Origin of the sequence: Yersinia mollaretii ATCC 43969 (genome assembly GCF_013282725.1) — a bacterium.
Taxonomy (GTDB): domain Bacteria; phylum Pseudomonadota; class Gammaproteobacteria; order Enterobacterales; family Enterobacteriaceae; genus Yersinia; species Yersinia mollaretii.
Window position 1 is genome coordinate 3171929 of sequence record NZ_CP054043.1, and the last position, 230686, is coordinate 3402614.

Consider the following 230686-nt stretch of genomic DNA (forward strand, 5'->3'; position numbering starts at 1 on the left):
TATCAGCGTGGCTTTACGCTCGGCCAGCAGGGTTTCATAATCCAGTTCTTCCACCACAAACGGCGGCGGTAACAGGCTCAGGTCAATGGTTGCCATAGGGTTAGCTCACAGGGATGGTTAAAGAGAGGGGGGCCGCGCTATCGGTGCGAGTGCCGGTGATATCAACCACCATTTTCCCGTCAAAAGTGGTTTCAAAGGTGATGCCAGTCAGTTTGACCCTCGGCTCCCAGCGCAAAATGGCACTGTAACTGGCGGCCATAATTTGCAGGCGCAGGGCCGGATTTTGTGGCTGGTCAATCAGCTCCGATAGCAGCGAACCATAAGCACGGCGCATCACCCGCGAACCCACAGGGGTGATAAGAATGTCAGCGATAGACTGGCTGATGTGGTCAGCGTCGGTAATGGTTTGCCCGGCGTTGCGGCTCATGCCGAGATAGGTGACAGTGGTCATTTAATCCCCTCCGTATAATCCCCGCCGCGCAAGACGCCGCCGTGGTCATGGTTATCAACTACCACGCCATTGGATGAGAACTTGCCGCCGGAATGGTCAATGTTGCCGCTCATCGTGCCGCCTTTCTTCACGTTCAACGTGCCGGTGGTCAGGTTGTTGGTGCATTCCACTTCGGGTGTATCCAGCAGGATTTTGACTAATGCGGCACAGGTGATAGTGGGGGCGGTGGCATTTATCGATTCACTGGCATTGATAACCGCCGTTTTGATGCCATCAGCCCGCAACTCGCCGCTCTCAGGCTCGTAGTGCAACGTGGCACCGTCAGGAAAGGCGATATACAGGCCATCCGCCGAGGCCGACGGCGGCGGGAAGTCATCAGAAAAAATGCCCGGCAGCACAAAGGCGGTATCCAGCTCGCCGCCGAGGGACAATATCAACACCTGCTCCCCCTCAGACGGTGCCCACCATGATCGCGATTGACCGGCGCGCAGCGTCAGCCAGTTTAACCAGCCGGTGGTATTGTCTCCCGTCGCCACACGGCACAGGGCATTGTCGAGATCGACCTCGGCCACCGTACCAATACGGATCAGGTTGCGCAGCAGGCGCAGAATTTCAGTGATTTGGGTTTGAGTGTTCATGTGATTGAGGATGCCGTATTTACTCGGCATACCTCAATTAAGTTGAGATGTACTACGTGTGACACAACGTAAAATAAATTTAATACAAAATATTTCTTTCTTCTTACTGTATTACTATTGAGAGGGGGGAGTGTCTGTTCGCTCCTCATCAATAATTCCCAACTCATTTTTTATAGGTTCTAAGGAGAAATTTTCAAATTCAATCAGTAATTTGTTCACATAATCTAAAATATCTAATTTTTTAATTAACTCAAAGGTTGATGATGACCATTTTTGACTTTCATATATTTCCCTTTCATCTGACCAGTTTATTTTTTTATAATGGCACTGAAAGCTGAATATTATAATTGCCGTTCTTGATATTATAGGTAATATATAAAGTATAGAACTATTTATATTTTCATATTCAGATTTCGCCTTTAGTGATAATGCAATGAATGGGATGTCGACAGTACTATCTATGCTTACTGGTAAATTTACAGTTTCTTCTATTATATCATAATCACTTTCGGCATTGCCCGCACCAATCGTCGCTGCAAAAAATAGTGAGCCAAGTCTTTTTGACTTTGGTACTTTGATCTTGCGAGTTGTTTTTTCATATAACGCCTTGACAAAAAAAGATCTTTCATTTTTACTTGCCCATGATGCGATAGAGTCAATGTTAGGTATTCTTTTATAATTATCGACCTCAGAGGCTTCCAGTGTATAAATATCTTTACCGTCATAGTCAAAAAATTTTTTATTAAATAAACATTGCTTTATTGAGTTCATAACTGCCATTGCTTCCTCTTGAGAAAGATATCGCTCTGCATCAATTTTAATTCTCTCTAATAAATTAAGGTTGGTGACTTTATTTGACTGTACACTAGCAATATCTTTAAGTTGATTGGCTAAGAGTATTTTATAATCGCTTTCCACCGTCAAAAATATTTCAGTGAAATTAGCTTGGCTAACAAATAGAGGTGTTTGACGCTGATTTTGAGTGAAGTCATCTGATATGAAATCGATAATATCTTTATATCTGACATCATCTACTTTTATATTTGTTATGGCTTCTATAAAGGATTTTGTAAATAAACTTAGATGTATATCTGCAAATGATGATTGGTGCGATTGCGAAGAAAGCATAAAGTAGCAGCGATTAAACCCTTTAGCTTTATCATCTAGATATTTATTAAAGCTATCTAGATTTTTTATGTATGATACTCCTGCTTGGCAGGAATCAACTACCTTTACAGTTAGTTCTGGTGATAAAGATTTAATCTGAAGATCTATTTCTGAGTTTTCAAGTGTTGTTTGCTTTAATTTTTTAATGTCACAATCTGTCATTGCATAGTGAAACTCATTACCATCATATAAACCATGCCCACTAAAGTAAAAGAAAAACTCATCAACGGCTATTCCTTCATGACGTCGAATGAATTCAGATATTTGATTTTTGACACTGGCGCTAGTCGTCTGCTTATTAATAAATAATATTTCATTGTATTTTTTACTGTAGCTTACAATTTCATTAACTATATTTGCATCATTTAAGCATGCGGGAAGATTTGTTTCGTTATTATATTCGCTAACGCCAATAATAATTGCCAGGTTCATATTTTTATCCTTCTGTTGTCTGTGGTTATTTAAGTTAGCTTTGTTTTAGCTTAAATTCAATTCATTTGAATAATTTAAATATCTATAACATTGAAGAGATGAATTCTAGCGTTTGATCATGAATATAGTTGAGATCTTGCTGACTGAAACCGAGCAACGGCCGCTCGTCATACTGCACATCTTTGCTGTGTACGTTCGGACGGTCACGCAGGCCAAAATGGTGCACTGTCGCCATCCGTTCCACGCGCCCGGCGAACTCGACCACAGCCCCATCAGGGCTACTGTTGGCTTTCATATAGCGGGCGGTGCGTAACTTGGCGAACATTTCCCTTTTAATACGGCCTTTTGGCTTACGCAATGGTTGAGATTTACGGGCGGCATACGGGGTGCCGTCGGGCGCTTGTTGGCATTTAATGCGTTGTTGCTGGCTGGCCCGCAGGTGTTTAGCAACTGTCACCGCCAGCGCTTTGCGCGCCTTTGGGGTCAGACTGGCAATCAGCCCGGCCAATGCATCATCAAAGGGTTTCAACTCATTCATTTGACCGTTTCACCGTTAAAGTAGATGGCTGTTGGCCGTGTTGGCGTACCCGGCCACGCCGGTTCCAGCGCATGGTTAACATGCAATGCACCGTCTACCTCTTTCACAATGGCCCGCTCAGTCAGTTGCAGGTCGATACGGATATCACTCAACACATCGCTCATCACATCAACCTTATGAATAAAACCGGTGTGGCGTTTTTCTTCTGTTGCCATGATGTCCGGTTGATGTTCCCGTAGCCATGCCAGTATCGGCACAAAGAGATAATCAACATCATCGGGGAAATCCTCAATAAACAGCGTCAGCGTATATTGATTTTCAAAAGACAGCGACGGGGCCAGCGTTGAGACAATTCGCCCGCCATCAACAAACATTTTCAGCCGCTCCGGGTTAGTCTGGAACAGTTGCAGACTGTCGGTTAAGGCTTGGCGTAACAGTTTGGGTTTTAACATGGTGTTGTTCCTGACACTGTTTAACAGCTTCCACTTGCAGCCCGCAGGCCACCAGTGCGGTTTCTAACTGGCGGATATCGGCACTTAAATCACCGTTAACCGCCGGTGTGCTGCCCGGCAGCGGGCAACTGCTCACCGTCGGACAGCCAACGTAAATAATCGTTGGGGTTGGCGAACGCGGGGCGCTGGTGCAGCCGGATAACGTCAGTAGGCAAAGCAGTAGCGAACCAATCACGCAAGACTTTATTTTCATTGAGTAACCTTTGAATTCTCTGTTCACGAGATAATGACAAGGTGCTGGCGTGGCTCAGTGATTGCCGTAATGCCCGCTCATTGTCTGCCTGTAGCCGGGCCTCATCTTGCAGGCGGGTGATCGCGCTGTCCCGGTTCTCAATCCCAGCGGATAAAGTGCCAATAATCCGGTTAGCACTGTCGATATCGTGGCTCAGGCTGTTGGCATACCACCCCAGTGCAACCAGTAACGCGACTATCACCATCATGGCTATGCGCATATCAGACCCCGCTCAGGCAGTGTGTTTGCTCGGTGGTGCGTCGACGCTCTAGCCCTTTGGTTTTCACGCCGTTGACGTATACCCAGCGCGGTAACTGATTGCAGGCGCTGCGCCAGTCACTCTTGTTGATATAAAAGGCCAGCGTCGAGCGACAGGCAGCCCCCGTACCGACGTTAAAGGCGAACGACACTACCGCGTCATATACCGGTTGCGGCATGGCAACCGGCATACACACCGCCATAGCCCGTTCGACCCGCTGCACGTCAGCGACCAGATTGACCGCCACCTGTCGCTCACTGATAACACTGCCCGGCTTAACGCCGGCCGTGTGACCGATGCCATTTGTCCAGACGTTGGCGCTACATTGGTAGGCGTTGAGCTGGCAGCCCTCATAATCGGCGATCAGTTTTAGCCCGGCGGGCGATGTGTTGAGCGTCTGGTAATTTGGCAAGGTGGCGGCCAGCGCCAGAATCGCCCCGACCAGACAGCGCTTAACGATTGAGTTCATCGAACACCTCCCGCCTGATAGCCAACTCTTTTAGCAAGAAATAGCTCTTGCGCCGGTAGTACCAGTTGATAAAACAGGTCGCCGCAGCGGCCACCGCCGCCACATAAAACGCGATATCTTGCGGACTCAGTGCGCCAATAAACGCCAGTACCAGCGCCAAGACATAGGCTACCGCAGAGCTAAATTTCTCCATTTTCAATCCCATAATTGAACGGTTTCACGTTGGGCCGCCGGGGCCATGTCGGGCAACTCCACCGGATAACCATGCGGCAGAATGGCCCCCAGTTCCGACAGCCCCGGATTCGCGTCATAGACTTGCTCAAGCACATCTTGCGTGCGGCCGTAATAGCGCCAGCACAATGCGTCGAGCGTGTCGCCTTGCAACGCGTTGACCTGCATCAGATAAGGCCAATAATGTTGTGAGGCTTACCGGCAATGTTGCGAATGCTAATCCGCGCATCACGCCACAACTCATCAACCGTACTTTCAATGGCTTCCGCGCGTTTATCACCGCGCGCGCTGGCGTCATAGCCGCGATAACGCTCGGCCAACAGTGCGGCCGTAATGGCACAGACCGCACGCTGGTACTCGGCCAACTGGATGCTCTCGCCGTCCAGTTGCTCGGCCTGTACCTCGGCCAGTGTTTTAAAGCCTGCCGCCATCTGGTCACGGCGGTACTCGTACAGTTCAGCGTTAACCTCGGCAATAGCGCCTTTGATGGTAAAGCGCAGGCGCTCGGCGGTGATGGTTCCCTCAAGGCGCAACAGCTCACGCAGTTTTATCGGGTCAACCGCAGGCCAGAAAAAGGTATTTTCAATCACCGGTTCGGCCGTTTTGTCTGGCCGTGGCGCGGGGATAACAACAGTGGTCATGGCAACCTCAATATCAGAATGGGTGGGCGGTGGACGACGGCGTTAACAAGGTAAACTCTGTTGCGGCCATCGTGCCGCCCGGCTCGGGGAGCGTTCGGGTTAGCGGCTGGCGGCGTTCTTTAACTTCACGGCCAGTCGCTCTATGTCTTTTTTGACGCCACAACCGGTATGCAGTTGGAGTGCGCGGTGAAGGTGGCTCAGGGCCAGTTCTCCCCGGTCACTGTCACGCAGCACATAACCGGTCATTTTGTGCAGTTTGGCCCGCACCTGGTCGGGCATGTCTTCCTCTTCCATCAGCTCAATGGTTTGCAGCAGGTGGTCAACGTCAACCGGCTTACCGGTGGCATAGGCTCGCCCGGCAGACTCGGCCACTTCCTCGGCAATCAGGTAAGCGGTAGAACGAGTAAAACGGTCTGTTGGCACTAACTGATAACGCAGAGCATAACGGGCGATATCCAGTGCGCCGGGGATATCCCCGGCATCCAGACGCCAAATCATGATGGTCATTAAAATGGCGTCCTGCGCGCCTTTCCCCTCACTCAATACACCCGATACCCACGGCAGATAGTCCGGCAATAACTGCCGCTTCAGCTCGGCTTTACGCTCGTTTGAACGCACCTGTTTCAGCTTGCGTTTATCTTCATTGAGCTTGAGCAACATCAGCTCGTAGCCGGTGGCATGGCGTAACGGGTTATCCCGTAGCTGTGAGGCGGCAATAGCCGACTGTTGGATAAAGTGGCGGCGCGCAGGACTGGTCATGGCTTATTTACCCTCGTCGGTAACGGTAGGTGCGGAGGCTGTTTTCACCGCTTCAACCAGTGCATCAGCAAGACGATCAAAGTTGGATTTGTCCGCTGCTTCGGTGTCTTCTTTTTTCGGCGGCGATAAAATCTCGATATTTTCCACCAGACAGCCGCAGGCGTAATCCTCCACCACATAATCCTGTTTAATGGATTCATAGTTTTCGATGCGGTCACGCTTGGCGTTCTCATCGATATGGCGGCGGTGTGAGTCTTCCAGCCAGTAAATAGACAGGTTATCGAGGCGGGTGATCATGAATGCGTTAGCCGGGAAGAATGGCACACGGATAGCAGAGGTGATATCTAACCGGCCTTTCAGGTATTTGCGCCAGTGCATCGGCGTGATATTAAAAGCGCGCGCCATTCTGGCAAGATCGCCGAATATGCGTACCTGTGTATCAGCCTGCAATAAAACAGCCCTGTCACCCTGATTAGCCTTAATGCATTCATCATAATGATGGTTGTACGCCACCATTAACTCATCGCCGATTTTGCGGGCAAAGCGGCGCAGCTCTTTATCATGCATACCCGCTAGGCTGGCATAGGTTGGGGCATCAGTGGAAAAGCTCATTGACGCACTGAGGCGCATAACATTTTTACTATTGACCACCTGAATACGCGGCCAGATACGCTGGTCAAAAACAAACACCAGCCATTTATTAGCGTCGTTTAACCCTTTATTGGCTAACAGGTATTGATAGCGAGAAATAAACTGGCTACGCAGGAAGTGGGGCAGATTATTGATATTGGCTAAAACAGCTTGCCCCTGAATCAGTTGTTCACGGGTAAGCGGTCTTGCAGGTGCAAGGGTTTGGCGCGGTTTACTGCCGGGGTAGGCGTAAGCAGGAACAGCAGCGCCACTGCCCGGATAGGGTAACGGCGCTGTTGGGGTAATACGGCCACGCATATTATTAATGCTGGTCATAAGACTGAGTGATTATGTGCTCAGCGATTTGATTAAGCAGTTCAGCAGCTTCTACGCCATTTAGTTCACGATTCAAAATTTGATTTGCGATTTCTTCCAAACGAGATGAGACAAGTGCCGCCTGATTTTTTCGTTCATCAATCCGAGCCTCATTTAGCAATAACTCCAGTGAGTTCATAGCTACAGGCGAACGTTCATATCTTATTAATTCCGCTTGTTGCTTTATATCCTTCATCGGTAATTCCTGTTTTTAGGCAATAAGAAACCCGGCGAGTAGAACGCCATATATTGCGGTGATAATTAATTAATAATATTCAGTGCGCAGTCATCATTACTGACAAATGACGGCAACGAACGAGTAAACTCAATTAAGTAATTCAACGTTTCAACAACAGATTCTCTTTCTGCTGGCGTTAATTCTGAAAACTGCATATTCACATGACGGCTTTTTAACCCAGCATGAAAACAGATTGTTTTACGCAAATGTGCCGGTGATTTATCAAAAGCCTCCTGAGCAACATTCTTTCTATTACGGAAATGCGTTTCTTTTAATTCAGCAATACGAGCAATACCCGTCATTCTTAATTTTTCAGCTTCCGTTAATTGCAGCATATAACCCCCAATCAACGTCCGAACAGACGACATAATATTGGCGTCTTCTTTGCAGAGGACAATTCTTGTAAAAGCGCCTTTTGATTACTTCCCGGTTTCCAGCGCTGGCCGCTCTTCAATTCCAGCACACCGTTACCGAAATGACGCAGGTTTACCGGACTTTGCTGTTTCAACAGTGGAGCAATAGAAATAATCATAAAGACACCTCAACTCAAACCAGCGACAGCACTCAAGCCGCTAATAACATCAACGGTTGAAGCAAGCGCGGGGGTTGATTGAATGCGCGCCTGCACTGTCAGGCCAATCAGTGACAGATGGCGAATCGCAGTATTGACGCTATCCAGCAGAGCAGATTTGCTGAATGCTGTTTTGTGATTACCTTGCACCGCAGCGGCAGCAATAGAACCCACGGCGGCTGTAGCATGTAGCGCATAAGTCGGGATATTACCGGGGCAGGCTTCATTGACTGGCACTGACGGCATGCAATTGATTTGTGACAGCAGGCCGTCTAATAACGTTGGGTCTTCGGTCAGGTCGGTGATGCACAGTAGTTCGTCAACGGTCAGGCGGTGTGGCTGGTCAGGATTCAATTTGTTACGCAACACTTGCGCTGAGATCCCTGCGTTTGCTGCCAACTCGACTAAATTGTGCTTTAAAGCAAACTGACGGCAGGCGTTGTCAAAGTGCGGATGTTTGGACACTGAAAAATCAAACATGGCTTACTTCCTCACATATGCCGACAATTAGTTGGCAAATTTGAATATTGAACATTACTGGTTTGCCGCTTCTTTAGTGAGAGCGATCATATTTACGAGAACCTTTTCCATTTTGCGAACTTTCTGGCGGATAGGTAAACGACCATCTTTCACCATGCCACGGCAGGTTTCATAAGGGATCCCGCTCAATTTTGAGAACTCAGGCAGGGATAAATAAGGAGAGGTTACTGTGATTGCAAGGTTTTGAATCATGGTGCATCCTGTAATGTGTGGTTAATGCGGGTTAATTTGTGTCTTTGTTCAATAATGAGGAATTTAATCCTCAAAGTTGTACGAGTCAATATTATTTTGGCGGGAATGTTGAATGGTTTTTAGTGGCGGACAAGCTGTTGTTGATAGGTTATTGAAAGCCTACGGTTTTTCAACGCAACGTGAGCTTGTAGGAAAAATAGGTGTTGGTCATGGAACAGTAAGCACGTGGATCAAACGTGGGTATTTTCCCGGCAAAGAAATTGTTCAGTGCGCACTTGAAACGGGTGCATCTTTGCAATGGTTAGCTACTGGGGAAGGAGAACCGTGGGAAGCCGATAAAGCTACTAATGAAAAAGAACACGCTAAATTAATTCAGCACAGAAAGTTGGTTGATGGATTGTTAACCGATGCCAGCCCCGTATTACTTGATCCTGAATTACTTCCAGTACAGATAGATGAACCTGAGTTGATTTCTTCACCTAATGCCAAGAGTTCATTTCTGGTTGAGCATCAATTCAAGAAAGTTACTGATGGCCTTTGGTTGATTGAAAAAGCGGGGGTTGCATCTATCAGTGATATTACCCGTTTACCGGGTGATGTATGGCGTATCAATGATGTCAATTGGCCGGTTAGTGAGGTCAGTATTTTGGCTAAAGTTGTTGGGGAAATTACAGGCTATTGATATGTAATTCTGAATAATTTTTTGTAGCTTCACGGAGTCTTTATGGATAAGAAACTCAGTGTTTTTAACTACTCACGCAATAGAGAAAAACTGTTAACCAACCTAATCAATATGATCGAAGGTATTACCTGCGATGGTGAAGTAGATACACGAGAACTGGTCTTTTTAGATACATGGTTATTAGAATCTGAAATTATTTGTGAAAATTATTGTGTCGATGCGATTCGAACAAAAATAGCTACCATTTTAGACGATGGTGTTATTGAAAAAGAAGAGTTAGCTCAGTTTAAAATTGACCTGATTGACATCCAACAGAACTTACTAGACACGCCAGATATCGATCTTTACTCATCTGAATCAGACCAGCATTTGCTTGAGGGATTATGCAAAGGCATGCTGGCAAATCACCAATTGATAGAAAGCGAAGTCCGCTATCTTGACTGGTGGCTTTCTCAGAATGGTATGTTGAAAAATAATTATCCCGGTAAAGAGTTGTATAAACTAGTCAAGGATATTTTAGCCGATGGCGTTATAACTCCAGATGAAAGAGAAGCTTTAAAACAAGCGCTGATTGATTTTACCGGTTGTGATATAGCTAACGGAGTTGTAGATGGAATGGCAACACGATTGCCTATTGAGCACGTGGATAATATTGATTTACAGGATGCTGTAGTCTGTCTTACAGGTAAGTTTCTATGTGGTAGCCGCAATAAATGCAAGACAGATATAGAAGCTGCCGGTGGCGTTGTTGTGGATACGATAACTCAAAAAATAGACTACCTGATTATTGGTACTTTAAGTTCCCGTGATTGGCGTTTCCAAAGCTTTGGCAGAAAAATAGAGTTAGCTATTAACTATCGTGATGAAAAGGGTGTCCCTTTAAAAATCATTAGTGAAGAACAATGGAAGAGTTTTGCTGTTTGATTGGCGAACATACATGGAGTTGTGATGAAGTTCTTAACTACAGCTATTATTGGTGTTTTGCTTCTGTCTTTACCAACGGTATCAATTGCTAGAAATCCCCCCTGCTCTGGTAAAAAGGGTGGGGTATCTCATTGTGAAAATGAGAGGTTTGTCTGTAATGATGGCTCTATTAGTAAATCAAAGAAAACCTGTACGCGTTAGTTTTTAATCAGATGTTTGTCGCGCTACATATCAAACATTGACTACTGTTTTTATATACAGTAAATAGGCCCAAGGGATTATTCTTGAGGACTTATTTATGGCAGTACGGAAGTTACCCAATGGGAAGTGGGTCTGTGATTTTTACTCAGATGGCCGTGATAGTAAGCGGGTTAGGAAAACCTTTGTTACTCGCGGTGAGGCGTTGCGCTTTGAACGTGAACAATTAGCGCAACGTGGTGATCTGGATATTGACTATCCTACGGAGTTAAATAAGAGAGGCAAGTATGTTTGAGTCGATTGTGCCATTGGACATATACAACAAGAACATCAACATACTGATAGGCTCAGGTGCTTCAGCAGACTTGTTCCCTACGCTGGCACTCGCTATTAAAGACGCACAAGGGAATAGGGAAACGATTGAGACACTTGCCACGAAGTTTGAAACCTTGCCTGAGAAGCGAACTGCGTTGTTCATGCACTATTACAACACGTGCATTTTTCCTGTACAGACCTTTAATCCAAGTTCCATCACTTCAGATAAAGGAAAAGAAAATCTCAAAAACTATGAGAATTTCTTGACAACTCTTTTAGGACTACTGGATAGAAGGAAAGACCTCAACCGTAAGATCAATATCTTCACCACTAACTATGATGGCTGTCTAGCCCATATGGCCGACAGCATTCTCATGAAAGGCTCGCATGATTTTGTGGTGAACGATGGCACCTCTGGATTTCACCGGAAACACTTGCATTCCAAGAACTTCAGTACGTTCCAATGTCAAACCGGAATATTTGAGCGCAGCAACTACGGTATCCCCCAGCTGAACATTATTCACCTTCATGGTTCGGTCTACTGGTCCAAAAGCGCTGAGAAGATTGAAGTCAATTACCGTAATGATTTCCATAACCTTTTGGCAAGAGAAACAATCGAAAAGCTAGACAGATACTCGGTGTTCCTTAGTACCAAAGACAACAAGACCGAAGACATACCCGCCTTGCCCTTCAGTAAAGAGCAGATGGAAACCTTCTGGGATGAGTACAACAAGCTCCCCATAGTGAACCCCACTAAGTGGAAATTTCACGAGACTGTTTTTGAAGAGCACTACTACCAGATGCTCAGGCTATTAAGCTATGAGCTTGAGAAACCAAATGCCATACTCATCACATTTGGCTTTTCATTTGCTGATGAGCACATTCTCAGGCTTGTCCAACGCTCCCTCTCCAACCCGCAACTTCAAACTTTCATTTGCTGTTACAGCGACGAGAGCGCGAACAGCATGCGTGAAGAATTCAAGCTATGGAAAAACGTCAAGGTCATTGGACCGCCGGAAGATTTGAAGATGGACTTCACCAACTTCAATAGGTATATCTTTTCTCTCAAGCCAGAGGACTATGAATCACCAGTCTTGGCTGAAGACGAGGATTTGATATGAGTATCGTTGTAGGTGAAGTCATAGCAGTTAGTGGGGTGCGCATCTCCCTTCGTATTTTTGAAGATTCCAACCATGAGACCATCTTTTACGAAGGCATTAAGTATCGGGGGGTTTCACTCAGGGAGCACATCACCATCCAACGAGGTTTCATAGACATTGTCTGCCTTGTTGAAGGCGAGTTTTTGGACGAAAAAAAGCTTGAGGCAGATGCCGTGAAGACCCATTACATCCGAAAAGTTGATGTCCGGCCCATAGGCTACATAGTGGATGACAAGTTTTTTGAAGGTGTGAAGTACATGCCGATGATTAGGGATAAGGCATCTCTAATCAGCGAACTCATGGTTGGGAAAATCTATGGGACAGAGGGCAAAACTGGTTTTTCCATTGGGTCCATGCTCAAAGAGAACGTCCCCATCAACTTGCCATGGACACGGTTATTTAATAGCCATCTAGGCATCTTCGGCAACACTGGAAGCGGTAAATCTAATACCCTAGCTAAGCTTTACACGACTTTATTCAACGAGAGGCTCTCTGCACTAAATGGCAATAGTCAGTTTGTTATCATTGATTTCAATGGCGAATACACTGAAGACCAGATCCTTCCAGCCAAGGACAAGCTGATAGTTGCGCTAAACTCTAAAAAAGCTGAGCATAAATTCAAGGTTGAAGCTGCTCATTTTTGGGATGTAGAAACTCTGAGTCTCCTGTTCCAAGCTACCACCAACACACAGCAACCGTTCTTGCGCCGAGTCCTGTCTGGCAAGGAAAAATTTAAGGATGTTCCGCTCAAAAGATATGTGGAAAAGGTTTTTGAGAAAGTGTTTAGTACAGGTGAGGCGAAATCAGATGCGTTGGACCTGAGCCGTGAAATTGCGCGGATGATTGACTGCTATTCGTTGCAAGATCATCTAAAGGGAATCATTTATTATAACAGAGATAAGTATTTCAGGCACAGCAACGGCACTTACTACAACTCAAATGGAAATGGCTTTGACCTTAACATCAAGCCCATCATTGATGAAGATGTTAATTTGGATGGAATTGACCAGTTCGATGAACTCATCTTGAGGTGCTACCTCCAACTTTGTTCAGATGTCGTGTTCGGCTATGCTCAATACGAGCATATTCAACCAGTGCTTGCTAGGGCCAAATCATCCACCTCGGCTCTTCGCAATGTCCTTGAAATCGTTAATGATCCACCACCACCACATCTCTTGCATGTTTTCTCTTTGAAGAAATGTAAGAATGAGATCAAGAAGATCTTGCCATTGCTCATTGCCAAGAATTTCTACACGAATCACAAGGATGCGGAGAATCTGAAGAGTCCGCCAAGCAGGACCCTTCACCTCATCATTGATGAGGCACATAACATTTTGTCAGAGCAGTCCACTCGTGAGCATGAAATTTGGAAAGACTACCGACTTGAACTCTTTGAGGAAATCATCAAGGAGGGGCGTAAGTATGGTGTCTACCTCACACTCTCCAGTCAGCGGCCAGCCGACATTTCACCTACCATTGTTTCCCAAATTCATAACTTCTTCATACATCGGTTGGTGAACGATCGCGACCTTATGCTGCTAGACAATACAATCAGCACCTTGGATTCTAGTTCTAAGGCTCTCATCCCTACGCTAGCCAAAGGCTGTTGTGTGGTTACAGGAACGGCATTTGACTTGCCAATGATCTTGAAAATTGACCCGCTGCTGAAGCAGCATCGGCCCAGCAGTGATGATGTAGACCTTGAAGTGCTTTGGGCTATGCCTCCCGTTTAGGACAGTGTTTTCTCCTATTCCTTCTTTCCCCTGATAGGGACTTCGATATTATTCTGTGAGCGTTGGGGTGTATTAAGTATGAGTTAGTATTACGTTGGATTTTTTCTGAGTATTAAACTTAGCTTGGATTACTGTGACTACCATCCCCACAACAACCCAAACTAACCCGCCATCGTGTTTGGTAACTTGTTGATTGTAGCTAAGTCTTTGATTTGCAGATTGTCCTAAGAGTTTTTAAAATCCCTCGGCTTATGGCTGTGCGGGTTCAAGTCCCGCCCCGGGCACCATGGAAAATATTCTAAGTAAAACAAAGTAGTATGAGTATGTCGTTAACCGCCGAGAGGCGGTTTTTTTGTTTTTGGTGATCAGCCAAAATTGAGAAGTGGCGCCAAAATGGCGGCATTGTGTCTACGGTACTTTTCACACCCTCAAAGCAGTAAGCACGATAATGTTGTTGTATCAATGCCATCATAGTTATTTACGATGCCGCGCAAATTTGGCGCGGTGTTTAACGGTAAAATTTATATTGGCCTTATTGACACAGATCCGACTATTTCCTCGAATCAGATTCAAGTTTTTTAGAGAATGAGGATGGTAGCTGAGTTCTGGTCGCTCAACCTCTAATTATCAATACGGGTGGATAACCTTCGTCACAGCAAAACAATTTAATGCGCGAATATTGGCCTGCGTTGCATTCATGGCATTCTGGTTGATGCGCGTTGTGGCCATACGAACGAAACAGATGCAACCACATCAGGTAAGGTTTAGATTCAAGGGCTGTGTTTGGTCTCAATGGCTGTAATTGGGGGGGAGATGTGAACCAGCCTCGAACATAGAAATGGCAGGTACAGATTGCAGAAACTGTAACATAGGCCTGCAGCTTGCAACTGCTGCCAACATTTCTGGAAAAGCTTGCGATTTCTCAGGTTGTGCAGGCATTCGCTGACGTTAATGTCAGCATCCAAAAAGAAAAAGAATCCAATCATTAGGATTAAGTTATTCTGCAGAAAAGTCGCATTCAAGGTAGCTCGGTTATGGACATAGCAGTGTAAGTAATATAAAAATCCGGGCTTAACTGCCCAGCTTATTTCAATCGTACAACCAGCGGCCTGCTTTGGCCGATTCGATAAGCATAGCAATGGTGAAATCCGGCACTTGAGGAATATCGCTTTTACTGAAAGGATTAAGTAAGTCACTCAATGGGGGTTCTGGCGGATAGTATGTTGTGATAGAAAAACTCCCGCGATCGACACTGAATCTAGTAAAAAAATCATCCATAAGTGCCTGTGCTTCATCATCTTCCAGATGCAGATCTGAATCCAGATCGGTTGCCGGTGTCAGCTCTTTTTTCTTAAAAAGGTAAATCCCATCATGGCTTCTTACCAGTTCGTAAATTCGCTGCTCAAGAGTGTCACTTACCATATTTTATCGTTCCCTCTGGCAATACGGTTGTAATCTCTCAGTGTACACCAAGTGATCTCTGAAACATTAGCAGCCAGAATTATCCATCCAACAACAGGTATGGCACGGCCAGTAAACGCGCTGATTTTTGCAACCATTTTTATTTTCAATGTTGATGGCGGATATCCACCTATTACGGAGGGTAGGCGCACCCCCGAAGGAAACTTAGCATTCCCAAATACTTTACGGGAGCCACGGGAAGCTAACGAAATCCCCTCAATGGCATCTCGTGGTTTTGTACGTGTAGGTAATACGTTGAGTCCAGCCACAATGGACACAATCGCCCCAAAATCCTGCACACCCAACTGATTAGCTGTATTTTCGCAGAAAACCATAAACAGCAACTGACTTGCCGTTAGGTTTGAACGACCCGCATAAAAATAGGTATTGTTGAGTTCTTCAACCGTATCCATAATTTTTATTTGTTATTGCCACATTAATTCCTGTTCAGAATATTATATTTGGATGATTACTCCAAACAATTAGAGTGAGCAAAACTCTGAAAATAGTAGGTGAAAGGAGTTGGGTTTAAATTCCCAGCCTATTCATATGAACCTTAGGAAGATGTCGTTAAAGTAAGGCGTCACTCATGGTTAAGGTGGCACTATTACGGATGAGTACCACTCTTATTATCGACAAGCGAGAGTATGTCACATACCCAGTGCTGTTCTTTTGTGTTCTACTTCAGGAGTCGGTTTTACACCCATAGATCGACGAAACTCGGCAAGAGACATACAGGCAGATATCTCCCCATCCTTATTGACGCAAGCAACCTGCGCATAGTCCATTACCCCTAGACCTCCTGAACCACCGGGGTTACCACCTTTTTTAAAAGTGATATATGATTCGACATAAAGTCTGAAAGCTCTCAGCTTCTTGCCATTCTGAATAACTTCATCGAGCAAAATCCCTTTTTTTTCGGAAAAATAGGTTTGCGCCCAGAGATCAAACTTTCCCGGACCAAGAAGACCACCGTATATCAGAACGTGGTGACCATCAAATGGGGACAATGCTTCTTTAGCTTGTTCATAATTTATAAATTTTACTTTTTCATCCGCCAAGTCATCTTTACTTCTCTTGAATTCAATTAATATCCACTTATTATCTTGTGTAAATATATTGTCACCGGCTCTCTCGTGTTTGCCATCTAATGGGGCTATAGCAGCAGTTTTACTTAAATATTTAACCACGAAATAATATTCAACGGTTTTTTCCCACCATATCATGGTATTCGACGTATTATCTTGCCCGGACATTACAGCTCCCATTGCAGCTATCTAGATGATAAATATCACTATACATCTATTTTATCTCTGTGCCAAAATTGATTTACGTACTTGCTGAAATTGATTGCCGATGTTGCGCTTCAGTATACCAACTGGCACTTTCAGTGCCACTGTATGCTCTTTTAAGTAAAGAGATACATTCATTAACTAGCATTCCATTGATTGTTAATAATAGCGTGCTCTGCGTTATAATTATGGGTTTTAATGCTGAAAGGGAGTTATTGCGATTGGCTTTATTGCTTTTAAGCAAACATATCCAATAAAAATGATTCATGTCGTTGTGTGCCTGATTGCTTTTTCCCCTCAGGCGATGATGATATTTTGGTCGTTCCCATCCAGCCAAGAAAGGAATTAAAATGAACAGAGAGAAAGACTCCTCCCGGCAAGAGCTACACTACGTGACTGCTGATTTAAATTACAACCTCGAATGTTTTGGTGATCATCTTGCTGTTGAGTACTCACTTCCAAGTGGTATTGATGGATTTGATGCCATCTATCTATATATGTGCCGGAAATATAGATGGACAATCCAACAGTGCAGGGCTATGGAGATGTCAGATATTCGGCTTGTGCTTGCAACAGAGATGAGAGATTGGACACTGCCAAAAGAGACTGTTGATGGCAATCCAGACCTTGATAGCTAAATGATTCGAATTCATGCAGGTTGTCCGTACCATCGATAGCGCTAAGATCAAAGAATTGTGCAGATCTTCATGATGAGGCCTTTCGAAGGCCTCCCGGCTGGCGCGCCTAGATAATGGTGAGTCCGAGTCTGGTTGTAGAACACTTTATCATCGAAGATATCCGCTCGACCAGAACCCCGAACATATCCAATTATTCAGTCTTCTCGCCCCAAGACTGCAGGCAATAAAAAGCCCTCAATAGTGAGGGCTAAATATTATCGGTTGGCTTTATCATCCGCCTCATCGATCAGGCCATTGGCTATTTTATTGGCATCAAGATAGCGCGCAGTGCCTAAGATTTCGTTGAGTGTCCCTCGGACACTAGCCAGAAATTGATCGTTATCGGACTCATTAGCGCATTCAACCATTAATGCGATAAGCAAAGCTTCATGGGCGATCAAGTGATCTTCACCAGGTAAGTTTGCATCGGGTTCACCTTGTTGAGCGCGAACAGATGTTTGATTAAGTGATGACATAAAACTCCTTATTTAATAATTGAATAACCACCTACCCACTATAGCGGGGTTTCTGTTTATTGCTATGACAGATGAATTAACTGTCATAGCAGGCATAACAGATAATGTGGCGGTTAGGCTTAATCCCTTAATTTATCGGTATTATTTCAGCAGTGTATCCTCTGAAGGCTTATCTCACTTGACTGGCCGATAGATTCGTACCGCAGCGGTTAGACGCAGAGTGCGATGGGCCAGCTCTTCCGCTGCGCCCGCATATTGTTCAACCATGGCTGCATTCTGATGTGTCATTTGATCCAACTGGCCAATTGATTGGCTAATTTGGCCCAGTGCTTGCGTCTGTTCATGTGTCGAGGTACTGATTTCACTGATTAAGGTCGAGACCTGACCCGCCTGTTTGACGATATTATCCATGGTAGCACCCGCATTTTGCACCAATGCACTGCCGTCGCGAACCCGCTCCACACTGGTTTCAATTAAGTGCTTAATCTCTTTAGCCGCCGTTGATGAGCGCTGTGCCAAATGCCGAACCTCACTGGCCACCACGGCAAATCCCCGGCCTTGCTCACCTGCCCGGGCGGCTTCAACTGCTGCATTAAGCGCCAGGATATTGGTCTGGAAGGCGATGCCTTCAATGACACTGATGATATCGACAATACGATGGCTGGAGTCATTAATCGTACCCATGGTCTCAATCACCTGATGCATTAACTCGCTGCCTTGCTCAGCCGCATGACTACTCATCGCCGCCAATGAGGTTGTTTCATTCGCGCTATTGGCACTGTTCTGTACCGTTGCCACTAATTGTTCAGTCGCGCTGACGATATGCTGCAAGTTGGCTGTTGCTTGTTCAGTACGGACTTTTAACTCCCGATTCCCTGCGGCAATTTCACTGCTGGCTGTATTAATGCCATCCACCTGACCACTCACATCATCAGTCAATGAGCGGAGATTTAGTCCCAATTGATTCACGCTACGCATCAAGTAGCCAATCTCATCAACACGGTTTAACTGTACATAGTCACCCGCTTGCCCGGAAGAGACATCCTGTGCTTGCTGTAAAATCGCCGCGATCGGGCGGGCAACTTGGCGCTCCAGCCAAAATGAGGTGATGATGCTACTGGCAAGGGTCACTGCACCCAGCGTCAACAGAGGTAAACCAGTTATGCCCATCACACCGGCAGCGGCGGTGGGCAGCAGGGAGGCACCCAGCAGTGCGCCGCGTAAACGCCAGCGTAATGGCAGCGTTTGAAACAGTGACATCCATGAGAGCCAACCGGTGCGCACAATCAATCCGCGGTACAGCCCGATACGCCGCTGTTTTGCCTTGCCGGAGTTGAAATCAGCATACAAGGTTTCGGCCAGCTTAATCTCTTCACGGGTCGGTGCGATGCGAACTGAAATATAACCCGTCAAGCGGCCATTATGGCGCAAGGGGGTGGCATTGGCGCGCACCCAATAATAGTCGCCATTCTGACGGCGGTTCTTCACCAGTGATGACCAGGAAAGTCCCGCATTGAGGGTCTGCCACATATCTGCAAAGGCGGCGGGTGGCATGTCTGGGTGGCGCACAATATTGTGCGGCTGGCCGAGTAAGTCTTGATACTCAAAGCCACTGGCACGAACAAATGCGGCATTAGCATAGGCGATATTGCCGTGCGTATCGGTGGTGGATTGCAAGGTGGTATCGCGATCAATGGGATACTCCTGCCGACTGACAGGTTTGTTCACTCTCATAATAACCTCAGTAAATTGGGGGGAGTTCCCGAATAACAGGTGAAGACAATAATTGCTTACGGTAATCGGCCTCGTTAGATAAAACTTTATACCTTTATTAATTAAATTATTAATGGCCTGAGTGAGTGCTTGTTATTAGTGCAATTGCACTTATTTGGGGCGATTTTATTTTTATAAAATGATTAGTTTAGCTAAATAAATGACCTATTTTTAACTATTGATTATTATTTTTAAATAATATTGCTTCGATTAAATTCCATTAAAAACATGTAGATGAGCAAGGTTTTGTTGTTGTTGTGGTTAATGCCTGATTGGTGAGGGATTTAAATGGGTGTTCGATTACGGTGCTATTTAGCGATAATTTAGAGGTTATAGGTGTAATTTTTAAGTAAAAGTTACGTGAAATGATGTTTTAAGACGGTTAGTTTACAATGTTTGTTAATTATGACTTTCATAATAACTATTTGTTACAGTTGATATCAATCTGCGCAATATTATCCAGAATTACCTTGCTATCCATCCTATGGGGAAGGCAGGTGCGTGAGCCTGATAACATTTTATTATATTTAATAGCTAAATAATCACATCCAGATATGGGTATCGTTTATTAATTCCTCTATTGTTGATCCTTCAGTTACTTACCTGCCCGTGCCGTTTGCCGTCCATTAACTCGTGGTTAAATCAGGGGCTGCATCAGGGTGTGCCAGTTTGGCATTGTCATCGATATCAAGGATAAAAAATGAAATTAGAAACATTATCTATTCATGCAGGCTATTCACCGGACCCCACCACTAAAGCTGTCGCCGTCCCTATTTATCAGACTTCTTCTTTCGCCTTTGATAATACCCAGCACGGTGCGGATTTATTCGATTTAAAAGTTGCGGGCAATATTTACTCGAGAATTATGAACCCGACCAATGATGTGCTAGAGCAGCGGGTGGCCGCGCTAGAAGGGGGGATCGCCGCACTGGCAGTGGCGTCGGGTATGGCGGCGATCACTTATGCCATCCAGACCATTGCTGAAGTGGGCGATAATATTGTGTCGGTGGCTAAATTATATGGCGGAACCTACAACCTGTTGGCGCACACCTTGCCACGTTATGGGATCGAAACCCGTTTTGCTGATCATGATGATATTGGCGCATTGGAGGCACTAATTGATGACCGGACAAAAGCGGTTTTTTGTGAATCAATTGGCAACCCAGCGGGCAATATTGTCGATTTGAAAAAATTGGCAGATGTCGCTCATCGTCATGGCGTGCCACTGATTGTGGATAATACCGTTGCGACACCTATCCTTTGTCGGCCATTTGAACATGGTGCCGACATTGTGGTGCATTCATTGACCAAATATATTGGCGGCCATGGTTCCAGCATTGGCGGTATTGTGGTGGATTCCGGTAAATTCCCTTGGGCGCATTATCCAGAGCGCTTTGCACAATTGAATACGCCAGACCCGTCCTATCACGGCGTCACCTATACCGAGCAATTTGGCTCGGCGGCCTACATTGGTCGCTGCCGAGTGGTGCCGCTGCGAAATACTGGCGCGGCATTGTCGCCGTTCAATGCATTTTTGATTTTACAGGGCCTTGAAACATTGGCTCTGCGTATGGAACGTCACACCGAAAATGCGCTGAAAGTCGCACATTATTTGCAAAACCATCCACAAGTTAGCTGGGTCAAATATGCGGGGCTACCTGACCACCCCGAGCATGAGCTAGCTCAGCGCTATTTCGGTGGCAAACCCGCGTCGATATTGTCATTCGGTATTCATGGGGGGCAGGAAGCGGGGGGGCGGTTTATTGACGCACTGAATTTAATCGTGCGACTGGTGAATATCGGTGATGCCAAATCACTGGCTTGCCATCCAGCCTCAACCACCCACCGACAGCTCAATGATGAGGAGTTGGTCAAAGCGGGGGTACCACGGGATATGGTGAGGTTATCGATCGGGATTGAGCATATTGATGACATTATCGATGATCTGACTCAGGCACTGGCTAAAGCGCAATAAACCATCAGATCAATAGTCGATAAAAAAGCCGGTAGCCCGAAGGTTACCGGCCATCGCATCACGAAGCGCCTTACAGTGCAGCCAGTGTTGCGGCAATCACTTTTGCGTAAGGGGTTGTCGGGCGGCCAATAAGTTTACTCAATGTATGACTGTCATCAAATAACCCACCTTTGGCAGCACCAGCATCAGAATCGGCCAAAAGGGTGGCGAAACCTTCGGGCAGCCCTGCACCAATCAGCGCTTGACGGAAATCCGCTTCAGATAAATCTTGGTACACCACGGCCTTACCTGACTGGCGGGCAATTTCAGCCGAGAATTCAGCCAGCGTATAGCTATCATCTCCCGCTAACTCATAAACTTTACCGGCCTGATTCTCTTGGGTCAGCACCACGGCGGCGGCTTCCGCATAATCTTGGCGTGCGGCTGAAGCGATACGACCCTCGCCGACTGATCCGATAAATACGCCGTGGGCCAGTGCAGGTGCAATGCTGGCGGCGTAGTTTTCGGTGTACCAGCCGTTGCGCAATAACACCACTGGCAGGCCGGACTCACGTAATAAGGCTTCAGTTGCGCGGTGTTCTTCACCCAATCCCAATGAGGATTTATCGGCATGTAGCAAGCTGGTGTAGGCCAAGAGTTTGACCCCCGCACGTTTAGCCGCCTCAATCACGGCGGTATGCTGGGCCACACGTTGACCTACTTCACTGGATGAGATTAACAGCAACTTATCGACACCCTGGAATGCGCTATCTAAGGTGGCGGGTTGGCTATAGTCTGCTTTACGGACTTGAATCCCTAAGGCTGCCAGATCGCTGGCTTTTTCAGGGCTGCGAACTGCGGCGATGATTTCACTGGCGGGCACTTTCTTAAGTAATGCGTTGATAACAAGACGGCCCAATTGGCCTGTGGCACCGGTGACTGCGATCATAATAAGGCTCCAGATTGATGTGATAGAAAAGGTGGCGACCTTTTTTGTCAGAAATAAAAAGCTAGCACTCGTCAAAAAATCGCCCTTGAGATCATCATATGCAATATACTAACTTTACGTAAGTACGTACCAAAAGGTTAGTATGAAAGTTATTGAGTCGCAAAAAATATTGAGGTCGGAAAAAATAGTGGAATCGCAAAAAATAGTGGAGTCGCAAAATTTGAACAGCACTATTTCATTTCCGGAACAAGTCCGGCGTGGTGAGTTGCTCAATGCAGATTGCCCTTCCAGAGAGGTACTCAAACGAGTGACTAGCCGCTGGGGGGTATTGGTATTGATTGCGTTAAGCAACGAAACCCTGCGGTTTAGTGCACTAAGACGCAAGATGGGGGGGGTCAGCGAGAAAATGCTGGCGCAAACGCTGCAACACCTTGAAGAAGATGGCTTTGTTGATCGCATCGCTTATCCGGTCGTCCCACCTCATGTGGAATATAAATTGACGCCGTTGGGAAGGGAGATTCAGGAGCAGGTGGAAGGGTTAACCGTTTGGCTTGAGGCCAACCTGTATCGCATCATGGAACAGAGGCAACGGCGGTCAGAATCATCACCAACCGCTGCCGATGCTCAGTAGCAACAGGGTGTGGCATCCATAGCATGGTCAATTTTTAATCGTTATTCTAAGTCGATTTTGTGATAGCTAAATTCTGCATATTGAAAGCAATAATACTTAGTTCATTTGTTGTGCGATTCAGCGTCTACTCTTAAATAAGCAGTTACGCCCATTTGACAGAGAGCGCAGAGGTGATAATGACTAAGTTATTCGCATGGTTTATCGCACTTCCCCTGTGGCAATCAGCGCGTGCGGAAGAGAGCGAAACCCCGTTAGCACAGGCCGACGGTGCACACTTACTTGAGACGATTAATGCCATTGGTGGCTTATATGGTATTGAGTTTATTCACCATTAACACTATTTTTCATCACGTCATGCCGCTAAGTAAAACACATCGGGAATGATTACAGTGGGCAACTTAAATCGCCTTCAGGGCAATTGAGAAACGATTTTAGTTGTGTGGTGCGTTCTTCGGTTTTCTGGGTCAGGCAAGCAGAGATAATCATGGGGTGTACCGAACCGCCCTCAGTGGCTGACGATTGAAAGGTACAATCTGCGTCACGGTATTTTATCCACGTCAGTTGAGCACTCTTCAATAATGGTCTTTGAGCTACGGATGTTTTGACGAGCACTTGCTTATAGATGCGATTGAGTTCGGTATCTGCGCTCTTATAGTCTGAATTTGCGCACTGGTTCATCTCCATTTGTGTCACGGCGTTATGACAGTCGAGAGCCAACACTTGGCTGATGGGTAATACCAACAAAGATATCAACATGATTTTTTTTAGCATGGTTATTCCCCAAAGTCATCGTCGCCAATAAATAATGATAGCCCCACTTACCCAGTGTGGGGCCAGAGATTATATTACATTGACTTCTTGTTAGTCGCCTCCTCCATCTCTTTTCTCATGTCGGACATAGCGGCCACCTTTTTGTCGGGTGATTTTTTACACATGTCCATGATTTTGGGTGTGTAGACCGTATCTATCTCCTGGAAATCGACAGCGTCCCCCTTTTTAAATTGGGTATCCTTATTAATAACCCAGAAAGCAACGGGGGTCATACTTTTGGGATTCAGATCCAGGAATTCCTTGCAGGTCATATCGGCAGGAGTGGTGGGGGATGATGCAGCAAATACGGTACTAATTGCTACGAACGAGAGTATTGCAATGATAATATTAAGCAATGATTTATACAACATGACTATTTCCTTATCTATCCATTATATTTCAGCTGGTATTATTACTGCATGAGTGAGAGGTGTTATTCTCGTTATTTAGCATGGAATATAAAGTTATATTTTTCCAGCGCAACAGCTAATTTATAGGGCGATTAACCATTGGGGTTATTATAAATCCGAAATGAAGCTAACTATCTGTTTGATTTTTATGCATGAGGTGAGAAATGCAGCTTTGCTATTCTGGATAAGATTAAATTATTAGATGTGAAAGGAAAGTTACAATTATAAACTGGTCTATTTATAATATATTTACTTATCATTAGCAATATAATAAAAAGCAGATGAATAAAAGAAGAGTATTCAATTTACCATTGCGCCTAATTGACATCGATTCACTGGAGTATGTTATAATTTATTGTATCGTCATTGATGTTCTCATGGGGTTAACGCTATTTTTATTTTTTTACATTTTTAAAAAATAGGTGATTTATATTTATGTCTTTGTTTTCTTCTTATCATAACCACCTGAATGCTTTAGCTAAGAGAGTCTTTGGCTGGCATCAAAAAGGCAGGCCAGTGAAAAGAGAGAGTGGAAATAATGAATTATCTAACCTTCAACTGGATGTTTTACTGAATGCTGAAAAACAGGTCGCCATCATTACGACCGACTTGGATAACTGCATCACGATATTTAATGTCGGAGCAGAGAGAATGTTTGGCTATTCGAGAGATGAGGTGTTGGGACGCCCTATTCGGGATATCTTGTACATTCCAGAAAATGGTGAGGCACAACCTGAGCTAGATTATTTATTGCTCAACCGACGCGATGCCAGTGAGTGGTGCTACCAGCGTAAAGAGGGCACACGATTTTGGGGGGCACTCAGTGTTCACGAAATAACATCTGATAGCGACACTACGGTTGGCTATATCAGCGTCATTGCAGATGTTTCAGAAAGAAAAACCCTGTTGATCGCATTAGAAGAGAGTCAGCAGATGATGGACCGGCTCACTAAAAATCTGCCTGCGATGATTTATGCTTACTATTTAAATAGTGACGGTGACTCCTATTTTAAATATTGCAGCGAGGGCGTGCGGAAAATATTTGACCTTTCACCGGACGATGTTTTGTATGTTCCCAGAGAGAAAAATCCGCTGTTTAGCCGCATTCACACTGACGATATGGCGATGTTAAAACAGGCAGTTGCCATTTCTCAGAAAAATCTATCTGTATGGAGCTGCAACTTCCGCGTGGTATTACCGGGAAAGGGAACGCATTGGCTCCACGGTGAGTCTTTCCCCACTCGTCAGGATGATGGCTCAGTGATTTGGTATGGCTCGTTTTTTGATATTACGGAGCTTAAGCAGTCTGAATCAATCCTCAAGGCGTTGTCACAAACTGATGTGTTGACTGGCGTCGCGAATCGTCGTCACTTTGATGACCTCTATCAGCGCATCTGGCAGAAGAATCGTATTGAGGGTGGAACACTGTCAGTATTGATGATTGATTTTGACAATTTCAAAAGTTTTAACGATCTCTATGGGCATGCGATGGGGGATGTCTGTCTGAAATCAATCGTTGAAACATTGTCAAAATCTATTCGAGGTGGCTCCGATATTTTGGCCCGCTATGGTGGTGAGGAATTTATTGTCTTGTTGGCACCGAGTACACCCACTGACGCGAAGACCATTGCGGAGCGCATGCGTCACTCTATTGAAGAGCTGGATATTCCTCATGGAATGTCACCGCATGGGCGAGTGACCATCAGTATTGGCGCAGCATCGATATCGGCCCCAGATGAGCACATTGCAGCAACGGACCTGTCGGGTGCAGCAGATAAAGCACTATATCGTGCGAAAACTTCGGGGAAAAACCGTGTTGAGACAGTCATACTGAACTGATGCCTGAGGAGTAATAAGGGGCTGCGAAATAGCATGGTGCTGTATTTCACTCGCCCCTTATGTTTTACTTTTTGCAAATTAGCCTAGGGTGACGGATTAATAGGGATCTTGAGCTTCACGCAGACGTTCCTGCTCTTCTGCGATAACCGCTTTAATTTCCTCTAGCACACCCTCAACATCTGCCGCTTCGGTACTCTCTGCAAACTCGCCAGTCAGTTGGGTCTCAGGATGCAACTTGCCATCTTCATAGAGTGCCCACATCTCTTTGGCATATTTACGGTCGAGCAGTTCAGGCGCGTATTGACCATAATAATGGGTCATATTCGCAACATCACGCTGTAGCATGGCTTTAGCGTGGTTGTTAGCTGCTGCATTGACCGCTTGTGGTAAATCGATAATGACTGGGCCATCTTTGTCGATTAAGACATTAAACTCTGATAAGTCACCATGGACCAAGCCGGCACAAAGCATTCGCACCACATATTGGATCATCACCGCATGGTCAATCAAAGCTTGCTCTTTGGTAAATGGAACGTCGCTGAGCCGAGGTGCCGCAAGGCCGTCCGCATCAGTGACCAGCTCCATCAGCAAAACACCATCAAGACAGGCATAGGGTTGTGGCACACGAACACCTGCGTTGGCTAACAGGTATAACGCATCCACCTCGGCAGTTTGCCACGTGTCTTCTTGCTGCTTGCGACCAAACTTAGAGCCTTTGGCCATGGCTCGGGCGTCACGGCTATTGCGAACCTTACGCCCCTCCTGATATTGGACGGCTTGTTTGAAACTGCGGTTTTCAGCTTCTTTGTAAACTTTAGCGCAGCGGATATCCGATCCACAACGGACAACATAGACATCAGCTTCTTTGCCACTCTTCAAACGACGGATGACTTCGTCAACCAAGCCGTCATCAACCAGCGGTTGGATTCGTTTTGGAATTTTCATGGCGTCCTTGTACCCTATTTAAGCCCGCGATGGAATGGCTTTGGCTGAATTTTCCTCCAGTTTACCATTCACGCCTATCTGCGGGTGGGTTTTTACACTGTATCAAGCTGCACTGAACTGGGCGCGATGCAATCTGGCATAGGCCCCTTTGCGGGCGAGCAGTTCGTGATGATCACCTTGCTCAACAATCCCTTCCTTATCGACGACAATGATACGGTCGGCATTTTGGATGGTGGCTAAGCGGTGAGCAATTACCAGCGTAGTTCGGCCCTGAGATAGCTCAGTAAGTGCGAGCTGGATAGCTTGCTCTGTGGCAGTATCTAGCGCCGATGTTGCTTCATCTAAAATCAAAATCGGCGGATTTTTCAAGAAGATGCGCGCAATAGATAGGCGCTGTTTCTGGCCGCCAGATAATTTCACACCGCGCTCACCGACAACCGTATCGAGGCCATCAGGCAGGCTTTCAATCAACTCATCGAGTCGAGCTTGTTTCGCGGCGGCCATGATTTCATCGTCACTGGCATCCAGCTTGCCATAGGCGATATTTTCACGGATAGACCCGCCGAATAAGAAAACATCCTGCTGTACGATACCAATATTATTACGCAGTGACTGCTGAGTCATATCACGAATATTGATACCATCGATAGTAATTGCACCCCCATCCAGTTCGTAGAAACGGGGCAGTAGGGAGCATAATGTGGTCTTCCCGGCCCCAGATGGCCCGACGAAAGCGACGGTTTCACCCGCTCGGATTTGCAGATTTAAGTGGGTGAAAATTTTATTCTGCGGTGAATAACCAAAACTGACATCTTGATAACAAATATCGCCACGCAGATGGCCTACCGGGCGTGCATTGGGCTGATCGACGATATCGGGCAGTGTATCGATTAGCTGTGTAAATCGTTTGAACCCCGCGATTCCCTTAGGGTAACTTTCCAGCACCGACGTTATCTTCGCTACAGGGCGGAAAAAGACCTCGACTAGCAGCAGAAAACCGACAAAACCGCCGTAACTTAACTGATCATGAACCACGTACCACGTGCCCGCCACCATCACAATCAACTGCACCAAACGGGTACTCAGATAGCTCATGGTCATGCTGGTGGTCATAATGCGGTAAGCCCGCAGTTTGGTGGTTCGATAGTTTTCGTTATCTTTGGCGAATAATTTCTTCTCGTGGGATTCGTTCGCAAAGGCTTTCACCACACGAATCCCCCCGATACTCTCTTCAATCCGCGCATTAAAATTACCCACTTGACCAAATAGCTTGCGCCAAGTTTCTGTCATTTGTGAACCGTAGCGGCTGACCAAATAGGTCATAAACGGCACGATAATGATGGTGAGCATGGCGAGTGGCAGATGCACGGATGCCATCAGGATAAATGCGCCAATAAAGGTCATGACGGCAATAAAAAGATCCTCAGGGCCGTGATGGGCAATTTCTCCTACCTCTTCAAGGTCTTTCGTGACATGCGTAATGATATGTCCGGTCTTCACATTGTCGTAATAGCTAAAAGAGAGCTTTTGCAGATGGCTGAATGCCTGACGGCGCATATCGGTTTCAATCCCGACCCCGAGGGCATGGCCCCAATAGTTAACAATTGCCATCAGTGCAGTATTCAGCAGATAAATCAGTAATAGGCCAGCCGCTGCCCAGACAATGAGCACCCAATCCTGATTAGGGAGTAACTTATCAATAAACAATTTTACAGCCATCGGGAAGCTCAGTTCCAACAGCCCGGCAAGAATTGCACAACCGAAATCCAGATAGAAAAGCCCTTTATAGGGGGTGTAGTAAGAAAAGAAACGGCGGAGCATGGATAATCCTTACACTTACAGAGAGAAATTAGTACGAATATAAAAATCAGTTTGCTCATTATAAATGCAAATGGTAATTAATAGCATCTATTTTACTGATTATTAGCGGTACTAATAATCTGATTTGCCAAGTCGTTTTTCAGGTGCATTGAAATCTATTCGGTACAGCAAAAGTAGGACTTGTCATTTTATTAGGTTACTCTATTTTTTATTGAATTATCTAATGTCAAAGGGAATGAATATGGCAGCCTCATCAAATAAAAAACTGTCACTGTGGTCATTAACTTCACTGGTTGTCGGTTCAATGATCGGCGCTGGGATTTTCTCTTTACCTGCCACATTTGGTCGTGCCACGGGGGGCTTCGGTGCCATTATCGCCTGGATTATTGCGGGTGGGGGGATGTTGACGCTGGCTTTTGTTTTTCAAACATTAGCGCAGCGAAAACCGGATTTAGATTCTGGTGTTTATATTTATGCGAAAACCGGATTTGGCGATTATGCGGGTTTTGCTTCCGCTATCGGTTTCTGGTCTGGGGCTTGTATCGGCAGTGTGTCCTATTTTGTTTTGATTAAATCTACATTGGGCGCTTTTTTCCCGTTATTTGGTGATGGCAATACACTTTCCGCAGTTTTAATTGCGTCATTAATCTTATGGAGTTTTCATTTTATGGTGTTACGTGGCATCAAAGAGGCCGCCGCGATTAATACCATTGCCACTTTTGCCAAGGTTATTCCAATATTTATTTTTGTCATCGTGCTGGCATTTGCATTTCATACTGACACCTTCGCATTAAACTTCTGGGGGACTCAGCCTCTGGGGGCCATTGGGGATCTCTCCCATCTTGATGATTATGGCTATACGGGTCATGCTGCATTAGAAATAGGTGCCGGCTCTGAGTCTCTATTTTCTCAAGTGCGTAGTACCATGTTGGTCACGGTATTTGTTTTTGTTGGTATCGAAGGGGCCAGTGTCTATTCCCGCTATGCTAAAGAGAGAAAGCATGTGGGTATTGCGACGGTATTAGGTTTTATTGGCGTGTTATGCCTGCTGGTTTTGGTCACCATGCTCTCTTATGGTGTACTGCTTCGTCCAGATCTCGCGGCCTTACGTCAACCTTCAATGGCAGGGGTGTTAGAGCATATTGTTGGTCGCTGGGGTGCTATATTTATCAGTATTGGCTTAATTATTTCAGTTATGGGTGCCTATCTCTCATGGACGCTCTTGGCGGCTGAAGCACTCTATTCTGCTGCTAAAAGTGACATCATGCCGAAGGTATTTGCCACTGAAAATAAGCGAGGTGTCCCCTCAGCTGCGGTTTGGATGTCGAATATTTTTATCCAATTATTCTTAATAGTTACGCTTTTTACTGAATATGCTTTCCAACTCGCGCTGGAGTTAACCAGCTCACTGGTTCTGATCCCCTATCTGTTGGTGGCAGCCTATGGGTTGAAATTAGCCTGGACGCGAGAAACTTACCCGCCAGGCTCAGTTGATCATAGGAAAGAGTTTGTTTTTGCATTGATTGCCACACTGTATGCCATATTGATGGTTTATGCAGGAGGCTTGAAATATATCTTATTATCATCAGTGATATACGGCCCCGGCACACTGTTGTTTATTATCGCTAAGCGTGAGCAGAATAAATCAATATTTACCTCGGTTGAGAAATGCCTTTTTGCAGTCGCTATTTTCGCGGCCATTGTGGCGCTATATAGCCTCGCAACCGGTTTAATTTCGGTGTAATAAGGTTTAGGAGGTAGAGCCAAAAGGGGGCAATAATACATAATAGATTTTAATGTGTTTGAATAATGCCCTTAATTTTACAATGGATGGGCTTGATCTATCACCCAGACTACGACAGGATCGCGTTGGAGTGGCCTGCTATTAAGTGGCGTTGGCGCGATTTTGAATAAAATGCGGCCAATAAAAAGCGCAAACTTTTAATGTAAGGTCACGGCTGATGAGTATTCGTCAGTAGGTATCACTTTGAAAAAACAACAAAATATCACCAATAAAGGTGATTACTCAGCAGGGATTGGTGATGCGCAATTTGCGCTCGTCGTTTTACTCACAACATCATGTTTGCTGATTGCAATAACGCTAATTGCGATCCTATGGTTAATCTGACTTACCATAGAAATTAGGGAGAGAGTATGGATAAGGGCCTGTTTGATGACAATAAAGTCATTGCACTGATTGGTTTGCTAATGGCTGCGCTCATTGTGGTTAGCACCATGTTTGTGATGACCTACATGACCGACCGGCAGCGTAACGAAGTACAACACATAGATGTGCAAAACTGCTACAAAAAGGATTGATATTCGCCGAATAGCGGTGGCATAAATTCAGGCGAATAGCGGGAGGTTAGGGCTGTTATGCCAGTTTCTGGTGAATGGCATGCAAAGGCAATGCGATATTAAGGTCAATACTCGTATTTTGCCTGAAATCATAGGGGGTTATGCCGTAACGTTTTCTGAACATGTAAGTAAAGTGTGATTGTGAGCCAAAGCCAAAGTCCAACGCAATATCAAAAATCGTGCTATCACTGCTTCTGAGTTGATAAACTGCACCCGCCAAGCGCCTTTCCCTGATGTATTTACCTAACGATATACCTGTCACTTCTTTAAAGATTTTCTGCATATGCCAAAGTGAGTAGCCTGAGTATACGGCTAACTCTTCGAGGTAGATGACTCGCCCCAGATGGGTTTCGACCCATTTACTGAGGGCGCAGACTAACGCGAGATGATTTTCTTGTGACATTATTTAGTCTGTTTTTTCAAGTTAGGAGTAGTGCAGTATACACAAGTTGAATCGAACAACACAAAACACCAAATTGACTGCGATGACACGACATGGGCCATAAAGAGTTTTCAGGGAGTATTTGCAAAAGAGTTTTCTGGTGCCATAGTAAGAAGGTAGTGTTATCAGGAAGGGGTGTCTCCCGAGGGTAGAAGGTTGAGTTTGGAAAAATAGAAATTAAAATGATGAGGTGATCGCATGTTGATAACAGTGATTATGACTCTGATCGCGGTTGTTGGTGTAACCGTTTTTCTAAAAATGCCAGTAATGGTCCTGCATAAAGGTAAAAGCGCAGGAGGTGATAAACTGTGAGATTGGGAATATTGTGAACGGCATATATGTAATGATTTTAACCCTAGAACCAGGTAATTGATGACAATCATTCCTGGTTTTTTTATATCAATTTTTTAGCACCAGGATAGCTAGTCACTTCCCAATAGCCTATTTTTGCACACTATTCAATCAACCCATCCACCTTCTTATTTAACCCGTAGAGCAATCAGTAGTCGCTCATTAATTAGCCTGCGGTAATGTTAAGCCGTTCCGCGTCAAAATAGGAGCATGACACCGGAGGATAAAGAAATATTTTCGTCAGCGTGATATTCTTCCACAATATTATTGTGAAGGAATTATTGATGTCTGACATGTTCACTAATGACCAAGAGTTGGTCTCTGATTTGGTTGCTTGCCAACTGGTGATTAAGCAAATTCTTGATGTGATTGATATTATCGCGCCAACAGAGGTGCGGGATAAGATGTCTCACCAGCTCAAAGCGATTGATTTCTCGACACATCCAGCAGGTGCTGACCCAGTGACTAAACGCGCCATTGAGAAAGCCATTGCATTGATTGATATGAAATTCACACAAAAATAACCCATTATTAATGATGAATGATTTACCCGCATATAGCCTGAAAACAAAGGTGACGGCGGGTAGTACCCATAGAGATCAGCAAAGAAATCGGCGGGTTGATTGCGAACCCGCAGGTTGATTATTCAAATACGTTGTTGCCTATCTTTTTCACTAATGGGCAGTTAGTCACGCCGATGATGCCATTTTCGCCGTTTATAAATTGAGCGGTTACGATATTTCTGGCTGTTAGGTACTGACACTGTAAGCCCAAGCCTGCCGCGTTCTTCTCACTGCCAATAAGGACGCCATAACCTGAAAACAGTAGGCCAAGATATATGATTGCTGCCACCAAGAATAATCTGAATAAGCTCATGTAGTCACTCCATGTAATTAGTTTTACTTATTGTATAGCCTATATGTGTAATAGTTTAGCTTATAATAATGTGTTAATTAATAGTAAAAATCCTAAAATATATTGATTTATAAGGCGAAACAGTAAAAACTCTAGTTAAACTAGTGTTATAGGATGATAACGACATTAGTAATTACATATTGGCTATAAATGGTTGATGTTTGATCCAGTATAATTTAAAAAAACGTTAAAGAAGGTGCCCGATTTGAACATAAAGAAACTTGTCGCAGCGGTAGGGATCATTGCCGTTTGTTGCTTGTTTTATCTATTAGCCCTTGATAGTTATTGCGACCAAGGGGGAACTTTCTCAACGGGTATCTGTACTATTACTTCGATTATTCCATGGTAAGTATCGCTCGTCACTCTTGCTTATAGTCGTGGTTAGTGACTATTGCTTCTCTTTGTCACTATGACCCTTATTCATCACTATTAATCGCTAATCCCTTTCTGGATTTACCTTTGTTGTGGGCAGTTTTTGTTGACCACGACAAGTGGTAAGATAGTTTCTTCGTCACGCATGTCATAGGGTAGTCAATGTTAGAGTCAAATATGGGCGGACTGAGTGTCGTCCCCATCGCGTTATCACTGTTTACTGTCATTTTCTTCTTGATAGTCTGGTTCTTTTTGAGCCGAGCCAGTGTACGGGCCAACGAACAAATCCGTTTACTACAAGAGATGGCCGAACAGCAAAAACAGCAAACAGAGTTGTTGAAAGCACTATTAGCAAACGCCACTGGTGTCAATGATGGGCAAAACGAGAGTGATATCGTCTCTCCTCTCGATTTTAAAGGTTTTATTCCTGAGAGATAACCGATTCTGGCATTGTCGAAAGGCCGTGCCAGAGTGATATTTAACCCAGTAGATACGCGTTTATACTGGGCAGAGAGATCTCTCTCTCTTTTCGTCCTCCCGCTTATTTTAATGTCTTCTTTATCAAGCAGAAATAATCCGCGTTAGCTGTCATAAATTTGTCTTATTTTCACCGTAATGTAACCAGAACTTTTTGAGATAACGGTGATTCTGATGATTAAATGGGTTGAAGAGAGTGACAGTGAAGTGAACAGAAGCATCGCGCTACTGACCGGCGAAGATCCAGATAAATGGTATCCCTACAGCGGTGTTAAAGGTAAGGATTACTGCAAGAACCCTTCTGATGCATGGCCTATCATCTATGCCAATAAAATTGGCCTCTACTCGCCAGAAATTAATGATGATAACCAGTGGAATGCCCGAATAACTAACCCTCAGGGAGAGTGGCAGGCTTACAGCCAAAGCCCGCTGCGCGCGGCAATGATCTGCTATTTGCTGAGTCAGCAAGCTTAATAATCTGTAGCGCTTTGTACCCGCATCAATAATTTTCAGCAAGAGTGAACATCCCGCACGCATCAAGTGGTGGGAATAACAGACGGTAAGAAGTTCTTTAACGACTTTCGTGGAGCTGATGATGAAACGCATTATTAAAGGGGATTCAAATCTATCACATCTGGTTATTGCTCATGCTGCAATTGACCACCATCAAAAATCCTACGGTGAGCGGCGTCAGGGCTGGCCTTCAACTTATCTTATCCGCTATAAGAATAACCGCGTTGCAGTTGAAGTAGTCACCCGGCGTCAATCTTATGTAGCCACATTAATGATTGGTGCCCGCAATCTGAGTAAGTTGTGTGGTATGTCAGCGTTGCAGTTGTGAAAGCAAGTCAGCTCTCGGACGGGTATCACTTTTTAAACATCGGCTTTCTATGACGCAAACGGGTGGCTGCCTATCCCATAGCTCGCTAACCACCTTTATCCTTGATGCAATCAGCTTTAAGTGTTAAAAAACCGCCGCAGATTCATTTATAAGGCGCTGTTTACCACGCCAGTGGGGAATAGGTGCGGCAGAGGATAGGATGGAACAGCAGTTGCAGGATTCAACACTAAAGCGCGGTTTAAAAAATCGACACATTCAACTGATTGCGCTGGGTGGCGCAATTGGTACTGGGCTGTTTCTGGGTATTGCTCAGACCATAAAAATGGCCGGGCCTTCGGTAATATTAGGCTATGCCATTGGCGGTTTTATTGCCTTTCTAATCATGCGCCAACTTGGCGAGATGGTGGTTGAGGAGCCGGTTGCGGGTTCATTTAGTCACTTTGCCTATAAATATTGGGGTGATTTCGCGGGATTCTTATCTGGCTGGAACTACTGGGCGATGTTTATTCTCGTCGGTATGGCGGAGTTGACCGCAGTTGGCATCTATATTCAATATTGGTGGCCGGAAATCCCGACATGGGTTTCTGCCGCCGTATTTTTTGTCCTGATCAATGCTATCAACTTAGTCAATGTTCGTCTGTATGGTGAAACTGAATTTTGGTTCGCTATCATCAAGGTTGTTGCCATTATCGGCATGATTGTGTTTGGGGCCTATCTCTTGGCTTCGGGAACCGGTGGCCCGGACGCCTCAGTGACTAACCTCTGGGCGCAGGGCGGTTTTATGCCCCATGGTATCAGCGGGTTAGTGATGGCGATGGCCGTGATTATGTTCTCTTTCGGTGGCTTGGAGATGGTGGGCATCACTGCCGCAGAAGCAGAAGATCCGCAACACAGCATTCCTAAAGCAACCAACCAAGTTGTCTACCGTATCCTTATTTTCTATATCGGCTCACTGGCTGTTCTGCTCTCTCTTTACCCTTGGGGTAAGGTTGTGGAGGGAGGGAGTCCCTTTGTGATGATTTTCCATGCGCTGGACAGCCAACTGGTCGCGACCATCCTAAATGTCGTGGTCTTGACGGCGGCTTTATCGGTATATAATAGTGGTGTCTACTGCAACAGCCGAATGCTGTTTGGTTTGGCCTCTCAGGGGAATGCCCCCAAGTTGCTGACCAAAGTGAATAAGCGAGGTGTCCCTATTTTATCAATCGCGCTCTCGGCGTTGGCGACCTCGGCGGGTGTGGTGATTAACTATGTTATGCCCGGCAAAGCCTTTGAGTTGCTGATGGCGCTGGTGGTATCAACACTGGTGATTAACTGGGTCATGATTTGTTTGGCCCACTTAAAGTTCCGTGCCGCTAAAGTGCAAGAGGGCATCGAGCCGCGTTTTAAGGCGTTATGGTATCCCTACGGTAATTACTTGTGTCTGGTGTTTTTATCACTGATTCTGGTCATTATGTACTTCACTGATGGCATTCGAATTTCGGTCTTGATGATGCCTGCATGGATCGCGCTGCTGTGGTGTGGCTTCATTCTGACTCGTCGTAAACATAAGCGTTGCCAGATAAAAACTAAAGACTCAAACATAGCTTAATTGGGCTATGTTGCCGCTAAAATAGCCGGGCATGAAGTGAATACTCAAGCCCGGCTGTATTATTTAATGAACTGATTCACCGGGTTGAGATTTCTGTATTAAATTAAGCCAATAATGTGCAGGGCTTTTAATATGTCATGCGATCGCCCCTTTCTGGTGCAATCAATGTTAATTGGGATAAATTCTTAATTGCACATCATAACCACTTTTATTCTAGGGTTTAATGGGTTAAGTCCTCTCTCTAATTAGAATTGCCAGCGCATCCAAGTAAACAACACATTCCCATTATTATAAGTGCCGGGAATATAGGTGGTTTGTAGAGAAAACTTATTATATTCAATAGAGAGAAGTGGCAGGGGTAAGGGTATAGGAATGTAAAGATATTCATGACGAGCGGTAATACTCGCAGTAAAGCCCGCCCCGAAACGCCAGCCATCCATCTTTCCTGGTATCCACATTTTTTGATAGCCGTAACCTACAATGGGTTCAACTTCATTATGCGAATCCATAAACACCATCGCATACACCGAATGCCAGTTGTTATCTTCATCATAGCGGTATTTACCATAGCCGATACCCCATGGACGTTCATTGTATGACGCTATCTTGTCAGCATCGTAAGTCCTGCGGTTATGCCACGTATTGAGCGGGATATACAGCTCTTGCTCGGGAGAGTCCCAAGCCAGCGTGATGTTATTTACCAGTCGCTGCCACAGGTTGTTATTATTCATCTGTGGTTTAACTTTCATATCTATAGCCGTCTGAGCTTGCGAGTTGATCTCTTCCGCCAGAACAGTTGAAACATGACCCCACCACAAACAACTCAGAAAGCAGGTGCTGATAATGTGCTTGTAATTCATAATTTAGATCTCTGATGCTGATATGGCGAAATAAGACATCTGTGCATCAGATTATCTATATGCCTACCAAAAGTAATGATTAGTAATAAATAGTTATAATTAAGCAGAGGGTAAAGCCTCAAGCTTAAACGGTTCTGTAACGAGAGGGTGAAATATAATTTTAGGCTGTGCGATAGGATAGTTAAAATCTAAATTAGAGACATCGGGAAATATCTTAATTTATTATTTTAAGCACGATTTGTCAGCAATGCCGACAAAAATTCAGCAGATTAAATTGACTAAAGCACTGCAATTTTTTAACTATTTATACAGTTGACATAAAGATGCCATGCACCTTTTAGGTGCGTTCTGGCTAATAATAATGAATTATTGCACCCAGATAGCTCAATAAAAAAATCTTTGAGTTATTAATTTACCAACATTATTTCTTCTATTTTTACGTCTGTTTCCCTATGGCAAACTCTATTGTTGCGTCTGGCTAGTCACTTCGTATTTTCACTTAATATCAAATCGGGAAATAAGATATTCATTTTCTCTAGCAGGCATCAGGAACTGCGGTATAACCTGAGGTTAAGTAAGGGGTTAGTCTTGCTGAATATGAGTAGGAAGGGTTGTGTAATCTGAGGGGATAGTCTCTGAGTCAAGGGCGTCATATATTCAATTATTATATATTTAATGCTAATAAATTTTATACCGGCACATTTTTTATCGTGTACAGAACATGGAAACCATGAGGTCTCTACGTAAGCAATATTATAAAAAGTGTTAGCTTAAATGTTAAAAACTAGCCAGAAAGCGGGATGGGACAGTATAAAAAAATAGAGCAGAAAATACGATGACCTTCAACAATTTTTAGCATATTTAAGCACTCTTTCTAAGCAATAGATTCAAATATGTGCGACAGGTTCACCCTTGATTAAAAATGGCTTGCCATCGAATACAGAGTATGTGATAACGCATATGGGTAAAACGAGGTACAGTTCTGTATATGTGTGGCATTTTCAGTAAAGAAGTTCTGAGTAAAGACGTTAGCGTTGAATACCGCTTCTCTGCCGATCCTTATCTTAGTGCCTCAAGCAGTAACGACTCTAGTTTGTCTATGTAAACGCCTACGGGCGAGTTAAACAATCCAAAGGAAATACTCAAGATGGCAAAGATCAAAGGTCAAGTTAAGTGGTTCAACGAGTCTAAAGGTTTCGGTTTCATCACTCCAGCTGACGGCAGCAAAGATGTGTTCGTACACTTCTCTGCAATCCAAGGTAATGGTTTCAAAACCTTGGCTGAAGGCCAGAACGTAGAGTTCGAAATCCAAGACGGTCAGAAAGGTCCGTCTGCAGTTAACGTTACTGCAATCTAATCAGCTCTTTTGCTGTTAAAAACCCGCCTTTGTGCGGGTTTTTTCGTTTCTGAGCACCCCATCTAATTCGTTGATTAGGGCAGAATGATTAAGCCAGAATACTGATTGCGGCCTTTAATACTTGGGTGGGTAGGGTCAATCGCCTGCTGTTGGCTGGTGCGGCGAAAACTGGTGTACTTAAAATGATGCTGACTCGTATCCTCTTCATCAGGCACTGTCGTGCATATTGTACAACCACCAACGCGATCAACTTGATGAATACCTGCGCCGCGTAATTGGTGTTCAGCGATAGCGGCTAAATTGAGGTGGCGGAAGCGGGGAGTAATAATATTTTTTGCCAGTGGTAATCGGTTAGCAAACTGTTCAACTAACTCTTCATTCACCTCATAACAGCAGGAGCGCGCTGCCGGACCAATAGCGGCAACCCAATCCGCCGGGTCGTCATCTCGGGCAATACGTTCAATCATCTTTAAAATAATGCCCTCTAATAACCCACGCCAACCTGCATGAACCACCGCAATGCCTTTCCCCTGTCGATGACTGAAAATAACCGGCAGGCAATCCGCCGTCAGTACCGTTAATAAAATACCGGCTTGAGTGGTATAGAGGCCATCAGCTTCGCCGCACTCTTGCTCTGGTGCTATCACATCCACAATCCTTGTTCCATGTACCTGTTTTTTATTGGGTTGTGATGCCCGATAAGGTTCAAGTGCGTGAGATAACAGCGCCGATTTATTGCCAAACCCGTGGCAGATAGCAGTGATTCGACTCAATTGTGGTGAAAAATCTGTCATGGGATTGACCTAATGAGGAGAAAGTACGCCGTTCAGTGTAAGCCGTTTTTGAATGGATTGACCAGCCGCCTTTTCTTTTAAATGCTGGTTAGTGAATTGTTGCAAAATAACATCTCTTGTATCACTGTTTTTGCGTCACCCGTGCGGTGGATAGGGTCTAATGGCAGCTCTATTCCACGCCAGTAGTCAGGATTGATCTCAATGATTTCTAAACCAAAAAATGACAGTAATAATTTTATTCGCTGGCGTTTCAGCTTATTGTGCTGCTCTATTTTAATGTCATTTTTTGGCCTGATTGCGCGCGTTGCTTGGCTACAGATTATTGAGCCTGATCCCTTGGTTAAAGAGGAGGACATGAGGTCAGTGCGTGTGGTCGAGACACCCAATACGCGCGGTATGATTACTGATCGTAATGAGCATCCCTTGGCGGTCAGTGTCCCGGTCGCCGCAGTTTGGGCTGATCCCCAAACCGTGCTGGAGAGAGGGGGCGTCGGTGTCTCCGAACGTTGGCAAGCATTGGCGCAGGCACTCAACATGCCACTGGATCAGGTGAGCAGCCGTATCACGCAAATCCCTCATGCCCGTTTTATCTATCTTGCCAGGCAAGTTGAACCCAATGTGGCCGAATACATTCAGCGCCTGAAGTTACCCGGCATTGCGACCAAAGTGGAATCAAGGCGCTTTTACCCCTCTGGCGATATCGCGGCTAACTTGGTTGGTTTTACTAATATTGATGATCAGGGGATTGAAGGTGTTGAGAAGAGTTTCAATTCGCTGTTAAGTGGCACTGCGGGCAGTCGAGTGGTGCGCAAAGATCGTTTTGGCCGAGTGATCGAGGACATCTCCTCGACGGACAGCCATCCGGGGCAGCGGGTTGAACTGAGTATTGATGAGCGCTTGCAAGCGGAAACCTCACATGCGCTGACCAATGCGGTAATGTTCAATAAAGCTGATTCCGGTTCTGCGGTGGTGATTGATGTCAATACCGGAGAGGTTTTGGCAATGGCGAACTATCCCACCTTTAATCCCAATAATCGCGCTGATACTCCGGAGGAGAATTTTCGCAATCGGGCTATAAGCGATATTTTTGAGCCGGGTTCAACGGTAAAACCAATGGTTGTCATGACGGCATTACAGCGCCATTTGGTCAAGCCGGACACAGTGCTAGATACTCACCCCTACATCCTCAGCGGACATCAAATAAAAGATGTCGGTTTTTACCCCGCACTCTCATTGACGGGCGTATTACAGAAATCGAGTGATGTGGGCGTATCCCGGCTGGCATTGGCGATGCCCGCCTCCGCGTTGATGGAAACCTACTCTTTATTTGGCTTAGGGAAGCCGACCCAGCTAGGGCTGACCGGTGAAAGTAGCGGGTTGATGCCGCATCGGCAGCGCTGGAGTGATCTGGATCGCGCGACGTTTTCCTTCGGTTATGGCTTGATGGTGACGCCGCTACAATTGGCCCGAGTTTACGCCACCATCGGCAGTTTTGGTATTTATCGGCCACTGTCGATTACCAAGGTTGATCCTCCCGTGCTGGGGCAGCGGGTATTTCCTGAAGGGGAGGTGCGCGAGGTTGAGCATATGATGGAGAGTGTGGCATTGCCCGGTGGTGGCGGGACAAAGGCGGCAGTGAGGGGATATCGGGTCGCCATCAAAACAGGGACCGCCAAGAAGATTGGGCCAAACGGTCAGTATATTGATAAATATGTGGCTTATACTGCGGGGGTCGCGCCTGCCAGTCAGCCCCGTTTTGCTTTAGTGGTGGTGATTAACAATCCGCAAGGGGGTAAATACTATGGTGGCGCAGTTTCTGCTCCCGTATTCAGCGATATTATGGGTCAAATATTACGCACCATGAATGTTGAACCTGATGCCATTCCCACCGGTGATACCCGGCACAGCTAATATTGCGGATTAACCCGCTAAACAGTGGCTTGCAACCCTAGAAGGGCTTCTTTAGACTAACGCCGCGTCTGCCTGTAATTCTGGCGGTTAATACTCTGTTATTTGGAATTCAACCATGTCTTATCAGTGCCCCCTTTGTCATCAAGCCTTGTTACAAAGTCAGCAACAGTGGCGTTGCAGCAATAACCATCAGTTTGATTGCGCCAAAGAGGGTTACGTCAACTTAATGCCGGTGCAGCATAAAGGCTCGAAACAGCCGGGCGATAGCCCTGAAATGATGCAGGCGCGGCGGGCTTTTCTCGATGCTGGCTATTATCAGCCGTTACAGCAGCGGGTTTGCGACATTCTGGATTCGGCATTACCGCAGGATGCTGGCATGTTACTGGATATCGGTTGTGGTGAGGGTTACTACACCGCAGCGGTTGCCGATAAGCTTAATCGACAGCGCCAACTGGCTGTTTTTGGGTTAGATGTGGCAAAAGTTGCTATTCGATATGGTGCTAAACGCTATCATCAAGTGAATTTCTGTGTGGCCTCCAGCCACCGACTGCCCTTTGCCAATCGCTCTCTTGATGCGGTATTACGAATTTATGCGCCTTGCAAAGCCACTGAGTTGGCGCGCACCGTGAAGCCCGGCGGTATTGTGGTCACGGTTGCGCCGGGTCCACGCCATCTCTATCAGTTAAAAGCACTGATTTATGCTGAAGTGCAGCTTCATGATGATACCGAAGAGTCGCTGGAAGGATTTGAGTTGGTCAGTCGCGAAACATTGGCCTATGAAATGACACTAAGTGGCAAGCAGGGCTTTAATCTATTGCAGATGACGCCTTTTGCTTGGCGTGCTTCCCTCGAAACTGGGCAAGAGCTGGCCGCCCGACGGACATTTATCTGCGAAACAGATTTCGTCATCGGACTGCATCGACGTAAAGCCGAAGATCCCGCCGCTGAAAGTTCAGCCATTGAGAATGACGACGAGTCATTCTGCTAGTGCCTGTCGGCCTGATCCTGTTCGGGCCGCAATACCTCTTTAACCTATCGCCATATCTGTTAGCTATTTAAATCCACAATATAGTGCAATGCTATTTCTCTCCCCTCGGGAAGATATTATTATTTAATAGATAACCGTGTTGGAATACCCTGGTGTAGCGTCAGAAATTAACTTAAGTCAAATTTACAGTCTTTTATTTTTATAATATTTGTATACTACAGTGAGTCTATTTTAGGTCTAGATTTCGCCAAGTTCTCCCACCGGACTCAGTCACCAATATTGAGGGGATGAACCTGATCTCTTCAGCAATTTTCAGTGCTAAATCAGCCACCTCTTGTTTGTTCAGTGTGCCACTGCCGTAATTGAATTCTCCTTCCGGTAATTTATATATTTTCTCCCTGCCGATGAGGCGGGTAAATCCCGCGTCAGTCATTTTCTTATTAAGCGTCTCATAATCGCCTTCTACTGCATTATGCAAAACGACACTGACCGTGAAATACGGCATATCTCTTTTTCCAATTGAATAGATGATATTGCTTATATATCACACTGTAGGAAGAGATATTTTGATCGGCATCTAATTGCTGACAGGCGGCGATAAATAACCTTGCATAAGCTATGTCTTTAATGGGATATCACCTGCTTGGGGGCAATCAATGCCCCCAAGAGAAGAGGGCGGTTAGAGGGCGAAGGATAACCGGTTGCGGCCCGCGTGTTTAGCTGCGTAACAGGCGATATCAGCTTGGCGCATAGCTTGCGCGGCGGTCTCAATTTGGCGGTTAAAAGGAACGGCACCTAAACTTGCAGTAAAGGCATAGGATTGACCGTGCCAATGGAACTGGATGGCGGCAATGTCAGCGACGACTTGCTCCAGAATCTCTGTTGCTGGGGCGTTCTTGCAATTAAACAGCACGATAGCAAACTCATCGCCGCCTAAGCGGGCCACAATATCGTTTTCACGCACCGCTTGTTGCATCGTTTGGGCCACCATCCGCAACACCATATCACCCGCTTCATGACCTGCGGTATCATTGACTTCCTTGAAGTAATCTAAATCGACATAACAGAGAATGTGCTGCTCATTCTCACCCAATTGGCTGATGGCATGGGTTAGCCGCTCCTCCAGTCGCCGCCGATTAATCAGGCCAGTCAACATGTCATGGTTCGCCTGATATTGCAGCTCGCGCTGTTCATGGCGTGCCCGTGTGACATCCTGAAACACCACAACAGCGCCAGTAAGTTGGTTGTCACGATCGCGAATCGGCGAAGCTGAACAGCGAATCTCCTGCCGTTCACCCTGACTTGATAGCAACTGACTGCCTTCCGGCAATAAAGTATGACGCCCTTCACTCAGGCACTGGTTGAAGGCCACCAGATGATTTTTATCCTGTAGCGGGGACCATAAAATAAACACCTCTTCAATCGGCAGGCCGCAGGATTCATTCTGGCTTCGGCCCGTCATCTCTTCGGCTTTAGGGTTCATTAATACAACGCGGCCTTCACAGTCGAGAGAGATAATTCCCTCCTGAATAGATGACAAGACCCGATGTAGCTGCTCGCGCTCTTCATAACGGGCCACTTCACTGGCCCGTAGGGCATCTTCGCGTTGTTTTCGCTCACTCATATCACGGATTATTTTGGCATAACCCAGCAGTTTGCCGTTATGGTCATGGACCACGGTAATGACGGTGACCGCCCAAAAACGGGTCATATCTTTGCGAACCAGCCAACCTTCGCGCTCGATTCGGCCCGCAGAGGCGGCGGTTTTCAGTAGTTTTTCCGGCAGCCCGGCGGCGATATCCTCAGGCAAAAAGAAACAGCCGAAATGCTGGGCGATGATCTCATTGCTGGCATAGCCGATATTGCGTTCTGCACCGTGGTTCCAAGTATTGACCCGGCCCCAAGGATCAAGCATTAAGATGGCGTAGTCCTCAACGGTATCGACCATCAGGCGAAAACGCTCTTCGCTGATGCGCAATGCCTCTTCCCGCTGGCGGCGTTCAGTCAGGTCGCGGACAATTTTGGTAAAGCCCAATAGCTTTCCGCTGTCATCATGCATCGGGTTGATCGCCACACTCGCCCAGTAGCGGATACCATTTTTGCGCACATGCCAACCTTCGGTCTGAAAATTACCTTCAGCGGTGGCTTTGGCGAGCGATTTTTCCGGCAGGCCCGCCGAGATATCCTCTTGAGTGAACAGCAGGGCAAAGTGTTCACCAATGATTTCATCAGGGGTATACCCCTCGTTGCGTTCTCCGCCTTTATTCCAGGTCAGAATACGTCCGTGGGTATCTATCATGTAGATAGCATAATCTTCCACTTCACTGATCAGGTGACGAAACAGCTCTTCACTTTTGCGCAGGGCATTTTCCCGCTGCCATTTATCGGTCAGATCGCGGGTAACATGCACAAAACCTTGCAGATTATTATCGGCGTCATGCAGTGCATTGAGGGTGAGATTGCCCCAAAAGCGTTTGCCATTTTTCCGCACGCGCCAGCCCTGAGTTTCATAATGACCAAACTGATTGGCGTGCTGTAGCCCTTTGGCGGGCAATTGCCCAGCCAAATCTTCTGGGGTGTAGAACAGTTCGAAAGATTGACCAATGATCTCTTCAGCGCCGTAGCCGGTATTGCGCTCTGCACCGCTGTTCCAAGTCAGGATATGCCCTTGAGCATCAATGATGTATATGGCGTAGTCATCAACGGCTTCAATTAATAGCCGGAAAATGTGATCGTCAAATGATGCCGGATGCAGAGCCATATCGGTATTTCCTTGAATTTTTATTCAGTACGCCATGGCTGAGCAGAACGATAGCCAGAAGCTTTAATCTGTTATTACGACAAAAGTGATGCGCTAGTTTATCGCTAACCCAAGAAAGTAGGTAATAAGATTTTTATTAAAATCAATCACCAATAAAGCAAAGTGGACGTCACAAATATCAGGTGAGTAATTGGATTGACCTATCAAGCCAGTGGTGGCGGGGTTGCAAGCGATTTTTTGCCCAAGCCGATATAGGCTAAGGAATAATAGTTCACCATGCTAATAATAGGGGTGAATTCGAACGGAAGATGGGGAGGAAATGACTTAAGTGGGGAGGCTAATTATTTTTTATCTCTATAAATTCAATTTTAGGAATAATTTTACTTTAATTTCTTTCTATATCAGTGGGCAATAACGTTACCGAGAGTGATCATGCTTTTCACACAGTTGCTCTAATTTTTTTACCACCCGAAAAATATTCCCCATGAAGCGCAGAAATGCTTGCATCGACTGATGTTATCAGGATAATTCTGAATCCTTATAATAAGCATTCTCATTGCTAACAAATTTGCGAACTTCAGGGGCATCAACACAATGAATCAATCAATCTCCATCCACGCGGATCAGAAACGGCTTGCGCCGCGTCTTCTGTGCGTCATGATCGGTGCTGCACTCGGCACCTTATCGGCATCGGCATGGGCCGCGACCACCACGGAAAATGCGGTTGAAAACGCCAAAAAAACCAGTGCCGTAGCAGATACTGCGAAGAGTGATGAGAGCAAAAAAACGGACACCATCACGGTCGTCGGGACGCAGGAAACATTCCGTGCTGGCGGTAATGATCTTATCCCAACCTATCTGGATGGTCAGGTGGCGAATGGTGGCCGTATTGGCTTCCTTGGGCAGCAAGATGCCCGTAATGTGCCTTTTAACGTGATTGGTTACACCTCCAAACTGGTAGAAGATCAGCAGGCGCGGACACTGGCTGATGTGGTCAGAAATGATGCTTCAGTACAGAATGTGCGTGGCTATGGTAATGCATCACAGAACTTTCGCATTCGTGGTTTTAACCTTGATGGCGATGACATTTCGTTCGGCGGTTTGTTCGGTGTGTTGCCACGTCAGGTGATTGATACCAGCATGGTTGAGCGGGTTGAAGTGTTTAAAGGCCCGAACGTGTTTGTGAATGGTATCTCGCCAAGCGGCAGTGGTGTGGGTGGGATGATCAATCTGGAACCTAAACGCGCCAGTGATACCCCACTGACTCGCGTTAGCTTGGATTATACCTCTTCCTCCCAAGTGGGGGGCGCGCTGGATGTGGGTCGCCGTTTTGGGGACAATGATCAGTTCGGTGTGCGAGTGAATGCGCTGCACCGTGAAGGTGAAACAGCTATTCATGACCAGAAAGAGCGCACAACCGCACTCTCTACCGGTTTAGATTACCGGGGTGAACGCGCTCGTACCTCTTTGGATGTCGGTTATCAAAAGCAGACGGTTCACGGTATGCGGACTGATGTTGCCATTGGTAGCGCAACAGTGATCCCAGAACCGCCAGCGGCGACTTTGAACTATGGTCAGCAGTGGGTCTATACCGACATGGCCACCACCTTTGGTATGCTGCGCAGCGAGTATGATGTCAGCCAGAACTGGACGGTGTATGGCACTCTCGGTGCTAGCCACAATGACGAAACTGGGCAATACGGTTCGCCGACGCTGACCAGTGCTAATAATGGTGATGCCACCATCAGCCGTCTGTATGTGCCTTATGTCTCTGACTCTATTGCGGGTTTAGGTGGTGTTCGTGGGCATTTCGATACTGGCCCGATTTTGCATAAAGTGAATATCGGTTATGCCGCTAACTACCGTAAAGCAAAATCCGCGTTCAACATGTCTGAGCCGGTAGGCACGAATATCTATAATCCGGGTGTGGTTCCTTTCCCTCCGACATCGAGCCTGCCGGGTTATGTCAGTGCAAATCAGGACCCAACGCTCAACAGCCAAGTTCGCGCCAGCAGCATTTCAGTGTCTGATACCTTATCGGCGATGGATGATAAAGTGCAGTTGATGCTGGGTCTGCGCCGTCAGGAAGTGGTTATTCGCAACTTCGACAATGGCGTAGCGGATAGCAAAAACGTGCAAGATGCCATGAAAGTGACACCTGTCTATGGCCTGTTGGTTAAGCCGTGGGAGAACGTTTCACTCTATGCTAACCATATTGAAGCATTGTCACCGGGCAGAGTGGCACCTTGGTATACCGCAAATGCGGGTAATGTTACTGGGATTATTCATGCCAAACAGAATGAGATGGGTGTGAAGTTTGATAACAAACGCTATGGCGGTACCTTGGCGCTGTTTGAAATCACCCGACCTGCCGGCGCGATTGATGCGGCAACGAATATGTACACCTTGAGTGGTGAACAGCGTAACCGTGGTGTTGAGCTGAACGTATTCGGTGAACCGGTGTTTGGTACTCGCCTGTTAGGGAGTGCTGTGTGGCTGGATCCAGTTCTGACCGAAGCACAAGACAGTAAAAATAATGGTAATTATGCTGTGGGTGTTGCCCGCTATCAGTTGGTGTTTGGTGGTGAGTACGATATTAAAGCGGTTGAAGGGTTAACCGCGACTGGAACCGTGACCCGCTCTGGTTCTCAATATGCTAACCAAGAAAATACCTTAAAACTGAAACCGTGGACTCGTCTGGATCTGGGGGTGCGCTACACCATGCCACTGAAAGAGACCAATCTGATCTGGCGTGCCAATGTTGAGAACGTCACCAACGAGCGCTATTGGGAATCGGTTGAAGACACCGGCACGTATATGTATCAAGGCAATCCACGTGAGCTGAAACTGTCTGTTTCAATGGACTTCTGATGCTAAGTTAGATATTCGACATCTGCTCAATAAAAAGGCTGAGACTCGATCAGGAACGGTGAGGACAGGCGGAAGAGTAAAGCGTCCGCGCCAGGGATGGCGCGGCTCGAGCCTCCAGGGACGCTTATTTTTACAAAGGGAATACGGCGTCTTTACGATCCGCCTGTTCTCTCCGCCGCTGGCCCTTTGTCAAAAACCTTAAACCCCGCCTCTCTTGAAGAGTGCGGGGTTTCTTTTTTTATGCTGACTTTATTTCACGGTGAGAATAAAAGAGCCACGCCTGATCAGGCAAGACGATAAATATGCTCATACAGAATATTAAAGCCGATACCAATCAGCACCATCCCACCCATAATTTCGGCCCGTTTACCCAACAGTGGGCCAATGTAGCGACCAATCAGCATACCGAGTGTTGCCATAATCATGGTGGCTAACCCAATCGCCATTGCGGTGTGAACAATGTTCACTTGCAAGAACGCCAGGCCGACGCCAATGGCCATGGCATCGAGACTGGTGGCAATGGCGGTCATGACCAAGACCCAGAAACTGTGGCTGCGCATTTTTTCGGTTTCTTCGACTTGCTTCTTCGCACCTTCAAAAATCATGCGGCAACCCAGAATAAACAGCAGGCTGAAAGCAATCCAGTGATCCCACTCCAGAATATATTGACTGGCGAACAGGCCGATACACCAACCAATCAGTGGGGTAATAGCTTCTATTACGCCAAATATCAGGCCGGTACGCAGGGCTTCTCTAAAACGGGGTTTGTGCAGGCTCGCACCTTTACCAATAGATGCAGCAAATGCATCCATAGACATAGCAAAAGCAAGAATAAGTGTTGCAGATAGATTCATAGAAATAAACTCGGCCGGGCGGCTCCATATACACGTAACCCACCCCCAACCTAACGACGGAGCTACGTGTCTATGGTCTCGCCAACCTTACCTGGCTGCTCGCACCACGTTTCAATAGATGAAACGAGTATGTTGATACGAGCGTTTCTGTTTATCGCACTATTAAAAATAGAACGAATAGAAACCGGCTACTCCCCATGAACGGCGCAACCTTAACATATAAATTCTCATATCGACAACCCTAAAAATAATATGGCAACCCATTGGAGTTGATAATGATTTTCATTATCGGATTTTTATTTATAAGTAGGGTATATAAGCATCAATAACGGTGTGGAAATAAGGCGAGGAGGGGGGGAGAGATTGCTGGGAAATTAATCTGTTAAGCAAAAGTAAAATAGATTCATTTCCCAGAGGATAAAGCTTTATGCTTGATTTTCAATGAAAAAGTTATAGATTTTTTCTAAATCATCCAATTGGCTGACTTGAATAAGTAACTTACGCTGCTCTAACTCTATGACTAAGATACCATCTTCAGATAAATTCATGCTTTTTATTCGGCTATATTCAATAAAAGCATTAGCGTAGAAGAACCCTGTATTTTTAAACAACAGTTTAGGCCAACGGATATAAGAGATATAAACCGCAATTAAGGCTAAACCCACTAATAAATAAGTGGTTAATGGTGCACCCTGCGCCATGACATTATTGTAAATGAGGATAGCAATCAGCCCGACAAAGATGGCGCAGTCGATTTTGCTTTTACGTTTCAGGTTAACTTGTAGCCGGGTTTTACCTTTCATCATATTCATGATGAATTCATCATAGATGGCATAAGCAAGCAGTAGGGCAATAAAGACAACGAGAATGATATCGGTAACCGACATGCAACAACTCCCAAAATAGAAAACCGGGAGTATGCTCCCGGTTTTAGTGCAATCTAATGGTTCAATTATGGTGCGAGGAAGCCGATCCAGTAGCCGAAGATACCGATGGCGAAGAAGCCCATAATAATCCACAGTGCGTTAACTTTGCGGCGTAACAGCCACATACACCCGAAGGTCAACAGCAGCGGGACTAAGCCTGGCATCAACTGATCCAAGATGGTTTGCACCGTCGTGACCGTGGTCTCGCCAACTTGGTTGGTTATCTTGGAGACCACCACCGGTATGTTGACGTGAGTCCACTTGTTCACCAAGGCCCCCATCACAAACAGGCCGAGGATAGACGCCCCTTCCGTCAGTTTTTGCAGCAGGCCGCCGTCCATATCGCTGACGATATTGACGCCTTTTTTATAGCCGTAGGCCACACCGTAATAACGGGTCAGCAGACGTACCAAGTTAAACAGCACAAAGAACAGCAGTGGGCCAAGTAAGCTACCGCTCATCGCGATACCGGCACCGAGAGCCGCTAACACCGGGCGAACAGTCCCCCAGAAGATTGGGTCACCGACACCGGCCAGCGGCCCCATCAGACCGACTTTGATCCCGTTAATGGCCGCATCGTCAATCTCAGCACCATTGGCTTTCTGCTCTTCCATCGCCAGCGTCACACCCAGAATGGGGGCAGCAACGAAGGGTTGGGTGTTGAAGAATTCCAAGTGGCGTTTGATTGCCTGTTTGCGCTCTTCCGAGTTCTCTGGGTACAGGCGACGGATCGCGGGCACCATAGAGAAGCAGAAGCCTAGCGCCTGCATACGTTCGAAGTTCCACGACCCTTGGAAGAGGTTAGAGCGGATAAACACACCGCGAATGTCGGCGGGCGTGAGTTTCTTTTCGCCAGTTGTTGTTTTATCAACACTGGTTTTATCAAGCACAGTTGTTGTATCAACCATTTCTCTCACCTATTCCTAGTCTAATTCGTTATCAAGATCGTTATTGGCCGGGCCAGACTGTACAACCTGAGACTTGTTGTATTTCGGGCTGAGCTGGATATAAAGCAGGGCCATAACCACACCAATAACACCCAGAGCCACCAGGTTGAAGTTGGTAAATGCAGCAGTAACGAAGCCTAAGTAGAAGAATGGCATCAGGTAGCCAGCACGCATCATGTTGATAACCATGGCGTAACCGACTACGACGATCATACCACCGGCGATGTTCAGACCACTGGTAACCACATCAGGAATCGAGCTGAGCAGCATCTGAACTTCAGATGTCCCAACAGACAGGGCAACGATCAGGGCAGGGATAGCGATACGCATCGCCTGCAAGAACAGGGCAGAAATGTGAATCCAAGTTATCGCGCGAAGGCTGCCACGTTCAGCTGCTCCATCGGCGGCGTGTTGGAAGGCCACAGTGATAGTACGAACGATAATGGTTAATACCTGACCGGCCGCTGCCAGCGGAATAGCCAGTGCGATACCCGCACCGATGTCTTGACCGCCTGCAATAACCAGAATGGTAGAGATGATCGATGCCAGAGCGGCATCAGGTGCCACTGCGGCCCCGATGTTCATCCAGCCGAGTGCGATCATTTCCAAAGTACCACCGATAATAATACCGGTTTTCATATCACCCAGCACCAGACCGACTAAGGTACAGGCGACGAGGGGACGGTGGAATTGGAACTCATCCAGGATGGAACCCATCCCGGCGATACAAGCAACTATGAATATCAGCACAATCTGAAGAGTTGTGATCTCCATTGTACTTCTCCTATGACCAAAAAAGCTGAGTAAAAATAACCGTGCTCCAAAACAGAACAGGGCATAACCTTGCTACGTCGTTTTTAGTAAAGCTATTTATTAAGTTTGCTAATCAAGTCCATCATTTTGAGCCGGCTATCCGAAGAGACTTTCCGAACTTCCAGTTCAATACCGCGCGCATTTAACTTATTAAATGCTTCAATATCTTTTTCATCGACGGAGACCGCATTATTCACCTGGGTTTTACCCTGACGGAATGCCATACCACCAATATTGACTGACTTAATATCCACGCCAGCCTCAACCATACGCACGACGTCAGTTGGGTTGGTAAATAACAGCATGACCCGATCTTTGGCATATTTCGGGTTGTTGTAGACGCGGATAGCTTTTTCGACATCAACGACGTGCGCGGTGACACCTGGAGGGGCAACTTGTTTGAGCAAGGTGCTACGCATTTTGTCAGCAGCGACTTCATCACTGACCACAATAATGCGGCTTACGTTAGTTTCTTTGGTCCAACGCGTGGCGACCTGACCATGGATTAAGCGATCATCAATACGCACCAGCCCGAATTTCATGTGATCATTCGGACCTAAAGCGACAGCGGGTGCCTTGGCTTTTGGTGCTGGAGCAGTTTGTTGCGTCTCGGGCTTATCACTCTTAACTTCAGGCGCTTTCAGTGCTTTAACGCCTTCACGACCTGTTTCCACCGCGACTTTTACCAATTCGGCAAATGACGGGTTATCATCACGGGCCATAAAGGTTTCAGCCAGCATCGGAATGTTAACCCCGGTGACGACCTCATAGTTCTCTTTATCGACGGCAATGCGACTGGCAGCGTTAAACGGGCTACCACCCCAAGTATCAACCAAGAATAAGACACCTTGGCTGGTCTCTAATCCGGTCAATTTACCGTTGTATTTTTCAATCAACGTTTCGGCATTCTCACCTGGGACGAAATCGATATAAGCGACGTTATCTTGCTCGCCCAATATCATTTCAGCTGTTTTCAGCAGTTGTTCTGCCGCAGCCCCATGTGTGCCAATGATAATAGCTATACTCACTCGCTACCCCCTCTGTTAACTCAGAATTGAGTTCTCGCACGTAACAGAAATACCCGTATTCACCAACATCACTTCGGTACACATTGAATCTATTATGATAGTCACAATATCTATTCACTGCTGGCGATTTATACGTTACAGCAATGAATCGATTCAGGTTGATACCACAATGAGGTTGGATGTGATTTATTTTAGTCAGTGAAAAAATAAATTATGTGACGGTGCTCATTTATTGGGACATGTTATGAATGATTTCGCTTACTTGGACGATTATTAGACACATACATGAGCAGTATTGATGTGTTTGATCTCTAAAACATTCATCACAGTAGGTGTGGTGTGTTTAATATTTATGCGATTTGTATGAATGTTGGCAGATGACACACATTGGATGAGGGAGGGCGCATCGTCGTGACAGAACATCGCGGACATAAAATGGGGGAATATAATGGGTTAGGTAATAAATCCCACTATGCTGATAAAAAAAATCCTGATAAAGTTAACGGCTCTTTTAATTGTCAGGAGTTAAGGGCCTCAGCTCTCCCTATGGACTGTCACCGAAGTTACTGTTTATTTAGCGTTAATACCCAGCCAGTGGGTCTAAATCTGGTTATCCCATCACGCACTTTTGCTGCGTATAATTTCACCCGATCCTTCTGCGTATCTATACTGACAACCGTACAGCGGCATTTTGCTGCGTCTGTTGCCGGGCGCGCATCATTTGAATCGTGTTCTTATTTTCGGAGTCTGACATGGAATTTCTAATGGACCCCTCAATTTGGGCAGGGTTACTGACGCTGGTGGTGCTGGAAATTGTTCTGGGTATCGATAACCTGGTATTTATTGCCATTTTGGCCGATAAACTTCCGCCTAAACAAAGGGATAAAGCCAGAATCATCGGCCTGTCTCTTGCGCTGATTATGCGACTTGGGCTGTTGTCGGTCATCTCCTGGATGGTCACGCTGACCACGCCGCTATTTAGTGTCGGCAGTTTTAACTTCTCAGGACGAGACCTGATTTTGCTGGTGGGGGGGCTATTCCTGCTATTTAAAGCCACCACCGAGCTACATGAACGGCTGGAGGGTAACCAGCATGATGACAGTGCGAATCGCGGTTATGCCAGCTTCTGGGCGGTGGTTGCACAGATTGTCGTGCTCGATGCGGTCTTCTCACTGGATGCCGTGATTACGGCTGTGGGGATGGTCAACGATCTGGCGATCATGATGACGGCGGTTGTGATTGCGATGGGCGTGATGCTACTGGCATCGAAAACACTGACCCAGTTTGTGAACGCACATCCAACGGTCGTGGTGCTGTGCCTGAGCTTCTTGTTGATGATTGGTCTGAGCCTGATTGCTGAAGGCTTCGGTTTCCACATTCCGAAAGGCTACCTGTACGCGGCAATTGGCTTCTCTATCCTAATTGAGCTGTTTAATCAGATTGCGCGCCGTAACTTCATCAAGCATGAGTCCCGTTTGCCAAGACGCCAGCGGACCGCTGAGGCGATCATCCGTTTGATGGGTGGGCGTCAACAGCAGGAGCCACAAAGTGGCGATCCACAGCAGGCAATGCCGACCGAGGCCTTTGCTGAAGAGGAGCGCTATATGATCAGCGGCGTATTGACGCTGGCCTCCCGTTCAATGCGCAGTGTGATGACACCGCGCACTGAGATCTCTTGGGTGGACTGTAATCGTTCACAAGCAGAGATCCGCGAGCAGCTATTAGATACGCCACACAGCCTGTTCCCGGTGTGCCGCGACTCACTCGATCAGATCATCGGCGTCGTGCGCGCCAAAGATTTGTTAGTCGCCATCGAGCGGGGCGAATCAATTTGTGAGTTTGCTGCGGCAACCCCACCGATTGTGGTGCCTGATACTATGGACGTGATTAATCTGCTGGGTGTATTGCGTAAAGCCAAAGGCCGCTTAGTGGTGGTGAATGACGAGTTCGGTGTGGTGCAGGGGCTAGTCACGCCGCTGGACGTGCTGGAAGCCATTGCCGGTGAATTCCCGGATGAGGATGAAACGCCGGACATTATTACTGATGGTGATAGTTGGCTGGTGAAAGGGGGGGCAGATTTGCACTCTCTGGAACAGGCGCTGGATTGTCAGGAGCTGGTGAGCCCAACTGCCGATTATGCTTCGCTTGCCGGTATGCTGCTTTCTCACTCAGGCCATATGCCAACGGTGGGCGATGTGGTTGAACTGCATAACCTGCGCTTTGAGATTATGGAGGTTTCCGACTACCGTATCGAGTTAGTGCGCATTACCAAGCTGAATAATGAGCTGGAAGAGTAGCTATTTCTGACGGCGTAAAAAAGGGGAGCCTCGGCTCCCCTTGTTGATCGTGATGCTATCAATTAACGAAGTTAATTACACTGCACTTTAATTGCCAGACCACCACGGGAGGTTTCGCGGTATTTTGCATTCATATCTTTGCCGGTCTCAAACATGGTCTCGATCACTTTATCCAGTGAGACGCGCGGTTCGCTGGTACGGCGCATCGCCATCCGTGCCGAGTTAATCGCTTTTACCGAGGCAATCGCATTACGCTCAATGCAAGGCACTTGTACTTGCCCCGCAACTGGGTCGCAAGTCAGCCCCAGATTGTGCTCCATGCCAATCTCTGCGGCGATGCAGACCTGAATCGGGCTGGCACCCAGTAACTCAGCCAAACCCGCAGCAGCCATGGAACAGGCAACCCCGACTTCGCCCTGACAGCCCACTTCAGCACCGGAAATAGAGGCATTCATCTTATACAAAATCCCGACAGCTCCAGAGGAGAGGAAGTAGCGGATAAAGATTTCTGGGGTCACCGGCTCGATAAAGTGATCGTAATAGGCCAGTACCGCTGGGACGATGCCACATGCGCCGTTGGTGGGGGCCGTGACAACACGTCCTCCCGCCGCATTCTCTTCGTTAACTGCCAGCGCGTACATATTGACCCAATCAATGACGTTCATCGGATCATGGGACAGTTTATCGGAAGAGACCAGCAGGCGGCGCAGTGCAGAAGCACGGCGCGGCACACGCAATGGGCCAGGTAACACGCCCTCGGTATTCAGGCCACGATCAATACAGGCGCGCATGGTCTGCCAAATGGCGGTGAAATAAGCTTCTATCTCTTCTTTACTGTGCATTGCCAGCTCATTCTGCATCACCATCCCAGAGATGGACATGCCGGTTTGCTCACAGTTAGCCAGAATTTCTTCCGCAGAATTAAACGGATAGGGCACGCTGACGGCATTGACTGCCGCTTTGCCAAAATGCTCTTCATCAACGATGAAACCACCGCCGATGGAGTAATAGGTTTTGCTCAGGACTTTCTCATCACCGGCAAAGGCGTGAATTTGCATTCCATTTTCGTGCAGCGGCAGATTATCACTGCGGAACACCATACCGCCCTCGCGAGGGAAATCCACTTCATGCAACCCATTGGCCAGCATCAGTTTCTGGCGTAATTCAACATCACGGATAAACGCTGGAATGCCATCAATATCCACAGTGTCGGGCATATTACCCGCCAACCCCATAATAATCGCGATGTCAGTGTGGTGGCCTTTTCCGGTCAGTGATAATGAACCGTAAACATCTACAGCGACGCGTGTGACAGAGGGCATCAGCCCTTGAGTCACCAGCAAATCAGTAAATTCTTTGCCGGCTTTCATTGGCCCAACGGTATGAGAGCTGGATGGGCCGATACCAATTTTGAACATATCAAAAACGCTAATCACGTTAAAACTCCTTCACAACGCATCTTGTTATTCTTATCGCAGGGCAGCTAAGAATATTTGTATTAAGCATAAGCGCTCCGTGGCGGGATGATGTGCCTACATAAAGTCATGCCATCACAGGGCGCTGTTAATTTGGGTACGACTGGTGTTGGCCGTATCAATTTGATACCGCAACAGTTACCTATCACCCTTTGTAGTAGCCTAGGGTGAAATCAGTGATTTTCACTATCAGGTTTTAACCTTACATTTTTAGTGGTTTATAGTGACGAATGTTATTTTACAGGTATTTCATAACGCTGACAGGCTAGTTTACAGTTTTTTTAAAAAGGTTGTGCAGGGAAAATAGAGTAAAAATCGATGTAATGGGGTGATAGGGATCGCTTTATGCTGTAATTCGGTTTTTTAAACAATAACGCTGTGAAGTGGGTCACCCATTATCCATGCTTTGGATATGGGCTTAGGTTAAATACTCACCTGTTGCGCCAACCGGCGGATAATCGCCGCCGTTAACCCCCAAACAAACTGCCGCTCATACCAAGAAAGATAGACCCGGTGATTAACTCCACCACGATGGATATCCAGCGAATAGTAGCGAGAAAGGCTCAGCGCCTCGTGTAACGGCATCTCAAATAGCCCTGCAACCTCATCTTCATTGCCATGAAATGCAATATTATCAGGGACTAAACCAACAATCGGCGTGACCTGATAACCACTGGAACTATCCAGTGGTGCCAGTTGCCCTAAGACATGCACCGCCGAGGCAGGGATCGCGACTTCCTCCTCGGCTTCACGCAGGGCAGTCTCAATCAGTGAGTTATCTTCGGGGTCGGCTTTACCGCCGGGGAAGGCGACCTGACCGGCATGTTTGCGTAGATGATTTGAGCGCCGAGTGAGCAGCAATGTCGGCTCAGGCCGACAAATGATCGGTATTAATACCGCCGCATGGCGGCTATTCGCCGAAAAACAGCCCGGCTGCGGCAACTGTAATTGGAAGCGACTGATAAATTCAGGCAGTGTTTTCCCGATCAACGATTGATTCACAGACAAGAATAATTCACTCATCAGCTAGACATTTCCAAGTTGCGGCAAAATACGGGCAATTTTATCAAATGTTTCCTGATATTCAGCCTGCTCCTGACTATCAGCCACAATTCCACCGCCAGCAGAACAGTATATTTTGCCGTTTTCGGTCAACAGGGTGCGGATAGTAATGTTGGTGTCCATCGTGCCACAGCAACTAATATAGCCAATATTACCGCAGTAGGCATTGCGTCGGTGTGGCTCCAATTGCTCGATAATCTCCATTGCGCGGATTTTAGGTGCGCCTGTGATCGACCCGCCGGGAAAACAGGCGCGGAGCAGTGCCGTCGCGGGGCATTCTGCCGGCAGGGTGGCGGTAATGGTGCTGACCAAATGGTGCACCGCCGGAAAGGGTTCAACGACGAATAACTCGGGCACCCGCACACTGCCCGGCTGGGCCACACGGCCAATATCATTGCGCAGCAGATCCACAATCATCAGGTTTTCCGCCCGATCTTTGCTGGAGTTCGCCAGTCGCACGGCTTGCAAGCGGTCCTGCTCAGGGTCATCCCGCCGTGGCAATGTCCCCTTGATGGGGCGAGTCTGAATCTGATGATTTTCTAGCCATAAAAAACGCTCCGGCGAGACGCTCAATATCGCGTTGTCGGGCAAGCGCATAAAGGCGGAAAAAGGTGCGCGATTACTGCGGCTCAGCGCGAGAAAGGCTTGCCACTCATTGCCCTGATATTCTGCACTGAATCTCTGCGCCAGATTGATTTGATAGCAATCACCGCTGTGCAGGTAGGCCTGAATTTGGCGGAATTTTTCGCCATATTGCTCGCGCGTCATATTGGCTTGCCATGAGCTAGTGAGCTTGAATGGCGTGACAGTGTCACTTGTTTTTTGCTGATGCAGCCACTGTAAACGCTGATCGGCATCACCGTGGCACACCAGAGTGAGCTGCTGCAAGTGGTGATCGGCAATCAGCGCCCAGTCATACAGACCCACAACCATATCGGGCAAGGCGATATCCTGCTCGGCCAGTGTCGGCACCCGCTCAATTCGACGACCCAGATCATAACCAAATAGCCCCAATGCCCCGCCCAAAAACGGCAGATCTGGATGTGGCGACATTGTTGGCGCGAATTTATCCAACTCTTGCTGCAATAACCTGAATGGATCTTCGGATGAGAATGTTTGCCCTTGAGCCGTGACAATTTCAGTCTGTTCCCCTCGAGTGGTAAGGGTGACTAAGGGGTCGGCGACCAAAATATCAAACCGATTATGGGCGTGCTCGGCGAATCCGGAGTGTAGCAACATGGCCCAAGTTTGGTTGGCCAGTGGAGTAAATTGCTGGAGCAGGGCGTCGGGCTGATAGGGCAATGCTTTGAAGGTCAGGGATTTCACACTCATGAGTCGCTATTCTTTTCTTTCGGTGGGAAGGGTGTTGGTGAACATGGGGTCGTGGAGAAGATTAGCATAAATTGCCCGAGGGTTGGTCTCAGTTCTGTCGAGGGCAGTCAATTCACCGCAGACCAGAATAAACGGGTATACTTGATCAATTATATGTAGGAGATAAATCAATGCTAGCGGGTATGCCTTCACTTTCCCACGAGGAGCAGCAAGAAGCTGTTGAACGTATTCACAAATTCATGTCGGAAGGCATGAGCAGTGGCGAGGCGATTGCCTTGGTCGCCGCTGAGATCCGTGAGCGGCACAAAGACGATCCCCAATCTATGGCTATCTTTGAAGACACTGATTTTGAAGAGCATGGTGAGTCTGACTATCGCCGCGATAATGAGCAAGATGCGGATGAAATCGAAGATCAGTATGAGGGGTAATCTCTGTACTGCTGATTAAACCGCAAAACCCGCCATTAACGGCGGGTTTTCATTTTAGGTGACGGGCTACTTCCCACTCACCACGACCGCTCCCGCTGCACGCTTTGCCACCTCAATGGCGGAGCTAATATCATCAGCAACGGCCAGTGCTACCCCTAAACGCCGTTTCCCGACAATTTCCGGCTTACCAAATAAGCGGATTTGCGTATCACCTGCTAGCGCAGTTTCCAGCCCGTGGTAACTGATATTTTGACTGGTTAATTCAGGTAAAATCACCGCTGATGCCGCTGCGCCATATTGGCGAATAGTGCCAATCGGCAACCCAAGAAATGCGCGGACATGGAGTGCGAACTCAGACATGTTTTGCGAAATCAGGGTCACCATCCCGGTATCGTGCGGGCGCGGTGAGACTTCGCTGAAAATAACCTCATCGCCACACACAAACAGCTCCACACCAAATAGCCCGTGGCCACCGAGTGCCGTCACAACTTGAGCGGCGATCTCTTTTGCCCGTGCCAATGCCACATCACTCATCACCTGTGGCTGCCAGGATTCACGGTAATCGCCATCTTCCTGACGATGACCGATAGGCGCACAGAAATGAATACCATCAACCGCGCTGATGGTTAGCAGCGTAATTTCAAAATCAAAGTGTACCAGCCCCTCGACAATCACTCGCCCACCGCCAGCCCGGCCACCCAACTGCGCGTAATCCCACGCCGTCTTAAGTTGCCCTTCATTGCGGATCAAACTCTGTCCTTTACCGGAGGAGCTCATGACGGGCTTAACAATGCACGGATAGCCAATGTCATTCACGGCCTGACGAAATGCACTTTCAGTATCCGCGAAACGGTAGCTGGAGGTGGGTAATTGCAGCGTTTCTGCCGCCAAACGGCGAATACCTTCACGGTTCATTGTCAGGCGGGTCGCTTCTGCGCAAGGCACCACGCGCTGACCCATTTGCTCTAATTCAACCAGCATATCGGTGGCGATAGCTTCAATTTCCGGCACGATATAGTGAGGTTTTTCCTGCTCAACTAACTGCTTCAGCGCCGCACCATCCAGCATATTAATCACATGGCTGCGATGGGCAACATGCATCGCGGGTGCATCCGCATAGCGATCAACAGCAATCACTTCCAGCCCGAGTCTCTGGCATTCAATTGCCACTTCTTTGCCCAATTCGCCAGAGCCTAAAAGCATGACACGGGTCGCGCCTGGGCGCAAAGCGGTTCCAATCGTTAGCATAGTTAGATACCTACATCAGTGAGAAAATGACACATTCATTCGACGTGCGATCAATTTTATGGGCGTCAGTATAAAGTAAAATAGCAACGAAAACGATTGCGTATCCATTTGGGCGGGATGAGAGCGGCGATTGCCGGGCAGCATCAGCGCTATTTTGCGCGTGTTTTTGCACTATTGTTCCGGCCATGGCCCCATTTCTGCTATTATCGCGCCAAAATATTGCGCTTGCCTTCAGGCCATCGCTGCCATTCCATCCAGTTATAAGAGTTATTGCCGTGAGCACAACCTCCTTTTCTACCCTGACACTGCCTGCTGAGCAGTTGTCCAATCTTAATGAACTTGGCTATACCGAAATGACACCGGTACAGGCCGCAGCGCTGCCGGCAATTCTCAATGGGCAGGATGTCCGCGCGAAGGCCAAAACCGGCAGTGGCAAAACCGCCGCATTCGGCATTGGTTTGCTAGACAAAATTGCGGTGGGTGAGTTTGTGACTCAAGCATTAGTGCTGTGTCCGACCCGCGAATTGGCTGATCAGGTCAGCAAAGAGCTGCGCCGTCTGGCTCGTTTCACCCAGAACATCAAAATCCTCACTTTGTGTGGTGGCCAACCAATGGGCCATCAACTGGATTCTCTGATACATGCGCCTCATATCGTCGTGGGCACGCCGGGGCGTATTCAGGAACATTTACGCAAAAAAACACTGGTGCTGGATGACCTCAAAATTCTGGTCTTGGATGAAGCCGACCGCATGTTGGATATGGGGTTCACCGACGCCATCAATGATGTGATTGCCTACACCCCACCACAGCGCCAAACGCTGCTGTTCTCCGCCACTTATCCGGTCGGCATTGAACAAATCAGTGCGCGGGTTCAGCGCGAACCCGTCAATGTTGAAGTGGAAGATGGCGATGAAGCGCCCGCCATTGAGCAGGTGTTCTTTGAAACTACCCGCGAAAAACGGTTACCGCTGTTGATCTCGGTGCTTAGCCACTATCAGCCCGCCTCTGCTGTGGTGTTTTGTAACACCAAAAAAGATTGCCAAAGCGTTTACGAAGCCTTGGAATCCCGTGGCATCAGTGTGTTGGCCCTGCACGGTGACTTAGAGCAGCGTGACCGTGATCAGGTGTTGGTCCGTTTTGCTAACCGCAGTTGCCGCGTGTTGGTTGCTACGGATGTTGCCGCCCGAGGTCTGGACATTAAAGATCTGGAGCTGGTGGTGAACTTCGAACTGGCATTTGATCCTGAAGTGCATGTGCACCGCATTGGCCGTACCGGGCGGGCAGGGATGAGTGGCCTTGCTGTCAGCCTCTGTACTCCACAAGAAATGACCCGCGCCCATGCGATTGAGGACTATCTGCAAATTAAGGTGAAGTGGACGCCCGCAGAGCAGGTGAGCCGCAGTGCTAACACCCTACTGGAGCCAGAGATGGTGACGTTATGCATTGACGGTGGGCGCAAAGCCAAAATTCGCCCCGGCGACATTCTGGGTGCACTCACTGGTGAGGCCGGCCTGACTGCTGCCGATGTGGGTAAAATCGACATGTTCCCAGTGCATGCCTATGTTGCTATCCGCAAGGCCAGCGCCAAACGCGCCTTGCAGCAACTGCAACAAGGCAAGATCAAAGGCAAAAACTGTAAAGCCCGTCTATTAAAGTAATCACAGTGGGGGCGATGGAGGTTGCATCCCCCCGATAAATCACATTATACTGTGTTTATGTACAGTTACCTGTAAGCAAAAAGGACATTTATTCATGGCCGTTGAAATAAAATTCGTCGTGGCACCCACCCTGCGACCCCCGTTGATGGGCAACCTAAAGTAAAGTCGGAAAAAAGGGCACCCGAGAAGAAAGCCAAACCTGAAGAAAATCAAGCCGCTTAATCTGCCAACTTTCGGTAGAAAGTGAAAAAAGGGATCTAAAATGAGTCGTGAAATCACCTTCTTTCGCCGCTTCGAGGCGGATATTCTGGCGGATCGTAAGACGATCACTATCCGAGATAGCAGTGAATCCGATTTTCGCTCAGGAGAAACTCTGCGTGTCTGTCGCAATGAAGATGGTGTCTTCTTCTGCCACATCAAGGTCACTTCGGTCACGCCGATCACATTGGATGCTCTGACTGAACGCCATGCTGAGCAAGAGAATATGTCCTTGGATGAGCTAAAAAAGGTGATTAAGGCGATCTATCCGGGCTTGGAACAGTTCTATGTGATTGAGTTTACTCGGAGCTAATCAAGCAGCGCGGACACACTACCCTCCATCCTTGAAGCCAGATATAAAAATTTAGCTAATCACAGCCAAACAGGTGCAGGCATCAACAAGCCCACACCTGCTTATCATCTTGTTTATCATAAGATTGGACTCAAACTGCAAAATGATAAGCCCCTGTTGATACTTGGCATTGGCAGGTAATCGTGTCACTCTCGCGCTAACGAACACAGATGGATAACTCAACCCATGACCACACCCCCAAAGGCAGATAAACGCCCTTATCCGATCACGATGCACGGCGATACCCGTGTCGATGATTACTATTGGCTACGTGATGATGAGCGCACGGATGTTGATGTTCTGAACTATTTGCAAGCTGAAAATGCTTTCACTGACGAGGTGCTGAAACCGCAGCAACCCTTACGTGAGACCCTGTACCAAGAGATGGTTTCTCGCATTCCGCCGCAAGAAGAGTCCGTCCCCTATGTCCGTAACGGCTACCGTTATCAGACGCGTTTCGAACCGGGCAATGAATACGCAATTTATGTACGCCAGCCGGTCTGGGCGGACAGCAGTTGGGAAACCTTGATAGACGGTAACCAACGCGCAGCAGACAGCGAGTTTTACACTTTAGGCGGATTGGATGTCAGTCCAGATAACCAGCTATTGGCAGTGGCAGAGGATTTCTTATCGCGTCGCCAATATGATATTCGGGTAAAACATTTACAAACAGGTGTCTGGCATGAGGAAGTTATCAGCAATACATCGGGGAATTTTGAGTGGGCCAATGACTCAAAAACGCTCTATTACGTGCGCAAACATGAAAAAACATTATTGCCTTATCAGGTCTATCGCCACCTAGTGGGGAGTGATCCTAACTCGGACCAGCTGATCTATCAGGAAAATGACGATACTTTTTATGTTAGTTTGGAAAAAACCACTTCTGAGCGCTATATCGTTATCCACTTAAGCAGTACCACAACCTCAGAAATTCTACTGCTGGATGCTAACCAGTCTGAGCCGGAGCCGCAGTTGTTTGCCCCTCGCCGGAAAGACCATGAATATGGCTTGGACCACTATAAGCAACATTTCTATGTTCGCTCAAATAAAGATGGCAAAAATTTTGGGCTGTACAAAATAGCCCAAGAGGGCAAAACGCTAAGTGATTTTGCTGATGAATCCCAGTGGCTGCCACTCATTGCGCCAAGAGTGGATGTCATGCTAGAGGGGTTCAGCTTATTCCGCGACTGGTTGGTGGTGGAGGAGCGCAGTGAAGGGTTAACGCATCTGCGACAAATTCACTGGGTAACGGGAGAAGAGAAATCCATCACTTTTGATGATCCTACTTATGTGACTTGGCTGGCGTATAACCCTGAACCCGAAACTGAACTGCTGCGCTATGGCTATTCTTCCATGACCACACCAAGCTCCATGTTTGAGCTGAATATGGACACCGGTGCGCGTCAGTTGCTCAAACAGCAGGAAGTGAAGAATTTCACGCCAGAAAAGTATCGCAGCGAACGGATTTGGGTCACAGCAACCGATGGGGTCAAAATCCCGGTCTCGCTGGTGTATCATCGCGACCACTTTATTTCGGGCGCTAACCCGCTGTTGGTCTATGGCTACGGCTCATACGGCAGCAGTATTGACCCTGCATTCAGTGGCAGTCGTTTAAGTTTGCTGGATCGTGGTTTTGTCTTTGCGATGGCGCATATTCGCGGTGGCGGTGAGTTAGGCCAACAATGGTATGAAGATGGCAAGTTGCTCAATAAGTTAAATACATTTAATGATTTTATTGATGTCACTAAAACGCTGATAGCCGAAGGTTATGGTGATGCCAACCGTGTGTTTGCTATGGGGGGCAGCGCGGGAGGTTTGCTGATGGGGGCGGTAATCAATCAAGCGCCTGAATTATACAAAGGTGTAGTGGCACAGGTGCCATTTGTTGATGTGGTCACGACGATGCTGGATGAGTCAATCCCGCTCACCACCGGCGAATATGATGAATGGGGCAATCCGAACGATAAGGCGTATTATGATTACATCAAGCAATACAGCCCATACGATCAGGTTAAAGCCCAAGATTACCCGCACATGTTGGTCACTACCGGTTTGCACGACTCTCAGGTTCAATATTGGGAACCGGCAAAGTGGGTCGCGAAGCTACGTGAATTGAAAACGGATGATCATCAACTGCTGCTTTATACCGATATGGATTCTGGTCATGGCGGCAAATCAGGGCGTTTCAAAGCGTATGAGGATATCGCTTTGGAGTACGCATTCATTCTTGCCCTCGCTTGATATAGCCCAGCACATTACGTCAGGTAATGCGTCAGGGTATGGCGCATATCTGGCGTAAGATCAGTGAGTTTCAGTATCGATCATACGAAAATAGATACTTGGCCTCTCATGCCTATCCATGATAATTGGCAACAAAAAACCCGCCTTTCAGGGCGGGTTGACTAACGAGACGAAAAACCCGTTATTCTGCGCTGGAAGAAGATGACTTCTTAGCGCGTTTGTCAGCCTTTTTCTCAGCTGGCGTTTTTAGTGGCTTTTTCTTCGCGTTCTTTTTGCTGTCCATTCCCTTACTCATGGCTTGCCTCTCTTTACCTTCGGTTAGGTTGGTACGCCCACCTATTAACCACCTTATGGTGACCAGTTGCAAGTGGATAAACCATCACTGTAATTAATGTATTGTTTAACAAGAAGATTATTAAATCGTAATCTCTCTTGTTACTGTTTAATGTGCGCCATATTGTGATCTTACACCACACATTTGATTGAGATACGGTGCAATTATCGCCAGTTGATAGAATTAATGGGCCGATTGGCGTAAATGTGATGTTTTATCGTTGACCCTGCGTGCTGTATAGGCTTTGATAACTTTAATGTCTAATAACAAACATGGAAAAATAATGGAACAGTTACGTGGGCTTTATCCAGCGTATGAACCCTACGACAGTGGTTTATTAGACACCGGCGATGGGCATCAGATTTACTGGGAACTCTGTGGCAACCCAGACGGTAAACCAGCGGTATTTATTCATGGCGGTCCGGGCGGGGGGATTGCACCTTATCATCGGCAACTTTTTAATCCGGCAAAATATAATGTATTGCTGTTTGATCAACGCGGGTGCGGGCGTTCAAAACCCCATGCCAGTTTAGATAACAACACAACGTGGCACTTGGTCGAGGATATAGAACGACTACGTAAAATGGCTGGCGTTGATAAGTGGCTGTTATTTGGCGGCTCCTGGGGCTCAACGCTTGCGTTAGCATATGGTGAAACTCATCCTGAGCGGGTCAGTGAGATGGTTTTACGTGGAATTTTTACGCTGCGGAAAAAAGAGCTGCATTGGTACTATCAGGAGGGAGCATCGCGTTTCTTCCCCGATAAATGGCAACGCATATTGTCAATTCTATCGCCAGAAGAGCAGTGCGATGTTACTGCGGCTTACCGTAAACGGCTGACATCACCGGATAAGGCAGTACAGTTGGAGGCGGCGAAAATCTGGAGCTTATGGGAGGGGGAAACGGTCACATTATTGCCGACCAAGAGCTCAGCATCCTTCGGTGAAGATGATTTTGCCTTGGCCTTTGCCCGCATTGAAAATCACTATTTCACCCACTTGGGATTTTTAGACCATGATAATCAACTGCTGGATAATGTGACGCGCATTCGCCATATTCCTGCCGTTATTATTCATGGTCGATATGATATGGCTTGCCAGCCACAGAATGCATGGGACTTAGCGCAAGCCTGGCCGGAAGCGGAACTGCATATTGTTGAAGGAGCAGGGCACTCTTTTGATGAGCCGGGGATCTTGCATCAGCTCATTCTTGCAACAGACAAATTTGCCCGCAAACCCTAATCGCGTTACTCGGCTAGCTCCTGCAAGCTCTACCTTGCGGGAGCTCCTAACGTAATTATTTCATTTTAGGCTCATACGGCAAACGCGAGAATTTATTCGACTCGATACGATAATAAGCGAGCCGCTGCGAAAAATATTCACGCAGTTCTTCGGGTTGTTCTCGGGCGACCATCTCAGGAATGACGGGCATGTTGTAGCGCTCTTTAAATGCAACACCCGACGCGGCCAGATCAACATTCATTTTGGCCGTCTCTTCGTCAGAAAGCTCGGTCAGATTATATCCCATTGTCTTCTCCCTCTTGCTCATAGCGGCTATGGCGCAAAAGGTAATGCAGGCGGCGGATATTGGCAAGCAGCGAATGTTTCAAAATGATGTTTGTTTAGTGTATTACAGAGGGAAATAATATTAATCCCTAGATAAGTTATTTATTATTTATGGAAAAATTACTTAAATAAGAATCATTCTTTTTAGTATTGCTACTGTAATGTGAATGATTCTTATAATAATTTACCTCATTTCTACTCATTTATTTTCATGAGTTAAAACAGTTGGTTAAATTATTTATTGTTTTTCCCTAATATTAATGTGAATAGGGTGTTCTTATTTTGTTTTTATCTTGGCATAATACGAAAAGTTAATCGTTGCTTACCTGCATTATAAAAATAAGGGAATTACTATGTTGAAAACAGAAATGGCACAAAAGCTCAATGAGCAGCTGAATCTGGAATTTTACTCTGCAAATCTATATCTACAAATGAGTGCTTGGTGCAGCGATAAAGGTTTTGAAGGTGCGGCCGCATTTTTAAAAGAGCATTCTCAAGAAGAGATGCAGCACATGCAGCGCTTATTTGAATACCTCAGCGGAACAGGCTCTATGCCTGTTTTGGGCACGATCAGTGCGCCGCCAATTGATTTTGCCTCATTGGGCGATGTATTCAAACTGACTTACGAACATGAGCAACTGATTACCACTCAAATTAATGAGCTTGCCCATGTTGCAATGACCACCCACGACTACTCCACATTCAACTTCCTGCAATGGTATGTGGCTGAACAACATGAAGAAGAAAAACTGTTCAAATCCATTCTGGATAAACTGGCTCTGGTGGGGAATAGCGGTAATTCACTGTTCTTCGTTGATAAAGATCTAAAAACAATGGCTGCCCAAAGCCATACTCAGGCGTAGTTTTTAGCCTGACTAATGACTCACCGCAGTTTCTGATCGCCCTTAAGGGTGCCAGAAACTGCGGCTCTTCGTTGTCCTCCCTCATGTCTATCTGCAAGACGCCTCATTTATCTTACTGTTTCCGCACTAATTACATATTGTTTACCTTTGGTTTCTCGACTTGCTATAACCAAATCGTTATCATTTGCATTAACGATAAGGCCGTAAGTTGAGTTACTGTTCAGTTATTGGTGATATTTCAATCGCAATTCATAAACTGGCGTTTTATTTTGTGCCCTACCTCACAGGTAGTGCAATTGACTGGATGTGATAGGGGTTCGCGCTGCCAATATAGGATATGGTTGGTAGCAGACTGATTCTTCTCCCCATCGATAAAGGGATACTATGTTTATTCGAAAAGTACGTTCTTCTTGCCGCATGCTTTCGGCGCTTATTGTGTTGTTTGTTGGGCTATCCAGTCAGCAAGCCCTCGCTCATGCACATCTGAAAATCGAGTCTCCGGCTGCCGATACCACCATTGGTTCAGCGCCAGAAGCGCTGACATTGGGGTTCTCTGAAGGGATCGAACTGAATTTCAGTGGTGTGAAAGTAACTGGCCCTGATAACAGTGTCGTGAAAACAGGTGAGCTAAAATTAGACCCAGTCAATAACACACAATTAATCTTGCCAATTGATCACGCTTTAACCGCGGGTAAATACAATGTTTCGTGGCATGTCGTGTCTGTTGATGGTCATAAAACCAAAGGCACTTACAGCTTCACTGTGAAATAATATGTCTTTAGCGGCTTTATTTATTCTATGTCGCTTCTTGCATTTTCTGGCGGTGATGCTGATGTTTGGTATCAGTATATTCACCGCTGTATTAGCCCCCAATCCTTTCTCTGAGATACTCAAAAAACGCCTGTCACCGATATTGCTCCTCAGTACGACTCTTGCCTTTATTTCTGCTATTGGACTGTTGGCTATTCAAGCCGGCATGATGGGCGATGGCTGGTCTGATACCTATCGGTTGACTATTTGGTGGGCGGTTTTTGGCACACGCTTCGGTCAGGTGTGGCAATGGCATCTTGGCCTCTCTATCGTGACTCTGTGGATAATCTTACTGAGTTCTAATCGCCACTGCTATCGATTGATGGTGATGTGTTCAACACTGTTACTGGCTAGTTTGGCTTTCATTGGTCATGCGGCAATGCATGATGGTGCACTGGGATGGATTCATCAAACTAATCAAATAATACATCTTCTCAGCGCAGGCTATTGGTTCGGTTGCCTTCCCCCCTTGCTGATCTGCCTTGCCTATACTCGTGATAATGATGTCAAACGTGAAGCTATCACTACATTGATTCGTTTCTCAACTTGGGGCCATTTATCCGTTGCATTGGTATTAGTGACCGGCATCATTAATAGCCTAATAATGCTGCGTGATACCACATTGGCTCTGACATCGAGTTATCAGGTGCTATTGCTTGGCAAAGTGGTATTAGTGATGCTTATGATTGTCATCGCGCTAATTAACCGCTACCGGATTGTCCCAATGCTCAAGCGCCTCCCCACGAAAGCCCACTACTGGCTGGTGATTAATAGCAGTGCTGAAATCCTCCTAGGTGCGGCGGTGCTACTATTGGTCAGTATTTTTGCGACCATGGCACCGGTATAGCGTGAGATTATAAACAGTAGATATCGTCACTAAGCTTGCATCAACGCCTCCGTATGCGAGAAAATCAACGCAATGAATTAATTGAGGATAATTAAGATGAAGGGTTTTGTGCTGACGTTATCGTTACTGATGCTATCAGTTAATGCTATGGCTGCCGGGAAGATCATCACTGTTAGTAAGTTTGAGTTTGGCAAACAGTGGGCATTTACCCGAGAAGAAGTGATGCTGGAATGCCGCGCAGGCAATGCTTTGTTTGTGATTAACCCGAGTACGTTAGCACAATACCCCCTAAACGATATTGCGACCGAGCAAATGAAGTCTGGGCATGTATTGGCGAAACCGCTCGATGTGTTGCTATTGGATGACATTGCCAATCCGGGGCAGAAGATGAGTCTCGAACCTTTCCAGCAGCGCGCCATGACATTATGTCAAAAATAAGGGTGGTACTTTTGGCGCTCAAGGGCATTAATCCATCATTAACAAACGATTACTTTTCTCGCCTTAGAATTGGACTTTTGCCACTAAAATTAATTTACAACTGTAATTAATTACTTCTGCTGTCAAGTTGGCGAAACACATGTACTCGACTACGCTTAAGTAGTACGGCTGAACAAGCCTACGTTAATGCCAACTTTTAGCGCACGGCTCTCTCCCAAGAGCCATTTCCCTAGACCGAATATAGGAATCGTATTCGGTCTCTTTTTAAGTTGTTGATTTTAATGAATTTTTTTGTGTTTCACCCGAAATCCCCCGAAATTTCCCCGAAATCCTATACTCGGCCTAAATCTCAACCCACTCATTTTTACGTGAATCCAGATAAACATTAGTCATTTTCATCGACTTGTGGCCAAGCAGTTTCTGCGCAAATTCCTTACCGTATTCTGCTTCATAAAGACGCGACGCCAAGCTGCGGATCTCGTGAAAACTGGGCGGGGATATTTTATAAACCAGATCGGTAGCCTTCAATGCTTTAACAAATGCTTTGGTAAGCGAGTCGGCATTTAATGCCCCCGGTTCTCTGCCTGAACTCTTATTTGATGAGCTAATGAGATATTCACTTTTACTGTTATTCAGGCACTTTTCTATAATGTCGCCAACTGTAGCGTTCATTATTTCCAGTCGCAGGGATAGCGATATTGCAATTTGATTGCCGGTCTTGCCCTGTATTACCCAAAGTCTGCCGTCATGCACATCGCTCCTTTTTAATTGCCGCACATCATCACGGCGCTGGCCGGTAATAAGCGCCAGTGCCATGCTGAGTTGAACCCAGTTTTGCTGTTGGCTGGCAGCCTCATGAATTTTACAAAATGCGGTATAGTCGAGCCGTTCTCGCTTAACTTTTGGTGACGGCGTGCGTGTCGCTTCCACTGGATTGCTGCTAATTAAGCCATCAGCTATGGCCTCGCGAAAAACATCAGATAAAACAGAGCGTAAGTTGAGAGCTATAGAGCTTTCAGACATAGTTGTAATCTCCGGTGCAGCCGGAGTGGGATTATTCTCAGGTATGTTAGGAAATGGATTTAATGTAGCAACAGGACTAACACAAGCCCCTTATAGAGTTATTGTATGGTCAATAGACTGAGGTAGTTATGGTTATTTATGCTAAACCCGGTGAATCCACCGAAAATATTTCCTACATCGAACCTTTTGTTTTACCTAGTGGCTACGTCATCATGTCCGGCCCACGCCCCGCTCCTACTTACTACGCAAATGAAAATGGCGAATGGTTAGCTGGCCCCGCGCCGCAAATTGTGAAACAGATGATGACTGAAGCAACACAAAAGCAAACGGCTATTTTATCTTACGCATCGGATATGATAGGTGCTATTGCAGATGAAATTGAAAGACTGGAAGATAACGATGATGTTGTCCCTGATAAACTGCGCACTGATTTGAAAGTGTGGAAGCAATATCGAGTGAAGGTGAAAAACGTCGATGTTTCACTTGCGCCGGATATCGAATGGTCAGTAGCGCCGGCATAGGGATAGCAAAACCGGGCTGAATTGCCCGGCCTATTTCAATCGTACAACCAACGGCCTGCTTTGGCGGACTCGATAAGCATAGCAATTGTTAATGGTACATGCGGATTTCGAAGGTGTGGAGGAAAAAATTTACCGAAATTGATTGTTTCTGGGTCAATAGAAAATGTTTCGGCGTATTTTTCCATTAGCTCAGCGGCCTCTTCAGGAGCCATCTTAAAATCAGCATTGAGATCTGTCTCTTTTTTAAGGGGGTAACGTTTAAATGTAAATATGCTGCGACCGTTAAACTCTTCAACCAGATCAAAAACGTTTTTTTCAATATCAGTTATCACCATAGCCGATCCTCTTTTCGGGCAATTGTGTTATAGCGGCTAACCGCTTTACTTACAATGCGAGACACATCAATAGCGAGTATCACCCATCCAACAACAGGTATACTTCTACCAACGAATGTACCTAACCTATCTGTCATGATAGTTTTGATTTTGTGAGGTTTTGTGATGCTACCAATGAGCGTTGGTAGACGAACGGGTAAGCGATATCCTTGCAAATGCCGTCTTGCTGATAAGGATGCTCTTGAGGTGCCAGGCGTTGCGTTGGCAAGTTTACCAGATACTGGCATATTATTTTGCCCAGAATAGATAGCGGCTGCAGCCATTACATCTAGTGCCACGGCTGCGCTGGTGAAGTGCTCGACAGTAACATCTAGCATAATCCAGTAAAACAGCTCATTGGCTGGCAGATTCATCATGCCATTGTAATAATATGTTTTTCCTAATTCTTCAACTGTATCCATAACTTTTCCTTGTTATTGCCCTATATATTCCTGTTCAAGCATATTGGATTTGAATGATTACGCCAAACAATTAGGATGAGCAAAATTCTGAAAATAGATCCACAACTGACTTTTCCGCCATTTGTGCATAACAACATCAAAGATTCCAAAGATGATCAGTCGATAGACATACCGGCAGGGCGCTTTGTTGATCTCAGAGTGTAGATGCCAAAAAGGAAGCATTTTTGACCGAATAATATTCAGTGTTTTATATCCCATGATCACATCATCCTATTGTCGGTAGTATTTTCATCAGTTAATGTTTTCCTATTAATAAACAAGGAAAATAAAATGGAACAATTTGATGTGCTTGATGAATACCTTGCTGCATTAAGTGAAGAACCTAAATTGGCCATAGTGACTGTTTCTATGGCAATGCAAGTCTGTGGCGTTAAAAGTCCAACAGTGCACCGTATGATGCAGGATGAGCGGTTACGTGGTGTACAGATAGAAAAAAATAAATATGTGTTGGCTTCCAGTTTGGCAGCATTTTCTAGGGCTAGAGATGAAAGAACTGCGATAGTTAGAAATAAATTAGAAACGCTCGCTAAGGCAGGGCGAGCCGCTTATTACAATGAGGTCATGGATATTATTGATCTTTCACATCAGCTAACTAATGATCGTAAAATCATTGGGGAAATATTAGGGACCATTTCAAGACAAACACACTCAGAGTTTGGTTTTTTATTAAGCGTTTTGGTCCATAAAAAACCCCAAAGCTGTTCCTCTTCAAGTTACCCCAGTGATGGATTCTATACTTTGGCAGAAGAGCTAGGCTATGCCTTTGATGATAAAGATATTTTTACTTCGAAACAAACGAAGAAAGTGTTCAAGTTTTATAAAAAATGAAACAGACAGTGCCAGTTGATCTAAGATGATTAACGCGCTAATTTACCCAAAGATGCCAAGCCTCACTTTTTAGTGGGGCTTTTTTTATTCCTGTCGGAAACCTCTCACTATGTCAGCTATTGATATCACCATCGTGCGCGGCGAAATGCCTCGGCGGTCCCAGAACTATTGCCTGAACCAGCGGCGACTATGGCCAAAAATTGTCACTTTCGTCATGGCGTGATTAGCCTATCTCGTTTAAACGTGTGCTGCCTGTCGTTCTGGTAGCATGTGGGCTATAAGTACCACTCCAGCCGAGGCTTTTAAATTGTCTCCCGTCGCCACGCGGCATAGGGCTTGGTCGACCTCGGCCACCGTACCAATACGAATCAGGTTGTGCAGTAGGCGCAGGATTTCTGTGATTTGGGTTTGAGTGTTCATGGGGGGAGGATGCTATCGGAGATGGTAATCTTCAATCTGATAGGGTCGTAACAGCTTTAGCACAACAAAGGTTGAAATAACTTGCTAATCAGCCAATTGGTAGTAATTTATTATTGATACCCTTATTTCTACATCACATTTTTTGTCACAGTTATTTTTATTTCTGGGAATATATAATGGAAGAAAAAGAATTTTTTAGTCATGGGGATGTTCGCGTTACAAACTCTCGTTTTACGGTAAGTGGTGCCACCTATGCAATGAATGGTGTTACGTCAGTTAAACAACTACAAACAACCCCCTCAAAGGTAGGCCCAGTAATTTTAGCTATCATTGGTGCTGTAGTTACATTTAATGCAGATTCCGGAGGGAAAATTATTGGAATATTGATGTTGTTAGCTGCTATTTTTTGGTTTAAAAAGATACAGCCAGAATATATTGTTGTACTCAATAGCTCATCAGGAGAAGCTCAAGCATTGAGAAGTTATGACAAAAACTATATCCAGAGTGTAATTAATGCATTAAATGAGTCAATTGTGTTTCGTGGTTAAGTAACTTAAAAATAATTGTTATTAGTAACGTACTATAAATGTCTTTACAATATTTAACATTGTAATTGTATGCTTGCTAAAAAATACAACATTTAAGGTGATTGTCATGGCGAAAGTGTTAACATTTCAAGATGCTTTATTATGTTCTGAAAAACAATCAAAAAGACATCTATTATTAGGAAACGGTTTCAGCATAGCATGTAGGCCAAATATATTTCAATATGGAAAATTGTTTGAGCAGGCAGATTTTTCGAAATTATCAACATCTGCAAAAAAGGTTTTCCATAAGTTAGATACTCAGGATTTTGAAAAAGTTATCAGCATACTAAGAGATTCTGCGATTGCACTCAAAGCTTATGAGGATGTCTCTGCTGAACTCCTTGCAAAGTTAAGTAGTGATGCTGACTCACTAAGAGAATTATTAGTGCAAACAATTGCTAGTAGCCATCCTGGATGGCCTGGTGAGTTAGAGGAAAGAGAGTATGCATATTGTAAGGCATTTCTTGATAATTTTAATCGCGTTTATACTTTAAATTATGACTTATTACTCTATTGGGTACATATGCATACACTTGAAGGAGAGGAACCATCTTCAGATGATGGATTTAGAAAGCCATATGAAAACTATGATGCTAATTATGTCACTTGGGACCCCAGTAATAGTCATGACCAAAATTGTTTCTTTCTCCATGGGGCATTGCATCTATTTGATACAGGCGTTGAGTTACAAAAATACACTTGGAAAAATACGAATGTACGTCTTATAGACCAGATTCGTAGTGCATTGAAGAGGAATCTATTCCCTGTGTTTGTCGCAGAAGGTAAAAGCGATGAAAAACTTTCTAGAATCAGACATAATGATTACCTTGCTAAGGCATTTCGAAGCTTTAGTGAAATAATTGGAGCGCTTTTTATATATGGACATTCTTTAGCAGCTAATGACGAGCATTATTTGAAAAGAATAGAGGTAGGTAAAATAAAGCAGCTTTATGTAGGTGTGTATGGAGATCCGAAAAGTGATGGTAATAAAGTAATTATAGCCAGAGCAGAAAGAATGTCGGTTAATAGAGGAATGAAAAGAGGAGGGTTAGAGGTTTACTTTTTTGATGCAGAAACAGCGAACGTTTGGGGTAATAACTAATCGAGGCTATGATACTCTGGTTATTATTGTTTTTGGAATAATTATATTAAATATAATAACCAAATATTAACATGTTCAATGCAAGTTATTTCTATCTCGTCTAATGTAACGTTATCAAACCCCAGCAACGGCCGCTCGCCATACTTCACACCCTGACTATGAACTGACGGCCAATCCCTCAATCCAAAATTATGCACGGCCGCCATCCGTTCTACGCGCCCGACAAATTCGACCACCGCCTCATCAGGCTGCTGTTGGCTTTCATATAGCGCTAAGCAATCATCAGCCCTATGGCCACGAAAAATGAGGCTATAGCTCCCATCATATCGAAGATAAAACGCATTAATCCATTAATGACTTTTGATTTCATCGGCAAAGTGCCTCAACGCGATCAGGTTATTTTTTCCAGATGGCTGACAAGGCGATATCTAACGCAACATCGCCCGAGAAAATAGTGGGATTAACCAGTGAGTTGATCATTTTATTGTGTCAGATCTTCATCATGCAGACCTGTCACTTCCTTTACCAAAGTGCGATCAACACCTTCAGCCAGTAAAGAGTGAGCAATTTTCAAAATCTGTTCCCGCTGGCTTTTTTGGTAGCTTTCAATGAAACCTTCCATAAAACCCTCCTTAAAACCTTCTAATTTTAGACTTTCCGCAATTGTCATAAGTGCTTCCTTGTACTGTGGCGATGGGTCGTATGAGCAATGTTGTCACCAAGTTAATAATAATCAACAGGGGTTACAGCATTGGATTTTGCTACGACTATAGTCCAGAGTTGTTCAACCAAGCAATTAGGTAGCATTACTTTAGGATGAACTTTTTTTCCGTTAAAATAACAAGTTACAGGTATTATTGACGGAAATTCAAACCCGGTTGACTAAAGAGAGTACCCGCGTAAATAAGTCACGCTTGTTGCTCACTCAAAATATTTATCAATCCAAGCACGGTTTTAATATGGCCACTAATGTTTTTGTACATGCTCGTATTAACGCGAGCCTAAACGTTAAAGTAGCCACTGTAATTGTTGGTAATCTACGCTGGATGCATAAGCGTATCACCGGATTCATTATCTGCTTTCAGATTGTCAGAACTTGCATACCTAAGCGGCTGCTGTGCCGTTGATAGACCGAATATTACTATAGCTATTGGATATTAATCAATATCATTGGTATTAAAAATTATTATAGGTACAAAAAAACCGGTTTTAATACCGGCTTGATAAGGAAAAGTTAAAGATGAGTTACTGGCTTGAGTGAGAGCTTTTACGTCTTAAAACGAGTAATTCCTCCAGAAGCTTATCGTAATTTTCAGTTGTAACTTCTAGCTGCTGTAGCAATTTCACTTTTTCGCTTTCAGGTAATTTGTTGAATAATCTTATTAATTCTTTGTGCTGGCTCGTTAGATGATTCCAGCCAGGCTCTTCATGCTCAGAAGGCGGAGGGGGGCCTTTTCGGACATAGCTAAAGAGTTCGCTTAGCTCTGGCCTAATCTCTTCGGGGCTGACCATCAAAAGAGATGCAAACTTAATCACTGCATCCGTATTTAGCGGTGTTACCCCATTTAGATAATGGCTAACTGCACCTTGGGTATTGTAGCCCATGATGTCCGCTGCTTTCTCTTGGGTCAGACCCAGCATCCCGCGTTTGTAGTTCCAGATTGCTCTGAGTCTTTCTGCGGCCTGCAGGTCTTCTTCTGACAATTTTCTCTTCATACCCTCATCATATTATTAAAGGTGTTATTAAAATAATAATAATACTATTGACCTTGAAAAATAACACTACTAATATTCTAATGAATCGAATGGAGGACACTATGAATCGTCTGGAAGCATACCAATGGCTGAGTGAACAATTTAGGTGTGCGATGCTACAGCACCCTAATGGCCGTATTATCAGCATATCATCGCTGATAGGTCTCCTGATCACATTGTTATGTGAGTGACTTCTAATGTGAAGATTTTCTTAACTAATTTCGAGTTAAAATCGAGTTTAATCAGGTCCCCTGTAGGGGGTTAATAATATAAGGATGTTACCCTAATGATTCCTTTTGAAAACTTGATTAAGCTTTTGCCTCCAGATGGTGCGGTTTTAATTCGTTGCCAAAATGGCGAGGTAGTCAGTGTTGAACACTTAAAAGATAAGCAATTTGTCGCGACACTGCCAGTATTTATCGAACTGGCGGAAAGAGCAGGGTATACCATTTCCATGCCTGATGTATGACGGAATAATAGCTCTGTCAGCCTGAACAACTGACAACCTAAGCAGTTGTTGTGTCATCACCCTAGGGGGCAAGATGGCACAACTAACATTTATCAAATTTGCTAATGACACACTAACACCGATCACGTCCGATGTTAGGGAATTCCTGCATTTCAAAATAAAGCTGGGGACTATTCTCAGTGCCTCCATTAATCAGTTTCCTAGTCCAAAGTTTCGCCGCAAATACTCCTCCTTGTTGAATATTTGCTTTGATACTTTTTGCTGCTGTCCAATCGTCCCAGCCGATGATTACTCCGTTATGTCCGTACAATCTATTTTCCGAAAGGAGTGGAAGTGATGACACGTGCGTCGAAAAGATTATCGTCAGAGCAGAAAAACCCAATGCGTGATATTCAACTTGTTCTTGAGCGCTGGGGAGTATGGGCTAAAGACAATTCAGGACTTGATTACTCCTCCATTGCAGCAGGATTTAAAGGCTTACTCCCGTATACAACGTCCTCCCGACCTTCATGCTGTGATGATGATGGATTAGCGATTGATGGTTGTATTTCGCGCTTAAAGCACCATCGGCCCGATGAGTGGGAGTTGATCATCCGACACTATATCTATAATCAATCAAAACGCGCTATTGCACGACAGCAAAAGAAAAATGAAAGAGCAATTAGGATAAGCCTGCAATTAGCTGAGGGTTTTGTGGATGGTTGCCTGGCGATGACGAATATTCGTCTTGAGATGGATCCCGAAATACAAAAATAAGATTTTTATGGGAAAAATGTTGGTGCGGCCGCAAATAGTGCATTAGTCTGATAAAAGTTGGTTATGCAGTAGCAATTATCCAGCTAAATAAACCTCGCCTTGGCGGGGTTTTGTCGTTTATTAACGCTGAAAATTCAAAAAGCTCACTTCGGTGGGCTTTTTCCATTTTAGCTTCCATCACCGTTGACGGTGATATCCCCCCAAAAGCCGATGATTAATTTCTAGGCTTTTTTTTTTGTAAAACTAAAAGGTGTTTATTATGAGCATAAATTCAACTTTGAAATATCCAGTAGTGTTAGTGCATGGCTTATTTGGATTCGATAAAATCGCAGGGATTTATCCTTACTTTTATGGTGTCGAGGAAGCACTGAAAAAAGCAGGCGCAGATGTTTTTGTCGCAACGATTTCCGCGACGAACAGTAACGAAGTTCGTGGTGAGCAGTTATTGAAATTTATCAAAGAAGTGATGACCCAAACGGGGGCAAAAAAAGTTAACCTTATTGGTCACAGTCAGGGGCCTTTGGCATGTCGTTATGTTGCTGCAACGCACCCTGAGCTTGTGGCTTCCGTGACCTCCGTCAACGGGGTTAACCACGGATCGGAAATTGCTGATCTGGTGCGTTCGGCGTTGACTCCTGATCATCTTCCTGAACAGATTGTTAACACTATCATGTCTGCATTTGGTGCATTTATTTCTCTGCTGAGTGGTAAGCCTTTCCTGCCACAGGATTTTATGGCGTCTATTGATGCACTGACGACTGAGAATGTAGCGAAGTTTAATACCCAATACCCACAAGGTTTACCTGAAGTTTGGGGTGGGGAGGGGAAAGAGTTTGATCATGGGGTTTACTATTATTCATGGGGGGGGATTCTAGGGTATAACCCACTCACTGAAGGATTGAATAACCTTGATCCATTGCACCATTCACTCGTTGCTTTATCCCTCTTGTTCACAAAAGAACGGCACCAGAATGATGGTATGGTCGGACGTTATAGTATGCATTTAGGTAAAGTTATCCGTTCGGATTATCAGTTAGACCATGTGGATGCGGTTAATCAAACTGCGGGTATGGTCAGTAGCGAAATAGATCCCGTTCAACTGTATGTAAACCAAGTTGAACTTTTAAAATCAAAAGGTCTTTAATCAGTATCACCCCCTTCTCTCAAGGGAAGGGGGTTAATGACTTCTCCTGATAATCACAAAAGGTACTTAATGAGTGCCATTGATAATATATAACCTAAGCTATTCGTCTAATCAGCGGGGCTTAGGTTATGTATCTAATAAAGACGTATTGAAGAGTTTTAGAGCTAAAACCCACCAACTTTAGGCCCAAGGTAAACATCAATGAGACTCATCGTTGCCAGAGTGCCGGTATACTTCACCACAGATCAAGACAACGTCTGGCCTTCTTTCATGCAGACGCAGAGCGACGGCCATACACTCATGGCGTGTTGTGTAGATATCATCAGTGACAGGCAGAGCCTCGCAAGCATCCATCCCGCAGGTGCTAACCAATAAAACAAATCCTATGAGCATATATTCTCCTTATTTATAGGATTTATATGAGTATAGCCTGTTTGCCGCAGAGATTGCCTGCTCGTTTTGTATTGAAGAAATAGGCACTCATGATTTGCTTAAATATCAGTCAGGTCTGATTGCAGCGACGACAGTCGCTTCCTAAAATAGTGATAAATTGGCATCATGTCGGATGAATTGGTTTTTTAGGATATGTGATGAAACAGTTTCCTTTTGATAAACGTTACGAGATTGAAGATGCCAACGGCATCATTGAGTTCTATATTGATGGTGATGAGTATATTCGTGGTTTGGACGGTGTACCGGGCTACCGAATTGATGGTTATGAAGTATATGAACATAATGCAGCAGCAAAACTTGCTGGCTTCCTTGAAGGGAAGCATATAACAACACCGGATGCCGATATCCTACTGACGATTTTGGATGATCAGCAACCGACGGATTAATATTAATTTTTTTAATGATAACCTGCCGGAGTCGCAATGAATCAGCAAACCATGACCTTGTACACCGATACTGATTTTTTTAGCCCTTATGTGATGTCTGTATTTGTGTCACTGACAGAAAAAGCGCTCCCTTTTACATTAAGCGCAATTAACCTGTCCACTGGGGAGAATTTGCAGGAAGCCTATACCCGGCTCTCCACGACTCGTCGTGTACCGACACTGGTTGTTGATGATTTTCAGTTATCTGAATCTTCTGCGATATCAGAATATCTGGAAGAACGTTTTCCCTCGCCGGATTATGCGAGAATTTACCCACAAGATAGGCAAGAGCGTGCTCGAGCGCGTGAAATACAGGCGTGGTTACGCAGTGATTTTATGCCCATTCGTACTGAACGCTCAACGGAAGTCGTGTTTGCCGGATTAAGGTTATCGCCTTTATCTGATAGTGCTCAACAAGCAGCCAATAAGCTTATTTCAGGGCTGGAGCCTTTATTATCAGATGGCAGAAAATATCTATTTAATGAGTGGTGTATTGCCGATACTGATCTGGCATTGATGCTTAATCGTCTGGCCTTGCATGGTGACTCGTTACCAGAATATCTCCGTCAATATGCGAGTTATCAGTGGCTGCGCCCATCAGTACAACAGTGGCGAGCATTGTCGCAGAAGTAGACGAAAAGCCTAAGCGGTGGGGAGGGACCCCCTAGTAAGACTAGATAGAGAGACAATTGAGCGTAAAGATTGCTGATTAAATAAATTGAATCTGCTGTTTTATCAAACTGTTAGCTTCAAATGAAAACAATTTAAGCAGCATATGAGCAGAGAGGGGGTGATTGTGCTACACTATGCGGCCGATAATCAAGGATAAAACATGAAAAAAGTCTCAATCATTGCTCAGTGCTTAATAAACGCTAAGAGTTTCAGTGAGATGTCTGAAGCTGAATCCTCGATAAAAAAGGTTTTCAACGATAGTTACGCAGATCACTCTTTTGATGAATGGAATACTGACGTTTCTACGTTGAGTGCAAACCGTATTATCAGCCTGGTTGCCGGTGCTTCTAAGGTTCGGGTCAGAGGATTGATCCAAGAATTATGGAATCACTGATAACAATTCAAGGGTTTCCAATAACCTGCCTACCACTTCACTGCGCCATGCATGCCCGCCATGCTGCGTGGTGAATGTGTTCTCCCCGTGTTTTTCCATTTCCTGCTTGTCTCTTTCCGTTGTCTTCCGCGAAACCGATGACTCCCAGTCATAAAAAGCGGGTCCGGTACAGGTAATCTAAGTAAACGCTGACCACTCCACGGTTTGTTGCCGTTGGTTAACGTAATCTAACGAGGTTGTACAACTGAGAGGCGATCCTATGTCATTTTTTGATAGCGTTAAAAGACTGGTTAGCAGTGCTACAGTAAAAATTAAGTGCCCAGACTGTGACGCGACTTCTGAGCAGAGTTCAGATAAAGTGCAGAAAAACAGCGCACTGGTCTGCCCTAAGTGTGGCTGCTTATTTTTACCTAAAGACAAACATTAATGGCGTTGAAATTAGCCAAAGATCATAGATGCCCACCGCAGCAGCATAAGTGCGCCGCAGATACAGAGTAACACTACAAACATTTTCCAATGTTTTGTATGAAAGCGTTTGGTCACCATCGAGTCCTTATTGGGTTTCACTATTATTGTCTGGCAAGGCGCAGCTCTACGGGACTTATTTGTCCACCGTAACTCAGTTATAGTAGCGAAAAATTATGCTGATGCGAGCGTTAGTTCGTGCCGATAAAGTGTAATATGCGTTGCATCAATAATATTACGAATAGGAATAATGAAACTATGGCTACAATCCCACAAAAATATGAAAACGCTGAGCGTTGGGCTTTCGGTGATACCGAGCAAGTGGCAGATGATTTATTGGCGTTGGTACTAAACGGCACTAAAACAGCGACCTGTGCGGCATTAGATGACGAGGGTGTTCCGCAAGCGGGCGATCTATTTGTGGTGGTCAATGGTCGCAATGAGCCAGTATGTGCAGTAGAGCTGACCGATGTTGAACTGAAAACGTTTGATCAGGTTGATGAGGCTCATGCCTTGGCTGAAGGTGAGGGCGATCGGACGCTGACTTATTGGCGTAAGACACAACAACGTTTCTTTGAGGAGTACGATATGTTCTCTCCAGAGATGATGCTGATTTGTATGCAATTCAAAATGCTGGAAAAATTCTGATAGCTGATTGTTACTGATTGAGTATTGGTTCGCCAGTATTATCGATTGGTAGGAGAAGATACCGTCACTCATATGTTTTAACTATAGGTTGACGGTTCTTCTTGTTGTAATAATCAAGTTACCTTCATTACCCAGGCATCCTGGTTTTGGTCATAATGTTTCTTGTAGAGCAGCCGATCTTTACCATCGAGTGTTGCTGGAATACTGGTATGTTCGTCCCACCCATCAAGCTGCATACACAAGTCAGGATCCGATTTACAGGGGATACTGAGAGTATGTTCGCCTTTCTCCAGTGGCGCAGATAACACGGCGTCATCCACTTCGAAATCTCTGATTTTTACCACAGTTTTTACCATAAAGACTCCTTTCTAGTTCAGTGGTATGAGGTATGACCAGATTGGTCACTCAATGAGAATAGCTGAGCTAAAAAAAAAGCGCCAGAAGGCAGGGTTAAAAAATGTAGCATTTCATTAACAAGGGAGTTCGGCCAGATTAAATTGGTTACGGCCATTCTTCTTCGAGTAGTAGAGCGCCTGATCTGCGGTCAGCATCAAGTCTGCCTGATCAGTAATTCCCGCGTGCTGGTGGGCTTGATAGACTGTTACCCCAAGGCTGATGGTGACTTTACGGAATTTACTGTCACTGTGCTTAATGCCCATCGCACGGATAGATTGCAAAATATGCTCGGCAACCAGACTGGCCCCTTTTTGATCCGTGTCAGGAAGAATCGCCGCAAACTCTTCTCCGCCGTAGCGTGCAACGATATCAGTGCTGCGTTTCAATGACTTGCGCAATGCTCTGGCGACCAATCGCAGGCAAGCATCACCGGAGATATGACCATAGTAATCATTGAAATTCTTAAAGTAATCAATATCAATCATTAAAATCGCCAATGGAGAGTCTGAACGCTTTGCCCGCATAAATTCATGGGCTAGTACTTTTTTGAACTCCCGACGATTAGGTAATTTGGTCAGTGAATCTGTTCTGGCTTGAATTTCTAGACGGCGATTAGCTTTGATGAGCTTAAGCTCCAGCAATTTTCGCTCATGGATATCTTCTGCTGTGCCGTACCAACACAGAACATTGCCGTTATCATCAACGCTAGGCACCGCGCGGATGCGCATCCAGTTCCAGCCCTTTTCCACATGACAAAAGCGAATTTCGACGTCCAGTGGCTCTTGTGTTTGCAGCGAGTGCTCCCAACTTATCAGTGTTGGGTGGCGATCATCCACATGAATGGTTCGCAGCCACTTATCTGCCAGCGCTTCTTCGCGGGTCAATCCGGTTATCTTTTCAAAACGAGAGCTGACATCGGTAATCATCCCGTCAGGGGATGCGGTCCACGGAATCTGTGGGTTCAGCTCGACCATATTACGATAGTGCTGCTTACTGCTGCGCAGTTTTTCTTCCATTTCTTTCAAGGGAGAGATATCTATCATGGCGACAGACAAGCCGCTGACTTGACCACTGGGGTAGCGGGCGGCATTGAGCCGCATGAAAAATACCCGTTTCTTATCCGGCATCTGAAATTCAGCATCGGGGATGGTGTCATTGCAATAAGCTTTTAACAGGGCGCTTTGCAGAATAGGGACAATACTGGGCAGGAAGTCCGCCACTTTGCGTCCATTCACTTCCACAGTATTTTTACCCAATAATTCAGCGAGATAGTCATTAATTGTCAGATAACGCAGGTTGGTATCGATAAAACAGAGACCCGCCGGTGCATTGGAATAGATGGATTCCAGTTCAAATAAGCGCTTACCGGCGTCATAAGGTAAATTGCTCAGATCTCGATCAATACCTCGATAGCCTTTGAACTCTCCATTGTCGTCAAATAGGGGAATACCACTGGTTTCCACCAGCACTTCGCTGCCATCTGCGCGGATATTACGGTTTTGTAAGCCAGCGAAAGGGATGCGGGCCGCTGCAATTTCAGCAAATATTTTACCCACCCGACTCGCCTCTTCTTTCGGCATAAAATCAAATGGAGTTTTGCCGATAACTTCATGGGGAAGGCGTCCAAGAAGCTCAATGGATTTTGCTGATGAAAACGTATAACGGCCGGCAGCATCAACTTCCCAGATCCAATCTGAGTTATTTTCGATGATGTCCCGTAAGCTGTTCATTTCATTTAACAGGCCAATGTCAGCTGAATTTTCCCGATTATCGTAATCAGTCATGATGCCCACTCCTGTTAATCGCGGCTTTCCTTAGGTAGAAATCTGTCGGCTATTATTTAAGCCCGCAGATTGTATAACAGGGACAGATTTAGTACAGCTCAATCGGAATATTCTTATCTACAAATGACTTTTTAGTTTTTTATCGACAGACAAATAATAGTTTTCAATGTTAATCCATTGATAGATATAGAGTGGATATTTTGTTAACCATCAATAGACCAGTGTCAGGCTGACATTATCCTGATAGCTGCCCGGTGTGCGCAGAACCTGATTGGGATTAATCACCGCATGAAAAGGTACCAACTGTTGAGCACCGGTGCCTGTTCCGGGTTGCATCGAGGTGGAATTCCATAACGTGGTGCCTGTGGTGCCTTGATACAGTTGATATTGTAAATAGTCAGTGACTGTGGGGGATATCAGTTTCATTTGCTGCCAGCCAGTCACCGGATTATCGCCGGTAGTGACATAAGTATTGAACGTCGAGCCTTTGGTGCAGGTGAGGGTGACCGTTTGGCTGACGGGGCTAAATTGCCCAACCAAGGCGAAACTGCCAAAGTTCACCTCCTGAGCACTGTTAATCGCACAATTTTTGCTGACCACCAGTGTCACTGTAATCGTGGAGACATCCGTTCCTGTCCCTGTGCCTGTCCAATAGCCCCCCACACAGGCCCCAAGCGCGGCAACCTTACAAATATTATATGTCCAGGCCAGATTGATTACATCGGTATAGGTGCCAGCACTGATGTTCACATTAATGGCCCCATTGGTTCCGGTGCGGATAAAAATAGGCAGGTTGGCGGTGACACCGGTAAGGCCAACGACCAGCAAATTAGATCCGCTATAATCCAGTATCCCATTAATACCCAGTGCCGGAGTAAAAGATCCGGTGCGATAAATGGAGTAGGGAATAAGATCTCCCGCCGCATTTTTGAGATTCAAATTATTGGTGGTGCTGGCTATTTTGGCGGATAACGTAAAAGAGGAGAGCAAACTGACCCCAAGACCGGCGCAGGCCAGTGCGGTATTGCCCTGAGCATTAACGACAGTGGTATTCGCGGCCACAGAAGAGCTGGGCGGTAAGGTGACGGAGCCAGAGGTAAAGGTGCAGGAGTCCGCCTGAGCTAAGGGGGCAATAAATCCGCTGAGTAAGATCAGTAACGCCATGATATTGGCGGCCGCCGGATAACGGTATTGTTGTGTTTTAAGTTTCGTCATATTTGCTCCGTTGCACCCTCGGTATTTTCTTGGTTATTGGCAGATGACAGTGCCAATATTCTGTATTCCCGTGCTGGCTTTCAGCGTGAACTGCACATAGCAATGAGCACCGTTATCCGCGCGAATTATTTTCAGTCTGTTTTGTGGCTTAACCTGCTCGATATAGGTAATGCCATCCCAGCCGACATAACTGACGGGTTTGGCATTAGTGGTAAATACCGGGCTGCCTTTAGGTAAATCTTTACCCGATGGATCGGTAATATGCAGTGTCGCCGCCGTAATTTGTTGGAGTGGGAAGTCGAGTAAATAGCCACTGCGTTCACTGATCGCCAGACGACGTTCAACTTCGGGCATAGAGACATCTGCGGGCAGGCTCATTGGGTCAATCTGGAATCTCGCCTGATAATAAGAGGTGACATTCGGAATTAATAAATAACCTTTGTCGTCGGTTGTACCTATTATCTGATTTTCGTAACTGACCGGAATTTGTCCAAAACCATGGGTTGAGACCAAGGCAAATGCATCATTAATGGTGTTACTGGCATAGATTCCGCGATTCATCATGACCAGCGAGCCGCTGGCCTCAGCCCATGTATGATAATCACCTTCGCCGCCATAGACCCCAATCCGACTCTCCATTACACGAGTTCGCCAGATCAAATCCGCTTGTTGATAGCTGCTATTTGCACCGGAACCATTGGCATACGCCATATTCCAGCCCAATCCACCGTCAGTGGGGGTTGCGCGACTGTAGTTGACTCTTTGACTCCAATTGTTGTCCGTATCACGGACCGTGCTGATGCTGCCCGCTCCCCATTCGCCGAGTGGAATACTGAAGACCAATTGCGCGTTATAGCCTTGGCTACCCAGTTCGCGGTTTACTGAGAAATAGAGGCTGGTATTGCTGAAGATGGAGGTGCTGTAGCTGACATTGACCAGCCGTGTTCGCTCTCCTAATGCATCGCTGACATCAAAATAGCCGGTCCCGAGAGAGCCATAGCTCCCCAAACCTATACTGGCGGTGATTTGATCGGTACGGCGGCTAAGCCGATAATCACTTTTATAATTGGCCAGATCGCCGTAGTTGGCGCTGCGCATGATGCGCTGGGCATTGAGGCTAAAAATAGTATTGCTGTAGCTGTAGCCGAGTGAATGTTGATTACCGCGTCCTCCGTAGCGAGAGGAAGAGGGTAATTGCGTGTTTTCGCTGTCAAATTCGGTGGGTGCTATCCCACTGCCCAAGGCGTCATTACCTGCATGGCTGACACTGTAGGAGCTGTTCAGCACCCCATAATTTCCGACACGCAGGCCCACACCCCCCCCGACCACATTCAACTGTTGCGCCACATCCGCCCGGCCCTCCAGTGTTAACCAAGGCGTCGTGCCATAGCGGACGACCCCACTGGCGACCGGATCGCTATAATCGGCGGAACGAATGCCATAATTTTGGCGAATCATGCCACTGGAGACACTGAAATCCCATAAGCCGGGGGTGAGTAGCTCGCTGGCGACATAAAACGGAATCGTCGTGCTGACTTGCCGCCCTAGCGCATCGGTGGTGACAACGGTAGCCTGTCCAGCCCCATTGATCCTTGGCCCATTATCGATAACAAAAGGGCCGGGGTTAACAGTGGCAGATTGCGCTCTAAAGTTATCAATATAGAGATCGACCGTGCTGGGAATCGCGGCTTGGCCAGCGAATTGGGGCAGTGGGTAGGTGACTAAATCTGGGCGAATGGCGAAATTACGTGAGACTTGCAGCCCGCCAACGCGCACAGAACTGCTCCAAGCCAGCGAGCCGGTTATTAGATCGCCCGCAGTGTAACTAAGAATATGTTTTTCATCATTAAATTTCCACTGGGTGTCATATCGGACATAGCCTTTGTCTACCGTGATGTTGTCGGTATCTGTCAACGCGGAGCGATAAACCCCGGTGTTACTGAGCAAGCCGAAGCGACCAAATAGGCGCTGTTCAGTCCAGGCGGAAATAGTGCTCGGCTGATCACTGCCGCTGCCCTGACTGGCATAGACGTCATAGTTGAATAGCAGGCCGAGGCTGCTTTGCGCCAAATTGTAATCATCTGTCGCCGAGACATTAATACGCTGTTGGGGGAGCCATTCACTGGGGATATCAATGAGTAGCCGCTGGTTATTGCCTTGATAGCTGACCTTCACTTTATCCATGTTATCAATGGCAACTTCGGGTGTATTTGATTTGGGAATCGGCAGTCCCACCGCTTTTAGTTGTTCAGGCGACAGATAGTAGTGCCCATCACGAAATACCACGGGCACCGCCTCCCCGTAGTTGCGGTCATTCACCACCAGTTCAAGGTATAAGGTGGTGTCAGGCATCACTGCGGCAGAGGGGGGTGGCGGTAAATCATCCCCTTTTACTGTTAGCGGCAGTAAAGCAGGGAAGATGATTGAGCCATACATCAATGTCAAAAATGGCGACAGCCTGAATCTGATAGTCATCCCAAACCCTAACGTATTGACAGTTATTCCTGTTTATCAATGTATTAGCAGTACCTTGATCCATAAAACTGTTTCATCAGTTTTGTCTATTGATGAGGGATAAGGGTGGGTTTGGTATTACTGTTCACCGATGCAGTTAATTGCCCGGTGCTGGCTGATGCGGGTACTTCAAAGCGCATTTCACTGCCCGGCAACACATAACCCATTAGCCCATTATTGATGTTTTTATTCTGCAAACTGACTCGAGAAATACGGGCATGGGTCTGCCCCTGATTGCGGATAGTCAGCCATTGCTTACCTTCGCGGGTGATGAGTTTGTAACTGAGGCTCAGTGGGAAGAAAGTCGCAGGATTGTTGGCATCTTCCGGTTTCAACCCCTCTCCATAGATAAAGAGCGGGACGGAGTAGCGCATCTGAAATTTTAGCCCCATATTCAGTGAAGGCGTTGACGCATCTTCAGCAGGGTCTTTGCGTGGGATCTCATCAATCAGTATTCGAAATGCCTGCTCCTGACCCGGCGGAACTTGGGTATTTTTAATTAGCCTGATCAGTTGGCGCTGGCCCGGTAAAATTGTGGCAACTGGCGGGCTGGCGAGAACCTGTGACTGACTGCTGTAGTCTTCTTTTCCCTCTTTTTGTTGCCATCCCAAGACCCGAATTTGCATATAAACCGGCTGACTATCTTTATTCTCCAGCCACAATGCCGTGGCTTTTTCATTATTGGCGATCACCGGATCAATCGGCCAGACCAGTACAGAAGAGGCGGCATAAGCCAAGGGGCTGGCTAACGCAGTCGCTAATGCAACCATAGATGAAAGTGATGTTAATTTTGTCATAGTGATTTCTCCTCGGCATCATGCCTAATACTTAATCGGTCGCTAATAATTGAAACCAATAACGCGTTGTATCCTCTGGCCGTTCAGTAGGTGACCGTCACTAATAATGTGTCGGTATAATTACCCGCCGTTGGCAAAGTATTGCTGGCAAATAATTGCGCATATAAATTGATTTGCTGGGTGGTATTGGTGGCGTTAAAAGCTTTGGTGGTCCCACCGTTGCTGCCACTGCCCCAAATGACGCTGTAGGCGCTGTCCTGAAATATTTGATAGAGCAGAAACTCGCCCGTGGTGCTGTTCAGTAGCCGTCTGCCAGATGAGATATTACCCGCGCTGTTGGCCCCGCTATTGAGTGCCAGTGTCATACTGGTGGTGGCGTTACATTGGATCACTATTGAGCCGGCGTTTTGACTTGAGATGATGTTGATAGCGGTGGAGAGTGACGAGACATTGCCAAAATTCAGGGCGCCAAAGCTAGTGGCATCGGCAGTGCCACTGCCCAGTATGCAGCCGGGTAATATTGTTGCTTTAACGGCAAAAGGGCTGGTCAGGGTATCCCCATAACTATTCGCCACAGAGAAGCTGAGTAGGTTAAGCAGCAGCAACTGGGTTAATGTCGGGTAGAAACGATTTTTTGCCATATTCCCCCATCCTTACCAATTGATGGTGACTTGAACGGTATCGGTGTAAGCCCCTGCCGCAGGGGTGCTTTGTGCCGGTATTAGCCCATAAATGGGCAAGATTATCGGCTGCCCAGTAGCCACCTGTGAAACCCCCACAATGTTGTCCCAAATATGGCTGTGGGCTGCGTCGGTATACAGGTTGTAATTCACATGTTGGCCTATTGGCCCACCCGCCAAATAGCGGCTGCTGGTATTGCCGCTTTGCCCGCCACTGAGTAATACGCTAAAGCTGGTTTTGTTACTGCACTGAACCGAAATGGCCCCGTTGTTGGTTTGCCCGGTCACAGCAATCGGAGTGTTGAGGACGGTGGCTGAGCCAAAATTCAAGCTCCCAAAGCTGGTGGCCCCGCCAACAAGCGTGCCCGCGATACAGGTCGGCAATAAGGTGGCGGTGACTGTGATGTTGGCGGTCTTGGTTACGGCATAGACCGGATAAGCTCGCAGTAATGACAGACAGATAAAGAGCCATAACAGCGCCATTTTCTCGTCATTGATCGGCGAGTTATCCGGGGTGATATCCCATATCATGTTCACTACCAAGAGACAGTCACGTTTACCGTGTCGGTATAGGTGCTCACACTTGGTGTTGTCTGTACCGGGACTTCACTGTAAATGGTGAGTGGGATAGGGGTGGCGATGGCCGTTGCAGTGCCCGTGAGCAGCCCAGCGCCAGATGTCCCCCACGGGACGGTATAGGCACTGTCGTTATACAAATTGTAATTCACAAACTCTGATGTCCCGCCAGCTAATCGGCGTTGGTTCGAGGAAGCATGGGTACCATTATCTATTGCGATGCTGTAGGCCGTTCCGGCGCTGCAATATAAATTTAGCGGGCCATTGCCGCTATTGTTATACGCCTGTCTGATGCGGACATTTAAGTCGGGTACTGAACCAAAGTTAACCGTGCCTAAGTTAGTCAGCCCTCCGGGGGCTGTACCGTCATTGATATAGCATCCGGTGATGATTGATAATGTGAGTGCCAACGACCCTGATATCGTCCCTGCACTTTCTACTGGTGGAGCGGATTGCAATAAAGCCATCGCACCTATAATCAGTAAGGGTTTCTTCATCATTTTTTCCTTAATCATATAATTTGAAGCCAGACAGTCTAAAACCGAGTTGTGCCAATCACGTCGCGCAACTGAGATTTATGGAGCTAATCATTAAAAATTCTAGACATTTAATTAATAGCAGTAAGATTTGGAAAGTGTCTAAAATTAATTAAAAAATCGCGCATCTATGTCATTTTTATCATTTATTTTGTATTTGCTGGATTCGGAGGAGTGAATCTGCTACTCCTCTCTATTTAAGCAAAATTGATGCTTTCGTCGTGAAATATTGATTTGAATCCATTCAGCATAAAAATTAATTTGAAATTTATTTTTATGCTGTCGATAATCATTGATTAGATTTATTTTTAGAATATTTTACGGCGACCCAGAGTCCCGTCATCCCTAATAGCGCCGCGACGGCGTAAGTGAGTCGCATCCCTTCACTGATTTGGCTAACAGTCGCCCACTGAATATCGTGGGATGAGCTAGCAAACGCAAAAATAGCCCCCATGACTGATGCGCCCGTCATTAACCCCAGATTGCGCGCAAGGTTCAACATGCCAGAAACCACCCCCCTCTGGTCGGCCCCGACCGCACTAATCATCACTGTATTGTTTGCCGCCTGAAAGATGGCATAGCCCGCCGTCATCAGGCAGACCGGTACGACGTAACCCAGGATACCCGCAGCAGGCGATATCATCGTTAACACCATTGCCCCGAGAGTAAGAGCCGATAGCCCGACAATTACCATGCCTTTAGCCCCGAATCGGTCCACCAGATAGCCAGCAGGCACGCCACACAATGCGGCAATCACCGGGCCGCCTGACATGGCTAACCCGACCCACTCAGCGGGCAGGTTTAAGGCTAGCGAAAGATAGAATGGCCCCACGACCAGAGTCGCCATCATTATTGTGGTGACTAATACACTGGTGATCAGCCCGCTACGCAATACCGGTTGGCGTAACATTGCGATTTGAATTAATGGATATGCCGCTCTACTTTCGGCCCAGCCAAAAAGTCCGACACCGATTGCAGCTCCCACGAGTAGGACGAAGTTGAGCACTGTGAATGTGCCGTGACCCAGTGTCATCGAGAGCGCGTAGAGGGCCAAGGTTAAGCCCAGTAGTAATATGCCGAGGGGATCAAAACCGGTTATGGGCTTTGGGGTTTGTGGTGATGGGGCGGCAGGCGGCGGCAGGTAGCGGGAGACCAGTAGCCATGCCAATAGCCCAAAAGGGAGGGTGATCAGGAACATGGCGGGCCAGCCGAATTCGGCAATTAACACGCCGCCGAGTGATGGCCCAAGGGCCGTCCCAATGGCGGATAGGGTGCCCAGCATTCCCATGACGCGCCCCGTTTTCCCCTGACTGATGGTTTCCCCCACCAATGCCAGTGTGAGTGTCATCATGGCGGCGGCCCCCAATCCCTGAAATACGCGGGCCGCAATTAACAGCTCAATGCGGGGGGCCAGTGCACAACCCAGCGAGGCGAGGGTGAATAGTGCAATGCCTGCTTTCAACAGCAGGCGCTTATTGATGATATCTCCCATGCGCCCAATGGTGATAGCAGAGGTGGTAATGGCCAGTAAATAGGCTAAAACCACCCATTGCGCCTCTTGAAATGAGGCGTTGAACGCCTGAGTTAAAGTGGGTAATCCGACATTGGCAATACTGGTGGCGAGTGAAGAGAGCAGCATCGGCAGTGAGAGGCTGATGATGACTTTTCGTAATGTTGTTTTATCGGCAACGGAAATATCAATGCTATTGGTATCACTTTTCATCTATGGGTTAACGCCTGAAAGACCAGAACAAAAGCCTATGCCATTGCATAAGCTGGCGGAAGACGCACGACATACAGCTTATTGATGCGTTTGACGCCATGTTATGTGTCACTGTGCTAGAGTTAGAACATGACAAAACCTGATTTGAACTTATTAATTACCCTGAACGTGCTACTGGCAGAGGGCAGTGTGGTGCGTGCGGCTCAACGATTAGGGCTTAGCCCTTCGGCGATGAGCCGAGCACTGGCGCGATTGCGTAAGACGACGGGCGATCCCTTGCTGGTCAGGGCCGGGCGGGTGTTAGTACCGACACCCAGAGCGATGGAACTGCGGGAGCAGGTTAGCCAATTAGTGCAGGAGGTGACCTCGGTTCTGCGCCCAGCGGAGAGGTTGGATCTCACTCAGTTGATGCGCACTTTTACGTTGCGCACCCGTGATGGCTTCGTCGAAAACTTTGGTGCGCCATTGCTGGAACGAGTGCGTCAGGAAGCACCGGGCGTACAGTTGCGTTTTATGCAAAAACTGAATAAAGAGAGTGCACTGCTGCGTGAGGGGATCGTGGATTTGGAGACCGGAGTAGTGAGCAGTATGACCAGCCCTGAGTTGCGCACCCGAGCACTGTTCAGTGACCATTTTATTGGGGTGGTGCGGGCCGGTCATCCTTTGAGCGAAGGGGGGATAACTGCCGCCCGTTACGCGGCGCAGGGCCACATTATGATCTCACGGCGTCAGGGCCACAAAGGGGGGATTGATGATGTATTGCAACAACTGGGGCTGGAAAGAGAGGTGTTGACTTCGGTTGACGGCATTTCGACGGCATTGGCACTGGCGAAAGATTCTGACTTGATAGCCACAGTGCCCGAACGCCATAGCCTGAATCTCCGCCGTGGGATGTTCAGTTTCCCACTGCCGATAACCTTGCCCAGTATCACGATATCGATGTTATGGCATCCACGAATGGATGCCGATCCGGCACATCGCTGGTTGCGTCAATGCGTGCAAGAGGTCTGTGGCATGGACTATCAGGGCAACTCACAACGAACTGCCCTGATTAATCCTTAAAAGCGAGGGATGGCGGTTCCCCAGTTGCGCCACTCCTTCGGCTCTTCGGCATTCAGTAAGAAGTGCTGATTCACACTGGCTTTGGGTGCCAATGGCGTGGTCGGTGGGGTAGCGAAGGCAATTCCGCCGCGAATAAATTGTTGGAAGGTGCCACTTTTCACCACACCGCCGGTCAGACCGAACTCGAGGTTATAACCGGATGCCAACCAGAAGACACTGTTTTGCCGCACCAATTGCTGGAACTTCTGACTGATGCGCAGCGAAACTTGCACGCGATCAGACATCGCACCCAGATTAAACCCAGTGACGGTTCCCACTTCAAGCCCCCGGAACAGCACGGGTGTCCCGACCTGTAAAGAGCCAGCTTCTGCGGTATCGAGAATAATGCTAAGGCCATCGAGATAGCGAGAGTCGGTGATAGTGGCGGTTTGCAGCTCAAAAATCCGTAGCGTGTCGCCTTTACCCGGCTCCACATTTATGTATGGCTGGAAGAGGGTATCCAGATTACTGACCCCAGCAGCCGAGATCTCTGGCGACACAATGGCGAAGCGGCTCCCCCCTCGGGCAAAGTTCTGCACATATTCCGGGTAGAGTACCGCCTTAGCCAAGACTTCATTGCGCTCGGGGATCAGCTTGAGCGATTCAACCTGACCAATATTGATGCCCAGATAGCGAATCGGCATACCTGCCGCCAGTTTACTGGCGTCAAAGGTGCGCAATGTAATCTGGCTGCCGACCGCCCGTGCGGCGGTTTCATTGCCATACAGGGTACGCTTGGTCCCTTTGTCCAGTGTGACTCCTTCCAGATTATCGAAGCTGATAGCCCCTTTTAAAGCGCGATTCAGCGGAGATGCCTGCACGGTTAAGCCACTGCCGTTAAGCTGCACTTTTGCGCCCCCTTCGGCCCAGAAAATACTCTTATCAGTTAGCAGCTTGCGATATTCTGGCTGAATATAGACATCCACTTCGAACTCATTGGCTTTGGGCCTAATCTGAGTAATTTCGCCCACCTGAAACTTGCGATACAGCACCACTGAACCGGTTTGCACATCCGGCAAGCTGCTGGCGGTCAATGTCAGCGTGGTGGCCGGGGCGTTACCTAAAATGCCATCAGTCGCTTTAGCTATGCTGCTATACAGCGGATACTTATTCAGCGGATCGCCTTTACCGCCCGGCAATATCAGAATGCCGCCATCAATCCACTCCTGCGCGCTGGCACCCTGAATATCAATGCCATCAATGCCGAGTTTGACATCAAGGCGACTGTTCACCACAAACTTACTGTCTTTATGCACCAGATCGCGGTATTTAGCTTCAATGGCTGCCGTGAAGTTCACTCCGCTGGCGGACAACTCGCGTGTGAGTACTTGACCGATTTTGATGCCATGCAACGAAATGGGTTGGCCGACATCAATGCCATAGCTTTGAGGTGCGGTTAATTGTAACGCCAGCACATTGGGTTGCTGCAACAAGCTTTTGCTGCTGGGCAGAACTGTGAAGTGCTTTTGCGGCTCGCCTTCACCGGGGATAAGCTCCAGTGTATTGCCCGTCAAAAGCTCACTCAGCTTGGCATCACTCAGACTAATTCGTGGGCTATTCATCTCAATGCGGCTACCCGTGCGCATCAAATCGACCACGGAAGGATCAATGGTCAGTTCACCTGTCACTCTGCTGTCCGGCTGGAGGGTCATTTTGGTCAGCGTACCCACTTGTAAACCCTGATAAATCAGTGGGGTGCGCCCCTCACTTAAGCTATTGCCATTGGGTAAATCCAGCGTGATCGCCACGCCGCGTTGGCTGTGTGCTAAGTCAGGATAAAGTTGGAAGGGTTGGTCCGGTTTGGCATCCTGACTTTTTTGTGGCGAGTCAAAGGCAATCGCGCCATTGACCAGCGCCGCTAGACTTTCCATCTGTACCGACGCACCGCTCAGACTGAAATCGCCTTTAAAACCAGAGACATTCCAGAAACGGGTATCATTTTTGACCAGTTTGGCAAAGCGACGATCAATCAGCACATCAATAACTACGCCGTTATTATCCGGCGCAATGTTGTAATCGTACACTTTGCCCACCGGAATTTTACGGTAGTAAACCAGTGAACCACTATTGAGTGACCCCAAGTCCGGTGCATGAAGATGAACCATCAATTCGCCGGTATTGAGGCGAAATTTGGGTTGGGTATCCAGCGCTGTAAAGTGGCTCTGCGGTTTGCCTTCGCCCGGCATCATGCCGATATAGTTCCCGCCCACCAAGGCATCCAAGCCAGAAACGCCCGCCAAAGAGGCTTTCGGCGTCACTAGCCAGAACTGCGTGCCGTCGCGCAGTGAATCTTCCATATCGTTTTTGATACTGGCGGTAACTTTAATATTACGCAGGTCATCATCGAGACTGATGGATTGCACCATCCCAACCTCCACACCCTGATAGCGAATGGGGGTGCGCCCCGCCACAATCCCGGCGGCAGACTGGAAATCAATGGTGACTTCTGTGCCACGCTCTTGCCAGTTGTTATAGACCAGCCAACTGGCGATCAGCAGGGCAATAAAGGGCAATAACCAGAAAGGGGATATCCGGCGTTTATGCTTAATGTGAGCCTCAGTCGGTGTACTCGGCGTTTCCTGTTGCATGTGCATCCCAAATCAATCGGCTATCCAGCCATTCGACAGCAAGAATAGTCAAAATGACCGCAGTCCCAAAATAGAAGGCTGCTGGCCCCATAGTGAAGGAGAGGAGCTGATCACGATTAATCAGCGACATCATTAACGCAATAACAAAGAGATCAAGCATTGACCAGCGGCCAATCCAAGTAATCAGTCGCAGTAAACGCATGCGGGTTTTTAAGCTGTGCTGTGTCTTGAGATGAATGCTGAGCAACAAGGTGATCAGGACAATGACTTTGGTAAAGGGCACCAGCACACTGGCAATAAACACCACAGCGGCAATGGGCAGGTTACCCGATGAGGCCAGAGAGACGACGCCAGAGAAGATCGTATCCTCCATGCGAGTCCCGTTGGCATAAACAATGGATATGGGTAATAGGTTAGCAGGCAACAGTAAGACTATCGAGGCAATGAGCGCCGCCCAGGTTTTTTGGAGGCTATGGCGACGGCGATGGCGTAAAGGGGTGTGGCAACGGGGGCAGCGTCCACGCTCATCAGAGTGTCCGGTGTAGTGGCATGACAAGCAGATGCGCAATGTTTCCCGTGGGCCGGAGGGCTGCTCTTGCGGATAGAAGCGCTCCCACAACTGCTCTAGATTTAGGTGCACCAGTGTCAGAATACTCAGTAATGTTAAGGCCAAATACGCGACCAAGCCGCCACCGGGCATCACGTCAGCGTACTCTTTGACCTTAATGCAGGCCACTGCCATACCAATCAGGTAGATATCCAGCATCACCCACTCTTTTAACCGCTCTAGCATCAGTAATATGGGCCGCAGGTTCATGCCAATTCGACTGCCAATGCGCAGATAAAGAATCGATACGGTGAGGGTAATAGGGGCACCGAGAACACAAAATGCCACCATACTGGCGGTGATCGGGTGGCCCTGACGACTCATCTGCCAGATACCCTCTAATAGGCTGGCGTCAATCCGTGTACCGAGTAGGCGAATGGTGATCAGTGGCTCAGTGAAAGCAAAAGGCATCAGCAATAGCATGGCGACTGCCATTGCGGTCAGGCGGGTCAGTGACCAGTCGCGTCCACTGGCAATTTTGGCACTGCAACGTGGGCAATAGGCTATCTGGCTGCCATTGAGTGGCGGCAAAGTAAACAGCGCATCGCATTGGCAGCATCGCTGAGCCCGTGCGGTGGAGAGTGGCCGTTGAATGGCATGAACCTTCATATATAAAACCCTGACACCGACACCGGTTTATAAAGAATAGCGCGGATGTTAGCAGAGCAAGAGGTCAAAACAAGGGGCAAAAGAGGCCAAATCATCAATATTGATAACTCATTTACTTTGTTACTGTTGAATAACCTTGTGGCAAAGGGCATTTAATGATTATTTTATATAAGCCAAGCACAATCATTGCCTCTGGCTATTCTTGGGTTTCTAACGGTCATTAAATGAAAAAAGCAGAATTCTACGCGGAATTAAAACGTGACATGAGTTCCCTGATTGCAGGTGAAACCCATTTTATTGCTACCTTGGCTAACGTCAGCGCCTTACTGTATGAGCGCTTGGATGGCTTGAATTGGGCAGGATTTTACTTGATTGATGGCAAACAATTGGTGCTTGGGCCTTTTCAGGGGAAAATCGCCTGTGTGCGTATTCCTCTCGGGAAGGGGGTGTGTGGAACCGCTGTGACGGAAAACCGCGTTCAGCGGGTTGCAGATGTGCATGCATTCCCCGGTCATATTGCTTGTGACGCGGCCAGTAATGCTGAAATTGTGCTGCCAATCACGGTGAAGGGTGAAATTATCGGCGTTTTGGATATCGACAGCATTGTTTATGATCGCTTTGATGAAGACGACGAATTGGGGTTAACCTCAGTAGTGGCGCGGCTTTGCGAGCATCTTGAGCTTTGTGACTGTGCGAAATATGTCACACAGACTGCAAGTTGATATACGGATAACGTGGCAATTGCTGATGGCGTCATTATAATGACGCCTGTTCATGCCTGCGCTGGTTGGCAAACCCGTTGTAATCAGGAAATTTCATGGAAAATCAACCTAAGTTGAACAGTAGTAAAGAAGTCATAGCCTTTTTGGCTGAGCGGTTCCCGCTTTGCTTCACCGCCGAAGGCGAGGCACGTCCACTGAAGATCGGTATTTTTCAAGATCTGGTCGAACGTGTTCAGGGGGAAGAGAATTTAAGCAAAACGCAATTGCGTTCTGCGCTGCGTCTCTACACCTCAAGCTGGCGTTATCTTTATGGGGTCAAAGTCGGTGCTGAGCGTGTTGATCTGGACGGCAACCCTTGTGGTGTGCTGGAAGAGCAACATGTCGAACATGCCCGCAAACAGCTAGAAGAGGCGAAAGCCCGTGTTCAAGCACAACGTGCTGAGCAACAAGCTAAAAAGCGCGAAGCTGCCATTGCTGCGGGTGAAACCCCAGAGCCACGTCGCCCACGTCCGGCAGGTAAAAAACCTGCACCGCGTCGTGAAGCGGGTGCTGCTGTGGAGAACCGCAAGCCTCGTCAGTCACCTCGCCCACAGCAGGCTAATCAAAAACAAGCTCGGCCACCTCGTCCACAGGCCGAGGAGAACCAGCCACGCCCTGTGCCGGTCACAGATATCTCTAAACTGCAAATTGGTCAAGAAATCAAAGTCAGAGCAGGTAAGAGCGCGATGGACGCAACCGTATTAGAAATCGCTAAAGATGGCGTACGGGTGCAGCTATCTTCCGGTCTGGCGATGATTGTGCGCGCAGAACACTTGCAGTTCTGATACGGAGGCCAACCTAGGCATGAACAAATTTGTCAGACTAACAGCAATCGCAGGCTTGTTACTGGCGGGGGCGAGTTACGCTGCCGATACGACGTATCGCATTGACCAACTCCCTCAACTGCGCCAAGAACCAGAGCATGCAACCGTGAGTGAGCGCGTAACATCGCGCTTCACTCGCTCTCACTATCGTCAGTTTGCATTGGACGATCAGTTTTCAGCCAAAATATTTGATCGCTATCTCAACATGCTGGATTACAGCCATAACGTGTTGTTGGCATCAGATGTGGCACAGTTCGCGGATAAAAAACATTCGTTGGACGATGAGTTAAAGTCTGGTCAGTTGGACACGCCTTTTGCTTTATTCAATTTGGCGCAAAAACGCCGCTTTGAACGCTATCAATATGCCTTGTCAGTCTTGGATCGGCCAATGGTCTTTACTGGGAATGACACTATTGATATTGATCGCGGTAAAGCGCCTTGGCCGACGAGCGAAACTGAGCTGAACAAGCTTTGGGACGCAAAAGTTAAATATGACCAGCTGAATTTGAAGTTAACCGGTAAAACGGATAAAGAGATCAAAGAGACGCTGACGAAGCGCTATCAGGCGGCGATTAAGCGTTTGACGCAAAGTAATAGCGAAGATGTCTTCCAGCTAATTATGAATGCGTTTGCTCACGAGATTGACCCACATACCAACTATTTGTCACCACGCAATACCGAACAGTTCAATACCGAAATGAGCTTGTCGCTGGAGGGTATTGGTGCTGTCCTGCAAATGGATGATGATTACACATTAATCAACTCCATGGTTCCGGGTGGCCCAGCGGCGAAAAGCAAAACGATTGCTGTTGGTGATCGGGTGATTGGTGTCGGTCAGGCGGGTAAACCGATGGTGGATGTGATTGGCTGGCGTCTTGATGATGTCGTCGCGCTAATCAAAGGGCCGAAGGGCAGTAAAGTGCGGTTGGAGATTTTACCTGCCGGTAAAGGCACCAAGCCACGGACTGTCACCTTGACCCGTGAGCGGATTCGTCTGGAAGACCGTGCGGTGAAAATGTCGGTGAAAACCATCGGCAAAGAGCGCGTCGGCGTACTGGATATCCCCGGTTTCTATGTTGGCCTGACCGAAGACGTTAAGGTGCAATTGCAGAAGCTGGAAAAAGAGAATGTCAGTAGCATTATCATCGACTTGCGCAGCAATGGTGGTGGGGCGCTCACTGAGGCAGTGTCACTCTCCGGTCTGTTTATCCCCAGTGGTCCTGTGGTTCAGGTGCGGGATAATAACGGCAAAGTGCGTGAAGACAGTGATACCGATGGCGTTGTCTACTATAAAGGCCCGCTGGTGGTCTTGGTTGACCGCTACAGTGCATCCGCTTCCGAGATCTTTGCTGCCGCCATGCAAGACTATGGTCGTGCATTAATTGTCGGTGAGCCAACCTTCGGTAAAGGGACTGTTCAGCAGTATCGTTCGCTGAATCGGATTTACGATCAGATGCTGCGCCCTGAATGGCCGGCATTGGGGTCACTACAATACACAATCCAGAAATTCTATCGGGTAGATGGCGGCAGTACTCAGCGTAAAGGGGTAACCCCTGACATCGTGATGCCAACGGGTGTCGATCCGGCAGAAACGGGCGAAAGCTTCGAAGATAATGCTTTGCCTTGGGACAGCATCAATGCTGCCAGCTATACCAAGACAGGCGATCTGAAGCCACTGGAGCCTGAATTACTCAAAAATCATGCAGCACGTATCGCCGCTGATCCCGAGTTCCAGCACATTCAGCAAGATATTGAGCGCTATAAGGCGCTGAAAGATAAGCGCAACATCGTATCTCTGAACTACGCGCAGCGTGAAAAAGAGAACCATGATGATGATGCACGGCGGTTAGAGCGCTTAAATGAGCGTCTTAAACGTGAAGGTAAAAAGCCACTGAAGTCATTGGAGGATTTGCCAAAAGACTATCAGGAGCCGGACCCTTATCTGGATGAGTCTGTTCATATCGCCTTGGATCTTGCCCATACAGAAAAAGCGCAGCCACAAGCTCAACCTCACCCGGTTGCGGCGGCGGCGGCAACAACCGCAAAGTAAGTCTGCGGGGGTGATGAAGAATCCGGGTTCTGTAGGACTCGGATTTTTTTTACTTTTTTTTCGTCACTCAACTTATTATTTGTCGAATAATTAACTAAATATGTAATGAATAGTATCCAAATTTGTAAAGTTATGTTGATTTACTCTCTTAGAACTTAACAAACCTTGAAAATTTATCAGATGCCCATACGATCAGCGTATCTCAGTCGTTATATCACTGAGTCATCATTCAGGTTTATGGCAATTTTGATTCTGTACCGATATGACTCAACACAGTGTCGATTTAATACGATTATCGATTCAACATAATAAGGAAACAAATTTTTATGATGCGTATCGCTCTGTTCCTTCTCACCAACCTGGCCGTGATGTTGGTGTTCGGGTTGGTGCTAAGCCTGACAGGCATTCAGTCCAGCAGCGTGCAGGGGCTGATGATCATGGCTGGTCTATTTGGTTTCGGCGGCGCATTTGTTTCGTTGCTGATGTCTAAATGGATGGCCTTACGTTCAGTGGGCGGTGAAGTCATTGAACAGCCACGTAATGAAACGGAACGCTGGTTGTTGGAAACCGTGCGTCGGCAGTCTCAGCAGGCGGGTATCGCCATGCCACAAGTGGCTATTTATCAGGCACCGGATATCAACGCCTTTGCCACAGGTGCACGTCGTGATGCCTCGCTGGTTGCCGTCAGTACCGGCCTATTGCAGAACATGAGCCGCGATGAAGCGGAAGCGGTTATTGCCCATGAAATCAGCCATGTGGCAAATGGTGATATGGTCACCATGACGCTGATTCAAGGGATTGTGAATACATTCGTGATCTTCATTTCACGTCTTATTGCACAAATCGCTGCCGGATTCTTATCGGGCGATCGTGACAATGAAGGGAGCAGCGCGGGTAACCCGATGGTCTACTTTGCTGTCTCAATGGTGCTGGAATTGGTGTTTGGTATTCTGGCGAGCATTATCACCATGTGGTTCTCACGCCATCGTGAATTCCACGCCGATGCCGGTTCAGCACGATTGGTGGGCCGTGAGAAGATGATTGCCGCACTGCAACGGCTGAAAACCAGCTATGAGCCGCAGGAAGCGGGCAACCTGATGGCCTTCTGCATTAATGGCAAGTCCAAAACTTTCAGCGAGCTGTTTATGTCCCACCCGCCGCTGGATAAACGTATTGAGGCGTTGCGTTCTGGTCAGTACCTGAAGTAACCGCCAATCGTTTACCGCGACCATAAAAAACCCCGCTTGTTTATCCGGCGGGTTTTTTTATCCCTAAAATCAGGCTAACTGCGTTTTTGACTGACCCGCGACAGGCTGACGATGGCGGCGAGTGTGGCAAAAGCGCCCGCCAGAATCAACGAAGCATGAGTGCCATTGTTTGAAAAGAGATTGAACATTAATGCGACCAGCGCGGCCCCCGAGGTTTGCCCCAGCAAACGGGCGGTGCCTAACATGCCACTAGCACCCCCACTGCGATGTTGCGGGGCAGCGGAGATAATTGTGTGGTTGTTCGGTGACTGGAACAGCCCAAATCCGGCACCGCACAGCACCATACGCCAAATGATGTCCAGATCTGTCGGGTTGGCGGGCAGAACCGCCAGTAGGAATAGCCCGCTGGCAAATACCGCCAGACCAATCCCGCCTAACAATCCGGCATGATAGCGTTCAACTAATCGCCCGGCGATAGGGGCGACGACGACCGTTGCCAGTGGCCAAGGGGTGAGCAGCAAGCCGGTTGCCACTTCATCGCGGCCCAATACACTTTGTAAGAAGAAGGGCAATGCCACCATCGCCAGCGTTTGGGCGGCAAAAGAACAAATCGAAGTGCCGATCGACAGCGCAAAAATAGGAATGCGCAGTAAATCCACTGGCAGCAGAGGAAAGGGCTGCTTGAGTTGACGGCGAATAAAGAAGAAGCCAATGATCAGCAGCGCGACAATTTCAGCAGCAATCACCGTCGGACTCTCCCCTTGAGCAAAGCCACTGATGGCGATAATCAGCAAACCAAATGTCAGGGCGTTCATGAGAGAACTGGTGAAATCGAAGCGATTACCGTTGCTCTTCGTACTATTGGCGGGCAAGTACTTCATCCCCAGCCCCCATGCCAGCAGCCCAATGGGGACGTTAATGGCAAACAGCCACTGCCATGAGGCGACCGCTAATACGGCGGAGGCGATAGTCGGGCCAGCGGCCGCTGAGACAGCAACAATCACCGAGTTGATGCCGATGCCACGGCCCAGTTGTGCGCGGGGATAAATGATCCGGATCAGCGCAGTATTCACACTCATCAAGGCGGCGGCCCCGAACCCTTGTAGTACGCGGGCAAAGGTCAGTGTCAATAATGAATCTGACAGGGCGCAAAATAGCGAGGTAACACTGAAGACCAATAACCCGGCTTGATACACGCGACGATAGCCAATGATATCGCCCAGAGAGGCCATTGACAGCAGTGAAATCGTGATGGCTAGCTGGTAGGCATTGATTACCCAAATAGATGTCGCGGGGCTGGTGTTGAGATCACGGGCTATGGTCGGCAGAGCCACATTTGCGATAGTGCCATCCAGTACCGCGATGGTAATACCCAGGGCGATAACCAGTATCGCAGCATAGCGCTGAGGGACGGGCAAGCCATCGGCTACAGGTTGGGTCATAAGAATTTATCTATAAAATAGTCATAGAGGAAGTATTTACATGCTAACGAGTATTGTGGGCGAATGCATCCTTGTCAGTGGCGTTAATTGTAACTATCAATGCTATATTTCAGCATTCGCGGCAAATTAACAGCCTGATAACACCAGTAATTTACAGGAATCAGTAAAAACAGAACCACGATCACGGAAAAATGAAACATCGTTCCTATAATTTGAGGTAGTATTAGCCTAACAGGTTAGCCTGCGGGCAAAATTTTAATTCTCTGACGATTTAAGGACTTTCCGGATGGCCAAAGGTAAACAAATCCCCCTGACATTTCATACTTATCAGGACGCCTCTACCGGTGCACAAGTGACGCGTCTGACACCACCTGATGTGACTTGCCACCGTAACTATTTCTATCAAAAATGTTTCACCCGTGATGGCAGTAAGTTGTTGTTCGGCGGCGCTTTTGATGGTCCGTGGAACTACTATTTGCTGGATCTGAACACGCAGGTGGCAACACAACTGACAGAAGGGCGCGGCGACAATACCTTTGGTGGTTTTCTGTCACCGGAAGATGATGCGCTATTTTATGTGAAAGAGGGGCGCAACTTGATGCGCGTCTCGCTTGATACGCTGGAAGAGAGTGTAGTTTATCAGGTGCCGGAAGAGTGGGTGGGTTACGGCACGTGGGTGGCTAACTCTGATTGCACTAAATTAGTCGGCATTGAAATTAAGCGGGAAGATTGGCAGCCGCTGACCGACTGGAAGAAATTCCACGAATTCTATTTCACTAACCCCTGCTGTCGTCTGATGCGTGTTGATTTGAAAACGGGCGAATCTACCGTGATTCTTCAAGAGAATCAGTGGTTGGGTCACCCTATTTATCGCCCTTACGATGACAACACCGTGGCGTTCTGCCACGAAGGGCCACATGACTTGGTTGACGCCCGTATGTGGCTCATCAACGAAGATGGCAGCAATATGCGTAAAGTGAAAACCCATGCGGAAGGCGAAAGCTGTACCCACGAATTCTGGGTACCAGATGGTTCAGCCTTAGTGTATGTCTCCTACCTGAAAAGCAGCCCAGACCGCTTTATCTACAGTGCCGATCCTGAAACCTTGGAAAACCGTCAATTGACCAAAATGCCAGCTTGCTCCCATTTGATGAGTAATTATGATGGCACACTGTTAGTAGGTGATGGTTCTGATGCGCCAGTTGATGTGCAAGATGACAGCGGCTATAAAATCGAAAACGATCCTTTCTTGTATGTTTTCAACCTGAAAAATGGCACCCAACATCGTGTTGCTCGCCATGATACCTCATGGAAGGTGTTTGAGGGGGATCGCCAAGTCACGCATCCACATCCTTCCTTTACCCCTGATGATAAACAAGTTTTGTTTACCTCAGATGTACACGGGAAACCGGCACTCTATTTGGTCACTTTGCCTGAATCCGTCTGGCAATAGTTAAGTTATGCACTAGCCTCTTTCATGGAAAGAGGCTAATTTGCTGTCTGCAAGGCTTTTATCCGATTATTCACATTGGTTTATTGCACAGTCTCGTGACTTCCCTTTATAATAAAACCACTGTTCTATTTTTTTTAAAACATATTGTTTTATGAAACACAGAAAACTGAGTAGGGTAACCAAAAAATGGCTATTGCAGATCTAGATAAACAGCCCGACTCTGTTTCGTCGGTTCTGAAGGTTTTCGGCATCTTACAAGCCTTGGGCGAAGAGCGGGAAATTGGTATTACCGAACTTTCTCAGCGCGTAATGATGCCTAAAAGCACGGTTTACCGCTTTCTCCAGACCATGAAGTCTCTGGGGTATGTTGCACAGGAAGGCGAATCAGAGAAGTACTCCCTCACATTGAAGTTGTTTGAGCTGGGAGCCAAAGCATTACAGAATGTGGATTTGATTCGTAGCGCTGATATACAAATGCGTGAGTTATCCAATGAAACACGTGAAACCATTCACTTGGGTGCATTGGATGAAGACAGCATTGTCTATATTCATAAAATTGATTCTATGTATAACCTGCGGATGCATTCCCGCATTGGTCGTCGTAACCCACTGCACAGCACCGCCATTGGTAAAGTGCTTTTGGCGTGGCGTGACCGTGGTGAAGTAGAAGAGATTTTATCTCATATCGAATTCACCCGAAGCACCAAATATACGCTGGATAGCGCGGCTGCACTGCTGCCGGTGCTAGATCAGGTCCGTGAGCAAGGCTTTGGTGAAGATATCGAAGAGCAAGAAGAGGGGCTGCGTTGTATCGCCGTGCCTGTTTTTGACCGTTTTGGTGTCGTTATTGCTGGGTTAAGTATCTCATACCCAACGTTGCGTTTCTCTGAGGAGAACAAGAGTGAGATCGTTAAATCACTGCACCGCGCAGCGCGTAATATTTCAGAACAGATGGGTTATCGCGAATATCCATTTTGAGTCAATCGATAGATAGGGTAAATACTGTATAATTATTGGATATTTTTAATCAGCTGTTAATTATAACTATTTATTCCTAGCGCAGTGAGCGGCTCCTCTTATCAGGGGCCGTTTTTTTTTTGATAAATCGATGACTACCTTTCTTTCGCGCGAGCGGTGTGCATTGACTTAAGCCACTGATGCTAATCAACCCCACACAGCGGGTCTGTCGCAGTGTAAAATCATTCGTGACTGTAGCGATCGATTCTTTACGTATATGATTATTATCAAGATACTAATATTGGCGCTAAGTGTAATTTGTGCCTATTAACTATTATTTAAATATATCGTTTACTTTGTATTTAATTTGCTTGGGTCACTATGGCCGTGCTTAATCATATTATAGGGAGATGAATGATGAGGAAGTTATTAAGTATAAAGAGCGTATTAAGCGTGGGGTTGCTGCTGTTACTGGCGGGTTGTAGTAGCACTCAAAATGACAAGCCGCATAAACTGATTGACCGTGGTGAATATAAGATCGATACCAATAATCCCTCGGTGGCCCAAAATGATCGGGTGCGCTTTTTAGTCCTTCACTATACCGCCACAGATGACGCAGAGTCGTTGCGATTACTGACGCAGGGTAATGTGAGTGCTCATTATTTGGTCAAAACGCACCCTGATACTGTTGAAGGAAAACCTGTTGTTTTGCAACTGGTTCCCGAAGAACAAAGGGCTTGGCATGCCGGTGTTAGTGACTGGCAAGGGCGCAATAGCCTCAACGATACCTCGATAGGCATCGAAATCGTCAATAAGGGCTTCACTGAGACGATGTTAGGCCGGACTTGGTACCCCTACAATGAATCACAGATTAAATTGATTGAGCGCCTCACCAAAGACATTGTCGAGCGTTATAATATTGCGCCAACGGATGTTGTTGCTCACAGTGATATCGCCCCCCTCAGAAAATCGGACCCCGGCCCACTATTCCCTTGGAAGCGGTTGGCAGATCAAGGCATTGGTGCCTGGCCAGATGACGCAACCGTCACCAAGTACATTGATGGGCGTGAAATACACGACACCGCCTCAGTCGCCATTATTCAACAGGCACTGGCTCGCTATGGCTACAAAATCCCACAAAGCGGCACTTTAGATGATGAAACCCGTCAGGTTATCACCGCATTCCAGATGCATTTCCGAGCACAAGATTTCAGCGGAACACCCGATGTAGAGACGGAAGCCATCGCCTTGGCATTGGTTGAAAAATATCGCTCTTAAGATCTCGCTAATAAAAAAGCCAGTCATAGTGACTGGCCTCAGGCTGCTGACATATCCCGATGACGTGATCGGGAACGGTGAGGATAGGCAGAAGAGTAAAGCGTCCGCGCCAAGGATGGCGCGGCTCGAGCCTCCAAGGACGGATTGACGGCGTCTTTACGATCTGCCTGTTCTCTCCATCGCTTTTACTGATGGGCTAAATCACCGTCATCTTCACTGTTCAGAATCTCTTTATTGGTTTGTTTCATCAATTGGCTGGTAATTGTACCCGCCGTCATTGAACCACTGACGTTCAATGCGGTACGGCCCATATCAATCAAGGGTTCGACCGAGATCAGCAATGCAACCAGTGTGACCGGCAAGCCCAATGCAGGTAACACAATCAGCGCCGCGAAGGTTGCGCCCCCACCGACACCGGCAACACCTGCGGAGCTGATGGTCACGATCCCGACCAGTGTGGCAATCCAGACCGGGTCCAGTGGGTTAATACCGACTGTAGGGGCAACCATCACCGCCAGCATGGCTGGATAGAGGCCGGCACAGCCATTTTGACCAATGGTCGCGCCAAAGGAGGCAGAGAAACTGGCGATGGACTCAGGGATACCCAAGCGGCGGGTTTGTGCTTCCACATTTAATGGGATACTGGCTGCGCTTGAACGGCTGGTAAAGGCAAAGGTCAGAACCGGCCAGACTTTACGGAAGAATTTCAGCGGATTGATACCAGTGAAAGACAACAGCAGGCCGTGGACCACAAACATAATCGCCAGCCCCAGATAGGACGCAACAACAAAGCTGCCCAGCTTGATAATGTCTTGAATGTTCGAACCCGCAACCACTTTGGTCATTAATGCCAATACGCCGTAAGGGGTCAATTTCATGACCAGACGTACCAGTTTCATGACCCAAGCTTGCAGTGTATCGATAGCCGCCATCACGCGTTGGCCTTTCTCCACATCGTCTTTCAGCAGTTGCAGCGAGGCAATCCCGAGGAAGGTGGCGAAAATAACCACACTGATGATTGAGGTTGGGCTAGCGCCAGTCAAATCAGCAAACGGGTTTTTCGGAATAAAGGAGAGAATCAACTGGGGTACGGTCAAATCTGTCACTTTGCCCAAATAATTACTTTCGATGGCACTCAAACGCGCCGTTTCTTGGGTGCCTTGAATTAAGCCATCGGCGGTTAAGCCGAATAGATTGGTGACGAACACACCGACGAGCGCCGCAATCAGCGTCGTGAAGAGCAGGGTACCGATGGTCAGTATGCTGATTTTGCCCAGTGAAGAGGCATTATGCAGCTTAGCGACGGCACTCAAAATAGAGGCGAATACCAGCGGCATAACAATCATTTGCAGTAATTGCACATAACCATTACCGACAATATTAAACCAAGTGATGGACTCTTTAAGTACCGGGTTATCTGCGCCATAGACCCATTGTAAGCCCAGTCCAAACAGCACACCCAGTGCCAAACCAACCAAGACTTTCTTGGCTAGACTCCATTGCTTATGGCGAGTTTGCGCCAATAGTAATAGCAGTGCTACAAATACCAGCACGTTAATCACAAGCGGTAGGTTCATCCCCAAATCTCCAGATTATTATTTTGAATACTGGCTACCTATTCTATTGCTACTTATCTATAGAATCGCACCAGGCACAATCAATTGTGCAGTTAGCTGCATATGGTAACAGCCCTATAAAGGCTCACTTATATCCAAAAAGAATTTTATATAAGTTTTCATCTTGATTTGTATGGAATGCATTCAGATTGGTGATTTTTCGCTCATTAAAATGTGATCACAATCGAAAGTTTTTCAATTGCTCCATATAGGATAGCAGCGGAATAGTGGTGTCAGTTTGCCAATAGACGGAAAAACACACTAATAGAACACAGAATACGCGCTCTAATTGATTGCCTTTTTGTGGGCGTAATAGCGGAATACAGAATCGCCAACGGCAAGGCCACAGCAGCGGCACGCCAGCAGGGGTGAGCATATCGGCCAGCAGGTGGCTGAAATAGCCAATAATCATGGCGTGGAATGCATCCGCAGGAATAATCCAATCTCGTGAAATGTCCATTTGGAATAGGGCAATACCGCCGATCACTGCCAGCAGGCTATGGGTAAACCCTCGATGACCAAATGCGCGCGCAATGGGGGTTGAGATCCACTTTAGCCGCTGACCCAGAATTGACTTGGGGTGGTCAATATCAGGCAGCAGGGAAGTTAGCAGGGCGCCCGGTATAATGTGCCACCAATCGCCATGTGCCAGTTCCGGAGTGAGACCGACTTTTTTGGCAAAAATAACGCAGGCGACAGAAAAAATAAGGTGTCCTTCCCCTGTCATACTTGAATTCCGAATCTGTAGCTGTTGATTTATCCAGTATATGAGATTTATTCTGGCATGGATAGCCGTGACGCTGTAACTAAATGTCTCTTTTTTGTTTGAAGCAGGGGAGTTTAGCGGAGATATTTCGGGTGTCATACGGAGTATGGCGATCAAGAAAGGAAAACTAAGTAAAAAAAAGGGAAAAGTGACCGGGAGTCGCTTTTCCCCAAAGTAATACGGGTATGGGCATAATTAACAAATAATGATGAGGGCACTCATAACGATATAACGACTTACACGATCAATTAGAAGCTGTACTGCACACCGACACGATAGCGAGTTTGGCGCTCATCAGTGGTTTTGCTGCCAGCAACGTTGCCGATAGCAACATATGGCTTCCAGTTTTTATCCCATTTGTAAGCGACTTTCAGATCATGACTCCATTCGTCTTTATTTTTATTGGACAGAATTTCGTCTTCAGATTTCTTGTAGTTTAATTCGTATTCAGCAGAGTAGCTTTTCAAGAAATTGTAAGCAAACAACATGGTGAACTCGTGGCCTTTCTCATCAGATTTGGTCTGAGAAGGCTGGTTACGCTTGAAATATGGGCGATAACGCAGTGATGTTGAGAAGTCATCAGTGAAGGCCACTTTGCCGCGCAGATAAGGGCGGTAGTTATTTGAGTCAGATGAGGACTCTAATGAGAAACCAGGCTCAAGTTGGAAGGTTTTATTGAACTGATAAACATAGCTGGCAACCACTTCGGTGCCGTTACTGACTTGCTCGTTGAACGGTTTATTTGGCGTAGTATCAGAGCTGTGTTGGCCCCATTTCCCTTCCAAAGAGAGACCAAAACCATTGGCAAAACGGTTGGAGATCAGTAAACGGTCTTTATGATCAGATTTACTGGTGTCTTTCATTTCATGCCGATAGTCAATTGTTGTAGCAACAGAACTAAAACTGATAACAGATGCCACTGCTAGAGTAATTAATTTAAATTTCATTTTTTTATATAATCCCAGGGTTATGTTTATTTATAACAACAATCATTAACAATTTCACAAAACTCAACATACGATTAAAAAAACAATTTCACAATCAAAGAAACGATGTTCCACTTATTGTGGATATACATTCTATTTATATTTGTAATTAATTGTGTGATCCAGATCTTTGTTGCTGATTAATTTTTTAATCAGATATTAATTTGTGATGGCGATCTAATTGGTTGTTGTTTTTTATGATTAATAAAACAAAACAACCCCGCCAAATTAATGGCAGGGTTTAATAACAACTTAAGTTAAATAAACTTAATGATTATCTCATGGCGCGTTTAAGAATACGGTCACCCTGCTTATTAAAGTATTCAGCAGATTCTTCGACAGATTTTTGGCCGTAATCGATATATTGAATCGCATCACGGAACAGAGAAACGATCTGCGGGTCATCAAAGTACGGTGATGTTTTCATTTCATGTGGCAATTCCAATGCCATATTTAAGCCAGCAACAGAGGGATCTTCATCTTTAATCACGCCACTGGCGCGCAGTTGAGTCACTGCTGCTGCACTCAATGGTACGCCACGTTCTAGACCCATGGCATCAATACCTTCTTTGCTGTTCAGCAAGAAGTTAATCAAGATGGCGCTCTCTTCTGGGTATTTAGTGGATTTACCAATAGAGAGCATTTGAGCTGGTTTAAAGAACAGACCTGCATCTTTTGCATCTGGCAACATTGGATATGGGCCAAGTATCAATTTTGCTGGCTTGGTCAGGTTATCTGAATATTTAGTAATGGTGGAGTTCCACATATAAGTGCCACCCCATTCACCATTAATCCACGGCTTCATTTCGTACATATTGCTCTTGCCGAATGAAGCATAGTATTTAGTGGATGGCATAACATGGCTATCGACCATTTTCTTATACATTGTAAAGAACTCAACCCACTGTTCTGGCGTATAAGCAAATTTCTTATTGGCTTCGTCGATTGTCGGTGTGTTGTATTTCTGTGTCATATAAGAGCGAATTAATGCCAGCGTGTCCTGGTGCTCTAATACGATAGGGTAATATTGCTCACCCAATTTTTCTTGGAAGACTTTACCGGCGTTAAGTAATTCATCCCACGTTTTTGGATACTCTAAACCTGATTTAGCCCATGTCGCGTCATTGAAATAGAAAATACGTGCAGTCACTGAAATTGGAATACCGTTTAATTTTCCATTAACCGTGGTTTGTTGCAGCTCTTTTGGATCAAACTGAGTTAAATCTAACTGTTTTGATACTTTATTCAAATCAAAGAAGCCCGTGCCGTCTTTGGAGAAGATAGGCAGCCAGTTCCAGTTAGTTTGCATGACATCGGGTTCAGTCCCACCAGCAATTTGGGTCGTCAGACGGGAGAGATGGCCGTCCCAACCAGTGTATTCAGCTTTAACATTAATATTCGGGTGCTGTTTGTGGAACTCTTCCAGAGCCTTAAGCGTCATTTGATGACGACCATTGCCCCCCCACCATGACATACGGAGGTTAACTTCATCCTGCGCAAAAGCCTGATGTGATAATAAAGCCAGAGTGGATGCTATTAGCGTGTGTAGGATCGCTTTTTTCATTGGGTACTGCTCCTGTTAAAGAGAGATATTTTTTTCTGTTTTTGCATCAAAGATATGGCATTTATCCATATCAAACTGGAAGTACACGGTGCGATGCAGGCCATTTTCGATAATTGGCCGTGCTTCATCAGACGGTAGGCGACAAGTCAATTCGAAGTCGTCAACCTTGATGTACATAAAGAATTCATGGCCCATGTTTTCCACACGCACCAATTCACCTTGTGAGTGATTCTCGGCAAACGGCTGGGTAGACATGCTGACGAATTCTGGACGAACACCAAAGAACACTTTTTCCCCGGTGTGGGCAGCGACTTTGGCTTGCTGACTCTTATTTAATACCAAGGTGTATTGGCCGACGGTCAGGCCAATTTCGCCCTCTTTCTCTACCAACATGCTCGGTTTGATATTCATCTCCGGCGCGCCGATAAAACCGGCCACAAACATATTGGTCGGGAAGTGGTAGAGATTATCTGGGGTATCCACTTGCATGATATGGCCCAGCTTCATAACACAGATCCGATCGCCCATGGTCATGGCTTCAGTCTGGTCATGGGTCACATAAACAGTGGTTGCTGCTTTCCCGCTTTTTTTCAATTGCTTATGCAAATCTGAGATGCGGATACGCATTGATGCGCGCAGTTTGGCATCCAGATTTGATAACGGCTCATCGAACAAGAATACATCGGGTTTTTTAACAATCGCACGGCCAACCGCCACACGCTGCGCCTGACCACCAGACAACTGACGTGGCAGACGATCCAACAAATCTTCCAGCTCCAGAATTTTAGCGGCCTCAGCCACTTGAGCTTCAATTTGGTCTTTTGGCAGCTTGCTCAGCTTCAGGCCAAAGGCCAAATTCTCTTTTACCGTCATATGCGGATACAGCGCATAGTTCTGGAACACCATGGCGATACCACGTGATTTTGGTGCCAGATTATTGACTACCCGATCACCAATTCGTACTTCGCCATCACTGATGGTTTCCAAACCTGCCAACATGCGCAGGGTGGTGGATTTAGCACAGCCTGATGGACCGACAATTACCATAAACTCGCCATCATGGATCTTCAGATCAATGCCATGAACCGCGCGGAAACCGTTGGAGTAAACTTTGCCTAATTTATTGAAAATGACTTCAGCCATGATAAATCCTCTATTAACCTTTAATTCCGCTGCTGGTTACGCCTTGCACGAAGTAGCGTTGAGCCAGGAAGAAAACAATGATGGACGGCAGAATGGAGATGCTTGCCATTGCCAGAATTTCGTTCCACGGTGCGCCTTCGGTGACGTCAATTGACATCTTCAGAGCCAGCGCTATCGGGTACTTATCTACGCTGTAGACATAAATTAGTGGGCCGATAAAGTCGTTCATTGACCACATAAACTGGAACAGTGCCACAGAGATGATGGCCGGCTTCAAGATGGGCACGACCACATACCACAGCACTTGAAGTGAGTTACAACCGTCGATCTGTGCGGCTTCTTCCATGTCACGGGGAACACCGCGCAGGAACTGAATCAGCATGAAGACGAAGAACCCTTGGGTGGCGAAGGCCGTCGGCAGATAAAGTGGCAAGTAGCTATTCAGCATGCCCATTTCACGGAACATGATGTATTGCGGAATCAATAACACCGTGCTTGGCAGCAACATGGTAGTAATCAATGTGGCGAACCAGAATTTCTTCCATGGAATCTCGAAGCGGGCAAAACCATAGGCCACGATAGTGGAAGAGATAATGGTCAGAATGACTTTCGGGATCACAAACTTAAAGGTGTTAAGCATGTAATGGCCGAAGTTATATTCCGTACCGGTTTTCCAGCCATTAACGAAACCATCACTGGTTGGGTGTTGTGGCCATAATCCTAATGTGGTGAAAATTTCGTTATTAGGTTTAAACGCGGCAGAGAACATCCACAGCAGTGGATAAAGCATCATCAGGCCGACAATAATCAAAATGATATAGCGGAAAGTGGCACTGACTTTTGCTTTACGTAGCGTGCGGCTAATTTCCGCATCAGCAAGTTCCTGCGCCAGAGCTAATTTTTTCTGGTTGGAAGTGTGTTGTACGTCAGTCATTTTTTCCTCCTTTATCGGCGGAGTAGAAGACCCAATATTTAGATGATTTAAATGCAATTGAGGCGAATAGAGCGACTACCAGGAATAATATCCAAGCCAGTGCCGCGCCGTAGCCCATATCAAAGTATTTAAACGCCGTATCATAGATATAGAGCGAGAATAAATAGGTGTAATGGGTCGGTCCGCCGTCAGTAATAACGTACGGCGCAGTAAACTCTTGGAATGCCTGCGTGGTTTGCATAATAAAGTTGAAGAAAATAACCGGCGTGATCAGTGGCACGGTCACTTTCATAAACATTTGCCATTTAGAGGCACCATCAATCATGGCGGCTTCATATTGTGATTGCGGCACGTTTTGCAATGCGGCCAGGAAGATAACCATGGCGGAACCGAACTGCCAAACACGCAGTAATGTCACGGATGTCAGCGCCAGCGCGGGTTCTCCCAACCAGTTGATGGCATCAAATCCGAGCACACCGATAAAACTGTTTAACAGACCATCAATGGCAAAGAGAGCACGCCATAACACGGCAATGGCAACGCTGCTGCCGAGAATAGATGGAATATAGAAAGCAGTACGGAAGAGGCCGATACCACGTAATTTAAAATTCAGTACAAAAGCGATCCCCAGAGCAAATGCCAGTTTTAAAGGAATAGTCAGAAAAACATAAGCGAATGTCACGCCCATGGATTTCCAGAATAAATCATCTTCAAGCAGCATATGACGATAATTCTCGATCCCGTTAAATACGGGAGGGTTCATTAAGTCATACTCAGTAAAACTGAGAAAGAAAGATGATACAAAGGGGAAAGCCGTAAATATTATCAACCCAAGTATATAAGGTGATAAATAGGCTAACCCCAGCATTCTGTTTTCATTCATAATGCTTACCTATTTTTAATAACATGAAAGATAAATAAAACTACTGATTCAAAAGCGTCGGATAAATAAAGTCGATATCATACAAAGTGCGGCTTTCCCCGTTCACCCGATAATCTCCATGGATGTAACCACCATTGGTCATAAATTGAGGCATTACCGCTGACTTATTTTGTTTTGCGGCAATTAAGGTTAATAAAGCTAATGCAATCGGATTGTCGAGACGGAAATAACGGTGTTGCGCCGATTCAACAAACAGACCACGGTGGTAATGTTGCGTAAATAGGGTGTCGCCGACTTGCCAGGCTAATTCAAAAAGTCGCGCACATTGGCAATGCTCAGCCAGTTCAGTTAAGGCCAACAGCAGATAGGCGCTGGCGTTGGGCTTTTTGCCCGTCATCAAAGCAGCCTGACGTTTGGATTTATTTAATTCAGCCAACTGCCAGCGGTGCAGTAATACGCCAATTAAATCCAGCAGCTCCTCATCTTCACTCAAACGCCATGCCCGAACCAGCGGCAACAGATAGTCAACTTCTAATGGGAAGGGGGAGATAATTGTCCCTTTAGCGCCATAGTAGCCATCACGTTGCAAGACATAACCGCTCATGTCCTGGCCATCGTTCCATAACGGACGCAATGTATTGCTCTCAACGTCATAAGCGAAACGATAGTAATTTTTTAACCCGTCAATCACCCATTGCAGCACTTCGGCATCAGGTTGTTGGCGCAGGATATCCAGCATAGCCAATGGGTTATCAATGAGCAGTGGGCGCATGTCTCGGAACAGGACATTGGCTTCACGGGCGATTTCACCAAATTCAGGGCCAAACTGGCGCTTAGCACGATCGCCATACCAAGATTGGGTCTGATTATCATCGGCCGGTACAGGTCGGCGCTGCTGTGGTGAGCTGAACTGATAAACCGGCAAACCTGTTTCAGGATGACGGGCTAAAACATATTGGCGATACAGATGTTTGCCCCATGCCGCAGCAGCGAGATCGCCGGTGTACTCCGCATACTTATAGGCTGCATAAATCAGATCGGTTCCGGCATTCACAAAGGTCAAACCCTTGGTCTCTGGCAGGCGGGGCAAATCTGCGGGATTCACCACGTCGTGACGGGCATGGGTGAACACATGTGGGTCGCGCTGCTTGTCGTAGCTGCCATGGCGACCCAGATCCAATGTTTGCCAATCTTCTACATGGGCGTGCCAGAATCCCTGCAAGAAATTCAGTGTTTTTTCCCGATCAATCGTGACCAGCAAATTGTAATAGGGCAGATGATGTTTCAGCTCGTGGACTTGCGCTTTCGATTCTGGCCCTTCTGTTTTCAACGAATCCAGATTCAGGAAACGGTGTCCACCCCAATAAAATAATCCGCTTTGCTCATGCACGCCGCGCTGCATAAAATAACTGCTTTGCACTCGTGCTTGCTGGTGGTATTGCGGGTCTTGAGTCACCAGACTTAGCGCGTCGAGTGTCCGTAGCCAGTTTTGCTGACTGGCAAAGTTCGAGATTGGGGTATTGTGACCATCAGGGAACTCCCATACGACCGGTTGATGGGTCAGCACATCAAAACCATCAGCCATCAGTGGGGTTGGGTTTTGATTGCTGTGGCCAACAGACTGGACTAAATCAACATAGCTGCGGATAGCGCTGAGCCAGTTAATCATTGTTGCGTCACTGTTTTTAATGCTGCCGACAAACTCCATCACCTTAACCCCATCATCGAAACGTCAGGACGGAACCGGTTTAAGGTTCCTTATAAATAGAAACATCGTTTCAATCTATTATATTTGTATTTACTGGCGAGTCATTGAGCGAATGACAAAAGTGTGATCGAAGTCGGAACGTTGTTTTGAATTTTTTATTTTTGCACTTTTGATACGGATTTTTGAATGATCTAATTTGTTAACTATTTGATAAATAAGTAATAAAAAAGGCACAACCGAAGTTGTGCCTGTAAACTGTTTTGAGCCGAAATAGGGCAAATTACGCGAGGGAATTGACCTTAACTCAAATTAGTGATGATTCTCGGTTTAGCGCGCTAACCAACCGCCATCAACAGCGATGGTGTAACCGCTGATATAGTCGGATGCTTTGGATGCCAAGAAGACCACTGGGCCTTTCAGATCGTCAGGTAAGCCCCAACGGCCAGCCGGGATACGGTCAAGGATCTCTTTGCTGCGCTCTTCATCTTTACGCAACTGTTGGGTGTTGTTGGTCGCCATATAACCGGGGGCAACAGCATTCACATTGATGCCGTGTTTTGCCCACTCATTGGCTAACAGGCGGGTGACACCCATCACGGCGCTTTTTGACGCGGTGTAAGATGGCACACGGATGCCACCTTGATAAGAGAGCATTGAGGCAACGTTAATGATTTTGCCGCCATGACCTTGTTTGATGAATTGCTTGGCAACCGCTTGAGACATAAAGAACACGGTTTTGATGTTAACGTTCATCACATCATCCCAATCTTTTTCGCTGAAGTTGATCGCATCTTCGCGACGGATGATACCGGCGTTATTGACCAGAATATCGATTTGACCAAATTCAGCGACAGCACGCTCTAACAGAGCGGGGATGCCATCAATCTTGCTCAAGTCAGCTGTCAGGCTCAAGAAGCGGCGACCCAATGCAGTCACTTTTTCAATTGTCTCTTTGGGTTCAACAATGTTGATACCCACGATATCGCAGCCTGCTTCAGCTAAACCAATCGCCATGCCTTGGCCCAAACCGGTGTCACAGCCAGTAACCAGTGCAATTTTACCTTTCAATTCAAAGGAATCTAAAATCATAGCTAACATCTCTCTCAAGGCGGTCAAAGATTGCCGCGATTTCTATATTGGGGAGAAAACCGCCCAAAGGACGGCTTTGGTTGGTAGAGCCTATCTTTCAGAACATCATCTTGAATGGGCATAACCCAAGTCAGATAGCACGGCAAAAGTAGAAAATGCGCACGATGCTGAAATGGTGACTGACAACCTGCGCGGGTCCGACTTCTGACCGAGTGTTTCTTTTGATTCGCTGATGATAGTGTTTGCGGGAAGTTAATTCAATAAAAATGAAATGATGTTTTATTATTTTTTGAGGGATGTCATGATTTTTGGATTAATTATGGTCAAACTGTGGAGATTGCCCGTAGAATGAGGCGAATTCAGCGTAAAAACAGTGACGACGCGACACCAAATCTATTCTGCATAATAATGAGGAGAAATAATGAAGATGTTTTTTATTAATGACGAAACGCCATGGGAAGAGTTAGGTAATGGCATTAAACGCAAAGTGATGACTTGGAGTGACGAGCTGATGATGGTCTGCGTTCACTTTGATAAAGGGGCCATTGGCGTGGCTCACAAACATGATATCCATGACCAAATTGCGTATGTTGCCGCAGGCAGTTTCGAAGTGGAGATTGAAGGGCAGAAGCGCATATTGAAAGCGGGGGATGCCTATCGTGCGGTGAAGAATGAGATGCACGGCGCGGTATCGCTGGAAGATAACAGTATTTTGATCGACACCTTTACCCCTAAGCGGGATGACTTCCTTTAAAATCTATTGGGCGGTTGAGTCATCGACTCTCGCCGCCCTTTATCGCGAAAACAGGTATCTCTCTTCAGTTACGAAATATCGTCCTTGCGCAATTGTTCCAGCGACGCTAATTGAATATCCGCCAAGGCCCAGCGAGGATCCGCCTGGTACTCTGGTGAGGGGATCACAATCGACCGCATCCGTGCCGCTTTAGTGGCAATCATACCGTTGACTGAATCTTCCAGCGTGACACATTGTAACGGGTCAATGCCCAGATCAGCCGCCGCATTCAGGTAGACCTCGGGGTGCGGTTTACTGTAGGGCAGGTACTCTGCTGAAACCAAACAGTCGAAATAGTGTTCAACGCCGAGCATGGCCAGCACGCGTTTCTGCATGTGCAGCGGTGAGGCGGAGGCCAGACCAATTTTCAGCCCTTGTTGGCGGCAAAGATCCAGCGCATATTCGACGCCCGGTAGCACGGGGCGTGTCTCTTCCACTAGTTCGATGGCGCGAGCAATAATACGTTTGCACACTTCTGCCTGACTCGGCCCCTGCCAAGGCAGAGTTTGATACCAAAGTTTCACCACCAAATCGATACGCAAACCCAGCGTGTCAGGCAGTGAATCTCGTGAGGAGGTGTCCAGCCCCAGCGAGGTGAAAATATCAAGTTCCGCCTGTAGCCATAAAGGCTCTGAATCAATCAGCAGGCCATCCATATCAAAGATTGCGGCCTTAATCGGGTGAGGGGTCGCCATTAATCATCACTCCTGTTGGTTTTTAGCTACGAGCTGAATACCTTATCATTAACTTAATCATCTTGCGCCAGATGAAGCCAAGGTGAATTTGAGTTAAGCAGGGGGATCACAACAAAAATTTTCACAAAGAGTGAATGTAGCAGGTAAACTAAGTCTACATAAGTTGTGGTATTTACAAGGAGAAGTCATGACCTATCAACAGGCTGGGCGCGTCGCTGTTATCAAACGGATTGCAGGATGGCTCGTTTTTATTCCAGCGCTGCTGTCAACATTGATTTCAATCATCAATTTTGCCTATCAATATAGCCAAAAGAGTACCGGGATTAATGCGGTAATGATGGATTTTATCCACGTCATGACCGATATGATCCGCTTTAATACCACTTTTCTGGATATCTTCTGGTTTAACTCGCCAGTACCCGATTTCGAACAGGGTTTTTCCGCCGCTAACATCATGTTCTTTATCATCTATATGTTGATTTTCGTCGGTCTGTCGTTGCAAGCGTCAGGTGCTCGTATGTCGCGGCAAGTGCGGCATATTCGTGAAGGTATTGAAGATCAGTTGATTTTAGAGCAGGCCAAAGGCAGTGAAGGGCGCAGTCGTGAACAGTTGGAAGAGAAGATAGTCTTGCCGCACCACACTATTTTCTTGCAGTTTTTTACCCTCTATATCCTGCCGTTCGTTATCGGCGTGGTGGCCTATTTTGTCATTAAGCTATTGGGGTTGATGGCTCAGGGATAAGGTTTCTTCCAGACAAAAAAGCCCATTAAATGGGCCTTTTTGTCACTTATTATCTTGATATCAAAACAAATTAACGTCTTGAAAGACTTTTTCGGCAACCTCGACACGATACCCTTCTTGCACTCACACTATTCCCTCGGTGTTTGCCTTATGCTGTAAGGCTCTCTCCTCCGTTATATCAGCAAAGTAATGAACGTTTTTATCTCAAAGAAAATGCGTAATTTTATTGTGTTAGCCCAAACTAATAGCATGGCGAAGGCGGCTGAAAAATTACACATGACCGCATCCCCGTTTGGCAAAAGTATTACCGCGCTGGAAGAGCTAGTGGGGTATTCTCTTTTTACCCGTAATGAGAAAAGTATCAGCCTCAATAAGGCGGGCCAGGAGCTTTATCAGGAGCTATTTCCGATTTACCAAAGGTTATCGGCAATCGATAACAGTATTATGTCGCTGTCCCAGCGGCAGAAAAATATCGTGGTGGGCATTGATAACACTTACCCGACGATTATTTTTGATCAGCTATTTAGTCTGAGCGATAAATATGACGGAATCACCGCCCAACCTTTTGAGTTCAATGAAAATAGCGTGATCGATGATTTGCTCGACCGCCGGGTGGATTTTATTATCTCCCCGCAACAAGCCTCGCAACGGGTGACCCATATCGACAGTTTGCAGGCCACAGAGCTTCCCTCATTGCGGCTCGGTTTTTTAGTGTCACGCCGCTTTGAGAATATGCAGGCACTCGAATTATTAAATACGTTGCCGTGGCTACAGATGCGTTTTCAAAATCGGGCTAATTTTGAATCCTTATTGGATGCCCATTTCCGCTCCATTGGGATTAACCCCACCATTATTTATCGTCCCTACAGTTTTATGGCAAAAATAAGTGCGGTAGAGCAGGGGCAATTCCTGACCGTGGTGCCTCAGTTTGCTTATCGGTTGGTGAATCCGGCCAAGCTGAAATACTTTGATGCGCCGAATCAGCCCATGTACATGCGAGAATATCTCTATTCGCTCAAGAATAATCACCATATTGAGCAAGTCATGGGCTATATCAGTGCCGATCGTGACGGTGATTAAGGGGCCAGCATGGCACCAAATTCAAACAGATTTTGGTGCAGTTGAAATGCCTGCGTCAGATTGTGATGCAGATGCCCGCCCTTGGATTGCGCCAGATATTGATGTAGGTAATCCCGGTACATCGGATGCGCGCAGTTATCGATAATGGCGGCGGCCCGTTGCAGTGGCGATAATCCGCGCAAATCGGCAACACCTTGTTCGGTCACGATCACTTTGACACTGTGTTCGCTGTGATCCACATGGGTACACATCGGGACAATGGTGGAGACTTTACCGCCCTTGACCACTGATGGGGCCATGAAGATCGACAAATAAGCATTGCGCTCAAAGTCTGCACTACCGCCAATGCCGTTGAGCAGTTCAGTACCCGCCACATGGGTGGAGTTGGCGTGGCCGTAGATGTCAAACTCCAGCCCGACATTCAGGGCGATGACCCCCAGACGGCGGATGATTTCCGGGTGATTCGAGATCTCCTGCGGCCGCAAGACGATGCGGCTCGAGAAGAAGTCCATGTTGTCATAGATCTTTTTCAGTGAGGCGGGCGAAATGGTTAAGCTGGAGGCACTGACCCCCATCACTTTTTCGCACTCTAACAGTTGGACTACCGACTCTTGTAACACCTCTGAATACATCATAAAGGGGGGAATATGGCGGTTTTCCCCCAGCCGTTTCATTACGGCATTATTGATGTTACCGACGCCACTTTGCAGCGGGAGAAACTCAGGCGGAATACGGCCTAATCGCAGCTCATTCAGCAGGAAGTTGACCACGTTATCCGCAATTTGTTCGCACAAGGGATTGGCCCGATCTAGGCTGTTACTGGCATCGGGTAACTCCGTTTCGACAATGCCGACGATTTTGCTCGGGTCAACCTGCACATAGGATTGGCCCACTTTATCGAGCGTGTGAAATATCGGCAGCGTATTGCGCCGTGGTGGCGCACCGAGGGTGATGATATCGGCAAATTCAGCCACCCGTGGGCTGTGATAATGATTTAGCTCAATAATGATTTTTTTGGCTTTATGCAAAAATATCGGGGCATTGCCAATACCGCTGGTGAGATACACCTTGCCCTCGGCGGTGACGGCTGAGGCTTCAATCACGGCGACATCAAGGTCGCCAAAGAAACCATAGTTGACCATTTGCGCCACTTCACTCAGGTGCAGGTCAACAAAACTGACTTTGCCCTGATTGATTTTTTCACGCAACAACGAGGCGGTTTGATAAGGGGCACGCCATGAGAGGGCGTCGGCGGCGGCCAATTCATCATCAGCTTGGGCGCTGATAGAGGCTCCGGTCAGTAAGCGAATCTGAAACTCTTTTTGTTGCTGATGATGTGCTATGGCGCGCCGGGCGATAGCCGCAGGCAGTACTTTAGGTGCGCCCGCAGGAGTGAAGCCACTGAAGACCACCATATTTCCATGTTCAATACATTCGGCGGCTTCATCCGCGCTCATGATGCAATATGACCGTTTCATAACGAGATCCTTTGGCCGTGAAGGGTTAGCGCCCGAGAAAGTTAGGTTTACGTTTTTCCATAAATGCGCTCATGCCTTCAAGGTAGTCAGCGCTGTCGTACACGGCGCGCCGCATACCTTGGATGCGCTCAAACTCATCTGAATTCATGGTGTGGGCTTCACCTAACACGCGAAGTTCTTCTTTGATGACGGCAATGGCTAACGGCGCTTTTTCCGAAATGACGTGCGCCAGTTTGAGGGTGAAATCCTCCAGCTCTTGGGGTTCAACCACATGATTAAGGATGCCGACGGAGAGCGCGCGTTGTGCGGTGATGGGCGCGGCAGTAAAAATCAACTCTTTCACAATGTGAAAACCGGCATCACGAATAAGGTTGTGGATGCCCACCAAGTTGTAAGGCACCCCCAAATTGACGGGGGTCATGGAGAAGGTCGAATTGCTACAGGCAATAATGATATCTGAACTCATAATCATCTCGAATGCGCCGCCCCAGACACTGCCCTCGACCATGGAGATAATGGGCTTAGGGTATTTTTGGATCACGCGGGTGATTTGGCGCAGTGGGTCATCATAGGAGAGGGGGTCGCGGCGGCCCGTCGGGAGTTCGCGGATGTCATGGCCGGCTGAAAACACTTTTGAACCCTCCGCCGCCCGCAAAATAATGCAGCGAATATCCGTCTTATTGAGGTCATGCAGTGCTTGCATCAAATCATCAATAAAAACCTTGCTGAGTGCATTGAGTTTGCGCGCATGGTTGAACTCAATAATGCCCACGCGATTGGCAATCAACACTTTTACATACTGATAAGACATAATCGTCACTCCGTTAATTGATCATTTTTTGCGTAATAAAATCAGTGACGTCATTAATCCCCGCCCGTGGCGAAAGTTGATTTTGACGCAGTCGATCTTCAATTTTCTGGTAGTGCTGGCGCAGGTCTGGGCGAGCAAACAGTGCCATGAGCACATTGACCTCCACCTGATGACGTACCCAACTGAGATTTTGCTGTTGGCGTAGAGTGGCGAGTTGCCCACTCTGGGTCATGACCAACCCAAAACGTTCTATCGCCTGCCAAACCTCGCGAATTCCCCGTTTTTCAAGGGCGCTACAGCTGAGAACCTGTGGCTGCCATGCGGGGTATTTACGGCGAATGATGTGCAGCGCGCTGTGATACATATGGCGCGCGATTTCGACATTGGCGTGGTTATCGCCATCATCTTTGTTAATCACGATAAGGTCCGCCATCTCCATAATGCCTTTCTTGATGCCTTGCAGATCATCACCAGCCCCCGCGATTTGCAGCGAGATAAAGCAGTCCACCATGTCGGCGACCTCTGTTTCGGACTGCCCCACACCCACGGTCTCCACGATGATGACGTCGTAACCGGCGGCCTCGCACAATAAAATCAGCTCACGGGTGTGTTGGCTGATCCCGCCCAGATGGCCCCCTGAGGGGACTGGGCGGATAAACGCCTGTTCGGCGCGTGACAAATTCAGCATGCGGGTTTTATCGCCTAAAATGCTGCCGCCGCTGATGGGGCTGCTGGGGTCCACGGCAATCACCGCCACTTTATGCCCCTGCGCCAACAGTTCCTGACCTAGCGCCTCCAGAAAGGTGCTTTTCCCCGCCCCCGGAGTGCCCGTGATCCCCAGCCGTTTGGCCTGCCCGGTATCGGGCATGATGATGTCCAGCAGTCGGGCGCTGAGTGCCTGATGGCGGGGAAGGCGGCTCTCGACCAGTGTCATGGCCTGCGCCAACGCCGCCCGCTCTCCTTGGCGCAAACGGCGGATGTAATCGTCAAGATTGCTGTCATTAATCATGATGATGGCTGATGAGCTGTAGCACATCCCTCACGCTGACTAACATCGGCGTCCCCGGCCCATAAATGGCCGCTACACCGCGCTCGCGCAAGAAAGCATAGTCCTGTGGTGGGATGACGCCGCCGGCTACCACGCAGATATCCTGCCGCTGGTATTGGCGCAGCGCCTCAATTAGCTCGGGAATCAAGGTCTTATGCCCCGCCGCCAGTGAGGAGGCACCAATGACATGCACATCATTCTCCACCGCCAGACGGGCAATCTCTTCGGGGGTGGAGAACATGGGGCTAAGATCGACATCAAAACCAAGATCGGAATAGGCGCTGGCAATCACTTTCGCGCCACGGTCATGACCATCCTGACCCATTTTGGCAATGAGAATTCTGGGGCGACGGCCATTGTCACTGAGGAAATGCTGAGTTTGCGCCAGTATCTGGTCGAACTCCTGCGCCTCTTTTTCACTCTGATGGTAGCTGCGCGCAATGACGCCAGTGACGCATTCACTCGGCACCAGATAGCGGTCAAAGGCCACTTCCATCGCGTCTGAAATCTCCCCCAATGTCGCTCGTAATCGGGCTGCTTGCACGGCGGCTTCCAGTAAGTTTTCCTGATGCCCTGCGGCATGGCGCAGGTTGGTTAAGGCGCGTTGCACTGCTTCGTTATCCCGTTCGGCCCGGATACGTTTCAGTTGGGCAATTTGTTCATTGCGCACTTTCACGTTGTCAATTTCCAATACCTCGGTTTCAGCCTCTTTGGCTAATTTGTACTTATTCACGCCGACAATGACGCGTTTGCCTTGGTCAATAAGGGATTGCTGATCCGCCGACGCCTCTTCAATCATGCGTTTAGGCAGCCCCACCTCAATAGCTTTTGCCATGCCGCCGACATCATCGATCTGTTGGATAATGGTGCGGGCCTGTTTGACCATTTGGTCGGTAAGTGACTCGACAAAATAGGAGCCGGCCAGCGGGTCGATGGTGCGACAAATCGCCGACTCCTCCTGAATGATAATTTGGGTGTTACGCGCAATGCGGGCGGAGAAATCCGTTGGCAGGCCGAGCGCTTCATCAAAGGCGTTGGTATGCAGGGATTGCGTGCCGCCGAGTGTGGCACCCAATGCTTCGATGGTGGTGCGGATGATATTGTTGTAGGGATCTTGCTCGGTCAGACTCCAGCCAGAGGTTTGGCAGTGGGTGCGCAGGGCCAATGATTTGGGGTCAGTGGCACCAAATTGGCTCACGGCCTCACTCCAAAGGTAGCGCGCAGCCCGTAACATGGCGATGTTCATAAACAGATCCATGCCAATGCCAAAAAAGAAGGAGAGGCGAGGGGCAAAATCATCAATATTTAACCCGGCGTGCACTGCGGCGTTGATGTACTCAATGCCATCGGCGATAGTAAAGGCCACTTGCTGCACACAGTTCGCCCCCGCTTCCCCCATGTGGTAACCGCTAATACTGATGGTGTTAAAACGCGGCATATTCTGGGAACTCCACGCGATAATGTCCGAAATAATGCGCATCGAGGGTTTCGGCGGGTAAATATAGGTGTTGCGGCACAGATACTCTTTCAGAATGTCATTTTGAATGGTGCCAGTGAGGAGTGCAGGGGCCACGCCTTGCTCTTCGGCGGCAACAATGTAAAACGCCAAAATAGGCAGCACCGCGCCATTCATGGTCATCGAGACTGACATCTTATCCAGCGGGATTTGGTCGAACAGGACTTTCATATCCTCAACCGTATCAATCGCCACCCCCGCTTTGCCCACATCACCGGACACGCGCGGGTTATCTGAGTCGTAACCGCGATGGGTGGCAAGGTCAAAGGCCACAGATAACCCTTTTTGTCCCGCCGCCAGATTTCGGCGGTAGAAGGCATTCGAATCTTTCGCGGTTGAAAAACCGGCATATTGGCGAATGGTCCACGGCTGTGCGGCATACATGGTGGCCCGTGGCCCTCTGACATAAGGGGCGATACCGGGAAGTGACCCGGTCACCTCCAACCCATCCAGATCACTGGCGGTATACAGTGGTTTTACCGCGATCCCTTCCGCCGTGTTACTGACTAAATCAGCAATATTGATGCCTCGCCTGTTCAGCTCTTTATTAGCAAGGTTTTCCCATTCACGAATATCGACCATTAACCTGACTCCTCATTCTGACAACAGAATTCCTATCGAGGAGAGTGAAACTTCCTCAATGAAGGCTTTTGATTTTATTTAAGTAAGCGCTTTTTGATGGGTGTTGTCGCTGGCAAAAAAGAACAGGGTTGACCGTCATTATTGGACGGGGGAAATGGGGCTAATCTGTGGTTTTGTTCATACTTTTTTATGAAAAATCATTTTCAGGCGAAATGTTGGAGGCATAAAAAAGCACCCTGACTGGTTGGGTTGCCAACTTTTGGGGTGCTGCTTTTCTGGTGCGGAGAGCTAGAAGTGTTCGGGATGCAGCAGTTGCTCAACGGCCTTTTGTGCATTAAGCCAGTGTTGGCCGCCAAACAGATTACTGCGATTCAATAAGTAATAGAGCTGATAAATCGGCTGCCGCTCGATAAAGTCGGTAGGGAGCGGCCAAACACTCTGATAACCATCGTAAATTTGGGCGGGTAGAGCGGGGTAGAGTGGCAGCATGGAGAGATCACACTCCCGATCACCCCAATAGCAGGCGGGATCAAAAATCACCGGCCCATTGGTGCTGGCGGCGCAGTTAGCGGGCCATAAATCGCCATGTAGCAAGGAAGGTTGCGGCTGGTGGCTCTGTAAACGCTCCTGAACCAGCGCGGTAATTTGGTCAATATCACCAAACGACATGCCTTTTTCAGCGGCTAACTGTAATTGCCAACCGATTCGCTGTTCAGCAAAGAATTGCGCCCAGCGGCGTTGCCAGCTATTGGGTTGCGGGGTCGTGGCTAAATCATTATCAAAATCCAGCCCGAATTGCAGTTGCTCACTCCATTGATGTAAATGCGCCAATTGCTGACCTAAGCAGTATGCATTGTGGGCATCAAGTGGTTTAAGGGGGACGTATTCAAGGAGCAGGAAGCTGTAATCACGATCACTGCCCACACCATAGACTTCAGGCACTTGGACCGTTTTACTGCGCGCTAATAAGGATAGCTGATCGGCTTCAGCGGTAAATATCGGCAGCATCTCACGGGCATCACATTTGACGAAAACCTCAGTTTCACCATAACTGAGACGCCAGGCTTCATGAATATCCCCGCCCGGTAATTCGGTTCTTTCCCGAATTTCAGCAGGGCCAAGGTATTCACCTAACAGACGATTTACTGCTTGCCACATGGTTCACCCCCTATCAGCTTGCCAGTTATATCCTTCGAACTGAGTCGCAAGGCTGTTAGCGACCTTCACTTGCCGCTGACCTGCAACGCTCATGACTTTGGGTAGATATCATTAGGTTAGCTTTTTTGTTGTGTAAAAAACAAGCGCTAACGCACAGGGATACCCACGTGGGATCAAACAAAAGACTGATTCTGCTGCCGATTCGTGACATATTTTTTTTCGTGTTGATGGCCACAGCCATGACGCAAAAAAAAACTCACGGCAGAAATAGACGAGATGTATTGCTAAGAGTAATCAATAAGCCGTGAAAATCACGGCTTATCAATAGAGACACAATAGATTATAGCAGATTACCTTTTGGCGCGTTTTCAGCACTGTCGGCTTTGCTTTGCGGTATCATCTGGCGGCCTTGCACCGGTTTTATATGGCTGTAAATCAGGGCAATCACAAAGAATAACGCCTGAATGATCACGATACAGGGGCCAGTGGCACCATCAATATGGAAACTGATCAACGTCCCTAGCACACAGGCGACAACCGACACCAGTGTGGCCACAATCAACATCCGATCAAAGCTGCGACAGAGCATAAAGGCGATGATGCCGGGCGCTATCAGCATGGCGATCACCAAAATAACCCCTACCGCCTGTAATGACGCCACAATCGTCAAGGCCAGCAGGCAAAGCAGACCATAGTGCAGAAACTTGACCGGCAACCCAATCACTCGTGCATGGTTGGGATCAAAGCAATACAGCATAAAGTCTTTACGTTTGAGTAGCACCACTAACAGGGTAAATCCGGCGATCCACAAGGTTTGCTTCAGTTCAGCAAGTGAAATACCCAGCATATTACCGAATAAAATATGGCTGAGGTGCTGGTCGGTATCCATGCGAGAGAACATCACTAAACCAAATGCAAACATGCCGGAGAATACAATCCCCATCACGGTATCTTCTTTGACCCGGCTATGCTCTTTTAAATAGCCTGTGGCAACCGCACAGAATATCCCTGAGACAAAGGCGCCGATGACCAACGGAATGCCGAGCCAAAAGGCCAGCACAATCCCCGGTAACACGGCATGAGAGATAGCATCTCCCATCAATGACCAGCCTTTTAACACCAAGTAACAAGAGAGCACGGCACACACCACGCCGGTAATGATTGCCGCGACGATCGCCCGCTGCATAAAGGGGTAGGCGAAAGGTTCGCTGACCAGACTGAACAATGTATTCATACATTATCCTCCGGCAGGTGTGGCAACGGATGGCGGCGCTTTTGGCGCGTACGATAACGGGTTGCCAACAATCCATGTTTAGGGGCAAAGACAAAGGCCAGCAGGAACACCACGGTTTGTAAGGTGACAATCACCCCTCCGGTTGCGCCATCCAGATAGAAGCTGAGATAGGCACCAAAGGCACTGGTAAAAGCTCCAATAGCGATGGCGATGATCAATAAGCGGCCAAAACGGTCGGTGAGTAAGTAGGCGGTCGCCCCCGGCGTCACCACCATGGCAATCACCAAAATGGCCCCCACGGTCTGCAAGGCCGCAACAGTACAGGCGCTAAGCAGGGTGAAAAACAGAATTTTTAACTTCAGTGGCGATAACCCAATCGACATGGCGTGGCTTTCATCGAAAAACACCGCCAGCAGGTCTTTCCAGATCAGGCATAAAATCACAAAAGAGATCAAAATAATGATCTCTACCTGCAACACATCTTCATCGGCTATCCCCAAAATATTGCCGAAGATGATCGACTGCACATTGACGGAGGTGGGGTTGAGCGAAACAATTAATAGCCCCACGGCAAAAAATGTGGAGAAGATAAAACCGATGATGGCATCTTCACGCAGGCGGGTAATGTGGCGGACGAGCGTCATCGCCAGTGCCGCGAGCATACCGGTAAAGAATGCGCCGGCGGCATAAGGCAATCCAAGCGCGTAAGCTCCCGCAACACCGGGAACGACGGAGTGCGATAGCGCATCTCCCATCAGCGACCAGCCTTTCAGCATCAGGTAAGCCGATAGAAATGCGCAGACCGCGCCGACAATCGCACTCACCCAGATAGCCTTCACCATGTAGTTGTAGTTAAAGGGTTGCAGCAAAAGTTCCAGCATTAGGGGTTATCCTCCTTTGACTGGCTCTGGGCTGGCGGGTCATTTTTAGTGTGACCATAAAACACCGCTGGGCGCTCATCATCGGTTATCACAGTGACGGTGCGAGGGTCATTGTCGTCATGCAGCGCGCTACCCGACAGGTTGATATGGCGCAAGACGCCGCCAAAGGTCATTTCGAGATTCTTCTGCGTAAAGGTGGTTTCGGTGGGGCCGGCGGCCAGTACAGTCTGATTAATCAGAATAACGTGATCGCAAAACTCCGGCACGCTGCCGAGGTTATGGGTTGAAACCAGAATGAGGTGACCTTCATCGCGCAGCGCGCGCAGCAGATCAATGATGGCATTCTCTGTTTTAACATCAACGCCAGTGAAAGGCTCATCCAGCAGCAATACCGAACCTTGCTGGGCCAGCGCGCGGGCCAAAAAGACTCGCTTTTTCTGCCCACCCGAAAGCTCGCCAATTTGCCGTGACCGTAATTCGGTTAAGCCAACGCGCTCAATGGCTTTATCGACAATGGTTTTATCTTCGCGGCTTGGGATCCGCAGAAAATTCATTTTGCCGTAGCGGCCCATCATCACGACATCTTCGACTAATACCGGAAAGTTCCAGTCCACATCTTCAGTTTGCGGGACGTAGGCGATGGTATTTTGCTTCAAGGCGTGACTGACCGGCTTCTGACTGAGTTCCACTTTGCCGACGCTGGGTTTGACCAGCCCCATGATGCTTTTAAACAGGGTCGATTTACCACTGCCGTTGACCCCGACCAGCGCACAGATAGTCCCGCCAGTGAGTGAAAAACTGGCGTCATAAATAGCAGTATGCCCATTGTTATAGGTGACAGTGACATTATCCACTATCAGTTCAGGGCGGACAAAAACAGCTTGGCTCATTGACCAAATCCTTTCGCGATAGTTTGCACCGTGGTGTTAATCAGGTCGATATAGGTCGGGACCGGACCTTTTTCATTTGACAACGAATCAACATATAACACCCCGCCATAGAGCGCACCGGTTTCTTTGCTCACCTGTTTGGCGGGTTTATCGGAAATAGTGCTCTCGCTGAATATCACGGGGATTTTATTGGCGCGAATGGTGTCAATGACACGGCGCACTTGCTGTGGCGAACCTTGCTCATCGGCATTGATAGGCCATAAATAGACCTCTTTAAGGCCATAATCTTTCGCTAAATAGCTAAACGCCCCTTCACTGGTGACCAGCCAACGCTGCTCTGCCGGAATGCGCGACAGGCGCTCACGTAGCGGGGCGTCTAGCGCGGCGATTTTCTCGGCATAGGCTTTGGCATTGCGATTATAGGTATCAGCATGGGCAGGGTCGTGCTCCACCAGCGCCTTGCGGATATTCTCTATATAAATAAGGGCATTGGATGGCGACATCCAAGCGTGAGGATTAGGAATACCGGTATATGGCCCTTCACGGATGGGTAACGGAGTAATGCCATCGGTCACCACCACGGAGGGGACATCTTTAATATTTTCGAAGAAGCGCTCAAACCAGCGCTCTAGATTCATGCCATTCCATAAAATCAAGTCCGCAGACTGTGCTTTTACGATATCCCGTGGCGTGGGTTGATAGTCATGAATTTCAGCGCCGGGTTTGGTGATCGACTCGACCACGGCGGCATCACCGGCGACATTTTGCGCGATATCCTGAATAATTGTGAACGTCGTCACAACTTTGAATTTCTTTTCCGGATCGTGAGGCTTATTTTCGGCCAATGCCGAGGTACTGATCAGTGATGAAAATGCAACAAACAAAAACAAGGTGATAACCGATAAAAAACGCGGTGTTGGGCGGCGAATGGGGCGCAGGTAGGGTATTTTTTGCTTAGTAAACATGGCGATGTTCCCTTTTCTTAAATGAAAATGATTATCAATATCATTTGAGGCCAAGTCAAGCCTTGCCATACAATAAACTAAAACTTACGGATAGTTACCGAATATAGACTGATCATTATGTTGATAATGGTCAAACTAGGCCAAAAAATCTATTTGGGTGAGGTGACAACTTGTATATGCTACAAAACGGCTTATCAGCGCGGGGAATACTGTGAATCCAAAAGTCGGTTGCCTAATGGCAATTTTATTGCTGGCGGGGTGTGCTAAACAAACTCCGCCACCGCAAGCAAATAACGGGTGGCTAAAGAAAGTACCACCGGGTGGTTTCCTAAACGAACCTAAAAGCAGCGCGGGTTCAACGACAGTCGCCTACAGCGATGTGATTAAACAAGCGGCCAGCCATTACGGCGTTGATGAAACATTGATTAAAGCGATTATTCAGGTGGAGTCGGGTTACAATCCTGATGTGGTGAGTACCTCAAATGCGGTCGGTTTGATGCAGATAAAAGCCTCTACTGCGGGTCGTGATGCATACCGAATGAAAGGGCGCAATGGTCAACCGAGTTCGGGTGAGTTAAAAGATCCGGTGAAGAATATTGATATTGGGACGGCTTATATCAATATTTTGCAGAACCAGCAGTTAGCCGGGATCAGTGATCCGCAAACTTTGCGTTATGCCACTATCGTCTCTTATGCCAATGGCGCGGGGGCCATGCTGCGGACGTTCTCATCAGATAAACGTCTAGCAGTGAATAAGATTAATAGTCTTAGCCCGAACGAGTTTTATCAGCATATACAAAAGAAGCATCCGGCTGCGCAAGCACCACGTTATTTGTGGAAAGTGGATACCGCTTACCGGGCGATGTCAGAATAATATTAAAACGCTAACCGATGTCGTTTATAGGCACTGTTACTTATGGCCGCAGTCACTTCTGGCCGTAACAAGATCTAGCATTAACAACATTTAGCAGTATCAACATCGGCTAGCGTTTCTCTCTTCAATCTTACAATGTGTTTATGCGATGGCGGGTTGATAGGTGGAGATAATATCCAGCACCCCATTGATAATAAATTGTACCCCCATGCACACCAGCAAGAATCCCATCAAGCGTGAAATAGCTTCAATGCCACTTTTGCCTACCCAGCGCATGATGGCTCCTGAGCTGAGCAGCGATCCCCATAGAATTAATGAGACAGAAAGAAAAATCAGTACCGGTGCGACCGTCACTACCCATGGGCTGAACAGGGTGTGGCCTTTCATGGAGGCGGCAGAGCTGATGATCATAGCGATCGTCCCCGGCCCCGCAGTGCTCGGCATTGCCAGCGGCACAAAGGCAATATTGATAGATTTGCGTTTCTTCAAATCCTGCGATTTTGCTTCTAGCTGAGTATCTTCGGCTGACTGTTGCGGGAAAAGCATACGAAAGCCGATAAAGGCAACAATCAAGCCGCCTGCGATTCGCAGACCGGGAATAGAAATACCAAAGGTGCTCATGACGACCTGACCGGCGTAATAAGCAATAGTCATAATAAAGAAGACATAAATTGCGGCCATCTTCGATTGCTGATTGCGCTCTTCACTGGTCATATTGCCAGATAGCCCGAGCAAGAGGGCTACGGTTGTCAATGGGTTTGCCAATGGCAGCAACAATACTAAGCCTAAGCCAATGGCTTTAAATAATTCGAGAATACTTTGCATCACTGTTGCTCCGAAATAGCATCAAACGTGCCCGATGAAAGTAAAACTTATCAGGCAATTATTCGCGCTTAGATAAATAAATTTACACGCGATATTATGGCTTACCTTGTCACTCTACGCGATACGTCGGGCAAAAGGCTATCTCAGATTGACTGAGTAGTGCCAACACCGCTGCGGCTTCAAGTACCAAGGGTATTTGTGATACAGATCAAATACCCTGCGGGCAACAGTTGGTTCACTGCAACAGATCAAGAATAATCACGTCGGAATCAATTTTTTGCGGGGAATAGGATTTTGTGCATTTGTGATATTAGTGTTGAAGATGAATATACTCGCCAGCCTTTATCGGCATCTGCGGCATGGGTATTGGATACACAAGCCGCACGAGCTCGTGGTCGTTTGCGCTTTTTAAAACCAAAGCGCGAGGCTCGCCCGCGTTGGCGTTTAGCGCCGTTAAAAGATACCTACGAAATTCGCTTTTACCCACACAGATTGCCTGAACTCTGGTTTTTCAGCGCGGAAAGTGCAGCCAGAAAACGACTCTAATCTCCCCACATTAAGAGCGGAGCTTATCTCACGTACCGTGTTTGGTAATAAAGTGTTCGATTTGGAAAGAATTCACGGACTTAGTGATGACCCAATAGAGAGCATGGCAGTGTTTAAAGTCAGTGATGGATTAATCACTACAGCATGGTTCTACTTCAAATAACACGTTTTTTAATCCGCGACTTAATCTCGATTGGAACCTGGTATGGCATTTACTGATAATGAACGTGATGTGCTGTTGGCCGTCAAAGGCGTAGGGCCGACGGTAGTGACTCGTCTTGAACAACTTGGTTTCACCTCGCTTCTCCAGCTTAGTCAGGCAGATATGAGCGAAATTGTCAGCAGTGCCGCAGCCATGACGGGCTCGACGTGTTGGAAAAACAGCCCTCAGGCCCGCACTGCCATTCAGGCAGCGATTGACATGGCTAAAACCCACTCACCTACGTGAATCGGTTTCAGCCGCTCTCCTCGCAAATATCTCTTCCCTCAATCGTTGTTCCGGCATGAGCTTGCGCGATTTATCGCTTTTCCTGCGGTCTGGCTGGATAGGGTTGCAGCAAGTCATCCAGAATTTTCATCCTTTCGTCTACCGGAATATAGAGCCAGCGGGTAAACCAAGGCGTTTGTGCTGTGCATTGCTTATCTGTTTGGCGGAAGTAGCGCTCGAGATCTGACCGGCTGTTTGTCATATTTTGCATCATATTTCTCTCCTTGTTGACCACTGAACAGATCATAGGCACTAAAATGCGGAAGAAAAACGGATGTAATCGATTTTGTTGTTCAGTATTTATGGATGGCGTGTTTAGATTTGTTTATGTGGGCCGTCGTGGGAAAAGGCCATCAGCAGGGCTTGTGTGAGAAATTCTGGGGAGTGGCCTAATAAAACGCCCCGATTGCGTGAACAATCGGGGCGGCGTTCCAGTAACCATTGCTACACGGAAACGGAAATTGATTATGGGCACATCCTGTAGAAATAGCAATACACCTAGCGCATCTCAAAAGCAATAGATCATAATGTAAATCATTGTTGGTGATGATTTACATCTTTACAGCGCATTTTAGCGATTAGGAGCAGGGAATGATTGGCCCGTTTATTAACAGCGCAGGTATTATTCTGGGTGGTATTGTCGGCGTATTACTTGCCCGTCATGTTCCTAAACGGCTGCAAGAAGGATTGCCGTCAACTTTTGCTTTGGCCTCTATCTCCATCGGTATCGTAATGGTGGTGAAAGTCCATTTTATGCCCGCCGTTATTTTGGCATTAATTATTGGGGCGGCTGTCGGAGAATTATTATCTTTGGAGCAGGGGGTAAAGTGGGGAGCTAATAAAACGCGCGGGCTGTTGGAGCGGGTTATCCCCTCGCGCAGTGCGTTGCCGCCGCAGGAATTTGCGCAAAGTTTCACGGCAATGATTGTGTTATTTTGCGCCAGCGGACTGGGGGTAGTCGGTTCTTTGACTGAAGGGATAACGGGTGATTTTCAGTTGCTATTGGTCAAAGCGCTGATGGATTTCTTCACTGCGCTGATATTTTCTATCTCACTCGGCATTGCTCTGGTCGCGATTGCCATTCCGCAATTGTTGATTCAAATCGCACTGGTTTTGTTAGCAAAACTCATCATGCCGTATATGGATGATATCGCCTTCGCTGATTTTTCGGCTTGCGGTGGGATTATTATGATTGCAGTAGGATTGCGTATTGCTCAAATTAAAATATTTGCGGTGGTCAATCTCTTACCCGCATTGCTGTTTGTGGTACCGATATCCTATTTATGGCGCTATTTTATAGGGTAGTCATTTTATAGGACGGTGGTTTATAGGGGGAGCAAGAGAGACGGGTAGATTTCTGAAACGGTAGGCTTCTTTGTCATATTCATCATCGAAGCGACCGTTTCAGCATAATTTGATTATTTGTTTTAATGGATTATTTTTTATTTAGCCAATTTTACGGCACAAGAACTTGCCTTTTATCACGCCATCAAAAAAACGACCTTTCGAAACTACAGACATAAAATTCTGATGAACGCGCTCAGGGACACCCAAATACTGATAAATCCCTTGTTCACGGAACTGTATCTCCAGCATGCGATTTTCAGGATCATAACCAATCGACAAAATTCTGGAAGATGTAACAGGTTGTCGCTGCAATAGTTGACCCTCAGTTATACGGTGTTGATATTGTGCTGATCGTAGAGCAGTTTAAGCATGATAACTTTGTCGGCGATCATTATCACTGTTTGACTGGCGTATTAATAGATTATTCGCTAGGCATTTTGTCATTGCATTAAGTGATGATAATATGACTTCACTTTATGGCATGATCTATGTCACAAAGTGAACTGTGTACACAGTTGCGTACCAATATAACAAACGTGGGTTAAATTGATGTCGCAACTTTTTGAAATCAAACAATAATTACGTCTTACATGTGATCTGTCGTGTGGGTCACCACTGTAGATAAGGAATTAGAATGCCTGTTATTACCCTTCCTGACGGCAGTCAGCGTCATTACGATCACGCCATTTCTGCGCTTGATGTTGCTTTAGATATCGGCCCCGGCTTGGCGAAAGCCTGTATTGCTGGGCGTGTTAATGGTGAATTGGTTGATGCCAGTGACCTGATCGAATCTGATGCTCAACTGGCCATTATCACCACCAAAGATGCTGAAGGGCTGGAGATTCTCCGCCACTCTTGTGCGCACTTATTAGGGCACGCCATCAAGCAGCTTTGGCCTGATACCAAAATGGCAATCGGCCCTGTTATCGACAACGGTTTCTATTACGATGTTGATATTGACCGCACCTTGACGCAGGAAGACTTGGATCTGCTGGAAAAGCGGATGCATGAACTTGCCGATAAAGATTACGACGTCATCAAGAAAAAAGTCAGTTGGCAAGAGGCCCGCGACACTTTTGCTGCGCGTGGTGAAGATTATAAAGTGGCGATTCTCGATGAGAATATCAGCCGCGATGATCGCCCTAGTCTATATCACCATGAAGAATATGTTGATATGTGCCGTGGTCCACACGTACCGAACATGCGTTTCTGCCATCACTTTAAGTTGCAGAAAACGTCCGGTGCTTACTGGCGTGGCGACAGCAAAAATAAGATGCTGCAACGTATTTACGGCACGGCTTGGGGTGATAAGAAGCAACTGAATGCTTATCTGCAACGTCTGGAAGAGGCGGCCAAACGCGACCATCGCAAGATTGGTAAGCAACTGGACCTTTACCACATGCAGGAAGAAGCACCCGGTATGGTGTTCTGGCACAACGACGGCTGGACTATCTTCCGTGAACTGGAAACTTTTGTGCGTATGAAGCTCAAAGAGTACCAGTATCAGGAAGTCAAAGGGCCGTTTATGATGGACCGCGTGCTGTGGGAAAAAACTGGGCATTGGGAGAACTATGCTGAGCATATGTTCACCACATCCTCGGAAAACCGCGAGTACTGCATCAAGCCGATGAACTGCCCAGGGCATGTGCAGATTTTCAACCAAGGGTTGAAGTCATACCGTGACCTGCCATTGCGTATGGCTGAGTTCGGTAGCTGCCACCGTAACGAACCTTCAGGCGCACTGCATGGCCTGATGCGTGTTCGTGGCTTTACTCAGGACGATGCACACATTTTCTGTACCGAAGAGCAGGTTCGCGACGAAGTGAACAGCTGCATCAAAATGGTGTACGACATGTACAGCACTTTTGGCTTCGAGAAGATTGTGGTCAAGCTCTCTACTCGCCCTGAAAAACGTATTGGTAGTGATGAGCAATGGACCCGTGCTGAATCCGATTTGGCTGCTGCGCTGACTGAAAACGGGATTCCGTTTGATTATCAGCCGGGTGAAGGGGCGTTCTACGGTCCAAAAATTGAATTTACCTTGCATGATTGTTTGGATCGTGCGTGGCAGTGTGGTACCGTACAGCTCGATTTCTCATTACCGGGCCGCTTAAGTGCGTCTTACATCGGCGAAAATAACGATCGCCAGGTGCCGGTAATGATTCACCGGGCCATTTTGGGGTCAATAGAGCGCTTTATCGGTATATTAACCGAAGAGTATGCGGGCTTCTTCCCAACGTGGTTAGCTCCGGTACAAGTCGTGGTGATGAATATCACCGATAGCCAGTCTGATTATGTCCAACAAGTGACCAAAAAACTGCAAGATGCGGGAATTAGGGCAAAAGCGGACTTGAGAAATGAGAAGATTGGCTTTAAAATTCGTGAACATACGTTGCGTCGAGTTCCATATATGTTGGTCTGTGGCGATAAAGAGGTCGAATCAGGCAAGATTGCCGTTCGTACCCGCCGTGGTAAAGACTTGGGAAGCTTAGATGTCAACGTGGTCGTAGACCAGCTGCTAGCAGAAATTCGCAGCCGTAGTCTTCATCAACTGGAGGAATAAAGTATTAAAGGCGGAAAACGAGTTCAACCGGCGCGTCCTAATCGCATCAACAAAGAGATTCGCGCCACAGAAGTTCGCTTAACAGGCGTCGATGGTGAGCAGATTGGCATTGTCAGTCTGAACGAAGCTCTTGAAAAAGCTGAGGAAGCTGGTGTTGATTTAGTAGAAATCAGTCCGAATGCCGAGCCGCCGGTTTGCCGAATCATGGATTACGGCAAATTCCTCTATGAGAAGAGCAAGTCGACAAAAGAACAGAAGAAGAAGCAAAAAGTCATTCAGGTCAAGGAAATTAAATTCCGTCCTGGTACCGATGATGGCGACTATCAGGTCAAACTACGCAACCTGATTCGCTTTCTGGAAGATGGCGATAAAGCCAAAATCACCCTGCGATTCCGCGGACGTGAAATGGCGCACCAACAGATCGGCATGGAAGTCCTTAACCGTGTCAAAAAAGATCTGACTGAAGATTCTGATTTAGCCGTCGTGGAGTCTTTCCCGACTCGTATCGAAGGCCGTCAGATGATCATGGTGCTCGCACCTAAGAAGAGACAGTAAGGCACTCAAGTAACAGGCTTCTCTGCGCTTGCGCAGCAAGAGGTCTGTTCGCCTAGCTAGCTCGTTGTAATTAACAATGCGAAGTGGATATATTCAATGCCAAAGATTAAGACAGTACGCGGCGCCGCTAAGCGCTTTAAAAAAACCGGTGCCGGTGGTTTTAAGCGTAAGCATGCCAACCTGCGTCATATTTTGACCAAGAAAGCTACTAAGCGTAAACGTCATTTACGTCCAAAAGGCATGGTATCTAAAAACGATCTAGGTTTGGTCGTTGCATGTCTGCCATACGCATAAGTAATTTTGGTTTGAATTAAGACGATAGGAGAAGTACATGGCTCGCGTAAAACGTGGTGTGGTAGCACGTGCACGTCACAAGAAGATTTTAAAGCAGGCGAAAGGTTACTACGGTGCCCGTTCGCGCGTTTATCGTGTTGCATTCCAGGCAGTGATCAAGGCAGGCCAATACGCCTACCGTGACCGCCGTCAACGGAAGCGTCAATTCCGCCAACTGTGGATTGCACGTATTAACGCAGCTGCTCGTCAGAATGGCTTGTCTTACAGCCGTTTCATCAATGGTCTGAAAAAGGCTTCTGTTGAAATCGACCGTAAGATCTTGGCTGACATCGCAGTATTCGATAAAGTGGCATTCTCTGCACTGGTCGAAAAAGCGAAAGCAGCTCTGGCGTAAGTCAGAATTGAAGAGGGAGCTTGTCTCCCTCTTTTAATCTTTAGCTTCTAAGCAATAAGGTCATCGTTATGATGCATACCGTTACTTTTCGCTTCTTTTTTTACTTTAGCGCCTGATTTCAGGAGGCTTGCGCGTAAGAATAGAAACGAAAAATAACGCCAAAGCCTCCCATCGTGGAGGCTTTTTTATTTTTTACTCTACAGCACTATGGTGATGAGAGTGGGGGGTAGCTCTGATGGGATACCTTGCTGATTTTATGTAAAAGCGGGCCATACCGGCCAGAGGAAGAGAAAACAATGCCACATCTCGCAGAGCTGGTTGCCAAAGCTAAAGCAGCCATAGAAGATGCCCAAGATGTTGCCGCGTTGGATTTGGTGCGCGTCGAATATCTAGGCAAGAAAGGCCATTTGACCCTTCAGATGACATCGCTGCGTGAGTTGCCAGCGGAAGAGCGCCCAGCAGCTGGCGCAGTCATCAATCAGGCCAAACAGGAAGTACAAGAAGCACTCAATGCCCGCAAAGATACGCTGGAATCAGCGGTCATGAATGCCCGATTAGCAGCCGAAACCATTGATGTCTCTTTGCCGGGGCGTCGTATGGAGAATGGTGGGTTGCATCCGGTAACCCGGACCATTGATCGTATCGAAACTTTCTTTGGTGAGTTGGGCTTTTCTGTTGAGTCTGGCCCGGAAATCGAAGATGACTATCATAATTTCGATGCACTGAATATTCCGGCACATCACCCCGCTCGTGCTGATCATGACACTTTCTGGTTTGACGCGACTCGCCTGTTGCGTACGCAGACTTCAGGTGTGCAGATTCGTACCATGCAGGGCCAGCAGCCACCAATTCGGATTATCGTGCCGGGCCGTGTTTATCGTAACGATTACGACCAAACACACACACCGATGTTCCATCAGATGGAAGGGCTGATCGTTGATCGCGATATCAGCTTCACTAATTTGAAAGGCACCTTGCACGATTTCCTGCGTAATTTCTTCGAAGAAGATCTGCAAATTCGCTTCCGCCCCTCTTATTTCCCGTTTACCGAGCCATCTGCTGAAGTGGATGTCATGGGCAAAAATGGCAAATGGCTTGAAGTGCTGGGTTGCGGCATGGTGCACCCAAATGTATTACGAAACGTAGGTATTGATCCTGAGATCTATTCGGGCTTCGCATTTGGTATGGGGATGGAGCGCTTAACTATGCTTCGTTACGGTGTCACCGATCTGCGTGCTTTCTTCGAAAATGATCTGCGTTTCCTCAAACAGTTTAAGTAAGGCGGGAATATCTCATGAAATTCAGTGAACTTTGGTTACGCGAATGGGTAAACCCAGCCATTAGCAGTGATGAATTAGCCCATCAAATTACGATGGCCGGTTTAGAGGTTGATGGCGTAGAGTCAGTCGCTGGCGAGTTTAATGGCGTTGTTGTCGGCCATGTCGTGGAGTGTGGTCAGCATCCCAATGCAGATAAGTTGCGTGTGACCAAAATTGATGTGGGCGGCGAGCGCTTGCTGGACATCGTTTGTGGCGCACCGAACTGCCGTCAGGGCCTGAAAGTGGCGGTGGCGACTGTCGGTGCTGTTCTGCCGGGTGATTTCAAGATTAAAGCCGCTAAACTGCGTGGTGAGCCATCAGAAGGTATGCTGTGCTCTTTCTCTGAGTTGGCAATTTCAGACGATCACGACGGTATTATCGAGCTGCCTGCTGATGCTCCCATTGGTGTTGATGTGCGGGAATACCTACAGCTGAATGATAAAACCATTGAAATCAGCGTGACACCCAACCGCGCCGACTGTCTGGGCATTATCGGTGTCGCCCGTGATGTCGCAGTGGTTAACCAACTGCCATTAACTGAGCCGGATATGAGCCCAGTGGCCGCCTCTATCAGTGATACTTTCCCGATCCGCGTCGATGCGCCGCAAGCTTGCCCGCGCTATTTGGGCCGAGTGGTGAAGGACATTAATGTCAAAGCTGCCACTCCACTGTGGATGCGTGAGAAATTGCGTCGCTGCGGTATTCGCTCGATTGATCCAGTAGTGGACGTCACTAACTTCGTCTTGCTGGAGTTAGGTCAGCCCATGCATGCGTTTGATCTGGACCGCATTGAGGGCGGGATTGTTGTCCGTCTGGCGGCTGAAGACGAAGAGCTGACTCTCTTGGACGGTACAAAAGCCAAATTGAAGGCTGACACTTTGGTGATTGCCGACCAACAAAAGCCGCTGGCGATGGCGGGTATCTTTGGCGGTGAGCATTCTGGTGTTAATGAAGAGACCCGCAACGTGTTGCTGGAGTCTGCCTTCTTTAATCCATTGTCAATTACAGGCCGTGCGCGTCGTCATGGCTTGCATACCGATGCTTCTCATCGTTATGAACGTGGTGTTGACCCTGCGTTGCAGCATAAAGCAATTGAGCGCGCGACTCGTCTATTGATTGATATCTGTGGCGGTGAAGCTGGTCCAGTTATTGATGTGACGGCAACCGAAGCGTTGCCCAAACGCGCCACGATCACACTGCGCCGTGAGAAGCTGGACCGCTTAATCGGCCATCATGTGCCTTCTGAGCAAGTGAGTGACATTCTGCGCCGCCTAGGTTGTCAGGTGACGGAGCTTGGCGCTGACTGGCAGGCCGTCGCACCAAGCTGGCGTTTCGATATGGAGATCGAAGAAGATTTGGTGGAAGAAGTTGCCCGTATCTACGGCTATAACAATATTCCTGACGTGCCTGTCAAAGCTGATCTGGTGATGACCAAACACCGCGAAGCTGACTTACCCCTGAAGCGAGTAAAAACAGCATTAGTGGATCGCGGCTATCAAGAAGCAATTACTTACAGTTTTGTTGACCCAAAAGTGCAGGCACTGCTGCACCCGCAACAAGACGCGCTAATTTTGCCAAGTCCGATCTCTGTTGATATGTCTGCAATGCGTTTGTCATTGTTGACCGGTTTACTGTCAGCGGTGGTTTATAACCAGAATCGCCAACAATCTCGCTTACGTTTATTTGAAAGCGGTTTGCGCTTTGTCCCTGATGCAACAGCAGATCTTGGGGTTCGACAGGATGTCATGCTGGCTGGCGTCATCGCTGGGCATCGTTACGAAGAGCATTGGGATCTAGTGCGTCAGCCGATTGACTTCTATGATTTGAAGGGCGATCTGGAAGCAATTCTGGAGCTTACCGGCAAATTATCAGATGTTCAGTTCCGTGCTGAATCACATCCTGCACTGCATCCAGGGCAGAGCGCTGCAATTTATTTATCAGGGGAACACATTGGTTTCATTGGTGTAGTTCATCCTGAGCTGGAACGTAAGCTGGATCTGAATGGTCGAACTGTGGTGTTCGAAGTGCAATGGAACAAGCTCGCAGACCGCGCTGTGCCTCAAGCCAACGAGATTTCTCGCTTCCCGGCAAACCGTCGTGATATCGCTGTTGTGGTGGCTGAAAACGTTCCCGCAGAAGATATTTTGGCAGAGTGTAAGAAAGTTGGCGCAAATCAGGTAGTTGGCGTAAACTTGTTTGATGTGTACCGTGGCAAGGGCGTAGCAGAAGGTTATAAGAGTCTGGCTATTAGTCTGGTGTTGCAGGATACCGCCCGTACACTGGAAGAAGAGGAGATCGCCGCTACCGTTGCAAGATGTGTAGAGGCGTTAAAACAGCGATTCCAAGCATCCTTGAGGGATTGAACCTATGGCGCTTACTAAAGCTGAAATGTCAGAACATCTATTTGAAAAGCTAGGGCTTAGCAAACGAGATGCCAAAGATCTGGTCGAGTTATTCTTTGAGGAAGTACGTCGTGCTCTCGAGAATGGTGAACAGGTCAAACTGTCTGGCTTTGGCAATTTTGATCTGCGAGACAAGAACCAACGTCCGGGCCGTAATCCGAAGACGGGTGAGGACATCCCTATTACGGCGCGCCGTGTGGTGACTTTCCGTCCAGGGCAAAAGCTAAAAAGCCGAGTAGAGGGTGCCACTCCAAAAGAGTGAGTGTTTCTCGAAACAAAAGGCCGCGCAAGCGGCCTTTTTCTTGTCTGTAACGTGTTGAAATTCAGTGATGACCTGTCCTAAATACCCTAGAGCTTATTCGCTCTGGGCGGTACACTGTCCAGCAGCTCGATGCTGCCATCGTCATTCAACTGCTCCATATGAATATCAAACCCCCATAGTCGATGAATGTGTTTCATCACTTGTTGGCGGCTTTTATCCAGCGGTGCGCGGTCATGGGGAATATAGCGCAGGGTTAGGGAGCGGTCGCCGCGCAGATCCACGTTCCAGACCTGAATGTTTGGCTCATGATTACTCAGGTTGTATTGAGCGGATAACTCATTGCGGATGGCGCGATAGCCTTCTTCATTGTGGATAGCTGAAATCTCCAGATAACTGTTCTTGTCGTCATCCAGCACAGTGAAGAGGCGGAAGTCACGCATCACTTTCGGTGATAGGAACTGGCTGATAAAACTTTCGTCTTTAAAGTCGCGCATCGCGAAATGCAGTGTATCTAACCAATCTTTGCCAGCGATATCGGGGAACCAGTAGTAATCCTCCTCGGTAGGTGATTGGCAGATGCGCTTAATATCCTGAAACATGGCAAAACCCAGTGCGTAGGGGTTAATCCCATTGTAATAAGGGCTGTTATAGGGCGGTTGATAGACCACATTCGTGTGGCTGTGCAAAAACTCCATCATAAACCGATCGGTGACCTGACCCTCATCGTAGAGGTGGTTAAGAATGGTGTAGTGCCAGAATGTTGCCCAGCCCTCGTTCATCACTTGAGTCTGTTTTTGTGGGTAAAAATACTGGCTGACTTTGCGGACAATTCGCAGCACTTCCCGCTGCCATGACTCCAGCAGTGGCGCATTTTTTTCCATAAAATAGAGCAGATTTTCTTGCGGCTCACTGGGGTAGCGCTGAGCTTGCGCTTGAACTTCTCCTCGCTCCTTGCGCGGCAGAGTTTTCCACAATGAGTTGACCTGACTTTGCAGGTACTCTTCGCGACTTTTCTGGCGCGCTGTCTCTTCAATCAGCGAAATTTTTTGCGGGCGTTTATAACGATCGACCCCATAATTCATCAGTGCATGGCAAGAGTCGAGTAGTCGCTCAACTTCTTCTACACCATAGCGCTCCTCGCATTCACTGATGTAATGGCGAGCAAATAACAGATAATCCACAATGGAGCTGGCATCGGTCCAGGCACGGAATAAATAGTTGTTCTTAAAGAAAGAATTATGGCCGTAGCAGGCGTGTGCCATCACCAGCGCCTGCATGGTAATGGTATTTTCTTCCATGAGATAAGCGATACAAGGGTTGGAGTTAATCACAATCTCGTAGGCCAGCCCTTGTTGCCCGTGCTTATATTTTTGCTCGGTTTCGATAAATTTCTTACCGAAAGACCAATGGGTGTAGTTAATGGGCATGCCAATACTTGAATAGGCATCCATCATTTGTTCTGAGGTAATAACCTCGATTTGATGAGGGTAAGTCTCAAGCCGGTAATGTTTTGCTACCCGATCTATCTGGTCCAGATAGACCTGCAACAGTTCAAATGTCCAGTCCGGGCCGTCAGTCAGGCGCTTGTCTTGCGCGGTCTGTTTCGGTGTTGAAGTTGTCATTAGCGCATCCTCACGGTTTTATAACCCTGCAAAATACCGGTCACTTCAATAATCCTAGCTCAATATGAACAAATTGAGGCATGGCAAGACCTTATGTCAACATGGATTATTATTTACCAACGGAATGGATAAACTTAAATACATTTTTGGCGGATTATTATTCTGTTTATTGGTTACTTTTAAAGAATATAAATTCAATAAATATGGAATGCACAACATGCTAATTATTCATGCTGGTAATCGAGGCAAATAGGCGTTTTTTTAGCCTTTCTGGCGTATAACCGCCTAAAAATAGAATCTTATCGCTATTTTTACTAAGGCTATTGAACTCAAAAGTGATTGCAGAGTAAATTAATTGTGAATTAAGTCACAGCCTATAATTAATATGTTGGCTAGTTTTTTCTGCTAGGTTAATTTTCTGTCAACGGAATATTGTGCTTTTGGTGTCGTTTGGGAGGGTGGTATGCGCATTGTCATTTTAGGAAGTGGCGTTGTTGGTGTAGCCAGTGCTTGGTATCTCGCCAAAGATGGTCATGACGTGACCGTCATTGATCGTCAGGAGGGGCCAGCGCAGGAGACCAGTGCGGGAAATGCGGGGCAGATATCACCAGGATATGCCGCGCCTTGGGCCGCGCCCGGCGTGCCGCTTAAGGCGATAAAATGGATGTTCCAACGCCATGCGCCGCTAGCGATTCACCTTGATGGCAGCAGTTTCCAATTGCGCTGGATGTGGCAAATGCTACGAAACTGCGACACCTCCCACTACATGATCAACAAAAGCCGCATGGTACGGTTGGCAGAATATAGCCGTGATTGCTTAAAAGAGCTGCGGGAAGAGACCGGTATTCAGTATGAAGGGCGTCAGGGGGGACGTTGCAGTTGTTCCGTACCGAGCAGCAGTTTGACAATGCCGCCAAGGATATCGCGGTGTTGGATGATGCAGGCGTGCCTTATTCACTGTTAACGGCAGAACAACTGGCCACGGTAGAGCCAGCATTGGCGAAAGTGGCGCATAAGCTCACGGGCGGTTTACGTCTGCCCAATGATGAAACTGGCGACTGTAAGCTATTTACTGAGCGGCTAGCTAAAATGGCGGAGCAGGCCGGGGTCAAATTCCTGTTTAATCGTTCGGTTGATAAGCTGTTGGTGGACGGTGATCAAATCGCTGGCGTATTGTGTGGCGACGATATTATAACTGCTGATGCCTATGTGGTGGCGTTTGGCGCATACTCTACCGCTCTGCTGGCAGGGCTGGTCTCCATTCCGGTCTATCCGCTAAAAGGCTATTCACTGACCATTCCTATCACTGATCCCGCCTCGGCCCCAGTTTCTACAGTGTTGGATGAAACTTACAAAATTGCCATTACCCGTTTTGATGATCGCATTCGGGTGGGGGGCATGGCCGAGATTGTTGGCTTCAATACTCAACTGGCGCAAGCGCGACGTGAAACACTGGAGATGGTGGTCAAGGATCTCTATCCCCATGGCGGCAATATTAGTCAGGCCACCTTCTGGACGGGGCTGCGCCCGATGACGCCGGATGGCACGCCGATTATTGGTCGTACCTCGCTTAAGAACCTCTATTTGAACACGGGTCATGGCACCTTGGGCTGGACCATGGCCTGTGGCTCGGGTCAACTATTGGCTGATATTATGTATGGCCGCCGTCCTGCTATATTGGCTGATGATTTAGCGGTCGCGCGTTATAGCGCGGGGTTTCAGCCACTGAATTTTACGCCGTTGCATGATGTTCACCCTGTTCGCTAATGTTCACTTATCAATCATCGCCGATTAATCATCACCGCCATGCAGAGATCGACGGCTGGGCGGTGAGTCATTGAATACTTTCTGGAAGGAACAAGCATGCCTCGCCCGATAGCCGCTACGCTTCATTTATCCGCCTTGCGCCACAATTTGAGTCTGATTCGCCGCCACGTCGGCAGTGCAAATATCTGGTCAGTGGTGAAAGCCAATGCCTATGGTCATGGGCTGGCGCGTATTTGGCAGGGGCTGGATGCCACAGATGGTTTTGCGTTGCTGGACTTAAATGAGGCGATATTATTACGAGAACAGGGCTGGCAAGGGCCAATTTTGCTGCTTGAGGGCTTCTTTCAGCCGCAAGATCTGGCGCTGTTGGATCACTATCGGCTGACCACCACGGTGCACAGTGATTGGCAGCTTGAGGCGATTAATGCCGCACGGTTATCAGCGCCACTGAATATTTATTTGAAACTCAATAGCGGTATGAATCGTTTAGGTTTCCCTGTCGGGCAGGCAGACGCGGTATGGCAATGGGCAAACAGTCTGAGCAATGTCGGTGAGGTGACGCTAATGAGCCACTTCGCCAATGCAGATAATCATATTGGTGCGGGTGAACAATTTTCGCGCATTCAACAGGCTAGCGGGCATATTCCGGCGGCGCGCTGCTTTGCCAACTCGGCCGCCATTTTACGCAATCCAGAGACGCACTACGATTGGGTGCGACCTGGGATTATTCTTTACGGCGCGTCTCCCAGCGGGGATATCGCCGATATCGCCGGGATTGGCTTGCGCCCGGTGATGCAGTTACAGAGTGAAATTATTGCAATTCAGGCGTTATCAGCCGGCCATCAGGTGGGCTATGGCAGCCGCTACAGTGCCAGTGGTTCGCAGCGGATTGGCGTAGTGGCCTGTGGCTATGCCGATGGCTACCCGCGATTAGCCCCGAGTGGTACGCCAATCAGGGTGGATGGCGTCTTGACGCAGACGGTGGGGGCGATTTCGATGGATATGCTCACGGTGGATTTAACGCCATGCCCGCAGGCGCAGGTTGGCAGCCAAGTTGAGATTTGGGGCGAAACTCTCCCCATCGATAATGTGGCGGCGGCAGCAGGAACAGTAGGGTATGAGCTGATGTGCGCACTGGCGGCCAGAGTGCCGGTGAGTGTTTGCCCTTAAGGCGGTTGTCATCACGGCTCGCGTTTGTTACTCGCGGGCCTCTACCATCTCCACCCCCTACGACCTCTACCACCTCACTTCCACTCTAAACCCGCCACTCTCCCCATGATCGAATCGGGTTGTCATGCCATGCAGTACGGCGATGCGCTGCACAATAGACAGCCCCAAACCGCTGCCGGTTTTTTCTTGTCCGGGCGGGCGGAAGAAGCGCTCGCCGATGCGCTGTAGAGATTCGGGGCTGATGCCAGAGCCATTGTCTTCGACACTAAAAGCGTGTGCCTCTAAGGTGATTTTTACTGAACTGCCGCGCGGACTGTAGCGAATGGCATTATCTAGCAGGTTTCGCACCAGTAGCGCCAGCAGTAAGGGCTGAGCGCGGCGCGGTGGCGGGGTTTGGCGAATCTCCAGCATCAGCTCCACGCCATTGGCGCGCGCTTTGTGGTAGTTATCCATGACGGCTGTTTGCAATAGGTCATGTAGGGCTACCTCTTGCACATCATCCAGACCAGAGAGTGAATCCAGTCGTGACAGGGTCAGCAGTTGATCGACCAAACGCGTGGCGCGGTCGATACCTTCCGTCAGGTTGGATAGCGCATGTTCGCGCATTTCAGGATCGTCTTGCGCGAGTTGGGCCACCTCGGTCTGGACTTTCAGCGCCGCCAAAGGGCTGCGCAATTCATGGGCGGCATCCGCAGTAAAGCGGCGCTCTCGCACCAGCATATCGCCAGTGCGGGCAAACAGGCTGTTGAGTGCTTCCACCAAGGGCTTCACTTCACTCGGGATTGAGGTCAGCGGCAGGGGCGTTTCATCCTCCGGCTGGCGTTGATGCAGGCGTTTTGCCAGCCGCTTTAGCGGTGCCAGTTCGCGGGTCACCAGCCAGATCAACAGCAGCACCATGATAGGGAGCGCCACCACCCAAGGTAAAAGCTGGGCTTTGACAATATCAATCGCCATATCGTGACGATAATCCCACTCTTGTCCCACCACCACACGATATTTGCCATCCGGTGTGGTGAGCCACACCAAGCGCCACAGATCTTTGTCACCTTGCAGGGTGCCGTTGCTAAAGCCGTCTTGCTGGTAGTGATATTGCAAGTCAGGGCCATTATCCCCGTCATTCAGCACCATTTTTCCATCAGTAGTAAAAATGGCGAAGGCGAGGGCATCGTCATCCAAGTCTCCCCGGCTATGACGGACTATTTTTTTGCTGCGCGGCAGTTGTAGTGTTTTGACTGTGAGGTCGCTGATATTCAGTGCGGTAAGGCGCTTGGCAAACAGCATTTGTTGAGTATCGAATAGCTCATCCACATTTTTGCGGGTTTGATGCAAGGCTAGCAGGCTGGCACAGACCCAAGTGATCGCGATAAGGAGAATGAAGCCTAAAATCAGCCTGAGTCTGAGGCTGTGTGTCAGTCGTCTCATGCTATTTCTCCCAATGTATAACCGATCCCATGGACGGTGCGGATAAAATGGCTGCCAAATTTTTTACGCAGATGGTGAATATGCACTTCTATCGCGTTGCTAGAGACCTCATCGTCCCAGTTATAAATTTTCTCTTCAATCAATGAGCGAGGCAATACGCGGCCTTCGTTGCGTAATAGCAACTCAAGCAGCGCAAACTCCTTCGGCTTCAAATAGAGTGGCTCGCCCTGATGGGTCACGCTCAGGTTGATAGGATCGAGTGAAATCGAGCCGTGGGTTAAAACTGTTTGGGCCTGCCCATAGCGGCGGCGGATCAGTGCTTGTAGGCGAGCGACAACTTCAATTAAGGCGAAAGGTTTGCACAGGTAGTCATCCGCGCCCTGTTGTAGCCCGGCGACGCGCTCCTGTAGGGCATCGCGCGCGGTGAGGATCAACACCGGTTCATCATGACCGTTTCGCCGCCACGTGCGCAAAATATCCAAGCCGTCCATGCCCGGCAGGCTGAGATCGAGCACCACGGCGTCATAGGGGGCTGAGGCTAATGCGCTCAGTCCTTGCTGGCCGTCAGTAAACCAGTCCACGCTAAATCCCATTTTGATCAAACCGGCTTTGATACCGTCACCAATCAGTTTGTCATCCTCAATGAGTAATATCCGCATGGGGTTGCTCTCTTATCCGTGTTGTAGGGGGGTATCTCACTCTTTGGCAAGGACGTTGTACAGCGATAAACCGTGTTAATCCAGTGCTGAGGGCAGTTTTGAAAAAAATAAGGCGTTAACGCGGCGGCTTAAGATTCTGTTAAGAACTCTTTGGTGTAATGCCTCCCGAAGAGCAAAACAGTCCCTGTTAATGCTGAACTAAATCCAATAAAAAGAGAGAGAAAATCATGAAAAAAGCAGCCGCGTTATTTGCCATCCTTGCCGTGTGCAGTGCCCCTGTCCTTGCTCAAAACGGCGGTTTTGTTGACCCCAATGCACCCGCAGTTCAAACCGCACCTACTCAAGCCAACGGGGGTTTTAATGGCCCGAGTGTCGGGGCCGTGACTGTCGATAAAGCTAAAACCATGGGCGACGACACTTGGGTTACACTGCGTGGCAACATTGAGCAGCGCATCGGTGGGGATCACTACATCTTCCGTGATGCTACGGGCACCCTCAATGTCGATATCGATCATCGGCGCTGGAACGGCCAGACCATTACCCCGAAAGACAGTGTTGAGTTGCAGGGGAAGATTGATAAAGATTGGAACTCGGTTGAACTGGATGTCAAACAGATAACAAAAATCCAGTAATTGAGGTTGCGACGAAAAAAGATATTAAGGTGATTCCCCCGCACGGGTGTTGATCGTGCGGGGGAGCGCTGCGGCGGTTAGTTAATTTTTTGCAAAGTACCGCGAACATGTTTACTGGCGCGCCGCGCCTGCCATGCCAGCAGACAGCCTGCCAGCATCACGATAGCGAGTGATAATTTAGGCGCTATCGGCAATGCCATTGCCAGCAGGCCCAACCCTGCACCGCCCGCCATCTGAACAAAGCCTACCAATGCAGAGGCGACCCCCGCCTCATTAGCGTAAGGCTCCAGCGCATAGCTGGTAGCTGGCCCCATCATAAAGGCGAGACCGGCACAGGCACTGGCGACAGGTAACATATAGACCAGCCAGTGAGATTGTGTTTCTGCCGATAATTGCGTCAGGCCAAACAGTAGCCCTAAACACCCCAGTGCCATCAGCAAACTACCGACCATTAAGCAGGTAGGGCGGCCCACTTTTTGGATAATCCGATTGGCAAAAAAGCTGACGGCCATGATCCAAAAGCCGTTAGCGCCAAAGGCCAATGAGAATTGCAGCGGGCTAAGTCCGGCTCCCACCATCAACACATTGGGGGCCAGTGAAACATAGGTTAATGCCATGCCCATCGCACCCGCATTCACCAGAGAGAATTTCAGAAAACGGTCATCGCGTAAAATGCGCAAATAGTTCTTTATCGGCAAGCCGTTTGAGGGCTGGGTATCGGCCGGGCGAGTTTCCGGCAGGAAGCAAATAATGAGGATTAAGACCAGTAATCCGTACAGCGCCAGGAACCAGAAGGGCGCGCGCCAGCCAAAGGCTTCCGCCAATAAGCCACCCAGTAGCGGGGCCAATGCCGGGACAATATTTAGTGTGCCATTCAGGAAGCCGAAAGCACGGGCGGCCTCATTACCGTTAAGGCGGTCACGGACACCACTGAATGCCACCACTGCCGTGCAGCAGACTGCCACGCCTTGTAGCAGACGGGAACTGACGAACATCAGAGGGCTGACCGCCAGTGCGGCCATGGCTGCACCCAGCATGTAGAGGATGATGCCGATGATGGCGATCGGTTTGCGGCCATATTTATCAACCAATGGTCCAGCAATGAGCTGACCGATACCCAGCACCAATATAAACAGGGCAATGGTGGATTGGATCAGGGACTCGCTACTGTTCAACCCCTTGGCAATCGCCGGGATGGTGGGTAAGTAGAGGTCGATGCCCAAGGGGCCAAGTAAAATCAGGCTTAACAGCAGGAAAAGAAATTTTTGCATAACAACAAAACAACATCCAGATGACAAAGGCAGCAAGGATAGATAATTTGCTGACAAATGAAAAGGTTGGGTATCACCAACTTAACCGCAGTGACAACGTCACTTGTTGGGACTTTGAGTTCAGTGAATAGGGTACTACAACTAATAATTTATCTCTTGTTATTCATCAGCTAACTCGTTGTCCGGTGCTCCAACCAGTGTTCTAGCTTGATGGCGGGCAGTGCCTCAGAGAACAGGAAGCCCTGACCAATCTGATAACCTTGTCGGCTTAATAAGGTGCGCTGGGCTTCATTTTCTACCCCTTCGACAATCACCGACAACTGTAAGCTCTCACCAATGCGTATCACCGCTTCACTGAGGGTGCGACTGGTCTCGTCATATTCAAGATCATGCACAAAACTCTTATCCAGCTTTATTTCATCAAGATCCAATCGGCGCAGATAACTCAGGCTGGAGTAGCCCGTGCCGAAATCATCCATTGATAAGCGCACGCCCAGCCGATGAATTTTTTCTATGGTGGCGAAAATAGCCGGATTATTTTCAATTAAAATATCTTCGGTGATCTCAAGTGTCAGATCCTGTGGCGGTAGGTGGTGATGCTGCAAAATATGGAGAATCATCTCCGGCAGACCCGGATTATGGAAGTTGGTGGGGGATAAATTCACAGAAACTGAGGGGATATCAATCCCCCGCAAGCGCCAGTCAGCTAACTGTTGGCAGGCGGTTTCAATCGCCCATAGGGCCAGTTCATTGATCAGACCACACTCTTCGGCGATGGGGATAAAGCGCTGCGGCGGGATACTCCCCAATATCGGGTGATTCCAGCGGCTAAGTGCTTCCACGCCATACAGATGCCCATCTTTAAGCATCACTTGGGGTTGATAAAATAGCTCAAGCGAACCGATATGAAATGCATGGCGCAGGGCATCTTCCATATCTTGGCGTTGTTGATTGAGATTATTCATTTCTGCGCTGAAGAAGTTGAAATGCCCGCGCCCCATATTTTTCGCTTTATGCAGGGCGATATCGGCATGATTCATCAGCGTATCCATATCCAGACCATTTTCTGGATACAAACTGATCCCGATACTGGCGGAGGGAATAATATTGACGTTGGTTATCTGGCAGGGCTGAGACAGCAGGCTGAGTATCTTCTCCACCTTTACCGTGGCTTGTTGTAGGGTGCAAGGTGCCAAAATAATAATAAACTCATCGCCAGACAGGCGACCAATCAGATCACTTTTGGCGAGGTCGTTGCGCAGGCGTTGGGCAATCGAAGAGAGCAGTTCATCGCCAGCCGCATGACCGAGTGAGTCATTAACTTGTTTGAAGCGATCCAGATTAATCACTAACAGGGCGAGTGTGTGGCCCATTTCAGTGGCTAACGCGATGGCTTGCTTGGCATAAACCTGAAAATGGCTACGATTGGGCAGGCCGGTCAGGGAATCATAAAAGGCTAAATGCTGAATCTGTTTGCGTGATTGTTCGCGCTCCATTGCCAAAGAGCACAAACTGGCAATGAGCTTCACCAATTGGCAGTGAAACTCACTGGGGCCACGTACCTCTTTGTAGTAAAAAGCAAATGTCCCCAGAATCTGCCCCTGACTGGAGAGAATCGGTGTTGACCAGCACGCCCGCAGCCCATGGGGCAGGATCAGATGACGATAGTTTTCCCACAGCGGATCAGTCGCAATATCCTGCACTTCCACCGGCTCTTTACGAAATGCGGCCGTCCCGCATGAACCCGCGATCGGGCCAATGGGGACACAGGAGAGCGCAGCGGTATAGATTAAAGGCAGGCTAGGGGCGGCGAGGTGGCTAAGGTAATTCTGCCCACTGGCCTGCAAAATGCTGGCGGTGACCTCGGGGGCAATGCGCTCCACTTCACGGCACAGCAAGGACATCACCTCATCAAGCGGGCGCTCTCGCACCAGCGCTTCCAAAACACGATATTGCAACACTTCATACATTTTGGTCAGGGTGATATCAGTAAGGACGCCGATGCTATAACTCGGTTTACCCTGTTCATCCACCAGTGAGTTAATGACGGCGGAACACCAGTGCGGCTGGTGATCTTTACTGTAGAAAAGCTCCTGCGGTAGCAGTTGCTGGCGGGGCTCGGTTGAGGTCGCATCCATCGCCGTGAGCTGAAAATGGTGCTCACTCTGGAGCAAGTCAACCATGTTTTGCCCTATTGCTTGCTCTGGGGTGTAACCGAAAAGTTTAGTAAAGCCTTGATTGATATAGACAGCCTGTTGCCCCAGATCACTATTGGCCGCGATAAACATAGCGCTGTCACTGCGATCCGTTAATTGCGTTAGGAGCTGCACCCACTCTTGAGTGGCTTTTTGATCCTCAATCAAAAAAGTGATGTCTTTGGCGATTTTCACCATGTGAGTCACTGAGCCATCTGGACCGGGAACGGGCTGATAGATCGCCGCCAACCAAACTGTTGACCCATCTTTATGCAGCCGCTCAAAACGACCTTCCAGTGACTCCCCCGCCAGTAAACATATTTTAAGCGTCTGATACTCTTCGCTGGTGGCGTAATTGGGGTGGCAAAACATTAAGTGATGCTGACCAATGACTTCATCACGCTGGTAGCCAAAATAATCAAGATAGTTTTGATTAACCGCGATAATACGGCTGGAGAGATCAAACTCAATAATGGCTAATGAGTTATCCAGTGCGGTTAATAACGCGCTATTTTCATTGTATTCAGACTGCGTGGCTTCCTGCAATGCTGCTGTTTTTTTGGCCTTCATGGTGAATTCCTATGCGAAAGAAGCGCTTGGCAGTCAATTACTTAAATAAAATCACCTTTGTAACCCTCATGAAATAACACCATTCTTGAATAAAAAATATAGGATAAATGATAAATATTGAGTGCAAATTAATAATGAAAACATTAAAGATACGACAGTCTTATTTATTCTGGATCTGCCACAATACACAGATTGCGGACAAGATTTGCCATTAAGTTTAGTCGATATTCCGGTAGGTAAATGAGGTATTTAATGCTGGCACGTGACAGCCATCGTTCTATTTTTCGTCAAGCCAGAGGGCGGAACAAATCCTATTTCTGTTGGCAGGGAGAAGCCATTACCCGACGAATAAGAGTCGGGTAATGGCGGGGAGGGCGAAGATTATGAGTGACTCTCCATTGAACCGAAACGACCACTGTTAAAATCAGCAATAGCTTCGTTTATCTGTTGCTGCGTGTTCATCACAAAGGGGCCGTAACCGATGATAGGCTCATCAATAGGCTCACCACTGAGTAACAGCAGCAGGGCATCATTATTGGCCTCAATAGTCACATTGCTGCCCGCCGCGTCCAGCAGCACCATCTCGGCATCACGGGCAATCGCATCACCATTCACCAGCACGCTACCTCGCAGCACGATTAAGGCGGTATTCCAGCCAACTGGCAGGGAGAACTCCGCACTTTTTCCTTGATTCAACCGGATATCCCAAACATTCAGTGGTGAGAAGGTATGTGCAGGGCCGTGTTCCTCTGTGTAATCGCCGGCGATCACGCGCAGGCTACCGGCATCGTCAGGTAGCGCGACCTGAGGAATATTTTCACTGCGAATAGCTTGATAGCCCGGCGCAGTCATTTTGTCTTTTGCGGGCAAGTTGACCCACAGTTGCACCATTTCGAAGGCTCCGCCCCGTTGAGCGAAAGTCTCGGCATGAAACTCCTCATGCAGAATACCGCCACCGGCAGTCATCCACTGGACATCACCGGGGCCGATAATGCCGCCTTTACCGGTTGAATCACGATGCTCAACCTCCCCGTGATAGACGATAGTGACGGTTTCAAAACCGCGATGCGGATGCTGCCCAACACCACGGCGATGAGAGGTTGGCGTGAAATCCGCTGGCCCGGCATAGTCGAGCAGCAGGAAAGGGCTAAGCTGTTTGCCGTGGCTCTGATATGAGAACAGAGAGCGCACAGGGAAACCATCACCCACCCAATGTTGGCGTGGCGCACGATAGATACCTTGGACTTTTTTCATCTTAATCTCCTGACAGCGTCGTTTTACTTCAGCATTAATATTTTTATACCGACGTTAATGCGGTATAGCAGCGTTGAGATACAACATCCCGGCTGCAAGTGGGATAAAGTATATATTTGGGATAATGTAAGCACTAGGTAGCAGAACTAAGCATCAGTGTTCTATTATTGGAACAATGATAATAATAACGGCAGGATAACAGCGAGGCAGGTATGCAAGATCTCAATGATCTCTACTATTACGCCGAGGTGGTGGAGCACGGGGGATTCAGTGCTGCGGCGCGGGTGCTGGGCTTGCCAAAATCAAAGCTAAGTCGGCGATTAGCCCTGCTGGAGGAGCGATTAGGCGTGCGGCTGATTCAGCGCTCAACGCGACGCTTTGCGGTGACGGACGTCGGGCGCACCTATTACGAACATTGCAAGGCGATGCTGGAAGAGGCGCGGGCCGCTCAGGAGTCCATCGAGTTAACTCGAGCGGAGCCACGTGGCGTGGTGCGTATCACCTGCCCGGTGGCGCTGTTGCAGACCACCGTCAGCACGATGTTGGCGGATTTTATGGCCAGTTGTCCCTTGGTGACGATTCACCTTGAATCGACCAATCGGCAGGTGGATTTGGTCGCGGAAGCCATCGATATCGCCATTCGCGTGCGGCCACCGCCCTTGCAGGACAGTGATCTGGTGCTGAAGGTGTTGGGGAATCGTTGTCAGTGTTTGGTGGCCAGCCCTGAATTGATTGCGCAGCAAGGCGCGGTTACTGTTCCCGCCGATCTCAGTGGCTGGCCGAGCCTTGGATTAGGGCAGCCGCAGCAAGAGTTTATCTGGCGTTTAGACGGGCCAGAGGGAGCACATGCCGCCATTTATCATCAGCCACGACTGGTCACGGCAGACATGACCACACTGCGCAGTGCGGCACAATGTGGTGTCGGGGTGGTGCAACTTCCCGTGATGATGGTGGCAGATCAATTGGCGCAGGGGGAGTTAGTGCGGCTATTACCGGCGTGGTCGCTGCGCCATGAGATTATTCATGCGGTCTTTCCATCACGGCGCGGTCTGCTGCCCTCGGTGCGCAGTGTGTTGGACTATCTGGCACTGCGTTTTAGCCAACTGGATGATCGATAACGGTTTCATGTTTATAGCGGATCAGTGTTTGTAACGGATGAATGTTTGTAACGGATCAATGTTTATGGCGATGATGAGAATCAGGAAAGTGGGGATGCGAGTGTGTCATCGGCCGATGTTGATGGCGATGCTTATGGGGCACACCGGTGACAATGGGGAAGTCATGTGAATGGTGGTGATGCTCGTCATGGATATGCGTGTGTTCGTGTTCCAACTCATCATGAAGATGTTGATGCTCATGCTGTTCCGTCAGATGCAGCCAAATGCCGATCGCCATCAACACGCCCGCCATGATCAGCGGAAACGTGACGGTGTCACCCATAACCACCGCTAATGCCGCCCCTAAAAAGGGTGCGATGGAGAAATAAGCGCCAGTGCGCGCCGTCCCGAGATGGCGCAAGCCAATCACAAACAGCGCCAAACTCACACCATAAGCAAAGAATCCGACCAGCAGAGCACCTGCTAAATTGGCCAGCGGCGGTAAAGTCGCGCCGAGCATAAAAGCCAGACTGAGATTGACCGCACCCGCCACCAGCCCTTTGACGGAGGCAATCCATGTGGCATCCGTCAGCGATACTTTGCGGGTCAGATTATTATCAATGCCCCATGCGAAGCACGCGGCCAGAATTGCCAGAGTGGGCCACACGCCAGCAAAACGTGCCTCACCCGGCCAGCTTAAAATGGCCGCGCCCGCCACAATGACAACCATGCCCAGCGCAATACGGCGGTCAAAATTCTCTTTGAAAGCGAACCATGCCAGCAGGGCGGTAAATACCCCTTCGGCATTGAGCAATAATGATGCGCCAGAGGCCGGCATACCAGTGAGGCCCATCATCAGCAGAACTGGGGCTACCACGCCACCCGCCGTAATCGCCCCGACAAACCACCACAATTCATGACGCGGCAGGCGGACAGCAGGGGCGCGAGTGACCAGCCGATAGAGCGCCAAACCCACCCCTGAGCCGAAGTAGAGTAAACCCGCCAGCAGCCAAGGGCTGACGGTATTGAGCAACTGTTTTGCCAGTGGGGTGCCTGCACCAAATAGCACCGCAGCGGTTAATGCTGCCAAAACCCCCGGCTGCCGTAGTCCATCATGCCATTTCATGGGTTGACTCTGAGAATATCGAGAAGCGCTAATTTTAGCGCAAGAAAAAGCCGGAAAACTATTTCTGCATCAAAAATTCTTAATCAGAAAAGAGTCGCCGGCCATTTTAGGATTAATTATCAACGGTCTGCTTATGGAACAACTCACGGAAGACCGGGTAGATATCTTCAGGTTCCCGGATATGTTGCATGGCGAAATTCTCAAATTTTGCCTGTAAATCTTCATATTCACGCCACAATGTTTGGTGAGCGCGGCGGGTAATCTCAATGTAGCTGTAGTAACGCACCACCGGCAGAATTTTTTTCGCCAGCAACTCATGACACAGCGGTGAGTCATCTGCCCAGTTATCGCCATCAGAGGCTTGGGCGGCATAGATATTCCACTGTGCGGGGTCGTAGCGCTCCTGAACCACTTCATCCATCAGTTTCAGTGCGCTGGAGACGATCGTCCCCCCGGTCTCTTGCGAGTAGAAGAACTCTTGCTCATCCACCTCTTTGGCTTGCGTATGGTGGCGGATATAGACCACATCGACGTTTTTATAGGTTCGGCTCAGGAACAGATAGAGCAGGATGTAAAAGCGCTTTGCCATGTCCTTAGTGGCCTGATCCATCGAACCTGACACGTCCATTAGGCAGAACATCACCGCCTGACTGGAAGGCTCAGGCCGTTTTTCATAGTTTTTATAGCGTAAATCGAAAGTATCAATAAAAGGCACACGGGCGATTTTTTGCTTTAATTCGGCAATGGCTTTACGGACGCGCTCCTCTTCCAGCAATTGCGCCGGTTCAGAGTTTTCCAGCACGCTTAGGGTCTCTTCCAGCTCACGTAGCTCACGGCGCTTACTGGCTGTCATGGCGGTACGCCGAGCCAGCGAGTTTTGCAGCGAGCGAACCACACTGATATTGGCTGGCACGCCATTTGAGGTGTAACCCGCGCGGTGAGTCTTAAATTCTGTTAGCTGCTTATACTGATTCTTCTTCAGGTTGGGCAGGGCGAGATCTTCAAACAGCAAGTCAAGGTACTCATCTTTGGAGATCTGAAAGACAAATTCATCTTCGCCTTCGCCGTCCTGACCGGCATTCCCCTGACCACTTCCGCTGCCACCACCACCACCTTGCGGGCGTTCGACGCGATCATTGGTGACAAAATGGTCATTGCCGGGATGTACCCTGTGACGTAAACCGCCTCGGCCCTGATGGAACATTGGCTCATTGATGTCATCAATAGGGATTGAGACTGACTCACCACTCTCAATATCAGTAACCGACCTTTTGTTGATGGCATCGGAAATCGACTGTTTAATTTGCGACTTATAGCGGCGCAAAAAGCGCTGGCGATTCACCATGCTTTTGTTTTTGCCGTTAAGTCGTCTGTCAATAAAGTAGCCCATATATCCCCCAAACGACTCTGCCATCCCCTGCATCTTTCCACATTGTGGCAGTGTTGGCTGCCTTCACTCGCCCCAGTCACTTAGTGGACTAAGCTCCCGGAGCCTCGCTTAGTTGCCGCCTTGCCACAACGGGAAAGCTATTGGGGCCATCCCCTGCATCTTTCCCCGTTGTGGGGGTGTTAGTCACCTTGCCACAACGGGAAAGCTATTGGGTCTTTACCCACTATGCGCGGTAAATTGATGATCGGGTTATGACGATTTTCTGACCCGCAGATACCATTCACACAGCAAGCGAACCTGCTTGCGGGTATAACCTTTCTCCATCATCCGATCGACAAAGTCATCATGTTTTTTCTGCTCATCCGTTGAGGTCTTGGCATTAAAGGAGATCACCGGCAGTAACTCTTCGGTGTTAGAGAACATCTTCTTCTCAATCACCGTGCGTAGCTTCTCGTAACTGGTCCAGTTTGGATTGCGGCCACTGTTGTTGGCTCTGGCGCGCAACACGAAGTTGACTATCTCATTACGGAAATCTTTCGGGTTACTGATACCCGCAGGTTTTTCAATTTTCTCCAGTTCAGCATTCAGTGATTCACGGTCAAATAGCTGCCCGGTGTCTGGATCACGATACTCCTGATCCTGAATCCAGAAATCGGCATAGATAACATAGCGGTCAAAAATATTCTGGCCGTACTCAGAGTAGGACTCCAAATAGGCGGTCTGGATCTCTTTACCAATAAACTCGGCGTATTTTGGGATCAGATAGCCTTTCAGGTGCTCGAGATATTTCTCCGCCACATCTTGCTGGAACTGCTCACGCTCGATCTGTTGCTCCAGTACATAGAAGAGGTGAACTGGGTTGGCAGCCACTTCAGCATGATCAAAGTTAAACACACGAGACAGAATTTTAAAGGCAAAACGGGTAGAGAGTCCGTTCATCCCTTCGTCTACCCCCGCGTAGTCCCGATACTCCTGATAAGACTTGGCTTTCGGGTCGGTATCTTTCAGACTTTCACCGTCATACACCCGCATTTTGGAGTAAATACTGGAGTTTTCTGGCTCTTTCATTCTGGAGAGAATTGAGAAGCGGGCCAGTGTTTCCAAAGTGCCAGGGGCGCATGGCGCGTGGGTTAACTCACTGTGATTCAACAGCTTGTCGTAGATTTTGATCTCTTCTGATACACGCAAGCAATACGGAACCTTGACGATATAAACACGGTCAAGGAATGCCTCATTATTTTTGTTATTACGGAAGGTGACCCACTCTGACTCATTTGAGTGCGCAAGAATAATGCCGCTGAATGGTAGGGCCGATATTCCCTCCGTACCGTTGTAGTTTCCTTCTTGAGTCGCGGTAAGCAGTGGATGCAGCACCTTAATCGGCGCTTTGAACATCTCGACGAACTCCATGATCCCTTGGTTAGCGCGGCACAAAGCGCCGGAGTAACCATAAGCATCAGGGTCGTTTTGAGCATGATTCTCCAACTTCCGGATATCAACTTTACCGACCAGCGCAGAGATATCCTGATTATTTTCATCACCGGGTTCTGTTTTCGCGATCGCAATCTGTTCAAGAATCGACGGCCAGACTTTAATCACTTTGAACTTAGTGATGTCACCGCCAAAGTCGTGCAGACGTTTTGCCGCCCACGGCGACATTATGGTGCCGAGGTAACGGCTAGGAATGTTGTACTCTTTGGCCAGAATCGCCGCGTCTTCCTGCGGGTTAAATAAACAGAGCGGGTGGTCATTGACTGGGCTGCGCTCGCCATTGGCACTTAAAATATAGATAGGCACCCGCTGCATTAGGGCTTTCAGGCGCTCAGCCAGTGATGACTTACCCCCACCGACGGGGCCAAGTAAATAGAGGATTTGTTTCTTCTCTTCCAGCCCTTGAGCGGCGTGTTTGAGATAGGAAACAATCTGTTCTATGGCCTCTTCCATGCCATAAAACTCTTCAAAAGCAGGGTAACGCGCGATAACTCGGTTAGAAAATAGCCGAGACATGCGGGACTCAAGCGCGGTATCGACCATGACTGGCTCACCGATAGCCATCAACAGACGCTCAGCCGCATTGGCATAGGCACTGCGATCTTGCTGACAGATGGTGAGAAACTCCTGCAGTGTGAACTCTTCGTCCTTGGCCGCCTCATAGCGTTGGCGATAGTGATCAAATATGTTCATAGCGATGCCCGTCCTGTTTGAATGGTTGGGAACATAAAATAGTAGTAGTGCTTTATTGGGTTAAAATTTTGAAACTACTACCTTATTGTTATGGTCGCGTCTCCTCTAAAGGTCAAGTAAGCTCTAACCGCCGATTTGCCACCTATAGAACAATAAATAACCATTATTCGGTAATTAAAGCTATTTTTTATTTCATTGTCAGTGTTTTATATATGATTAGTTGCACTTATCTATTTGAATATCTCGTTATTTTATTGTATTCAAATCTGCGTAAATTTTTAGGTTTTCAGTTTGACAGTTATTGATGATAATTTGTACAGATGAGTTTGGGTATCGGGCTAATTTGTGTAAATATTTCGCCAGTGCAAACCAATTGATTTACACTAAGTTAACTCACTATTTTGTTGCTAAAGGGATTTCATCCGTGAAAAAGAGTTTTATAAAAACGAAACAAATTAAAACGCTGGCTGCATTGGCCGTGGCTACGGCTGTCTGTATGCCGACAGCAATGGCGGGAACCTGGTCTCTGGGGGCTTCCGCATTAGTCAGTCCAGATCCGTATCGTGGCAAAAATGACCGCGTCTATCCAGTCCCGATCATCTCTTACGAGAGTGATAACTTCTACTTCCGCACCTTGGCGGCGGGTTATTATTTGTGGAAGGATGACAGCAATCGCCTGTCAATTGATGCCTATTATCTCCCGCTGCATTTTAAACCGGGTGACAGTGATGATCACCAGATGCAGCAGTTGGACAAACGTCGCAGTACCATGATGGCAGGGATGTCATATTCTCATATTGAGGATTGGGGTACGTTGCGTGCGATGTTCTCGGGTGATGTGCTGGATAACAGCGGCGGCTTTATCGGTGATCTCGCCTATCTTTACCGCTATAGCGTTGATAGCTGGACTCTGACGCCCGGCGTGGGTGTGAGCTGGAACAGCGGCGATCAAAATAGCTACTACTATGGCGTCAGCAGCAGAGAGTCTGCCCGTAGTGGTTTGGCGCAATACAACCCGAGCGATAGCTGGGCACCGTATCTGGAATTATCCGCTAACTACAACATCAATCCTAATTGGAATGCTTTCTTTACTGGCCGTTATATTCGTTTAGCGAATGAAGTAAAAAATAGCCCAATGGTCGATGCCTCATATAGTGGCGTGTTATGGACTGGCGTGACCTATACCTTCCGCTAATTTATCGCACACGATAGATGAGCAATAAAAAATGGGGCATAACGCCCCATTTTTGTGTCTGTCAGTGAATGTCTCTGGTCAGCTAATCATATAGTTATCAGGCATTTTTGCGGCTGCGGATGGTCATGGCGAGACGCGCAGGTGCATCAGTGGTCGCAACCAAAGGCTTATTCACGCGCGCTGTCTCCACGCAAACCATCGTTTTATAGCCATCATTTGGCATATCAGTCATGCTGCTAGAGAGCTCAGCACCGGGATTCCAAGCCACTACATCACTTTGGTGATGATGATGCACTTCAATGGTGCGTTTCAGCGCGGCATCTTTAATCAGGCTGTAAGCTTCTGGCTGTGTGTAGATGCGGTCAGTTTGCCCATCAAACACCAAATCACCTTGCTGTTTCGCATCGGCAATTTTCAGTACTTTATCGAGATATGTCTCACCCAATCCGCTGATCTTAATCTGGCTGATGTCGCCAATCTGGAAGTAGGTATGTAATGCCGCGACCGCTTGGTAATCACCGTGTGATTCCAACTCCATTTCACACTCATCACCCAGCTTAAAGCGGGCGATCAAAGTGAATGGATGTGGCCAGAATTTACGTGAAGCATCACTGTCTTCCAGAGTGAAGGTCAAAATCACCCCATTTTCATTCTCATCATGGGCACTGAGAGTCCATGGCAGGAGACGTGCAAAGCCGTGTGATGGCTGTGCAGATGGGCCAAACCATGGCCAGCAAATTGGCACGCCACCACGAATAGCGACACCCTCTTGAAATGGTGTGTTATTGCTCAACCAAATGACAGGCTGTTCACCACTCGGTTGATAGGCCAATAAGTGTGCGCCCTGCAAGCTCACTGCCGCACGCACTTTTGGATGGGAAACCACCACGATCGGTAATTCATCCAACTGGCGCTGGCTGATGTAAGGGGAAATTTGTTCAACAACAGGTAGGGTGAATACTTTCTCGTTCATTCGTTTGGCCTTATCGGAAAGGGAGCTTGAGATTCATTGAACTTCAGTCTTTCGATAATATCACAGGCTTTAAATCTTGCAGCAAGCGCAGGGGGGTGTTGTGGTGAATCATTGATATTGCGCAATTTAATTCCCTGCGTTCTTGAAGCCGCAGGGTTGTTAGCTGCACTCACTACTCGGCCCATCCATGGGCCTCGCCTCTGCGAGGCCGCTGCAAGCAGCGTTCAAATCTGCTCCCGACAGATTTGTCACTCGAATCACTTACCTGGGTAAGTTCATCGGACTTATTCGTTTGCTGCCTACCTGCGACTCCAATAACTTTGGGAATATCTGCATTCTTGAAGTCACGGTTGTGATTCAGCTATTTCAGTCGCATGGGTCTTATTAGGCTCTCTGCTGGGATGCCGTACAGGCTATGCAGTTTCCAAATCATCGGCAGAGTGAGGCTACGTTTGCGGTTGAGTATTTCATAGACGCGATTACTTCTGCCGATGGCAGGCATCAGATCTTTTGCTGTCAGACCTGATTGCTCCATACGAAATTTAATGGCTTCAATGGGGTCGGGAAGATCGACAGGAAAGTGCTTTTTTTCGTAGGCTTCAATTAAGACAATCATCACCTCAAAAAAATCACCTTCAGGGGTATTGGGTTCTGGCTCATTATCAAACAATGGGGATACAGCGTTGAGCGCTGCTCGATAATCTTCTTCATTGCGGATTGGCCGGATATTCATCACTTACTCCATCTCAACATGGTTTGCATCCACGGCATCATACTGTTTATGCGAACCAATAAATTTTATGTATACCGCGCCAAAACGATAAGCAATGGCGGTAATCATCCGATAATCATTTCCTTTGATGTTAAACACTACCCGGCGGCTTTTAAGGATGTTTGCGCTGCGAAACTGGGCTTTTATGTCATTAGGGGTAGCCCACTGAGCATGTTTAACCTCATCAATCCAGGCTTTTAGCGGCTGTTCTGTCTCAGGATGCTTAGCCCAGAAAGTCGTTAAGGTACTGATGGCGATGATTTTCATAATTGTGATGGTAGTCCCCATATGGGACTGATGCAAGCTAAATATCCCGCAATGGGACTTTGAGGCGCATCTGTCCGTAGATGTCAGTTTATGTCGTGGTGCTGTCCGGGGGTATTACTACGGTACTGATGCGGGATGTGCCAGTAGAAAACGACATAAATGCGAAGCGTCTCGTAACTTAATGACAGTACTGAGGGGGAGGGAGGCCGCTAGTTGCGAAAAGTAAAAAAGCCACCCGGAGGTGGCTTTTGGCAGAACTCGACATCAATCCATTATTTGGAGATGTGAGAGATCAGATCCAAAACTTTGTTTGAGTAGCCAGTTTCGTTATCGTACCAAGAAACCAGTTTCACAAAGTTGTCATTCAGCGCGATACCTGCTTTAGCATCAAATACTGAAGTCAATTTTTCGCCGTTGAAATCGGTAGAAACAACGTCATCTTCGGTGTAGCCCAGAACGCCTTTCAGCTCGCCTTCTGAAGCTGCTTTGATTGCAGCACAGATTTCTTTGTAAGAAGCTGGTTTTTCCAGACGTGCAGTCAGGTCAACAACGGAAACGTTAGGGGTAGGAACGCGGAACGCCATACCAGTCAGTTTGCCGTTCAGTTCTGGGATAACTTTACCGACGGCTTTAGCAGCACCGGTAGAAGAAGGGATGATGTTCTGGGATGCGCCACGACCGCCGCGCCAGTCTTTATGAGACGGGCCATCAACAGTTTTCTGAGTAGCAGTAGTTGCATGCACAGTGGTCATCAGCGCTTCAACGATACCGAACTTGTCGTTGATCACTTTAGCCAGTGGAGCCAAGCAGTTAGTGGTACAAGAAGCGTTAGAAACGATCTCTTGGCCAGCATATGACTTGTGGTTAACGCCCATAACAAACATAGGGGTATCGTCTTTAGAAGGACCAGTCAGAACCACTTTCTTCGCGCCAGCAGCGATGTGCTTACGTGCAGTTTCGTCAGTCAGGAACAGGCCAGTTGCTTCAGCAACAACGTCAACGTTAACTTCGTTCCACTTCAGGTTAGCCGGATCTCTCTCTGCGGTAACACGGATGGTTTTACCGTTAACAACCAGATGGCCGTCTTTTACTTCTACAGTACCGTCGAAACGACCGTGGGTAGAGTCGTATTTCAGCATGTACGCCATGTAGTCAGCGTCCAACAGATCGTTGATTGCAACGATTTCGATGTCAGAACGTTCCTGAGCAGCACGGAAAACAATGCGACCGATACGGCCAAAACCGTTGATACCTACTTTGATAGTCATATATTCCACCAGCTATTTGTTAGTGAATAAAAGGTTGGTTGTAAAATTACAAAAACCTTACCGAGCGTCAAGCGGAATCGTGTCAATTATTGCTACAAATCAAACCACGATAGGTAGATTGAACATTAATCGCGCGTTTCCAGATACGATTAGCCTCATTTTTATATTGGGGCGAATTATTCAGTTTAAAGTGAGAATCCGTAATATTTGAGATTTTAATCACATTTACACCGTTAACACTTCGATGGCATACAGTTTAGGACAATTTTAAATGCTTTGTTGTTAATTTTTTGTTATTATTAGACGTTGTTTTCGTTGACTTTATTCCCTGCCAGAGAATCGCACAAATGGCTAAAGAACTGAACCCTACAGAAAATATAGAGAAACTCTCCGATATTCAGCGACATGTCACCCAACAGCGAGGGACCGAAGCCCCTTTTAGCGGCAAATTGCTGCATAATAAGCGTGAGGGTGTCTACCAGTGCTTATGTTGCCACCAGCCACTTTTTATCTCAGAAGCCAAGTTCGACTCTGGCTGTGGTTGGCCGAGTTTTGATCAACCGCTTGATGCTGACTCTATCCGCTATATTGATGATTATTCACATAATATGCACCGCGTAGAGATTCGTTGCGGCCATTGCGATGCGCACTTAGGGCATGTTTTCCCTGATGGTCCACAGCCTACGGGGGAGCGCTATTGCGTGAACTCAGCATCACTGAATTTTGTTGATGATCAAAATGGCGAGCAAACGGCGGGTTAAATAGTCGCTGATGCTGTCATTTTGTGTAAGTAAAATCGATTCAGCTTATTATTCATTTAGCTAAGGATGCTCTGATGGAGCTTGAAGACCTGATTTCAGTGATGACACCCGAGATTTACCAGCGTTTAGCTCAAGCTGTTGAGTTGGGTAAATGGCCGGATGGCGTGGCGCTGACACCGGAGCAGAAAGAGAACAGTCTGCAAATGGTCATGTTATGGCAAGCGCGTCACAACGAGGATGCTCAGCATATGAGTATCGGCACGGATGGCCAGATAGTGATGAAAACCAAGCAAGAGCTAAAGCAACAGTTTAGCCAGCCGACGTTAGTCAAACTGAAACCAGAGTAGGGCATTGCGGGCAAGATTATTGTTATGCGTAATACCTGCGCTAACTAACGGAGCCACTGTGGCTCCGTTACTGTTTATACCGGAGAGTGGGTTATCCACGATCTGGATGAATCTCAGCAAGAAATTGTGCCAGCGTTTGCACATTTGCTCCCGCCTCCTTCATGGCATCAAGCGCTTGCAGGCTGTCTTGCGGTTGTAAGTTGACGCCGCGACAACCGTCACTGATGACGGTCGTTTGATAACCTAAAGCTAATGCATCCAACACGCTGTATTTCACGCAGTAATCCGTTGCCAGCCCCATAATAAATAATCGATCTATTCCATGCTGTTGTAGCCAATCATCCAACGGCGTTTTGGCCCGCCGGCCATTATCAAAAAAAGCACTGTAACTGTCGATGTCAGGATCTTGCCCCTTGCGGAAGGTGGTGACAATCGCGTCTTGCTGTAATTGCGGATGCCAATCGGCTCCTGACGAATTCTGTACGCAATGCACGGGCCACCATACCTGTGGTAACCCATTTAGGTTCCCAATGGTCCCCGGTTCCGCATTCGAATTAACCGCAAAACTGCGGTGTTCGGCAGGGTGCCAATCTTGGCTGGCGATGACCGGTATTTGTTGGTTGAGGCAAGCATCGATGGCTTGATTCGCAATGGCAATTACGTGATCGCCCTCCGTCACTGCCAGCGCGCCGCCGGGACAGAAATCATTTTGCAGGTCAATTAAAAGTAAGGCTGTGCTCATTGATGCTCCGCAGGATCACTTGGTGTCGGTTAATTCCCCACGCAGGTTTTGTTGCATCAACCGGCGAATGTCTTCAGGGGCGAGAGATTGACTCAACAAATAATGCAGCTTGGTCAGTGCCGCTTCAACTGTCATGTCAAAGCCACTGATCACCCCAGCATGAGCCAATGCATTACCGGTTGCATAGCCTTCCATATTGACACTGCCAGAAATGCACTGGGTGAGATTGATCACTACAATACCGCGCTCGCTGGCATTTTTTAACTCGTTTAGTAATTCCGCTTTTTGCGGCGCATTCCCCACACCATAAGAGCGTAAAATTAGGGCTTTTACGGGTTGCAAAAGGAAGTTACGCACCACCGCACCGGATATGCCAGGGTAGATAGTGACCACGCCAATAGGTTGAGGTGTGATGTTATGGACGATTAATGGCCCGTTATTGACCGGCGATTCAACTGAGGCTATTCGGCGAATGTGGATCCCTGCTTTGAGCAGGACGGAGAGATTGGGTGAGGCAAAAGCATCAAAGCCATCAGCATGGGCTTTGGTGGTGCGGTTGCCACGAAATAGCTTGTTATTAAAGAACAAACTGACTTCATTCACCGGATGGTTGGCGGCCAGATAGAGCGCATTCAGCAAGTTCGTTTGCCCGTCAGAGCGCAGCTCCGCCAAGGGAATTTGGGAGCCAGTGACGATCACCGGCTTGGACAAATTTTCCAGCATAAAGGAGAGCGCCGAGGCCGTAAAAGCCATGGTGTCAGTGCCATGCAAAATAACAAAACCATCGTATAAGTCGTAGTTTTGCTGAATATCATTGGCGATATGCTGCCAGTCTTCCGGCGTCATATCGGAGGAATCAATTAATGGCGCATATTCATGGATAGTAAAGTCTGGCATTTCAGGCCGATGGAACTCAGGCATTAGGGCGAGCTGGCGTTGCAGGTGACCAGAGACCGGAATGTATCCATTTTCCGAGCGTTGCATACCAATAGTACCGCCCGTGTAGGCAACATAAATAGATTTCTTCTGCATGAGCATTTAGACCTGAAAGAGTACTGAATGAGATGGAGGGATTATAGGGAGACTGACGAGGAAAAAAAGCCCGACAGATGCCGGGCTGGGTATTTATCTCTGATTTAATGCGTTAACTAGCGCACATCACCGCAGGTGAGGCATAACGCATAGCGGTTCTGTGGGTCATTCAGCGTATTGAGTAAGCTTGGCTGCTCTTTAATAGCCTGTGCCATGATGGATATCGGTGCAGGCAACCATGCCTGAATAGCCGCAGGCAACATCGCCTGTACTGACGCACTCATTTGACCGAAGATCAAATCACTGAGGCTAGGTTCATCAATAAACCAATTCAGTTGCCACGTTTTCAACTGTGCCAGTTCGGCCACTTTTTTCACGGCATCATCAAAATCACCTAACTGATCCACCAAACCATTATTTTTGGCGTCAAAACCAATCCACACATGGCCTTGAGCAATTTGATCCACTTGCTCTGGTGTTTTGTGGCGCGAGGTTGCGACCAGGTCAACAAAGGTCTTGTAGCCATTTTCGATATTGATTTGCATCATCTGAGAGAACTCAGATGGCAAATCTTTGGTAATCGAAATATCCGCCAGCGGTGAAGTCGCAACACCATCCGTATGGACACCGATGCTTTCGAGTGAATTTTGGAAAGTATTAATCACACCGAAAATACCAATTGAGCCAGTGAGTGTGCTCGGGCTGGCGACAATGTAGTTAGCGGGCGTTGAGATCCAGTATCCACCAGAAGCGGCCATGCCACCCATTGACACCACCAATGGCTTTTTAGCCGCACGTAAGGCCGATAACTCAGAACGAATCAGCTCAGAGGCGCTTACGCTGCCCCCTGGGCTGTTAACACGCAAGATAACAGCTTTGATTTTCGGGTCCAGTCGCGCCTGACGAATTTGTGCCGCCAATGTATCGCCACCTACATTTCCTGGCGTCTGTGGACCATCCATAATGGCACCATTAGCGAAGATAACGGCTATCTGCTCGCCTTGTTGTGGTGTCGGTGTTGGTTGATAATCATAAATACTGATGTAATTGAAGTTGTTACTCTTTTTATCCCAACCAAAGGTTTTGATCAGTTCACTCTCCATGTCGGGACGTGAAGCCAATTGATCGACCAGTTTATTGTCCAGCGCATATTTAGCCGTTGAACCTCCAGCAGTTTGCAACCCGCTGATCACGCCAGCGGCACCGGGGAAGAGTTGCTCAGGCGTTAACTGCCGATTAGCCGCAACCGCAGTAAGATAATTTTGCCATAACCCACCAATCCAACGGCTGTCAGCTTCACGGGCCGCCGGTGACATATCATCGCGAATCATTGGCTCCACCGCAGACTTAAAGGTACCGACGCGGAAGATATTGGTGGTGACTTTGAGTTTTTCTAGCAAGGATTTGTAATAGAGGTTATTGCTGGCAAAACCATGCAGGTCAACAGCACCTTGTGGCGACAGGTAAATTTTATTGGCGAAGCTAGCTAAATAGTATTGGTTTTGATTATAGCTGTCGCCAATTGCGTAAATAGGTTTGCCACTGTCACGGAATTCCCGCAGTGCTTTGCCGATATACTGCAAAGAGGGCTGGTCAGCGCCCGTAAAGTCACTCAGAGACAGCACCATACCATTAATATTATTATCGGTTTTGGCGAGACGAATGGTTTCTACCACATCGAACAGGGAGTTTTCTTGTAATCGATTACTGGATGCACCTAATAACTCGCGGCCCCATTGGCGCAACTTATTATTCACCGCCGGCTGATCAACGACCACGCCACTTAAATTAACTAATAATGCACCTTTTACCGGCTCTACCGGCTTCGTTTGGAACTGTAAGTAAACACCAACACCGACCAAAATTAACAATATAAGAAAAAGATTCAGAATAAACTCTCTAACAAAATTCAATAGACGCCAGGTCCACTTGAAAAAGCCAGAAAAAATTCGCCACAAAGTGTGCATGTTATCTCCAACAAAATCGCGCAAGTACGGCTATCCTAATGACCTGACGAACAAAAGTCAGCTTTAAATCACAGAGAAACCTAGCCTATAGACCAACACTGGTAACAAAACGACAACTTATGCTACCGTGCTGAAAATGAAAATCGTTATCAGGAGAAAATGATGGATGCGTTGGAACTATTACTTAACCGCCGCTCGGCGTCCCGCTTAACCACTCCAGCCCCAGCAGGCGAGGCATTGGACCATATTATCCATGCGGGTATGCGTGCCCCGGACCATGGCACATTACAGCCGTGGCGCTTTGTTTTAATCGAAAATGACGGTTTGGAACGTTTTAGTCAATTGTTACAAAAAGCCGCTCAACACGACGGTGCAGATGAGGCGGTTTTGGCGAAAGCGAAGCAGGCACCATTTCGCGCACCTTTAATTATAACCGTGATTGCGCATGTTACTGAAAATCCGAAAGTGCCTAATTGGGAGCAGGTAGTCTCTGCGGGTTGTGCGGTACAAGCCATGCAGATGGCGGCTCTGGCGCAGGGTTACAATGGCATCTGGCGTACTGGCTCTTGGACCTATCATCCGGTAGTTCGTCAGGGTTTTGCCTGCCGTGAACAAGATGAAATCGTGGGTTTCCTCTATCTCGGTACACCACAATTAAAATCCGCGACGAAAGTGACGCCACCGGACTACAGCACTTTTGTTCGTCACTTCTGAGTGTTATCTATTTCCCTCAGTTTTCGCAGCTTGCGGTTTTTATCGACAACAAGCTGCGTTTTCGCCTGCTTTGTGACCAACCTATCTGCCCAACAGCGGCTCTCTACTTACCAAGCCACGCCATAGACGCTACCATAGGCACCCTCAATGCAGCATTCCTGACTAAATAGTTTACTGATTGATTAAACTGCTGATTACTAACCACCAGACGGGAGAGTGTTATGACATCGCCAGCGATACGTCTTACTCAATACAGCCACGGAGCGGGTTGCGGTTGCAAAATTTCGCCCAAAGTTTTGGATAAAATTTTGCATTCCGAACAACAAAAATTTCTTGATCCTCGTCTGCTGGTGGGAAATGAAACACGCGATGATGCGGCGGTTTATGATATTGGCAGTGGTGTCGGCATTATCAGCACCACCGATTTTTTCATGCCGATCGTTGACGATCCCTTTGATTTCGGCCGAATAGCAGCCACCAATGCCATCAGTGACATCTATGCGATGGGCGGCAAACCTATTATGGCCATTGCGATTCTGGGCTGGCCGATTGATAAATTGGCACCAGAAATTGCTCAACAGGTGATTGAAGGTGGGCGCTTTGTTTGCCAGCAGGCGGGGATTTCTCTGGCGGGTGGTCACTCCATTGATGCGCCTGAGCCAATTTTCGGCTTAGCGGTCACCGGTATTGTCAGCACGGAACAGGTAAAGAAAAATAGTGCGGCTAAAGCGGGTTGTAAGTTGTTTCTGACCAAGCCGCTAGGGATCGGTATTCTGACTACGGCTGAAAAGCGAAGCCGATTACGGCCAGAACACCAAGGCGTGGCAACTGAAACGATGTGTCAGTTGAATAAGTCAGGTGCTGATTTTGCCCATATTTCCGGGGTGACAGCGATGACGGATGTGACCGGATTTGGCCTGTTGGGGCATTTGAGTGAGATTTGCCAAGGTTCCGGGGTTCAGGCCACGTTACATTTTTCTGCTATTCCACGCCTACCCGCCGTTGAAGAGTATATCGCCGAGGGCTGTGTGCCGGGTGGGACAGAACGTAACTTCGACAGTTATGGTCACCTAATCGGCAAAATGTCTGATTTACAGAAAAAATTATTGTGCGATCCACAAACATCGGGCGGTTTGCTGTTAGCCGTATTGCCAGAAGCTGAAGACGACGTGCAGGCAATTGCCGCTCAACATGGTTTGACACTCAGCCCCATTGGCGAGTTAAGCGCGGTGGATAGTCGCCGGGCACTGATTGAGATTACAGAGTGATCTTTTCTTTGACGTACTTACGCGGTGAATGATGCGACTTTTTATTGCCGAAAAACCGAGCTTGGCGCGGGCGATTGCCGATATTTTGCCAAAGCCGCATCGTCGGGGTGATGGATTCATTGCCTGTGGTAATGATCAAATGGTGACTTGGTGTGTCGGTCACTTGCTGGAACAGGCCCAACCGGATGCTTACGACAGTCGCTATGCCCGCTGGTCACTGGCTGACTTGCCGATCATTCCTGATAAATGGCGGCTACAACCACGCCCTTCGGTCAGTAAACAACTGAATGTTATTAAACAGTTGTTGCAGCAAGCTGATGAGGTTGTTCACGCGGGTGACCCTGACCGCGAAGGGCAGCTTTTAGTCGATGAAGTCTTGGATTACCTTGATTTGGTTGCCGAGAAACGGCAAAACGTGCGCCGTTGCCTGATTAACGATTTAAACCCGCAAGCGGTTGAACGCGCGGTGGAGCGCCTACGCTATAACCGTGAATTTATCCCATTGTGCGTTTCTGCCTTGGCCCGCGCCCGTGCTGACTGGCTTTACGGCATCAATATGACGCGTGCCTACACTATTCTCGGACGAAATGCGGGATATGACGGCGTATTGTCCGTTGGGCGGGTACAAACCCCGGTATTAGGGCTGGTGGTGCGCCGTGATGAAGAGATTGAAGACTTCATCCCTAAAGACTTTTTTGAAGTTAAAGCCCATATCGTCACTCCGGCGGATGAGCGTTTTATTGCGCAGTGGCAGCCGAGTGACTCCTGCGAATCCTATCAGGATGAAGAAGGGCGGTTGTTGCATCGCCCATTGGCAGAGCACGTTGTCAATCGCATTACGGGTCAGCCCGCCTTCGTCACCTCCTATAATGATAAACGGGAATCAGAAACCGCCCCGTTGCCATTTTCTCTATCCACATTGCAAATCGAAGCGGCTAAACGTTTTGGTTTGAGTGCTCAACAAGTGTTGGATATTTGTCAGCGGTTGTATGAAACGCACAAATTGATTACGTATCCCCGCTCAGATTGCCGATACCTACCAGAGGAGCATTTTGCTGGGCGTCATTCGGTACTCAATGCCATCAGCATTCATCAGGCCGATTTATTGCCGCTGGAGGTGATGGACAGCGATCGCCGCAATCGTTGTTGGGATGATAAAAAAGTGGATGCGCATCACGCGATTATTCCTACCGCGCGGGCGAGTAAAGTCAATCTGACCACTGACGAGGGCAAAGTTTATCGGCTGGTGGCGCAACAATACCTGATGCAGTTCTGCCCAGATGCGCAGTTTAGAAAATGTGTTATTGAGTTGGATATTGCTGGTGGAAAATTTGTCGCTAAAGCCCGTTTTCTGGCGGAGGCGGGTTGGCGCACTCTGCTCGGCAGCAAAGAGCGTGATGAGGAAAATGAGGGCGCACCGTTACCTGTGGTGGAGAAGGGCGCAGAATTGCTGTGTGAGCGGGGTGAAGTGGTTGAGCGCCAAACCCAGCCCCCTCGGCCATTCACGGACGCTAGCTTATTATCTGCCATGACGGGTATTGCCCGTTTTGTGCAGGACAAAGAGCTGAAAAAAGTGCTACGGGCAACGGATGGTTTGGGAACGGAGGCGACACGCGCAGGGATTATTGAGCTACTCTTCAAACGGACTTTTTTGTTTAAGAAAGGGCGCTATATACATGCCAGCCCAGCCGGAAGGGCATTGATTCACGCACTACCCGATATTGCTGCTCGCCCGGATATGACGGCGCATTGGGAATCGACATTGACACAAATTAGCGAAAAAAACTGCCGATATCAGGATTTTATGCAACCACTGGTGGCGACATTGCAAGATTTAATCAGTCAGGCAAAACAGAATCAAAATCGCTCATCTCAGGTGTTTCGTGGGTTGCCCGCCGCCCCGTCTGGGGAGACCAAAAAACGCAAGAAAACGCCGACCAAGGCCAAGGAGAATAAATCATGAGAATATGGGTACTGCTAGGTTGTATCGGTTTCGCCTCGCTGATCTCCAGTGCGGCGATGGCTAATCGAAACAATGTTGATGTTGTCGTTCCATTACCGCCCGAGGTTTGGAATAACTCATCAAACCGTAACACCAACAATAATCCTTGCACCCGTTGCTGTGTTTACCAAAACCAGAACTATTCAGAAGGTGCAGTATTACGAATTGAAGGTGAAGTTTTGCAATGTGTGCGTGATGCCAGTGTGATTGGCACCAATCCGCTGATATGGAAAAGGTTAACCCGATAGTCGGGTTAACCAGAATGCGGCTTAGCGTTTTTGAGCAATGAAAGCGTCTAATAATGGGATGTCAGCGGGTGCCAAGGGGTAACGGTAAGCCTCTTCTGGCAACAGCCAAACGAGGTCCGAGTGGCAATTCAGTACCGGCTCGCCGCTGAAATTTTCGATATGCCAGGCATGTAAGCGGATGATTTTCTTACCGGAGTCCCACTGATGGGAGGCGATATAGCGGGTGACAGTCGCCTCAATATTTAACTCCTCGGCAAGTTCTCGAATCAAAGCTTGAGGCTGGTTTTCACCCGCCTCAACTTTTCCACCAGGAAACTCCCACAATCCCGCTTGATCACTGGATGAGTCCCGCTGAGCCAGCATCACTTTACCGTTTCGTTCAATAATTGCGGCGACGACATCGATCATTTTTATTTATCCGTATCCGTAGTACTCAGGGATAAACAGCATAGTCCTGCCATCAAGCGAGACAATATATTAGAGTGCGAACTCAGACCATACAGGTGCGTGATCAGAGGGTTTCTCCATTCCACGAATCTCGTAATCAATGCCTGTGGCGATACAGCGGGCCGCTAATGGCTGGCTTGCCAGCAATAAATCAATGCGCAGACCTCTATTTTCATCAAAGCCCCGCGAGCGGTAATCAAACCATGAAAATTGATCATTGCAATCAGGATTTGCTGCACGGAATGTATCGACCAACCCCCAACTTTGTAACCGCTCTAACCACGCACGCTCTTCAGGCAGGAATGAACATTTACCGGTACGTAACCAGCGTTTTCTGTTCTCTTCGCCGATACCAATATCCAGATCCGTCGGGCTAATATTGATATCACCCATAATCAGCACCTGAGAATCGGCTGAAAGCTGTTGTTCCAGATACTGCTGTAAATCTGCGTAGAAACGCTCTTTTGCTGGAAACTTTATGGGATGATCACGACTTTCCCCTTGAGGAAAATAACCATTAATGACGGTTAGAGGACCTTGTGGTGTCGCAATGTCAGCCATGATAATACGGCGCTGAGCATCCTCTTCATCCGTAGGGAAGCCACGACGCACTGCCAAAGGCTTCTCCTTAGTTAATAGTGCGACACCATAATGGCCTTTTTGGCCGTGATAGAAAACGTGATAACCGTGCTGACTGACATCTTCAAGAGGAAACATATCATCGTGTACTTTTGTTTCCTGAAGACCGATGACATCTGGTTGATGCTGCTCAATTATTGCGGCGAGTTGATGTGGTCTAGCACGTAGCCCATTGATGTTAAAAGAGACAAACTTCATGGTCAGCACCGTTGATTTGCTAAGAAATGGCTCCGGATATTAGCAGATATAGAATGGAAATGTAATCCATTAACAGAGAATAAAGGAAAGGGGATAATGTTATATTGTCATTTTAGGTTGGGGAGCATTATTACGAAATCTAGATTTTAAAAAATACGCCAAAACCATCGGGTCATCTATGGAATAGCTATTGTTTAGTGATTGAAAAATAAACTGTCATTTTATTTCCACATACTTTCAAATAAGCATGCTATATAAAATAGATTTAGCCTTGAGTAAATCATCATCAGCACTCTTTTATCAAATAAGCCATGTATCATGTTTATTGTTTGAAAAATAATGAAAATATCGACTTATAAATTAAATGTATTCTCTTGCTAGAGGTGAGTCATAACTAATCACCTTAGCCAGTTGAAATTGCGTTGGGTATTTTTAACTATGAGTAGTGGCATGCCATAATATCCGATTGTGATTTTTTCCAGTCTATAGATGTTAATTGATTTTGTAACGTGAGGAATAAAAGATAGTTATTAGAAATCATGGATCTACGATGAGTCCTCTGCTAAAGCTATGGATAGAGTCAGGGGGGTAATGCATTAAATATCCACAGTGATAATAATAAAAATGCAACTTAACGCTATTTGTTCCTATGTGATGATGATTTGAGTGTCAATTATTGAAAATACAACCCATATTCTTAAGTTATTAAATACTTAATAATGTCTACAGATAATAACAAGCATTTAAGTATGCCTGTTGTTTTTTTTGGTAAATTTTGACTCAAAGGACTAGTGAATTATGTTTCTATCTAGAAAGCTAGAGGCCTTTATGGCAGTAGTTGAAAATGGCTCGCTGAGTAAGGCTGCAAGGGTGATGAACAGAACGATCCCCCCTGTAGCAAAATCAATAAAAGATTTTGAATATATAATAGGGAAAAAATTATTCAAACGAGAAAAGTTTGGTATGAGTCTAACTAGAGATGGTGAGGTTTTATATAACGATCTAAAGGATTTGTATCAACAAGAAAAAGAGATTACGAAAAAGCACCTGACCGGGCATGTTTCCAATGTCATCAATATTTACTACGATTGGGGTAAAAGTGAAAGTCTAATAAAATTATGCAAAGTGGCTGAAAAAAATAATATTCAAGCCAATGTAATTCAATTCTTTTATGAAAATATTGATGACATTGGGGATTATGATGGAAATTCACTAATCCTGTCATCAGAAATAATTCCCAGTGATAAATTTATGTTGCTAAATGAAGTGGTGAATAGTAGTTTTGGCATTTATGGTAGAAAAGATATTATTAATGAAAGCCAAGATATATTAAGTGTTCTTCATAATAATATTTGGTTATGCAATCCAGTATTATACAGAAGCAAAATTATTAAAAATTTAGAGGAAAGTGTTAAAAAACAATACAATAAAGTCAGTGTTAGGCAGGTAGATAATTTGATCTGTTGCTTGAATTTTATCTACTCTGGGCGATACGTATGTATTACAGACTCAGTTCTGGATGGTTTTAATGATGATTCTAAACTCGATTTTATAAATTTATCGAGTTTTAATCATGAGGGTAAATTATACTTCTATAAGTCACGTTCACATTCAAGTGTATTAAATAGACTCATTGACTACATCCAGACACTAGCCTAACCACATCATTTTTATTAATTTCTGTCTTGCTACGTTCGACATAAGCCTTTAAAAAGCTCTTATCTTTCCTGCCATTACTATTTTGACTTAATTGTCTGTCAGAAAATTAAGGATTTATATGTAAAGTAATGATGGGCGTTGTCTCGCTGCGCTCGGCGCGAACCTTGTCGAAGGTTCTCATCTTCCCCGATGAGTATTATTTTTTGATTTAGTTTATTTTGAAAGTTCGGGGGGGTATGAAAGATGGTGGTGGGGGAAGGATGACTCGTCACTTCGTTCCTCGCCCTTCGGGCCAACGCGATGCGTTGTTGTCTCGCTGCGCTCGGCGCGAACCTTGTCGAAGGTTCTCACCTTCCCCGATGAGTATTATTTTTTGATTTAGTTTATTTTGAAAGTTCGGGGGGTATGAAAGATGGTGGTGGGGGAAGGATTCGAACCTTCGAAGTCGATGACGGCAGATTTACAGTCTGCTCCCTTTGGCCGCTCGGGAACCCCACCACTGATTTCGTGGTTATATAACTAAAATACTTGGCCGTGATTGAACCTATTGTTTACGCATTAATCTAGAAAGATAAATTAATGGTGGTGGGGGAAGGATTATTCGTCACTTTGTTCCTCACCCTTCGGGCTGCCGCTTTGCGTCGTTGTCTCGCTACGCTCGGCTCGAACCTTATCGAAGGTTTTCACCTTCCCCTTAAGTGCTCATCTGAACTCCTGATACGGAATTAGCTTGAGGCTCAAGGTTAAATATGGTGGTGGGGGAAGGATTCGAACCTTCGAAGTCGATGACGGCAGATTTACAGTCTGCTCCCTTTGGCCGCTCGGGAACCCCACCACAGGCCTAACAACTTAACAAAGCTCTCTTGGTAAGCGGGGCGCATCATATCAAATGAAGCGCCCCTGTAAAGACTTGAAATGAAAAAAATAATTTGTTCGTTGCTTTTTTGTCCGCGCCGATGATTATGTGGGCAAAAAAGTTCTGTTTATTGTGTGCTTAGAGAATAACGGTACGGTTACCGTAAACAAAAACACGCTGTGCCAAAACACGATACAGAGCACGGCTAAGAACATTTTTTTCAACATCGCGCCCAGCACGCATCATATCTTCAGCTGTATAGGAATGATCAACATGAATGACATCCTGCATGATAATTGGACCTTCGTCCAAACTATCGTTCACGTAGTGAGCCGTGGCACCAATGATTTTCACACCGCGCTCATAAGCCTGATGGTAAGGGCGTGCGCCGATAAATGCGGGCAAAAATGAGTGGTGGATATTAATAATCTGGTAAGGGAAGCGTTGAACAAAGGCAGGTGTTAGGACACGCATGTATTTAGCCAATACAACATAATCTGGTTGGTATTGCTCAATTTGCTCAATTAAGCGTTGATCATGTTGATCACGAGTCAAACCTTCATGGCTTATCAGGTGGAAAGGAATATCAAAGCGCTCAACCAGTACCTTAAGTGCATCGTGGTTACCGATCACTGCCGCAATTTCGACATCCAGTCCACCATAGGCGCTCTTCATTAATAAGTCGCCGAGACAATGTGCTTCTTTTGTTACCATGATGACTATCCGACGTCGCCCAGCCGCGTGCAATTCACGGTTAGTGCCTTCGGGTAATGCATCGTCCAAATCCGCTAGCAGAGTAGTATCGTTAAAAATACCCTCTAGCTCTGTACGCATGAAAAAACGACCCGTCAGGTGATCAACGAATTCATTATTCTGTACAATATTCAACTGGTGCTTATAGCAAATATTGGTGATTTTTGCGATTAAGCCTTTGGCGTCAGGGCACATTGTGCGTAACACTTTCTTCTGTACATTCTGGTGTGGCATAAGGTGGTAAATCCTGTCTTAGCAATGCTGGATGTTGTGTAAGTTTAGTTTTTGATGATGCGAAAGTAATTAAGCGATTTTATTGCTAATGTCCGCAACACTTCTTATATTTTTTCCCCGAACCGCAAGGGCAGATATCATTTCTACCCACGGAAGGCCGTACTCCGTCGATATAATACCAGTGTTCTTTTATGCGAAGGAAGCGGGAACGTTCATGCATTGCGCTGACCTGTGCCCTGTTTTCATCAGTAAAATGGGCAATAAATTCAACAAAAGCTTCATCATCATGGCTGCCTGCTGTTTCGGCGATGACGGTTAACCCGACCCATGACGTATTGGCAAAGCTTTGAATTATCCCCGCCCGCCAATCCTGTGCTCCGCAACCTGGATGCCAGGTTTTAATCAGGTAGTCCACATTCTTTTTAACATAGGCACTGTAACGGGAGCGCATCAATACTGCAGGTTTAGCTGCAATCTGAGTACCCAGAATGTAGGGTTCACAGCATTTTTGATATTCAATGGTGTTACCGCAGGGACACTGTTCTGACAAAATTTCTCCGAAACAATTATTGATGCCACGATATCTGCTAAACATCGGTTAACGACAGATAGGGGTGAGCAAAAGTAGAGTCGATATCCAGCTATCTTACCTAATCACGAGTGGAGGTTCAAAGTTGATCATTTTGCGAGGGCATCAGGCCAGATAAAGTTTTGTGATTGACATCACAAAAATAGTTGACCGCCGTTTCATTATCGCGTAACTTAATAACTGTGATGTGTATCACATAAAAATAACGATATTTACAGGAGCAACCCATGAAATTGATCAATAAAGTTATCGCAATGTTTGAAAAAATGAGTGTTTCATTTGGCACCATCAACGGTTAATCGCCTTATTCATACTTTGTAAACTGCCACCATGTTCTGGGGCGGTTGCGATATCGAGTTAAAAACGCTTTAGCCGTCTAGAACTAACAGTGAAATTCGATAAATATGAGACGCTCTATTCATCGAATTTCATATTTCTACCGCAAAGCGCAACTTGTTATTGAGATTAATCTCAGGCCACAATCCTAAATCGCGACCATAATAGTCGCTATTTGGGTATCAGTTATTGAAACAATAAAGGTCAACGAAAAGTCAGCTAATATATACTGACGGTCACTTCACAATCCTATCATCTGTTACTCGCCCCTAAAGACTTCAGCCTATATAAGCTCAATAGTTCATATTGATAGCCACCAAATTCGGATGTAAATTCAAAACCTAAGCGCTGATACAGTTGCACCGCCGCAGGCTGATAAATATGGGTTTTTAGGTATCGACTGACTAAGTTTAACTTATTGTATTTAATAATGATTATAGTTCTCATCAGTATACTCTCAATCAGATCAGCATGAGTGCTCCCTGCTGGGTAGAGTGCCTCATATTTGAGAGAGTAGTCACGCGACTGTAAACCTTCGTCAGCAAAGCAACGTAGCGCGTAACAATTTCTGACAAGCACAATCAATCATTTTGAGCCACTATTACGTATAAGGTTAGCAAGAGAAGCAGTGCATGGAAAAACCACTAGTAGGTAAAAATATTTTAGTCGTCGAGGATGAAACGGTCTTTCGAACTGTCATCGCAAGATTCCTTGGCTCACTTGGCGCTACGGTTCACCAGGCAGGAAATGGACTAGAGGCGTTAGACCATCTTAAAGTTGAGTCTCCGGACCTGATACTTTGCGATCTCGCTATGCCTCAAATGGGTGGTATCGAATTTGTTGAGCGATTACTCATTCAAGGGGTGAAGATCCCGGTTCTCGTTATTTCAGCCACAGATAAAATGGCTGATATCGCGAAAGTCTTACGTCTGGGAGTTAAGGATGTTTTATTAAAGCCGATAGTGGATTTAAACCGTTTACGTGAGGCGGTGTTGGCTTGTCTTTATCCTGCGCTATTTACCTCACATGCCATTGAAGAAACAGAGCTTATTCAAGATTGGGAGGCGCTGCGCAAGAATCCGCAGGATGCCGCTCAGTTATTAAAGCAATTACAACCACCAGCCCACCAGACTATCGCTCACTGCCGAATAAATTATCGACAATTAACCATGGTTGAGCAACCGGGGCTTGTGCTTGATATTGCAGCATTATCAGATAAGGATTTGGCTTTTTATTGTCTGGATGTCACCCGAGCGGGGGATAATGGTGTTCTAGCAGCGCTATTATTGCGGGTGCTATTCAACGGGATACTACAAGAGCATTTGGCACATCAACAACAGCGTCTACCGCAAATGTCATCTTTGCTTAAACAAGTTAATCAACTATTAAGGCGTACCCATCTGGATGGGCAATTTCCATTACTCGTCGGCTATTATCATGTGGAACAGCAAAATTTAATTTTGGTTTCGGCAGGTCTACATGCCAATGTCAGTGCAGGGAAAAACCAGGTCCAACTCAGTAATGGGGTGCCTTTAGGCACCTTAAAAACGGCACACTTAAATCAAATTAGTCAGCGTTGTGATGCATGGCAATGCCAAGTGTGGGGGGGCGGGAGTCGTTTAAGGTTGATGCTTTCAGCCGATGAGTAGTACATCTATTGTATAAATAGCACAATAACAGGTTCATATAGTTAATGTATTTCTTTCTTTTATTCTCCTCATTTCCCCAGCGAATATAAATGGTTCTATAACAGTTTACCGAAATAAGCCAAATCTGTATCAATCAATGTGTACGTTCATGATGTGTGAAATATCGATTGATATACTTTTCTCCTGACTTATGTCTGAAAATTTCTACCCAGATTTTATTATTCGCTGGCAATAAGGTTGTGTCGCCTCAGGCTAAATTAAGGTTAGTTCTTGATAATGGTCGGCTATGCGTCCCTTATTGAATTGCAACTGAAGGATTGAACGAATGAAAGTGACGGTTTTTGGTATTGGTTATGTAGGACTCGTCCAAGCCGCAGTGCTGGCTGAAGTCGGTCATGATGTTCTTTGCATCGATGTCGATGCAAACAAGGTTGCTGATCTGCAAAAAGGCCGTATCGCAATTTTTGAGCCGGGCTTGGCACCCTTGGTGAAAGAGAACTATGAGGAGGGTCGTCTTCGATTTTCAACCGATGCACAAGCAGGTGTTATGCATGGCTGCATTCAATTTATTGCTGTGGGAACTCCTCCTGATGAAGATGGAGCTGCTGACCTTAAATATGTACTGGAAGTTGCTAGCACCATTGCTAAATATATGGATAGCCCTAAAGTTATTATTGATAAATCTACTGTTCCTGTGGGGACGGCGGATAAAGTGCAACAAAGGATAAAAGCGGTTCTAGAGCAGCGTGGTCTGGAAATAGCCTTCAACGTGGTCTCAAATCCTGAATTTCTAAAAGAAGGGGCCGCCGTAGCTGACTGCAAACGGCCGGAGCGTATTGTTATTGGTATTGATAGTGATGACAATGGCGTCATTGATTTAATTAGCGAGCTATATGAGCCATTTAATCGTAATCATGATCGCATGCTAATTATGGATGTTCGCAGCGCGGAACTGACCAAATATGCAGCAAATGGCATGTTGGCAACAAAAATCAGTTTCATGAATGAGATTGCAAATATAGCTGAGCGGCTGGGTGCAGATGTCGAAAAAGTACGGCAGGGCATTGGGTCGGATTCCCGCATTGGCTACCATTTCATTTATTCGGGCTGTGGTTATGGTGGCTCCTGTTTTCCAAAAGATATTCAGGCATTAATTCGGACAGCAGAAAGTTGCGATTATCAACCTCAACTGTTGCGGGCTGTGGAGCAAATCAATAACGAACAGAAGTATAAGTTGACAGATTTTATTCAACATCATTTTGATTCACAGCTTGCCAATAAAACATTTGCTCTTTGGGGGTTAGCATTCAAACCCAATACCGATGATATGCGTGAAGCTCCAAGTCGGGTTTTAATGGAGACATTATGGCGGGCTGGAGCGATTATTCAAGCTTATGACCCAGAAGCCATGGATGAAGCTCAGCGCATTTATGGTGCAAGAGATGACCTAAGATTAATGGGTACAAAAGAGTCGGCGCTACAGGGGGCTGATGCTTTGATTATTTGTACTGAGTGGCAGAATTTTAGAGCACCTGATTTTGACATGATCAAATCTAGATTAAAACAGCCAGTTATTTTTGATGGGCGCAATTTGTACGATCCTGAGCGCTTAAATAGCCGGGGATTCACTTATTATGGGATTGGTCGTGGAGCGTCGATTAATCAAGTGAAATAAACGACAAAAGATGATTCATGTGTTGGGTACAAAATCAAATGCGTTTCCTTTTTGTACTCAACCCAGCATGCCGATGAACTCACTTCACAGGTTGTGTTAAATACGCTTTCATATTGCAAAATTATGGAAAATCTCAGTTACCCTAGTTATATCAATTATTGCGAAGCGATAAATTAACAGAGTATTCTTATGGCCTGACTAACAGAGTGATAACAGAGGGTTATTTATAGAAGTTGATATGTTTAGGTCAGTTACGCCTTGTCAGTTGTACGTTAATTCATCGAAACTACGATAGATACTTCAGCTATGATTGGTGAAATGCTTGAGATGGATAAAAAAATACCCTCCGTATTATAGGAGGGTATTTTTATCGCAATAGTAAATTAACGAATACTATTACAGCAGGAAATCATCTAGTGATTTGCCTTCTTCTTCAATGGCTTTCTTAATCACTGCTGGAGTACGGCCTTGGCCTGTCCAGGTTTTCGTTTCGCCATTTTCGTCTACATACTTATATTTAGCTGGACGTGCAGCACGCTTCGCTTTAGTCGTCGCTTTAGTTGCACTCATAGTTTGCAGCAGTTCATTTGGGTCAATACCGTCAGCAATAAGCATTTCACGGTATTGGCTCAATTTACGTTCGCGTTCTTCAATTTCAGCTTGTACTTGAGAATCTTCTTCGCGGCGTTCGTTAACGACCACTTCAAGCTTCTCCAGCATTTCTTCTAAAGTTTCAAGAGTGCATTCGCGTGCTTGTGCACGTAGAGTACGGATGTTGTTAAGAATCTTTAACGCTTCGCTCATTGTCCTGGTCTCAAATTATAATTGGTGGGGGGGCGTCTGGATAATAATAGAGTGCTATTTTAATTTCTGCAATAGCCAATTTGATTAGCATCCTCGAATTTACGTATTTTATTAGCGAAAAGTTGCTGCTTGCTACTAATAAGCGATGGCGTCTTGTTATTCACCGTGCTTTTTTTAACGTAAAAGTTCATTTTTGTCGCTAATGACCCTACACGAGAACATGATTTTCTCACTAAGTTATAAGTTTGCTTTATATCAATAAAGCAAAAATAGGCTTCTATCCATGTTGCTCTGCACAATAACGGAGCACACTGAAAATCAGGATATTGATATAGTTGCTATGGCAGATTCAGTAAGGAAAAAAAGGATGCTGTATTGGATTTGTCAGATTCTGAGAATATTTGTTATCACTATTTTACGAATAAATCATGGGAGCACATTACTTGTATCATTAATGAACCAATCGTGCGCACTGCATATCCAGCATAGCTGCTTTTTCCTCTCTAATCGGGTTAACGCTCAAACAGTGCACTTTCTCAGCATCAATATTGTGAGGTTGGTCATGTAATGTACCTGATAATAGCGAGCGGTTTCAAATGAAGGTACCTAAATTTCATTAGCCCAATCATTACTTAATATAGAAAACAGTAATATAGAGAGAGGGCGTCTGCGTCACGTAAAGTCTGAATTTATGATAAACTGCATCCACGTTGTCGTTATGACTATTTATTATACCATTGGAGTGACGGGCCCATGGCTCAGCTTTATTTCTATTACTCTGCGATGAATGCAGGGAAATCCACCGCGCTGTTACAGTCCTCTTATAACTACCAAGAGCGGGGTATGCGTACCTTGGTGTTTACGGCTGAGATAGATAACCGCTTTGGTATTGGGACTGTCAGTTCACGTATTGGTCTCTCTTCACAGGCTTTGCTTTATAATAACGCGACCTCACTATTATCCATTATCTCGACTGAGCATCAGGAAAACCCCATTCACTGTATTTTACTTGATGAATGCCAATTCTTGACCAAAGAGCAAGTTCAGGAGTTGTGTCAGGTCGTAGATGAATTGCATATCCCCGTGTTGTGCTATGGCTTGCGCACCGACTTTCTCGGCGAGCTATTTCCCGGCAGCAAATATTTGTTGTCGTGGGCTGACAAATTGGTTGAGTTAAAAACGATTTGTCACTGTGGCCGTAAAGCGAACATGGTGTTGCGTCTGGATGCGCAGGGTAAAGCTGTGCACGATGGCGAACAGGTCGTTATTGGTGGTAACGAGAGCTACGTCTCCGTCTGCCGACGCCATTACAAAGAAGCTATTAAAGCCGCTTGTCTTTAGTATTATCCTTCAATGTTAATTATCCCTCCACAGGCGCCTCACAGGACTGTTTTTTGATGTTGTGGGGTAACTTGCCTTCTATTGCGATCATGCTACTCCGCCCAATACAGCGCCGCTCAATGCATTGTACTATTGAGATGCCAAAGGGGGAGGGGAGGTCGTTAGTGACGAGAGTCTACAAGAGGGTAAATATAATGCAGCCAAGTGTGGAGATAAAAAGAAACCCCCAATAGACGATGGCTATTGAGGGTTATATCTTCAGTAACTTACCCCATTCGAAAATGGGGTTTGCACATTAAGATTATTACTTCTTGGCTTTTTTCTCTGCTTTAGGTGCTGGAGCTGCAACAGCAACTTCTTCACGGTCAAGCTCTTCGCTAAATTCGCGGCCGTAGTAAGTATCCATCAGAATCTGTTTCAGTTCAGAGATCAGCGGGTAACGTGGGTTAGCACCGGTACACTGGTCATCAAATGCATCTTCAGACAGTTTGTCTACTTTTGCCAAGAAATCAGCTTCCTGAACGCCAGCTTCACGGATTGAAGCAGGGATGCCCAATTCAGCTTTAATTTCATCTAACCAGGTCAGCAGTTTCTGAATTTTCTGTGCGGTACGGTCGCCCGGTGCACTCAGACCCAGATGATCTGCAATTTCAGCATAACGACGACGCGCTTGTGGGCGGTCATATTGGCTGAAAGCGGTCTGCTTAGTTGGGTTGTCATTCGCGTTGTAGCGGATAACGTTAGATATCAACATGGCGTTTGCCAGACCGTGTGGGATGTGGAACTCAGAACCCAGTTTATGGGCCATTGAGTGGCAGACACCCAAGAAGGCGTTGGCAAATGCGATACCGGCAATGGTCGCGGCGTTGTGAACACGTTCACGAGCAACCGGGTTTTTTGCACCTTCGTTGTAGCTGGCTGGCAAGAATTCTTTCAGCAGTTTCAGCGCTTGCAGAGCCTGACCGTCAGAATATTCGTTTGCCAATACAGAGACATAAGCTTCCAGCGCATGGGTCACTGCATCCAGACCACCGAACGCGCACAGAGACTTAGGCATATTCATAACCAGGTTGGCATCAACGATTGCCATATCTGGAGTCAATGCATAGTCAGCCAATGGATACTTCTGGCCAGTCGCGTCGTCGGTCACTACCGCGAATGGTGTCACTTCTGAACCGGTACCTGATGTGGTTGTGACCGCGATCATTTTCGCTTTCACGCCCATTTTCGGGAACTTGTAAATACGTTTACGGATATCCATAAAGCGCAATGCCAGTTCTTCGAAGTGGGTTTCAGGGTGTTCATACATCACCCACATGATTTTTGCAGCATCCATCGGTGAACCACCACCCAGCGCGATAATCACGTCTGGTTTGAAGGAGTTCATCTGCTCTGCACCTTTGCGCACGATGCTCAGGGTAGGGTCCGCTTCCACTTCGAAGAAGACTTCAGTTTCGATACCATGAGATTTCAGTACGCTAGTGATTTGATCTGCATAACCGTTGTTGAACAGGTAGCGGTCAGTCACGATGAAGGCACGTTTTGCACCGTCAGTTGCCACTTCTTCCAACGCGATAGGCAGGGAGCCACGGCGGAAGTAAATAGATTTCGGGAGTTTATGCCACAACATGTTTTCTGCTCGCTTAGCCACAGTTTTCTTGTTGATCAAGTGTTTCGGACCGACGTTTTCAGAGATGGAGTTACCACCCCAAGAACCGCAACCCAGCGTCAGAGATGGCGCTACTTTGAAGTTATACAGGTCACCGATACCACCATGAGAGGCAGGGGTGTTGATCAGAATTCGGGCGGTTTTCATTTTATCGCCGAAATACTTAACGCGTGCAGGCTGGTTATCTTGGTCTGTATATAGGCAAGATGTATGGCCGATACCGCCCATTTCCACCAGTTTTTCTGCTTTTTCAACAGCGTCTTCAAAGCTTTTCGCACGATACATTGCCAAAGTTGGCGACAGTTTTTCGTGAGCGAATGGCTCAGATTCATCAACAACTTTAACTTCACCGATAAGAATTTTGGTGTTGCTTGGGACTTTGATGCCTGCCATTTCAGCAATTTTAGTGGCTGGCTGACCCACGATAGCCGCGTTCAGGCCACCATTTTTCAGGATGATATCCTGAACTGCTTTCAGCTCTTTACCTTGTAACAGGTAGCCGCCGTGGGATGCGAAGCGCTCGCGAACTGCGTCATAAACTGAATCAACAACAATGATGGACTGTTCTGATGCACAGATCACACCGTTATCAAAGGTTTTAGACATCAGAATCGATGCGACAACACGTTTGATATCAGCGGTTTCGTCAACAACAACCGGGGTGTTACCGGCACCAACACCGATAGCTGGCTTACCAGAGCTGTAAGCGGCTTTAACCATGCCTGGGCCACCGGTTGCCAGAATCAAGTTAATGTCTGGGTGATGCATCAGTTGGTTAGACAGCTCGACAGTAGGCGCATCAATCCAACCGATAATATCTGCTGGCGCACCTGCGGCGATAGCGGCTTGAAGCACGATATCAGCGGCTTTATTGGTTGCGTCTTTAGCTCGTGGATGTGGCGAGAATACGATACCGTTGCGGGTCTTCAGGCTAATCAACGCCTTGAAGATAGCGGTAGAAGTTGGGTTAGTCGTTGGTACGATACCGCAGATTAAGCCAATAGGCTCAGCGATAGTAATCGTACCAAAGGTCTTATCTTCTTCCAGAATGCCACACGTTTTTTCATCTTTGTAAGCATTGTAAATGTATTCAGAAGCAAAGTGGTTTTTGATCACTTTATCTTCCACTATACCCATGCCTGATTCTTCTACAGCCAATTTGGCTAAGGGAATACGGGCATCTGCTGCAGCTAGAGCTGCGGCGCGGAAGATTTTATCAACCTGCTCTTGAGTGAAGTTGGCATACTCGCGCTGGGCTTTCTTGACGCGTGCTACTAGCTCGTTAAGTTCAGCGACATTCGTTACAGCCATAATGCTCTCCTGATAATGTTAAACTCTTTTAGTAAATGAGCTGTTGAAGCAACTAGTATAGACAGGCTCTAGCATGCTGTACTCACAAATAGAGATAGTTTTTATAGCTTACTTTCTCATTCTCACCGCTGATTTACTGAAAGAGCTTTTTTGTTCACTAGGAATATATGTAGAGGATAGAATTCTTTTTTCAACCTTAGCTCTATTTCCTGATGGTGTTGTTCTCTACCACTGCTCAGAGCTTAACTATTCTTAGGTATGATTTTCGTGATTTAAATCACAAAATCGTCAAGCTGACACCATTCAGCTATTATTTGTTGAGAGTAATTATCATTTGTACTGGTGGATTGATAATTCATGACGTTAAAGCATCATTAATAGCACAGGGCATTAACAATAATTGCCATTTTATGCGGCAAAGTTTCATCGCCTATAAATGCTGGTTTATTCCATGGATTACTGTGACTAATTCTATTACATTAGCGCGCATATCTACTGGGGTGTTGCCTTAAGGGTTATTTTCAGTGGAAAGAGCTGCAGTTAGGGGCTGGAATTATGTAGGCTGGCGTCTGCACATTGGCGATAACTTTTACGCCGCAAATTTTCTACGCTTGAGCCGTAAAGTGTGTTGTCTTGGGCATTAGCGATAATGGCCTATTATCTGTGATGTATTTATCAGCAATTGCGCGGAGTGATGTGTGAGTCAATCACTGTTGGACCTTTCAGGTTACATCAAGTTTTTTGTTGGCTTATTTGCCTTGGTTAACCCGGTAGGTATTTTGCCGGTATTTATCAGTATGACCAGCTATCAGGCCCCGGCAGGGCGGGATAAAACCAACCTGACGGCAAACCTCTCGGTCGCCATTATCTTGTGGATCTCTCTGTTCTTGGGGGACGCCATCCTGAAAATATTCGGCATATCTATTGATTCATTCCGTATCGCGGGTGGGATTCTGGTCGTCAGCATTGCGATGTCGATGATTAGCGGAAAACTCGGAGAAGATAAACAGAACAAGCAGGAAAAAACTGAAACTGCGGTTCGTGAAAGTATTGGTGTGGTTCCGCTGGCGTTGCCATTAATGGCCGGGCCGGGTGCGATCAGTTCAACTATTGTCTGGAGTTCTCGTTATCACAGTTGGCAGAATTTACTGGGGTTGACTGTCGCTGTTGCCTTATTCGCGTTTTGTTGCTGGCTATTATTCCGTGCCGCGCCACTTTTAGTGCGATTGTTAGGGCAAACTGGCATTAACGTCATAACCCGTATTATGGGTTTACTATTGATGGCCTTGGGGATCGAATTTATTGTCACAGGAATCAAAGCGCTGTTCCCCGGACTGCTTTAATTCCTCTATCCCATCCCCCTATCCCAATTGATGATAGTTGAAAGGTCGCTTGGTTATTACCGGCGACCTTTTTCTTTTGTCTAATCATGGTATTCAAATGGTTAAGCATTATTTTGGTGCAAATAATGGATGAATTTCATTCTATTGCACTCAAATGTTGCATTAATACCCATTCTGCATTAATAATTTGGCTTAAGGCGTATTTCCTCGTCTTTCATAATAACGCTATGGGCCTGCCGATTAAAATAACTGCGCTATTTGTTGTTAAAATGCTCACATCATTCTGTAGGGCTTGTGCTGAATTTATCTAGATGTTATTAGTGATTACATCCCAATGAGTAGGGGTTTATTCTGGCAGCAGTGCTAATGTTAACTTTATGTGTCTTTCGTCAGGTTTGTAACTTCTTTTTCGCCATGAAGTTAAAGCCAATTCAAATTAAATTTAATAAAATCAATGTTTTGAGCTTTTAAAAAAGCGTAAATACAAAGGGTGAATATCGTTAGTCATTCACTAGAAAAGAGAATTGCTTAACATTTCTGTAAAATTTATTGGCGTCAGATTTCGGCATCTGTTAGCTTTCGGTCAACTTTCTGATGAGAGACTTCTTGTTTTTTCAACGAAACTGAACCGTAATTTTGATTTTTGGAATAGTTATTGCTAGTCGTTGTGGGCGGCAGATTAACGCAAACCTTGAGAAAAACATCACAAATCTCATAAAAGGGCGGTTAGAAATGCAAATAAAGTTTAAGCAACGACCACTGGCAATAATTAGCACTCTTCTGGGTTTATCTTTCTCAGCGGTATCAATCGCGGCAGTCGTTCCCACTGGTGAGACATTAGCGATAGATCAGAGTATTACCATTAATAATGGGACTGAAGTTGCCTCTTTAGATCCACATAAGGTTGAGGGCAATCCTGAAACTAATATTATCCTGAATTTATTAGAAGGGCTGGTGAGTAATGATGCCAATGGCCATATTATTCCAGCCGTTGCTACCCACTGGGATAATGACGGGTATAAAATTTGGACATTCCATCTACGTGATGGGGCGGTCTGGAGTGATGGTTCGCCGGTCACTGCGCAGGATTTTGTCTATAGCTGGCAGCGTTTGGCTGATCCTAAAATAGGGTCACCCTATGCCAGTTATTTGCAGTATGCCCAGATTGAGAATGTTGACGAGGTGCTAAAAGGCACCAAGAAGCCAGATGAATTAGGTGTTAAGGCATTAGACGCTAAAACGTTGCAGGTCACACTTACCGAACCCGTTCCCTATTTTATCAGCATGTTGTCGCATACCTCAATGAAACCAGTTAAGCGTGACGTTATTGAAAAATATGGGGATAAATGGACGCTCCCACAGAACTTTGTTGGCAATGGCGCTTTTAAGTTGAAAGACTGGGTGGTAAACGAGCGTATTGTGCTTGAACGCAGTCCGACGTACTGGAATAACAAAGAAACGGTGATTAATAAGGCAACTTTCTTGCCGATAACCTCCGAAGTCAGCGATATTAATCGCTACCGCAGCGGTGAAATTGATATAACCAACAGTGCGATACCGCCTAATCTGTTTGCCAAAATGAAAAAAGACCTGCCATCGCAGGTTCATGTCAGCCCGTACCTTTGCACCTTCTATTACGAAATTAATAATCAAAAAGCGCCATTTACCGACTCAAGAGTTCGAGCGGCAATCAAATTAACGTTGGATCGCGACATTATCGCGACCAAAATTATGGGGCAAGGGCAGATCCCTGCTTATGGTTTCACCCCAACATTTACTGACGGCGGTGATTTTGCATTACCCGAGTGGGCAAACTGGCCGCAAGAAAAACGCAATGCTGAGGCTAAGAAACTGCTCGCTGAAGCGGGTTATAACGCAGAAAATCCATTGAAGTTTACTTTGCTGTACAACACCTCAGATCAGAATAAGCAACAAGCTATTGCTGCGGCTTCTATGTGGCAAAAGAATCTGGGTGCGACCGTCACCTTACAGAACCAAGAGTGGAAAACATCGTTAGAGAGCCGTCACCAAGGCCAGTTTGATGTTGCCAGAGCCACTTGGTGTGGTGACTATAATGAACCGACCGCTTTTTTAAATATGTTGCTATCCGATAGCAGCAATAATACGTTTTTTTATAAAAGCCCTGAGTTTGATGCCCTATTAGCAAAAGCGCTGGTGGTTTCAGATGCCAAAGCGCGAACGGCGTTATATCAACAGGCTGAGAATTTACTGGATAAAGATTCTGCCATGGTGCCCGTTTACTACCGCGTCAGTGTCCGCCTTATTCGGCCAACAGTAGGGGGATTCACTGGTAAAGACCCACAAGATTTAACGGATTTAAAAAATCTTTATATCCGTAAGTTGCAGTAGTCAGAAATAGAGCGGTAGACGTATTAGGTCAACAGACCGAGTAATAGGATGTATTGCACAGAATGGTTTTCAGCCTGATGCTAATACATATGGGGGTCTTACATTGCCGGATTCGTTCCCCGGATGATGTAAGTTAAAAATACCTTTTAAAGGTGAAGCTTGCCCAGTCACTGGGCGATGCAATAATAAAAACTGGAGTGGATATAAGCATGACCAACATCACGAAGAAAAGTATCCTGGCCGCAGGTATTGTCGCTGCCTTAGGTATGATGGTTGTCGGAAATAGTTTTGCCGCCAATGTGCCAGCTGGCGTACAACTGGCCGAGAAGCAAGTTTTAGTCCGTAATAATGGTTCTGAACCTCAGTCACTGGACCCACATAAAATTGAAGGTGTGCCAGAATCAAATATCTCACGCGATTTGTTGGAAGGGTTGGTTATTAACGATCCGAACGGCAAAATTCTGCCGGGTGTGGCAGAAAGCTGGGACAATAAAGACTTTAAAGTCTGGACTTTCCATCTTCGTAAAGATGCAAAATGGTCAAATGGCGACCCTGTAACAGCACAAGATTTTGTTTATAGCTGGCAGCGTTTGTCTGATCCTAAAACGGTTTCTCCTTATGCAAGCTATGTTCAATATGCGCATATCGCGAATATCGACGATATTATTACCGGCAAAAAATCACCTGACACTTTGGGTGTCAAAGCCTTGGATGATCATACGCTGGAAGTGACGCTGACCGAGCCAGTTCCCTATTTGGATAAACTGTTAGCACACCCATCCATGTCTCCGGTTAATAAAACCGTGGTAGAGAAGTTTGGTGAGAAGTGGACTCAGCCACAGAACTTTGTTGGCAATGGTGCTTATAAGTTGAAAGATTGGGTGGTTAACGAACGTATTGTGTTAGAGCGCAGCCCAACCTATTGGGACAACGCGAAAACAGTCATTAATCAAGTAACTTACCTGCCAATCTCTTCTGAAGTGACTGACGTCAATCGCTATCGCAGCGGTGAAATCGACATGACTTATAACAACATGCCGATCGAGTTATTCCAGAAACTGAAAAAAGAGATCCCGCAAGAAGTACATGTTGACCCTTACCTGTGCACCTATTACTACGAAATCAACAACCAAAAAGCGCCATTTACTGATGCTCGCGTTCGTGAAGCACTGAAGCTAGGTATGGATCGCGATATCATCGTGAATAAAGTGAAAAACCAAGGTGACTTGCCGGCTTATGGTTTCACCCCACCGTACACCAGTGGTGCCGAACTGACTCCGCCGGAGTGGTTTAGCTGGACACAAGAAAAACGCAATGAAGTGGCTAAGAAGTTACTGGCAGAAGCCGGTTACACTAAAGATAAGCCGCTGACATTCAACTTGTTATACAACACATCTGATCTGCACAAGAAGCTGGCAATTGCTGCGGCATCCATCTGGAAGAAGAATTTGGGTGTTGACGTTAAATTGGAAAATCAGGAGTGGAAAACCTTCCTGGATACCCGCCATCAAGGGACTTTCGATGTTGCCCGTGCCGGCTGGTGTGCTGACTATAATGAACCCTCTTCATTCCTGAACATGATGCTCTCTGACAGCAGTAATAACACCGTGCACTATAAAAGCCCGGCGTTTGATAAGCTGATGGGGGATACGCTGAAAGTTAAATCTGAGAAAGAGCGTGCTGGTTTGTACCAACAAGCAGAAGTATTGCTCGATAAAGACTCTGCGATTGTACCGCTGTTCTATTACGTGAATGCCCGTTTAGTGAAACCTTATGTCGGTGGTTATACCGGTAAAGATCCACTGGATAATATGCACGTTAAAGATCTTTATATTATCAAGCACTAATATCTTAAGGGCAGCCGCAAAACGTGTGTGCTGCCCTTATTGCTTTGAAATATAAAGTCGCAGTAAGAGGCTAAAGGTACAGGCAATGTTAAAATTTATTCTACGCCGCTGTCTGGAAGCGATTCCGACACTATTCATTTTGATCACTATCTCATTCTTTATGATGCGTCTCGCCCCCGGCAGTCCATTTACCGGTGAGCGTAATCTTCCACCCGAAGTGATGGCGAACATTGAGGCAAAATATCACCTCAACGACCCAGTTTATAAACAGTATTTCAATTATTTGGGTCAACTGGCACAAGGTGATCTTGGGCCTTCATTTAAATATAAAGACTACACAGTGAATGAGTTGGTTTCAGCCTCGTTTCCTGTTTCAGCCAAACTCGGATTTGCTGCATTCTTGCTTGCCGTAGTATTGGGTGTTAGCGCCGGTGTTATTGCGGCGTTGAACCAAAATACCAAGTGGGACTATACCGTCATGGGGTTTGCCATGACCGGGGTGGTGATCCCGAGTTTTGTAGTGGCACCCTTATTAGTGTTGGTTTTTGCCATTATATTGAAATGGTTACCGGGTGGGGGATGGAACGGCGGAGCACCGAAATTTATTATTTTGCCGATGGTGGCGTTGTCATTGGCTTATATCGCCAGTATCGCGCGTATTACCCGTGGTTCAATGATTGAGGTTCTTCATTCCAACTTTATTCGAACTGCGCGAGCAAAAGGTTTACCGCTGCGCACTATTGTTTTACGTCATGCATTAAAACCGGCACTGCTGCCCGTTCTGTCTTATATGGGGCCAGCATTTGTCGGCATTATTACCGGTTCGATGGTGATTGAAACTATTTTCGGGTTACCGGGGATAGGTCAGCTGTTCGTTAACGGAGCGTTAAACCGCGATTACTCTCTAGTCTTGAGTTTGACCATTTTGGTCGGCGCTTTAACCATTCTATTCAATGCGATTGTTGATGTGTTGTATGCCGTCATCGATCCGAAAATCCGTTACTAGCACTGGAGCACGCCAATTATGTTGAGCAAGAAAAATAGCGAAGCTCTGGAAGTTTTCAGTGAAAAACTGGAAGTTGAAGGGCGTAGCCTTTGGCAGGATGCCCGCCGCCGCTTTATTCATAACCGTGCGGCGATCACCAGTTTGGTGATCCTAATGTTGATTACTCTGTTTGTTATTCTGGCCCCGATGTTAGCGCAGTTTAGCTATTCGGATACTGACTGGGGCATGATGTCAGCGGCACCTAATCTTGAGTCTGGGCACTATTTTGGCACCGACTCCTCTGGCCGTGATCTACTGGTCCGTGTCGCCATTGGGGGGAGGATATCATTGATGGTGGGGGTGGCTGCGGCGCTGGTTGCGGTGGTTGTCGGCACATTATATGGATCTTTGTCGGGCTATTTAGGTGGGAAAGTGGACTCACTGATGATGCGCTTACTGGAAATCCTTAACTCATTTCCGTTTATGTTTTTCGTTATTTTGCTGGTGACCTTCTTTGGCCAGAATATTCTGTTGATATTTGTGGCGATCGGCATGGTCTCTTGGCTGGATATGGCGCGTATTGTTCGTGGGCAGACATTAAGTCTGAAGCGAAAAGAGTTTATCGAAGCGGCATTGGTGGGGGGTGTTTCCACTCGCCATATCGTCTTGCGTCATATCGTCCCGAACGTATTAGGTGTGGTGGTGGTGTACGCTTCTTTGCTGGTTCCCAGCATGATTTTGTTCGAATCTTTCCTAAGTTTCCTCGGTTTAGGGACACAAGAGCCGCTCAGTAGTTGGGGCGCATTGCTGAGTGATGGTGCCAACTCAATGGAAGTTTCGCCTTGGTTATTGATGTTTCCTGCCGGATTCTTGGTAGTGACATTGTTCTGTTTCAACTTTATCGGCGATGGCTTGCGTGATGCTCTCGACCCGAAAGATCGCTGAGGAGTCACACCATGACGACTATTAATAATCAGTCTGCTGTTCAGCAATCTGCATTGTTGGAACAAAATGCACAGTTGGAACAAAACCAAAATGTTCTGTTGGATGTCAAAGATCTTACCGTGACCTTCAGCACGCCGGACGGCGATGTGACCGCAGTCAATGCCCTCAATTTTGACCTGCGCGCTGGGGAAACATTGGGCATTGTAGGCGAATCAGGTTCTGGAAAATCTCAAACAGCGTTCGCTTTGATGGGGCTGCTCGCCAGCAATGGCCGGATAGGCGGCTCGGCGAAATTTAATGGCCGGGAGATCCTGAATCTGCCCGAGAAGCAGTTGAACCGTTTGCGGGCCGAAGAGATCTCGATGATTTTCCAAGACCCAATGACCTCGCTGAACCCTTATATGCGGGTAGGTGAGCAGCTCATGGAAGTGCTGCAACTGCATAAAAAGATGAGTAAAAGCGAAGCGTTCGAAGAGTCAATCCGCATGCTCGATGCGGTAAAAATGCCGGAAGCGCGTAAACGGATGCGTATGTATCCGCATGAATTCTCTGGCGGTATGCGCCAGCGTGTCATGATTGCGATGGCGCTGCTGTGCCGGCCGAAGTTATTGATTGCGGATGAACCGACTACGGCACTGGATGTAACGGTTCAGGCTCAAATCATGACTTTGCTGAATGAACTAAAGCGCGAGTTCAATACCGCGATCATCATGATCACCCATGACTTGGGGGTGGTTGCGGGTATCTGTAATAAAGTTTTGGTGATGTATGCAGGGCGAACGATGGAATATGGTCAAGCCCGCGATGTGTTTTATCACCCAAGTCACCCTTATTCTATTGGTTTGCTGAATGCGGTTCCTCGCCTTGATGCCGAGGGCGACTCTCTGATGACTATACCGGGTAATCCGCCGAATTTACTGCGTCTGCCGAAAGGGTGTCCGTTCCAGCCCCGTTGCCAATATGCCATGGATCGCTGCGCATCGGCACCGGCATTGGAGAATTTCGGTGAGGGCCGTTTACGCGCCTGCTACAAGCCAGTAGGGGAGTTGGTATGAATGCCATGACAGAGAAAAAAGTGTTGTTGGAAGTGGCCGACCTGAAAGTGCATTTTGATATTCAGGATGGTAAACAGTGGTTCTGGCAACCCTCGAAAACATTGAAAGCCGTTGATGGCGTGACGTTGCGTCTGTATGAAGGCGAAACCTTGGGTGTAGTAGGTGAGTCAGGTTGCGGTAAATCGACTTTTGCTCGCGCTATTATTGGCTTGGTGAAAGCCACTGGCGGCAGTGTGGCATGGTTAGGCAAAGATTTGCTTAACATGAATGCGACTGAGTGGCGCGACATTCGCAGTGATATCCAGATGATATTTCAGGATCCGCTGGCGTCATTGAATCCGCGAATGACGATTGGTGAAATCATTGCTGAGCCGCTGCGAACTTATCACCCCAAAATGCCGCGCCAAGAGATTAAAGATAAAGTTAAGGCGATGATGCTGAAGGTGGGCTTACTGCCAAACTTAATCAACCGCTACCCCCACGAGTTTTCCGGTGGTCAGTGCCAACGTATTGGTATTGCCCGCGCGCTGATTCTTGAGCCGAAGTTGGTGATTTGCGATGAGCCGGTCTCTGCGCTGGATGTCTCCATTCAGGCGCAGGTGGTGAACTTGTTGCAGCAATTGCAGCGTGAAATGGGGCTGTCACTGATTTTCATTGCCCATGATTTGGCGGTGGTAAAACACATCTCTGACCGAGTTTTAGTGATGTATCTGGGCCATGCTGTTGAGTTGGGGACTTATGATGAGGTTTATCATAACCCGCAGCACCCTTATACCAAGGCGCTGATGTCGGCGGTGCCCATTCCTGATCCCGATAAAGAGAGGGCAAAAGTCATTCAGTTGTTGGAGGGGGAGTTGCCTTCGCCGATTAACCCACCATCAGGCTGCGTGTTCCGGACTCGTTGCCCCATTGCTGGGCCAGAATGTGCGAAAACCCGTCCTTTGTTAGAAGGGAGTTTCCGCCACGCGGTTTCGTGCCTTAAAGTTGATCCACTGTAACTTGGTGATTTTCTGCGACTACGTCTGCATCGTTCACGGCAGGCGTAGTCAAGAATATAATACGAAATACTGATCTGTTAGCTAGGGTCCAACGTGTTGTTGACCTTAAAATACATAAGTTCCTGAGACTTACTCCGTTGTCGCCTTCCTGAAACTCGAATTATTTAGGGTATGTCTTTTTTAATTCAGCCATTCAAAAATTGAATTAACATTTAAAGTCTATAATATAAATATAAATATTAAAGTTAAATAAAATAAATTGGCTGATTGATTTAATGAATTAATTTTATTTCATTAGTCTCATTGACGAATTAAAATATATTAAGTTAATGTGTTATTGTCATTTAATTAAATGACTGTTTAAATTACACTGTAATTAATTTATATACTTTTATGTTCAATTTAAGGGGTAGCATATGAAAAAATTACTTTTACTTTCATCATTACTTTTACTTTCATCTTCTGCTTTTGCAATTAATGAACAAGGTGAGTATGGAGAAAAAGACTTTAAAAAACAATGTGATAAGATAATCGCGACAGTGGTGAAGTATGTGACTCCAGGGTTGAATATATTCTCAATTTTTAAAGACTTAATCGAGTACGGTAAGTTGAAAGATGGTTGCGGAAACTAATAGTAAGTTTCCAGCACATTCTAATAATGGCGTCTAATATCGTATAGAGCTGTACTGTTAAAAATACAGAACACTCCTGTATTTTATTTGTATTCTCGCTAAAGATAATTAAGATACATTGCCCCGGGATTGAACTGCGGGGCAATGGTTAACTCTTTATTTTTTGATAACTTTATTCTTTCCACAAAATATGGCAAAGTTTATGGTCTTTCTCGCGGCATAAAAGAACACGGGCAAAGACATCATTTATCTCTTCACCATCACTCTCTGCAAGACCAATGACCACTTCGGCGAAAAAGTCAGGATTCAAATCAAAATCGACATGATCTTGCCAGTCTTCTGCGGGGTCAAACAACTCAGCACCGCCACGCTCTTCGAACTGGAGGTTAAACAGTAAAATGTCGGCTGGGTCGAGGTTATCACCCGCCAGCTCGAGAAAAATATCGTAAGCCTGTTCCAGTGTTTCATCTTCAGTCAGGCGGTTATTGAGATCCATTGAGCTTGGCTCTTGTGCATTCTGGTCCATTTGCAGATTCCCATTATCATTTGCAGATTGCGCTCATTAAAACACTCTCCAGACCGCTTTTACAATTATTATGCGGCCTGAAGTCAATAACTCAGAGAATCTTCAATAGGACGACCATGAACGACTGTCGCCTTATAATAGCGGGCTGAAGAAGTAGAATAGCCGCTCAGTGACGCGGTGCCAGAGAGGGCGCTTATTCCACAGCTCGCCATCTAATAACACCGAGCGGGCAATGTAGTCGTCTTGCACTTGGGCTAAATCAGCACCAAAACCATCATCGTCAATCACCAGAGTAACTTCAAAGTTCAGCCATAAGCTGCGCATATCCAGATTGACAGTGCCCACCAGACTCAGTTGACCATCGACCAGCACACTCTTACTGTGCAGCAGCCCACCTTCAAACTGGTAAATTTTGACCCCGGCTTCCAGTAGTTCCGAAAAGAAAGCTCTGCTTGCCCAACGGACCATCATTGAGTCATTTTCCCTCGGCACAATAATACTGACATCAACACCCCGCTGTGCGGCGGTACAGATGGCATGCAGTAAATCATCACTGGGCACGAAATAGGGGGTGGTCATGATTAACTGTTCGCGAGCGGCATACACGGCTGTTAATAATGCCTGATGAATCATCTCTTCAGGGAAGCCCGGTCCAGAGGCGATCACCTGAATCGTGTGGCCGCTCTCCTCTTCGAACGGCATAATGTGGTTATCCGGCGGGGGAGGCAGAATACGTTTACCGGTTTCAATCTCCCAGTCGCAGGCATAGACGATGCCCATGGTGGTCGCCACTGGCCCCTCCATCCGTGCCATCATGTCAATCCACTGGCCTACTCCGGCATCTTGTTTGAAGAAGCGCGGGTCAACCATATTCATGCTGCCGGTATAGGCGACATAGTTATCAATCAAGACGATTTTGCGATGTTGGCGTAAATCCATTCGGCGTAAAAAAACGCGGAAGACATTCACTTTAAGCGCTTCGACCACCTCAATTCCGGCATTGCGCATCATGGCGGGGTATGGGGTGCGGAAGAATTGTTGGCTACCGGCAGAATCTAACATCAGTCTGCAATGGACGCCACGGCGTGCGGCAGACATTAAGGATTCAGCCACCTGATCAACCAAACCGCCGGGTTGCCAGATATAAAACACCATCTCTATATTATGGCGGGCTAATTCAATATCTCGTACTAGCGCTTTTAATGTGTCGTCAGTGGTGGTCAATAACTGTAATTGATTACCTTTAACGCCGCTGATGCCTTGGCGGCGTTCGCACAGTTGAAACAGGGGCGTGGCGACTTCACTATTGGAACTGGCAAAAATGTGTTGGCAATCCTTCAACTCACTCAACCAACGCGCAGTCGAGGGCCACATGGCTTTTGCCCGCTCGGCGCGGCGCTTGCCAAGATGCAGCTCGCCAAACGAGAGGTAGGCGATGATTCCGACCAACGGCAGAATATAGATAACAAGCAGCCATGCCATGGCCGAAGGAACGGCTCTGCGCTTCATCAGAATACGCAACGTTACCCCGGCAATAAGCAACCAATAGCCAAAAACTGAGAGCCAGCTGATTACGGTATAAAATGTTGTCATGAGGGCGGAAATCCTGTTCACAAACGGTCACTAAAGAGTGTACGCACAGTATGGCAAAGGCGAAACCTTTAATCAGAGATATTGTCGGATAAAATCTTTTAACCTAAAGGACTTGCAACGGGTAATTCAATAATTGAGCGGTTATTTTGGGTCTGTCTGGATAAAGAAAAATAGGGCATTTTCGCGAAATAGAGGATTTAATCCAACAGCGACTTGGCTGAAGAGGTGAAAGGTTTATAATAGCCCAGTTCTCAGCGAGGGAAGAGTTGTTTCATGAGACGGAGTAAAAATGAGGTGGGCCGTTGGCGTATGCTGCGGCAAAATCAGCGGCGAAGAAGTCGCTGGCTTGAAGGTCAATCACGGCGTTATCGTCATATCTATAGCATTAGGCAGCGCAATGAACATCAGCATCGTAGGTCGCTATTGTTCACGGTTGCTTATGAATGGTGATTCGCTGAGGTGGTAATAAAAACAGTCTCTTTATGAGGCTGTTTTTGTTTTATCCATGATAAACGTCAGGCACTTAATCCTTTTTTACCCCTGATACTCCCTATGATTTTTTCCATGGTTCTGTGGTTTTAAGTTTTCTTGTCAATAAATTGTTACCAGCTTTTATTTCAATGAGGATATTTTTCACTTGAAATGCTGAGTTTCATCGCAGAAAAAATAGACCTATCCTAAATTATCAAAATGCGATAATTCCTATGTTGCTGTTAATAATAAAAAGTGCAACATAGTAGATTATCAGTTTATTTCACATAAGAATGACATAGCGCTACTCTATATATTAGGTCGCTTCGTTCTGATCGTTCAGTTTCAGGGGTGTTACTGTTTGGTTGTTCGAAGCGGCCATTCCCCCCAGTAAAATATGTGATTATGAAATAATAAGTTTATTAATCGTCATATTTAACTAATATTTCCTATCTATCAATGGGTTGATTTTTTGGCTCTGCTTTTTTGGCTAGCATATTCATCGATTTTAGTGATCAATAATAAAAAATTGATCAATTTTATCAATTGATCAATACTGTTATCCTTATTAATTAAAAGGATTTAATCGTGGGTAGCAGGCTAAACATTGCAGTTGATTGTGCTTTTATCTGTGAGCCGGTTTACAGGCGGAATGGTCAGTTATTTGCTGTGGAGTTATTGAGTCGGTTTACGACAACCTCTTTTAAAGCGCCCATTTATACTGAGCGCTTCCTGCATCAACTTAATGCTCCGATGAAGACGAAATTGTTATGTGACCAATTATTTGCTGTCGCCATCCACCAAAGATGGTTTATTGATCATCAAATAATACTCTCGATAAATATAGATTTTGATATGGCACAGGCGGTGCTGGACAACAAGGAGATCATCTCGTTGTTAGGGTCGATGCCCTTTATCCGGCTGGAGATCATGGAGAGTTTCCCTAATCTCAGTGATGGGCCAAAGAATACGCTATTAAGTAAGTTAGCTGAACGATACGCCTTGTGGTTGGACGATTTTGGCAGCGGTAACTCTCACCTCGCAGCAGTGGCCAGTGGCTTCTTTGAGTGTGTCAAAGTGGATAAACATTTTTACTGGCAATGGGCAGGGAGTGTCACCTTCGAAAATCTTGTCACACGATTGCGCGATCATTGCCAGTGCGTGATTGTGGAGGGCGTCGAGACGCGCCAGCAATTTACCCAGTTAGCTGATATCGGCGTTGATGCTATGCAAGGTTACCTATTTAACTCATTGCCGCTGAATGACGTTAATCTATTACCGCTAGAGTAAATCCGGATTTTTGCTCATGGGACATGAGGTTAGGGGGCTTTTGCTGCGAATATCACAGTTATATCACGCGGTTCGGTGGATGATGTCATCCCTATTACAGCAAAGGCTTATCGTTCATGTCTCAATATAAATTAGCTAAAACCGTCTTCTTCGGAGATTTGAAAGTCAGCACCGCACTTTATAAGTACGAAATTTATTGTGAGGAGTCTGAGCTGATCTACCACGCCGCTATTTATGCTGAGCAAGTCATTGCTGCTGGCAAACACACTTATCCTGTCTGGGTAAGAAAAGATCATATGATATTAAAATCACCCGCACATATGTTGGATAAAGCCGTTGATGCCTGCGAAGAGCATTGGTTGAAGCACTACAAAGTTTAGTGAGTTCAATCTGGACTGGCTAAGGCATCCATTTCAGATGTAATCATAAAAAGTACGCCTAGGTGCAGGCGTACTGATGAATGCAGCATCAATGATGCGAGCCATGGGGTTAATCAAACAATTCGGACAGAAAACTTTTCTTCTTGTAGGGCTTAGATTTTGAATAGCCATGATGGTCGCGGTCACGACCATGGTCACGATCGCGGTCTCTGTTATCAGCATAAGGGGCTGCCGCCGCAGGTGCGGGTGCGCTCTCAACTGATTTTTCAATGATTTTATCGAGTTCCCCGCGATCCAGCCAGACACCCCGACAGTTTGGGCAATAATCAATCTCAATGCTTTTACGTTCAGACATCACCAGTTGGGTATCTTTGCATACTGGACACTGCATAGTCTTCATCTCCGTATTTAACAAAATGACTCAACGTCACGATACAAAAAACCTATATCCGATTAGACACTGATTCTCAGTAATGATGAGTAAAGATGATTAAAGAGATGTAATAGTCAGTTGGAATAGAGACCGCAAGGGGAGTTCGCGGCCCTTAGAGATGATGATGGGCTTAGAATACGCGCTTATAGGGTTTGACGATAACGGATTGATAAACACCAGCGGCGACGTAAGGATCTTGCTCGGCCCAGCTTTCAGCCGCCTGTTGTGAAGCAAACTCGGCGATCACAGTAGAGCCGGTAAACCCGGCAGCACCGGGGTCTGCGCTGTCGATGGCAGGGTTAGGACCGGCGGTTACTAGACGCCCTTGATCCTGTAGCGCTTGTAACCGCGCCAAATGGGCAGGGCGCACGGATAAGCGCTTTTCAAGTGAATCAGGGATATCAGTAGCAAAGATTACATACAGCATGTTTCACCTTTCAAATTGGTCTGTTCGTCATATATCAAGCATCAAGGATGTTGGCGGCGGACACTCACCCCAGTGACTCATTCAGTAAGCCATAACAACATGTTCATCCGATAAATTCAATCATGGGCGAAACGGGCTATATCGCCGCTGATCAAGTGAGTACAGAGGTCATTTATAATGAAATAAAATGATCACTGGCGGTAAACAGAAAGTGTTATTTCGTTGCTATCGCTGTTTTAAGCACCATTTAAGGAGGAAGGGGGAGATTGTTTGCAGTTGCGTATTGAATATGATTGCTATTTGCATTTAAACTTAGCTGTATTAGAGGACACTGAATTATTATGCAGCTAAATAAATTTTTCCGGGGTCGCCGGCTTACGTGGCCAATCGTATTTTCAGTCGGGTTACATGGCAGCGTAGTCGCGGCGTTACTGTATGTTTCGGTAGAGAAAATGAGAGTCCAGCCTGAAATAGAGGATGCCCCTATTGCTGTGACGATGGTCAATGTTGCTGACTTTGCCGCACCACAACCCGCGGCGGCAGAACCACAAGCCGAACCTGAACCCGAACCGATTGAAGAAGCACCGCCTGAACCTGAAGTGCTGCCAGAGCCTGTTCCCGTACCCATCCCTGAACCGGTCAAACCCAAACCTAAGCCTAAGCCGAAACCGGTGAAAAAAGAGGTCAAAAAGCCGGAAGTGAAGAAAACGGAAGCACCGCCGGATGACAAGCCATTTAAATCCGATGAGCCTGCACTAGTGACGAATAATGCCCCGGTAAAATCAGCACCGAAAGCGGCGGCACCGGGGGCATCGACCACGGCAGGGCCAAGAGCATTAAGCAAGGCGAAACCGACCTATCCAGCAAGGGCGCTGGCGTTGGGCGTCGAAGGGCAGGTGAAAGTACAATATGATATCGACGAAGATGGCCGTGTCACCAATGTGCGAATTCTGGAAGCTACGCCGCGTAATACCTTTGAGCGTGAAGTAAAGCAAGTGATGCGCAAATGGCGCTTTGAAGCGGTGGCGGCCAAAGATTATGTCACCACCATTGTCTTCAAGATTGGTGGCACGATGGAAATGGATTAACCGTCTGTCAGATACTCGGTCATCAAATAGAAAGGGTCGCTTTGAGGGCGACCCTTTTGACATCTGTAGCACGAGCATCTGTAGCACAGGTTAGCCGCTATTGTGTTGCGCCAACCTCAAAATTCCCTCGGCCCTCTGGCAGCCCACGGGCTTGACCTGCATCATCAACCGCCACATAGGTAAATACCGCTTCAGTGGCGCGATAGCGCTGACCGATAGGCTCGGAAGAGACCTTTTTCACCCAGACTTCAATATTGATGGTAATTGAGCTACGGCCCGTTTTAATACAACGCGCATAGCAACAGACCACATCACCCACCGCAACCGGTTTGAGGAAAGTCATCCCATCAACTCTTACCGTGACCACGCGCCCATGTGCTATCTCTTTGGCCTGAATGGCACCGCCAATGTCCATTTGCGACATTAACCAGCCGCCGAAGATATCGCCATTGGCATTGGTATCTGCGGGCATAGCAAGAGTGCGAAGCACTAATTCGCCGTTAGGTAATGATTGCTCACCGCGAGGTGATAGTTGTTCCTGAGTCATCTCTGCCTGCTTCTAAATCGGGGTATTTGGCGTTGCGGGGATATTCGCGCAACGCCAATGACTTCGGTTAATAGTTATTCGAAATTATGATTTTTTCTGCTCTTCCGGCATATGGCGATAAATATAAACGCCGCTGATGAGGGTGAATACCAAGGTCATCGCGGTCAAGCCAAAGACTTTAAAGTTCACCCAGATATCCTGTGGTAACCAGAACGCCACATAGATATTCAGTAGGCCGCACGCCAAAAAGAACAGCGCCCATGCCATATTCAGTGTTGACCAGACAGTATCAGGCAGTGTCAGCTCTTTGCCGAGCATCCGCTGAATCAATGGCTTCTTCATAAACCATTGGCTTACCAACAAAGCGACGGCAAACAGTGCATACAGCACCGTCACTTTCCATTTAATGAATAAGTCGCTGTGGAAGGCCAGCGTCAAGGTGCCGAACACCAACACCATCGCGGCGGTGATCAGCGTCATCTTCTCTACCTTACGGAACTTCAGCCAGGTAAAGGCTAACGCCAATAATGTGGCGACAATCAATGCCCCAGAGGCGACAAAAATGTCATACATCTTGTAGAAAACGAAAAACACGACCAAAGGGAGAAAATCTAAAAGTTGCTTCATGAATCAATCCATCATTTGTACACCGGCCGACTATACCGGATTCAGTGAGGTGAGGGTACTGGCGGTAAAAGACTATTATCCTTAATTATCCATCGGAATGCGCGCTCTGCCAGTGGAATTTGCAGAAACTTACGATAAACAAGTAACAGATTTAGTCAGCATATTGCCAGTGATGCTATAACCCAGCATGATAAGTGATAAATGTTGGGTTGGGGTTTGATGGAGTCAGTATGCAGAGAAAATCACTTCGGCATTGGATGCCGGGTTTAACCCAATTAATGGCTTATGAGCGTGACTGGCTCAAGCCTGATGTCAGGGCGGGATTATCCGTGGCCGCAGTGGCGCTGCCTATTGCCATTGCTTATGCCGAATTGACCGGTGTTAGTGCCGCTGTCGGTTTGTATTCCTGTATTTTGCCCATGATTGTGTATGCATTTTTTGGTTCATCGCGGCAATTGATTGTCGGGCCAGATGCCGCCACTTGTGCAGTGATCGCCGCCGTGGTTGCTCCGCTGGCGGCGGGGAGCAGTGAGGTTCATTGGCAGTTAACCATCATGATGACATTGATGATGGGCACATGGTGTCTGGTGGCCAGCCGCTTCAAGCTTGGCGCTCTGGCCGACTTATTATCACGGCCAATATTGACCGGCCTACTTAATGGTGTGGCAATTACCATTATTGTCGATCAGTTAGGGAAGGTCTTTGGTTTTATGACCCGGCCGCCGCAACTGATTGAGCGGGTGCTAGCACTGCCACATAATTTGATTAACAGCCATTTGCCGACTGTCGCTATTTCATTGCTGACTTTTGTGGTGCTGTATGGCGTTAAATGGCTACGGCCAAACTGGCCTGCACCGTTGCTGGCGATCGTCATCGCGACCTTCGTCTCTTGGGCGGCCAATATGGCGCAATTTGGTGTTTCAGTCGTCGGTGGGTTTGAGGGCGGGCTGCCGATGGTGCATTGGCCTGATTTCCAACCGGGCTTACTGCGCGATATGGTGATTCCGGCACTGAACCTTGCGGTGGTTAGTTTTGTCAGCATGATGCTGACCGCCCGCAGCTTTGCTGCTAAAAATGGCTATGAAGTAGATGCGGATATCGAGCTGCGTGCATTGGGCATCACCAATATTGTTTCCGCATTATCCCAAGGTTTTGCTATCAGTGGGGCCAGTACCCGCACTGCGGTGAATGATGCCAATAATGGCAAGAGCCAATTGGTGTCGATTATTGCCGCGCTGGTCATTGCGATGGTGCTGCTGTTTTTAACTCGTCCGCTGCAATATATTCCCACCGCAGCGCTGGGGGTGGTGCTGATTTACGCCGCTTGGTCACTGCTCGGATTCCGCAGTTTATGGCAGTTACGTAAACGTAATACGCAGGCCTTCTATCTGGCGATATTTACCTTCGTCAGCGTGGTATTGGTCGGCGTGATCAGTGGCATTGGGTTGGCGGTATTATTGGGTTTATTGCAATTCTTGCGCACAATATTCCGCCCGACAGAGCAGCTATTGGGGGTGAATGCCGATGGTATGATTCATTCAATGCGCAGCGGAAATGGCATTAAACCCGTGCCCGGCGTGATGATTTATCGTTTTAACTCACCTCTGACCTATTTTAATGTGGCCTATTTTAAGCGACGGATTCTGAATTTGGTCGATAGTACACCTCATCCGGCGGATTGGGTGGTGATTGATGCGGTCGCCAGTTTTACCTACGCCGATATCAGTGTGCTGGCGGCGATCGATGAGCTTAAGCGCGATCTAAAGCAGCGCAATATTAAGCTGATACTCGCCGGAAGGCGTACTGAACTGACCCGCTGGTTCCGCATTAATCGGCTGAAAAGCCACGATGAAGACCTGATTTTGGTGCCGGATCTCTATCTGGCACTTAAGCTTATTCAGAGTAAACAGCGGGTTGCTGAGAAGTCCGAGCCAGAGGCTCCCATGTCGGAAGCGGGGGGAGACGCTGAAATGAGCTGATCGGTTTTCATTATTGATGAAGAGTGAACAGCAAAAAGGGCCGTCATGGCCCTTTTTAGGATTTGAACTGACTGGCTATTTATTCAGTTGTGGCGTCACTTGGTCGCAGCAACATATATAAACGGAACAGATACACCAGTAATAGTGCAGAAACCAGATTACTCAGTGCACTTAAAATAACCGTCGCAATAGGCGTTGGCAGAGCAGTGAGATGGCTCACCAGATACAGCAAAATTAATTTAGCCGCTATCCACAACATCATGGCAGGGATAATTAACCGCACATTGGCGAAGGCCAGTTTGGTGCTGGCTTTGATGGCGGCAAAAACCCCGATCTTTTCAGTGGTCACAATAATGGGCGACAGCGACAGCGCGACCGCAATGACGATACCCGGCACGATAAACATCGTCAATCCTAACTGAATCAACAAGGTACCGATAAACATTAGTAGCAGTAAGCGAGGCAAAATAGGTACGGAAATACCAATTGCCTGCAATGCGCTTACACGACGCCCCTGAGAGACCATCGAGATCAGCGTTAGCATTCCCCCCACTAATAACACGTTACCGACTAATGCAGAGAAGGTGGCCGCAGCAGAGACTTTGAGTAGCACTATTTGCTGCTCTGGTGTCATTTGCGACACAATTTCACTGATGCTCACACTTGCCGATGACGTAATGTCATTTTCCGTGGCACTTAAAAGACCCAGTTGCTCAGCATCAGGGATAAAAGCTTGATTCAGCATGACGGTAATGAACGCAGTCAACAGGGCCAGCAACAGGATCGCCGGTAGTTGATTACGTAAAAAGTTAAAACTGTCACGGTATAAAGTGTTAGCCGTGATAGGCATGAAAGCTCCTTGGGGTCGAAAAAATAATGCTTAGCTAATGATTATACCTTGTTATGGGGCGCAGTGGGACACTGACATTGGCAGACGACACATTTCTTCGCACTAATTACCTCGACGTTATCAATAGGTAACGGTGATAACCCATAGTGTGTATGGGCGCGGGCGCAGTATGGATTGCTGACCCTGTAAACAGCCAACCGTTGACGATCTCACACAGTTAACATCCAAGCATAGCAGCATCTCCGTAGTTTCATTTTCCATCAATGCCGAGCAGCACATTTTGTGCCAAATCTGCTTTTATGATCCAGATCAATTTCAATGTAATTAATGGATTAAATAACCTTACTTAAAATAGGATTTATTTAAGTTGTTCCAAAAGATGTGATCTCGAATAGATCATAAATAGTCATTTATAGGTATATTCTGTTCGCGAATATACCTACAAATGGAATGGATAATGAAAAAAATCACTTTGGCACTGTTAGCCGTAGCCACTCTGGCACCCACTGCGGCAAACGCGCATCAAGCAGGCGATTATATTTTCCGGGCAGGGACAGCAACTGTCAGGCCAAATACTGGGTCTGATGACGTATTAGGTTATGGTTCCTTCAAAGCGGATAATAATACCCAGTTGGGCCTGACCTTCAGTTATCTGGTCACGGACAATATTGGGGTAGAACTGCTGGCCGCCACGCCGTTCCGCCATAAAATTGGCCTCGGGCCAACCGGAGATATTGCTGAAGTTAAGCAATTACCCCCTACATTGATGGTGCAATACTATTTCCGCGACAAACAAGACAAACTGCGCCCGTATCTGGGTATCGGCCTAAACTACACCACTTTCTTTGATGAGAAATTTAACAGTACGGGCACGGCTGCGGGTCTGACGGATTTGAGTGTAAAAGATTCATGGGGTGTTGCCGGTCAGGCAGGCATGGATTACATGGTCAGTGAAAACTGGATGCTGAATATGTCGGTCTGGTGGATGAATATCGAGTCCGACGTGAAGTTTAAAGCGGGTGGTGTAGAGCAGAGCATTAATACGCGTCTTGATCCGTGGGTGTTTATGTTCGGCGCGGGCTACCGTTTCTAATTACCCGTCGTCCTTGGCACCACAGCGGTGTTAGCGGCACTCGCGCACCCGAATCACTTACTTGTGTAAGTTCATCGGGACTTGCTCGCTTGCTGCCTTGCTGTAGCACCAATGACTTAGGGTAATTTTTGAACCTTGGCACCACAGCGGTGTTAGCGGCACTCGCGCACCCGAATCACTTACTTGTGTAAGTTCATCGGGACTTGCTCGCTTGCTGCCTTGCTGTAGCACCAATGACTTAGGGTAATTTTTGAACCTTGGCACCACAGCGGTGTTAGCGGCACTCGCGCACCCGAATCACTTACTTGTGTAAGTTCATCGGGACTTGCTCGCTTGCTGCCTTGCTGTAGCACCAATGACTTAGGGTAATTTTTGAACCTTGGCACCACAGCGGTGTTAGCGGCACTCGCGCACCCGAATCACTTACTTGTGTAAGCTCATCGGGATTTGCTCGTTTGCTGCCTTGCTGTAGCACCAATGACTTAGGGTAATGTCAGAATAATGGAGTCGTAGAGCCTCCAGGGATGGATTGATGGCGTCTTTACGATCCGCTTGTTCTCACCGCCACTGGCACTTTGTCAATAATAGAGGCGCATTTCTGCGCCTCTATTCGTTTCGTTCAACTATCTGATTTGCATCTGATCACTGACAGATTTAACCCCCGGCACAGTGCGGGTGATCTGTACTGCACGATTTGCATCCTGACGTGAGCTAACGAAGCCACTCAACTGAACCCGCCCTTTGAAGGTTTCAACACTGATTTCAGTCGATTTTAGATTCTTCTCACCCAACAGCGCAGACTTCACCTTGGTGGTGACGACAGTGTCATCGATATAACCACCGGTTCCTTCTGATTTTGCTGTGGGTGCACAAGCGGATACCGCCATTGCCATAATGACGGCAATGCATAGGGCTGAAAGGGTCTTAAAAAGCTTCATAAATGACTCTCCATGTTATTGATGTCACTAGGGGTAATGGTAAAAATAATCAACGAAACTGTTACCAACGCATACTATACATAGCGCTTTAGCGCACACACGGCACCCTAAATGTAAAGAAATGCTTGGCGTGTTACATAATTATTGGTGATGAATGGCTTTTATTCAAATTTGCAATAAATGCGTATTGAGGAAGATATTGAAAAGACGAGAGTAAAGAGAAGAGAGTCAAGCGCCTGAGCTGAAGGGCCATCAGGCGCTTGAGTGAAAATTAGACGCGGGTTGCGGCTTTCATTTCAGTCACAAAATGGCTCAACTGCGCTAACATTTGGGCGGGTTGTGAGACATTATTTTCAATGATTTTTACAATTGCAGAGCCTGAGATCGCCCCCGCAGCCCCTGAGGCTAAACTGGTTTTCACCTGTCCCGGCTCTGAAATGCCAAAACCTTGCAGTGCGGGTGCTGCATGATACTCCCGTAATTTATCGATCAGATGATTCAGCGGCAGATGGCCGTGGTTCTCCGCGCCTGTGACACCCGCGCGAGAAAGTAGGTAGGTGTAGCCGCGACCATGGGAAGCAATTTCTCGCAGTAAATCATCATCGGCGTTCGGTGGGCAGATAAAGATTGGCGCGATACCGTGGCGCAATGCCGCCGCCCGGAAGGGGGCCGACTCTTCAAATGGCACATCAGCAATAAGAACAGAGTCCACACCCACCTCGGCACAACGTTGATAGAAACTATCAATTCCGTTGTGGAAGACCAAGTTTGCATACATCAGCAGGCCGATGGGGATCGCCGGATGTTTTTTGCGAATTTCCGCCAACATCTCAAAACAGATACCGGGCGTAACACCCGCAGCAAAAGCACGCAGCGCCGCATTTTGAATCGTCGGGCCATCGGCCAGTGGGTCAGAGAACGGAATGCCCAACTCCAAAGCATCGGCTCCGGCGGCAATTAAGGTGTCGATAATCTCTAACGAAAGCGCGGGTGAGGGGTCGCCTAGCTGCACGAAAGGAACGAATGCGCCCTCTTTTTTGGCGGCTAATTGTTTGAAAAGCTGTTGATAACGCTCCATTAAATTTCTCCCCGTGCTTTCAGAATATCGTGAACAGTGAAAATATCTTTATCACCGCGTCCTGACAGATTTACCACCAGAATCTGCTCTTTCTCCGGCGACGCTTTTATCATTTTTAAGGCATGAGCCAGTGCATGGGAGGACTCCAACGCGGGGATAATTCCCTCTTTACAGGAGAGCGCTTTAAAGGCGTCCAGTGCTTCATCGTCGGTCACCGAAACATAATCCGCGCGGCCAATGCTGTTCAAATAGGCATGTTGTGGCCCGACAGATGGGAAGTCCAGCCCGGCAGAAATGGAGTAAGACTCTTCGATTTGACCATCACTGGTCTGCATCATCGGCGATTTCATGCCGAAGTAGATGCCCACCTTGCCGTGTTTCAGCGGTGCGCCATGTTGCCCTGTTTCGATGCCCAATCCCGCCGGTTCGACACCAATCAAGCCCACGTTTGGCTCATCGATAAAGTCCGCGAACATGCCAATGGCGTTGGAACCGCCTCCGACACACGCCAGAACAGCATCAGGCAGTCGGCCTTCGCGGGCTAACATTTGTGCTTTGGTCTCTTCGCCAATCATGCGCTGGAATTCGCGCACAATGGTTGGGTAAGGGTGCGGACCTGCGGCGGTTCCCAACATGTAGTGTGCGGTTTCGTAGCTGCCAGACCAGTCGCGCAGAGCTTCATTACACGCATCTTTCAGTGTCGAGGAGCCACTGTGTACTGGAATGACTTCAGCTCCCATCAGGCGCATACGGAACACATTTGGTGACTGGCGCTCAATGTCTTTCGCCCCCATATAGATGCGGCATTTCAAGCCCAGCAGGGCGCAAGCCAGTGCGGACGCCACGCCATGTTGACCCGCACCCGTTTCAGCAATGATTTCAGTCTTGCCCATACGTTTTGCTAATAACGCCTGCCCCAAAACCTGATTGGTTTTGTGTGCACCGCCGTGCAGCAAGTCTTCACGTTTCAGATATAACTTGGTTTTCGTCCCTTCAGTCAGGTTTTGACAGAGGGTGAGCGCGGTCGGGCGACCGGCGTAGTTCTTCAGCAAATCCTGAAATGCCGCCTGAAATTCAGGGTCCAGTTGAGCACTGACAAAAGCCTCTTCCAGTTGCTTCAAGGCTGGCATTAAGATCTGTGGCACATACATACCACCGAACTCGCCAAAATAGGGATTAAGTGTGGTCATTTTTTTTGTCCTTTATCGGATTAACCAAAATGTGGCTATAAATGAAATCAGTAGGCACTCAAGGCGTTGAATACGGCGGCGATCAACTGAGGGTCTTTGATGCCGGGGGCGCTTTCGACACCGGAATTCAGATCCAAACCCGCACAGCCCAGTTGGGCGGCAGCACCGCAGTTATCGGCGCTCACGCCCCCGGCGAGCAGGACGTTATCCAGTGACTCGCCCGCCAAGAGTGACCAGTCAAAGGTTTGACCCGTGCCGCCTTGACCGTTATCCAGTACATAGCGTTCGACATGCGCTAAGTTGCGAGCCGGTAGGGTGTCGCTGACACTCAGCGCCTTCCAGATTTGGCAATCGGCAGGTAAAACGTCACGTAATTGATTGATATAAATTTGGTCTTCTTGCCCATGTAACTGTACCGCCGCGAGCGATAAGTGCTCCGCGATCTGTTGAATGGTCGCTATTTTGGCATCACGGAATACCCCAACGTATTTCAGCGGCGCACCACTGATCACGGCCCGGGCTTGAGCAATATTGACATTGCGTGGTGAGCTATCCGCAAAAATCAACCCTCCATACACCGCACCGGCATTGTACGCAGCAGCGGCATCTTGAGCGCGGGTCAGGCCGCAAACCTTATTTTCACCCAGTAACACGCGACGCACGGCCGCATTCAGGTTGGGTTCGGACATCAATGCACTGCCTATCAGGAAGCCATTGGCTACATCACTCAATTCGCGCACTTGGCGGTAATAATTAATCCCCGATTCGCTAATGACCGTCACCCCGGCAGGCAAACGCGGGGCCAGTTCGCGGGTGCGATTCAAGTCGATAGACAGGTCGCGTAAATCACGGTTATTGATGCCGACCACTTTGGCACCTAATGCAATGGCGCGGTCCAACTCTTCGGCATTACTGGCTTCTGTCAGCACGCCCATGTTCAGGCTGTGTGCCACGGCGGCCAGTTGGCGGTAGCGCTCATCATCAAGCACCGATAACATCAGCAAAATGGCGTCCGCTTGATAAAAACGGGCCAACTGAATCTGATAATCATCGATAATAAAGTCTTTGCACAATACGGGTTGAGTCACCACCGCGCTGACTTGCGGCAAGAAATCAAAACTGCCCTGAAAGTACTTTTCGTCCGTTAACACCGAGATAGCCGAAGCATAATTTTTATAAACCGCAGCAATGTCGGCCGGATTAAAATTATCGCGGATGACGCCCTTGGACGGGGAGGCTTTTTTGCACTCTAGGATAAACACGGTCTGACTGCCTTGCAGCGCTTGATAAAAGTCGCGCTGACTCAGGGTAATCTGGTGTTGAAAACTGGCCAGCGGCTGCGTTATTTTCCGCGCGGCAACCCAGATTTCCTTATCGCGCACTATTTTGTGAAGTACGGTTTCCTGCATGATCTATCCTCTTGCTGCCAGAGCGGTAACACGATCAAACGCCTGACCGCTGTGAATCATTTCCAATGCTTGCTGCGCGTTATGACGCAGGTTTTCTTGGCCGTGCAATTTCAGCAATAACGCCACGTTAGCGGCGACGGCTGCGGCGTGGGCCGGTTCGCCTTTACCTTGTAACAACCGTGCTAAAATGTCACGGTTTTCTTCTGGCGCGCCACCCTGTAGGGAACTGAGTGGGTAACGACTCAGACCAAAATCTTCCGGTGCCAATTCATAGCACTCAACAGTGCCGTTATTCAGCTCAGCAATCTGTGTCGGGGCATGAATCGCTACTTCATCCATGCCACCGCCATGAACCACAGCAGCCCGTTGATAACCCAGCACTTTTAGGGTCTGCGCAATGGGCAGAACCAGCTCAGGGCTGTAAACGCCAATCAGCGCTAATGGCGGACGAGCGGGGTTGATCAATGGCCCCAGCACATTAAACAGGGTGCGGGTTTTCAACTGTTGGCGCACGGGCATCGCATGGCGGAAACCGGTGTGATACTGCGGTGCAAACAGGAAACAGACCCCTAACTCATCTAAGGCGAGTCGTGATTGCTCGGCGCTCATATCCAGACGAATGCCAAACGCGGCCAGTAAATCTGACGAACCGGAGCGGCTGGAGACACTGCGGTTACCGTGCTTAGCCACTTTCACTCCACAGCTGGCGGCCACAAAGGCGCTGGCGGTGGATATATTAATGCTGTTGGTGCCGTCGCCGCCGGTGCCGACGATATCCGCGAACAGATAGTCAGGGCGCGGGAAGGGTTGTGCATCGGCCAACAAGGCTTGTGCTGCGCCCGCGATTTCGGCAGGGGTTTCGCCGCGCACTTTCATGCTGATCAATGCTGCTGCCAATTGGCTCGCTTCCAGTTCACCGCGCACAATGGCGGCAAATAGCTGCTGGCTCTCTTGTTGGCTCAGCGACTCGGCGCGGAACAATTTTTCTAATAATATTTGCATCATGAATTCCTTAATTATTCTATCCCCAAAAGACTGCTATCACTGCTGTGGCTTGACGTCGGGAGGGGATAACGCCCAAGCCAATGTTTGCTCAAGCAAACGAGCGCCCTGAGTGGTTAAAATCGATTCCGGATGGAATTGATAGCCACAAACGCGGTGAGCATCATGACGAACCGCCATGACCATCTCGCCGAAGCGGGCGTTAACGGTTAATTCTGTAGGGATATTGCTGCCGACTAATGAGTGGTAGCGGGCCACGGGCAACGGGTTGGGCATCCCTGCAAACATGCCTTGCCCGTCGTGTTCAATGGCCGAGGCTTTGCCATGCAATATTTCGCCCGCCTGACCCACATGGCCGCCATAGGCTTCGACGATGGCTTGATGACCGAGACAAATACCGATAATCGGTAGCTGGCCGCGTAAGCGCTGCAATAATTCTGGCATACAACCGGCTTGCGCTGGCGTGCCGGGGCCGGGTGACAGCATCAGCACCGGTTGTTCAAGCTGTTGTAAACGCTCAATAATGGTTTCAGCGGCAATCTGGTTGCGGTAAATCACTACCCGATGACCACTGGCGCGCAGTTGATCGACCAAGTTGTAGGTAAAAGAATCGATATTATCGAGCAATAAGATATCGGCCATCAGAAAATCTCCTTGGCATGGTGTGCTGTCGCAATGGCCCGCAGCACGGCGCGTGCTTTATTGCGGGTTTCATCGGCTTCCGCCTGCGGAATGGAGTCGAGGACCACTCCCGCCCCGGCTTGAACTGTGGCGATACCGTCTTCGACATACGCCGAGCGAATCACAATGCAGGTATCCAGATCGCCGTGGGCGGTGAAATAGCCGACGGCACCGCCGTAACTGCCGCGCCGTGAACCCTCACGCTCGGCAATCAACTGCATGGCGCGGACTTTGGGCGCACCGCTCAGGGTGCCCATGTTCATGCAGGCCTGATAAGCATGCAGTACATCCAAATCTTGGCGCAGGGTGCCGATCACACGGGAGACCAGATGCATCACAAAGGAGTAGCGGTCAACTTTCGTCAAATCAGCGACATAGCGGCTACCCGGTTCGCAGATGCGGGCCAGATCATTACGGGCCAGATCCACCAGCATCAAGTGTTCAGCCAGCTCTTTATGGTCAGTGCGCATTTCCAGCTCAATGCGGCTGTCCAAATCGCGATCCAACTCCCCGTTGGCACGGCGTCCGCGAGGGCGTGTTCCGGCAATCGGGTAGATCTCAATCTGGCGATTGGTGGCGTCGTACTTGAGTGCGCTTTCCGGCGAAGCGCCAAACAGGGCAAATTCGTTGTCCTGCATAAAGAACATGTAAGGGCTAGGATTGTGATCTTTCAGTGTCTGATAAGCCGCCAGCGGAGAGGGGCAAGGCAGAGAGAAGCGGCGGGACGGCACCACTTGGAAAATCTCGCCTTCGCGAATGGCTTGCTGCAATTCACTGACTACCGCGCCATACTCTTCATCTGATTGGTTACACTGTAACGCCATTTCCGGTACGGAGGTGGCAGGAATAGGCTGGGCGGTTTGTTGAAGCTGGTGGGTCAACTGCTCTAAACGATGGGTCAGACGCTGATGCTCGCCGGCATCCGGCGTGAACAGACTGGCTTGTAACCGCGTTGAACGGTTTTGATGATCCAAAATCAGCAGGGTTTCGGCGACATAAAAACAGATATCGGGGCAACGTTGGTCCTGACGCAACGGCGGTAAGTTTTCAAAACCCGCCACCAAGTCGTAGGCGAACAGGCCGCCGATAAACATTGCTTCCCGCTCAGCCGCAGGGGCTTCCACCAGTTGTAACAGCAGACGTAGTGCATCAAAAACCGATAATGACTGTAAACGCGAGTCTTCGTCCTGCACTTCATCAATCACTGGGAAGGTGAATTCGCGGCCATTCGGGCGCACCTGAATCTCAACTTGTGGCGGCAATGCGGCATCTAATAAAGGTAATAAAGAGGCACCGTTGCGGGTGAGTGCTTCAATGGTGACGGTTTGTGCCAGTGCGGTGATGCGCAGAGCACTGTCAATAATCAGCAGGCTTTTCAGGTTCTGTTTGCTGGTGACTTCAGCAGATTCAAGCAGCAATGTGGCTGGACGAGCGCCGCATAATTGGTGAAATAGCGCGGTAGGGTCATCGCGATAACACGCCGTGGCGGTCAGTAGCTGTAAGGTAGGGCGCGAGGTCTGCATCATTTTATTTGTCTCGAAAAGTGGTCCTGAAAAAGCGTTTACGCCGAAATCTATCCATAAAAAAACCCGCTATTCGCGGGCTGAAGCAATCTGCACTGTCTGATGACTGGAATGCGCGATTACACCGCCCGAGTGAGGGAGATGTGCCACCAACGCAGTAGAGAGATCAGAATCGTGTTCATTGCTTATCCTATGATTGTATTCAGTTTAATGGTGCTGGCTAATCTCGCTGGAGATCATCTTTATGTCTCGTGAACTTGCGTACTAGTTAACTGGTTCGTGAGATGAATGTCAACCCCTGAATGATTGTTTTTTAACATGCTTTGGGGGCGGTTTTTGGCGATGAGTGCAACAACGCGGTTCGTGAGGTGCGCAAGATTGATTAACCTAACTCGCTTATTCGCGGGTATGATAGTCAGCCACGCTTTTTCTGGACTTTTGTTTTGACTGATAATCCCACTTTATCTGATATCGCCGCGACATCAACGGCCTTTACGCTCTATGATCTGCATAGCCATACCACGGCGTCAGACGGCTCACTCAGCCCTTCGGCGTTGGTGATAAGAGCCGCGCAGATGCGTGTCGGCGTGTTGGCGATCACCGATCACGACACCACGGCGGGATTGGCGGAAGCAGCCGCGACGATTGCGCAGGAAAAACTGGCGTTACGGCTGATTTCCGGCGTAGAAATTTCCACGCTGTGGGAAAACCACGAGATCCATATTGTCGGGCTAGGCATTGATGTTAACCATGCCAGCATCGTCAAACTGTTGCGCGAACAGTCCGACCACCGCTATGTGCGGGCGCAAGAGATCAGTGCTCGCTTAGCAAAAGCGCGCATTCCTGATGCGTGGGAAGGGGCCAATCGACTGGCGCAGGGCGGTCAGGTGACTCGTGGGCATTTTGCCCGCTATTTGGTGGAACTGGGGCTGGCGAGCAATGTCGGGCAAGTTTTTAAAAAATACTTAGCCAAAGGCAAGACCGGTTATGTTCCCGCGCAATGGTGTACAATAGAGCAAGCCATTGATGCCATTCAGCAATCGGGTGGGCAAGCCGTTTTGGCGCACCCCGGTCGCTATGATTTAACCGCTAAATGGCTAAAACGCTTATTAGCGCACTTTTCTGAGCAGGGTGGCGACGCCATGGAAGTGGCCCAGTGCCAGCAAGCCCCACACGAAAGAGCGCAACTGGCACAATATGCCCGCGACTATAATTTACTGGCATCTCAGGGGTCTGATTTCCATCAACCTTGCTCATGGATTGAGTTGGGCCGAAAATTATGGCTGCCCGCTGGGGTGGAACCGGTATGGCGTGATTGGCCTACAGAGCCTGCCAATACCGATCGTATGTTGGATGATGAGGTAGAGTCATGAGTCAATTTTTTTATATTCACCCAGAAAATCCGCAACCGCGCTTAATCAACCAAAGTGTTGATGTGCTGCGCAAGGGCGGCGTGGTGGTTTATCCGACAGATTCGGGTTATGCCCTTGGCTGTCGTTTAGAAGACAAAACAGCAATGGAACGTATATGTCGCATTCGTCAGTTGGATGGCAATCATAACTTCACCTTGGTGTGCCGTGATTTGTCTGAGCTATCGACCTATGCTTATGTGGATAACTCGGCGTTTCGACTGATCAAAAATAATACCCCCGGCAACTACACCTTTATCTTGAAGGCGACAAAAGAAGTGCCTCGGCGTTTGATGAATGATAAACGTAAAACCATTGGTTTGCGTGTGCCGTCTAACCCGATAGCGCTGGCATTGCTGGATGTCTTAGGCGAGCCGTTGATGTCAACCACACTGATGTTGCCGGGCAATGACTTTGCCGAGTCTGATCCCGAAGAGATTAAAGATCATCTGGGCAAGCAAGTGGATTTAATTATCCATGGCGGCTCATTGGGCCAGCAACCGACCACAGTGATTGATCTGACTGACTCTTCCCCAGAAGTGATCCGTGAAGGTGCGGGTGACGCCACGCCGTTCCGCTAATTGTTGTCATTAGTATTGTCTATGGTTGGATAGGGCATGTTGGGTCAGTAGAGTACGGCTGTCGCGTGAGGCGCAGTGGCTCTCAACATGTCCTATCCAACCGGCTTTACCCAATACCTCTTTTCTCCCTCGTCATACTGACATTCCCCTCCGCCATTGTTTGCTAATAATCTGTATGCTACCCCTCCTTATAAAAACCAGCATTTAACCTCACTTACATAAGTTGCTTAATAAATCGCGAACGGTGAATTTTTATTTATTGCAGTTATTCTGCATTGCGGTGAGTGATATGAAAACTTATCTTTTTACATTAAGTATAGTATGTGTTTTCAGCAATGAAGTAAAAACGAAATCAGTTTAACTTGCTGAAGTAAAAGTGATAATTTACATTTCTACATTTAAGTTATAAATCCATTTTATATTAACGAACCAGTATTGAGCAGTTTTGATAATGTATCCACGCTGCAAAACTAATTTCACGACAATAATTATCTCTGTATTATATGGGTTGGTGAGTTTTTGTTGATAAATATCTTTTTAAGACAAATCCAATGAAATTCTAATTGTAAATATCATTAAGCTGAATTCAGTTTAATTATCCGATCTTTTATTCTAGGAATTAATCCAAGCAATAGAGTAAAACTCTGCAAAAAATGACAAAATGATGGCTGGTGGTGTTAAATATTGTTCTAATCAAAATCTTGATTATAAAATCCAATAAACGCGATTTTTAGGTATACTCGACGAGTTTAATCAGTGAAATGAAATAAAAGTGTAATAAAAATGAAATATACTCTGTGAAATAAGAATTATTCCTAAGGTGATAATTTACATATCTTTTCATAGGGTATTTACGCTATTACTTATTCTGCTTGATCCTATTTGTGATGAATCACCTGAGCGATAGGGAAGAATGTATTTTCCATGATTGAATGGCACTTAATTAAGAATATTCTCGCTCACCAATTAGTGGTTAGTGAGTTGATTTTATGTGTGAAAATTATTTTTCCACCTTATGTGTAGGATGTATCCTACGAATGTGGTCACTGACTCCTATATATCTGATTGACTGTGCAAGCTTATTATCGATACCAATGAATCATTATCAGTATTAATTCACCCACCAGTGGAAGTTAGTCAGATTAATTAAGCATGCATTAATTAAGACAAATGCTGCGCGTTAATCACAACCCATAATTATACAGAGAAAGTCGAGAGTTCTATGAATCAAGTATTTAAAGTCATTTGGAATAGTGCCTTAGGTCGCTATGATGTTGCATCAGAGTTTTCCAAGTCGGGTAAAAAAACTAAGTCATTCTGTTCAGGAACTGTCGGCCTAACTTCCTCTGTGGCGGCACCTTTGCGTTTAAGCCAAATTGCGATGACGTTGATTTTGACGTTAGGTGCAGGTTCAGCATTCGCCGCCGATATCACGGTTCCCGTTTTCACGCCTGTCGTTAATTTTGAGCAAACCTTTACTGGCACAGGCAATACCTTGTCGGGGAGCTTTAGTAACATTGCTCGCGGAGCCAATGGTTTTACCAATATGAAGCTAGGCGATATCCCATCAGATAAATTCCTTAATGGTGGTGAGAATCTCCTCAGTAAGAACATTTTCAACTTAGGTTCGATGGTCACTGAAACCTTCCTTGACCCGAAAGGCACTGGCGCATTAATTACCATTAATGTGTATAGCAATGAAAACATGTCAGTTAAACCGCTTGCCGATTTTTCGGTGCCGGTTTCTCACTCGGTGGGTGAGAATGGTCAGTATGTGAATCGCAACTTATTCCATGTACTGGATGGCAGTGACCTGAGTGTTAATGTCGGTAGCACGGGCGCGGGTTGGGCTAATGACAACAATAACTATTTTAATGCCATTCTTAAAGGTGGCCTGAAAAGTGAAGCGGCGGTAACGACCTCTTCAGGATTCTATGTTGACTCTACGACATCGGCTCAGGATACCGTCTTAAATTATAACTCCAAGACCGTGGTCAACTTGGGTAATAATAGTAATAACCTTCGTGACAGCAATACCTCAGTGGCTAATGCGGTGCTTGATAACTTTACTGGCGCATTCACTAGCACTTATTTGGGTGCGCAAAATGTTCAAAATTTTGCTGATTTCCAGAAATATAACCAAGACCTAATCAATGCGATTAAGAGTGGCGCTATTACACTGAGCAGTGCCGCTTATCAGGCAGAGCTGGCGAAAGCCTATTTCACCAATGGCAGCAATAGCTCACCTAAAGTTACTCCTATCTATCTTGATATGGGCATTGACCCTAATGATGCTGTAAACCATTTCGTTGATTCTGATCGTGTCGCCTTTATTCATGGTGATGGTCAGCATGCTATTGTGAATATTGGTACTGATGCCAATATTCAAGCTTATAACACCGATATTTCGGTGGTACGTCTGCAAGATGGTGCCACCTTGAATAATGCCGGGACCATAGGTTCAGCCGCCGCAACGGTTCGTGGCACTAATCTTATTTTTGCGACTGATAGTACGGTGGTGATTGAAAGCACTGGGGTTCTGGATGCCGGGACTAGCGCTGAAATGCTGGATTTCAAATCGACACCGACCGCTGTAATCGTTGCCAATGGCAGTCATACCGCTATTTTGGCGAATGGTACTTCATCAGTGACCAACCATGGCGTGATTAATACCGCGTCTCGTGGGACAAGTGCTTATACGCAAGCGGCCATCATTGATGGCAACTCCTCCTTCGTCAATAACGGCGCAATTAATATCGCGGCCACTGTCGATTACTCTCCTGCGGCAGGGTATGTAAACGAAGGGGTCAGTGTTCAGAAAGGCTCTAGTTTCGAAAATAATGGCACTGTCTATGTAGGCCGACAAGCCCAGCGTTCAGTGACTGATGTGGTCACTGATCTGGCCATTAAGACCCAGTCTTATGCCGTCAGATTACTACAAGATACGGTTAATCTGAGCAACATCGTCACTTTTACCAATAGTGCGACCGGTAAAATTGTCATTGGCAGCAAAACTGAAAACTCTATCGCTGTTGATGCACAAGGAGTGAGAACGGCTGTCAATCAGAACGGCACTATCGAGTTGAACGGCGCGGGTGCAACGCCGGGCGAAAAATCAGCGCAGAATATTGGTATTTTATCCCGTTATAGCGCCACCAATATCTTTAACAATGGCGATATCATTATCAATGGTATCAACACCGTTGGTATTAAAGTGCTGACCAACAGTGCCGCGACTAACGCCGGTAAAGTTTATGTGAATAATGGGCTTGATGCTGCGACCAATTTGGCCAACTACGGTATTCAAGCGGTGGGTGTGGACGCTGTGGCTAATATTTCCGGTCAGGTTTATCTGGCTGGCGATGGGGCTATTGGTGTGGTGGCGGAAGATAAAGGCACCATTAATGTCAGCGGCACGGGTCAGGTTGAATTTGTCTCCGGCAAAAAGCAGGTGGGCTACCTGATTTACGGCACTGGCTCTAGCATCAATAACATCGCCACCGGTGATGAAACAGTTTCAACTGAAGGCTCTACCTTGTATCGCGTTGATAAGGGAGCCAGCTTTACCGGAACCACGGCTTCGACCATGAATGCCACCGGTAAAGATTCTTCTCTTATTCAGGTCGCCGGTGTTGGTAGTACATTTAACTCCGGTGCCTTAGATATGGTGCTCTCGGGCGAGGGTTCCACTGGCGTGAAAGTGGAAGGTGGCGCTTCAGGCACTATCACCGCCAACGCCAGTTTAGAATTGAGCGGTGACGGCGCGACGGCCGGTATCGTCGATGGCAACTATTACGGTCTGGATGGTATTGCGACGGGTGCCACCGGAAAATCTGTGCTGACCAGTTCGGCGGTCTTGAGCACCGGTAACACGGCCTCAGGCGCTTACGGGTATATTGCCCGTAACGGCGGTGAGCTAGTGCATAAAGGCACCATTGATTTCACTCAGACAGGCAGTACGGGTGTGCTGGTAGATGGCGGTATTCTGACCAACGAGAACCTCATTACTGTAAATGGTACTGCGGTGAATATTCAGGGCGCTAACTCTACCGTGAATAATACCGGTACGGTTAACGCGACAGACGGTACGGCTGCTTACTTGCTGGGTGCGGGGGCCAGTTTGACCTTATCCGGTAGCGGCGAAACCAAAGCGGGCGGCACTGCACATGGCGTACTGCTCGATACAGATGCCATCGCACTGACCGTAGATGGCGCGACCATCACCATGACGCCGGGCGGCAGCGGTAATGCCATTGAAAACAAAGCGGAAATCGAAGGTATTCAGTTAAAAGATACCACGCTGACTGTTGGCAATGGCGCGGGTGTTCGTACCGGGGCCTCTATGGCGGCGACCAATTCCGGCGTGATTAATGTCAATGGCAGCGGCACCGGTATTCTGTTTGCCAATACTGGCGATACCATAACTAATAACACGCTGGACATGTCCGACTCGGCAGGTTTGGTCATCAACGTCAATTCAGCCGATGGCAAAGGGATTGTGACTAACTCTAGCCAGAACCTGAAAACGGGCGCGAGTGTCAATGTTAAGAATGCCGCTGGTGGTGCAGCACTGATTGTCAGTGGTACTACGGCGCAAGTTGAGCAGTCCGGTAATCTGATCTCTGAGTCACTGAACAATCCGGTTGTCGATATCGATAATGGTTTTGTAAACAGCTTCGTCAACAGTGGCACCATTCAGGCCAACAGTGCGCTACAGCAAGCGGTGATCACCACCAGCGGTAATGGTGTGGCCTTTACCAACGCCACCGATGGCAAGATTGTTGGCAAAGTGGATCTCTTAGCGGGCAACAACACCGTGACCCTGATGCAAGGCAGTGAAGGTACTGATTTCACTACGGGCAGCGGTGACGACCTGTTTATTCTGCAAGATCTCACATTAGCCGATACGGGCGTGTTCAGTTCACTGAACGGCGGCACGGGCACCGACACCCTGCGCTTTGACCACTCGATTTATACCCTGAGTGATGCTAATGCCATCACTAATATGGATTACATCGACCTGATTAATAACTCCACGTTTACACTGGAAAATATCTTGCTGGCGCTGGGCGATAGCCAAGATGATAGCGCGGACACTGGTTTCAACTTGGGTGATGGCAGCTTGTTGCAGCTCAATAACCAGAATGCCGTGAGCTTTAATAATAAGTTGAATGGCCTTGGCACGATGGCGGTTAACACTGCGGGTAATGCCTTTGATTTTACTGCCAATGCGGCACAAAACGCCTTTAATGGGGTACTGGCCTTGGGCCACGCGACCTTTGAACTGGCGCTGGATAACACGGCTGCATTAGTGGATGCCACTCTGAAATTGGGCGCGGATAGCATCACCACGATAGGTGAAGGGGTCCAGACCATCGGTGGATTAGTGTTTGATGGCGGGACAGCGAAGTTTGATACCGGGACTCCGGGCGAGACTGTTGCCAAAGGCTCCATTCACACCACTAATGAGATGGATCTGCGCGGTGCTGGCACGGTAGAAGTGAATATCGGCAGCATCGATAACAGTCAGAATCAGGTCAATCCTCTGCTGCCTATCCTTGAGCAGGATGACACCAATACCCAGTTACAACTGGCGAGCAGTGATACCACTGTGGTGGGTAACGGTGGCAATCTGGTGCTGAAAGACCAGAACGGCAATGTCATTAGCGATGCGGTCACGGCAGATATTGCTCAGGGCGGCACGACGGTGGCGAAAGGGACTTACGATTATCGCCTGACCAGTGGTGTGGATAACGACGGTCTGTATGTCGGCTACGGCCTGACTGAAGTTGAACTGCTGGGCAGCGGCACGGATGCGTTGTCTCTGTATGCCACGAATAAGACCGGCAATGCTGCAGATTTGAGTGCCAAAGTGACCGGTAGCGGTGATTTGGCGATTGATACAGGTGCTGGCAGCACTGTGTCACTCTCTAACCTGAACAACGATTACACCGGTATGACTGATGTGCGCAACGGCTCCTTGCAGATGCTGAATGATAATGTGCTGGGGAATACCTCACTGTTATCTTTGGCAGCGAATACCGCCTTTAACATGAACGGCCACAGTCAAACCGTGGGCGAACTGAACAGTGCTGCAGGTTCATCGGTCAATCTCAATGGTGGTAGCTTAACCTTGAGTCAAGGTGGTCTGTCCGAGGGTGAATTAACCGGCAGCGGTGAGTTGACGATTGCCGCAGATACCTTGACGGTGAACGGCGCGAACAACACGCTGACGGCTACCACGACCATTGCCAGCGGTGCGCAAGCCTTGCTGAACAGTGCCGTCGGTCTGGGCAGTGGCAATATTGTCAACGCCGGTTTGCTGACACTGAAAGGTGCGGCGGGTCAGTTAGCGAACGCCATCAGCGATGCCGGCAGTGTGGTGCTGGAAGATAACAGCGACATCACATTAAGCGGTAATAACAGCTTGTTCAGTGGTTTGTTTGATATCACAGGCGGCAGCCAGTTAACCGCCTCTCAGGCGGACCATCTGGGCACCGCAGCGGTCACCAATGAGGGTTCGTTGGTGCTCAATAGTGCGAGTGACTGGTTGCTGGCAAACAGCATTACTGGCAGCGGCACCTTGACTAAAAACGGCAGCGGTACTGTGTCATTGACCCAAACTGCCGCCTATACCGGTCAGACGGATATCAATGCAGGCGGCCTGATCTTAGGCAGCAGTGCCGACCCAATGACACTGGCAAGCCAGCAAGTCAATATCGCTGATGGTGCCTTTATGGGCGGCTTCGGTGGGGTGGCAGGAGCGATTGATAACAAGGGCGTGTTGTTTGTGGGCAACCCAACGGCATCTACCTCGTCGGTCTCTGGCCGTCTGGCTCCGGCCAGTAACATCTTCACCGTGGGTACGGATTTAACCAACAGCGGCACGGTATTTATCGGTAACAAGACCAGTGATGGTAGCGGCACCACAGGTAACCAATTAGTGGTCAATGGCAACTATGTGGGTGACAACGGTCTGCTGCATTTCAACACCGCACTGGGTGATGACAACTCTGCGACCGACAGCATGATTGTGAACGGTAACACCAGCGGTACCACCAACGTCAGCGTGGATAATGCGGGCGGTCTGGGGGCTAAGACCTTGAACGGGATTGAATTGATTCAGGTGAATGGTCAGTCAGACGGTGATTTCGTGCAGAGTGGCCGTATCGTGGCGGGTGCCTATGATTACAGTCTGAAACGGGGCGCGGGCCAGAATGCCGCTAACTGGTATCTGACCAGTCTGAGCAATGATCCGGTGAATCCGGGCACACCAGATGATCTGGGTGAAGAAGATAAACGCCCTGAAGCGGGCAGCTATACCGCTAACTTGGCCTCAGCCAACAACATGTTTGTCACTCGTCTGCACGATCGTTTGGGCGAAACACAATATATTGACGTGCTGACGGGTGAGCAGAAAGTCACCAGCATGTGGTTGCGTAACGAAGGCGGTCATAACCGTTCACGTGATACCAGCGGTCAGTTGAAAACGCAAAGCAACCGTTATGTGATGCAATTGGGTGGTGATATCGCCCAGTGGAGCAACAATGGTCTGGACCGTTTACATCTGGGTGTGATGGCCGGTTACGGTAATAGTAAGAGCGACACCAATGCACGTACAGGCTATAAGTCAAAAGGCTCGGTTGATGGTTACAGCACCGGTGTTTACAGCACCTGGTACGCCAATGACGAAGACAAGTCTGGCCTGTATGTTGATGGATGGGCGCAGTACAGCTGGTTTAACAACACAGTACAGGGCGAAGGTCTGGCGACTGAAGAGTATAAATCCAAAGGGATCACGGCCTCGGTAGAGAGCGGCTACACCTTTAAAATCGGTGAGAATAAGTCGAAGAACGAAACTTACTTTATCCAGCCGAAAGCACAAGTCACTTGGATGGGTGTCAAGGCAGATGATCACACTGAAGCTAATGGTACGCAAGTGAGTGGGCAGGGCGACGGCAATATCCAGACACGTCTGGGGCTGCGTTCTTATATGAAAGGCCATCACGAAAGTGATAATGGCAAGGATCGCGAGTTCCAACCGTTTGTGGAAGCCAACTGGATCCACAACACCAAAGATTTTGGCACCAATATGAACGCGGTTGAAGTGAAGCAGGCTGGCGCGAAGAATATTGGCGAGCTGAAAGTGGGTGTTGAGGGGCAGTTGAATAAGCAACTGAATGTCTGGGGCAATGTGGGTCAGCAACTGGGTGATAAAGGTTATAGTGATACCGCAGTGATGTTAGGGGTGAAATACAACTTCTAATCTTGGTGAAACTTATAATAACGGTGCTTCGGCACCGTTATTTATTTTGTACTCAATTCAAATAGTCTCATTCAGAATAAAAACAAACTTGCGGAAAAGGAACGATGTGGCATCATGAGAGTTATGGTGGTTAGTGATTGTAATTTAACAACATTCTCATTGGAAATCATCATCAAAGAAACAAAGATAGTGGCGAGTGAAATAGTCGATATCAATGTCGAAAAATATCACACAGTAGATGATGAGAATATATATATTAAATCAGATGTGCGAAGTGTCATTATTCTCGATGTTGATAATATTCCGCCATCCAAGGTATTTAATACCATTAGCCAAATAAGGTCATCGAACCCTTTTTCTTTCGTGATGGTTTTTTGCAGAAAACATGAAGACACTGAGGATTTTACTTATCTCTCCATTTTATCAGATGGGATTTTATGTAAAACAGCATCCGTAGATAAGATTAAGGCCATGATAATTAAGTTAATATCTTCATGTAAAACGCCTAAGGAATTTGATCGGCTTGACCTGACAAGTCAACTCAAATCGCAGCTAACACACCGAGAGAATGAAGTGCTTGAATGTATTCTACTCGGGTTAAGAAATACCGATATATCAAGACGACTTGATATGAAAAGCAAAACAGCCAGCGCCCATAGGCGAAATATATATAATAAATTAGGGGTTAAAACGATCAACGAGATACTCAGAACGCTACTGGCACCTCAATGTATTGATTAGTCCCTGATGTTGATGTTCAGCCGATATTGATGATTCTTAATACAGCAAAGTAAAACTTTCTGACGACGGAAAGGGGGATGAGACACTTTTTGAATCCCTGACTGTGAAATTAGTGTAATATACACGGTCACGAACCAGCTTGTGGGGCCTTCTGCGCGATGTTCAGCGCACCATGCTGTGTTCCAAAATGTATTACAATCAATGAGTTCTGCTTGATTGTGAGCTTAACTTATTGATTACAATATATAACACGACGCCTGTGAAGGCGAGCAAGGCCTATTTTTATTGTATTAAAAACAATAAGTTATAGGCCTTCTATTCTAGAGTATTACTTTCGGTGTGACACAACTGATCCTCAGTCCTATCACCATCTTTTAGTACACTCTCATTTTAAGGCTGCTTCATAGGCGTGTAATTGTATGGGGGTAGGGAGGAACGCCTGTTGATATCATTCCCCTTCACATAACCCACTGATAAACAAAAATAATTAAATTTAATCAGATACATAGTCACAATTTCTTATGTTCTTCATAAGACACTCTTGCCAATGATTTACAATGGTGTATAATTAAGAGATGTGAGTTATGATTTTTGCAACATTTAAGGATTTTTTATTGCGTCGCATCTAAAGGCCTTACTTGTTGGGGTTCCTTCTCTTATCTAGCATCCTTAGCTTTC

222 protein-coding genes, 2 tRNA genes, 2 other RNA genes, 8 pseudogenes, 1 riboswitch and 2 other annotated features (1 of these 237 only partly in view) are annotated in these 230686 nt (G+C 47.3%); of the genes and pseudogenes, 105 read left to right on the forward strand and 129 right to left on the reverse strand.

Annotated features, from left to right (window positions below; all coding sequences use genetic code 11):
• From HRD69_RS14065 to HRD69_RS14155, 19 genes are all read right to left on the reverse strand, one after another.
• Positions 1-96: the 5' end (the start) of a baseplate assembly protein gene (locus tag HRD69_RS14065; protein ID WP_004875939.1), read on the reverse strand. The gene continues 813 nt to the left of window position 1, outside the view; the window shows 96 of its 909 coding nt (coding positions 1-96); the start codon lies at positions 94-96; the stop codon falls past the left edge of the window.
• A 4-nt stretch (positions 97-100) separates the two neighbouring features.
• On the reverse strand, positions 101-451 hold the full coding sequence (locus tag HRD69_RS14070; RefSeq protein ID WP_032814938.1) for a GPW/gp25 family protein: 351 nt from the start codon (positions 449-451) through the stop codon (positions 101-103).
• Positions 448-1089: a phage baseplate assembly protein V gene (locus HRD69_RS14075; protein WP_032814936.1), complete on the reverse strand. Its 642-nt coding sequence runs from the start codon at positions 1087-1089 to the stop codon at positions 448-450. The genes HRD69_RS14070 and HRD69_RS14075 overlap by 4 nt, the downstream gene beginning before the upstream one ends.
• Before the next feature lie 114 nt (positions 1090-1203).
• A complete protein-coding gene (locus tag HRD69_RS14080) occupies positions 1204-2688 on the reverse strand; it encodes a caspase family protein (protein ID WP_004875936.1) in 1485 nt (494 codons plus the stop codon).
• A gap of 82 nt (positions 2689-2770) precedes the next feature.
• A complete protein-coding gene (locus HRD69_RS14085; protein ID WP_032814935.1) occupies positions 2771-3226 on the reverse strand; it encodes a phage virion morphogenesis protein in 456 nt (151 codons plus the stop codon).
• Positions 3223-3678, reverse strand: coding sequence for a phage tail protein (locus HRD69_RS14090; RefSeq protein ID WP_004875934.1), 456 nt, complete (start codon positions 3676-3678; stop codon positions 3223-3225). Before HRD69_RS14090 ends, HRD69_RS14085 begins: the two co-directional genes overlap by 4 nt.
• Complete coding sequence (lysC, locus tag HRD69_RS20510; RefSeq protein WP_244262999.1) at positions 3617-3886, reverse strand: Rz1-like lysis system protein LysC; 270 nt, start codon at positions 3884-3886, stop codon at positions 3617-3619. Before lysC ends, HRD69_RS14090 begins: the two co-directional genes overlap by 62 nt.
• Positions 3774-4190, reverse strand: coding sequence for an Rz-like lysis system protein LysB (gene lysB / locus HRD69_RS20630; protein WP_004875933.1), 417 nt, complete (start codon positions 4188-4190; stop codon positions 3774-3776). Before lysB ends, lysC begins: the two co-directional genes overlap by 113 nt.
• A 1-nt stretch (position 4191) precedes the next feature.
• A complete protein-coding gene (locus HRD69_RS14100) occupies positions 4192-4698 on the reverse strand; it encodes a lysozyme (protein WP_032814933.1) in 507 nt (168 codons plus the stop codon).
• On the reverse strand, positions 4682-4891 hold the full coding sequence (locus tag HRD69_RS14105) for an HP1 family phage holin (RefSeq protein ID WP_004875931.1): 210 nt from the start codon (positions 4889-4891) through the stop codon (positions 4682-4684). Before HRD69_RS14105 ends, HRD69_RS14100 begins: the two co-directional genes overlap by 17 nt.
• 2 nt (positions 4892-4893) lie before the next feature.
• The gene (locus tag HRD69_RS14110) at positions 4894-5097 is read right to left on the reverse strand and encodes a tail protein X (RefSeq protein ID WP_011192217.1); all 204 of its coding nucleotides are present in this window, start codon (positions 5095-5097) and stop codon (positions 4894-4896) included.
• On the reverse strand, positions 5097-5570 hold the full coding sequence (locus HRD69_RS14115; RefSeq protein ID WP_004875930.1) for a head completion/stabilization protein: 474 nt from the start codon (positions 5568-5570) through the stop codon (positions 5097-5099). The genes HRD69_RS14110 and HRD69_RS14115 overlap by 1 nt, the downstream gene beginning before the upstream one ends.
• Before the next feature lie 99 nt (positions 5571-5669).
• The gene (locus HRD69_RS14120) at positions 5670-6329 is read right to left on the reverse strand and encodes a phage terminase small subunit (protein WP_004875929.1); all 660 of its coding nucleotides are present in this window, start codon (positions 6327-6329) and stop codon (positions 5670-5672) included.
• Positions 6330-6332: 3 nt separating this feature from the next.
• Positions 6333-7295 carry a P2 family phage major capsid protein gene (locus HRD69_RS14130; RefSeq protein ID WP_032814932.1) on the reverse strand — a complete coding sequence of 321 codons (963 nt, stop codon included), beginning with the start codon at positions 7293-7295 and terminating at the stop codon, positions 6333-6335.
• Positions 7282-7473, reverse strand: a complete 192-nt coding sequence (locus tag HRD69_RS14135; RefSeq protein WP_004875927.1) for a DUF2732 family protein — start codon at positions 7471-7473, stop codon at positions 7282-7284. Before HRD69_RS14135 ends, HRD69_RS14130 begins: the two co-directional genes overlap by 14 nt.
• A gap of 122 nt (positions 7474-7595) precedes the next feature.
• Positions 7596-7907 (reverse strand): hypothetical protein, encoded by a 312-nt coding sequence (locus HRD69_RS14140; protein ID WP_004875926.1) that lies wholly within the window; start codon positions 7905-7907, stop codon positions 7596-7598.
• Between the two features lie 11 nt (positions 7908-7918).
• Positions 7919-8104 carry a phage filamentation protein Fil family protein gene (locus tag HRD69_RS14145; protein WP_071984859.1) on the reverse strand — a complete coding sequence of 62 codons (186 nt, stop codon included), beginning with the start codon at positions 8102-8104 and terminating at the stop codon, positions 7919-7921.
• 9 nt (positions 8105-8113) lie between these two features.
• Positions 8114-8623, reverse strand: a complete 510-nt coding sequence (locus HRD69_RS14150; RefSeq protein ID WP_004705374.1) for a phage regulatory CII family protein — start codon at positions 8621-8623, stop codon at positions 8114-8116.
• A 54-nt stretch (positions 8624-8677) separates the two neighbouring features.
• Entirely contained in the window at positions 8678-8875 is a 198-nt protein-coding gene (locus HRD69_RS14155) for a DNA-binding protein (protein ID WP_019079169.1), read from the reverse strand.
• A 112-nt stretch (positions 8876-8987) separates the two neighbouring features.
• Between HRD69_RS14155 and HRD69_RS14160 the strand changes: the two genes are divergently transcribed.
• The 7 genes and pseudogenes from HRD69_RS14160 to HRD69_RS20635 all read left to right on the forward strand — a co-directional run.
• Positions 8988-9557 (forward strand): phage repressor protein CI, encoded by a 570-nt coding sequence (locus tag HRD69_RS14160; RefSeq protein ID WP_004875925.1) that lies wholly within the window; start codon positions 8988-8990, stop codon positions 9555-9557.
• A gap of 42 nt (positions 9558-9599) precedes the next feature.
• A complete protein-coding gene (locus HRD69_RS14165; RefSeq protein WP_004875924.1) occupies positions 9600-10481 on the forward strand; it encodes a BRCT domain-containing protein in 882 nt (293 codons plus the stop codon).
• Positions 10482-10505: 24 nt separating this feature from the next.
• A complete protein-coding gene (locus tag HRD69_RS20875) occupies positions 10506-10682 on the forward strand; it encodes a YdcA family protein (RefSeq protein WP_483053299.1) in 177 nt (58 codons plus the stop codon).
• A gap of 97 nt (positions 10683-10779) precedes the next feature.
• Positions 10780-10938: pseudogene (locus HRD69_RS14170) on the forward strand (site-specific integrase); the annotation flags it as partial.
• 28 nt (positions 10939-10966) lie between these two features.
• On the forward strand, positions 10967-12115 hold the full coding sequence (locus HRD69_RS14175) for an SIR2 family protein (protein WP_032814927.1): 1149 nt from the start codon (positions 10967-10969) through the stop codon (positions 12113-12115).
• On the forward strand, positions 12112-13887 hold the full coding sequence (locus HRD69_RS14180; RefSeq protein ID WP_032814925.1) for an ATP-binding protein: 1776 nt from the start codon (positions 12112-12114) through the stop codon (positions 13885-13887). The genes HRD69_RS14175 and HRD69_RS14180 overlap by 4 nt, the downstream gene beginning before the upstream one ends.
• Positions 13888-14370: 483 nt before the next feature.
• Positions 14371-14486: pseudogene (locus tag HRD69_RS20635) on the forward strand (phage tailspike protein); the annotation flags it as partial.
• A gap of 490 nt (positions 14487-14976) precedes the next feature.
• On the opposite strand, the gene HRD69_RS14190 reads toward HRD69_RS20635, so the two are convergent.
• From HRD69_RS14190 to HRD69_RS14200, 3 genes are all read right to left on the reverse strand, one after another.
• Positions 14977-15309: a DUF1493 family protein gene (locus HRD69_RS14190; protein WP_032814924.1), complete on the reverse strand. Its 333-nt coding sequence runs from the start codon at positions 15307-15309 to the stop codon at positions 14977-14979.
• Positions 15303-15761 (reverse strand): STM2901 family protein, encoded by a 459-nt coding sequence (locus HRD69_RS14195; RefSeq protein ID WP_004875919.1) that lies wholly within the window; start codon positions 15759-15761, stop codon positions 15303-15305. The genes HRD69_RS14190 and HRD69_RS14195 overlap by 7 nt, the downstream gene beginning before the upstream one ends.
• A 237-nt stretch (positions 15762-15998) precedes the next feature.
• Positions 15999-16604 carry a hypothetical protein gene (locus HRD69_RS14200; RefSeq protein WP_004875918.1) on the reverse strand — a complete coding sequence of 202 codons (606 nt, stop codon included), beginning with the start codon at positions 16602-16604 and terminating at the stop codon, positions 15999-16001.
• Positions 16605-16990: 386 nt separating this feature from the next.
• On the opposite strand from HRD69_RS14200, the gene HRD69_RS14205 reads away from it, so the two are divergent.
• Positions 16991-17278, forward strand: a complete 288-nt coding sequence (locus HRD69_RS14205) for a hypothetical protein (protein ID WP_032814923.1) — start codon at positions 16991-16993, stop codon at positions 17276-17278.
• Positions 17279-17532: 254 nt separating this feature from the next.
• Here the strand turns inward: HRD69_RS14205 and HRD69_RS14210 are convergent, their stop codons facing one another.
• Complete coding sequence (locus HRD69_RS14210; RefSeq protein WP_004875917.1) at positions 17533-17793, reverse strand: hypothetical protein; 261 nt, start codon at positions 17791-17793, stop codon at positions 17533-17535.
• 174 nt (positions 17794-17967) lie between these two features.
• Positions 17968-19527 (reverse strand): methyl-accepting chemotaxis protein, encoded by a 1560-nt coding sequence (locus HRD69_RS14215; protein WP_032814921.1) that lies wholly within the window; start codon positions 19525-19527, stop codon positions 17968-17970.
• A gap of 739 nt (positions 19528-20266) precedes the next feature.
• Here HRD69_RS14215 and HRD69_RS14220 point away from each other — a divergent pair.
• Positions 20267-21541: a bifunctional O-acetylhomoserine aminocarboxypropyltransferase/cysteine synthase gene (locus HRD69_RS14220; RefSeq protein WP_172984622.1), complete on the forward strand. Its 1275-nt coding sequence runs from the start codon at positions 20267-20269 to the stop codon at positions 21539-21541.
• Positions 21542-21611: 70 nt separating this feature from the next.
• Here the strand turns inward: HRD69_RS14220 and HRD69_RS14225 are convergent, their stop codons facing one another.
• Entirely contained in the window at positions 21612-22469 is an 858-nt protein-coding gene (locus tag HRD69_RS14225; protein ID WP_004875913.1) for an SDR family oxidoreductase, read from the reverse strand.
• 142 nt (positions 22470-22611) lie between these two features.
• Here HRD69_RS14225 and HRD69_RS14230 point away from each other — a divergent pair, with 142 nt between their 5' ends.
• Together HRD69_RS14230 and HRD69_RS14235 are read left to right on the forward strand one after the other, a co-directional pair.
• Positions 22612-23100 carry a winged helix-turn-helix transcriptional regulator gene (locus HRD69_RS14230; RefSeq protein WP_004875912.1) on the forward strand — a complete coding sequence of 163 codons (489 nt, stop codon included), beginning with the start codon at positions 22612-22614 and terminating at the stop codon, positions 23098-23100.
• Positions 23101-23276: 176 nt separating this feature from the next.
• Entirely contained in the window at positions 23277-23435 is a 159-nt protein-coding gene (locus tag HRD69_RS14235; protein ID WP_004875911.1) for a hypothetical protein, read from the forward strand.
• A 49-nt stretch (positions 23436-23484) separates the two neighbouring features.
• Here the strand turns inward: HRD69_RS14235 and HRD69_RS14240 are convergent, their stop codons facing one another.
• Entirely contained in the window at positions 23485-23871 is a 387-nt protein-coding gene (locus HRD69_RS14240) for a lysozyme inhibitor LprI family protein (RefSeq protein WP_004875910.1), read from the reverse strand.
• A gap of 74 nt (positions 23872-23945) precedes the next feature.
• Positions 23946-24281: an acid-activated periplasmic chaperone HdeB gene (hdeB, locus tag HRD69_RS14245; protein WP_032814920.1), complete on the reverse strand. Its 336-nt coding sequence runs from the start codon at positions 24279-24281 to the stop codon at positions 23946-23948.
• Between the two features lie 474 nt (positions 24282-24755).
• Here hdeB and HRD69_RS14250 point away from each other — a divergent pair, with 474 nt between their 5' ends.
• The gene (locus HRD69_RS14250; protein ID WP_004875909.1) at positions 24756-26159 is read left to right on the forward strand and encodes a sensor domain-containing diguanylate cyclase; all 1404 of its coding nucleotides are present in this window, start codon (positions 24756-24758) and stop codon (positions 26157-26159) included.
• A gap of 96 nt (positions 26160-26255) precedes the next feature.
• Here the strand turns inward: HRD69_RS14250 and HRD69_RS14255 are convergent, their stop codons facing one another.
• Both HRD69_RS14255 and HRD69_RS14260 read right to left on the reverse strand, forming a co-directional pair.
• Positions 26256-27104: a PA4780 family RIO1-like protein kinase gene (locus tag HRD69_RS14255; RefSeq protein ID WP_004875908.1), complete on the reverse strand. Its 849-nt coding sequence runs from the start codon at positions 27102-27104 to the stop codon at positions 26256-26258.
• Between the two features lie 102 nt (positions 27105-27206).
• On the reverse strand, positions 27207-28925 hold the full coding sequence (locus HRD69_RS14260; protein WP_004875907.1) for an ABC transporter ATP-binding protein: 1719 nt from the start codon (positions 28923-28925) through the stop codon (positions 27207-27209).
• Positions 28926-29166: 241 nt separating this feature from the next.
• Here HRD69_RS14260 and HRD69_RS14265 point away from each other — a divergent pair, with 241 nt between their 5' ends.
• Positions 29167-30669 (forward strand): amino acid permease, encoded by a 1503-nt coding sequence (locus HRD69_RS14265; RefSeq protein ID WP_032814918.1) that lies wholly within the window; start codon positions 29167-29169, stop codon positions 30667-30669.
• 410 nt (positions 30670-31079) lie between these two features.
• The gene (locus HRD69_RS14270) at positions 31080-31244 is read left to right on the forward strand and encodes a hypothetical protein (RefSeq protein ID WP_004875904.1); all 165 of its coding nucleotides are present in this window, start codon (positions 31080-31082) and stop codon (positions 31242-31244) included.
• A gap of 55 nt (positions 31245-31299) precedes the next feature.
• On the opposite strand, the gene HRD69_RS14275 is transcribed toward HRD69_RS14270, so the two are convergent.
• Positions 31300-31686 carry a helix-turn-helix domain-containing protein gene (locus HRD69_RS14275; RefSeq protein ID WP_004875903.1) on the reverse strand — a complete coding sequence of 129 codons (387 nt, stop codon included), beginning with the start codon at positions 31684-31686 and terminating at the stop codon, positions 31300-31302.
• A gap of 674 nt (positions 31687-32360) precedes the next feature.
• Between HRD69_RS14275 and HRD69_RS14280 the strand changes: the two genes are divergently transcribed.
• Positions 32361-32600 carry a DUF2766 family protein gene (locus tag HRD69_RS14280; protein ID WP_032814917.1) on the forward strand — a complete coding sequence of 80 codons (240 nt, stop codon included), beginning with the start codon at positions 32361-32363 and terminating at the stop codon, positions 32598-32600.
• Between the two features lie 118 nt (positions 32601-32718).
• Here HRD69_RS14280 and HRD69_RS14285 read toward each other — a convergent pair whose 3' ends face one another.
• Positions 32719-32952, reverse strand: a complete 234-nt coding sequence (locus tag HRD69_RS14285) for a YobH family protein (protein ID WP_004875901.1) — start codon at positions 32950-32952, stop codon at positions 32719-32721.
• A gap of 244 nt (positions 32953-33196) precedes the next feature.
• On the opposite strand from HRD69_RS14285, the gene mgrB reads away from it, so the two are divergent.
• The 5 genes from mgrB (at position 33197) to HRD69_RS14310 (ending at position 36272) form a co-directional block, all read left to right on the forward strand.
• Positions 33197-33340, forward strand: a complete 144-nt coding sequence (gene mgrB / locus HRD69_RS14290) for a PhoP/PhoQ regulatory lipoprotein MgrB (RefSeq protein ID WP_071984858.1) — start codon at positions 33197-33199, stop codon at positions 33338-33340.
• Between the two features lie 185 nt (positions 33341-33525).
• On the forward strand, positions 33526-33801 hold the full coding sequence (locus tag HRD69_RS14295; protein ID WP_032814915.1) for a YebO family protein: 276 nt from the start codon (positions 33526-33528) through the stop codon (positions 33799-33801).
• A 213-nt stretch (positions 33802-34014) separates the two neighbouring features.
• Entirely contained in the window at positions 34015-34314 is a 300-nt protein-coding gene (locus tag HRD69_RS14300; RefSeq protein WP_032814950.1) for a phage protein NinX family protein, read from the forward strand.
• A gap of 121 nt (positions 34315-34435) precedes the next feature.
• Positions 34436-34681 (forward strand): DUF4060 family protein, encoded by a 246-nt coding sequence (locus tag HRD69_RS14305; RefSeq protein ID WP_032814914.1) that lies wholly within the window; start codon positions 34436-34438, stop codon positions 34679-34681.
• A gap of 199 nt (positions 34682-34880) precedes the next feature.
• A complete protein-coding gene (locus tag HRD69_RS14310; protein WP_004875897.1) occupies positions 34881-36272 on the forward strand; it encodes an amino acid permease in 1392 nt (463 codons plus the stop codon).
• 245 nt (positions 36273-36517) lie between these two features.
• Here HRD69_RS14310 and pagP read toward each other — a convergent pair whose 3' ends face one another.
• Entirely contained in the window at positions 36518-37132 is a 615-nt protein-coding gene (gene pagP / locus HRD69_RS14315; protein WP_004875896.1) for a lipid IV(A) palmitoyltransferase PagP, read from the reverse strand.
• Positions 37133-38120: 988 nt separating this feature from the next.
• Between pagP and HRD69_RS14320 the strand changes: the two genes are divergently transcribed.
• Both HRD69_RS14320 and cspE read left to right on the forward strand, forming a co-directional pair.
• Positions 38121-38237 (forward strand): DUF2627 domain-containing protein, encoded by a 117-nt coding sequence (locus tag HRD69_RS14320; RefSeq protein ID WP_002211058.1) that lies wholly within the window; start codon positions 38121-38123, stop codon positions 38235-38237.
• 42 nt (positions 38238-38279) lie between these two features.
• Entirely contained in the window at positions 38280-38489 is a 210-nt protein-coding gene (gene cspE, locus HRD69_RS14325; protein ID WP_002221949.1) for a transcription antiterminator/RNA stability regulator CspE, read from the forward strand.
• 74 nt (positions 38490-38563) lie between these two features.
• On the opposite strand, the gene pgeF is transcribed toward cspE, so the two are convergent.
• Complete coding sequence (gene pgeF, locus HRD69_RS14330) at positions 38564-39283, reverse strand: peptidoglycan editing factor PgeF (RefSeq protein ID WP_004875895.1); 720 nt, start codon at positions 39281-39283, stop codon at positions 38564-38566.
• A gap of 201 nt (positions 39284-39484) precedes the next feature.
• Between pgeF and ftsI the strand changes: the two genes are divergently transcribed.
• Both ftsI and rlmA read left to right on the forward strand, forming a co-directional pair.
• On the forward strand, positions 39485-41194 hold the full coding sequence (gene ftsI / locus HRD69_RS14335; protein WP_004875894.1) for a peptidoglycan glycosyltransferase FtsI: 1710 nt from the start codon (positions 39485-39487) through the stop codon (positions 41192-41194).
• Between the two features lie 115 nt (positions 41195-41309).
• On the forward strand, positions 41310-42182 hold the full coding sequence (rlmA, locus tag HRD69_RS14340; RefSeq protein ID WP_032814912.1) for a 23S rRNA (guanine(745)-N(1))-methyltransferase: 873 nt from the start codon (positions 41310-41312) through the stop codon (positions 42180-42182).
• A gap of 226 nt (positions 42183-42408) precedes the next feature.
• Here the strand turns inward: rlmA and HRD69_RS14345 are convergent, their stop codons facing one another.
• Positions 42409-42687 (reverse strand): hypothetical protein, encoded by a 279-nt coding sequence (locus HRD69_RS14345; protein ID WP_004875892.1) that lies wholly within the window; start codon positions 42685-42687, stop codon positions 42409-42411.
• 174 nt (positions 42688-42861) lie between these two features.
• Positions 42862-44943: a PAS domain S-box protein gene (locus tag HRD69_RS14350; protein WP_004875891.1), complete on the reverse strand. Its 2082-nt coding sequence runs from the start codon at positions 44941-44943 to the stop codon at positions 42862-42864.
• 594 nt (positions 44944-45537) lie between these two features.
• Here HRD69_RS14350 and HRD69_RS14355 point away from each other — a divergent pair.
• Positions 45538-47814 carry a TonB-dependent receptor gene (locus tag HRD69_RS14355; RefSeq protein WP_032814910.1) on the forward strand — a complete coding sequence of 759 codons (2277 nt, stop codon included), beginning with the start codon at positions 45538-45540 and terminating at the stop codon, positions 47812-47814.
• 284 nt (positions 47815-48098) lie between these two features.
• Here HRD69_RS14355 and mntP read toward each other — a convergent pair whose 3' ends face one another.
• The 5 genes from mntP to manX form a co-directional block, all read right to left on the reverse strand.
• Positions 48099-48668: a manganese efflux pump MntP gene (gene mntP, locus HRD69_RS14360; RefSeq protein ID WP_004876010.1), complete on the reverse strand. Its 570-nt coding sequence runs from the start codon at positions 48666-48668 to the stop codon at positions 48099-48101.
• 10 nt (positions 48669-48678) lie between these two features.
• A riboswitch (yybP-ykoY riboswitch) is annotated at positions 48679-48877 on the reverse strand.
• A 216-nt stretch (positions 48878-49093) separates the two neighbouring features.
• Positions 49094-49555, reverse strand: coding sequence for a DUF986 family protein (locus tag HRD69_RS14365; RefSeq protein WP_004876009.1), 462 nt, complete (start codon positions 49553-49555; stop codon positions 49094-49096).
• A gap of 65 nt (positions 49556-49620) precedes the next feature.
• Positions 49621-50502: a PTS mannose transporter subunit IID gene (locus HRD69_RS14370; protein WP_032814990.1), complete on the reverse strand. Its 882-nt coding sequence runs from the start codon at positions 50500-50502 to the stop codon at positions 49621-49623.
• A gap of 15 nt (positions 50503-50517) precedes the next feature.
• Entirely contained in the window at positions 50518-51315 is a 798-nt protein-coding gene (locus tag HRD69_RS14375; protein ID WP_032814988.1) for a PTS mannose/fructose/sorbose transporter subunit IIC, read from the reverse strand.
• A gap of 92 nt (positions 51316-51407) precedes the next feature.
• The gene (gene manX / locus HRD69_RS14380; RefSeq protein WP_004876006.1) at positions 51408-52382 is read right to left on the reverse strand and encodes a PTS mannose transporter subunit IIAB; all 975 of its coding nucleotides are present in this window, start codon (positions 52380-52382) and stop codon (positions 51408-51410) included.
• A gap of 752 nt (positions 52383-53134) precedes the next feature.
• On the opposite strand from manX, the gene HRD69_RS14385 reads away from it, so the two are divergent.
• On the forward strand, positions 53135-54679 hold the full coding sequence (locus tag HRD69_RS14385) for a TerC family protein (protein WP_032814986.1): 1545 nt from the start codon (positions 53135-53137) through the stop codon (positions 54677-54679).
• Positions 54680-54750: 71 nt separating this feature from the next.
• Here HRD69_RS14385 and HRD69_RS14390 read toward each other — a convergent pair whose 3' ends face one another.
• The 3 genes from HRD69_RS14390 to pabB form a co-directional block, all read right to left on the reverse strand.
• Positions 54751-56115: an L-serine ammonia-lyase gene (locus HRD69_RS14390; protein WP_004876004.1), complete on the reverse strand. Its 1365-nt coding sequence runs from the start codon at positions 56113-56115 to the stop codon at positions 54751-54753.
• Positions 56116-56577: 462 nt separating this feature from the next.
• Positions 56578-57177: a CoA pyrophosphatase gene (locus tag HRD69_RS14395; protein WP_004876003.1), complete on the reverse strand. Its 600-nt coding sequence runs from the start codon at positions 57175-57177 to the stop codon at positions 56578-56580.
• A gap of 3 nt (positions 57178-57180) precedes the next feature.
• A complete protein-coding gene (pabB, locus tag HRD69_RS14400; RefSeq protein WP_004876002.1) occupies positions 57181-58548 on the reverse strand; it encodes an aminodeoxychorismate synthase component 1 in 1368 nt (455 codons plus the stop codon).
• 170 nt (positions 58549-58718) lie between these two features.
• Here pabB and HRD69_RS14405 point away from each other — a divergent pair, with 170 nt between their 5' ends.
• Positions 58719-58976: a YoaH family protein gene (locus HRD69_RS14405; RefSeq protein ID WP_004876001.1), complete on the forward strand. Its 258-nt coding sequence runs from the start codon at positions 58719-58721 to the stop codon at positions 58974-58976.
• Positions 58977-59042: 66 nt separating this feature from the next.
• Here HRD69_RS14405 and purT read toward each other — a convergent pair whose 3' ends face one another.
• Positions 59043-60224 carry a formate-dependent phosphoribosylglycinamide formyltransferase gene (purT, locus tag HRD69_RS14410; protein ID WP_032814985.1) on the reverse strand — a complete coding sequence of 394 codons (1182 nt, stop codon included), beginning with the start codon at positions 60222-60224 and terminating at the stop codon, positions 59043-59045.
• A gap of 275 nt (positions 60225-60499) precedes the next feature.
• On the opposite strand from purT, the gene dbpA reads away from it, so the two are divergent.
• The 4 genes from dbpA (at position 60500) to pip (ending at position 66307) form a co-directional block, all read left to right on the forward strand.
• Entirely contained in the window at positions 60500-61882 is a 1383-nt protein-coding gene (dbpA, locus tag HRD69_RS14415) for an ATP-dependent RNA helicase DbpA (protein ID WP_004875998.1), read from the forward strand.
• A 262-nt stretch (positions 61883-62144) separates the two neighbouring features.
• Positions 62145-62453, forward strand: coding sequence for a N(4)-acetylcytidine aminohydrolase (yqfB, locus tag HRD69_RS14420; protein ID WP_004875997.1), 309 nt, complete (start codon positions 62145-62147; stop codon positions 62451-62453).
• A 225-nt stretch (positions 62454-62678) separates the two neighbouring features.
• Entirely contained in the window at positions 62679-64733 is a 2055-nt protein-coding gene (locus HRD69_RS14425; protein WP_004875996.1) for a S9 family peptidase, read from the forward strand.
• Between the two features lie 617 nt (positions 64734-65350).
• Positions 65351-66307: a prolyl aminopeptidase gene (pip, locus tag HRD69_RS14430; protein WP_032814983.1), complete on the forward strand. Its 957-nt coding sequence runs from the start codon at positions 65351-65353 to the stop codon at positions 66305-66307.
• 55 nt (positions 66308-66362) lie between these two features.
• On the opposite strand, the gene HRD69_RS14435 is transcribed toward pip, so the two are convergent.
• Positions 66363-66593, reverse strand: coding sequence for a DNA polymerase III subunit theta (locus tag HRD69_RS14435; RefSeq protein ID WP_004875994.1), 231 nt, complete (start codon positions 66591-66593; stop codon positions 66363-66365).
• A gap of 391 nt (positions 66594-66984) precedes the next feature.
• Here HRD69_RS14435 and ftnA point away from each other — a divergent pair, with 391 nt between their 5' ends.
• The 4 genes from ftnA (at position 66985) to HRD69_RS14455 (ending at position 69589) form a co-directional block, all read left to right on the forward strand.
• Complete coding sequence (gene ftnA / locus HRD69_RS14440; RefSeq protein WP_004875993.1) at positions 66985-67494, forward strand: non-heme ferritin; 510 nt, start codon at positions 66985-66987, stop codon at positions 67492-67494.
• Between the two features lie 384 nt (positions 67495-67878).
• Positions 67879-68265 (forward strand): CopC domain-containing protein YobA, encoded by a 387-nt coding sequence (gene yobA / locus HRD69_RS14445; protein WP_032814982.1) that lies wholly within the window; start codon positions 67879-67881, stop codon positions 68263-68265.
• A gap of 1 nt (position 68266) precedes the next feature.
• Positions 68267-69151, forward strand: a complete 885-nt coding sequence (gene copD, locus HRD69_RS14450) for a copper homeostasis membrane protein CopD (protein WP_004875991.1) — start codon at positions 68267-68269, stop codon at positions 69149-69151.
• A 96-nt stretch (positions 69152-69247) separates the two neighbouring features.
• On the forward strand, positions 69248-69589 hold the full coding sequence (locus tag HRD69_RS14455) for a YebY family protein (protein ID WP_004875990.1): 342 nt from the start codon (positions 69248-69250) through the stop codon (positions 69587-69589).
• 342 nt (positions 69590-69931) lie between these two features.
• Here the strand turns inward: HRD69_RS14455 and HRD69_RS14460 are convergent, their stop codons facing one another.
• Positions 69932-70612: a tyrosine-type recombinase/integrase gene (locus tag HRD69_RS14460; protein WP_004875989.1), complete on the reverse strand. Its 681-nt coding sequence runs from the start codon at positions 70610-70612 to the stop codon at positions 69932-69934.
• Positions 70613-70740: 128 nt separating this feature from the next.
• On the opposite strand from HRD69_RS14460, the gene HRD69_RS14465 reads away from it, so the two are divergent.
• Entirely contained in the window at positions 70741-71133 is a 393-nt protein-coding gene (locus tag HRD69_RS14465) for a tail fiber assembly protein (protein WP_004875988.1), read from the forward strand.
• 35 nt (positions 71134-71168) lie between these two features.
• Here HRD69_RS14465 and HRD69_RS14470 read toward each other — a convergent pair whose 3' ends face one another.
• Together HRD69_RS14470 and HRD69_RS14475 are read right to left on the reverse strand one after the other, a co-directional pair.
• Positions 71169-71468, reverse strand: a complete 300-nt coding sequence (locus HRD69_RS14470; RefSeq protein ID WP_004875987.1) for a DUF1493 family protein — start codon at positions 71466-71468, stop codon at positions 71169-71171.
• Positions 71462-71929 carry an STM2901 family protein gene (locus tag HRD69_RS14475; RefSeq protein WP_032814980.1) on the reverse strand — a complete coding sequence of 156 codons (468 nt, stop codon included), beginning with the start codon at positions 71927-71929 and terminating at the stop codon, positions 71462-71464. Before HRD69_RS14475 ends, HRD69_RS14470 begins: the two co-directional genes overlap by 7 nt.
• Before the next feature lie 330 nt (positions 71930-72259).
• Here HRD69_RS14475 and HRD69_RS14480 point away from each other — a divergent pair, with 330 nt between their 5' ends.
• A complete protein-coding gene (locus tag HRD69_RS14480; protein WP_004875985.1) occupies positions 72260-72817 on the forward strand; it encodes a hypothetical protein in 558 nt (185 codons plus the stop codon).
• 226 nt (positions 72818-73043) lie between these two features.
• Here HRD69_RS14480 and HRD69_RS20840 read toward each other — a convergent pair.
• Positions 73044-73175 (reverse strand): annotated as a pseudogene (locus tag HRD69_RS20840) (tyrosine-type recombinase/integrase); the annotation flags it as partial.
• Positions 73124-73237 (reverse strand): annotated as a pseudogene (locus HRD69_RS14485) (phage baseplate assembly protein V); the annotation flags it as partial. The pseudogenes HRD69_RS14485 and HRD69_RS20840, both read right to left, overlap by 52 nt.
• Positions 73238-73413: 176 nt before the next feature.
• Here HRD69_RS14485 and HRD69_RS14490 point away from each other — a divergent pair.
• Both HRD69_RS14490 and HRD69_RS14495 read left to right on the forward strand, forming a co-directional pair.
• Positions 73414-73785 carry a DUF6232 family protein gene (locus HRD69_RS14490; protein ID WP_032814977.1) on the forward strand — a complete coding sequence of 124 codons (372 nt, stop codon included), beginning with the start codon at positions 73414-73416 and terminating at the stop codon, positions 73783-73785.
• A 106-nt stretch (positions 73786-73891) separates the two neighbouring features.
• Entirely contained in the window at positions 73892-74926 is a 1035-nt protein-coding gene (locus HRD69_RS14495) for a DUF4917 family protein (protein ID WP_004875982.1), read from the forward strand.
• 41 nt (positions 74927-74967) lie between these two features.
• Here HRD69_RS14495 and HRD69_RS14500 read toward each other — a convergent pair whose 3' ends face one another.
• From HRD69_RS14500 to HRD69_RS14510, 3 genes are all read right to left on the reverse strand, one after another.
• Positions 74968-75132 (reverse strand): phage virion morphogenesis protein, encoded by a 165-nt coding sequence (locus HRD69_RS14500; protein WP_425273803.1) that lies wholly within the window; start codon positions 75130-75132, stop codon positions 74968-74970.
• Between the two features lie 275 nt (positions 75133-75407).
• A complete protein-coding gene (locus HRD69_RS14505) occupies positions 75408-75596 on the reverse strand; it encodes a hypothetical protein (RefSeq protein WP_032814975.1) in 189 nt (62 codons plus the stop codon).
• Between the two features lie 575 nt (positions 75597-76171).
• Complete coding sequence (locus HRD69_RS14510; protein ID WP_032814974.1) at positions 76172-76642, reverse strand: helix-turn-helix domain-containing protein; 471 nt, start codon at positions 76640-76642, stop codon at positions 76172-76174.
• 325 nt (positions 76643-76967) lie between these two features.
• Between HRD69_RS14510 and HRD69_RS14515 the strand changes: the two genes are divergently transcribed.
• From HRD69_RS14515 to HRD69_RS14530, 4 genes are all read left to right on the forward strand, one after another.
• Positions 76968-77150, forward strand: coding sequence for a hypothetical protein (locus HRD69_RS14515; RefSeq protein ID WP_004875979.1), 183 nt, complete (start codon positions 76968-76970; stop codon positions 77148-77150).
• Positions 77151-77223: 73 nt separating this feature from the next.
• Complete coding sequence (locus HRD69_RS14520) at positions 77224-77487, forward strand: DUF1367 family protein (protein ID WP_032814972.1); 264 nt, start codon at positions 77224-77226, stop codon at positions 77485-77487.
• Positions 77488-77531: 44 nt separating this feature from the next.
• Positions 77532-77906, forward strand: coding sequence for an antiterminator Q family protein (locus HRD69_RS14525; protein ID WP_161597839.1), 375 nt, complete (start codon positions 77532-77534; stop codon positions 77904-77906).
• Positions 77907-78165: 259 nt separating this feature from the next.
• Positions 78166-79050, forward strand: coding sequence for a lipase family alpha/beta hydrolase (locus tag HRD69_RS14530; RefSeq protein WP_032814969.1), 885 nt, complete (start codon positions 78166-78168; stop codon positions 79048-79050).
• Positions 79051-79248: 198 nt separating this feature from the next.
• On the opposite strand, the gene HRD69_RS14535 is transcribed toward HRD69_RS14530, so the two are convergent.
• Positions 79249-79443, reverse strand: a complete 195-nt coding sequence (locus tag HRD69_RS14535) for a hypothetical protein (protein WP_032814968.1) — start codon at positions 79441-79443, stop codon at positions 79249-79251.
• Positions 79444-79640: 197 nt separating this feature from the next.
• On the opposite strand from HRD69_RS14535, the gene HRD69_RS14540 reads away from it, so the two are divergent.
• The 4 genes from HRD69_RS14540 to HRD69_RS20515 all read left to right on the forward strand — a co-directional run bounded on the left by HRD69_RS14540 (position 79641) and on the right by HRD69_RS20515 (position 81421).
• Entirely contained in the window at positions 79641-79889 is a 249-nt protein-coding gene (locus HRD69_RS14540; protein WP_004875976.1) for a hypothetical protein, read from the forward strand.
• 36 nt (positions 79890-79925) lie between these two features.
• Complete coding sequence (gene yfcF, locus HRD69_RS14545) at positions 79926-80561, forward strand: glutathione transferase (RefSeq protein ID WP_004875975.1); 636 nt, start codon at positions 79926-79928, stop codon at positions 80559-80561.
• 199 nt (positions 80562-80760) lie between these two features.
• Entirely contained in the window at positions 80761-80994 is a 234-nt protein-coding gene (locus tag HRD69_RS14550; protein WP_005272441.1) for a hypothetical protein, read from the forward strand.
• A 259-nt stretch (positions 80995-81253) separates the two neighbouring features.
• Complete coding sequence (locus tag HRD69_RS20515) at positions 81254-81421, forward strand: YnfU family zinc-binding protein (protein WP_004875973.1); 168 nt, start codon at positions 81254-81256, stop codon at positions 81419-81421.
• Positions 81422-81432: 11 nt separating this feature from the next.
• Here the strand turns inward: HRD69_RS20515 and yniD are convergent, their stop codons facing one another.
• Complete coding sequence (gene yniD / locus HRD69_RS20640) at positions 81433-81540, reverse strand: small membrane protein YniD (protein WP_086020013.1); 108 nt, start codon at positions 81538-81540, stop codon at positions 81433-81435.
• Positions 81541-81717: 177 nt separating this feature from the next.
• On the opposite strand from yniD, the gene HRD69_RS14555 reads away from it, so the two are divergent.
• Complete coding sequence (locus HRD69_RS14555) at positions 81718-82107, forward strand: ASCH domain-containing protein (RefSeq protein WP_004875972.1); 390 nt, start codon at positions 81718-81720, stop codon at positions 82105-82107.
• A gap of 113 nt (positions 82108-82220) precedes the next feature.
• Here the strand turns inward: HRD69_RS14555 and HRD69_RS14560 are convergent, their stop codons facing one another.
• From HRD69_RS14560 to HRD69_RS14600, 9 genes are all read right to left on the reverse strand, one after another.
• Positions 82221-82463 (reverse strand): DUF1480 family protein, encoded by a 243-nt coding sequence (locus HRD69_RS14560; protein WP_004875971.1) that lies wholly within the window; start codon positions 82461-82463, stop codon positions 82221-82223.
• Positions 82464-82577: 114 nt separating this feature from the next.
• A complete protein-coding gene (locus tag HRD69_RS14565; RefSeq protein ID WP_032814966.1) occupies positions 82578-84287 on the reverse strand; it encodes a diguanylate cyclase in 1710 nt (569 codons plus the stop codon).
• A 210-nt stretch (positions 84288-84497) separates the two neighbouring features.
• Positions 84498-85502, reverse strand: a complete 1005-nt coding sequence (locus HRD69_RS14570) for a Csu type fimbrial protein (RefSeq protein ID WP_004875969.1) — start codon at positions 85500-85502, stop codon at positions 84498-84500.
• Between the two features lie 33 nt (positions 85503-85535).
• Complete coding sequence (locus HRD69_RS14575) at positions 85536-87977, reverse strand: fimbria/pilus outer membrane usher protein (RefSeq protein ID WP_032814965.1); 2442 nt, start codon at positions 87975-87977, stop codon at positions 85536-85538.
• 86 nt (positions 87978-88063) lie between these two features.
• The gene (locus HRD69_RS14580) at positions 88064-88813 is read right to left on the reverse strand and encodes a fimbrial biogenesis chaperone (RefSeq protein ID WP_032814964.1); all 750 of its coding nucleotides are present in this window, start codon (positions 88811-88813) and stop codon (positions 88064-88066) included.
• An 83-nt stretch (positions 88814-88896) separates the two neighbouring features.
• The gene (locus HRD69_RS14585) at positions 88897-89454 is read right to left on the reverse strand and encodes a Csu type fimbrial protein (RefSeq protein ID WP_004875966.1); all 558 of its coding nucleotides are present in this window, start codon (positions 89452-89454) and stop codon (positions 88897-88899) included.
• A 12-nt stretch (positions 89455-89466) separates the two neighbouring features.
• A complete protein-coding gene (locus tag HRD69_RS14590; RefSeq protein WP_004875965.1) occupies positions 89467-90024 on the reverse strand; it encodes a Csu type fimbrial protein in 558 nt (185 codons plus the stop codon).
• A 5-nt stretch (positions 90025-90029) separates the two neighbouring features.
• Positions 90030-90584 carry a Csu type fimbrial protein gene (locus HRD69_RS14595; protein ID WP_004875964.1) on the reverse strand — a complete coding sequence of 185 codons (555 nt, stop codon included), beginning with the start codon at positions 90582-90584 and terminating at the stop codon, positions 90030-90032.
• Between the two features lie 310 nt (positions 90585-90894).
• Positions 90895-92328, reverse strand: a complete 1434-nt coding sequence (locus HRD69_RS14600) for an MFS transporter (protein WP_004875963.1) — start codon at positions 92326-92328, stop codon at positions 90895-90897.
• A gap of 129 nt (positions 92329-92457) precedes the next feature.
• Between HRD69_RS14600 and HRD69_RS14605 the strand changes: the two genes are divergently transcribed.
• A complete protein-coding gene (locus HRD69_RS14605) occupies positions 92458-93390 on the forward strand; it encodes a LysR family transcriptional regulator (RefSeq protein ID WP_032814962.1) in 933 nt (310 codons plus the stop codon).
• On the opposite strand, the gene HRD69_RS14610 is transcribed toward HRD69_RS14605, so the two are convergent.
• Together HRD69_RS14610 and yebS are read right to left on the reverse strand one after the other, a co-directional pair.
• The gene (locus HRD69_RS14610) at positions 93387-96017 is read right to left on the reverse strand and encodes a PqiB family protein (RefSeq protein ID WP_032814961.1); all 2631 of its coding nucleotides are present in this window, start codon (positions 96015-96017) and stop codon (positions 93387-93389) included. The genes HRD69_RS14605 and HRD69_RS14610 overlap by 4 nt on opposite strands.
• Positions 95986-97233 (reverse strand): membrane integrity lipid transport subunit YebS, encoded by a 1248-nt coding sequence (gene yebS / locus HRD69_RS14615; protein ID WP_004875961.1) that lies wholly within the window; start codon positions 97231-97233, stop codon positions 95986-95988. Before yebS ends, HRD69_RS14610 begins: the two co-directional genes overlap by 32 nt.
• 224 nt (positions 97234-97457) lie before the next feature.
• Between yebS and HRD69_RS14620 the strand changes: the two genes are divergently transcribed.
• The 4 genes from HRD69_RS14620 (at position 97458) to htpX (ending at position 102076) form a co-directional block, all read left to right on the forward strand.
• Positions 97458-97955 carry a GAF domain-containing protein gene (locus tag HRD69_RS14620; RefSeq protein ID WP_004875960.1) on the forward strand — a complete coding sequence of 166 codons (498 nt, stop codon included), beginning with the start codon at positions 97458-97460 and terminating at the stop codon, positions 97953-97955.
• 95 nt (positions 97956-98050) lie between these two features.
• Positions 98051-98779 carry an RNA chaperone ProQ gene (gene proQ / locus HRD69_RS14625; protein WP_004875959.1) on the forward strand — a complete coding sequence of 243 codons (729 nt, stop codon included), beginning with the start codon at positions 98051-98053 and terminating at the stop codon, positions 98777-98779.
• A 19-nt stretch (positions 98780-98798) separates the two neighbouring features.
• Positions 98799-100868 (forward strand): carboxy terminal-processing peptidase, encoded by a 2070-nt coding sequence (gene prc, locus HRD69_RS14630; RefSeq protein WP_004875958.1) that lies wholly within the window; start codon positions 98799-98801, stop codon positions 100866-100868.
• A 326-nt stretch (positions 100869-101194) separates the two neighbouring features.
• Positions 101195-102076 carry a protease HtpX gene (gene htpX, locus HRD69_RS14635; protein WP_004875957.1) on the forward strand — a complete coding sequence of 294 codons (882 nt, stop codon included), beginning with the start codon at positions 101195-101197 and terminating at the stop codon, positions 102074-102076.
• A gap of 74 nt (positions 102077-102150) precedes the next feature.
• On the opposite strand, the gene HRD69_RS14640 is transcribed toward htpX, so the two are convergent.
• Complete coding sequence (locus HRD69_RS14640; RefSeq protein ID WP_004875956.1) at positions 102151-103518, reverse strand: MFS transporter; 1368 nt, start codon at positions 103516-103518, stop codon at positions 102151-102153.
• Positions 103519-103804: 286 nt separating this feature from the next.
• Here HRD69_RS14640 and ogl point away from each other — a divergent pair, with 286 nt between their 5' ends.
• The 3 genes from ogl to HRD69_RS14655 all read left to right on the forward strand — a co-directional run bounded on the left by ogl (position 103805) and on the right by HRD69_RS14655 (position 107206).
• Positions 103805-104971 carry an oligogalacturonate lyase gene (ogl, locus tag HRD69_RS14645; RefSeq protein WP_004875954.1) on the forward strand — a complete coding sequence of 389 codons (1167 nt, stop codon included), beginning with the start codon at positions 103805-103807 and terminating at the stop codon, positions 104969-104971.
• 186 nt (positions 104972-105157) lie between these two features.
• Entirely contained in the window at positions 105158-105949 is a 792-nt protein-coding gene (gene kdgR / locus HRD69_RS14650; RefSeq protein WP_004875953.1) for a DNA-binding transcriptional regulator KdgR, read from the forward strand.
• A 393-nt stretch (positions 105950-106342) separates the two neighbouring features.
• Positions 106343-107206, forward strand: a complete 864-nt coding sequence (locus HRD69_RS14655) for an N-acetylmuramoyl-L-alanine amidase (protein ID WP_208760483.1) — start codon at positions 106343-106345, stop codon at positions 107204-107206.
• A gap of 185 nt (positions 107207-107391) precedes the next feature.
• On the opposite strand, the gene HRD69_RS14660 is transcribed toward HRD69_RS14655, so the two are convergent.
• The 9 genes from HRD69_RS14660 to kduD all read right to left on the reverse strand — a co-directional run bounded on the left by HRD69_RS14660 (position 107392) and on the right by kduD (position 117895).
• Complete coding sequence (locus tag HRD69_RS14660; RefSeq protein ID WP_032814458.1) at positions 107392-108783, reverse strand: L-cystine transporter; 1392 nt, start codon at positions 108781-108783, stop codon at positions 107392-107394.
• A gap of 217 nt (positions 108784-109000) precedes the next feature.
• Positions 109001-109549 carry a metal-dependent hydrolase gene (locus tag HRD69_RS14665; RefSeq protein WP_004875270.1) on the reverse strand — a complete coding sequence of 183 codons (549 nt, stop codon included), beginning with the start codon at positions 109547-109549 and terminating at the stop codon, positions 109001-109003.
• A 287-nt stretch (positions 109550-109836) separates the two neighbouring features.
• A complete protein-coding gene (locus HRD69_RS14670) occupies positions 109837-110535 on the reverse strand; it encodes an oligogalacturonate-specific porin KdgM family protein (protein ID WP_004875269.1) in 699 nt (232 codons plus the stop codon).
• A 313-nt stretch (positions 110536-110848) separates the two neighbouring features.
• Positions 110849-112138, reverse strand: coding sequence for an ABC transporter substrate-binding protein (locus tag HRD69_RS14675; protein WP_004875268.1), 1290 nt, complete (start codon positions 112136-112138; stop codon positions 110849-110851).
• Positions 112139-112153: 15 nt separating this feature from the next.
• A complete protein-coding gene (locus HRD69_RS14680) occupies positions 112154-113281 on the reverse strand; it encodes an ABC transporter ATP-binding protein (RefSeq protein ID WP_004875267.1) in 1128 nt (375 codons plus the stop codon).
• A 13-nt stretch (positions 113282-113294) separates the two neighbouring features.
• A complete protein-coding gene (locus tag HRD69_RS14685) occupies positions 113295-114215 on the reverse strand; it encodes a carbohydrate ABC transporter permease (protein ID WP_032814456.1) in 921 nt (306 codons plus the stop codon).
• Positions 114208-115098, reverse strand: a complete 891-nt coding sequence (locus HRD69_RS14690; RefSeq protein WP_004875265.1) for a carbohydrate ABC transporter permease — start codon at positions 115096-115098, stop codon at positions 114208-114210. Before HRD69_RS14690 ends, HRD69_RS14685 begins: the two co-directional genes overlap by 8 nt.
• Before the next feature lie 40 nt (positions 115099-115138).
• A complete protein-coding gene (locus HRD69_RS14695) occupies positions 115139-116806 on the reverse strand; it encodes a pectate disaccharide-lyase (RefSeq protein WP_004875264.1) in 1668 nt (555 codons plus the stop codon).
• Between the two features lie 327 nt (positions 116807-117133).
• Positions 117134-117895 carry a 2-dehydro-3-deoxy-D-gluconate 5-dehydrogenase KduD gene (kduD, locus tag HRD69_RS14700; RefSeq protein WP_004875262.1) on the reverse strand — a complete coding sequence of 254 codons (762 nt, stop codon included), beginning with the start codon at positions 117893-117895 and terminating at the stop codon, positions 117134-117136.
• Between the two features lie 421 nt (positions 117896-118316).
• On the opposite strand from kduD, the gene HRD69_RS14705 reads away from it, so the two are divergent.
• Positions 118317-118649, forward strand: coding sequence for a cupin domain-containing protein (locus HRD69_RS14705; protein WP_032814453.1), 333 nt, complete (start codon positions 118317-118319; stop codon positions 118647-118649).
• Positions 118650-118717: 68 nt separating this feature from the next.
• On the opposite strand, the gene hxpB is transcribed toward HRD69_RS14705, so the two are convergent.
• Entirely contained in the window at positions 118718-119383 is a 666-nt protein-coding gene (hxpB, locus tag HRD69_RS14710) for a hexitol phosphatase HxpB (RefSeq protein WP_004875260.1), read from the reverse strand.
• A gap of 187 nt (positions 119384-119570) precedes the next feature.
• Between hxpB and HRD69_RS14715 the strand changes: the two genes are divergently transcribed.
• On the forward strand, positions 119571-120125 hold the full coding sequence (locus HRD69_RS14715) for a YniB family protein (protein ID WP_004875259.1): 555 nt from the start codon (positions 119571-119573) through the stop codon (positions 120123-120125).
• Positions 120126-120314: 189 nt separating this feature from the next.
• Complete coding sequence (gene srsR, locus HRD69_RS14720) at positions 120315-121205, forward strand: LysR family transcriptional regulator SrsR (protein ID WP_032814451.1); 891 nt, start codon at positions 120315-120317, stop codon at positions 121203-121205.
• On the opposite strand, the gene HRD69_RS14725 is transcribed toward srsR, so the two are convergent.
• The 9 genes from HRD69_RS14725 to yfeA form a co-directional block, all read right to left on the reverse strand.
• Positions 121202-122683, reverse strand: a complete 1482-nt coding sequence (locus tag HRD69_RS14725) for a succinyl-CoA:acetate CoA-transferase ScpC (RefSeq protein ID WP_032814449.1) — start codon at positions 122681-122683, stop codon at positions 121202-121204. The two genes, srsR and HRD69_RS14725, sit on opposite strands and share 4 nt — an antisense overlap.
• A gap of 25 nt (positions 122684-122708) precedes the next feature.
• Entirely contained in the window at positions 122709-123494 is a 786-nt protein-coding gene (gene scpB, locus HRD69_RS14730) for a methylmalonyl-CoA decarboxylase (RefSeq protein WP_004875257.1), read from the reverse strand.
• Between the two features lie 13 nt (positions 123495-123507).
• Complete coding sequence (gene meaB, locus HRD69_RS14735; RefSeq protein WP_032814447.1) at positions 123508-124503, reverse strand: methylmalonyl Co-A mutase-associated GTPase MeaB; 996 nt, start codon at positions 124501-124503, stop codon at positions 123508-123510.
• A complete protein-coding gene (gene scpA, locus HRD69_RS14740; protein WP_004875255.1) occupies positions 124496-126640 on the reverse strand; it encodes a methylmalonyl-CoA mutase in 2145 nt (714 codons plus the stop codon). The genes meaB and scpA overlap by 8 nt, the downstream gene beginning before the upstream one ends.
• Before the next feature lie 288 nt (positions 126641-126928).
• Complete coding sequence (locus HRD69_RS14745; protein ID WP_004875254.1) at positions 126929-127798, reverse strand: fructosamine kinase family protein; 870 nt, start codon at positions 127796-127798, stop codon at positions 126929-126931.
• Positions 127799-128138: 340 nt separating this feature from the next.
• Positions 128139-129032: an iron/manganese ABC transporter permease subunit YfeD gene (yfeD, locus tag HRD69_RS14750; RefSeq protein WP_032814445.1), complete on the reverse strand. Its 894-nt coding sequence runs from the start codon at positions 129030-129032 to the stop codon at positions 128139-128141.
• The gene (yfeC, locus tag HRD69_RS14755) at positions 129029-129913 is read right to left on the reverse strand and encodes an iron/manganese ABC transporter permease subunit YfeC (protein ID WP_004875252.1); all 885 of its coding nucleotides are present in this window, start codon (positions 129911-129913) and stop codon (positions 129029-129031) included. Before yfeC ends, yfeD begins: the two co-directional genes overlap by 4 nt.
• Positions 129913-130803 (reverse strand): iron/manganese ABC transporter ATP-binding protein YfeB, encoded by an 891-nt coding sequence (yfeB, locus tag HRD69_RS14760; protein ID WP_032814442.1) that lies wholly within the window; start codon positions 130801-130803, stop codon positions 129913-129915. Before yfeB ends, yfeC begins: the two co-directional genes overlap by 1 nt.
• A complete protein-coding gene (gene yfeA, locus HRD69_RS14765; protein WP_032814439.1) occupies positions 130800-131768 on the reverse strand; it encodes an iron/manganese ABC transporter substrate-binding protein YfeA in 969 nt (322 codons plus the stop codon). The genes yfeB and yfeA overlap by 4 nt, the downstream gene beginning before the upstream one ends.
• 211 nt (positions 131769-131979) lie before the next feature.
• Here yfeA and HRD69_RS14770 point away from each other — a divergent pair, with 211 nt between their 5' ends.
• Positions 131980-132642: a transglycosylase SLT domain-containing protein gene (locus HRD69_RS14770; protein WP_032814437.1), complete on the forward strand. Its 663-nt coding sequence runs from the start codon at positions 131980-131982 to the stop codon at positions 132640-132642.
• Between the two features lie 141 nt (positions 132643-132783).
• Here the strand turns inward: HRD69_RS14770 and HRD69_RS14775 are convergent, their stop codons facing one another.
• Positions 132784-133467, reverse strand: a complete 684-nt coding sequence (locus HRD69_RS14775; protein ID WP_004875249.1) for a MarC family NAAT transporter — start codon at positions 133465-133467, stop codon at positions 132784-132786.
• A gap of 294 nt (positions 133468-133761) precedes the next feature.
• Between HRD69_RS14775 and HRD69_RS14780 the strand changes: the two genes are divergently transcribed.
• The 3 genes and pseudogenes from HRD69_RS14780 to HRD69_RS14785 all read left to right on the forward strand — a co-directional run bounded on the left by HRD69_RS14780 (position 133762) and on the right by HRD69_RS14785 (position 134461).
• Complete coding sequence (locus HRD69_RS14780; protein ID WP_004875248.1) at positions 133762-134013, forward strand: hypothetical protein; 252 nt, start codon at positions 133762-133764, stop codon at positions 134011-134013.
• Positions 134012-134176: pseudogene (locus tag HRD69_RS20645) on the forward strand (steroid delta-isomerase); the annotation flags it as partial. The gene HRD69_RS14780 and the pseudogene HRD69_RS20645, both read left to right, overlap by 2 nt.
• Positions 134177-134218: 42 nt before the next feature.
• Positions 134219-134461, forward strand: coding sequence for a hypothetical protein (locus HRD69_RS14785; protein WP_004875246.1), 243 nt, complete (start codon positions 134219-134221; stop codon positions 134459-134461).
• Between the two features lie 70 nt (positions 134462-134531).
• On the opposite strand, the gene HRD69_RS14790 is transcribed toward HRD69_RS14785, so the two are convergent.
• Entirely contained in the window at positions 134532-134714 is a 183-nt protein-coding gene (locus HRD69_RS14790) for a hypothetical protein (RefSeq protein ID WP_004875245.1), read from the reverse strand.
• A 377-nt stretch (positions 134715-135091) separates the two neighbouring features.
• Between HRD69_RS14790 and HRD69_RS14795 the strand changes: the two genes are divergently transcribed.
• On the forward strand, positions 135092-135805 hold the full coding sequence (locus HRD69_RS14795; protein ID WP_004875243.1) for a DUF554 domain-containing protein: 714 nt from the start codon (positions 135092-135094) through the stop codon (positions 135803-135805).
• A gap of 141 nt (positions 135806-135946) precedes the next feature.
• On the opposite strand, the gene HRD69_RS14800 is transcribed toward HRD69_RS14795, so the two are convergent.
• Positions 135947-136159, reverse strand: coding sequence for a KTSC domain-containing protein (locus tag HRD69_RS14800; RefSeq protein ID WP_005161573.1), 213 nt, complete (start codon positions 136157-136159; stop codon positions 135947-135949).
• Positions 136160-136481: 322 nt separating this feature from the next.
• On the opposite strand from HRD69_RS14800, the gene thrS reads away from it, so the two are divergent.
• The 8 genes from thrS (at position 136482) to ihfA (ending at position 143636) form a co-directional block, all read left to right on the forward strand.
• Positions 136482-138410, forward strand: coding sequence for a threonine--tRNA ligase (gene thrS, locus HRD69_RS14805; RefSeq protein WP_004875242.1), 1929 nt, complete (start codon positions 136482-136484; stop codon positions 138408-138410).
• A gap of 3 nt (positions 138411-138413) precedes the next feature.
• Entirely contained in the window at positions 138414-138965 is a 552-nt protein-coding gene (infC, locus tag HRD69_RS14810; RefSeq protein WP_011816226.1) for a translation initiation factor IF-3, read from the forward strand.
• Between the two features lie 96 nt (positions 138966-139061).
• A complete protein-coding gene (gene rpmI / locus HRD69_RS14815) occupies positions 139062-139259 on the forward strand; it encodes a 50S ribosomal protein L35 (RefSeq protein ID WP_004713020.1) in 198 nt (65 codons plus the stop codon).
• A 37-nt stretch (positions 139260-139296) separates the two neighbouring features.
• On the forward strand, positions 139297-139653 hold the full coding sequence (gene rplT / locus HRD69_RS14820; protein ID WP_004713019.1) for a 50S ribosomal protein L20: 357 nt from the start codon (positions 139297-139299) through the stop codon (positions 139651-139653).
• A gap of 67 nt (positions 139654-139720) precedes the next feature.
• Positions 139721-139843: a sequence feature (Phe leader region), on the forward strand.
• Positions 139725-139769, forward strand: a complete 45-nt coding sequence (gene pheM, locus HRD69_RS20845; protein WP_353739714.1) for a pheST operon leader peptide PheM — start codon at positions 139725-139727, stop codon at positions 139767-139769. (Overlaps the previous feature by 45 nt.)
• Positions 139844-139949: 106 nt before the next feature.
• Positions 139950-140933, forward strand: a complete 984-nt coding sequence (gene pheS / locus HRD69_RS14830) for a phenylalanine--tRNA ligase subunit alpha (protein ID WP_004875240.1) — start codon at positions 139950-139952, stop codon at positions 140931-140933.
• A 14-nt stretch (positions 140934-140947) separates the two neighbouring features.
• Positions 140948-143335, forward strand: coding sequence for a phenylalanine--tRNA ligase subunit beta (gene pheT / locus HRD69_RS14835; protein WP_004875239.1), 2388 nt, complete (start codon positions 140948-140950; stop codon positions 143333-143335).
• A 4-nt stretch (positions 143336-143339) separates the two neighbouring features.
• A complete protein-coding gene (ihfA, locus tag HRD69_RS14840) occupies positions 143340-143636 on the forward strand; it encodes an integration host factor subunit alpha (RefSeq protein WP_004875238.1) in 297 nt (98 codons plus the stop codon).
• An 86-nt stretch (positions 143637-143722) separates the two neighbouring features.
• On the opposite strand, the gene HRD69_RS14845 is transcribed toward ihfA, so the two are convergent.
• On the reverse strand, positions 143723-145258 hold the full coding sequence (locus HRD69_RS14845) for a SpoVR family protein (protein WP_050537699.1): 1536 nt from the start codon (positions 145256-145258) through the stop codon (positions 143723-143725).
• Between the two features lie 463 nt (positions 145259-145721).
• On the opposite strand from HRD69_RS14845, the pseudogene HRD69_RS14850 reads away from it, so the two are divergent.
• Together HRD69_RS14850 and dadX are read left to right on the forward strand one after the other, a co-directional pair.
• Positions 145722-147025, forward strand: a pseudogene (locus HRD69_RS14850) (D-amino acid dehydrogenase).
• 96 nt (positions 147026-147121) lie between these two features.
• A complete protein-coding gene (dadX, locus tag HRD69_RS14855; protein WP_004875234.1) occupies positions 147122-148195 on the forward strand; it encodes a catabolic alanine racemase DadX in 1074 nt (357 codons plus the stop codon).
• A 66-nt stretch (positions 148196-148261) separates the two neighbouring features.
• Here dadX and qseC read toward each other — a convergent pair whose 3' ends face one another.
• The gene (qseC, locus tag HRD69_RS14860; protein ID WP_032814432.1) at positions 148262-149617 is read right to left on the reverse strand and encodes a quorum sensing histidine kinase QseC; all 1356 of its coding nucleotides are present in this window, start codon (positions 149615-149617) and stop codon (positions 148262-148264) included.
• A complete protein-coding gene (qseB, locus tag HRD69_RS14865) occupies positions 149614-150276 on the reverse strand; it encodes a quorum sensing response regulator transcription factor QseB (RefSeq protein WP_004875232.1) in 663 nt (220 codons plus the stop codon). The genes qseC and qseB overlap by 4 nt, the downstream gene beginning before the upstream one ends.
• Before the next feature lie 227 nt (positions 150277-150503).
• Here qseB and HRD69_RS14870 point away from each other — a divergent pair, with 227 nt between their 5' ends.
• Positions 150504-150908 carry a YgiW/YdeI family stress tolerance OB fold protein gene (locus HRD69_RS14870; protein ID WP_004875231.1) on the forward strand — a complete coding sequence of 135 codons (405 nt, stop codon included), beginning with the start codon at positions 150504-150506 and terminating at the stop codon, positions 150906-150908.
• Between the two features lie 77 nt (positions 150909-150985).
• Here the strand turns inward: HRD69_RS14870 and HRD69_RS14875 are convergent, their stop codons facing one another.
• The 3 genes from HRD69_RS14875 to HRD69_RS14885 form a co-directional block, all read right to left on the reverse strand.
• On the reverse strand, positions 150986-152179 hold the full coding sequence (locus tag HRD69_RS14875; protein ID WP_004875230.1) for a multidrug effflux MFS transporter: 1194 nt from the start codon (positions 152177-152179) through the stop codon (positions 150986-150988).
• Between the two features lie 170 nt (positions 152180-152349).
• Complete coding sequence (locus HRD69_RS14880) at positions 152350-154944, reverse strand: sensor domain-containing protein (RefSeq protein ID WP_004875229.1); 2595 nt, start codon at positions 154942-154944, stop codon at positions 152350-152352.
• A gap of 381 nt (positions 154945-155325) precedes the next feature.
• Positions 155326-156198, reverse strand: coding sequence for a pirin family protein (locus HRD69_RS14885; protein WP_004875227.1), 873 nt, complete (start codon positions 156196-156198; stop codon positions 155326-155328).
• 212 nt (positions 156199-156410) lie between these two features.
• On the opposite strand from HRD69_RS14885, the gene HRD69_RS14890 reads away from it, so the two are divergent.
• Positions 156411-157316 carry a LysR family transcriptional regulator gene (locus HRD69_RS14890; RefSeq protein ID WP_004875226.1) on the forward strand — a complete coding sequence of 302 codons (906 nt, stop codon included), beginning with the start codon at positions 156411-156413 and terminating at the stop codon, positions 157314-157316.
• Positions 157317-157371: 55 nt separating this feature from the next.
• Here the strand turns inward: HRD69_RS14890 and HRD69_RS14895 are convergent, their stop codons facing one another.
• The 3 genes from HRD69_RS14895 to yeaG form a co-directional block, all read right to left on the reverse strand.
• On the reverse strand, positions 157372-158421 hold the full coding sequence (locus HRD69_RS14895) for a DMT family transporter (RefSeq protein ID WP_004875225.1): 1050 nt from the start codon (positions 158419-158421) through the stop codon (positions 157372-157374).
• Between the two features lie 112 nt (positions 158422-158533).
• Positions 158534-159811: a YeaH/YhbH family protein gene (locus tag HRD69_RS14900; protein WP_032814474.1), complete on the reverse strand. Its 1278-nt coding sequence runs from the start codon at positions 159809-159811 to the stop codon at positions 158534-158536.
• A 249-nt stretch (positions 159812-160060) separates the two neighbouring features.
• On the reverse strand, positions 160061-161995 hold the full coding sequence (gene yeaG / locus HRD69_RS14905) for a protein kinase YeaG (RefSeq protein ID WP_004875223.1): 1935 nt from the start codon (positions 161993-161995) through the stop codon (positions 160061-160063).
• A 424-nt stretch (positions 161996-162419) separates the two neighbouring features.
• On the opposite strand from yeaG, the gene HRD69_RS14910 reads away from it, so the two are divergent.
• Complete coding sequence (locus tag HRD69_RS14910; protein ID WP_032814429.1) at positions 162420-163190, forward strand: MipA/OmpV family protein; 771 nt, start codon at positions 162420-162422, stop codon at positions 163188-163190.
• A 97-nt stretch (positions 163191-163287) separates the two neighbouring features.
• On the opposite strand, the gene HRD69_RS14915 is transcribed toward HRD69_RS14910, so the two are convergent.
• The 4 genes from HRD69_RS14915 to gapA all read right to left on the reverse strand — a co-directional run bounded on the left by HRD69_RS14915 (position 163288) and on the right by gapA (position 166470).
• The gene (locus HRD69_RS14915) at positions 163288-164163 is read right to left on the reverse strand and encodes a D-hexose-6-phosphate mutarotase (RefSeq protein WP_004875221.1); all 876 of its coding nucleotides are present in this window, start codon (positions 164161-164163) and stop codon (positions 163288-163290) included.
• A 361-nt stretch (positions 164164-164524) separates the two neighbouring features.
• The gene (locus HRD69_RS14920; protein ID WP_004875220.1) at positions 164525-164896 is read right to left on the reverse strand and encodes a helix-turn-helix domain-containing protein; all 372 of its coding nucleotides are present in this window, start codon (positions 164894-164896) and stop codon (positions 164525-164527) included.
• 3 nt (positions 164897-164899) lie between these two features.
• The gene (locus tag HRD69_RS14925; RefSeq protein ID WP_004875219.1) at positions 164900-165202 is read right to left on the reverse strand and encodes a type II toxin-antitoxin system HigB family toxin; all 303 of its coding nucleotides are present in this window, start codon (positions 165200-165202) and stop codon (positions 164900-164902) included.
• 272 nt (positions 165203-165474) lie between these two features.
• A complete protein-coding gene (gapA, locus tag HRD69_RS14930) occupies positions 165475-166470 on the reverse strand; it encodes a glyceraldehyde-3-phosphate dehydrogenase (RefSeq protein ID WP_004875218.1) in 996 nt (331 codons plus the stop codon).
• Positions 166471-166817: 347 nt separating this feature from the next.
• On the opposite strand from gapA, the gene msrB reads away from it, so the two are divergent.
• Both msrB and HRD69_RS14940 read left to right on the forward strand, forming a co-directional pair.
• Positions 166818-167231: a peptide-methionine (R)-S-oxide reductase MsrB gene (gene msrB / locus HRD69_RS14935; RefSeq protein ID WP_004875216.1), complete on the forward strand. Its 414-nt coding sequence runs from the start codon at positions 166818-166820 to the stop codon at positions 167229-167231.
• A gap of 74 nt (positions 167232-167305) precedes the next feature.
• Positions 167306-167578, forward strand: a complete 273-nt coding sequence (locus HRD69_RS14940; RefSeq protein ID WP_004875215.1) for a YeaC family protein — start codon at positions 167306-167308, stop codon at positions 167576-167578.
• A gap of 91 nt (positions 167579-167669) precedes the next feature.
• Here HRD69_RS14940 and pncA read toward each other — a convergent pair whose 3' ends face one another.
• The 3 genes from pncA to sppA all read right to left on the reverse strand — a co-directional run bounded on the left by pncA (position 167670) and on the right by sppA (position 171319).
• Positions 167670-168320: a bifunctional nicotinamidase/pyrazinamidase gene (gene pncA / locus HRD69_RS14945; RefSeq protein ID WP_004875214.1), complete on the reverse strand. Its 651-nt coding sequence runs from the start codon at positions 168318-168320 to the stop codon at positions 167670-167672.
• 15 nt (positions 168321-168335) lie between these two features.
• Positions 168336-169352 (reverse strand): asparaginase, encoded by a 1017-nt coding sequence (ansA, locus tag HRD69_RS14950; protein WP_004875213.1) that lies wholly within the window; start codon positions 169350-169352, stop codon positions 168336-168338.
• Positions 169353-169468: 116 nt separating this feature from the next.
• A complete protein-coding gene (gene sppA, locus HRD69_RS14955) occupies positions 169469-171319 on the reverse strand; it encodes a signal peptide peptidase SppA (protein WP_032814427.1) in 1851 nt (616 codons plus the stop codon).
• Positions 171320-171481: 162 nt separating this feature from the next.
• Here sppA and HRD69_RS14960 point away from each other — a divergent pair, with 162 nt between their 5' ends.
• From HRD69_RS14960 to HRD69_RS14975, 4 genes are all read left to right on the forward strand, one after another.
• Entirely contained in the window at positions 171482-172033 is a 552-nt protein-coding gene (locus tag HRD69_RS14960) for an NAD(P)H nitroreductase (protein WP_032814426.1), read from the forward strand.
• A 221-nt stretch (positions 172034-172254) separates the two neighbouring features.
• Positions 172255-173301 carry a selenide, water dikinase SelD gene (gene selD, locus HRD69_RS14965; RefSeq protein WP_032814425.1) on the forward strand — a complete coding sequence of 349 codons (1047 nt, stop codon included), beginning with the start codon at positions 172255-172257 and terminating at the stop codon, positions 173299-173301.
• 31 nt (positions 173302-173332) lie between these two features.
• A complete protein-coding gene (locus HRD69_RS14970) occupies positions 173333-175264 on the forward strand; it encodes a DNA topoisomerase III (protein WP_032814471.1) in 1932 nt (643 codons plus the stop codon).
• A complete protein-coding gene (locus HRD69_RS14975) occupies positions 175261-175551 on the forward strand; it encodes a DUF1496 domain-containing protein (RefSeq protein WP_032814422.1) in 291 nt (96 codons plus the stop codon). Before HRD69_RS14970 ends, HRD69_RS14975 begins: the two co-directional genes overlap by 4 nt.
• A gap of 21 nt (positions 175552-175572) precedes the next feature.
• Here the strand turns inward: HRD69_RS14975 and HRD69_RS14980 are convergent, their stop codons facing one another.
• Positions 175573-175959 carry a pyrimidine (deoxy)nucleoside triphosphate diphosphatase gene (locus HRD69_RS14980; RefSeq protein WP_004875207.1) on the reverse strand — a complete coding sequence of 129 codons (387 nt, stop codon included), beginning with the start codon at positions 175957-175959 and terminating at the stop codon, positions 175573-175575.
• 69 nt (positions 175960-176028) lie between these two features.
• Entirely contained in the window at positions 176029-176835 is an 807-nt protein-coding gene (xthA, locus tag HRD69_RS14985; RefSeq protein ID WP_032814419.1) for an exodeoxyribonuclease III, read from the reverse strand.
• Positions 176836-177633: 798 nt separating this feature from the next.
• Between xthA and HRD69_RS14990 the strand changes: the two genes are divergently transcribed.
• Complete coding sequence (locus tag HRD69_RS14990) at positions 177634-178494, forward strand: LysR family transcriptional regulator (RefSeq protein ID WP_004875205.1); 861 nt, start codon at positions 177634-177636, stop codon at positions 178492-178494.
• A gap of 244 nt (positions 178495-178738) precedes the next feature.
• On the opposite strand, the gene HRD69_RS14995 is transcribed toward HRD69_RS14990, so the two are convergent.
• The 6 genes from HRD69_RS14995 to HRD69_RS15020 form a co-directional block, all read right to left on the reverse strand.
• A non-coding RNA gene (locus HRD69_RS14995) (RtT sRNA) lies at positions 178739-178865 on the reverse strand.
• A 42-nt stretch (positions 178866-178907) separates the two neighbouring features.
• Positions 178908-178992 (reverse strand) — tRNA-Tyr (locus HRD69_RS15000).
• 82 nt (positions 178993-179074) lie between these two features.
• Positions 179075-179201: non-coding RNA, RtT sRNA (locus HRD69_RS15005), on the reverse strand.
• A 43-nt stretch (positions 179202-179244) separates the two neighbouring features.
• Positions 179245-179329: transfer RNA gene (locus HRD69_RS15010), tRNA-Tyr, on the reverse strand.
• Between the two features lie 159 nt (positions 179330-179488).
• Positions 179489-180337 carry a formyltetrahydrofolate deformylase gene (purU, locus tag HRD69_RS15015; RefSeq protein WP_032814417.1) on the reverse strand — a complete coding sequence of 283 codons (849 nt, stop codon included), beginning with the start codon at positions 180335-180337 and terminating at the stop codon, positions 179489-179491.
• An 85-nt stretch (positions 180338-180422) separates the two neighbouring features.
• The gene (locus HRD69_RS15020) at positions 180423-180887 is read right to left on the reverse strand and encodes a YchJ family protein (protein ID WP_032814415.1); all 465 of its coding nucleotides are present in this window, start codon (positions 180885-180887) and stop codon (positions 180423-180425) included.
• Positions 180888-181894: 1007 nt separating this feature from the next.
• Here HRD69_RS15020 and rssB point away from each other — a divergent pair.
• Positions 181895-182911 carry a two-component system response regulator RssB gene (rssB, locus tag HRD69_RS15025; protein ID WP_032814411.1) on the forward strand — a complete coding sequence of 339 codons (1017 nt, stop codon included), beginning with the start codon at positions 181895-181897 and terminating at the stop codon, positions 182909-182911.
• 325 nt (positions 182912-183236) lie between these two features.
• On the forward strand, positions 183237-184586 hold the full coding sequence (locus tag HRD69_RS15030; protein WP_004875200.1) for a UDP-glucose dehydrogenase family protein: 1350 nt from the start codon (positions 183237-183239) through the stop codon (positions 184584-184586).
• A 396-nt stretch (positions 184587-184982) separates the two neighbouring features.
• Here HRD69_RS15030 and hns read toward each other — a convergent pair whose 3' ends face one another.
• Entirely contained in the window at positions 184983-185390 is a 408-nt protein-coding gene (hns, locus tag HRD69_RS15035) for a histone-like nucleoid-structuring protein H-NS (RefSeq protein ID WP_019210129.1), read from the reverse strand.
• A 753-nt stretch (positions 185391-186143) separates the two neighbouring features.
• Here hns and HRD69_RS15040 point away from each other — a divergent pair.
• A complete protein-coding gene (locus HRD69_RS15040) occupies positions 186144-186731 on the forward strand; it encodes a thymidine kinase (protein ID WP_004875197.1) in 588 nt (195 codons plus the stop codon).
• Positions 186732-187035: 304 nt separating this feature from the next.
• Here HRD69_RS15040 and adhE read toward each other — a convergent pair whose 3' ends face one another.
• Entirely contained in the window at positions 187036-189711 is a 2676-nt protein-coding gene (gene adhE, locus HRD69_RS15045; protein ID WP_004875196.1) for a bifunctional acetaldehyde-CoA/alcohol dehydrogenase, read from the reverse strand.
• Between the two features lie 698 nt (positions 189712-190409).
• Here adhE and HRD69_RS15050 point away from each other — a divergent pair.
• The 8 genes from HRD69_RS15050 (at position 190410) to HRD69_RS15085 (ending at position 199886) form a co-directional block, all read left to right on the forward strand.
• Entirely contained in the window at positions 190410-191054 is a 645-nt protein-coding gene (locus HRD69_RS15050) for a YchE family NAAT transporter (protein WP_004875195.1), read from the forward strand.
• A gap of 732 nt (positions 191055-191786) precedes the next feature.
• Entirely contained in the window at positions 191787-193424 is a 1638-nt protein-coding gene (locus HRD69_RS15055) for an ABC transporter substrate-binding protein (RefSeq protein ID WP_145572840.1), read from the forward strand.
• Positions 193425-193633: 209 nt separating this feature from the next.
• Positions 193634-195271, forward strand: a complete 1638-nt coding sequence (oppA, locus tag HRD69_RS15060; protein ID WP_032814410.1) for an oligopeptide ABC transporter substrate-binding protein OppA — start codon at positions 193634-193636, stop codon at positions 195269-195271.
• A gap of 85 nt (positions 195272-195356) precedes the next feature.
• Complete coding sequence (gene oppB / locus HRD69_RS15065) at positions 195357-196277, forward strand: oligopeptide ABC transporter permease OppB (protein WP_004875191.1); 921 nt, start codon at positions 195357-195359, stop codon at positions 196275-196277.
• Between the two features lie 15 nt (positions 196278-196292).
• The gene (gene oppC / locus HRD69_RS15070) at positions 196293-197201 is read left to right on the forward strand and encodes an oligopeptide ABC transporter permease OppC (protein WP_032814409.1); all 909 of its coding nucleotides are present in this window, start codon (positions 196293-196295) and stop codon (positions 197199-197201) included.
• An 11-nt stretch (positions 197202-197212) separates the two neighbouring features.
• On the forward strand, positions 197213-198256 hold the full coding sequence (gene oppD / locus HRD69_RS15075) for an ABC transporter ATP-binding protein (protein WP_004875189.1): 1044 nt from the start codon (positions 197213-197215) through the stop codon (positions 198254-198256).
• On the forward strand, positions 198253-199254 hold the full coding sequence (gene oppF / locus HRD69_RS15080) for a murein tripeptide/oligopeptide ABC transporter ATP binding protein OppF (protein ID WP_032814407.1): 1002 nt from the start codon (positions 198253-198255) through the stop codon (positions 199252-199254). Before oppD ends, oppF begins: the two co-directional genes overlap by 4 nt.
• A 416-nt stretch (positions 199255-199670) precedes the next feature.
• The gene (locus tag HRD69_RS15085) at positions 199671-199886 is read left to right on the forward strand and encodes a hypothetical protein (protein ID WP_004875187.1); all 216 of its coding nucleotides are present in this window, start codon (positions 199671-199673) and stop codon (positions 199884-199886) included.
• A gap of 172 nt (positions 199887-200058) precedes the next feature.
• On the opposite strand, the gene HRD69_RS15090 is transcribed toward HRD69_RS15085, so the two are convergent.
• Both HRD69_RS15090 and cls read right to left on the reverse strand, forming a co-directional pair.
• Positions 200059-200382 (reverse strand): HI1450 family dsDNA-mimic protein, encoded by a 324-nt coding sequence (locus HRD69_RS15090; RefSeq protein ID WP_032814461.1) that lies wholly within the window; start codon positions 200380-200382, stop codon positions 200059-200061.
• Positions 200383-200544: 162 nt separating this feature from the next.
• A complete protein-coding gene (gene cls / locus HRD69_RS15095) occupies positions 200545-202005 on the reverse strand; it encodes a cardiolipin synthase (RefSeq protein ID WP_032814405.1) in 1461 nt (486 codons plus the stop codon).
• 273 nt (positions 202006-202278) lie between these two features.
• Here cls and HRD69_RS15100 point away from each other — a divergent pair, with 273 nt between their 5' ends.
• From HRD69_RS15100 to HRD69_RS15110, 3 genes are all read left to right on the forward strand, one after another.
• Positions 202279-202455, forward strand: a complete 177-nt coding sequence (locus HRD69_RS15100; protein WP_071984843.1) for a YciY family protein — start codon at positions 202279-202281, stop codon at positions 202453-202455.
• Between the two features lie 609 nt (positions 202456-203064).
• Positions 203065-203766, forward strand: a complete 702-nt coding sequence (locus HRD69_RS15105; RefSeq protein WP_032814404.1) for an EAL domain-containing protein — start codon at positions 203065-203067, stop codon at positions 203764-203766.
• A 116-nt stretch (positions 203767-203882) separates the two neighbouring features.
• Positions 203883-204146, forward strand: coding sequence for a hypothetical protein (locus HRD69_RS15110; protein WP_004875183.1), 264 nt, complete (start codon positions 203883-203885; stop codon positions 204144-204146).
• Between the two features lie 109 nt (positions 204147-204255).
• Here the strand turns inward: HRD69_RS15110 and HRD69_RS15115 are convergent, their stop codons facing one another.
• Both HRD69_RS15115 and HRD69_RS15120 read right to left on the reverse strand, forming a co-directional pair.
• Positions 204256-204537: a TFIIB-type zinc ribbon-containing protein gene (locus HRD69_RS15115; RefSeq protein ID WP_032814403.1), complete on the reverse strand. Its 282-nt coding sequence runs from the start codon at positions 204535-204537 to the stop codon at positions 204256-204258.
• A gap of 172 nt (positions 204538-204709) precedes the next feature.
• Entirely contained in the window at positions 204710-205006 is a 297-nt protein-coding gene (locus HRD69_RS15120) for a YciI family protein (RefSeq protein ID WP_004875181.1), read from the reverse strand.
• Positions 205007-205347: 341 nt separating this feature from the next.
• On the opposite strand from HRD69_RS15120, the gene tonB reads away from it, so the two are divergent.
• Positions 205348-206094 (forward strand): TonB system transport protein TonB, encoded by a 747-nt coding sequence (gene tonB / locus HRD69_RS15125; protein WP_032814401.1) that lies wholly within the window; start codon positions 205348-205350, stop codon positions 206092-206094.
• Positions 206095-206191: 97 nt separating this feature from the next.
• On the opposite strand, the gene yciA is transcribed toward tonB, so the two are convergent.
• Both yciA and HRD69_RS15135 read right to left on the reverse strand, forming a co-directional pair.
• Positions 206192-206641, reverse strand: a complete 450-nt coding sequence (gene yciA / locus HRD69_RS15130) for an acyl-CoA thioester hydrolase YciA (protein ID WP_004875179.1) — start codon at positions 206639-206641, stop codon at positions 206192-206194.
• Positions 206642-206725: 84 nt separating this feature from the next.
• A complete protein-coding gene (locus HRD69_RS15135; RefSeq protein WP_032814399.1) occupies positions 206726-207268 on the reverse strand; it encodes a septation protein A in 543 nt (180 codons plus the stop codon).
• A gap of 230 nt (positions 207269-207498) precedes the next feature.
• On the opposite strand from HRD69_RS15135, the gene HRD69_RS15140 reads away from it, so the two are divergent.
• The gene (locus HRD69_RS15140; protein ID WP_032814398.1) at positions 207499-209247 is read left to right on the forward strand and encodes a SulP family inorganic anion transporter; all 1749 of its coding nucleotides are present in this window, start codon (positions 207499-207501) and stop codon (positions 209245-209247) included.
• A 79-nt stretch (positions 209248-209326) separates the two neighbouring features.
• On the opposite strand, the gene HRD69_RS15145 is transcribed toward HRD69_RS15140, so the two are convergent.
• Complete coding sequence (locus HRD69_RS15145; protein ID WP_004875176.1) at positions 209327-210097, reverse strand: YciC family protein; 771 nt, start codon at positions 210095-210097, stop codon at positions 209327-209329.
• A gap of 457 nt (positions 210098-210554) precedes the next feature.
• On the opposite strand from HRD69_RS15145, the gene ompW reads away from it, so the two are divergent.
• Positions 210555-211190 carry an outer membrane protein OmpW gene (gene ompW, locus HRD69_RS15150; protein WP_080545026.1) on the forward strand — a complete coding sequence of 212 codons (636 nt, stop codon included), beginning with the start codon at positions 210555-210557 and terminating at the stop codon, positions 211188-211190.
• 623 nt (positions 211191-211813) lie between these two features.
• Here ompW and HRD69_RS15155 read toward each other — a convergent pair.
• The 7 genes and pseudogenes from HRD69_RS15155 to HRD69_RS15180 all read right to left on the reverse strand — a co-directional run bounded on the left by HRD69_RS15155 (position 211814) and on the right by HRD69_RS15180 (position 219011).
• The gene (locus HRD69_RS15155) at positions 211814-212128 is read right to left on the reverse strand and encodes a BON domain-containing protein (protein ID WP_032815095.1); all 315 of its coding nucleotides are present in this window, start codon (positions 212126-212128) and stop codon (positions 211814-211816) included.
• A 271-nt stretch (positions 212129-212399) separates the two neighbouring features.
• The gene (gene trpA, locus HRD69_RS15160) at positions 212400-213206 is read right to left on the reverse strand and encodes a tryptophan synthase subunit alpha (RefSeq protein ID WP_032815094.1); all 807 of its coding nucleotides are present in this window, start codon (positions 213204-213206) and stop codon (positions 212400-212402) included.
• The gene (trpB, locus tag HRD69_RS15165; protein WP_004876223.1) at positions 213206-214396 is read right to left on the reverse strand and encodes a tryptophan synthase subunit beta; all 1191 of its coding nucleotides are present in this window, start codon (positions 214394-214396) and stop codon (positions 213206-213208) included. Before trpB ends, trpA begins: the two co-directional genes overlap by 1 nt.
• A gap of 47 nt (positions 214397-214443) precedes the next feature.
• Positions 214444-215805, reverse strand: coding sequence for a bifunctional indole-3-glycerol-phosphate synthase TrpC/phosphoribosylanthranilate isomerase TrpF (gene trpCF, locus HRD69_RS15170; RefSeq protein ID WP_004876222.1), 1362 nt, complete (start codon positions 215803-215805; stop codon positions 214444-214446).
• A 3-nt stretch (positions 215806-215808) separates the two neighbouring features.
• Positions 215809-216804: pseudogene (gene trpD / locus HRD69_RS20850) on the reverse strand (anthranilate phosphoribosyltransferase); the annotation flags it as partial.
• Positions 216805-216869: 65 nt separating this feature from the next.
• Positions 216870-217449 (reverse strand): annotated as a pseudogene (locus HRD69_RS20855) (glutamine amidotransferase-related protein); the annotation flags it as partial.
• Entirely contained in the window at positions 217449-219011 is a 1563-nt protein-coding gene (locus tag HRD69_RS15180) for an anthranilate synthase component 1 (protein ID WP_032815098.1), read from the reverse strand. The pseudogene HRD69_RS20855 and the gene HRD69_RS15180, both read right to left, overlap by 1 nt.
• A 56-nt stretch (positions 219012-219067) precedes the next feature.
• Positions 219068-219169: a sequence feature (Trp leader region), on the reverse strand.
• Positions 219170-219454: 285 nt separating this feature from the next.
• Between HRD69_RS15180 and rnm the strand changes: the two genes are divergently transcribed.
• From rnm to HRD69_RS15200, 4 genes are all read left to right on the forward strand, one after another.
• Positions 219455-220384: an RNase RNM gene (gene rnm, locus HRD69_RS15185; RefSeq protein WP_004876218.1), complete on the forward strand. Its 930-nt coding sequence runs from the start codon at positions 219455-219457 to the stop codon at positions 220382-220384.
• On the forward strand, positions 220381-221001 hold the full coding sequence (locus tag HRD69_RS15190) for an L-threonylcarbamoyladenylate synthase (protein WP_032815091.1): 621 nt from the start codon (positions 220381-220383) through the stop codon (positions 220999-221001). The genes rnm and HRD69_RS15190 overlap by 4 nt, the downstream gene beginning before the upstream one ends.
• A gap of 1222 nt (positions 221002-222223) precedes the next feature.
• Entirely contained in the window at positions 222224-229267 is a 7044-nt protein-coding gene (locus HRD69_RS15195; protein ID WP_032815090.1) for an autotransporter outer membrane beta-barrel domain-containing protein, read from the forward strand.
• Between the two features lie 114 nt (positions 229268-229381).
• The gene (locus HRD69_RS15200) at positions 229382-230008 is read left to right on the forward strand and encodes a helix-turn-helix transcriptional regulator (RefSeq protein WP_004876214.1); all 627 of its coding nucleotides are present in this window, start codon (positions 229382-229384) and stop codon (positions 230006-230008) included.
• The last annotated feature ends 678 nt before the right edge of the window (positions 230009-230686 follow it).

Excerpts from the sequence above, each read along its gene's own strand:
- HRD69_RS14520 (WP_032814972.1), top strand. The coding sequence starts at position 77,224 with ATGGCACAACTAACATTTATCAAATTTGCTAATGACACACTAACACCG.
- HRD69_RS15140 (WP_032814398.1), top strand. The coding sequence starts at position 207,499 with ATGCAGAGAAAATCACTTCGGCATTGGATGCCGGGTTTAACCCAATTA.
- HRD69_RS15200 (WP_004876214.1), top strand. The coding sequence starts at position 229,382 with ATGAGAGTTATGGTGGTTAGTGATTGTAATTTAACAACATTCTCATTG.
- HRD69_RS14385 (WP_032814986.1), top strand. The coding sequence starts at position 53,135 with ATGGAATTTCTAATGGACCCCTCAATTTGGGCAGGGTTACTGACGCTG.
- HRD69_RS14140 (WP_004875926.1), bottom strand. The coding sequence starts at position 7,907 with ATGCTGCAATTAACGGAAGCTGAAAAATTAAGAATGACGGGTATTGCT.
- HRD69_RS14845 (WP_050537699.1), bottom strand. The coding sequence starts at position 145,258 with ATGACAACTTCAACACCGAAACAGACCGCGCAAGACAAGCGCCTGACT.
- HRD69_RS14255 (WP_004875908.1), bottom strand. The coding sequence starts at position 27,104 with ATGAAAATTCCAAAACGAATCCAACCGCTGGTTGATGACGGCTTGGTT.
- HRD69_RS14470 (WP_004875987.1), bottom strand. The coding sequence starts at position 71,468 with ATGGTGATAACTGATATTGAAAAAAACGTTTTTGATCTGGTTGAAGAG.
- HRD69_RS14235 (WP_004875911.1), top strand. The coding sequence starts at position 23,277 with ATGACTAAGTTATTCGCATGGTTTATCGCACTTCCCCTGTGGCAATCA.
- HRD69_RS14220 (WP_172984622.1), top strand. The coding sequence starts at position 20,267 with ATGAAATTAGAAACATTATCTATTCATGCAGGCTATTCACCGGACCCC.
- HRD69_RS14225 (WP_004875913.1), bottom strand. The coding sequence starts at position 22,469 with ATGATCGCAGTCACCGGTGCCACAGGCCAATTGGGCCGTCTTGTTATC.
- pgeF (WP_004875895.1), bottom strand. The coding sequence starts at position 39,283 with ATGACAGATTTTTCACCACAATTGAGTCGAATCACTGCTATCTGCCAC.
- ftnA (WP_004875993.1), top strand. The coding sequence starts at position 66,985 with ATGTTGAAAACAGAAATGGCACAAAAGCTCAATGAGCAGCTGAATCTG.
- HRD69_RS14870 (WP_004875231.1), top strand. The coding sequence starts at position 150,504 with ATGAAAAAAGCAGCCGCGTTATTTGCCATCCTTGCCGTGTGCAGTGCC.
- HRD69_RS14530 (WP_032814969.1), top strand. The coding sequence starts at position 78,166 with ATGAGCATAAATTCAACTTTGAAATATCCAGTAGTGTTAGTGCATGGC.
- trpB (WP_004876223.1), bottom strand. The coding sequence starts at position 214,396 with ATGACCACACTTAATCCCTATTTTGGCGAGTTCGGTGGTATGTATGTG.
- HRD69_RS14435 (WP_004875994.1), bottom strand. The coding sequence starts at position 66,593 with ATGGGATATAATCTGACCGAGCTTTCTGACGAAGAGACGGCCAAAATG.
- yebS (WP_004875961.1), bottom strand. The coding sequence starts at position 97,233 with ATGAAGGTTCATGCCATTCAACGGCCACTCTCCACCGCACGGGCTCAG.
- HRD69_RS14695 (WP_004875264.1), bottom strand. The coding sequence starts at position 116,806 with ATGGAGTTTGTCGGCAGCATTAAAAACAGTGACGCAACAATGATTAAC.
- HRD69_RS14165 (WP_004875924.1), top strand. The coding sequence starts at position 9,600 with ATGGATAAGAAACTCAGTGTTTTTAACTACTCACGCAATAGAGAAAAA.
- HRD69_RS15135 (WP_032814399.1), bottom strand. The coding sequence starts at position 207,268 with ATGAAGCAACTTTTAGATTTTCTCCCTTTGGTCGTGTTTTTCGTTTTC.
- HRD69_RS14130 (WP_032814932.1), bottom strand. The coding sequence starts at position 7,295 with ATGACCAGCATTAATAATATGCGTGGCCGTATTACCCCAACAGCGCCG.
- HRD69_RS14295 (WP_032814915.1), top strand. The coding sequence starts at position 33,526 with ATGTTAGAGTCAAATATGGGCGGACTGAGTGTCGTCCCCATCGCGTTA.
- gapA (WP_004875218.1), bottom strand. The coding sequence starts at position 166,470 with ATGACTATCAAAGTAGGTATCAACGGTTTTGGCCGTATCGGTCGCATT.
- HRD69_RS14135 (WP_004875927.1), bottom strand. The coding sequence starts at position 7,473 with ATGAACTCACTGGAGTTATTGCTAAATGAGGCTCGGATTGATGAACGA.
- pabB (WP_004876002.1), bottom strand. The coding sequence starts at position 58,548 with ATGAGTGTGAAATCCCTGACCTTCAAAGCATTGCCCTATCAGCCCGAC.
- HRD69_RS14515 (WP_004875979.1), top strand. The coding sequence starts at position 76,968 with ATGATTCCTTTTGAAAACTTGATTAAGCTTTTGCCTCCAGATGGTGCG.
- HRD69_RS15030 (WP_004875200.1), top strand. The coding sequence starts at position 183,237 with ATGAAAGTGACGGTTTTTGGTATTGGTTATGTAGGACTCGTCCAAGCC.
- HRD69_RS14920 (WP_004875220.1), bottom strand. The coding sequence starts at position 164,896 with ATGAATATCCGGCCAATCCGCAATGAAGAAGATTATCGAGCAGCGCTC.
- HRD69_RS14145 (WP_071984859.1), bottom strand. The coding sequence starts at position 8,104 with ATGATTATTTCTATTGCTCCACTGTTGAAACAGCAAAGTCCGGTAAAC.
- HRD69_RS14200 (WP_004875918.1), bottom strand. The coding sequence starts at position 16,604 with ATGTCCGGGCAAGATAATACGTCGAATACCATGATATGGTGGGAAAAA.
- HRD69_RS14075 (WP_032814936.1), bottom strand. The coding sequence starts at position 1,089 with ATGAACACTCAAACCCAAATCACTGAAATTCTGCGCCTGCTGCGCAAC.
- qseC (WP_032814432.1), bottom strand. The coding sequence starts at position 149,617 with ATGAGACGACTGACACACAGCCTCAGACTCAGGCTGATTTTAGGCTTC.
- HRD69_RS14595 (WP_004875964.1), bottom strand. The coding sequence starts at position 90,584 with ATGATTAAGGAAAAAATGATGAAGAAACCCTTACTGATTATAGGTGCG.
- HRD69_RS14105 (WP_004875931.1), bottom strand. The coding sequence starts at position 4,891 with ATGGAGAAATTTAGCTCTGCGGTAGCCTATGTCTTGGCGCTGGTACTG.
- HRD69_RS14610 (WP_032814961.1), bottom strand. The coding sequence starts at position 96,017 with ATGCAACAGGAAACGCCGAGTACACCGACTGAGGCTCACATTAAGCAT.
- HRD69_RS14690 (WP_004875265.1), bottom strand. The coding sequence starts at position 115,098 with ATGAATGAAAACAGAATGCTGGGGTTAGCCTATTTATCACCTTATATA.
- HRD69_RS14605 (WP_032814962.1), top strand. The coding sequence starts at position 92,458 with ATGACAAAACCTGATTTGAACTTATTAATTACCCTGAACGTGCTACTG.
- HRD69_RS15190 (WP_032815091.1), top strand. The coding sequence starts at position 220,381 with ATGAGTCAATTTTTTTATATTCACCCAGAAAATCCGCAACCGCGCTTA.
- HRD69_RS14550 (WP_005272441.1), top strand. The coding sequence starts at position 80,761 with ATGAAAAAAGTCTCAATCATTGCTCAGTGCTTAATAAACGCTAAGAGT.
- HRD69_RS15055 (WP_145572840.1), top strand. The coding sequence starts at position 191,787 with ATGCAAATAAAGTTTAAGCAACGACCACTGGCAATAATTAGCACTCTT.
- mntP (WP_004876010.1), bottom strand. The coding sequence starts at position 48,668 with ATGAATCTATCTGCAACACTTATTCTTGCTTTTGCTATGTCTATGGAT.
- HRD69_RS14510 (WP_032814974.1), bottom strand. The coding sequence starts at position 76,642 with ATGAAGAGAAAATTGTCAGAAGAAGACCTGCAGGCCGCAGAAAGACTC.
- HRD69_RS14555 (WP_004875972.1), top strand. The coding sequence starts at position 81,718 with ATGGCTACAATCCCACAAAAATATGAAAACGCTGAGCGTTGGGCTTTC.
- meaB (WP_032814447.1), bottom strand. The coding sequence starts at position 124,503 with ATGATTAATGACAGCAATCTTGACGATTACATCCGCCGTTTGCGCCAA.
- HRD69_RS15145 (WP_004875176.1), bottom strand. The coding sequence starts at position 210,097 with ATGCCTATCACGGCTAACACTTTATACCGTGACAGTTTTAACTTTTTA.
- rplT (WP_004713019.1), top strand. The coding sequence starts at position 139,297 with ATGGCTCGCGTAAAACGTGGTGTGGTAGCACGTGCACGTCACAAGAAG.
- msrB (WP_004875216.1), top strand. The coding sequence starts at position 166,818 with ATGGCTAAAGAACTGAACCCTACAGAAAATATAGAGAAACTCTCCGAT.
- cls (WP_032814405.1), bottom strand. The coding sequence starts at position 202,005 with ATGACAACATTTTATACCGTAATCAGCTGGCTCTCAGTTTTTGGCTAT.
- HRD69_RS15110 (WP_004875183.1), top strand. The coding sequence starts at position 203,883 with ATGTCTCAATATAAATTAGCTAAAACCGTCTTCTTCGGAGATTTGAAA.
- pheS (WP_004875240.1), top strand. The coding sequence starts at position 139,950 with ATGCCACATCTCGCAGAGCTGGTTGCCAAAGCTAAAGCAGCCATAGAA.
- yobA (WP_032814982.1), top strand. The coding sequence starts at position 67,879 with ATGTTTATTCGAAAAGTACGTTCTTCTTGCCGCATGCTTTCGGCGCTT.
- HRD69_RS14640 (WP_004875956.1), bottom strand. The coding sequence starts at position 103,518 with ATGACCCAACCTGTAGCCGATGGCTTGCCCGTCCCTCAGCGCTATGCT.
- copD (WP_004875991.1), top strand. The coding sequence starts at position 68,267 with ATGTCTTTAGCGGCTTTATTTATTCTATGTCGCTTCTTGCATTTTCTG.
- HRD69_RS14320 (WP_002211058.1), top strand. The coding sequence starts at position 38,121 with ATGTGTGGCATTTTCAGTAAAGAAGTTCTGAGTAAAGACGTTAGCGTT.
- hns (WP_019210129.1), bottom strand. The coding sequence starts at position 185,390 with ATGAGCGAAGCGTTAAAGATTCTTAACAACATCCGTACTCTACGTGCA.
- yfeA (WP_032814439.1), bottom strand. The coding sequence starts at position 131,768 with ATGTTTACTAAGCAAAAAATACCCTACCTGCGCCCCATTCGCCGCCCA.
- HRD69_RS14085 (WP_032814935.1), bottom strand. The coding sequence starts at position 3,226 with ATGAATGAGTTGAAACCCTTTGATGATGCATTGGCCGGGCTGATTGCC.
- purU (WP_032814417.1), bottom strand. The coding sequence starts at position 180,337 with ATGCCACACCAGAATGTACAGAAGAAAGTGTTACGCACAATGTGCCCT.
- HRD69_RS14590 (WP_004875965.1), bottom strand. The coding sequence starts at position 90,024 with ATGATATGGGATATCACCCCGGATAACTCGCCGATCAATGACGAGAAA.
- ansA (WP_004875213.1), bottom strand. The coding sequence starts at position 169,352 with ATGCAGAAGAAATCTATTTATGTTGCCTACACGGGCGGTACTATTGGT.
- HRD69_RS15085 (WP_004875187.1), top strand. The coding sequence starts at position 199,671 with ATGAAAAAATTACTTTTACTTTCATCATTACTTTTACTTTCATCTTCT.
- HRD69_RS14560 (WP_004875971.1), bottom strand. The coding sequence starts at position 82,463 with ATGGTAAAAACTGTGGTAAAAATCAGAGATTTCGAAGTGGATGACGCC.
- HRD69_RS14270 (WP_004875904.1), top strand. The coding sequence starts at position 31,080 with ATGGATAAGGGCCTGTTTGATGACAATAAAGTCATTGCACTGATTGGT.
- HRD69_RS14250 (WP_004875909.1), top strand. The coding sequence starts at position 24,756 with ATGTCTTTGTTTTCTTCTTATCATAACCACCTGAATGCTTTAGCTAAG.
- HRD69_RS14960 (WP_032814426.1), top strand. The coding sequence starts at position 171,482 with ATGGATGCGTTGGAACTATTACTTAACCGCCGCTCGGCGTCCCGCTTA.
- hdeB (WP_032814920.1), bottom strand. The coding sequence starts at position 24,281 with ATGTTGTATAAATCATTGCTTAATATTATCATTGCAATACTCTCGTTC.
- HRD69_RS14495 (WP_004875982.1), top strand. The coding sequence starts at position 73,892 with ATGGCGAAAGTGTTAACATTTCAAGATGCTTTATTATGTTCTGAAAAA.
- scpB (WP_004875257.1), bottom strand. The coding sequence starts at position 123,494 with ATGTCTTATCAGTATGTAAAAGTGTTGATTGCCAATCGCGTGGGCATT.
- HRD69_RS14665 (WP_004875270.1), bottom strand. The coding sequence starts at position 109,549 with ATGACAGGGGAAGGACACCTTATTTTTTCTGTCGCCTGCGTTATTTTT.
- hxpB (WP_004875260.1), bottom strand. The coding sequence starts at position 119,383 with ATGGCGACCCCTCACCCGATTAAGGCCGCAATCTTTGATATGGATGGC.
- oppD (WP_004875189.1), top strand. The coding sequence starts at position 197,213 with ATGACGACTATTAATAATCAGTCTGCTGTTCAGCAATCTGCATTGTTG.
- HRD69_RS14900 (WP_032814474.1), bottom strand. The coding sequence starts at position 159,811 with ATGGGCTACTTTATTGACAGACGACTTAACGGCAAAAACAAAAGCATG.
- HRD69_RS15155 (WP_032815095.1), bottom strand. The coding sequence starts at position 212,128 with ATGAAGCTTTTTAAGACCCTTTCAGCCCTATGCATTGCCGTCATTATG.
- HRD69_RS14980 (WP_004875207.1), bottom strand. The coding sequence starts at position 175,959 with ATGATCGATGTCGTCGCCGCAATTATTGAACGAAACGGTAAAGTGATG.
- HRD69_RS14940 (WP_004875215.1), top strand. The coding sequence starts at position 167,306 with ATGGAGCTTGAAGACCTGATTTCAGTGATGACACCCGAGATTTACCAG.
- HRD69_RS14705 (WP_032814453.1), top strand. The coding sequence starts at position 118,317 with ATGAAGATGTTTTTTATTAATGACGAAACGCCATGGGAAGAGTTAGGT.
- prc (WP_004875958.1), top strand. The coding sequence starts at position 98,799 with ATGAACAAATTTGTCAGACTAACAGCAATCGCAGGCTTGTTACTGGCG.
- yfeB (WP_032814442.1), bottom strand. The coding sequence starts at position 130,803 with ATGAGCCAAGCTGTTTTTGTCCGCCCTGAACTGATAGTGGATAATGTC.
- HRD69_RS14685 (WP_032814456.1), bottom strand. The coding sequence starts at position 114,215 with ATGACTGACGTACAACACACTTCCAACCAGAAAAAATTAGCTCTGGCG.
- HRD69_RS14370 (WP_032814990.1), bottom strand. The coding sequence starts at position 50,502 with ATGGTTGATACAACAACTGTGCTTGATAAAACCAGTGTTGATAAAACA.
- sppA (WP_032814427.1), bottom strand. The coding sequence starts at position 171,319 with ATGCACACTTTGTGGCGAATTTTTTCTGGCTTTTTCAAGTGGACCTGG.
- HRD69_RS14875 (WP_004875230.1), bottom strand. The coding sequence starts at position 152,179 with ATGCAAAAATTTCTTTTCCTGCTGTTAAGCCTGATTTTACTTGGCCCC.
- proQ (WP_004875959.1), top strand. The coding sequence starts at position 98,051 with ATGGAAAATCAACCTAAGTTGAACAGTAGTAAAGAAGTCATAGCCTTT.
- ogl (WP_004875954.1), top strand. The coding sequence starts at position 103,805 with ATGGCCAAAGGTAAACAAATCCCCCTGACATTTCATACTTATCAGGAC.
- HRD69_RS14345 (WP_004875892.1), bottom strand. The coding sequence starts at position 42,687 with ATGCCGTATTTCACGGTCAGTGTCGTTTTGCATAATGCAGTAGAAGGC.
- trpA (WP_032815094.1), bottom strand. The coding sequence starts at position 213,206 with ATGGAGCGTTATCAACAGCTTTTCAAACAATTAGCCGCCAAAAAAGAG.
- HRD69_RS14260 (WP_004875907.1), bottom strand. The coding sequence starts at position 28,925 with ATGCTCCGCCGTTTCTTTTCTTACTACACCCCCTATAAAGGGCTTTTC.
- HRD69_RS14880 (WP_004875229.1), bottom strand. The coding sequence starts at position 154,944 with ATGAAGGCCAAAAAAACAGCAGCATTGCAGGAAGCCACGCAGTCTGAA.
- htpX (WP_004875957.1), top strand. The coding sequence starts at position 101,195 with ATGATGCGTATCGCTCTGTTCCTTCTCACCAACCTGGCCGTGATGTTG.
- HRD69_RS14885 (WP_004875227.1), bottom strand. The coding sequence starts at position 156,198 with ATGAAAAAAGTCCAAGGTATCTATCGTGCGCCACGCCAACATTGGGTG.
- HRD69_RS14110 (WP_011192217.1), bottom strand. The coding sequence starts at position 5,097 with ATGCAGGTCAACGCGTTGCAAGGCGACACGCTCGACGCATTGTGCTGG.
- HRD69_RS15120 (WP_004875181.1), bottom strand. The coding sequence starts at position 205,006 with ATGCTGTATGTAATCTTTGCTACTGATATCCCTGATTCACTTGAAAAG.
- HRD69_RS14205 (WP_032814923.1), top strand. The coding sequence starts at position 16,991 with ATGAACAGAGAGAAAGACTCCTCCCGGCAAGAGCTACACTACGTGACT.
- pagP (WP_004875896.1), bottom strand. The coding sequence starts at position 37,132 with ATGAATTACAAGCACATTATCAGCACCTGCTTTCTGAGTTGTTTGTGG.
- HRD69_RS15180 (WP_032815098.1), bottom strand. The coding sequence starts at position 219,011 with ATGCAGACCTCGCGCCCTACCTTACAGCTACTGACCGCCACGGCGTGT.
- HRD69_RS14540 (WP_004875976.1), top strand. The coding sequence starts at position 79,641 with ATGAAACAGTTTCCTTTTGATAAACGTTACGAGATTGAAGATGCCAAC.
- HRD69_RS14675 (WP_004875268.1), bottom strand. The coding sequence starts at position 112,138 with ATGAAAAAAGCGATCCTACACACGCTAATAGCATCCACTCTGGCTTTA.
- srsR (WP_032814451.1), top strand. The coding sequence starts at position 120,315 with ATGAACGTTTTTATCTCAAAGAAAATGCGTAATTTTATTGTGTTAGCC.
- yfeC (WP_004875252.1), bottom strand. The coding sequence starts at position 129,913 with ATGCTGGAACTTTTGCTGCAACCCTTTAACTACAACTACATGGTGAAG.
- kduD (WP_004875262.1), bottom strand. The coding sequence starts at position 117,895 with ATGATTTTAGATTCCTTTGAATTGAAAGGTAAAATTGCACTGGTTACT.
- HRD69_RS14405 (WP_004876001.1), top strand. The coding sequence starts at position 58,719 with ATGCTAGCGGGTATGCCTTCACTTTCCCACGAGGAGCAGCAAGAAGCT.
- HRD69_RS20515 (WP_004875973.1), top strand. The coding sequence starts at position 81,254 with ATGTCATTTTTTGATAGCGTTAAAAGACTGGTTAGCAGTGCTACAGTA.
- HRD69_RS14505 (WP_032814975.1), bottom strand. The coding sequence starts at position 75,596 with ATGACAATTGCGGAAAGTCTAAAATTAGAAGGTTTTAAGGAGGGTTTT.
- HRD69_RS14455 (WP_004875990.1), top strand. The coding sequence starts at position 69,248 with ATGAAGGGTTTTGTGCTGACGTTATCGTTACTGATGCTATCAGTTAAT.
- HRD69_RS14890 (WP_004875226.1), top strand. The coding sequence starts at position 156,411 with ATGCAAGATCTCAATGATCTCTACTATTACGCCGAGGTGGTGGAGCAC.
- ihfA (WP_004875238.1), top strand. The coding sequence starts at position 143,340 with ATGGCGCTTACTAAAGCTGAAATGTCAGAACATCTATTTGAAAAGCTA.
- thrS (WP_004875242.1), top strand. The coding sequence starts at position 136,482 with ATGCCTGTTATTACCCTTCCTGACGGCAGTCAGCGTCATTACGATCAC.
- rpmI (WP_004713020.1), top strand. The coding sequence starts at position 139,062 with ATGCCAAAGATTAAGACAGTACGCGGCGCCGCTAAGCGCTTTAAAAAA.
- HRD69_RS14475 (WP_032814980.1), bottom strand. The coding sequence starts at position 71,929 with ATGGATACAGTTGAAGAATTAGGAAAAACATATTATTACAATGGCATG.
- HRD69_RS14355 (WP_032814910.1), top strand. The coding sequence starts at position 45,538 with ATGAATCAATCAATCTCCATCCACGCGGATCAGAAACGGCTTGCGCCG.
- HRD69_RS15115 (WP_032814403.1), bottom strand. The coding sequence starts at position 204,537 with ATGCAGTGTCCAGTATGCAAAGATACCCAACTGGTGATGTCTGAACGT.
- HRD69_RS14160 (WP_004875925.1), top strand. The coding sequence starts at position 8,988 with ATGGTTTTTAGTGGCGGACAAGCTGTTGTTGATAGGTTATTGAAAGCC.
- ftsI (WP_004875894.1), top strand. The coding sequence starts at position 39,485 with ATGATTTCTAAACCAAAAAATGACAGTAATAATTTTATTCGCTGGCGT.
- HRD69_RS14180 (WP_032814925.1), top strand. The coding sequence starts at position 12,112 with ATGAGTATCGTTGTAGGTGAAGTCATAGCAGTTAGTGGGGTGCGCATC.
- HRD69_RS14080 (WP_004875936.1), bottom strand. The coding sequence starts at position 2,688 with ATGAACCTGGCAATTATTATTGGCGTTAGCGAATATAATAACGAAACA.
- HRD69_RS14285 (WP_004875901.1), bottom strand. The coding sequence starts at position 32,952 with ATGAGCTTATTCAGATTATTCTTGGTGGCAGCAATCATATATCTTGGC.
- HRD69_RS15040 (WP_004875197.1), top strand. The coding sequence starts at position 186,144 with ATGGCTCAGCTTTATTTCTATTACTCTGCGATGAATGCAGGGAAATCC.
- HRD69_RS14375 (WP_032814988.1), bottom strand. The coding sequence starts at position 51,315 with ATGGAGATCACAACTCTTCAGATTGTGCTGATATTCATAGTTGCTTGT.
- HRD69_RS14725 (WP_032814449.1), bottom strand. The coding sequence starts at position 122,683 with ATGAAACGGTCATATTGCATCATGAGCGCGGATGAAGCCGCCGAATGT.
- HRD69_RS14240 (WP_004875910.1), bottom strand. The coding sequence starts at position 23,871 with ATGCTAAAAAAAATCATGTTGATATCTTTGTTGGTATTACCCATCAGC.
- HRD69_RS14215 (WP_032814921.1), bottom strand. The coding sequence starts at position 19,527 with ATGAGAGTGAACAAACCTGTCAGTCGGCAGGAGTATCCCATTGATCGC.
- HRD69_RS14715 (WP_004875259.1), top strand. The coding sequence starts at position 119,571 with ATGACCTATCAACAGGCTGGGCGCGTCGCTGTTATCAAACGGATTGCA.
- HRD69_RS14195 (WP_004875919.1), bottom strand. The coding sequence starts at position 15,761 with ATGGATACGGTTGAAGAACTCAACAATACCTATTTTTATGCGGGTCGT.
- yqfB (WP_004875997.1), top strand. The coding sequence starts at position 62,145 with ATGAGTCGTGAAATCACCTTCTTTCGCCGCTTCGAGGCGGATATTCTG.
- HRD69_RS14915 (WP_004875221.1), bottom strand. The coding sequence starts at position 164,163 with ATGAACGAGAAAGTATTCACCCTACCTGTTGTTGAACAAATTTCCCCT.
- HRD69_RS14490 (WP_032814977.1), top strand. The coding sequence starts at position 73,414 with ATGGAAGAAAAAGAATTTTTTAGTCATGGGGATGTTCGCGTTACAAAC.
- HRD69_RS14175 (WP_032814927.1), top strand. The coding sequence starts at position 10,967 with ATGTTTGAGTCGATTGTGCCATTGGACATATACAACAAGAACATCAAC.
- HRD69_RS14535 (WP_032814968.1), bottom strand. The coding sequence starts at position 79,443 with ATGCTCATAGGATTTGTTTTATTGGTTAGCACCTGCGGGATGGATGCT.
- HRD69_RS14990 (WP_004875205.1), top strand. The coding sequence starts at position 177,634 with ATGTTTCTATCTAGAAAGCTAGAGGCCTTTATGGCAGTAGTTGAAAAT.
- HRD69_RS14790 (WP_004875245.1), bottom strand. The coding sequence starts at position 134,714 with ATGATGCAAAATATGACAAACAGCCGGTCAGATCTCGAGCGCTACTTC.
- HRD69_RS14785 (WP_004875246.1), top strand. The coding sequence starts at position 134,219 with ATGGCATTTACTGATAATGAACGTGATGTGCTGTTGGCCGTCAAAGGC.
- pncA (WP_004875214.1), bottom strand. The coding sequence starts at position 168,320 with ATGAGCACAGCCTTACTTTTAATTGACCTGCAAAATGATTTCTGTCCC.
- scpA (WP_004875255.1), bottom strand. The coding sequence starts at position 126,640 with ATGGTCGATATTCGTGAATGGGAAAACCTTGCTAATAAAGAGCTGAAC.
- HRD69_RS15195 (WP_032815090.1), top strand. The coding sequence starts at position 222,224 with ATGAATCAAGTATTTAAAGTCATTTGGAATAGTGCCTTAGGTCGCTAT.
- HRD69_RS15100 (WP_071984843.1), top strand. The coding sequence starts at position 202,279 with ATGAGACGGAGTAAAAATGAGGTGGGCCGTTGGCGTATGCTGCGGCAA.
- cspE (WP_002221949.1), top strand. The coding sequence starts at position 38,280 with ATGGCAAAGATCAAAGGTCAAGTTAAGTGGTTCAACGAGTCTAAAGGT.
- HRD69_RS15090 (WP_032814461.1), bottom strand. The coding sequence starts at position 200,382 with ATGGATCTCAATAACCGCCTGACTGAAGATGAAACACTGGAACAGGCT.
- yniD (WP_086020013.1), bottom strand. The coding sequence starts at position 81,540 with ATGGTGACCAAACGCTTTCATACAAAACATTGGAAAATGTTTGTAGTG.
- yfcF (WP_004875975.1), top strand. The coding sequence starts at position 79,926 with ATGAATCAGCAAACCATGACCTTGTACACCGATACTGATTTTTTTAGC.
- HRD69_RS14600 (WP_004875963.1), bottom strand. The coding sequence starts at position 92,328 with ATGAAAAGTGATACCAATAGCATTGATATTTCCGTTGCCGATAAAACA.
- yfeD (WP_032814445.1), bottom strand. The coding sequence starts at position 129,032 with ATGAATACATTGTTCAGTCTGGTCAGCGAACCTTTCGCCTACCCCTTT.
- oppA (WP_032814410.1), top strand. The coding sequence starts at position 193,634 with ATGACCAACATCACGAAGAAAAGTATCCTGGCCGCAGGTATTGTCGCT.
- lysB (WP_004875933.1), bottom strand. The coding sequence starts at position 4,190 with ATGCGCATAGCCATGATGGTGATAGTCGCGTTACTGGTTGCACTGGGG.
- HRD69_RS14350 (WP_004875891.1), bottom strand. The coding sequence starts at position 44,943 with ATGGCTCTGCATCCGGCATCATTTGACGATCACATTTTCCGGCTATTA.
- oppB (WP_004875191.1), top strand. The coding sequence starts at position 195,357 with ATGTTAAAATTTATTCTACGCCGCTGTCTGGAAGCGATTCCGACACTA.
- ompW (WP_080545026.1), top strand. The coding sequence starts at position 210,555 with ATGAAAAAAATCACTTTGGCACTGTTAGCCGTAGCCACTCTGGCACCC.
- HRD69_RS14210 (WP_004875917.1), bottom strand. The coding sequence starts at position 17,793 with ATGTCATCACTTAATCAAACATCTGTTCGCGCTCAACAAGGTGAACCC.
- HRD69_RS14745 (WP_004875254.1), bottom strand. The coding sequence starts at position 127,798 with ATGTGGCAAGCAGTAAATCGTCTGTTAGGTGAATACCTTGGCCCTGCT.
- HRD69_RS14500 (WP_425273803.1), bottom strand. The coding sequence starts at position 75,132 with ATGGCGGCCGTGCATAATTTTGGATTGAGGGATTGGCCGTCAGTTCAT.
- adhE (WP_004875196.1), bottom strand. The coding sequence starts at position 189,711 with ATGGCTGTAACGAATGTCGCTGAACTTAACGAGCTAGTAGCACGCGTC.
- HRD69_RS14925 (WP_004875219.1), bottom strand. The coding sequence starts at position 165,202 with ATGAAAATCATCGCCATCAGTACCTTAACGACTTTCTGGGCTAAGCAT.
- HRD69_RS14465 (WP_004875988.1), top strand. The coding sequence starts at position 70,741 with ATGGTTATTTATGCTAAACCCGGTGAATCCACCGAAAATATTTCCTAC.
- HRD69_RS14775 (WP_004875249.1), bottom strand. The coding sequence starts at position 133,467 with ATGCAAAGTATTCTCGAATTATTTAAAGCCATTGGCTTAGGCTTAGTA.
- HRD69_RS14305 (WP_032814914.1), top strand. The coding sequence starts at position 34,436 with ATGAAACGCATTATTAAAGGGGATTCAAATCTATCACATCTGGTTATT.
- HRD69_RS14895 (WP_004875225.1), bottom strand. The coding sequence starts at position 158,421 with ATGAAATGGCATGATGGACTACGGCAGCCGGGGGTTTTGGCAGCATTA.
- HRD69_RS14395 (WP_004876003.1), bottom strand. The coding sequence starts at position 57,177 with ATGAGTGAATTATTCTTGTCTGTGAATCAATCGTTGATCGGGAAAACA.
- dadX (WP_004875234.1), top strand. The coding sequence starts at position 147,122 with ATGCCTCGCCCGATAGCCGCTACGCTTCATTTATCCGCCTTGCGCCAC.
- HRD69_RS14680 (WP_004875267.1), bottom strand. The coding sequence starts at position 113,281 with ATGGCTGAAGTCATTTTCAATAAATTAGGCAAAGTTTACTCCAACGGT.
- HRD69_RS14565 (WP_032814966.1), bottom strand. The coding sequence starts at position 84,287 with ATGACTGATTACGATAATCGGGAAAATTCAGCTGACATTGGCCTGTTA.
- pip (WP_032814983.1), top strand. The coding sequence starts at position 65,351 with ATGGAACAGTTACGTGGGCTTTATCCAGCGTATGAACCCTACGACAGT.
- selD (WP_032814425.1), top strand. The coding sequence starts at position 172,255 with ATGACATCGCCAGCGATACGTCTTACTCAATACAGCCACGGAGCGGGT.
- HRD69_RS14150 (WP_004705374.1), bottom strand. The coding sequence starts at position 8,623 with ATGTTTGATTTTTCAGTGTCCAAACATCCGCACTTTGACAACGCCTGC.
- HRD69_RS14525 (WP_161597839.1), top strand. The coding sequence starts at position 77,532 with ATGCGTGATATTCAACTTGTTCTTGAGCGCTGGGGAGTATGGGCTAAA.
- HRD69_RS14365 (WP_004876009.1), bottom strand. The coding sequence starts at position 49,555 with ATGTCGGTTACCGATATCATTCTCGTTGTCTTTATTGCCCTACTGCTT.
- HRD69_RS14585 (WP_004875966.1), bottom strand. The coding sequence starts at position 89,454 with ATGGCAAAAAATCGTTTCTACCCGACATTAACCCAGTTGCTGCTGCTT.
- HRD69_RS14120 (WP_004875929.1), bottom strand. The coding sequence starts at position 6,329 with ATGACCAGTCCTGCGCGCCGCCACTTTATCCAACAGTCGGCTATTGCC.
- qseB (WP_004875232.1), bottom strand. The coding sequence starts at position 150,276 with ATGCGGATATTACTCATTGAGGATGACAAACTGATTGGTGACGGTATC.
- HRD69_RS14190 (WP_032814924.1), bottom strand. The coding sequence starts at position 15,309 with ATGGTAAGTGACACTCTTGAGCAGCGAATTTACGAACTGGTAAGAAGC.
- HRD69_RS14660 (WP_032814458.1), bottom strand. The coding sequence starts at position 108,783 with ATGAACCTACCGCTTGTGATTAACGTGCTGGTATTTGTAGCACTGCTA.
- HRD69_RS14575 (WP_032814965.1), bottom strand. The coding sequence starts at position 87,977 with ATGACTATCAGATTCAGGCTGTCGCCATTTTTGACATTGATGTATGGC.
- HRD69_RS20875 (WP_483053299.1), top strand. The coding sequence starts at position 10,506 with ATGAAGTTCTTAACTACAGCTATTATTGGTGTTTTGCTTCTGTCTTTA.
- HRD69_RS14795 (WP_004875243.1), top strand. The coding sequence starts at position 135,092 with ATGATTGGCCCGTTTATTAACAGCGCAGGTATTATTCTGGGTGGTATT.
- HRD69_RS14265 (WP_032814918.1), top strand. The coding sequence starts at position 29,167 with ATGGCAGCCTCATCAAATAAAAAACTGTCACTGTGGTCATTAACTTCA.
- HRD69_RS14090 (WP_004875934.1), bottom strand. The coding sequence starts at position 3,678 with ATGTTAAAACCCAAACTGTTACGCCAAGCCTTAACCGACAGTCTGCAA.
- purT (WP_032814985.1), bottom strand. The coding sequence starts at position 60,224 with ATGCTAACGATTGGAACCGCTTTGCGCCCAGGCGCGACCCGTGTCATG.
- tonB (WP_032814401.1), top strand. The coding sequence starts at position 205,348 with ATGCAGCTAAATAAATTTTTCCGGGGTCGCCGGCTTACGTGGCCAATC.
- HRD69_RS14570 (WP_004875969.1), bottom strand. The coding sequence starts at position 85,502 with ATGACGAAACTTAAAACACAACAATACCGTTATCCGGCGGCCGCCAAT.
- HRD69_RS14460 (WP_004875989.1), bottom strand. The coding sequence starts at position 70,612 with ATGTCTGAAAGCTCTATAGCTCTCAACTTACGCTCTGTTTTATCTGAT.
- HRD69_RS14425 (WP_004875996.1), top strand. The coding sequence starts at position 62,679 with ATGACCACACCCCCAAAGGCAGATAAACGCCCTTATCCGATCACGATG.
- yciA (WP_004875179.1), bottom strand. The coding sequence starts at position 206,641 with ATGACTCAGGAACAACTATCACCTCGCGGTGAGCAATCATTACCTAAC.
- yeaG (WP_004875223.1), bottom strand. The coding sequence starts at position 161,995 with ATGAACATATTTGATCACTATCGCCAACGCTATGAGGCGGCCAAGGAC.
- kdgR (WP_004875953.1), top strand. The coding sequence starts at position 105,158 with ATGGCTATTGCAGATCTAGATAAACAGCCCGACTCTGTTTCGTCGGTT.
- HRD69_RS14480 (WP_004875985.1), top strand. The coding sequence starts at position 72,260 with ATGGAACAATTTGATGTGCTTGATGAATACCTTGCTGCATTAAGTGAA.
- pheT (WP_004875239.1), top strand. The coding sequence starts at position 140,948 with ATGAAATTCAGTGAACTTTGGTTACGCGAATGGGTAAACCCAGCCATT.
- HRD69_RS14655 (WP_208760483.1), top strand. The coding sequence starts at position 106,343 with ATGATGAGGAAGTTATTAAGTATAAAGAGCGTATTAAGCGTGGGGTTG.
- HRD69_RS14100 (WP_032814933.1), bottom strand. The coding sequence starts at position 4,698 with ATGAACTCAATCGTTAAGCGCTGTCTGGTCGGGGCGATTCTGGCGCTG.
- oppF (WP_032814407.1), top strand. The coding sequence starts at position 198,253 with ATGAATGCCATGACAGAGAAAAAAGTGTTGTTGGAAGTGGCCGACCTG.
- rssB (WP_032814411.1), top strand. The coding sequence starts at position 181,895 with ATGGAAAAACCACTAGTAGGTAAAAATATTTTAGTCGTCGAGGATGAA.
- HRD69_RS14670 (WP_004875269.1), bottom strand. The coding sequence starts at position 110,535 with ATGAAATTTAAATTAATTACTCTAGCAGTGGCATCTGTTATCAGTTTT.
- HRD69_RS14275 (WP_004875903.1), bottom strand. The coding sequence starts at position 31,686 with ATGTCACAAGAAAATCATCTCGCGTTAGTCTGCGCCCTCAGTAAATGG.
- HRD69_RS14300 (WP_032814950.1), top strand. The coding sequence starts at position 34,015 with ATGATTAAATGGGTTGAAGAGAGTGACAGTGAAGTGAACAGAAGCATC.
- HRD69_RS14155 (WP_019079169.1), bottom strand. The coding sequence starts at position 8,875 with ATGATTCAAAACCTTGCAATCACAGTAACCTCTCCTTATTTATCCCTG.
- HRD69_RS14620 (WP_004875960.1), top strand. The coding sequence starts at position 97,458 with ATGAAAAAAGCAGAATTCTACGCGGAATTAAAACGTGACATGAGTTCC.
- HRD69_RS14310 (WP_004875897.1), top strand. The coding sequence starts at position 34,881 with ATGGAACAGCAGTTGCAGGATTCAACACTAAAGCGCGGTTTAAAAAAT.
- rlmA (WP_032814912.1), top strand. The coding sequence starts at position 41,310 with ATGTCTTATCAGTGCCCCCTTTGTCATCAAGCCTTGTTACAAAGTCAG.
- HRD69_RS14580 (WP_032814964.1), bottom strand. The coding sequence starts at position 88,813 with ATGACAAAATTAACATCACTTTCATCTATGGTTGCATTAGCGACTGCG.
- HRD69_RS14970 (WP_032814471.1), top strand. The coding sequence starts at position 173,333 with ATGCGACTTTTTATTGCCGAAAAACCGAGCTTGGCGCGGGCGATTGCC.
- trpCF (WP_004876222.1), bottom strand. The coding sequence starts at position 215,805 with ATGCAGGAAACCGTACTTCACAAAATAGTGCGCGATAAGGAAATCTGG.
- HRD69_RS14115 (WP_004875930.1), bottom strand. The coding sequence starts at position 5,570 with ATGACCACTGTTGTTATCCCCGCGCCACGGCCAGACAAAACGGCCGAA.
- HRD69_RS14975 (WP_032814422.1), top strand. The coding sequence starts at position 175,261 with ATGAGAATATGGGTACTGCTAGGTTGTATCGGTTTCGCCTCGCTGATC.
- HRD69_RS14280 (WP_032814917.1), top strand. The coding sequence starts at position 32,361 with ATGTCTGACATGTTCACTAATGACCAAGAGTTGGTCTCTGATTTGGTT.
- xthA (WP_032814419.1), bottom strand. The coding sequence starts at position 176,835 with ATGAAGTTTGTCTCTTTTAACATCAATGGGCTACGTGCTAGACCACAT.
- HRD69_RS14070 (WP_032814938.1), bottom strand. The coding sequence starts at position 451 with ATGACCACTGTCACCTATCTCGGCATGAGCCGCAACGCCGGGCAAACC.
- HRD69_RS14230 (WP_004875912.1), top strand. The coding sequence starts at position 22,612 with ATGAAAGTTATTGAGTCGCAAAAAATATTGAGGTCGGAAAAAATAGTG.